The organism is Thermus brockianus, assembly GCF_001880325.1.
GTDB classification, from domain to species: Bacteria; Deinococcota; Deinococci; order Deinococcales; family Thermaceae; genus Thermus; species Thermus brockianus.
The window spans coordinates 1,677,663-1,898,812 of sequence record NZ_CP016312.1 but is presented as its reverse complement, the minus strand read 5'-3'; the positions used below and the strand labels follow the sequence as shown (position 1 = coordinate 1,898,812).

210 protein-coding genes, 6 tRNA genes, 16 pseudogenes, 1 CRISPR repeat array and 1 riboswitch (2 of these 234 cut by a window edge) are annotated in these 221,150 nt (G+C 66.9%); of the genes and pseudogenes, 99 read left to right on the top strand and 133 right to left on the bottom strand.

Translation table 11 applies throughout. The annotated features are described in order from the left end of the window. From A0O31_RS10190 to A0O31_RS10160, 7 genes and pseudogenes are all read left to right on the top strand, one after another. Window positions 1–513, top strand: partial view of a UDP-N-acetylglucosamine--N-acetylmuramyl-(pentapeptide) pyrophosphoryl-undecaprenol N-acetylglucosamine transferase gene (locus A0O31_RS10190; protein WP_071677752.1) — the 3' portion only. It extends 507 nt beyond the left edge of the window; 513 of the gene's 1,020 nt are visible here — the last part of the coding sequence; its start codon lies off the left edge, out of view; it ends in the stop codon at window positions 511–513. Continuing rightward, window positions 510–1,850, top strand: coding sequence for a UDP-N-acetylmuramate--L-alanine ligase (murC, locus tag A0O31_RS10185; protein WP_071677751.1), 1,341 nt, complete (start codon window positions 510–512; stop codon window positions 1,848–1,850). The genes A0O31_RS10190 and murC overlap by 4 nt, the downstream gene beginning before the upstream one ends. Then, window positions 1,840–2,636: pseudogene (locus A0O31_RS10180) on the top strand (UDP-N-acetylmuramate dehydrogenase). The gene murC and the pseudogene A0O31_RS10180 overlap by 11 nt, the downstream one beginning before the upstream one ends. Before the next feature lie 33 nt (window positions 2,637–2,669). After that, window positions 2,670–3,254 carry an FtsQ-type POTRA domain-containing protein gene (locus A0O31_RS10175; protein ID WP_071677750.1) on the top strand — a complete coding sequence of 195 codons (585 nt, stop codon included), beginning with the start codon at window positions 2,670–2,672 and terminating at the stop codon, window positions 3,252–3,254. Beyond that, window positions 3,251–4,492 carry a cell division protein FtsA gene (gene ftsA, locus A0O31_RS10170; protein WP_071677749.1) on the top strand — a complete coding sequence of 414 codons (1,242 nt, stop codon included), beginning with the start codon at window positions 3,251–3,253 and terminating at the stop codon, window positions 4,490–4,492. Before A0O31_RS10175 ends, ftsA begins: the two co-directional genes overlap by 4 nt. A 27-nt stretch (window positions 4,493–4,519) precedes the next feature. Continuing rightward, entirely contained in the window at window positions 4,520–5,575 is a 1,056-nt protein-coding gene (gene ftsZ / locus A0O31_RS10165; protein ID WP_071677748.1) for a cell division protein FtsZ, read from the top strand. Window position 5,576: 1 nt separating this feature from the next. Beyond that, window positions 5,577–6,077, top strand: a complete 501-nt coding sequence (locus A0O31_RS10160; RefSeq protein ID WP_071677747.1) for a crossover junction endodeoxyribonuclease RuvC — start codon at window positions 5,577–5,579, stop codon at window positions 6,075–6,077. Here the strand turns inward: A0O31_RS10160 and A0O31_RS10155 are convergent. From A0O31_RS10155 to A0O31_RS10145, 4 genes are read right to left on the bottom strand one after another with little or no spacing between them, the layout of a single operon-like run. Further along, window positions 6,074–6,703 carry a response regulator transcription factor gene (locus A0O31_RS10155; RefSeq protein ID WP_071677746.1) on the bottom strand — a complete coding sequence of 210 codons (630 nt, stop codon included), beginning with the start codon at window positions 6,701–6,703 and terminating at the stop codon, window positions 6,074–6,076. The two genes, A0O31_RS10160 and A0O31_RS10155, sit on opposite strands and share 4 nt — an antisense overlap. Next, a complete protein-coding gene (locus A0O31_RS13210) occupies window positions 6,700–7,470 on the bottom strand; it encodes a sensor histidine kinase (RefSeq protein ID WP_237259002.1) in 771 nt (256 codons plus the stop codon). Before A0O31_RS13210 ends, A0O31_RS10155 begins: the two co-directional genes overlap by 4 nt. Window positions 7,471–7,472: 2 nt before the next feature. Beyond that, on the bottom strand, window positions 7,473–8,387 hold the full coding sequence (locus A0O31_RS13205; RefSeq protein WP_237259001.1) for a HAMP domain-containing protein: 915 nt from the start codon (window positions 8,385–8,387) through the stop codon (window positions 7,473–7,475). Then, complete coding sequence (locus A0O31_RS10145; protein WP_071677745.1) at window positions 8,384–9,217, bottom strand: PhnD/SsuA/transferrin family substrate-binding protein; 834 nt, start codon at window positions 9,215–9,217, stop codon at window positions 8,384–8,386. Before A0O31_RS10145 ends, A0O31_RS13205 begins: the two co-directional genes overlap by 4 nt. 141 nt (window positions 9,218–9,358) lie before the next feature. Here A0O31_RS10145 and A0O31_RS10140 point away from each other — a divergent pair, with 141 nt between their 5' ends. The 7 genes from A0O31_RS10140 (at window position 9,359) to A0O31_RS10110 (ending at window position 17,156) form a co-directional block, all read left to right on the top strand. Next, window positions 9,359–10,198, top strand: coding sequence for a 4Fe-4S dicluster domain-containing protein (locus tag A0O31_RS10140; RefSeq protein WP_071677744.1), 840 nt, complete (start codon window positions 9,359–9,361; stop codon window positions 10,196–10,198). Window positions 10,199–10,207: 9 nt separating this feature from the next. Further along, complete coding sequence (locus tag A0O31_RS10135) at window positions 10,208–13,393, top strand: molybdopterin-dependent oxidoreductase (protein WP_071677743.1); 3,186 nt, start codon at window positions 10,208–10,210, stop codon at window positions 13,391–13,393. Between the two features lie 82 nt (window positions 13,394–13,475). Next, window positions 13,476–13,913, top strand: coding sequence for a hypothetical protein (locus A0O31_RS10130; RefSeq protein ID WP_071677742.1), 438 nt, complete (start codon window positions 13,476–13,478; stop codon window positions 13,911–13,913). Between the two features lie 10 nt (window positions 13,914–13,923). After that, on the top strand, window positions 13,924–14,367 hold the full coding sequence (locus A0O31_RS10125; protein ID WP_071677741.1) for a hypothetical protein: 444 nt from the start codon (window positions 13,924–13,926) through the stop codon (window positions 14,365–14,367). Between the two features lie 12 nt (window positions 14,368–14,379). After that, entirely contained in the window at window positions 14,380–14,934 is a 555-nt protein-coding gene (locus tag A0O31_RS10120; RefSeq protein WP_071677740.1) for a DOMON domain-containing protein, read from the top strand. A 94-nt stretch (window positions 14,935–15,028) separates the two neighbouring features. Further along, the gene (locus A0O31_RS10115) at window positions 15,029–16,231 is read left to right on the top strand and encodes a YeeE/YedE family protein (RefSeq protein ID WP_071677739.1); all 1,203 of its coding nucleotides are present in this window, start codon (window positions 15,029–15,031) and stop codon (window positions 16,229–16,231) included. A 16-nt stretch (window positions 16,232–16,247) separates the two neighbouring features. Continuing rightward, window positions 16,248–17,156, top strand: a complete 909-nt coding sequence (locus A0O31_RS10110; RefSeq protein WP_071677738.1) for a DUF72 domain-containing protein — start codon at window positions 16,248–16,250, stop codon at window positions 17,154–17,156. Here the strand turns inward: A0O31_RS10110 and A0O31_RS10105 are convergent. Together A0O31_RS10105 and A0O31_RS13200 are read right to left on the bottom strand one after the other, a co-directional pair. Further along, window positions 17,153–18,740: pseudogene (locus A0O31_RS10105) on the bottom strand (gamma-glutamyltransferase family protein). The gene A0O31_RS10110 and the pseudogene A0O31_RS10105 overlap by 4 nt on opposite strands. A gap of 15 nt (window positions 18,741–18,755) precedes the next feature. Further along, a complete protein-coding gene (locus A0O31_RS13200; RefSeq protein WP_237259048.1) occupies window positions 18,756–19,256 on the bottom strand; it encodes a GGDEF domain-containing protein in 501 nt (166 codons plus the stop codon). A gap of 581 nt (window positions 19,257–19,837) precedes the next feature. Between A0O31_RS13200 and mntR the strand changes: the two genes are divergently transcribed. After that, complete coding sequence (mntR, locus tag A0O31_RS10095) at window positions 19,838–20,497, top strand: manganese-dependent transcriptional regulator MntR (protein WP_071677736.1); 660 nt, start codon at window positions 19,838–19,840, stop codon at window positions 20,495–20,497. Between the two features lie 6 nt (window positions 20,498–20,503). Here the strand turns inward: mntR and A0O31_RS10090 are convergent, their stop codons facing one another. The 6 genes from A0O31_RS10090 to A0O31_RS10065 are packed head-to-tail and all read right to left on the bottom strand — an operon-like array spanning window position 20,504 to window position 25,407. Beyond that, on the bottom strand, window positions 20,504–21,664 hold the full coding sequence (locus A0O31_RS10090; RefSeq protein WP_071677735.1) for a serine hydrolase domain-containing protein: 1,161 nt from the start codon (window positions 21,662–21,664) through the stop codon (window positions 20,504–20,506). Window positions 21,665–21,691: 27 nt separating this feature from the next. Continuing rightward, the gene (locus tag A0O31_RS10085; RefSeq protein WP_071677734.1) at window positions 21,692–22,429 is read right to left on the bottom strand and encodes an SDR family oxidoreductase; all 738 of its coding nucleotides are present in this window, start codon (window positions 22,427–22,429) and stop codon (window positions 21,692–21,694) included. Between the two features lie 39 nt (window positions 22,430–22,468). Further along, window positions 22,469–22,801: a hypothetical protein gene (locus tag A0O31_RS10080; RefSeq protein ID WP_071677733.1), complete on the bottom strand. Its 333-nt coding sequence runs from the start codon at window positions 22,799–22,801 to the stop codon at window positions 22,469–22,471. Then, window positions 22,782–23,534 (bottom strand): ABC transporter ATP-binding protein, encoded by a 753-nt coding sequence (locus A0O31_RS10075; RefSeq protein ID WP_071677732.1) that lies wholly within the window; start codon window positions 23,532–23,534, stop codon window positions 22,782–22,784. Before A0O31_RS10075 ends, A0O31_RS10080 begins: the two co-directional genes overlap by 20 nt. Next, complete coding sequence (locus A0O31_RS10070) at window positions 23,521–24,549, bottom strand: FecCD family ABC transporter permease (RefSeq protein WP_071677731.1); 1,029 nt, start codon at window positions 24,547–24,549, stop codon at window positions 23,521–23,523. The genes A0O31_RS10075 and A0O31_RS10070 overlap by 14 nt, the downstream gene beginning before the upstream one ends. Window positions 24,550–24,552: 3 nt before the next feature. After that, window positions 24,553–25,407 carry an ABC transporter substrate-binding protein gene (locus A0O31_RS10065; protein ID WP_071677979.1) on the bottom strand — a complete coding sequence of 285 codons (855 nt, stop codon included), beginning with the start codon at window positions 25,405–25,407 and terminating at the stop codon, window positions 24,553–24,555. Window positions 25,408–25,549: 142 nt separating this feature from the next. Then, window positions 25,550–25,708: riboswitch (cobalamin riboswitch) on the bottom strand. 119 nt (window positions 25,709–25,827) lie between these two features. Here A0O31_RS10065 and A0O31_RS10060 point away from each other — a divergent pair. From A0O31_RS10060 to A0O31_RS10045, 4 genes are read left to right on the top strand one after another with little or no spacing between them, the layout of a single operon-like run. Further along, window positions 25,828–27,021, top strand: a complete 1,194-nt coding sequence (locus A0O31_RS10060; RefSeq protein ID WP_071677978.1) for an ROK family transcriptional regulator — start codon at window positions 25,828–25,830, stop codon at window positions 27,019–27,021. Beyond that, window positions 26,978–28,213 carry an ABC transporter substrate-binding protein gene (locus A0O31_RS10055; protein ID WP_071677730.1) on the top strand — a complete coding sequence of 412 codons (1,236 nt, stop codon included), beginning with the start codon at window positions 26,978–26,980 and terminating at the stop codon, window positions 28,211–28,213. The genes A0O31_RS10060 and A0O31_RS10055 overlap by 44 nt, the downstream gene beginning before the upstream one ends. A 54-nt stretch (window positions 28,214–28,267) precedes the next feature. After that, complete coding sequence (locus tag A0O31_RS10050; protein WP_071677729.1) at window positions 28,268–29,377, top strand: carbohydrate ABC transporter permease; 1,110 nt, start codon at window positions 28,268–28,270, stop codon at window positions 29,375–29,377. Further along, a complete protein-coding gene (locus A0O31_RS10045) occupies window positions 29,377–30,183 on the top strand; it encodes a carbohydrate ABC transporter permease (RefSeq protein WP_071677728.1) in 807 nt (268 codons plus the stop codon). Before A0O31_RS10050 ends, A0O31_RS10045 begins: the two co-directional genes overlap by 1 nt. On the opposite strand, the gene A0O31_RS10040 is transcribed toward A0O31_RS10045, so the two are convergent. Then, window positions 30,180–30,779, bottom strand: a complete 600-nt coding sequence (locus A0O31_RS10040) for a protoglobin domain-containing protein (RefSeq protein WP_071677727.1) — start codon at window positions 30,777–30,779, stop codon at window positions 30,180–30,182. The two genes, A0O31_RS10045 and A0O31_RS10040, sit on opposite strands and share 4 nt — an antisense overlap. A 36-nt stretch (window positions 30,780–30,815) precedes the next feature. Here A0O31_RS10040 and A0O31_RS10035 point away from each other — a divergent pair, with 36 nt between their 5' ends. After that, window positions 30,816–31,724 carry a zinc-binding dehydrogenase gene (locus tag A0O31_RS10035; protein WP_071677726.1) on the top strand — a complete coding sequence of 303 codons (909 nt, stop codon included), beginning with the start codon at window positions 30,816–30,818 and terminating at the stop codon, window positions 31,722–31,724. On the opposite strand, the gene A0O31_RS10030 is transcribed toward A0O31_RS10035, so the two are convergent. Further along, on the bottom strand, window positions 31,719–32,540 hold the full coding sequence (locus tag A0O31_RS10030) for a Rossmann-fold NAD(P)-binding domain-containing protein (RefSeq protein ID WP_071677725.1): 822 nt from the start codon (window positions 32,538–32,540) through the stop codon (window positions 31,719–31,721). The two genes, A0O31_RS10035 and A0O31_RS10030, sit on opposite strands and share 6 nt — an antisense overlap. A 9-nt stretch (window positions 32,541–32,549) precedes the next feature. On the opposite strand from A0O31_RS10030, the gene A0O31_RS10025 reads away from it, so the two are divergent. Next, window positions 32,550–33,452 carry an AEC family transporter gene (locus A0O31_RS10025; RefSeq protein ID WP_152024434.1) on the top strand — a complete coding sequence of 301 codons (903 nt, stop codon included), beginning with the start codon at window positions 32,550–32,552 and terminating at the stop codon, window positions 33,450–33,452. Here A0O31_RS10025 and A0O31_RS10020 read toward each other — a convergent pair. Genes A0O31_RS10020 through A0O31_RS10000 form a run of 5 tightly spaced genes read right to left on the bottom strand, consistent with a single transcriptional unit; the run spans window position 33,429 to window position 36,903 of the window. Further along, window positions 33,429–33,797 carry a hypothetical protein gene (locus A0O31_RS10020; protein WP_071677723.1) on the bottom strand — a complete coding sequence of 123 codons (369 nt, stop codon included), beginning with the start codon at window positions 33,795–33,797 and terminating at the stop codon, window positions 33,429–33,431. The genes A0O31_RS10025 and A0O31_RS10020 overlap by 24 nt on opposite strands. Beyond that, window positions 33,794–34,480, bottom strand: coding sequence for a 16S rRNA (uracil(1498)-N(3))-methyltransferase (locus A0O31_RS10015; protein ID WP_071677722.1), 687 nt, complete (start codon window positions 34,478–34,480; stop codon window positions 33,794–33,796). The genes A0O31_RS10020 and A0O31_RS10015 overlap by 4 nt, the downstream gene beginning before the upstream one ends. A 3-nt stretch (window positions 34,481–34,483) precedes the next feature. Continuing rightward, window positions 34,484–35,248, bottom strand: coding sequence for a 50S ribosomal protein L11 methyltransferase (locus A0O31_RS10010; RefSeq protein WP_071677721.1), 765 nt, complete (start codon window positions 35,246–35,248; stop codon window positions 34,484–34,486). Between the two features lie 4 nt (window positions 35,249–35,252). Continuing rightward, window positions 35,253–35,849, bottom strand: a complete 597-nt coding sequence (locus A0O31_RS10005) for a helix-turn-helix transcriptional regulator (protein ID WP_071677720.1) — start codon at window positions 35,847–35,849, stop codon at window positions 35,253–35,255. 1 nt (window position 35,850) lies between these two features. Further along, entirely contained in the window at window positions 35,851–36,903 is a 1,053-nt protein-coding gene (locus A0O31_RS10000) for an Mrp/NBP35 family ATP-binding protein (protein ID WP_071677719.1), read from the bottom strand. A gap of 74 nt (window positions 36,904–36,977) precedes the next feature. Here A0O31_RS10000 and A0O31_RS09995 point away from each other — a divergent pair, with 74 nt between their 5' ends. Together A0O31_RS09995 and A0O31_RS09990 are read left to right on the top strand one after the other, a co-directional pair. After that, on the top strand, window positions 36,978–37,565 hold the full coding sequence (locus A0O31_RS09995) for a hypothetical protein (RefSeq protein ID WP_071677718.1): 588 nt from the start codon (window positions 36,978–36,980) through the stop codon (window positions 37,563–37,565). 50 nt (window positions 37,566–37,615) lie between these two features. Beyond that, window positions 37,616–40,207 carry a valine--tRNA ligase gene (locus A0O31_RS09990; RefSeq protein ID WP_071677977.1) on the top strand — a complete coding sequence of 864 codons (2,592 nt, stop codon included), beginning with the start codon at window positions 37,616–37,618 and terminating at the stop codon, window positions 40,205–40,207. On the opposite strand, the gene A0O31_RS09985 is transcribed toward A0O31_RS09990, so the two are convergent. The 6 genes and pseudogenes from A0O31_RS09985 to A0O31_RS09955 form a co-directional block, all read right to left on the bottom strand. Then, a complete protein-coding gene (locus A0O31_RS09985; RefSeq protein WP_071677717.1) occupies window positions 40,191–40,754 on the bottom strand; it encodes a DUF6812 domain-containing protein in 564 nt (187 codons plus the stop codon). The two genes, A0O31_RS09990 and A0O31_RS09985, sit on opposite strands and share 17 nt — an antisense overlap. Further along, window positions 40,726–42,725: pseudogene (locus A0O31_RS09980) on the bottom strand (single-stranded-DNA-specific exonuclease RecJ). The gene A0O31_RS09985 and the pseudogene A0O31_RS09980 overlap by 29 nt, the downstream one beginning before the upstream one ends. Then, window positions 42,722–43,036 carry a hypothetical protein gene (locus A0O31_RS09975; RefSeq protein WP_071677716.1) on the bottom strand — a complete coding sequence of 105 codons (315 nt, stop codon included), beginning with the start codon at window positions 43,034–43,036 and terminating at the stop codon, window positions 42,722–42,724. Before A0O31_RS09975 ends, A0O31_RS09980 begins: the two are co-directional and overlap by 4 nt. A 7-nt stretch (window positions 43,037–43,043) precedes the next feature. Next, window positions 43,044–43,748 carry a 1-(5-phosphoribosyl)-5-[(5-phosphoribosylamino)methylideneamino]imidazole-4-carboxamide isomerase gene (gene hisA, locus A0O31_RS09970; protein ID WP_071677715.1) on the bottom strand — a complete coding sequence of 235 codons (705 nt, stop codon included), beginning with the start codon at window positions 43,746–43,748 and terminating at the stop codon, window positions 43,044–43,046. 4 nt (window positions 43,749–43,752) lie between these two features. Further along, window positions 43,753–44,517: an indole-3-glycerol phosphate synthase TrpC gene (gene trpC, locus A0O31_RS09965; RefSeq protein ID WP_071677714.1), complete on the bottom strand. Its 765-nt coding sequence runs from the start codon at window positions 44,515–44,517 to the stop codon at window positions 43,753–43,755. A 435-nt stretch (window positions 44,518–44,952) separates the two neighbouring features. Continuing rightward, complete coding sequence (locus A0O31_RS09955) at window positions 44,953–45,888, bottom strand: transposase (RefSeq protein WP_071676838.1); 936 nt, start codon at window positions 45,886–45,888, stop codon at window positions 44,953–44,955. Between A0O31_RS09955 and A0O31_RS13645 the strand changes: the two genes are divergently transcribed. Genes A0O31_RS13645 through A0O31_RS09940 form a run of 3 tightly spaced genes read left to right on the top strand, consistent with a single transcriptional unit; the run spans window position 45,816 to window position 47,513 of the window. After that, complete coding sequence (locus A0O31_RS13645; RefSeq protein WP_476756172.1) at window positions 45,816–46,202, top strand: VapC50 family PIN domain-containing toxin; 387 nt, start codon at window positions 45,816–45,818, stop codon at window positions 46,200–46,202. The two genes, A0O31_RS09955 and A0O31_RS13645, sit on opposite strands and share 73 nt — an antisense overlap. Before the next feature lie 22 nt (window positions 46,203–46,224). After that, window positions 46,225–46,665 (top strand): helix-turn-helix domain-containing protein, encoded by a 441-nt coding sequence (locus A0O31_RS09945; protein ID WP_237259000.1) that lies wholly within the window; start codon window positions 46,225–46,227, stop codon window positions 46,663–46,665. Continuing rightward, window positions 46,662–47,513 carry a patatin-like phospholipase family protein gene (locus A0O31_RS09940; protein ID WP_071677713.1) on the top strand — a complete coding sequence of 284 codons (852 nt, stop codon included), beginning with the start codon at window positions 46,662–46,664 and terminating at the stop codon, window positions 47,511–47,513. Before A0O31_RS09945 ends, A0O31_RS09940 begins: the two co-directional genes overlap by 4 nt. Here A0O31_RS09940 and A0O31_RS09935 read toward each other — a convergent pair. The 22 genes and pseudogenes from A0O31_RS09935 to ychF form a co-directional block, all read right to left on the bottom strand. Continuing rightward, complete coding sequence (locus tag A0O31_RS09935; RefSeq protein WP_071677712.1) at window positions 47,464–47,877, bottom strand: hypothetical protein; 414 nt, start codon at window positions 47,875–47,877, stop codon at window positions 47,464–47,466. The two genes, A0O31_RS09940 and A0O31_RS09935, sit on opposite strands and share 50 nt — an antisense overlap. A gap of 3 nt (window positions 47,878–47,880) precedes the next feature. Continuing rightward, window positions 47,881–48,624 carry an amino acid ABC transporter ATP-binding protein gene (locus A0O31_RS09930; RefSeq protein ID WP_071677711.1) on the bottom strand — a complete coding sequence of 248 codons (744 nt, stop codon included), beginning with the start codon at window positions 48,622–48,624 and terminating at the stop codon, window positions 47,881–47,883. Beyond that, a complete protein-coding gene (locus A0O31_RS09925; protein ID WP_071677710.1) occupies window positions 48,621–50,591 on the bottom strand; it encodes a TRAP transporter permease in 1,971 nt (656 codons plus the stop codon). The genes A0O31_RS09930 and A0O31_RS09925 overlap by 4 nt, the downstream gene beginning before the upstream one ends. A gap of 73 nt (window positions 50,592–50,664) precedes the next feature. Next, window positions 50,665–51,615: a TAXI family TRAP transporter solute-binding subunit gene (locus A0O31_RS09920; protein ID WP_071677709.1), complete on the bottom strand. Its 951-nt coding sequence runs from the start codon at window positions 51,613–51,615 to the stop codon at window positions 50,665–50,667. Between the two features lie 61 nt (window positions 51,616–51,676). Continuing rightward, window positions 51,677–52,465, bottom strand: a complete 789-nt coding sequence (locus tag A0O31_RS09915) for an amino acid ABC transporter permease (protein ID WP_071677708.1) — start codon at window positions 52,463–52,465, stop codon at window positions 51,677–51,679. 48 nt (window positions 52,466–52,513) lie between these two features. Continuing rightward, entirely contained in the window at window positions 52,514–53,278 is a 765-nt protein-coding gene (locus A0O31_RS09910) for an ABC transporter substrate-binding protein (protein ID WP_071677707.1), read from the bottom strand. Between the two features lie 39 nt (window positions 53,279–53,317). Continuing rightward, the gene (glgP, locus tag A0O31_RS09905; protein ID WP_152024432.1) at window positions 53,318–55,774 is read right to left on the bottom strand and encodes an alpha-glucan family phosphorylase; all 2,457 of its coding nucleotides are present in this window, start codon (window positions 55,772–55,774) and stop codon (window positions 53,318–53,320) included. Between the two features lie 20 nt (window positions 55,775–55,794). Continuing rightward, entirely contained in the window at window positions 55,795–57,267 is a 1,473-nt protein-coding gene (locus tag A0O31_RS09900; protein WP_071677705.1) for a TrkH family potassium uptake protein, read from the bottom strand. Beyond that, window positions 57,239–58,576, bottom strand: a complete 1,338-nt coding sequence (trkA, locus tag A0O31_RS09895; protein ID WP_071677704.1) for a Trk system potassium transporter TrkA — start codon at window positions 58,574–58,576, stop codon at window positions 57,239–57,241. Before trkA ends, A0O31_RS09900 begins: the two co-directional genes overlap by 29 nt. Window positions 58,577–58,588: 12 nt before the next feature. Beyond that, window positions 58,589–59,893, bottom strand: coding sequence for a 30S ribosomal protein S12 methylthiotransferase RimO (rimO, locus tag A0O31_RS09890; protein WP_071677703.1), 1,305 nt, complete (start codon window positions 59,891–59,893; stop codon window positions 58,589–58,591). A gap of 61 nt (window positions 59,894–59,954) precedes the next feature. Beyond that, window positions 59,955–60,509 carry a RodZ domain-containing protein gene (locus A0O31_RS13190; protein ID WP_237258999.1) on the bottom strand — a complete coding sequence of 185 codons (555 nt, stop codon included), beginning with the start codon at window positions 60,507–60,509 and terminating at the stop codon, window positions 59,955–59,957. Next, window positions 60,482–60,817, bottom strand: coding sequence for a helix-turn-helix domain-containing protein (locus tag A0O31_RS13185; protein ID WP_237258998.1), 336 nt, complete (start codon window positions 60,815–60,817; stop codon window positions 60,482–60,484). The genes A0O31_RS13190 and A0O31_RS13185 overlap by 28 nt, the downstream gene beginning before the upstream one ends. A 4-nt stretch (window positions 60,818–60,821) precedes the next feature. Continuing rightward, window positions 60,822–61,666 (bottom strand): annotated as a pseudogene (locus tag A0O31_RS09880) (pseudouridine-5'-phosphate glycosidase). Window positions 61,667–61,673: 7 nt separating this feature from the next. Beyond that, window positions 61,674–62,432: a DUF4388 domain-containing protein gene (locus A0O31_RS09875; RefSeq protein WP_071677702.1), complete on the bottom strand. Its 759-nt coding sequence runs from the start codon at window positions 62,430–62,432 to the stop codon at window positions 61,674–61,676. Further along, window positions 62,408–63,196, bottom strand: a complete 789-nt coding sequence (locus A0O31_RS09870; protein ID WP_071677701.1) for a fructosamine kinase family protein — start codon at window positions 63,194–63,196, stop codon at window positions 62,408–62,410. Before A0O31_RS09870 ends, A0O31_RS09875 begins: the two co-directional genes overlap by 25 nt. Beyond that, window positions 63,159–63,644: a low molecular weight protein-tyrosine-phosphatase gene (locus tag A0O31_RS09865; RefSeq protein ID WP_152024431.1), complete on the bottom strand. Its 486-nt coding sequence runs from the start codon at window positions 63,642–63,644 to the stop codon at window positions 63,159–63,161. The genes A0O31_RS09870 and A0O31_RS09865 overlap by 38 nt, the downstream gene beginning before the upstream one ends. 19 nt (window positions 63,645–63,663) lie before the next feature. Beyond that, complete coding sequence (locus A0O31_RS09860) at window positions 63,664–65,211, bottom strand: sensor histidine kinase (protein ID WP_071677700.1); 1,548 nt, start codon at window positions 65,209–65,211, stop codon at window positions 63,664–63,666. Continuing rightward, entirely contained in the window at window positions 65,204–65,947 is a 744-nt protein-coding gene (locus A0O31_RS09855) for an RNA methyltransferase (RefSeq protein ID WP_071677699.1), read from the bottom strand. The genes A0O31_RS09860 and A0O31_RS09855 overlap by 8 nt, the downstream gene beginning before the upstream one ends. Next, on the bottom strand, window positions 65,931–68,063 hold the full coding sequence (locus tag A0O31_RS09850) for a transglycosylase domain-containing protein (protein ID WP_071677698.1): 2,133 nt from the start codon (window positions 68,061–68,063) through the stop codon (window positions 65,931–65,933). The genes A0O31_RS09855 and A0O31_RS09850 overlap by 17 nt, the downstream gene beginning before the upstream one ends. Window positions 68,064–68,067: 4 nt before the next feature. Next, window positions 68,068–68,448 carry a response regulator gene (locus A0O31_RS09845; protein WP_071677697.1) on the bottom strand — a complete coding sequence of 127 codons (381 nt, stop codon included), beginning with the start codon at window positions 68,446–68,448 and terminating at the stop codon, window positions 68,068–68,070. A 44-nt stretch (window positions 68,449–68,492) separates the two neighbouring features. Continuing rightward, window positions 68,493–68,566 (bottom strand) — tRNA-Gln (locus tag A0O31_RS09840). Window positions 68,567–68,612: 46 nt separating this feature from the next. Next, window positions 68,613–69,718: pseudogene (gene ychF, locus A0O31_RS09835) on the bottom strand (redox-regulated ATPase YchF). A gap of 73 nt (window positions 69,719–69,791) precedes the next feature. On the opposite strand from ychF, the gene deoC reads away from it, so the two are divergent. The 7 genes from deoC to A0O31_RS09800 are packed head-to-tail and all read left to right on the top strand — an operon-like array spanning window position 69,792 to window position 75,653. Beyond that, on the top strand, window positions 69,792–70,451 hold the full coding sequence (gene deoC / locus A0O31_RS09830) for a deoxyribose-phosphate aldolase (protein WP_071677696.1): 660 nt from the start codon (window positions 69,792–69,794) through the stop codon (window positions 70,449–70,451). Beyond that, window positions 70,441–71,568: a phospholipase D-like domain-containing protein gene (locus A0O31_RS09825; RefSeq protein ID WP_071677973.1), complete on the top strand. Its 1,128-nt coding sequence runs from the start codon at window positions 70,441–70,443 to the stop codon at window positions 71,566–71,568. The genes deoC and A0O31_RS09825 overlap by 11 nt, the downstream gene beginning before the upstream one ends. Continuing rightward, window positions 71,544–72,107 carry a Maf family protein gene (locus A0O31_RS09820; RefSeq protein WP_071677695.1) on the top strand — a complete coding sequence of 188 codons (564 nt, stop codon included), beginning with the start codon at window positions 71,544–71,546 and terminating at the stop codon, window positions 72,105–72,107. The genes A0O31_RS09825 and A0O31_RS09820 overlap by 25 nt, the downstream gene beginning before the upstream one ends. Next, window positions 72,104–72,892 carry a rod shape-determining protein MreC gene (gene mreC, locus A0O31_RS09815; protein ID WP_071677694.1) on the top strand — a complete coding sequence of 263 codons (789 nt, stop codon included), beginning with the start codon at window positions 72,104–72,106 and terminating at the stop codon, window positions 72,890–72,892. Before A0O31_RS09820 ends, mreC begins: the two co-directional genes overlap by 4 nt. Then, window positions 72,889–73,347 carry a rod shape-determining protein MreD gene (gene mreD, locus A0O31_RS09810; protein WP_071677693.1) on the top strand — a complete coding sequence of 153 codons (459 nt, stop codon included), beginning with the start codon at window positions 72,889–72,891 and terminating at the stop codon, window positions 73,345–73,347. Before mreC ends, mreD begins: the two co-directional genes overlap by 4 nt. Next, the gene (locus tag A0O31_RS09805; protein WP_071677692.1) at window positions 73,344–75,086 is read left to right on the top strand and encodes a penicillin-binding transpeptidase domain-containing protein; all 1,743 of its coding nucleotides are present in this window, start codon (window positions 73,344–73,346) and stop codon (window positions 75,084–75,086) included. Before mreD ends, A0O31_RS09805 begins: the two co-directional genes overlap by 4 nt. A 9-nt stretch (window positions 75,087–75,095) precedes the next feature. Next, window positions 75,096–75,653 carry a septum site-determining protein MinC gene (locus A0O31_RS09800; RefSeq protein ID WP_071677691.1) on the top strand — a complete coding sequence of 186 codons (558 nt, stop codon included), beginning with the start codon at window positions 75,096–75,098 and terminating at the stop codon, window positions 75,651–75,653. On the opposite strand, the gene A0O31_RS09795 is transcribed toward A0O31_RS09800, so the two are convergent. The 11 genes from A0O31_RS09795 to A0O31_RS09745 form a co-directional block, all read right to left on the bottom strand. Continuing rightward, a complete protein-coding gene (locus A0O31_RS09795) occupies window positions 75,613–76,050 on the bottom strand; it encodes a DUF420 domain-containing protein (protein ID WP_071677690.1) in 438 nt (145 codons plus the stop codon). The two genes, A0O31_RS09800 and A0O31_RS09795, sit on opposite strands and share 41 nt — an antisense overlap. Then, window positions 76,047–76,319, bottom strand: a complete 273-nt coding sequence (locus A0O31_RS09790) for a hypothetical protein (protein WP_071677689.1) — start codon at window positions 76,317–76,319, stop codon at window positions 76,047–76,049. Before A0O31_RS09790 ends, A0O31_RS09795 begins: the two co-directional genes overlap by 4 nt. Window positions 76,320–76,349: 30 nt before the next feature. Then, window positions 76,350–76,922 carry a hypothetical protein gene (locus A0O31_RS09785; RefSeq protein ID WP_071677688.1) on the bottom strand — a complete coding sequence of 191 codons (573 nt, stop codon included), beginning with the start codon at window positions 76,920–76,922 and terminating at the stop codon, window positions 76,350–76,352. Between the two features lie 22 nt (window positions 76,923–76,944). After that, window positions 76,945–77,622 (bottom strand): outer membrane beta-barrel protein, encoded by a 678-nt coding sequence (locus A0O31_RS09780; RefSeq protein WP_071677687.1) that lies wholly within the window; start codon window positions 77,620–77,622, stop codon window positions 76,945–76,947. A gap of 65 nt (window positions 77,623–77,687) precedes the next feature. Beyond that, window positions 77,688–78,833, bottom strand: a complete 1,146-nt coding sequence (argJ, locus tag A0O31_RS09775) for a bifunctional glutamate N-acetyltransferase/amino-acid acetyltransferase ArgJ (protein WP_071677686.1) — start codon at window positions 78,831–78,833, stop codon at window positions 77,688–77,690. Further along, window positions 78,824–79,861, bottom strand: coding sequence for an N-acetyl-gamma-glutamyl-phosphate reductase (gene argC, locus A0O31_RS09770; protein WP_152024465.1), 1,038 nt, complete (start codon window positions 79,859–79,861; stop codon window positions 78,824–78,826). The genes argJ and argC overlap by 10 nt, the downstream gene beginning before the upstream one ends. A gap of 2 nt (window positions 79,862–79,863) precedes the next feature. Next, complete coding sequence (locus A0O31_RS09765; protein WP_071677684.1) at window positions 79,864–80,382, bottom strand: Uma2 family endonuclease; 519 nt, start codon at window positions 80,380–80,382, stop codon at window positions 79,864–79,866. Between the two features lie 4 nt (window positions 80,383–80,386). After that, window positions 80,387–81,292 (bottom strand): ornithine carbamoyltransferase, encoded by a 906-nt coding sequence (gene argF, locus A0O31_RS09760; RefSeq protein ID WP_071677683.1) that lies wholly within the window; start codon window positions 81,290–81,292, stop codon window positions 80,387–80,389. Between the two features lie 43 nt (window positions 81,293–81,335). Further along, a complete protein-coding gene (bshB1, locus tag A0O31_RS09755) occupies window positions 81,336–82,019 on the bottom strand; it encodes a bacillithiol biosynthesis deacetylase BshB1 (RefSeq protein ID WP_071677682.1) in 684 nt (227 codons plus the stop codon). Next, the gene (gene plsY / locus A0O31_RS09750) at window positions 82,012–82,614 is read right to left on the bottom strand and encodes a glycerol-3-phosphate 1-O-acyltransferase PlsY (RefSeq protein ID WP_071677681.1); all 603 of its coding nucleotides are present in this window, start codon (window positions 82,612–82,614) and stop codon (window positions 82,012–82,014) included. The genes bshB1 and plsY overlap by 8 nt, the downstream gene beginning before the upstream one ends. A gap of 10 nt (window positions 82,615–82,624) precedes the next feature. Then, the gene (locus A0O31_RS09745; RefSeq protein WP_203226794.1) at window positions 82,625–83,404 is read right to left on the bottom strand and encodes an ABC transporter permease; all 780 of its coding nucleotides are present in this window, start codon (window positions 83,402–83,404) and stop codon (window positions 82,625–82,627) included. Window positions 83,405–83,425: 21 nt separating this feature from the next. Here A0O31_RS09745 and A0O31_RS09740 point away from each other — a divergent pair, with 21 nt between their 5' ends. From A0O31_RS09740 to A0O31_RS09730, 3 genes are read left to right on the top strand one after another with little or no spacing between them, the layout of a single operon-like run. Beyond that, window positions 83,426–84,424 carry an ABC transporter ATP-binding protein gene (locus A0O31_RS09740; protein WP_071677680.1) on the top strand — a complete coding sequence of 333 codons (999 nt, stop codon included), beginning with the start codon at window positions 83,426–83,428 and terminating at the stop codon, window positions 84,422–84,424. Then, the gene (locus A0O31_RS09735; RefSeq protein WP_071677679.1) at window positions 84,421–85,197 is read left to right on the top strand and encodes an ABC transporter permease; all 777 of its coding nucleotides are present in this window, start codon (window positions 84,421–84,423) and stop codon (window positions 85,195–85,197) included. The genes A0O31_RS09740 and A0O31_RS09735 overlap by 4 nt, the downstream gene beginning before the upstream one ends. Before the next feature lie 7 nt (window positions 85,198–85,204). Next, window positions 85,205–85,729 (top strand): Uma2 family endonuclease, encoded by a 525-nt coding sequence (locus A0O31_RS09730; RefSeq protein ID WP_071677678.1) that lies wholly within the window; start codon window positions 85,205–85,207, stop codon window positions 85,727–85,729. Here A0O31_RS09730 and cimA read toward each other — a convergent pair. The 6 genes from cimA to A0O31_RS09700 all read right to left on the bottom strand — a co-directional run bounded on the left by cimA (window position 85,710) and on the right by A0O31_RS09700 (window position 93,230). Next, a complete protein-coding gene (cimA, locus tag A0O31_RS09725) occupies window positions 85,710–87,287 on the bottom strand; it encodes a citramalate synthase (protein WP_071677677.1) in 1,578 nt (525 codons plus the stop codon). The genes A0O31_RS09730 and cimA overlap by 20 nt on opposite strands. A gap of 2 nt (window positions 87,288–87,289) precedes the next feature. Continuing rightward, entirely contained in the window at window positions 87,290–88,846 is a 1,557-nt protein-coding gene (locus tag A0O31_RS09720) for a 2-isopropylmalate synthase (RefSeq protein ID WP_071677676.1), read from the bottom strand. A 45-nt stretch (window positions 88,847–88,891) separates the two neighbouring features. Continuing rightward, window positions 88,892–89,905, bottom strand: coding sequence for a ketol-acid reductoisomerase (ilvC, locus tag A0O31_RS09715; protein WP_018112190.1), 1,014 nt, complete (start codon window positions 89,903–89,905; stop codon window positions 88,892–88,894). Then, window positions 89,902–90,414 (bottom strand): acetolactate synthase small subunit, encoded by a 513-nt coding sequence (gene ilvN, locus A0O31_RS09710; RefSeq protein ID WP_071677675.1) that lies wholly within the window; start codon window positions 90,412–90,414, stop codon window positions 89,902–89,904. Before ilvN ends, ilvC begins: the two co-directional genes overlap by 4 nt. Beyond that, on the bottom strand, window positions 90,411–92,099 hold the full coding sequence (gene ilvB, locus A0O31_RS09705; RefSeq protein ID WP_071677674.1) for a biosynthetic-type acetolactate synthase large subunit: 1,689 nt from the start codon (window positions 92,097–92,099) through the stop codon (window positions 90,411–90,413). Before ilvB ends, ilvN begins: the two co-directional genes overlap by 4 nt. A 165-nt stretch (window positions 92,100–92,264) precedes the next feature. Then, complete coding sequence (locus A0O31_RS09700) at window positions 92,265–93,230, bottom strand: YpdA family putative bacillithiol disulfide reductase (RefSeq protein WP_071677673.1); 966 nt, start codon at window positions 93,228–93,230, stop codon at window positions 92,265–92,267. 32 nt (window positions 93,231–93,262) lie between these two features. Here A0O31_RS09700 and A0O31_RS09695 point away from each other — a divergent pair, with 32 nt between their 5' ends. The 3 genes from A0O31_RS09695 to A0O31_RS09685 all read left to right on the top strand — a co-directional run bounded on the left by A0O31_RS09695 (window position 93,263) and on the right by A0O31_RS09685 (window position 96,110). After that, window positions 93,263–94,006 (top strand): TerC family protein, encoded by a 744-nt coding sequence (locus A0O31_RS09695; protein ID WP_071677672.1) that lies wholly within the window; start codon window positions 93,263–93,265, stop codon window positions 94,004–94,006. Between the two features lie 22 nt (window positions 94,007–94,028). Beyond that, window positions 94,029–95,426 (top strand): class II fumarate hydratase, encoded by a 1,398-nt coding sequence (fumC, locus tag A0O31_RS09690; protein ID WP_071677671.1) that lies wholly within the window; start codon window positions 94,029–94,031, stop codon window positions 95,424–95,426. Between the two features lie 69 nt (window positions 95,427–95,495). Next, complete coding sequence (locus A0O31_RS09685) at window positions 95,496–96,110, top strand: superoxide dismutase (RefSeq protein WP_071677670.1); 615 nt, start codon at window positions 95,496–95,498, stop codon at window positions 96,108–96,110. A gap of 36 nt (window positions 96,111–96,146) precedes the next feature. Here the strand turns inward: A0O31_RS09685 and mqnB are convergent, their stop codons facing one another. The 6 genes from mqnB to infC all read right to left on the bottom strand — a co-directional run bounded on the left by mqnB (window position 96,147) and on the right by infC (window position 100,156). After that, a complete protein-coding gene (gene mqnB / locus A0O31_RS09680) occupies window positions 96,147–96,800 on the bottom strand; it encodes a futalosine hydrolase (protein WP_071677669.1) in 654 nt (217 codons plus the stop codon). Then, complete coding sequence (locus A0O31_RS09675) at window positions 96,800–98,461, bottom strand: glycerol-3-phosphate acyltransferase (RefSeq protein WP_071677668.1); 1,662 nt, start codon at window positions 98,459–98,461, stop codon at window positions 96,800–96,802. The genes mqnB and A0O31_RS09675 overlap by 1 nt, the downstream gene beginning before the upstream one ends. Beyond that, window positions 98,458–98,922 carry a COG2426 family protein gene (locus A0O31_RS09670; protein ID WP_071677667.1) on the bottom strand — a complete coding sequence of 155 codons (465 nt, stop codon included), beginning with the start codon at window positions 98,920–98,922 and terminating at the stop codon, window positions 98,458–98,460. Before A0O31_RS09670 ends, A0O31_RS09675 begins: the two co-directional genes overlap by 4 nt. A gap of 53 nt (window positions 98,923–98,975) precedes the next feature. Next, window positions 98,976–99,338, bottom strand: a complete 363-nt coding sequence (gene rplT, locus A0O31_RS09665) for a 50S ribosomal protein L20 (RefSeq protein WP_071677666.1) — start codon at window positions 99,336–99,338, stop codon at window positions 98,976–98,978. Between the two features lie 12 nt (window positions 99,339–99,350). Further along, the gene (rpmI, locus tag A0O31_RS09660; RefSeq protein ID WP_071677665.1) at window positions 99,351–99,548 is read right to left on the bottom strand and encodes a 50S ribosomal protein L35; all 198 of its coding nucleotides are present in this window, start codon (window positions 99,546–99,548) and stop codon (window positions 99,351–99,353) included. A gap of 92 nt (window positions 99,549–99,640) precedes the next feature. Further along, complete coding sequence (gene infC / locus A0O31_RS09655) at window positions 99,641–100,156, bottom strand: translation initiation factor IF-3 (protein WP_071677664.1); 516 nt, start codon at window positions 100,154–100,156, stop codon at window positions 99,641–99,643. 91 nt (window positions 100,157–100,247) lie between these two features. Between infC and A0O31_RS09650 the strand changes: the two genes are divergently transcribed. Then, on the top strand, window positions 100,248–101,009 hold the full coding sequence (locus A0O31_RS09650; protein WP_071677663.1) for an enoyl-CoA hydratase/isomerase family protein: 762 nt from the start codon (window positions 100,248–100,250) through the stop codon (window positions 101,007–101,009). A gap of 14 nt (window positions 101,010–101,023) precedes the next feature. After that, window positions 101,024–102,670 carry a glutamine--tRNA ligase/YqeY domain fusion protein gene (locus A0O31_RS09645; protein ID WP_071677662.1) on the top strand — a complete coding sequence of 549 codons (1,647 nt, stop codon included), beginning with the start codon at window positions 101,024–101,026 and terminating at the stop codon, window positions 102,668–102,670. Here A0O31_RS09645 and A0O31_RS09640 read toward each other — a convergent pair. Continuing rightward, on the bottom strand, window positions 102,667–103,095 hold the full coding sequence (locus tag A0O31_RS09640) for a hypothetical protein (RefSeq protein WP_071677661.1): 429 nt from the start codon (window positions 103,093–103,095) through the stop codon (window positions 102,667–102,669). The genes A0O31_RS09645 and A0O31_RS09640 overlap by 4 nt on opposite strands. After that, window positions 103,088–103,399: a DUF3234 domain-containing protein gene (locus tag A0O31_RS09635; protein ID WP_071677660.1), complete on the bottom strand. Its 312-nt coding sequence runs from the start codon at window positions 103,397–103,399 to the stop codon at window positions 103,088–103,090. Before A0O31_RS09635 ends, A0O31_RS09640 begins: the two co-directional genes overlap by 8 nt. Before the next feature lie 18 nt (window positions 103,400–103,417). Between A0O31_RS09635 and A0O31_RS09630 the strand changes: the two genes are divergently transcribed. After that, complete coding sequence (locus A0O31_RS09630) at window positions 103,418–104,125, top strand: TlyA family RNA methyltransferase (RefSeq protein WP_071677659.1); 708 nt, start codon at window positions 103,418–103,420, stop codon at window positions 104,123–104,125. Here A0O31_RS09630 and A0O31_RS09625 read toward each other — a convergent pair. Beyond that, on the bottom strand, window positions 104,112–105,107 hold the full coding sequence (locus A0O31_RS09625; RefSeq protein ID WP_071677971.1) for an aspartate-semialdehyde dehydrogenase: 996 nt from the start codon (window positions 105,105–105,107) through the stop codon (window positions 104,112–104,114). The two genes, A0O31_RS09630 and A0O31_RS09625, sit on opposite strands and share 14 nt — an antisense overlap. 13 nt (window positions 105,108–105,120) lie before the next feature. Beyond that, a complete protein-coding gene (locus A0O31_RS09620) occupies window positions 105,121–106,641 on the bottom strand; it encodes a glycine--tRNA ligase (protein WP_071677658.1) in 1,521 nt (506 codons plus the stop codon). 115 nt (window positions 106,642–106,756) lie between these two features. Here A0O31_RS09620 and A0O31_RS09615 point away from each other — a divergent pair, with 115 nt between their 5' ends. The 3 genes from A0O31_RS09615 to A0O31_RS09605 are packed head-to-tail and all read left to right on the top strand — an operon-like array spanning window position 106,757 to window position 111,293. Then, window positions 106,757–108,967 (top strand): ATP-dependent Clp protease ATP-binding subunit, encoded by a 2,211-nt coding sequence (locus tag A0O31_RS09615; protein WP_071677657.1) that lies wholly within the window; start codon window positions 106,757–106,759, stop codon window positions 108,965–108,967. A 56-nt stretch (window positions 108,968–109,023) separates the two neighbouring features. After that, window positions 109,024–110,292 (top strand): DNA repair protein RadA, encoded by a 1,269-nt coding sequence (gene radA / locus A0O31_RS09610; RefSeq protein WP_071677970.1) that lies wholly within the window; start codon window positions 109,024–109,026, stop codon window positions 110,290–110,292. Beyond that, a complete protein-coding gene (locus tag A0O31_RS09605; RefSeq protein ID WP_071677656.1) occupies window positions 110,289–111,293 on the top strand; it encodes a PIN/TRAM domain-containing protein in 1,005 nt (334 codons plus the stop codon). Before radA ends, A0O31_RS09605 begins: the two co-directional genes overlap by 4 nt. Here A0O31_RS09605 and A0O31_RS09600 read toward each other — a convergent pair whose 3' ends face one another. Continuing rightward, complete coding sequence (locus tag A0O31_RS09600) at window positions 111,294–111,884, bottom strand: hypothetical protein (RefSeq protein WP_071677655.1); 591 nt, start codon at window positions 111,882–111,884, stop codon at window positions 111,294–111,296. A gap of 91 nt (window positions 111,885–111,975) precedes the next feature. Here A0O31_RS09600 and sucC point away from each other — a divergent pair, with 91 nt between their 5' ends. Continuing rightward, a complete protein-coding gene (sucC, locus tag A0O31_RS09595) occupies window positions 111,976–113,112 on the top strand; it encodes an ADP-forming succinate--CoA ligase subunit beta (protein ID WP_071677969.1) in 1,137 nt (378 codons plus the stop codon). Continuing rightward, window positions 113,109–113,974: pseudogene (sucD, locus tag A0O31_RS09590) on the top strand (succinate--CoA ligase subunit alpha). The gene sucC and the pseudogene sucD overlap by 4 nt, the downstream one beginning before the upstream one ends. A gap of 37 nt (window positions 113,975–114,011) precedes the next feature. Here the strand turns inward: sucD and malQ are convergent. Genes malQ through A0O31_RS09565 form a run of 5 tightly spaced genes read right to left on the bottom strand, consistent with a single transcriptional unit; the run spans window position 114,012 to window position 119,719 of the window. Then, window positions 114,012–115,514, bottom strand: a complete 1,503-nt coding sequence (gene malQ, locus A0O31_RS09585; RefSeq protein ID WP_071677654.1) for a 4-alpha-glucanotransferase — start codon at window positions 115,512–115,514, stop codon at window positions 114,012–114,014. A gap of 42 nt (window positions 115,515–115,556) precedes the next feature. Next, complete coding sequence (locus tag A0O31_RS09580; RefSeq protein WP_071677653.1) at window positions 115,557–116,429, bottom strand: 3-hydroxyacyl-CoA dehydrogenase family protein; 873 nt, start codon at window positions 116,427–116,429, stop codon at window positions 115,557–115,559. A 15-nt stretch (window positions 116,430–116,444) separates the two neighbouring features. Beyond that, window positions 116,445–117,305: a DMT family transporter gene (locus tag A0O31_RS09575; RefSeq protein WP_071677652.1), complete on the bottom strand. Its 861-nt coding sequence runs from the start codon at window positions 117,303–117,305 to the stop codon at window positions 116,445–116,447. Continuing rightward, window positions 117,295–118,515 carry a M16 family metallopeptidase gene (locus tag A0O31_RS09570; RefSeq protein WP_071677651.1) on the bottom strand — a complete coding sequence of 407 codons (1,221 nt, stop codon included), beginning with the start codon at window positions 118,513–118,515 and terminating at the stop codon, window positions 117,295–117,297. Before A0O31_RS09570 ends, A0O31_RS09575 begins: the two co-directional genes overlap by 11 nt. Beyond that, window positions 118,505–119,719 (bottom strand): M16 family metallopeptidase, encoded by a 1,215-nt coding sequence (locus tag A0O31_RS09565; RefSeq protein WP_071677650.1) that lies wholly within the window; start codon window positions 119,717–119,719, stop codon window positions 118,505–118,507. Before A0O31_RS09565 ends, A0O31_RS09570 begins: the two co-directional genes overlap by 11 nt. A 15-nt stretch (window positions 119,720–119,734) precedes the next feature. Here A0O31_RS09565 and recG point away from each other — a divergent pair, with 15 nt between their 5' ends. After that, on the top strand, window positions 119,735–122,044 hold the full coding sequence (recG, locus tag A0O31_RS09560) for an ATP-dependent DNA helicase RecG (protein ID WP_071677649.1): 2,310 nt from the start codon (window positions 119,735–119,737) through the stop codon (window positions 122,042–122,044). Then, window positions 122,044–122,820, top strand: coding sequence for a hypothetical protein (locus A0O31_RS09555; RefSeq protein ID WP_071677648.1), 777 nt, complete (start codon window positions 122,044–122,046; stop codon window positions 122,818–122,820). Before recG ends, A0O31_RS09555 begins: the two co-directional genes overlap by 1 nt. Here A0O31_RS09555 and A0O31_RS09550 read toward each other — a convergent pair. From A0O31_RS09550 to A0O31_RS09530, 6 genes are all read right to left on the bottom strand, one after another. Then, window positions 122,774–123,760, bottom strand: a complete 987-nt coding sequence (locus A0O31_RS09550; RefSeq protein ID WP_071677647.1) for a pectin acetylesterase-family hydrolase — start codon at window positions 123,758–123,760, stop codon at window positions 122,774–122,776. The genes A0O31_RS09555 and A0O31_RS09550 overlap by 47 nt on opposite strands. 86 nt (window positions 123,761–123,846) lie before the next feature. Next, window positions 123,847–124,224: a CBS domain-containing protein gene (locus A0O31_RS09545; protein ID WP_084720320.1), complete on the bottom strand. Its 378-nt coding sequence runs from the start codon at window positions 124,222–124,224 to the stop codon at window positions 123,847–123,849. Window positions 124,225–124,318: 94 nt separating this feature from the next. Continuing rightward, entirely contained in the window at window positions 124,319–126,589 is a 2,271-nt protein-coding gene (locus A0O31_RS13495; protein ID WP_261340707.1) for an AAA family ATPase, read from the bottom strand. Further along, on the bottom strand, window positions 126,514–127,194 hold the full coding sequence (locus tag A0O31_RS13175) for an AAA family ATPase (protein WP_237258997.1): 681 nt from the start codon (window positions 127,192–127,194) through the stop codon (window positions 126,514–126,516). Before A0O31_RS13175 ends, A0O31_RS13495 begins: the two co-directional genes overlap by 76 nt. Beyond that, window positions 127,169–128,293 (bottom strand): metallophosphoesterase family protein, encoded by a 1,125-nt coding sequence (locus A0O31_RS09535; RefSeq protein ID WP_071677646.1) that lies wholly within the window; start codon window positions 128,291–128,293, stop codon window positions 127,169–127,171. Before A0O31_RS09535 ends, A0O31_RS13175 begins: the two co-directional genes overlap by 26 nt. 15 nt (window positions 128,294–128,308) lie before the next feature. Continuing rightward, on the bottom strand, window positions 128,309–129,319 hold the full coding sequence (locus tag A0O31_RS09530; RefSeq protein WP_071677645.1) for a YibE/F family protein: 1,011 nt from the start codon (window positions 129,317–129,319) through the stop codon (window positions 128,309–128,311). Window positions 129,320–129,376: 57 nt separating this feature from the next. Here A0O31_RS09530 and A0O31_RS09525 point away from each other — a divergent pair, with 57 nt between their 5' ends. From A0O31_RS09525 to A0O31_RS09495, 7 genes and pseudogenes are all read left to right on the top strand, one after another. Next, window positions 129,377–129,745 (top strand): zinc uptake transcriptional regulator, encoded by a 369-nt coding sequence (locus tag A0O31_RS09525; protein WP_071677968.1) that lies wholly within the window; start codon window positions 129,377–129,379, stop codon window positions 129,743–129,745. Window positions 129,746–129,753: 8 nt separating this feature from the next. Next, window positions 129,754–132,367: pseudogene (locus A0O31_RS13610) on the top strand (DNA translocase FtsK). Between the two features lie 19 nt (window positions 132,368–132,386). After that, entirely contained in the window at window positions 132,387–132,788 is a 402-nt protein-coding gene (gene speD / locus A0O31_RS09515; RefSeq protein ID WP_203226793.1) for an S-adenosylmethionine decarboxylase, read from the top strand. Between the two features lie 2 nt (window positions 132,789–132,790). Further along, a complete protein-coding gene (gene speE, locus A0O31_RS09510; RefSeq protein ID WP_071677643.1) occupies window positions 132,791–133,735 on the top strand; it encodes a polyamine aminopropyltransferase in 945 nt (314 codons plus the stop codon). Window positions 133,736–133,751: 16 nt separating this feature from the next. Next, window positions 133,752–134,384 carry a DsbA family protein gene (locus A0O31_RS09505; protein ID WP_071677642.1) on the top strand — a complete coding sequence of 211 codons (633 nt, stop codon included), beginning with the start codon at window positions 133,752–133,754 and terminating at the stop codon, window positions 134,382–134,384. Between the two features lie 68 nt (window positions 134,385–134,452). Beyond that, window positions 134,453–135,988, top strand: a complete 1,536-nt coding sequence (locus tag A0O31_RS09500) for a cation:proton antiporter family protein (protein ID WP_071677641.1) — start codon at window positions 134,453–134,455, stop codon at window positions 135,986–135,988. Then, window positions 135,975–136,709, top strand: a complete 735-nt coding sequence (locus A0O31_RS09495) for a YebC/PmpR family DNA-binding transcriptional regulator (protein WP_071677640.1) — start codon at window positions 135,975–135,977, stop codon at window positions 136,707–136,709. The genes A0O31_RS09500 and A0O31_RS09495 overlap by 14 nt, the downstream gene beginning before the upstream one ends. A gap of 33 nt (window positions 136,710–136,742) precedes the next feature. Here the strand turns inward: A0O31_RS09495 and secA are convergent, their stop codons facing one another. After that, window positions 136,743–139,742 (bottom strand): preprotein translocase subunit SecA, encoded by a 3,000-nt coding sequence (gene secA, locus A0O31_RS09490; protein ID WP_071677639.1) that lies wholly within the window; start codon window positions 139,740–139,742, stop codon window positions 136,743–136,745. Between the two features lie 39 nt (window positions 139,743–139,781). Further along, entirely contained in the window at window positions 139,782–140,753 is a 972-nt protein-coding gene (tsaD, locus tag A0O31_RS09485; protein ID WP_071677638.1) for a tRNA (adenosine(37)-N6)-threonylcarbamoyltransferase complex transferase subunit TsaD, read from the bottom strand. Between the two features lie 35 nt (window positions 140,754–140,788). Here tsaD and A0O31_RS09480 point away from each other — a divergent pair, with 35 nt between their 5' ends. From A0O31_RS09480 to A0O31_RS09420, 13 genes are all read left to right on the top strand, one after another. Further along, a complete protein-coding gene (locus A0O31_RS09480; RefSeq protein ID WP_071677637.1) occupies window positions 140,789–142,099 on the top strand; it encodes a vWA domain-containing protein in 1,311 nt (436 codons plus the stop codon). 7 nt (window positions 142,100–142,106) lie between these two features. After that, window positions 142,107–142,532, top strand: coding sequence for a DUF1999 family protein (locus A0O31_RS09475; protein ID WP_071677636.1), 426 nt, complete (start codon window positions 142,107–142,109; stop codon window positions 142,530–142,532). 5 nt (window positions 142,533–142,537) lie between these two features. Then, window positions 142,538–142,747, top strand: a complete 210-nt coding sequence (locus A0O31_RS09470) for a heavy-metal-associated domain-containing protein (protein ID WP_039459244.1) — start codon at window positions 142,538–142,540, stop codon at window positions 142,745–142,747. Window positions 142,748–142,759: 12 nt separating this feature from the next. Further along, window positions 142,760–143,917 (top strand): acyl-CoA dehydrogenase family protein, encoded by a 1,158-nt coding sequence (locus A0O31_RS09465; protein ID WP_071677635.1) that lies wholly within the window; start codon window positions 142,760–142,762, stop codon window positions 143,915–143,917. Next, window positions 143,918–144,826: a DNA polymerase III subunit delta gene (gene holA / locus A0O31_RS09460; RefSeq protein WP_071677634.1), complete on the top strand. Its 909-nt coding sequence runs from the start codon at window positions 143,918–143,920 to the stop codon at window positions 144,824–144,826. A 9-nt stretch (window positions 144,827–144,835) separates the two neighbouring features. After that, window positions 144,836–146,230, top strand: a complete 1,395-nt coding sequence (locus A0O31_RS09455; RefSeq protein ID WP_071677633.1) for a TldD/PmbA family protein — start codon at window positions 144,836–144,838, stop codon at window positions 146,228–146,230. Then, window positions 146,227–147,540 (top strand): TldD/PmbA family protein, encoded by a 1,314-nt coding sequence (locus A0O31_RS09450; RefSeq protein WP_071677632.1) that lies wholly within the window; start codon window positions 146,227–146,229, stop codon window positions 147,538–147,540. The genes A0O31_RS09455 and A0O31_RS09450 overlap by 4 nt, the downstream gene beginning before the upstream one ends. Continuing rightward, a complete protein-coding gene (locus A0O31_RS09445; protein ID WP_071677631.1) occupies window positions 147,537–148,475 on the top strand; it encodes a 2-hydroxyacid dehydrogenase in 939 nt (312 codons plus the stop codon). Before A0O31_RS09450 ends, A0O31_RS09445 begins: the two co-directional genes overlap by 4 nt. Window positions 148,476–148,480: 5 nt before the next feature. Further along, window positions 148,481–149,227, top strand: a complete 747-nt coding sequence (locus tag A0O31_RS09440; protein WP_071677967.1) for a sulfite exporter TauE/SafE family protein — start codon at window positions 148,481–148,483, stop codon at window positions 149,225–149,227. Window positions 149,228–149,291: 64 nt separating this feature from the next. Further along, complete coding sequence (locus tag A0O31_RS09435; RefSeq protein WP_071677630.1) at window positions 149,292–149,621, top strand: SPW repeat protein; 330 nt, start codon at window positions 149,292–149,294, stop codon at window positions 149,619–149,621. 198 nt (window positions 149,622–149,819) lie between these two features. Then, on the top strand, window positions 149,820–150,365 hold the full coding sequence (pyrR, locus tag A0O31_RS09430; RefSeq protein WP_071677629.1) for a bifunctional pyr operon transcriptional regulator/uracil phosphoribosyltransferase PyrR: 546 nt from the start codon (window positions 149,820–149,822) through the stop codon (window positions 150,363–150,365). Then, window positions 150,362–151,270 (top strand): aspartate carbamoyltransferase catalytic subunit, encoded by a 909-nt coding sequence (locus A0O31_RS09425; RefSeq protein WP_071677628.1) that lies wholly within the window; start codon window positions 150,362–150,364, stop codon window positions 151,268–151,270. The genes pyrR and A0O31_RS09425 overlap by 4 nt, the downstream gene beginning before the upstream one ends. Further along, on the top strand, window positions 151,267–152,547 hold the full coding sequence (locus A0O31_RS09420; RefSeq protein WP_071677627.1) for a dihydroorotase: 1,281 nt from the start codon (window positions 151,267–151,269) through the stop codon (window positions 152,545–152,547). The genes A0O31_RS09425 and A0O31_RS09420 overlap by 4 nt, the downstream gene beginning before the upstream one ends. 265 nt (window positions 152,548–152,812) lie before the next feature. Here A0O31_RS09420 and A0O31_RS09415 read toward each other — a convergent pair whose 3' ends face one another. Continuing rightward, complete coding sequence (locus A0O31_RS09415; protein WP_071677966.1) at window positions 152,813–153,856, bottom strand: quinone-dependent dihydroorotate dehydrogenase; 1,044 nt, start codon at window positions 153,854–153,856, stop codon at window positions 152,813–152,815. Between the two features lie 28 nt (window positions 153,857–153,884). Here A0O31_RS09415 and A0O31_RS09410 point away from each other — a divergent pair, with 28 nt between their 5' ends. Both A0O31_RS09410 and lon read left to right on the top strand, forming a co-directional pair. Continuing rightward, the gene (locus tag A0O31_RS09410; RefSeq protein ID WP_237258996.1) at window positions 153,885–154,406 is read left to right on the top strand and encodes a hypothetical protein; all 522 of its coding nucleotides are present in this window, start codon (window positions 153,885–153,887) and stop codon (window positions 154,404–154,406) included. 59 nt (window positions 154,407–154,465) lie between these two features. Further along, window positions 154,466–156,853 carry an endopeptidase La gene (gene lon / locus A0O31_RS09405; protein ID WP_071677626.1) on the top strand — a complete coding sequence of 796 codons (2,388 nt, stop codon included), beginning with the start codon at window positions 154,466–154,468 and terminating at the stop codon, window positions 156,851–156,853. On the opposite strand, the gene A0O31_RS09400 is transcribed toward lon, so the two are convergent. The 4 genes from A0O31_RS09400 to miaB are packed head-to-tail and all read right to left on the bottom strand — an operon-like array spanning window position 156,850 to window position 159,984. Continuing rightward, complete coding sequence (locus A0O31_RS09400; protein ID WP_071677625.1) at window positions 156,850–157,407, bottom strand: molybdenum cofactor guanylyltransferase; 558 nt, start codon at window positions 157,405–157,407, stop codon at window positions 156,850–156,852. The genes lon and A0O31_RS09400 overlap by 4 nt on opposite strands. Before the next feature lie 28 nt (window positions 157,408–157,435). Further along, window positions 157,436–158,323 (bottom strand): FAD-dependent oxidoreductase, encoded by an 888-nt coding sequence (locus A0O31_RS09395; RefSeq protein ID WP_071677624.1) that lies wholly within the window; start codon window positions 158,321–158,323, stop codon window positions 157,436–157,438. Beyond that, entirely contained in the window at window positions 158,320–158,652 is a 333-nt protein-coding gene (locus A0O31_RS09390; protein WP_071677623.1) for a hypothetical protein, read from the bottom strand. Before A0O31_RS09390 ends, A0O31_RS09395 begins: the two co-directional genes overlap by 4 nt. A gap of 9 nt (window positions 158,653–158,661) precedes the next feature. Next, window positions 158,662–159,984 carry a tRNA (N6-isopentenyl adenosine(37)-C2)-methylthiotransferase MiaB gene (gene miaB / locus A0O31_RS09385; RefSeq protein ID WP_071677622.1) on the bottom strand — a complete coding sequence of 441 codons (1,323 nt, stop codon included), beginning with the start codon at window positions 159,982–159,984 and terminating at the stop codon, window positions 158,662–158,664. A gap of 1,517 nt (window positions 159,985–161,501) precedes the next feature. Between miaB and A0O31_RS12735 the strand changes: the two genes are divergently transcribed. Next, window positions 161,502–162,107, top strand: a complete 606-nt coding sequence (locus tag A0O31_RS12735) for a hypothetical protein (protein ID WP_152024428.1) — start codon at window positions 161,502–161,504, stop codon at window positions 162,105–162,107. Then, window positions 162,067–162,567: a hypothetical protein gene (locus tag A0O31_RS09375; protein ID WP_071677620.1), complete on the top strand. Its 501-nt coding sequence runs from the start codon at window positions 162,067–162,069 to the stop codon at window positions 162,565–162,567. The genes A0O31_RS12735 and A0O31_RS09375 overlap by 41 nt, the downstream gene beginning before the upstream one ends. Here the strand turns inward: A0O31_RS09375 and A0O31_RS09370 are convergent. The 5 genes from A0O31_RS09370 to A0O31_RS09350 form a co-directional block, all read right to left on the bottom strand. Then, window positions 162,550–163,401: a tyrosine-type recombinase/integrase gene (locus A0O31_RS09370; RefSeq protein ID WP_237259046.1), complete on the bottom strand. Its 852-nt coding sequence runs from the start codon at window positions 163,399–163,401 to the stop codon at window positions 162,550–162,552. The genes A0O31_RS09375 and A0O31_RS09370 overlap by 18 nt on opposite strands. Before the next feature lie 173 nt (window positions 163,402–163,574). Next, window positions 163,575–163,651, bottom strand: a tRNA-Met gene (locus A0O31_RS09365). Between the two features lie 51 nt (window positions 163,652–163,702). Continuing rightward, window positions 163,703–164,455: a LamB/YcsF family protein gene (locus A0O31_RS09360; protein ID WP_071677618.1), complete on the bottom strand. Its 753-nt coding sequence runs from the start codon at window positions 164,453–164,455 to the stop codon at window positions 163,703–163,705. Window positions 164,456–164,469: 14 nt separating this feature from the next. Next, window positions 164,470–165,180, bottom strand: coding sequence for a hypothetical protein (locus A0O31_RS12915; protein ID WP_071677617.1), 711 nt, complete (start codon window positions 165,178–165,180; stop codon window positions 164,470–164,472). A gap of 10 nt (window positions 165,181–165,190) precedes the next feature. After that, on the bottom strand, window positions 165,191–167,272 hold the full coding sequence (locus A0O31_RS09350) for an ATP-dependent helicase (RefSeq protein WP_152024427.1): 2,082 nt from the start codon (window positions 167,270–167,272) through the stop codon (window positions 165,191–165,193). Window positions 167,273–167,306: 34 nt separating this feature from the next. Here A0O31_RS09350 and A0O31_RS09345 point away from each other — a divergent pair, with 34 nt between their 5' ends. From A0O31_RS09345 to A0O31_RS09325, 5 genes and pseudogenes are all read left to right on the top strand, one after another. Continuing rightward, window positions 167,307–168,197 carry a phosphohexomutase domain-containing protein gene (locus A0O31_RS09345; RefSeq protein ID WP_071677615.1) on the top strand — a complete coding sequence of 297 codons (891 nt, stop codon included), beginning with the start codon at window positions 167,307–167,309 and terminating at the stop codon, window positions 168,195–168,197. Further along, window positions 168,194–169,147: an MBL fold metallo-hydrolase gene (locus A0O31_RS09340; protein WP_071677614.1), complete on the top strand. Its 954-nt coding sequence runs from the start codon at window positions 168,194–168,196 to the stop codon at window positions 169,145–169,147. Before A0O31_RS09345 ends, A0O31_RS09340 begins: the two co-directional genes overlap by 4 nt. Before the next feature lie 58 nt (window positions 169,148–169,205). Next, window positions 169,206–170,851 (top strand): annotated as a pseudogene (locus A0O31_RS09335) (long-chain-fatty-acid--CoA ligase). A 9-nt stretch (window positions 170,852–170,860) separates the two neighbouring features. After that, window positions 170,861–171,067 (top strand): dodecin, encoded by a 207-nt coding sequence (locus tag A0O31_RS09330; protein WP_071677613.1) that lies wholly within the window; start codon window positions 170,861–170,863, stop codon window positions 171,065–171,067. Between the two features lie 79 nt (window positions 171,068–171,146). Further along, window positions 171,147–171,584, top strand: coding sequence for a DUF2267 domain-containing protein (locus A0O31_RS09325; RefSeq protein WP_071677612.1), 438 nt, complete (start codon window positions 171,147–171,149; stop codon window positions 171,582–171,584). Window positions 171,585–171,609: 25 nt separating this feature from the next. On the opposite strand, the gene A0O31_RS09320 is transcribed toward A0O31_RS09325, so the two are convergent. Genes A0O31_RS09320 through A0O31_RS09305 form a run of 4 tightly spaced genes read right to left on the bottom strand, consistent with a single transcriptional unit; the run spans window position 171,610 to window position 174,698 of the window. After that, on the bottom strand, window positions 171,610–172,485 hold the full coding sequence (locus A0O31_RS09320; protein WP_071677611.1) for a phosphohydrolase: 876 nt from the start codon (window positions 172,483–172,485) through the stop codon (window positions 171,610–171,612). 44 nt (window positions 172,486–172,529) lie between these two features. Next, a complete protein-coding gene (locus tag A0O31_RS09315) occupies window positions 172,530–173,345 on the bottom strand; it encodes an enoyl-CoA hydratase/isomerase family protein (RefSeq protein ID WP_071677610.1) in 816 nt (271 codons plus the stop codon). A gap of 1 nt (window position 173,346) precedes the next feature. Beyond that, window positions 173,347–174,054 (bottom strand): phosphorylase family protein, encoded by a 708-nt coding sequence (locus A0O31_RS09310; protein WP_071677609.1) that lies wholly within the window; start codon window positions 174,052–174,054, stop codon window positions 173,347–173,349. A 14-nt stretch (window positions 174,055–174,068) separates the two neighbouring features. After that, window positions 174,069–174,698: an ABC transporter ATP-binding protein gene (locus A0O31_RS09305; protein WP_071677964.1), complete on the bottom strand. Its 630-nt coding sequence runs from the start codon at window positions 174,696–174,698 to the stop codon at window positions 174,069–174,071. A gap of 48 nt (window positions 174,699–174,746) precedes the next feature. Between A0O31_RS09305 and A0O31_RS09300 the strand changes: the two genes are divergently transcribed. Next, window positions 174,747–175,397: a Crp/Fnr family transcriptional regulator gene (locus tag A0O31_RS09300; RefSeq protein WP_071677608.1), complete on the top strand. Its 651-nt coding sequence runs from the start codon at window positions 174,747–174,749 to the stop codon at window positions 175,395–175,397. A gap of 12 nt (window positions 175,398–175,409) precedes the next feature. Further along, window positions 175,410–176,126 carry a 2-phosphosulfolactate phosphatase gene (locus tag A0O31_RS09295; RefSeq protein WP_071677607.1) on the top strand — a complete coding sequence of 239 codons (717 nt, stop codon included), beginning with the start codon at window positions 175,410–175,412 and terminating at the stop codon, window positions 176,124–176,126. Here A0O31_RS09295 and A0O31_RS09290 read toward each other — a convergent pair. From A0O31_RS09290 to A0O31_RS09280, 3 genes and pseudogenes are all read right to left on the bottom strand, one after another. Continuing rightward, window positions 176,120–177,438: pseudogene (locus A0O31_RS09290) on the bottom strand (dipeptidase). The gene A0O31_RS09295 and the pseudogene A0O31_RS09290 sit on opposite strands and share 7 nt — an antisense overlap. Continuing rightward, entirely contained in the window at window positions 177,435–178,142 is a 708-nt protein-coding gene (gene hspR, locus A0O31_RS09285) for a heat shock protein transcriptional repressor HspR, fused homodimer type (protein WP_152024426.1), read from the bottom strand. The pseudogene A0O31_RS09290 and the gene hspR overlap by 4 nt, the downstream one beginning before the upstream one ends. A 41-nt stretch (window positions 178,143–178,183) precedes the next feature. Next, window positions 178,184–178,942 (bottom strand): IclR family transcriptional regulator, encoded by a 759-nt coding sequence (locus A0O31_RS09280; protein WP_071677606.1) that lies wholly within the window; start codon window positions 178,940–178,942, stop codon window positions 178,184–178,186. Window positions 178,943–179,041: 99 nt separating this feature from the next. Between A0O31_RS09280 and aceB the strand changes: the two genes are divergently transcribed. The 7 genes and pseudogenes from aceB (at window position 179,042) to A0O31_RS09245 (ending at window position 188,379) form a co-directional block, all read left to right on the top strand. Beyond that, window positions 179,042–180,604: a malate synthase A gene (gene aceB, locus A0O31_RS09275; protein ID WP_071677605.1), complete on the top strand. Its 1,563-nt coding sequence runs from the start codon at window positions 179,042–179,044 to the stop codon at window positions 180,602–180,604. A 71-nt stretch (window positions 180,605–180,675) separates the two neighbouring features. Then, window positions 180,676–182,051, top strand: a pseudogene (locus tag A0O31_RS09270) (FAD-linked oxidase C-terminal domain-containing protein). 10 nt (window positions 182,052–182,061) lie between these two features. After that, window positions 182,062–183,095: pseudogene (locus tag A0O31_RS09265) on the top strand (FAD-binding protein). 4 nt (window positions 183,096–183,099) lie between these two features. Continuing rightward, a complete protein-coding gene (gene glcF / locus A0O31_RS09260) occupies window positions 183,100–184,374 on the top strand; it encodes a glycolate oxidase subunit GlcF (protein WP_071677604.1) in 1,275 nt (424 codons plus the stop codon). 220 nt (window positions 184,375–184,594) lie between these two features. Then, window positions 184,595–185,594: direct repeats of the CRISPR family, unit length 30 nt; unit sequence GTTCGTACCGTACCTATGAGGGTTTGAAAC. Between the two features lie 16 nt (window positions 185,595–185,610). Then, a complete protein-coding gene (locus A0O31_RS09255) occupies window positions 185,611–186,831 on the top strand; it encodes a glycerate kinase type-2 family protein (RefSeq protein WP_071677603.1) in 1,221 nt (406 codons plus the stop codon). A gap of 5 nt (window positions 186,832–186,836) precedes the next feature. Then, the gene (gene hemW / locus A0O31_RS09250; RefSeq protein ID WP_420855816.1) at window positions 186,837–187,952 is read left to right on the top strand and encodes a radical SAM family heme chaperone HemW; all 1,116 of its coding nucleotides are present in this window, start codon (window positions 186,837–186,839) and stop codon (window positions 187,950–187,952) included. 28 nt (window positions 187,953–187,980) lie between these two features. Beyond that, complete coding sequence (locus tag A0O31_RS09245) at window positions 187,981–188,379, top strand: PaaI family thioesterase (protein ID WP_071677601.1); 399 nt, start codon at window positions 187,981–187,983, stop codon at window positions 188,377–188,379. Here A0O31_RS09245 and A0O31_RS09240 read toward each other — a convergent pair. From A0O31_RS09240 to A0O31_RS09230, 3 genes are all read right to left on the bottom strand, one after another. Next, the gene (locus A0O31_RS09240) at window positions 188,376–188,765 is read right to left on the bottom strand and encodes an NADH-quinone oxidoreductase subunit 15 (RefSeq protein WP_071677600.1); all 390 of its coding nucleotides are present in this window, start codon (window positions 188,763–188,765) and stop codon (window positions 188,376–188,378) included. The genes A0O31_RS09245 and A0O31_RS09240 overlap by 4 nt on opposite strands. Window positions 188,766–188,836: 71 nt before the next feature. Beyond that, window positions 188,837–188,913 (bottom strand) — tRNA-Val (locus tag A0O31_RS09235). Between the two features lie 7 nt (window positions 188,914–188,920). Further along, window positions 188,921–188,995: transfer RNA gene (locus A0O31_RS09230), tRNA-Cys, on the bottom strand. A gap of 83 nt (window positions 188,996–189,078) precedes the next feature. Between A0O31_RS09230 and A0O31_RS09225 the strand changes: the two genes are divergently transcribed. Next, a complete protein-coding gene (locus tag A0O31_RS09225; protein WP_071677599.1) occupies window positions 189,079–190,509 on the top strand; it encodes an ATP cone domain-containing protein in 1,431 nt (476 codons plus the stop codon). Further along, a complete protein-coding gene (locus tag A0O31_RS09220) occupies window positions 190,502–190,840 on the top strand; it encodes a hypothetical protein (protein ID WP_071677598.1) in 339 nt (112 codons plus the stop codon). Before A0O31_RS09225 ends, A0O31_RS09220 begins: the two co-directional genes overlap by 8 nt. Here A0O31_RS09220 and A0O31_RS09215 read toward each other — a convergent pair. From A0O31_RS09215 to A0O31_RS09200, 4 genes and pseudogenes are all read right to left on the bottom strand, one after another. After that, on the bottom strand, window positions 190,813–191,109 hold the full coding sequence (locus tag A0O31_RS09215; protein WP_071677597.1) for a hypothetical protein: 297 nt from the start codon (window positions 191,107–191,109) through the stop codon (window positions 190,813–190,815). The two genes, A0O31_RS09220 and A0O31_RS09215, sit on opposite strands and share 28 nt — an antisense overlap. Further along, window positions 191,106–191,420 carry a hypothetical protein gene (locus A0O31_RS09210; RefSeq protein WP_071677596.1) on the bottom strand — a complete coding sequence of 105 codons (315 nt, stop codon included), beginning with the start codon at window positions 191,418–191,420 and terminating at the stop codon, window positions 191,106–191,108. The genes A0O31_RS09215 and A0O31_RS09210 overlap by 4 nt, the downstream gene beginning before the upstream one ends. Before the next feature lie 9 nt (window positions 191,421–191,429). Then, complete coding sequence (gene thrC, locus A0O31_RS09205; RefSeq protein ID WP_071677595.1) at window positions 191,430–192,485, bottom strand: threonine synthase; 1,056 nt, start codon at window positions 192,483–192,485, stop codon at window positions 191,430–191,432. A 24-nt stretch (window positions 192,486–192,509) separates the two neighbouring features. Next, a pseudogene (locus A0O31_RS09200) lies at window positions 192,510–193,513 on the bottom strand (homoserine dehydrogenase). 18 nt (window positions 193,514–193,531) lie between these two features. On the opposite strand from A0O31_RS09200, the pseudogene queG reads away from it, so the two are divergent. Then, window positions 193,532–194,671: pseudogene (gene queG, locus A0O31_RS09195) on the top strand (tRNA epoxyqueuosine(34) reductase QueG); the annotation flags it as partial. On the opposite strand, the gene A0O31_RS09190 reads toward queG, so the two are convergent. Then, window positions 194,594–195,289 carry a metallophosphoesterase family protein gene (locus A0O31_RS09190; protein WP_071677594.1) on the bottom strand — a complete coding sequence of 232 codons (696 nt, stop codon included), beginning with the start codon at window positions 195,287–195,289 and terminating at the stop codon, window positions 194,594–194,596. The pseudogene queG and the gene A0O31_RS09190 sit on opposite strands and share 78 nt — an antisense overlap. Window positions 195,290–195,349: 60 nt before the next feature. Between A0O31_RS09190 and lnt the strand changes: the two are divergent. Both lnt and A0O31_RS09180 read left to right on the top strand, forming a co-directional pair. Next, window positions 195,350–196,680 (top strand): annotated as a pseudogene (gene lnt / locus A0O31_RS09185) (apolipoprotein N-acyltransferase). Further along, a tRNA-Leu gene (locus tag A0O31_RS09180) sits at window positions 196,659–196,746 on the top strand. Before lnt ends, A0O31_RS09180 begins: the two are co-directional and overlap by 22 nt. A 20-nt stretch (window positions 196,747–196,766) precedes the next feature. On the opposite strand, the gene A0O31_RS09175 is transcribed toward A0O31_RS09180, so the two are convergent. From A0O31_RS09175 to A0O31_RS09115, 13 genes and pseudogenes are all read right to left on the bottom strand, one after another. Then, window positions 196,767–197,516: a class I SAM-dependent methyltransferase gene (locus A0O31_RS09175; RefSeq protein WP_071677593.1), complete on the bottom strand. Its 750-nt coding sequence runs from the start codon at window positions 197,514–197,516 to the stop codon at window positions 196,767–196,769. Then, window positions 197,507–198,146, bottom strand: a pseudogene (locus A0O31_RS09170) (class I SAM-dependent methyltransferase). The gene A0O31_RS09175 and the pseudogene A0O31_RS09170 overlap by 10 nt, the downstream one beginning before the upstream one ends. Window positions 198,147–198,150: 4 nt before the next feature. Then, the gene (locus A0O31_RS09165) at window positions 198,151–199,737 is read right to left on the bottom strand and encodes an alpha-amylase family glycosyl hydrolase (RefSeq protein ID WP_071677592.1); all 1,587 of its coding nucleotides are present in this window, start codon (window positions 199,735–199,737) and stop codon (window positions 198,151–198,153) included. A 48-nt stretch (window positions 199,738–199,785) separates the two neighbouring features. Further along, window positions 199,786–199,998: a DUF1653 domain-containing protein gene (locus tag A0O31_RS09160; RefSeq protein ID WP_071677591.1), complete on the bottom strand. Its 213-nt coding sequence runs from the start codon at window positions 199,996–199,998 to the stop codon at window positions 199,786–199,788. Further along, entirely contained in the window at window positions 199,988–200,953 is a 966-nt protein-coding gene (gene ttuA, locus A0O31_RS09155; protein WP_071677590.1) for a tRNA-5-methyluridine(54) 2-sulfurtransferase, read from the bottom strand. The genes A0O31_RS09160 and ttuA overlap by 11 nt, the downstream gene beginning before the upstream one ends. Window position 200,954: 1 nt before the next feature. Further along, a complete protein-coding gene (gene ttuB, locus A0O31_RS09150) occupies window positions 200,955–201,152 on the bottom strand; it encodes a sulfur carrier protein TtuB (RefSeq protein WP_071677589.1) in 198 nt (65 codons plus the stop codon). A gap of 4 nt (window positions 201,153–201,156) precedes the next feature. After that, the gene (locus A0O31_RS09145) at window positions 201,157–202,284 is read right to left on the bottom strand and encodes an acetoin utilization protein AcuC (RefSeq protein ID WP_071677962.1); all 1,128 of its coding nucleotides are present in this window, start codon (window positions 202,282–202,284) and stop codon (window positions 201,157–201,159) included. Beyond that, window positions 202,278–202,904, bottom strand: coding sequence for an acetoin utilization AcuB family protein (locus A0O31_RS09140; RefSeq protein ID WP_071677588.1), 627 nt, complete (start codon window positions 202,902–202,904; stop codon window positions 202,278–202,280). Before A0O31_RS09140 ends, A0O31_RS09145 begins: the two co-directional genes overlap by 7 nt. A gap of 46 nt (window positions 202,905–202,950) precedes the next feature. Continuing rightward, a complete protein-coding gene (locus A0O31_RS09135) occupies window positions 202,951–203,928 on the bottom strand; it encodes an ABC transporter ATP-binding protein (RefSeq protein ID WP_039458780.1) in 978 nt (325 codons plus the stop codon). Continuing rightward, window positions 203,925–204,944, bottom strand: a complete 1,020-nt coding sequence (locus A0O31_RS09130; RefSeq protein ID WP_039458776.1) for an ABC transporter ATP-binding protein — start codon at window positions 204,942–204,944, stop codon at window positions 203,925–203,927. The genes A0O31_RS09135 and A0O31_RS09130 overlap by 4 nt, the downstream gene beginning before the upstream one ends. A 72-nt stretch (window positions 204,945–205,016) precedes the next feature. Next, window positions 205,017–206,375: an ABC transporter permease gene (locus A0O31_RS09125; RefSeq protein ID WP_071677587.1), complete on the bottom strand. Its 1,359-nt coding sequence runs from the start codon at window positions 206,373–206,375 to the stop codon at window positions 205,017–205,019. Window positions 206,376–206,384: 9 nt separating this feature from the next. Continuing rightward, window positions 206,385–207,368 carry an ABC transporter permease gene (locus A0O31_RS09120; protein WP_071677586.1) on the bottom strand — a complete coding sequence of 328 codons (984 nt, stop codon included), beginning with the start codon at window positions 207,366–207,368 and terminating at the stop codon, window positions 206,385–206,387. Between the two features lie 55 nt (window positions 207,369–207,423). Then, window positions 207,424–209,176: pseudogene (locus A0O31_RS09115) on the bottom strand (ABC transporter substrate-binding protein). A gap of 116 nt (window positions 209,177–209,292) precedes the next feature. Between A0O31_RS09115 and A0O31_RS09110 the strand changes: the two are divergent. The 4 genes from A0O31_RS09110 to A0O31_RS09095 all read left to right on the top strand — a co-directional run bounded on the left by A0O31_RS09110 (window position 209,293) and on the right by A0O31_RS09095 (window position 213,044). After that, entirely contained in the window at window positions 209,293–210,324 is a 1,032-nt protein-coding gene (locus tag A0O31_RS09110) for a zinc-binding dehydrogenase (RefSeq protein WP_071677585.1), read from the top strand. 75 nt (window positions 210,325–210,399) lie between these two features. Then, the gene (locus A0O31_RS09105; RefSeq protein ID WP_071677961.1) at window positions 210,400–211,407 is read left to right on the top strand and encodes an NAD(P)/FAD-dependent oxidoreductase; all 1,008 of its coding nucleotides are present in this window, start codon (window positions 210,400–210,402) and stop codon (window positions 211,405–211,407) included. A 61-nt stretch (window positions 211,408–211,468) separates the two neighbouring features. Continuing rightward, complete coding sequence (locus A0O31_RS09100; protein WP_071677584.1) at window positions 211,469–212,017, top strand: LabA-like NYN domain-containing protein; 549 nt, start codon at window positions 211,469–211,471, stop codon at window positions 212,015–212,017. A gap of 7 nt (window positions 212,018–212,024) precedes the next feature. Beyond that, on the top strand, window positions 212,025–213,044 hold the full coding sequence (locus tag A0O31_RS09095) for a hypothetical protein (RefSeq protein ID WP_071677583.1): 1,020 nt from the start codon (window positions 212,025–212,027) through the stop codon (window positions 213,042–213,044). On the opposite strand, the gene A0O31_RS09090 is transcribed toward A0O31_RS09095, so the two are convergent. After that, window positions 213,041–213,565, bottom strand: a complete 525-nt coding sequence (locus tag A0O31_RS09090) for a ribonuclease FAU-1 family protein (RefSeq protein WP_071677582.1) — start codon at window positions 213,563–213,565, stop codon at window positions 213,041–213,043. The genes A0O31_RS09095 and A0O31_RS09090 overlap by 4 nt on opposite strands. Continuing rightward, window positions 213,562–213,753, bottom strand: a complete 192-nt coding sequence (locus tag A0O31_RS09085) for a YgaP family membrane protein (RefSeq protein WP_071677581.1) — start codon at window positions 213,751–213,753, stop codon at window positions 213,562–213,564. Before A0O31_RS09085 ends, A0O31_RS09090 begins: the two co-directional genes overlap by 4 nt. Window positions 213,754–213,828: 75 nt before the next feature. Here A0O31_RS09085 and A0O31_RS09080 point away from each other — a divergent pair. Continuing rightward, window positions 213,829–213,905 (top strand) — tRNA-Ile (locus tag A0O31_RS09080). Between the two features lie 44 nt (window positions 213,906–213,949). Then, entirely contained in the window at window positions 213,950–214,279 is a 330-nt protein-coding gene (locus A0O31_RS09075) for a tRNA-binding protein (RefSeq protein WP_071677960.1), read from the top strand. On the opposite strand, the gene A0O31_RS09070 is transcribed toward A0O31_RS09075, so the two are convergent. Further along, window positions 214,276–215,307 (bottom strand): SIS domain-containing protein, encoded by a 1,032-nt coding sequence (locus A0O31_RS09070; protein WP_071677580.1) that lies wholly within the window; start codon window positions 215,305–215,307, stop codon window positions 214,276–214,278. The genes A0O31_RS09075 and A0O31_RS09070 overlap by 4 nt on opposite strands. A gap of 61 nt (window positions 215,308–215,368) precedes the next feature. On the opposite strand from A0O31_RS09070, the gene uvrA reads away from it, so the two are divergent. Then, on the top strand, window positions 215,369–218,227 hold the full coding sequence (uvrA, locus tag A0O31_RS09065) for an excinuclease ABC subunit UvrA (RefSeq protein ID WP_071677579.1): 2,859 nt from the start codon (window positions 215,369–215,371) through the stop codon (window positions 218,225–218,227). Here the strand turns inward: uvrA and A0O31_RS09060 are convergent. The 4 genes in view from A0O31_RS09060 to A0O31_RS09045 are tightly spaced (at most 51 nt apart) and all read right to left on the bottom strand, a layout consistent with a single transcriptional unit that may run on beyond the window. After that, the gene (locus A0O31_RS09060) at window positions 218,224–218,832 is read right to left on the bottom strand and encodes a TetR/AcrR family transcriptional regulator (protein ID WP_071677578.1); all 609 of its coding nucleotides are present in this window, start codon (window positions 218,830–218,832) and stop codon (window positions 218,224–218,226) included. The two genes, uvrA and A0O31_RS09060, sit on opposite strands and share 4 nt — an antisense overlap. Window positions 218,833–218,857: 25 nt before the next feature. After that, window positions 218,858–219,352, bottom strand: coding sequence for a DJ-1/PfpI family protein (locus tag A0O31_RS09055; RefSeq protein ID WP_071677577.1), 495 nt, complete (start codon window positions 219,350–219,352; stop codon window positions 218,858–218,860). Between the two features lie 9 nt (window positions 219,353–219,361). Continuing rightward, a complete protein-coding gene (locus A0O31_RS09050; protein WP_071677576.1) occupies window positions 219,362–221,071 on the bottom strand; it encodes an FAD-dependent oxidoreductase in 1,710 nt (569 codons plus the stop codon). A 51-nt stretch (window positions 221,072–221,122) separates the two neighbouring features. Further along, on the bottom strand, window positions 221,123–221,150 hold the 3' portion of the coding sequence (locus tag A0O31_RS09045) for an NAD(P)H-dependent flavin oxidoreductase (protein ID WP_071677575.1). Its footprint extends 827 nt past the window's final position; only the last 28 of its 855 coding nucleotides appear in the window; the start codon falls outside the window, past its right edge; its stop codon occupies window positions 221,123–221,125.

Sequence of the window (221,150 nt, the reverse complement as noted above, 5' to 3'; positions counted from 1 at the left end):
AAGGCCCGCCTGGGCTTTGACCCCCAAAAGCCCCTCCTCCTTGTCCTGGGGGGAAGCCAGGGGAGCCTGGAACTTAACGAGAAGCTCCCCCCCCTCCTCAAGCCCCTGGGCCTGTCCGTGCTCCACCAGGTGGGGGAGCGGTGGGTGGAGCGCTACCGCTTCCTGGAGACCGAAGACTACCGCATCGCCGGCTTCCTGGACGCCCCCCTGGCCATGAGCGCCGCCGACCTCCTCCTCTCCCGGGCGGGGGCGGGCACCTTGGCGGAGGCCGCCTTCCACCGCCTGCCCGCCCTCCTCTTCCCCCTTCCCCCAAGCCTGGACGGGGGGGCGCAGGCGGCCAACGCCCGGGCCTACCAGAAGGCGGGGGGGGCGGAGCTTGGGGAGTACGAAAGGCTCCCTGGTCAGGTGGCGAGCCTCCTGGAAAGGCGGGAAGCCTACCAGCGGGGCATGGCCCGCCTCTCCCCCGAAGGGGCGGCGGGCCGCATCGCGGATTGGCTGGAGGAATTCCTATGAAGCGGGCACACGTCATGGGCATTGAGGGGGTGGGGCTGAGCGCCCTAGCCCGCCTCCTCCGGGCGGAGGGGGTAGAGGTCACGGGGTGCGACCTGGCCCCTGGGAAGCGGGCCAAAGCCCTCGGGGTTCCCGTCTGGCCGGGCCACGACCCCGCCCACCTGGGGGAGGAGGACACCCTCATCGTCCCCACCCCCATACCCTTGGACCATCCGGAAGTCCTGGAGGCGCGGAGGCGGGGGATGCGCATCCTAAGGCGCATGGAGCTCCTCGCCCACCTCCTTGCGCAAAAACCCTCCTTGGGCGTCACGGGCACCCACGGCAAGACCACCACCACGGGGATGCTGGCGAGCATCCTCCTGGAGGCGGGGCTGGACCCCTGGGTGCTCCTTGGAGGGGAGCTTTCCCTCCTTCCCGGGAACGCCCGCTTCGGCCTAGGCCCACGGCTGGCGGAGGTGGACGAGTCGGACCCCCTCTTCCAAGGGGTAGGGGTAGGGGTGGCGGTGGCCACCAACCTGGAGAAGGAGCACGTGGCCCCCGAGGGGAAGAGGGCCCCCAACTACCACGAGAGCCTCGAGGCCCTCCTCGCCGCCATGGCGGGCTTCCTGAGGAAAGCGGCCGTGGCCGTCCTCCCCGTCCAGGACCCCCTCTTGGCGGAGGCCGCCCAAGGCCTCAACCCCCTCCGCTTTGGAGAAGGGGGAGACCTGTGGGCGGAAAGGGTGGCGCTCTTCCCCACGGGGAGCCGGTTCCGCCTGGTCTACCGGGGCAAGGCCCTAGGGGAGGCCGAGCTAAGGGTGCCCGGGGCCCACAACGTGCACAACGCCCTGGCCGCCGCCCTGGCCGCCTTGGCCTTTGGCGTGCCCGAGGAGGCCATTCTGCGGGGCCTCGCCCGCTTCCCCGGGGTGGGCCGGCGGTTTGAGCGCCTGGGCGAGGTGCGGGGCGCATGGGTGGTGGACGACTACGCCCACCACCCCACCGAGGTACGGGCCACCCTGAGCGCCGCCAAGCTCCTGGGCCGACGGGTAAGGGTCCTCTTCCAACCCCACCGCCTCTTCCGCACCCTGGAGCTCTGGGAGGACTTCGCCAAGGCCCTGGAGGGGGCGGAGGAGGTGGTGGTCCTCCCCGTGTACACGGCGGGGGAAAGGGGCGAGGTCTCCCCCGAGGCCCTCTCCCAAAGGATCGCCGAGCGCCTTGCCGCCTCGGGAAAGGAAGCCCGTTTCCTCTACCCGGAGGAAGCCCTCGCCTACGCCAAGGCCACCGCAAGCCCCCAGGACCTGTGGCTCGCCTTGGGGGCGGGGGACGTGACGGAACTCGCCCGGAGGCTCGTCCATGAAGGTTGAAAGGGTCCTCCTAAAGGACTACACCACCCTGGGCGTGGGGGGGCCGGCGGAGCTTTGGACGCTGGAAACCCGGGAGGAGCTAAAGCGGGCCACCGAGGCCCCTTACCGCATCCTGGGAAACGGCTCCAACCTCCTCGTGATGGACGAGGGAGTACCGGAAAGGGTCCTCCGCCTGGGGGGGAGTTCCAGGCTTACGACCTAAAGGGGTGGGTGGGGGCGGGCGCGCTCCTTCCCCTCCTCGTCCAAGAGGCGGCCCGGGCCGGGCTTTCCGGGCTAGAGGGGCTTCTCGGCATCCCTGCCCAGGTGGGCGGAGCGGTGAAGATGAACGCCGGCACCCGCTTCGGCGAGATGGCGGACGCCCTGGAGGTGGTGGAAATCTTCCACGACGGGGCCTTCCACCTCTACCGGCCGGAGGAGCTCGGCTTCGGCTACCGGCAAAGCCGCCTGCCCCCAGGGGGCATCGTGACCCGGGTGCGGCTCAAGCTTAGGGAGCGGCCCAAGGAGGAAATCCTCAAGCGCATGGCCGAGGTGGACGCCGCCCGCAAGGGCCAGCCCAAACGGAAAAGCGCCGGGTGCGCTTTCAAAAACCCTCCGGGCCAATCGGCGGGGCGGCTCATTGACCAAAGGGGGCTAAAAGGCCTAAGGGTCGGGGACGCCATGGTCTCCCTGGAACATGGCAACTTCATCGTCAACCTGGGGCAGGCCACGGCCAAGGACGTGCTGGAGCTTGTCCGGCGCATCCGGGAGGAGCTTCCCTTGGAGCTGGAGTGGGAGGTGTGGCCCTGAAGGTTAAGCCGCACGCAAGCGCAAGGGGGTAAGATGAAGCCAGTGCGCACCCTCTTCCTTCTCCTCCTCCTCGGTACCCTTTACGTGGGAAGCCTGGTCCTTTTCCCCGTGGAGAAGGTGGAGGTGGTGGGCCTACGCCACCTGAAGGAGGAGGCCGTTTTGGCCAAGGCCCGCCTCCACCCGGGAGACCCGTGGCTTTGGGTCCTCCCCACCCGCCTCTCCCCTCTCCTGGAGGACCCCTGGGTGGCGGAAGCGCACCTGGAGAAGCCCAAACCCGGGGTGGTGCGCCTTATTGTGCGGGAGCGGGAACCCTTTTTGCCCCTGGCGGACGGCGCCGCCCTGGCCAAAGACGGCACCCTCCTCCCGGGTGGGGCCCCGTATGCGCCGGGGCCTTGGGTAGAGGGGAAGGGCCCCCTTCCCAAGGAGGCCCTTTTGGCCCTAGCCCGCGCCTACCCGAAGGCGAAACGCATCCGCTACACCCCGGCGGGCTTCTACGTGGACCTTCCCGGCACCACCCTCTTTGCCGCAAGCGCCGAGCTTCTGCTAGAGTATGCCCAAGCGACCTGGCCCCAGGGCCACGTGTACCTGTATTCTTGGGGGGTGAGTTTACGCCCATGATTATCGCAGGATTGGACGTCGGCACCAGCAAGGTTACCACCGTCATCGGGGAACTGGCCCCCGATGGCGTCCTGGACATCATCGGCGAGGGCACCGCCCCTTCCCAAGGCTTGCGGCGGGGCGTGGTGGTCAACCTGGAGCGCACCACGGAAGCCATCCGGCAAAGCGTCCATCAGGCGGAACGGGTGGCCGGGGTACGGGTGGAGCGGGTGGTCCTCTCCGTGGGGGGGCCCCACCTTAGGAGCGTCACCAGCCACGGCCTGGCAGCCATCCGCCGGGGCCAAAGCATCACCGAGGCGGACGTGGAGCGGGCCGTGGAGCAGGCCAAAGCCTATCCCTTTGACGCCGAGCAAGAACTCCTCCACGCCCTGCCCCTGGAGTTCAAGGTGGACGGGCAGGAAGGGATCCGGGACCCCGTGGGCATGGCGGGGGTGCGCCTCGAGGTGGACGTCCACCTCATCGCCGCCGGACGGGGGCCTTTGGCCAACCTCCGCCGGGCGGTGGAAGCGGCAGGGCTCGAGGTGGAGGCCCTGGTGGCCCAGCCCCTGGCGAGCGGCCTCGGCGTCCTGGGCCCGGAAGAGGAGCACATGACCATCCTCCTTTTGGACGTGGGCGGGGGCACCACGGACGTGGCCGTTTTCCGGGAAGGCCGGCTCGCCCACTCCGCCGTCTTGCCCCTCGGGGGGGACCATGTGAGCCAGGACATCGCCCAGCTCCTCAAGATTCCCTTTGAAGAGGCGGAGCGGGTCAAGCGCAAGTACGGGGCAGCGCTTCCGGAGCTGGCCGATCCCGAACTGGTTCTGGAAATCAACCAAGAGGGTGGTTCCTTGGGCGAGGTGCCGGCCCCGGAGCTCGCCCGCATCATCCGGCCCAGGCTCCGGGAAATCCTTCACCTGGCCCGCCAATCCGTGGACGAGGCCTTAGGGCCCTTGGAGATCAAGGTGAACCGGGTGGTCCTCACCGGGGGCACGGCCCTCCTGCGGGGTTTTGACCTCTTGGCCCGGCAGCAGTACGGCCTCCCGGTACGCCTGGGCAAACCCCAAGGGGTTTCTGGCCTCACCGACGTGGTGGCCACCCCCGCCCACGCCACGGCCGTGGGCCTGGTCCGTTACGGGGCCACCCTGCCCGCCCGGGCGGCAGAACCCAAGCGCCCGCACAAGCGGGAAAAGAAAGACGAAGGCACCAAGACCGAAGGCCTTTGGGCCCGCATTAAGGAAATTCTGAATAATTTATTCTAAAGGCGATTAAAGGGAGAGGGGGCAGAAATGGAAGGAGCCATCATCAAGGTAATCGGGCTCGGGGGGGCGGGGAACAACGCCGTGAACCGCATGATTGAGGCAGGGCTTCAGGGGGTGGAGTTCATCGCTGCCAACACCGACGCCCAGGTCCTGGCCAAGAGCCTGGCGGACGTGCGCATCCAGCTTGGGGAGAAGCTCACCCGGGGCCTGGGGGCGGGGGCCAACCCCGAGATCGGGGAAAAGGCGGCCCAGGAGGCGGAGGACCTCATCGCCGAGGCTTTGGAAGGGGCAGACCTGGTCTTCATCACCGCCGGGATGGGGGGCGGCACCGGCACGGGAAGCGCCCCCGTGGTGGCCGAGATCGCCAAACGCCTGGGCGCCCTTACCGTGGCCGTGGTCACCCGGCCCTTTAGCTTTGAGGGTCCCAAGCGGCAAAAGGCGGCGGAAGAGGGCATCCGGCGCCTTAAAGAACGGGTGGACGCCATGGTGGTGGTGCAGAACGACCGCCTCCTCTCCGCCGTGGACAAGAAGATGACCCTAAAGGACGCCTTCCTCATCGCCGACCGGGTCCTTTACCACGGCGTCAAAGGCATCACCGACGTCATCAACCTACCCGGCCTCATCAACGTGGACTTTGCCGACGTCAAGGCCCTTTTGGAGGGCGCTGGCCAGGTCCTCATGGGGATTGGGGCCGGCCGTGGGGAAAACCGGGTGGAGGAGGCGGCCAAGACCGCCACCCATAGCCCCCTGCTGGAGCGCTCCGTGGAAGGGGCGCGGAGGCTCCTCCTCAACGTGGTGGGCTCGGAGGACCTTTCCCTTATGGAGGCGGCGGAGGTGGTGGAGAGGATTCGCGAGGCCACGGGCCACGAGGACGTGGACATCCTCTACGGCGTCACCTACGACGACCGCGCCCAGGACGAACTCAGGGTCATCCTCATCGCTGCGGGCTTTGGGGAGAGCAGCGTGGTGCCCAAGCCCCTCCGCCCCGTGGACTTCCCCACCCACGCCGACCCCTATAACTTTGACATCCCCGCCTTCATCCGCTACGGGGACGGGGATTACCCCCCTAAGCGGGGCAACTGACGTGGTGGTGGCGGGCATTGACCCCGGGATCACCCACCTGGGCCTGGGGGTGGTGGCGGTGGAGGGTAAAGGGGCCTTGAAGGCCCATCTCCTCCACGGGGAGGTGGTGAGGACTTCCCACAAGGAAAAAGCAGAGGTGCGGGTGGGCCGGATCCACGCCCGGGTGCAGGAAGCCCTCCTCCGCTTCCGGCCCGAGGCCCTGGCGGTGGAGGAGCAGTTCTTTTACCGGCAAAACGAGTTGGCCTACAAGGTGGGCTGGGCCTTGGGGGCGGTGTTGGTGGCCGCCTTTGAGGCAGGGGTCCCGGTCTACGCCTACGGGCCCATGCAGGTGAAGCAGGCGCTGGCCGGACACGGCCACGCCGCCAAGGAGGAGGTGGCCCTCATGGTGCGGGGGATTTTGGGCCTTAAAGAAACCCCAAGCCCAAGCCACTTGGCGGACGCCCTGGCCATCGCCCTCACCCACGCCTTCTACGCCCGGCTCAAGGCCGCCAAGCCCCTTTAACCCGAAAGCCAGCCCCGGCGCACAGCGTAGCGCAAGAGGTCGCTCCGGGTTTTCAGGCCAAGCTTCTCCATGCCCCGTTCCCGATAGGTGGCCACGGTCTTTTCCGAGATGGCCAAGCGCTCGGCCACCTCCTTGTGGGAGAGGCCTTGGGCGAGGAGGCGCAACACCTCCTCCTCCCGAGGGGAAAGGCTTTCCTCCTGCACCTCCCCCTGGACCATCTCCATGGCCAGGCGCATGGCCAGGCTCGGGTTGAGGTACCGCTCTCCCCGGGCCACCGCCAAAACGGCGTCCACGAGCTCGTGGTCCACCGCCGCCTTGCTCACGTAACCCTCACCCCCCGCCTGCAAAAAGCCCCGCACGTACTCGGGGTCTTCGTGCATGGAAAGGGCGAGAAGGCGGAGATTCGGAAAGCGGGCCTTCAGGGTCCGGCATAGGTCAATGCCGGTGCAGTCGGGAAGGGAAACGTCCAGGATGGCCAGGTCGGCCTCGAGGCGCTCCAAGAGGGACAAAGCCTCCCGGCCGCTCCCCGCCTCCCCCACCACCCGGATGGGCCCCCGGGCTTCCAGAAGATGGCGGATGCCCGAGCGCACCAGGATATGGTCCTCCACCAAGACCACCCGGATCACGCCACCACCTCTAAAGGAAGCCTAATCTGTACCCGGGTGCCCTCGCCAGGAGCGCTTTCCAAAAGAAACCGCCCCCCCAAAAGCTCCACCCGCTCCCGCATGCCCAAAAGGCCTTGGTGCCCGGGGCCCACCGCCCTAGGGTCAAACCCCCGGCCCTCGTCCTCCACGAAGACCCGTACCTCCCCTTCCGCCTCCAAGACCCCCACCGCCGCCCGGGGGCTTCCCGAGTGGCGGGCCACGTTGGTCAGCGCCTCCTGCACCACCCGGTAGACCACGGTTTCCAGCTCCTTGGGCAAAGGCTGGCGGAGGTGGAAGGAAAGGTCCACCTCAATCCCCGTGCGGTCGGCAAATTCCCGCACGTACCGCACCAAAGCGGCCTCCAGCCCCAAGTGGTCCAAGAGGGAAGGCCTAAGGTCTAAGGCCAGGCGCCGCACCTCGGCCAGGGTAAAGCGGGCCAACTCCTTGAGCGCCAGGGCCCTTTCCCCCGGGAGGCCCTCGAGGCCCAGGATCAAGCCGGTGAGGGCCTGGCCCACCTCATCGTGGAGTTCCCGGGCGATGCGCGCCCTTTCCTCCTCCTGGGCCCTAAGCCAGGCCTTTAAGAGCTCGGCCCGCTGCCTCTCCTTTTCCTCCAAAAGGCTGTAGAGCCTTGCGTTTTCCAAGGCGGTGGCCAAGGGCCCCGAAAGGGCGGTGAGGAAACCCGTAAGCCAAGCCTCATCCACCTTGGGCTTCCCGTAAAGGACCAAAGCGGCCTTGGGGGGAACGGGCACCGCTACCCCCCTTGGCCCACCACCACCCGCCCCTCCCGCAAGGCTTCCTCCGCCAGCCCCTCCACACCCCCCAAGGGGCACAAGGCTTGGCAGGCGCGGCAGTGGACCACCCGCCCCTCCACCCAGAAATCGCCGCAGGAAAAGCCAAGCTCCCGCACCAAGAGGGAAAGCACCCGCTCAGCCAGCTCATCCAGCCTTAGGGCTTGGCTTTCCGCCAAAAGGCGGTTTAAGAGGGTGAGTTCCCGCTCCCGCCTTTCCACCTCCTCCCCCATGCGGTTGAGGGCACGCCCCAGGGCGCCGAGCTCGTTTTTGGGCTCAGGAAAGGCCACCTTCCCCCCTTTGCCCAGGAGGGAAACCCGCTCCGCCATCTCCTTGAGGGGTTCCAGCACCCGCTCCAGAAGGAGGTAACCGAGCCCTACCCCAAGCCCCACGGCCCAAAGCAAGCCAAAAAACCCGGTGCGCAGAACCTGCGCCAGCTCCTCCCTTAAGGGGTCCTGGGCCAGGCCTAGCCGCACCACCCCCGCCGCCCCCCCATACACCGGGGCCTCTCCCTGGTACACCAACCTGCCCCCAAGACGCAAGGTCCGCTCACCTGCCAAGCCGAGGAGGGCCTCCGGTACCCCCTCGGTAAAGGTATGGGCCAACACCTCCCCCTTGGGGGAGAGGACGTAGGCGTACACAAAGCCCGGATAGCGCTCCCTAGCCGCCCCAAGCTTCTCCCACACCGCCAAGCGGTCCTGGAGAAGGAGGTCGTCCGTAAGCAAGGTGGCGAGGTCCCGGGCCGCCGAGCGGGTTTGCTGCCACAAAGCCTGTTCCCCCTCAGCGTAGAGGAAGGCGCCGCCACCCAGGATGAGGGCCCCCCCCGTGGCCGTGGCCGCCAAGAGCACGGTCAAGAGAAGCTGGGCCCCAAGCCTCACGGAAGCACCTCCCGCGCCCTTCGGTACACCGACCGGTAAGGGGCGTCCTCCGCCTTGCGGAACCCCCTAAGACCCAAGGCCCTTAGGACCCTTGTGCTTTCGGGCCTGGCTGCCAGGGCAAGGAGCGCCCTCATAAGCCGCTCCCTTTCCCTTTCCGGAAGGTCCTTGGGCACCACCACGGGCGGAGGGGGATCGGCGGGGCCCATGGCCAGGACCCTGAGCCCCTGGATGCCCAACGTGGCATAGACCACCCTATCCACCGCCGCCCCTTCCGCCAACCTCTCCCGTACGGCCCAAAGGGCCCTGTCGTGGCCATAGGTGAAAAAAGCCCGGGCAAAGAAATCCTCCCCCAAATCCCGTGCAAGAAGCCTAGGCCACGCATGCCCCGTGTTGGAAAGCGGGTCGGTAAAGGCGAAAGGGCGCCCTCTTAACTCGGCCAGGCTTTGGTAGGGCGCATCTTCCCGCACCACAACAAGGCTCTGGTAAGGCACCACCGTGTCCGCCGCCAGCAAGACCTGCACAAACCCTTCCTCTACCCCAAGCCCCGCCGCCAAGGTGCAGAGGAAGCCAAGCTCCGCCTCCCCTTGGCGCAACACCTCCAGGACCTCCCGGTAGGTGCGGCGCCCAAACACCTCCACCTTTTCCCCCAGAAGCTCCTCTAAGCCCCCTAAAAACTCCCGGTAAGGCTCTGCCTCCTCGGGAGAACGCATCCCCGCCACCACGATGCGCACCCCGCCCTCCTCCGCTTCCTTGGCATACGGGGGGCCTAGGTGCACCTCGGGCGGCCTGGCGCAGGCGGCAAGGAGAAGAAGGGCCAGGAGCTTTCGCATCTACCCCAGGATAGGTGGCGCCGAGGGGTATAGATGTCCCGGGCCCTGTCGGGAGGTTTTCCGACAGGGCCGTCCGCCACCCTACCGCTACCGGCCGCCCTACCAGGGCCCTAGTTTGGGAAGGGAAAGGAGGTGGGGCAGATGGAAAAAGAACCCCTCACCGGTGCGGAGGACCGCCGGCGCTTTCTCGCCAAGATGGCGAGCGCCATCTTCGCCTCCGTGGTGGCCCCGGGCTTGGCCCAAGGCGTGCCCATGGCGGCTCCGTCTGAAAGCGGGGCGGAGGAGGATGTCCTCCTGCGCATGCAAAAGGACCTGGAGCGGGCGCTCAAGAATCCCAACCGCAAGTGGGGCATGGTCATTGACCTTCGGAAGTGCGTGGGTTGCCACGCCTGCACCGTCAGTTGCATGGCGGAAAACCGCCTCCCCCCGGGCGTGGTCTACCGCCCGGTGAGCGAGGAGGAGGTGGGCACGTACCCCCACGTCACGTACCGCTTCGTCCCCCGGCCCTGCATGCAGTGCGACGAGCCCCCTTGTGTCCCCGCCTGCCCCTACGACGCCACCTGGAAGCGCAAGGACGGCATCGTAGAGATTGATTACGAGCTCTGCGTGGGTTGCGAAAAGTGCGTGCCCGCTTGCCCCTACAACTCCCGCCACAAGGACGACGGCTACTTCTGGACGGAAAACACCCCAGGCCAAGGGAAGATGCCCTACGAAACCCTACCGGTTTACGAGTGGGGCAAGAAGGTGGACCGGGAAGACGAGGCGGGTCCCATGGACAAGGTGCGCAAGTGCCACTTCTGCCTGCACCGCATTGAGCGGGGGCTCTTGCCCCAGTGCGTGGTGACCTGCATCGGCCGGGCCACGTACTTCGGGGACCTGGAAGACCCCCAGTCCTTGGTGGCCGAACTGGTGAAGAAACCCAACGTCATGCGCCTCAAGGAAGAGGCGGGGACCAAGCCCCGGGTCTACTACTTGGTGTAGGAGGTGCCTATGGAAAAGCTTTCCCGGCGTGAGCTCTTGAAGCTTTCTGGCGCAGGTGCCCTCTTGGGCCCCTTGGCCTTTAGCCTGCAGGAGGCCAGCGCCCAAGGCATGGAGGCCTACGAGATCCAGCTACCCGAAAACACCATTTACTCCTCTTGCCTCCAGTGCAACACCGGCTGCCCCATCAAGGTGAAGCTCTACGAGGGCGTGGCGAGCAAGATTGACGGCAACCCCCTCTCCCCCTGGACCTTCCGCCCCCACCTGCCCCTCAACACCCCCGTGGACACGTTGGCCCAGGTGGACGGGGCGCTTTGCCCCAAGGGCCAGGCGGGTATTCAGACCGCCTACGATCCCTACCGCATCCGCAGGGTGCTCAAGCGGGCCGGCCCCAGGGGAAGCGGCAAGTGGGAGGAAATCCCCTTCCACCAGGCGGTGAAGGAGATCGTGGAGGGGGGCAAGCTCTTCGCCCACCTGGGGGACGAGCGCCACTACCCCGGGCTTAAGGAGCTTTGGGCCCTGCGGGACCCCGAGGTCATGAACCGCATGGCCCAGGCGGTAAGGGCCATCTGGGCCGAGAAGGACCGGGAGAAAAAGAAAGCCCTGGTGGCCAAGTTCAAGGAAGACTTCAAGGACTACCTCCACACCCTCATTGACCCCAACCATCCCGACCTGGGCCCCAAGAACAACCAAGTGGTCTTCGCCTGGGGCCGGCTCAAGGCGGGCCGCTCCGAGTTTATCCGCTGGTTCTTCGGGCAAAGCTTCGGCACGGTAAACCTTCATGGCCACACCACCGTCTGCCAGGGCTCCATGTACTTCACCGGCAAGGCCATGAGCGAGCAGCCCACCTTTGACGCCACGGGCAAGCTCTCCTGGTCGGGCGGGGCCAAGTTCTACTGGCAGGCAGACCTTTCCAAAGCCCGCTTCGTGGTCTTCGTGGGGGCCAACGTCTTTGAGGGCAACTACGGGCCACCCCTCCGCGTGGGCTGGATCACGGAGCGGGCAAGCCGTGGGGAGCTGGAATACGCCGTGGTTGACCCACGGGCGCAAAAGGCAGTGAAAGGAGCCAGCCGCTGGATCGCGCCCAAGCCGGGGCACGACGCCGCCATCGCCCTTGGGGTCATCCGCCTCCTCCTGGAGTGGGGCAAGGTGGACAGCCGCTTCCTCTCCGCCGCCAACAAGGCGGCGGCCAAAGCCATCGGCGAGGCCAGCTGGACCAACGCCGCTTGGCTTGTGAAGCTGAAAGACGGCAAGCCGGAACGGCTACTGCGGGCAAGCGACCTGGGCCTTCCCAAACCCAAGGCCAAGGTGGGGGACAAGGAGGTGGAACTGGACGCCCCTGTGGTCCTAGCCCAGGGCAAGCCCGTGGCCTTCAACCCCAACGACGAAAACCAGGCGGTTTTCGGCGACCTCTTCGTGGATACCGTCTTCCAGGGCACCCCTGTGAAGAGCGCCCTCACGCTCATCAAGGAGGAAGCCTTCCGCCACCAGGTGAAGACCTGGGCCGCCTTGGCCGGGGTAAGCGAGGAGGACATCCGCTTCCTGGCGGAGAAGCTCGCCCAGTACGGCAAGAAGGCGGTGGTGGACGTACACCGGGGCGCCAGCCAGCACACCAACGGCTTTTACAACTGCTTCGCCTGGTTCACCGTGAACGCCCTCTTGGGGAACGTGGACCACCAGGGTGGCTTCGTCCAGGCCAGCACCTACGACATCACCGGCGGCAAGGCGGGAGGTCCCTTTGTCCTCAGCAAGCTCCACCCCAGGCCCCTAAACCCCTTCGGCATCTCCCTTATCCGCCACGAGGTGAAGTACGAGGACACCACCCTCTTCCAAGGCTTCCCCGCCAAGCGCCCCTGGTACCCCCATGCCTCCGACGTCTATCAGGAGATCCTCCCCTCCGCCGCCCAGGGGTATCCTTACCCCATCAAGATCCTCTTCCACTACATGGGCTCCCCCGCCTACGCCCTGCCGGGCGGCCACGAGCAGATCCAGGCCATGCTGGACCCGGACAAGATCCCCCTCATCGTGGCCTTTGACATCGTGGTGGGGGACACTTACCTCTACGCCGACTACATCATCCCCGACCTCTCCTACCTGGAGCGCTGGGAGTTCCACGGAAGCCACCCCTCCATCATCTGGAAGGTCCAGCCCGTGCGGCAGCCCGCCATCCCACCCATCCCCGAGGAGGTGGAGGTCTTCGGGCAAAAGATGCCCATCTCCCTGGAAAGCTTCCTCCTCGCCCTGGGTGAGCACCTGGGCCTGCCTGGTTGTGGGGCCAAAGGCTTCGCTAACGGGATGCCCTTCAGCCACCCCGACCACTTCTACCTGAAGCTTGCGGCCAACCTGGCCTTCGGGGAGAAGGCCGACGGCTCCGAGGCCCTGCCCGAGGCGGACGAGAGGGAGCTCACCGTCTTCCGCCAAGCCCGCCGCCACCTTCCTCCCTCGGTCTTTGACGAGAAGCGCTGGCGTGAGGCCATCGGCGACGAAGGGCTTTTCCGCCGTACCGTCTACCTCCTCAACCGGGGTGGGCGGTTCCAGGAGTTCCCCAAGGCTTACGCCGCCAACGACCTGGTGGCAAACCGGTATGGCCGGCAGGTCAACCTCTTCCTGGAAAAGCAGGCCCTCTCCCTCCACCCCATGACCGGGAAGCCCTACTGGCCCCTTCCCACCTACTTCCCGCCCTACCAGGACGTTCTGGGGCGGCAACTCCGGGACCCCGGCTACGGCTTAACCCTCCTGACCCACCGGAGCATCCTGCAGACCAAGAGCCGCACCATCAGCAACTACTGGCTCTTGGCGGTGAAGCCGGAAAACGAGATCCTGGTGAGCGCCCCGGACGCCGAGCGGCTTGGGCTGAAGGACGGGCAGATGGTCAAGGTGGTCTCCGCCACCAACCCCAAAGGCGAGTGGGACCTGGGGCCCTTTGGCAAGAAGCCCATGGTGGGCCGGGTGAAGGTGGTGCAGGGCCTGAGGCCAGGGTGCGTGGCCTTCCCCTTGGGCTGGGGCCACTGGGCCTATGGGGCAAGCGACCTGGTCATCAACGGCCAGGTGGTGAAGGGCGACCCCAGGCGGGCCACGGGGGTGCACGCCAACGCCGCCATGCGCCTGGACCCGTACCTAAAGGACACCGCCCTGACGGACGTGGTGGGCGGTAGCGTGGTCTTCTACGAAACCAAGGTGAACCTGCTGCCGGTGTAAGGCTGTCCCCCCGGGGAGACCCGGGGGGACAAACCTCCCCAATACCTGTGATAAGGTCATGATGGGGGTAAGGAGGTGAAGGGTGATACCCGCTTTTAGAAGCGCAAGCAACCCGACCCAGTGGGCGCTAGAATTCATCCGCCTGGTGATGCTCCTCCTCTGCCTGGTGGGCTGGGTGATGTACCCCTTAGAGCTCCTCCTCTTGGGCCACTGGACGGAGAGCTGGCAGAGCAAGATCCCCTTCTTGGTGGCCGTACCGGGCTTTGTCTTCACCCTTTGGGTCCTTTTTGACCGGAAGACCCCTTGGGTGCGCCTGGCCTTCCTCCTCACCATGTGGGCCTCGGTCTTCACGGGAGTTTTGGGCGCCTACTTCCACCTGCTTTGGAACTTTGAGGGCGAGGTGGCGTGGGAGTTTGAGGCGGCCATGGAGGCCATGGCCGGAAGCCGCCCGGTGCTGGCAGCCCTGGCCTTCACCCACATGGGGGTGACGGGGCTCCTTTCCATCTACCGGGCCCGCTAGGAGGTGCGCCGTGATTGAAGCCCTTATTCGCGCCAAGACCGAGGAGGAAAGGCTTCTTGAGTTCCTCCGCACCATCTTCCTTCTCATCGCCATGGTGGGGTTTGCCTTCTACGGCATGGAGCACTGGGTGCTGGACCACTGGACGGAAAGCTGGCAGAGCAGGATCCCCTTCTACGTTTCCCTGGTAGGCTTCCCCCTAACCCTCCTTATGTTCTTCCACCGGGGGAAGTGGGTGCGCTACCCCTTCCTCCTATGGATGCTCGTAAGCGTGGCTACAGGGGTGGCGGGGGCTTACTTCCACCTGGTTTGGAACGCCCAGGATGCGGAGGTAAGCCTCTTCACCCTTCAGGGCTTCTTGGAGGCCTTTGAGGGAAGCCGGCCGGTGTTGGCGGCTTTGGCCCATACCCACGTGGGCGCTGTAGCCTTCGTGGTGGGAATCACCATAAGGGACTAAGGGAGGTGCAAGATGAAGCGAGGCATCGTAGGTCTCATGGTTTTGGCCCTAGGCGTGGCGCTGGCGCAGGCGCCCAAGGTGGACGGGAAGATCGCCCCTGGGGAATACGCCAAGAGCTACAAACACGAGAAAAGCGGCATCACGCTCTACTGGAGCGTGGTGGGGGATACGCTCTATCTGGCCCTCGAGGGCGAAAGCAAGGGCTGGATCGGCATCGGTTTCCTGCCGGAAAAGAGCGACAAGAAAAAGGGCGCTGACCAGTACCTCTTCTACATGGAGGGCGGCAAGCTGGTGGCCTTGGACATGTACCAGGTGAAGCGCACCGGGGCCCCTTCCCCGGACGAGAAGGAGGGCGGGAAGAACTCTATCCTGGCCGCCAACGCCAGCTACGAAGGGGGCAAGTGGAGCGTGGAGTTCAGCCGGAAGCTGAAAACCGGGGAACCCACGGACGTGGAAATCGTCCCCGGGCGGAAGCTCTTTGTCCTCTTGGCCCACTCGGAAAAGATGGACCCCAAGGAGGAGCACAAGAAGACGGAGCGCTGGTACCTGGAAGACTTCGCCTTCTAAGCTAGACACAAGGCAACCCGGGAGGTTCCCGGGTTGTTCCTTTCTTCCGTAACATACCCTTGACTCTAATAAGCTCATGGGTAATATGGAGGGCATGGAGCGCCCGTTGCGCCCCCAACCTTGGCCCCTCCTGGCCTTTGCCCTCATGGCCGGGGGCCTATCCTGGCTTATTTGGCAAGGTTCGGGTGCCAGGCTGTTCCTGGCCTTCTGGGTAGCGGTGGTCCTGGGGTTAGCCCTGTTCCACGCCAGGTTCGGCTTCGCCTCCGGCTTTCGCCGCTTCCTCCTCTTAGGGGAAAGCCGCCTTCTTAGGGCCCATTTTCTCCTTTTTGCCCTCACGAGCCTCCTCTTCTTCCCTTTCCTTTCCCAGGGCGAGGTCTTGGGGCAGCCGGTGCAAGGGTTCGTGGCGCCCTTGGGGGTAGCCCTCCTGGTGGGCGCCTTCCTCTTTGGGGTGGGCATGCAGCTTGGGGACGGGTGCGCCTCGGGAACCCTCTACCACACGGGTAGCGGGGACACGCGCGGGGTGCTGGTCCTTTTGGGGTTCATGGTGGGTTCCTTGCTGGGGGTCTACCACCTTCCCTTTTGGCAGGGGCTTCCCGCCCTCTCCGTGGGGAGCGCCCTTACCTGGTTCCCCACCCCATACCTGGGCCTCGTCCTTTGGCTTCTCCTCCTCCTGGCCCTCTACCTAGGGGTGGCTGCCGTGGAGAGGAAGCGGCGGGGAAGGGTGGAGCCCCTCTTTCGCCGGGAGGCCACCCATCCCCTTTGGGGCCCTTGGAGCTTGGTGACCGGCGCGGCGGTTTTGGCCTTGGGAAGCCTAGCCCTGCTCCTCCTCCAAGGCCGGCCTTGGGGGGTTACGGCGGCCTTTGCCCTGTGGGGGGGAAAGTTGGCGGAGGCTTTGGGCTTTGGGGTTCTAGACTGGGCCCTCTTCCACAACCCCGCCTTCGCCGAAAAGCTACAGCAAAGCCTTCTCCAGGACGCCACCAGCGTCACCAACTTTGGCCTCTTCCTGGGGGCCTTCCTGGGAGCCGCTTTGGGTGGGGCGCTCCGCTTCCGGAACCTTTGGCGGATCCCTTGGACCACCCACCTCGGGGTCTTCCTGGGGGGCGTGCTCATGGGCTACGGGGCAAGGCTTGCCGCGGGGTGCAACATCGGGGCCTACTTGGGGGGCACCGCCTCCTTTAGCCTCCACGGGCCCCTTTGGGGTGTCTTCGCCCTTCTGGGCACGGCCCTAGGCCTCAGGCTCCGCCCCGCCTGCCGTCTGGAAAACGAGGGGGAAGGGCAACGGGTCCCCGCCGCCTAGGGCGTACCATGGGGGCATGGCGGAAATCCGGGTGGGCACCGCCAGCTGGACGGACGAAACCCTCCTGGCCTCGGGCTGGTACCCGCCCGAGGTGCGGGGAAATCCGGAAAAGCGCCTCCGCCACTACGCAAAGCACTTTGACACTGTGGAGGTGGACAGCACCTTCTACGCCCTTCCCCGACCCGAGGTGGTGGGAAAGTGGGCGGAGAGGACCCCGGAAGGCTTTCTCTTTCACGTGAAGGCCTTCTCCGCCTTTACCGGGCACGGCCTCGAGGCCCAGGCCCTTCCCAAGGACATCCGCGCCCTCCTACCCCGCCAGGAGGGCCATCTGGCCCAGCGGGAGGTGCCCGAAGAGGTGGTGGAGGAAGCTTGGAACCGCTTTTTCGCTGCCCTAGAACCCCTTAGGCAGACGGGCAAGCTGGGCTACCTCCACTTCGGCCTCCCCCCCTGGACGGAGCCCAAACCGAGGAGCTTCCAGTACCTGGAGCGCCTGGCGGAAAGGACCCGGGGCTACTGGGTGGCGGTGGAGTTCCGCAACCCCAAGTGGTATGTGGCCTGGGGGTTCGTGAAGAAGGAGCTCGGGCGTTTGGGCCTGATCCACGTGAGCGTGGACGCCCCGCCCCACCCCGAGGCCCCCCCGAGGGTCCTCGAGCCCACCCACCCCGTGAGCGTCCTCCGCTGCCACGGCCGGAACGCAGAAACCTGGAAGGGCCCCCACACCAAGCCCTACGAGCGCTTCAACTGGCGCTATTCCGAGGACGAGCTCCAAGACCTGGCCCAGGCCACCCGGACCCTAGCGGAAAGGGCCGAGAAAGTCTTTGTTATCTTCAACAACAACTACGGCACCCAAGGGGTGGAGGCCGCCCTGGGGCTCAAACGCCTCCTCGGCCTGGGCGCCCCTCCTTGGGCGGACCCCCTTCTCTAGCGCGCCAAGGCCAAGCCTTCGGCCCTAGGGTCGCTGGCCGCCACCAAGGCCTCCCCCGCCCTCAGGACCACCTGCCCCCGGCCAAAAAGCCCATACTCCGCCTCGTACCGCACCCGGTGGCCCAGGTCCTTGAGGAAAAGGGCCGTGGCCTGAGGAATGCCCGGCTCCAAAAGCACCTCGTCCCCTTCCTTCCCCGGCACCACCTGCCACCTGGGCCGGTCCAGGGCCGCCTGGGGGTTTAGGCCGAAGTCCGCCAGGGCCACCACCACCTGCACGTGCCCCTGGGGTTGCATAAACCCCCCCATCACCCCAAAGGGCCCTAGGGGCTTCCCCTCCCGGGTGAGGAAGCCCGGGATGATGGTGTGGTAGGGCCTTTTGCCCGGCCCCACCCGGTTCGGGTGGCCCTCCTCCAAGGCGAAGCCCAGGCCCCGGTTGTGCAGGGCAATCCCCGTCCCCGGCACCAAAACCCCCGCGCCAAACCCTTGGTAGTTGGACTGGATGAGGGAGACCATCACCTCCCCGTCCGCCGCCGCCAGGTAGACGGTCCCCTCCGGCCTCAGGCCCGGAAGCACCTTGGGCAGGGCCCTCTCCCCTATGAGGCGCCTCCTCTCCGCCGCATAGGCCTTGGAGAGGAAGGCCTGAGGAGCGAGCTCCATGTACCGGGGGTCGGCCACGAAGCGGAAGGCGTCCGCCAAGGCCAAGCGCATGGCCTCCACCTGCAGGTGGTAGCTCCAAGGGTCCTCGGGCCTTAGCTCAAACCCCTCCAGGATGGCCAGGGCGAGGAGGGCCGCCACCCCTTTGGCCGTTGGGGGGAAGCTCGTGCACCGTGAGGCCCTTATAGTCCAGGGAAAGGGGCTCCACCCACTCCGGGGCGTGGGCCTTGAGGTCCTCCCCCGTGAGGAGGCCCCCCGTGTCGGCGCTAAAGCGGGCCAGGGCCTCGGCCAAAGCCCCCCGGTAGAGGCTTTCCCCGTAGGTCTCGGCGATCTCCCTAAGGGTCTTGGCGTGGAGGGGGCTACGCCACACCTCCCCCGCGCGGGGCGCCCTGCCCCCAGGGAAAAAGACCTCCTGGAAGGCAGCGAACTCCGGGCCCTGGAGGGGAAGGTAGACCCCTTCTGCCCGCTTCCAGGCCCGCGCCGTTTCCGGCCCCACGGGGAAGCCCTCCTCGGCGTAGCGGATGGCGGGGGCCAGAACCTCGGGAAAGGGGAGCCTTCCCCAGCGCTCGTGCAGGGCCCGCCACCCCGAGACCGCCCCCGGGACCGTCACGGGAAGCCAGCCCCGCTCGGGCATCCGGCCTTGGGGAAGCCGCTCGGGGGTAAGGGCCAAGGGGCTTCTCCCCGAAGCGTTCAGGCCGTGGAGCTTCCCGTCCCAGACCTGGGCGAAGAGGTCACCCCCAATGCCGTTGGAGGTAGGCTCCACCACGGTGAGGCAAGCGGCCATGGCAAGGGCGGCGTCCACGGCGCTTCCCCCTTTCAGGAGCATCTCCATCCCCGCCAACGCCGCCAAGGGCTGGCTCGTGGCCACCGCCCCCCAGCGGCCCAAGACCACATGGCGGCGGGAAGGGTAGGGGTAGTGGGTGAGGTCCATATCCAGATTCTCCCATCACTCGGCCATTTCTACCCGATTCCTACCCGCATTTTTAGCCCGGTAAAGGGCTTGATCCGCTCTGCGAAAGAGGTTTTCCTCTTCCTCACCAAGCACATACTCCGCCACGCCAAAGCTGGCCGTTACACCCCAGTGTTGGGCCTCAAGCACCTGCCTTAGGCGCTCAGCCAAGCGCTTCGCATCCTCTAAATGCGTGGAGGGAAGTAAAAGAGCAAACTCTTCCCCACCCCAACGGGCCACCACATCCTCCCGGCGTACTTGGTCCACAAGCAGCCGGGCAACGCGGCGTAGAAGTTCATCGCCATGGTCGTGGCCTAGGGTATCGTTGATCTTTTTAAAGTGGTCTAGATCCATGAGGACCAAGCTAAACGGCGTTCCATACCGCTCTGCCCGTGAAATCTCCCGCGTGAGAGCCAGGGAGAAAGCCCGCCTATTGGGAAGACCGGTGAGGGTGCATGTAAGGGCCTGCTCTCTCCAAAATCGCGTCTGACCATACATCTCGCGAAAACGCGCCAGAAGGATGATAAGGGACGCCACCGTAAGTTGACCCAAAAGCGCAATGGCCACGTACGGTAAAATGCCGCTCCCTTCCCTCTGCGCTAGGCCTAAGGCCACCAGGCCATATAGCAAAAGGGTCCACCCTAGGGAATAGCGCCAAGCCGCCGATACGGTATGGGCGAAGGCCGCTAAAACGTAGAGAGCAGGAATCCAAGGACCAAGCAAGAGGAACTGCCAACCTTCAACCCCTCGGTATAACGAGCGAACTATTTCCAATAAAAAATAAAGCCCTGCCCCGTGTACCAAGTACCTAGGAGCCCGTCTGGGCCCCTGGGCATAGGCGTAAGCAAACACAGCGACCACTGCCAAATAGCCAAGAAGCTCCCACCCCTTAGGGGGAAGGGTGACGAACCGCACAACCAAACCGCTCAGAAGACCCACCCAACTTAGCGCATAGAGGAAACGAAACGTAGAATCCATCACCTTGGCCCCTAGTATACCAATCTTACAAGACACCCCCAACCAGAACGCGCATACAAGCCCCTTTGGGCTATACTGGATGTGGCCAAACCGTGTCCCCTATGAAACGCCCCCCGCTTTCCGAAGCCCAAGAAGATTACCTAAAGAACCTTCTCCTCTTGGAACTTGAAGGCAAAGGACCGGTTCCCACCCAGGCCTTGGCCAACCGGATGGGCGTACGTCCTCCTTCGGCAACGGAAATGCTAAAGAAACTCGCCCTTCTAGGGCTCGTCCATCACCAACCGTACCAAGGGGCAAACCTAACCCCTTTGGGGCGGAAGGTTGCCTTGGAGATTCTACGCCGCCACCGGCTCCTGGAAGCCTATCTGCACCAGGCCCTGGGTTTTGGCTGGGAAGAGGTACACCAGGAAGCCGAGCGCTTAGAACACGCCATAAGCGAATCGCTTGAGGATAAAATCGCCGAGCTTCTAGGGCATCCTCCCTTTGACCCCCATGGGGATCCCATTCCCACCAAGGACCTCGAGCTCCCAGAAGCACCCGCTCTGCCTCTCTGCGAAGCTCCCCTAGGAGAAGTGCGGGTGGTACGGGCTTTGGTCCAGGACCCAGGTACCTTAAACCTCTTAGCCCGATTGGGGTTAACCCCGGGCACACATTTCAAAGTTCTTGAGCAGGCAGAAAACGTGCGCATCCAAGTGGAAGGGGAAGTTCTCCTCCTTCCCCACGAGCTCGCCAAGGTTGTGGGGGTGGAGCCCCTTCCATAACCCGTGCTAAAAAGCCCGGTAGACCTGGGTGCGGAAAGCGTGCTGGAGCCTGGCCCCCAAGCGGGAGTGAAGGGCCCTCGAGGGCTCCAAAACGGAAAGCAGGTTAGGAGCCTGGCTCATGTAAAGAGCGCTTAGGGCCAAGGAGGGGTCTACGAAGAAGTAGGTGCCGCCAAACCCCGCCCAGTTGAACTCCCCAGGGGTTCCCGGGGAGAGCCCCGCCCCAAGGCGCACCGCCACCCCCAAGCCAAACCCGTACCCGGGGCCCGGGAGGTACTCGGGCCCCCGCTTGAGCCCCTCGGCGTAGAGGGGACCCAGGTGGTCCTCGGTCATGAGCCGGGCAAGGCGCGGGTGGAGGAGGCCTTTCCCCGTGCGCAACGCCTCCAGGAAGCGCAGGTAATCGGAAGCCGTGCTCACCCCGCCCATCCCCCCAGCGTACCTCGGGGGCGGGGCCTCCACGGGGATGAGGGCGATGCGCCTACCCGTCTCCGGGTCCTTGGGGAAGGGCTTGGCCAGGCGGGCGGGGTCCTTGGCCTGGAAGCCCGAGTCCTTCATGCCCAAAGGGGCAAAGACCCGCTCCTCCAGGAGGTCCGCCAGGCTCTTCCCCGTGGCCGCCTCGAGGAGGTGGCCCAGCACGTCCGTGGAAAGCCCGTACTCAAAGGCCTCGCCCGGCTGGAAACGGAGGGGTAGGGCCGCAAGCCGTTCCAAAAAGGCCTCCCGGCTCAGGTCAAAGCGGTCCACACCGGCCTCCAGGTAAAGCCGCTTCACGGGAGAAGCGAAGAAGACCCCGTAGGTGAAGCCAGCGGTGTGGCGCAAAAGCTCGTAAACGGTGACGGGAGCCCGAAGGGGCTCGTCCCGCACCCCTCCGTTCACCTCCCGCCCCACCCGCAACGCACCGAGCTCGGGCAGATACTTCTCCACAGGGTCCAGCAGGCTTAACGTGCCCTCCTCCACCAGGCTTAGGGCCAGGGCGGAAACCCAGGGCTTGGTCATGGAGTAGACCCGGAAAAGGGCGTCTTCCCCCATGGGTAGGCCCTTCTCTGGGTCCAGGAAGCCGTAGGTCCCCTGGAAGACCACCTCCCCCTCCCGGGCCACCAGGACGACCGCCCCGGGCAGGAAACCCTCCTCCGTCAATCGGCGGAAAAGCCCGTCCAGCCCGCTAAAGTCCATCCCCCACCACCCCCTTGGGCACGGCCCCTAAGCGGGCGCCGCCCCGATGGTCCTACCCCCGTCCACGAAAAGCACCTGGCCGGTGATGAAGCTAGACTCGTCGGAAACGAGGAAAAGCGCCGCATAGGCCACCTCCAACGGGCTTCCCGCCCGCCCTAAAGGCGTGGCCTGGATGGCCTTCTCCCGCACCTTCTCCGGCACCTTGGCCGTCATCCGCGTCTCAATAAACCCCGGCGCCAAGGCGTTCACCCGGATCCCGTACCGCCCAAGCTCCAAGGCCAGGGTCCGGGTAAGCCCCACCACCCCCGCCTTGGAAGCCGCATAGTTCGCCTGCCCCAGGTTCCCCAGGTACACCCGGCTCGCCGTGAGCACGATGCTCCCCGGGTTCCGCTCCCGCATGGCCTCGCTCGCCGCCCGCGCCACCAGGAAGCTCCCCGTGAGGTTCACCCTAAGGACCAGCTCCCAGTCCTCCAGGGGCATCTTCCAGTGGAAGTTGTCCCGGGTGATGCCGGCGTAGTGCACCACCCCGTCCAGCCGCCCGAACCGGGCCAAGGCCTCCCCGAAGCCCCGCTCCACGGAGGCGGGGTCGGCCACGTCCATCCTGAGGGGCATGGCCCCCGTGGCGGAGGCCGCCTCCTCCAAAGGGCCTTCCTCTATGTCCACCGCCACCAGCCTGGCGCCTTCCCGGGCAAAGAGCTCCAGGGTGGCCCGGCCGATCCCGTGGGCCGCCCCGGTGATGAGGACCACCTTGTCCTTGAGCCGCACGGCGCACCTCCTCACGACCGAACGGTCGGTAAGGCCACCCTACTCCTTTCCCGCCCCTTCCGTCAAGCACCAGGCGTAGTAGGGGGTTTCCACGAAGGGGGGTGGCCCTCCCAGGTACACCCTCAGGCCCGGCAGGAGGAGGGTATCCCCCTCCCACTCAAAGGCCAAGGGGTCCACGGAAAGGGGGTAGTGGAGCACCCCTTGCCGGGGCAGGGCGAGCCGAAGCCACTCCGGGGGGGAAAGCCGCCCCACCAGGAGGTAGCGGGCCCGCCTCGGGCCGCTTTCCGTGTAGAAAAGGGCCTCCCTTCCCAGGTCTAGGAGAAGGGCCCGGCCCCGCACGTAGAGCCTGGCCCTATCCGTCCAGGTAGACATGGGGCCTCCCCTCCAAGAGGGCCACCCGCACCCGGGGCCCGTAAAGCCCCCGGAGAAGGGGCTCCGTCAGCACGGCCCCGGGCGGCCCCTCCGAAAGCAGCCGGCCATCCCGCAAGACCGCCACCCGGTGGGCCAAAGCCGCCTGGTTGGGATCGTGCAGAACGGAAAGCACCCCTACCCCCCGTTCCGCAAGGCCCCTAAGGAGGGCCACCACCTCGGCCTGGTGCGCCAGGTCCAGGTAGGTGGTGGGCTCGTCCAGGAGGAGGTAGCGGGGCCTCGCCGCCAGGGCGCGGGCCAGGAGGACCCGTTGCCTCTCGCCCCCAGAGAGGGTGCCCAGAAACCGGCCCCTTAGGTGGGCCGCCCCCGCCACCTCCAGGGCCCAGGCCACCGCCTCCCGGTCCTCCCCCCCTTCCCTACCCCATAAGCCAAGGTAGGGAAGCCTTCCCAGGCGCACCACCTCCTCCACCACGAGCCCCTCCGGGTACGGCCCCCCTTGGGGCAGGTAGGCGAGGAGCCGGCCCCGGGCGTAGCTCCCGTAGGCCCTAAGGGGCTTTCCCTCCAGGTACACCCCTCCCCCCTTGGGCCTAAGAAGCCCCGCCATCACCCTAAGGAGGGTGCTCTTGCCGGAGCCATTGGGCCCCAGGAGGGCCACCCACTCCCCCGGGCGCACGAGGAGGTCCACCCCCCTTAGGGCAAAGGGCCCCACGATGCCCCTGGCTTCAAGCCCGGCCACGGCGCCTCCAAAGGAGGTAGAGGAAAAAAGGCCCCCCCAGAAGGGTGGTCACCACGCCCACAGGAAGCTCGGCGGGCCGCGTGAGGGTGCGGGCCAGGAGGTCGGCCAGCGCCAAAAGGGCGGCCCCGCCCAGGGCGCTGGCCGGGAGAAGCACCCGGTAGTCCTCCCCCAGAAGGCGCCGCAAGGCATGGGGGGTGACAAGGCCCACGAAGCCGATGATCCCCGCTTGGGCCACGCTGGCTGCGGTGAGGAGGCTGGCCGCGGCGAGGAGGAGGAGTTTCAGGGCGCTTAGGGGAAGCCCCAAGCTCTGCGCCACCTCCTCCCCGAGTTGCAGGGCGTTCAGCACCCGGCCCAGGAGGAGAAGGGGCGGCAGGGCGAGGAGAAGGAAGAGGGTTAGCGCCTTCACCGAGGGCCACCCCAAAAAGGCCAGGTTCCCCAGGGTATAGGCGAAGACCGCCCGCACCCGGTCGGCGTCCTGGAGCATGAGGTAGGTGGTGAGCCCCGTGAGGACGCTCCCCACCACCACCCCCGCCAAGACCAGCTCCCCGGTCCGCGCCACCCCGCCGGCCAGGACCAGGGTGAGGAGGGTGGCGAAGACGGCCCCCAGGAAGCCGAAAAGGGTAGCGGAGAGGGGAAGGCCCTGGAAGACGGCGTGCTGGGCGAAGGCGGGGGAAAGCCCCCCAAGGAGGACGGCCAAGAGGGTCACGCCAAAGGCCGCTCCCGAGGCCGCCCCCATCAGGTAAGGGTCGGCCAAGGGGTTGCGGAATAGCCCCTGGAAGGCGGCCCCCGCCACCCCCAAGGCCGCCCCCACCAGCATCCCCCCGAGGACCCGGGGGAGGCGGAGCTCGGTGACGATGGGGTTAGCCTCGAGGCCCAAAAGGGCGCGCACCACCTCCCCTGGGGGCACCACCACCGCCCCCAGGGCGAGCCCTAGCACCAAGGCCAAGGCCAAGAGGCCGAGGAGCCAGGCGAAGACCAGGCTCCGCCGGAGGGCCAGGGGCAGGGAAAGGGTCATGGCCTAACGCCCGTGGAAGCAGTCCACGAGGAGCCGCAGGCCCTGGGCCACGCGGGGGCCGGGGCGGGAAAGGAGGTTATCCTCGCCGCCGGTAAAGACGCAAATCCTTCCCGCCTGCACCGCCCTCACCCGGCTCCAGCCGGGCCGGCTTTGGATAGTTTCTCGGGCACCCGGGTAGGTGGCCACGATGACCTCGGGGTTTTTCTCCACCACGAACTCGGGAGCGATCTTGGGGAAAAGCCCGAGCTCCTTGGGGACGATGTTCACCCCCCGGGCCTTCTGGATGAGGACCCCGATGAAGCTTTCCGGGCCCACGGTGTAGGGGGTAGGGTCAATCTCGTAATAGACCCGAGGCCGGGCCTTGGCCTTGGCCGCCCGGGCCTCCTCCCCGTAGACCTCCCGCTGGATCTGGGCCACCAACCTCTCCCCCTGGGCGGGAAGCCCTAGGAGCTGGGCCAGGGTGCGCACGGTCTTGAAGATGTCCTCGTAGGTTTCCGTGCGCACCACGAACACGGTAAGCCCCGCCCGTTCCAGGGTTTCGTAAAGCCTACCGTAGCGGGAAGCCAGGACCAGGTCCGGCTTCAGGGAGACGATGAGCTCGGGGTTCGGGTTGTAAAGCCCCCCCGCCTTGGGCAGCCGCTTCACGCCCTCCGGCCAGTCGGAGTAGTCGTCCGTGGCCACCAGGCGGTCGCAGGCCCCGAGGGCGCACACCGTCTCCGTCACCGAGGGCAGCATGGAAACGATGCGCTTGGGCGCGGCTTTGAGCGTGACCTGGCGCCCCAGGTCGTCCGTGAGGGTGAGGGGAAAGGCGAAGGCTAAGGCCAACAGAACCGACAAAAACGCCGCAAGCTTCTTCATGCCTACCTCCCTTAAGGCCGCTAGGGCCAGGGGCACCGGGCCCGGGGGAGGTAGGGCAACGCCCCTGCCTGAAGCGGCAGGGGCGGGAAAAGCCAAGCAAGCCCCCAACGCTCCCCCATCCGCGTGAGGTGCCCGCCTTGGGGCAAGGCGGGCGGCCCTGGCAGGTATTCGGGCTTCCGGCCTGCGAAGCGAACCGCGTAGCTTGGCCGGTTACCGTTGCGGGACAGCGCCGGACTTGCACCGGACTTCCCCACTTTAAGCCTGGACTACGCGCCCAGGCACCAGGGCAACGGACCTGGCTTTGAGGCCCTAGCGGGCCTTGCCCTTAGGCTAAGGCGCTTGGGCCGGATTGACAAGGGCTTGACAGAGGACGGGGAGGATGGTTTACTTAGTCCCGAGAACGAACTAAAGGAGGCAAGGGTGCGTAAGGGGGATGCGCAGGAAATCCGCAGGCTCAACCGCCGGGCCATCCTGGCCCACCTGAGGCGGGGCCCCCTTACCCGGGCTGACCTCTCCCGGCTCACGGGCCTGGCCAAAAGCGCCGTGAGCCGGCTTGTGGACGAACTCCTTAAGGAAGGGCTCTTGGAAGAGGGGACGCTCACCTCACCTCCCTTGGGCCGTCCGGGCACCCTCCTGCACCTCCGTCCAGGGGCCCGCTTCGCCCTAGGCGCCGAAATTGGGGTGGAGGGGACGGTACTCCTCGCCTTGGACTGGCGGGGAGAGGTCCTTTGGGCCAGGGAGTGGGCCCACCCCAAGGAGGCGGGGCCGGAAGAGCGCTTTGCCCGGCTCCTCCAGGAAGCCCTGCCCCAGGCCCATGGGGCCTTGGGCCTCGGCTTCACCCTGCCCGGGGTGGTGGTGGGGAACAAGCTCCTCTACGCCCCTAACCTGGGCTGGCGGGATCTGGACCTGAACCCCTACCTGGCCTCCTTCCCCCTACCCGCCCTGGCGGAGAACGACGCCAAAGCCTCGGCCCTCTCCGAGGTCTTCTTCCACGGGGAAGAGAACCTGGCCTACCTGGTGCTAAGCACCGGCCTCGGCGTGGGGGTGGTTTCGGAAGGCCGCCTCCTGAGGGGCACAAACGGGGCTGCGGGGGAGGTGGGCCACTGGCTCGGCCCCGAGGAACGCCCTTGCGCCTGCGGGCGCAAGGGGTGTTTGGAAACCGAGCTCGGCCTCGGAGCCCTCTTGCGCCACCACCGGGCCCTTGGGGGCGAGGCGGAGGGCCTCGAGGCCCTCTTGGCCAAGGCCCAAGCGGGAAACCCCTCGGCCCAAGCCGCCTTAGCCCACCTGGGCGAACACCTAGGGAAGTTCTTGGCCAACCTGGCCGTGGCCTACGACCCCGCTCGGGTGGTGGTGGGGGGGAAGGCGGCGGAGCTATTCCCTTTCCTGGAAGCCCCCTTGCGCCGCGCCCTGGCGGAGCACGCTTTTTTGGAAACCCACCGCGCCCTACCGGTCCAGCCCTCCTCCTACGGGCACCTGGCGGCGGCGGTGGGTGGGGCGAGCCTCTTCTTGGCGCGCTTCTTTGAGCTAGGCGGCCTGTGGGCGGAAAGCCCACGTCGCAATGGAGGTAGGTATGAGGAAGTGGCTTTGGGTACTCGGCATGGCCTTGGGGCTTAGCGCCCTGGCCCAGACGGGCAAGCTGGAGATCTTCTCCTGGTGGGCGGGGGACGAGGGGCCGGCCCTCGAGGCCCTCATCCGGCTCTACAAGCAGAAGTACCCGGGCGTGGAGGTCATCAACGCCACGGTCACCGGGGGGGCCGGGGTCAACGCCAAAGCGGTCCTGAAGACCCGGATGCTTGGGGGCGACCCCCCGGACACCTTCCAGGTCCACGCCGGCATGGAGCTCATCGGCACCTGGGTGGTGGCCAACCGCATGGAAGACCTGACCTCCCTCTTCCGCCAGGAGGGCTGGCTCCAGGCTTTCCCCAAGGGCCTCATTGACCTCATCTCCTACAAGGGGGGCATCTGGAGCGTGCCGGTGAACATCCACCGCTCCAACGTCATGTGGTACATCCCGGCGAAGCTCAGGGAGTGGGGGGTGAACCCGCCTAGGACCTGGGCCGAGTTCCTCGCCACCTGCGAAACCCTTAAGCGCAAAGGCCTCCAGGCCCCCTTGGCCCTGGGCGAGAACTGGACGCAGCAGCACCTGTGGGAGAGCGTGGCCCTGGCCATGCTGGGGGCGGAGGGCTGGAACAACCTCTGGAACGGCAAGCTGAAGTTCACAGACCCCAAGGCGGTGGCGGTCTGGGAAACCTTCGGCAAGGTGCTGGACTGCGCCAACAGGGACGCTGCCGGGCTTTCCTGGCAGCAGGCGGTGGACCGGGTGGTCCAGGGCCAGGCCGCCTTCAACATCATGGGCGACTGGGCCGCGGGCTACATGGCCACTACCCTGAAGCTTCGCCCCGGCACGGACTTCGCCTGGGCACCCTCCCCGGGCACCCAAGGGATCTTCATGATGCTTTCCGACTCCTTCGGCCTGCCCAAGGGGGCCAAGAACCGCCAAAACGCCCTCAACTGGCTTAGGCTGGTGGGCTCCAAGGAGGGGCAGGACACCTTCAACCCCCTCAAGGGCTCCATCGCCGCCCGCCTGGACTCCGACCCCGCCAAGTACAACGCCTACGGCCAGGCGGCCATGCGGGACTGGAAGTCCAACCGCATCGTGGGCTCCCTGGTCCACGGGGCCGTGGCGCCGGAGAGCTTCATGAGCCAGTTCGGCACGGTGATGGAGATCTTCCTCCAGACCAAGAGCCCGCAGGCAGCGGCCAACGCCGCCCAGGCCATCGCCGACCAGGTGGGCCTGGGCCGCTAAAGGCCCTTTCCCCCGTGGGGGTTTAAGCCCCCACGGGGTTTTCCCCGAGGAAACATGCGCGACCGCATCACAGCCTTCTTGGTCCTCCTCCCCTCCCTGGTGGCGGTGGGCATCTTCGTCTACGGCTTCATCGGGCAGAACCTTTACGTTTCCCTCACCGACTGGGGCAAGAACCCCGCCCAAGCCTTGGCCCAAAGGCCCGAGCTCCACTTTGTGGGCCTCGCCAACTACCGCGAGCTCTTCACGGGGTTCGTGGACGTGCGCTTCCGCCAAAGCGCGGTGAACCTGATCTTCTTCACCTTCTTCTTCATGGCGGGAAGCCTGGGCCTCGGCCTTCTCCTAGCGGTGGCTTTGGACCAAAGCCCCAAGGGGGAAGGCTTTTTCCGTACCGTCTTCCTCTTCCCCATGGCCCTCTCCTTCGTGGTCACGGGGACCATCTGGCGCTGGCTTCTCCAACCCCAAGGCGGGGTGAACGTCCTGCCCACCCTCTTTGGCCTACCCCCCTTGTCCTTTCCCTGGCTGACCACCCGGGAGCAGGTCCTGGTCTTTGACTGGAACCAGCTCCCCTTTTACACCGCCCTCGTGGTGGGGCTCGTCTTCCTTTACGTGGCCTACCGGGCCCACCGGGAAGGGGAAAGGAAGCGGCGCCTTTTTGCCCTCCTTTCGGGCGGGGTGCTCCTCCTTTGGGCCTTCGCCTTTGGACCAAGGGTGCACCTCCTCCCCTACCCCGAGCCCCACGGCTTCAGCCTGGCCCTGGTGGGGGTGATCCTGGCGGCGGTGTGGCAGATGTCGGGGTACACCATGGCCCTTTACCTGGCAGGGCTTCGGGGCATCCCCGTGGAGGTCCTGGAAGCCGCCAAGGTGGACGGGGCTAGCCCCTGGCAGACCTACCGGTACGTCATCCTCCCCCTCCTCGCTCCCATCACCCTTTCGGCCATGATCGTCCTGGGCCACATCGCCCTGAAGATCTTTGACCTCATCTTCGCCATGGCCGGCCTGGACTACGCGCCCACGGACGTGCCCGCCATTTACATGTACCTTTTGGCCTTCCGGGGCAACCAGTTCGCCAAAGGGGCGGCCATCGGCATCCTGCTCCTCCTCCTCGTGGCCCTCGTGGTCATCCCTTACCTGGCGAGCCAGCTTAGGAAGGAGGTGCGGCGCTGATGGGCCGGGCCCTCCTCTACGCCTTCCTCCTCCTCATGACGGCGTTTTTCCTCCTGCCCGTCTACCTGGTGATCCTCACGGCGCTCAAGGAACCCGCCAAGATCACCCTGGACACCGTCTGGTACTGGCCTGACCCCATTTACTGGGAAAGCTTCCGGATCGCTTGGGAGGCCTTCCGGCCCAAGTTCCAAAACTCCCTGGTCCTGGCCATCTCCGCCACCCTGCTTTCCGCCATGGTGGGGGCCTTAAACGGCTACGTCCTGGCCAAGTGGCCCTTCCCCGGCGCCAACCTCCTCTTCGCCCTCATGCTTTTCGGCATGTTCATCCCCTACCAGAGCGTCCTCATCCCCCTTTTCCAGTTCGTGAAGGCCATCGGGCTCTACGGCACCCTTCTCGGCCTCATCCTGGTGCACGTGGTCTACGGCATCCCCATCGTTACCCTGATCTTCAAGAACTACTACAGCGAAATCCCCGACGAGCTGGTGGAGGCCGCCCGCATTGACGGGGCGGGCTTCTTCGGCGTGTTCCGCCACGTGATCCTGCCCCTATCCGCCCCCGCGTTCGTGGTGGTGGCCATCTGGCAGTTTACTCAGATCTGGAACGAGTTCCTTTTCGCCGTGACCTTGACCCGGCCCGAAAGCCAGCCCATCACCGTGGCCCTGGCCCAGCTCGCCGGAGGCGAGGCGGTGAAGTGGAACCTGCCCATGGCCGGCGCTATCCTGGCCGCCCTGCCCACCCTTTTGGTCTACATCTTCCTGGGCCGCTACTTCCTGCGGGGGCTCCTGGCCGGGTCGGTAAAGGGCTAGGCGGGCTTGAGCTTTTCCAAGAGCCTGGCGGCAGCCTCCTGGGCTTCCTCGAGGAAGGCCCGGGGGTCTTCGCCTTTGGCAAGGGCCAGGGCCTCCAAGTAAGCCTCCAGGTACTCCTCGGCGATGAGGGCCATGACGGTGAAGGCCAGGCGCCGCCAGGCGTCCTCCAGCGCCCTCGCCTCCTCCGGGGGAAGGGCCGCCCGGGCCCTTCGGGCCACCTCCTCGGTGAGCCAGTTCCACATGGCGGCCATCATGGCATTGGTCACCCCCCGGCGCACGTGGACAAGGCCCACCAAGGCCTGCCAGGCGAAGTACTGGCCATTAAAGGGACCCCTTAGGGTGCGCAGGTACCAGTCCCTTAGGGTCTTCTCCCGGGCGGGCCTCTCCCCTTCGCGGAAGATCCTCCGGGTGGCGGAATGGCCAAAAAGCGTATCGTAAAACCCCTGAACCACCTCCTCGGTAAAGCCCTCCATCAAAGGGGCATACCGGGAGAGGACCTTTCCGTCCTCCAAGGGGCGGAAACGGGCTTGGGAAGGGAGCTGGCTCCAGATCTCCTGGGCGATTTGGTAGAAGCGGGCGAGGTTCTTCTCCGTCACGAACCCCAAACTACCAAAATGGGCTAAACTTCGTCCATGCAAGCCTGGGTACAAGAGAAGCTAGGGGCCCCTTTGGTCCTCAAGGAGGTGGAAGAACCCAAGCCCGGGCCCGGGGAAGTCCTCCTCGAGGTGGAGGCGGTGGGCCTGAACTTCGCCGACCACCTCTTGCGGCTTGGGGCCTACCTCACCCGGCTCCACCCGCCCTTCATCCCGGGGATGGAGGTGGTGGGGCGGGCGGGGAATGGGCGCTACGCTGCCTTGGTGGGCCAGGGCGGCCTGGCGGAGCGGGTGGCGGTGCCGGAAGCGGCCCTCTTGCCCGTGCCCGAGGGGCTTTCCCCGGAAGAGGCGGCGGCCTACCCCGTTTCCTTCCTCACCGCCTACCTGGCCCTAAGGCGGGCGGGGGCGAAGCCCGGGGAAAGGGTGCTGGTGCAGGCGGCAGCGGGGGCCTTGGGCACGGCGGCGGTGCAGGTGGCGAGGGCCTTAGGCCTAAGGGTGGTGGCGGCGGCCTCGAGGCGGGAAAAGCTCGCCCTACCCCTTTCCTTGGGGGCGGAGGTGGCGGCCACCTACGAGGAACTGCCGGAAAGGGTGAGGGCCTTGGGCGGGGTGGACCTGGTCTTGGAGGTGCGGGGCAAGGCCATAGAGGAAAGCCTCGCCCTCCTCAAGCCCCAAGGCCGCCTCGTCTACATCGGGGCGGCGGAGGGGGAGGTGGCGCCCATCCCCCCCTTGCGGCTCATGCGCAGAAACCTCACCGTTCTAGGCTTTTGGCTTGCGCCCCTCCTCGGGGAAAGGCCCCTCGTGGAGGAGGCCTTGGGCTTCCTCCTCCCCCGGCTTGGGAAGGAGCTCAAGCCCATGGTGGGCCAGGTCTTCCCCTTTGCGGAAGCGGAGGCCGCCTTCCGGGCCCTCCTGGACCGCAGCCACACGGGAAAGGTGGTGGTCCGGCTATAGGCCCAAGTAGGCCCGCACCGCCGCCAGGTCAAAGAGGGCGTGGCCCACGCTCTTGAAGAGGACAAAGCGCCCTTCCGCGCGCCTGCCCCGAAGGGCCTCCCGCAAGGGGATTACGGGGCGGTCTAGCCCCTGAAGCTCCCCGGCCTCCACGAGGGCGTCCTCCGTGTCGCAGTAGAGGGCTGCCTGGGCCACCAGGGCCTCTGGCACCTCCCGCATCCCCGGGCGGAAACTCCCCACCGCCGCCAGGAAGACCCCCTCGGGCACCTGGGAGGGCAGGACAGGGGTGGGGCTTGGGGTGGCGGTGACGATAAAGGCCACGTCCTCGGGAACCTCCTCCTCCCGCCACTCGGAGGCCTCTAGCCCAAGGGCCCTCGCCCGCTCCAAGAAGGCTAAGACCCTTTCCCGGCCCCTCCCCCGCACCAGGACCCGGGTCAGGGGAAAGCCCTCGGCGAAGGCCTCGAGGTGGGCCTCCCCTTGGGCCCCCGGCCCCACCACCAGGAGGGCCCCCTCCCGCCTAGGGGCAAGGAGGGTAGCAGCCAGGAGGGAAAGGGCGGCGGTGCGCCTCTTGGTGAGCTCCTCCCCCGGCAGGTGGAAGACCTCCCCCGTGCCCAGGCGCTTGGCCCACACCTCCGCCTGGACCATGGGGGTCTTCCCCGGCGCCACGGTCACCAGCTTGCACACCGCCACCTCTTCGTCCGCAGCCGGCATGGCCAGAAACTGCCCCCAGGGGAGGGACAACACCTGCCGCCTAGGGGCCACGGCCCCATCCAGCAGGACCTTGCGGATGGCCTCCGCCAGTTCCCTATAGCTCGGCATACCCCTAGAATGCCCCACATGCAGGCCCTCCTCAACACCGTGGTCCCCGTGGCCCTGGTGGTCCTTTCCGGCTACCTTCTAGGCCGACGCGTGCCCATGGACCTCACCACCCTAAGCCGCCTCACCCTCTACCTTCTGGTGCCCGCCCTCATCTTTGACGCCATGTACCGGGCCGAGTACACCCGGGAAGGGCTTTGGGGGCTCCTCTTGGGGTTTACCCTCACCTATGCCCTCCTCTTCCTCCTCATCCAAGGAGCGGGAAGGCTTCTTGGGCTCTCTCCGGAAGGGCTTAAGGGCCTCGTGGTCTGTAGCCTTTTCCCCAACTCCGGCAACATGGGCCTTTCCCTCACCTACTTCGCCCTGGGGGAGGAGGGCCTCCGGCGGGCCGTGGTCTACTTCATCCTCTCCAGCGTGGTCATGTTCGGCCTGGGACCGGCCTTTATCCGGGGCGGAGGGCTTCGGGAGGGGCTCCTTTTCACCCTAAGGCTTCCCCTCTTCTACGCCCTTCTCCTTGGCCTATTCCTCAAGGCCTTAGGGATCTCCCTCCCCTTCCGCCTGGACGAAGGGGTGCGGCTCATGGGCCAGGCGGCCATCCCCGTCCTCCTCCTCACCCTGGGGATGCAGATGGGCCAGACCCGTTTCCAGGTGGGCCCCTTTGAGGCCACGGCCAGCGCCCTCCGCCTCCTCCTCGCCCCCCTCCTCGCCTACGGGGTGGGGCTTGCCTTGGGGCTTCCCCGACTGGAACACCAGGTCCTCGTCCTCCAGTCCGCCACCCCTGTGGCGGTGAACGCCTTCCTCATGACGCGGGAGTTTGGCGGGGACGCCATAAGGGTGGCGCGGAGCGTGGTGGTTTCCACCTTTTTGGCCTTCCTCACCATCCCCATGGTCCTATGGTTCATCGGGGTCCGGTAGGCCCGGCGTACCTAGGTCCAGCTGGAATATGGCCTCCCCTTCCAAAAGCCCCACCAGGCGGTGGTACCCCTCTCCCAAGGGGAAGAGGGCCTGGTATTCCCCAGGTCCTTCCAGGAAAAGCGCCTTCTCCAGGAGAAGGGTTTCTTCCCGGTACCAACGGAGGTGAAGGTAGCCGGGACGGGGTAGCCTTTCTACCCTCAGGGCAAGCCTCGCCTCCCTTTCCACCGGGACCAGCCGCGCCACCACGAAGGGCCTTTCGGGAGGGAGGGGCTTTCCGGGGTCCAGGGGCAAAAAGGTATAGCGGCAAGCGGAAAGGAGAAGGAGGAAAAGGAAAAAGGCCCTCACCTTCCCTCCCCGCTGGTGCAGAGGGCCAGGAGGGCGAGGGCGGCGGTCTCCGCCCGAAGGATCCTCCGCCCCAAGGTGACGGGGATAAAGCCCTTATCCTCCAAAAGCGCCACCTCCTCCTCGGCGAAACCCCCTTCGGGCCCCACGGCGAGGGCCAGGGGTTTTTCGGGGTCCAAAACCTCCCGCACCCGGCGGCTTGCCCCCACGTGGGCCACGAGGCCTTGGGGCACCTCAGGCACCGCCTTTAGGGGGATGGGGGGAAGGACCTCGGGAACCCTTAGCCTCCCCGACTGCTTCGCCGCCTCCACGGCAATGGTCTGGAGGCGCTTAAGCTTCCCCTCCCCCATCTCCTTGGGGACGCTGTGCCGGGTGATAAGGGGCTGGATGCGGGTAGCCCCGAGCTCCGTGGCCCCCCGCACCACCTCGCCCAGCTTGTCCCCTTTGAGGAGGGCCACGTAGAGGACCACCTCCACCCCCACCTCCCGCTCGGGGCGGCGCTCCTCCAGGATGCGGTAGCGCACCGGGGGGCCCAGGTCCACCACCTCCGCCAGGGCCTCCCGCTCGGCGTCAAAGACGGTGAACCGGTCCCCCACCCGAACCCTAAGCACCTCCAGGAGGTGGTGGCTTTCCCGATGGGAGAGCACCCCGGTAAGGCCTGGGCTATAGGCGCGGTGGGGGCGCATGGATTACCTCCGGTAGGCGAGGAGGACCCACTCCCCCTCCCCCGCCTCCTCCAAGGGGGTAAAGCCCGCGCCCCAAAGGGCCTCCCGGACCATGGGGGCCTTCTCCTGGAGGATGCCGGTGGCAAGAAGCCTCCCCCCAGGGGCCAGGGCCTCCCGGTAGCGGGGGGCGAAGGCCTGGTGGAGCTCGGCAAAGAGGTTGGCCACCACGAGGTCAAAGGGGCCATAGGGAAGGGCGTCCGTGAGGCTTCCCTCTAGGAAGCGCACCGCCACCCCGTTCTGCCGGGCGTTGGCCTCCGCTTGGGGGAGGACGGAAGGGTCTATGTCCACCCCCAGGGCCTCTCCCCCCAGCTTGGCGGCGGCGATGGCCAGGATGCCGCTTCCCGTACCCAGGTCCAGCACCTTCTCCCCGGGGCGGAGGTGGCGGGCCAGGGCCATGAGGGCCAGGCGGGTGGTCTCGTGGTGCCCGGTGCCGAAGGCCATGCCGGGCTCAATGACCAAGGGAATTTCCGGCCCCTCCCAAAGGTGCCAAGGGGCCAGGACCACGAAGGGTGGGGCCAAGGCGGGCTTGAGGTCGCGCCGCCAAGCGGAAAGCCAGTCCTCGTCGGGCACCTCCTCCCAGACCCCCCCGTAGGGCAGGTCCAGGGGGGCGGGGAAGTAGGCGAGGACCTCCCCTTCCCGTTCCTCCAGGCCCCTCGCCCCCCGGTCAAAGAGTTCGGGGAGGATGGGATCCAGCTCCCAGGCCGTGCCCTTTAGCCGGTAGATCCACACGCCGCTATTCTACGCGGTAGCGGCAGCAGCTTCCCCCCTCGGCCAGGCGCTCCTCCCGATGGAGGGGCAGGCCCAAAAGCTCCTGGTAAGCGAGAAGCTCGCTTTGGCAAAGGGCCTCGTGCTCGCGGGAGAGGGCGAGCTTGGGACATCGGTGCTGGCAGAGGTAGAGCCTTCCCCCCTCCTCCACCACCTCCGCCTCGTAGCCCTGGGTCCGGAGGAAGGCGGCGAGGCGCTCCAGCTTTTCCTTGAGGGGAAGCCCCTGGAGGTTGAGGGGTGCCAAGAGCTTCCGGTTCCTTTCCAAAAGGAGCCGCACCACCCCCTCCTTCCCCAAAGCCCCCTCGAGGCCCCTGAGCACATCCCCGCACAGGGCGGCGTAGGGCGCCCCCACGTCCTGGGCCTGGTAAAGCCGGTAGGGACGGCCCCGGCCAGGACAGCGGCGCACCTCCGAGCGCACCAGACCCCGGGCCTCCAGGTCTTCCAGGTGCTTCTGGGCCGCCACCCGGCTGATGCCTAGGGCTTCCGCCACCTCCTTGGCGGTGCGGGGCTTGACCCTTAAGAGGTCCAAAACCCGCTCCTTGGTGCCTTCCAGGAGAAGGGCCATGTCAGGCCATGGGCAAAGCGATGAAGGTCTGGACGCTCAAGGCGGCGGCGAGCTCCTGGGCCGCCTTGCGGAAGGCCTGGGCCTCGAGGCCCTCCGGGTCCTTGACCACCACGGGCATCCCCTGGTCCCCGCTTTCCCGCAAGGAAAGGGTGAGGGGGATCTCCCCCAGGAAGCGGGCCTTGAGCTTCTCGGCAAGCCGCCTGCCGCCCCCCTCCCCGAAGATGGGGGTGGGCTTGCCGCAGTGGGGGCAGAGGAAGGCGCTCATGTTCTCCACCACGCCCAGGATGGGCACCTGCACCTTTTTAAACATGTCCGCCGCCCGCTCGGCGTCAATGAGGGCCACCTCCTGGGGGGTGGTGACGATCACCCCCCCCGAAACCTTGGTGAGCTGGGCCAGGCTTAGCTGCACGTCCCCGGTGCCCGGGGGCAGGTCCACCACCAGGTAGTCCAGCTCCCCCCAGTTCACCTCCTCCAAAAACTGCTTCAGGGTACCGTGGAGGATGGGCCCGCGCCAAACCATGGCCTGGCCCGGGGGGACGAGGTTGGCCATGGAGAGGACCCTGATGCCATAGGCCTCCAAGGGGAGGATTTTCCGGTTTTGGTCCACTTTGAGCCTCTGCCCCTCCAGGCCGAACATCTTGGCCTGGCTTGGCCCGTAGAGGTCGGCGTCCAAAAGCCCCACCTTGGCCCCCTCCCGGCTCAGGGCCAGGGCCAGGTTGGCAGCCACGGTGCTCTTCCCCACCCCGCCCTTGCCCGAGGCCACCGCCACCACGTGCTTCACCCCGGGGATGGGGTACTGCTCCGGGGCCTTCACCCCGCCGCCGAACCGGACCCGCACCTCCTCCAGGCCCAAAGGGGCCAGGGCCTTGCGGATGTCCGCCTCAATCTGCCCCTTCAGGGGGCAGGCGGGGGTGGTGAGGTGGATAAGGAGGTCCACCCGAGTCCCCTCCAGCCGCACCTCCCCCACCATGCCCAAGGACACCAGGTCCTTCCCGAGCTCGGGGTCCATCACCGTGCGCAGGGCCTCGAGGACCCGCTCTTCCGATAGCGCCATACCGGGCCTAGAGTATACCCGGCGATAGCTTTGGGCAAGGGGTGAAGGCACAATGAGAGCGTATACTCCTCCCTATGTACCCCGCCTGGCAGAAGCGCCGCTTCTATGAGCTCCACCTGGCCTGGCTCATCCAAGGGCCCAAGGGCTACGAGCTTCTCTTCAAGGTAAACCCCTACAGCCTCTACCCCACGCGGGAAGAGGCCCTGGAAGCGGCCAAGGAACTCCTCAAGGGGCGCCTGGACCAGGACCCGAAAGTGGGCCCCCACAAGGCCCCCATCCTCCTCTCGGAGGAGGACCGCGCCCGGTTCCACCTCCTTCTGGAAAGCGGCAAGGCCCTTTTGCCCCTGGACCGCTACGCCCTCTTGGGCGAGGTGGCGGAGGTGGAGGAACGCCTCCTCCACCGGGCCCCCTTCCGCGACCCGAGCAACGTGCTCTTTAGCCTCGAGGGGCTTCCCGTGCGCCTCCTCCACACCCCCCTAAACGACCCGGAGGCGGAAAGCCAGGAACTCGCCACGGGGACCCTGGAACTCCTCCCCGGGGGGATCCGGGTGGGGGCGTTCGCCCTTGCCATCCCCGAGGAAACCCTCGTGGAAGGCCTCGCCTTTGAGGAGGCTTTTTTCCACCTGGAAAACGGTCGCTACTACCTTTACGCCCTCCCCTAACCCCATCGGGTGGCCTGTTCCGAGCCCTCCCGGGTAAAGTGATGGGTAGCATGGACCTACCCAAGGCCTACGATCCCAAAGCGGTGGAACCCAAGTGGGCGGAGAAGTGGGCGAAGAACCCCTTCGTGGCCAACCCCAAAAGCGGCAAGCCCCCCTTCGTCATCTTCATGCCGCCCCCCAACGTCACGGGCTCCTTGCACATGGGCCACGCCCTGGACAACTCCCTCCAGGACGCCCTCATCCGCTACAAGCGCATGCGGGGCTACGAGGCGGTCTGGCTCCCCGGCACCGACCACGCCGGCATCGCCACCCAGGTGGTGGTGGAGCGCCTCCTCCTCAAGGAGGGCAAGACCCGGCACGACCTGGGGCGGGAAGCCTTCCTGGCCCGGGTCTGGCAGTGGAAGGAGGAATCGGGGGGGACCATCCTGCGCCAGCTCAAGCGCCTCGGGGCCAGCGCCGACTGGAGCCGGGAAGCCTTCACCATGGACGAAAAGCGCTCCAAGGCGGTGCGCTACGCCTTCTCCCGCTACTACCACGAGGGCCTGGCCTACCGCGCCCCCAGGCTCGTGAACTGGTGCCCCCGGTGCGAAACCACCCTTTCGGACCTGGAGGTGGAAACCGAACCCACCCCGGGCAAGCTCTACACCCTGCGCTATGAGGTGGAGGGGGGTGGCTTTATAGAAATCGCCACGGTGCGCCCGGAAACGGTTTTCGCCGACCAGGCCATCGCCGTCCACCCCGAGGACGAGCGCTACCAAGGCCTGATTGGCCGGAAAGCCCGCATCCCCCTCACGGACCTCTGGATCCCCATCGTGGCCGACAGCGCCGTGGAGAGGGAGTTCGGTACCGGGGCCCTCAAGGTGACCCCCGCCCACGACCCCCTGGACTACGAGATCGGCGAGCGCCACGGCCTGGAGGCGGTGTCCGTCATCAACCTGGAGGGGAGGATGGAGGGGGAAAGGGTGCCCCCACCCCTAAGGGGCCTAGACCGCTTTGAGGCCCGCAAGAAGGCGGTGGAGCTCTTCCGGGAAGCGGGGCACCTGGTCAAGGAGGAGGACTACAGCATAAGCCTCGCCACCTGCTCCCGCTGCGGCACCCCCATTGAGTACGCCATCTTCCCCCAGTGGTGGCTTTCCATGAAGCCCCTGGCGGAAAAGGTCATCCAGGGCCTGGAGCGGGGGGATATCGCCTTCGTGCCCGAGCGCTGGAAAAAGGTGAACCTGGACTGGCTTCGGAACGTAAGGGACTGGAACATCTCCCGCCAGCTTTGGTGGGGGCACCAGATCCCTGCCTGGTACTGCGAGGACTGCGGGGCCATCCACGTCCCCCGCCCCGAGCGCTACCTGGAAGACCCCAGGACGTGCGAGGCCTGCGGGAGCCCCAAGCTGAAGCGGGACGAGGACGTGTTTGATACCTGGTTCTCCTCCGCCCTTTGGCCTCTTTCCACCCTGGGCTGGCCCGAGGAGACGGAGGACCTCAAGGCCTTCTATCCCGGGGACGTCCTGGTCACGGGGTACGATATCCTCTTCCTCTGGGTTTCCCGCATGGAGGTTTCCGGCTACCACTTCATGGGGGAAAGGCCCTTTAAGACGGTCCTCCTCCACGGCCTGGTCCTGGACGAGAAGGGGCAGAAGATGTCCAAGTCCAAGGGGAACGTGATTGACCCCTTGGAGATGGTGGAGCGCTACGGGGCAGATGCCCTGCGCTTCGCCCTCACCTACCTGGCCACAGGGGGGCAGGACATCCGCCTGGACCTCCGCTGGCTGGAGATGGCCCGCAACTTCGCCAACAAGCTCTACAATGCCGCCCGCTTCGTCCTCCTCTCCCGGGAAGGCTTCGCGCCTCAGGAGGACACCCCCACCCTGGCGGACCGCTGGATGCGAAGCCGCCTGGACCGGGGTGTGCGGGAAATCACCGCCCTCTACGAGGCCCTGGACCTGGCCCAGGCGGCGCGGGAAATCTACGAGCTCGTCTGGAGCGAGTTCTGCGACTGGTACCTGGAGGCCAGCAAACCCGCCCTCAAGCGGGGGAACACCCACACCCTAAGGACCCTGGAAGAGGCCCTCGCCACCCTCCTCAAGCTTCTCCACCCCATGATGCCCTTCCTGACCAGCGAGCTCTACCTGGCCCTCACGGGCCAAGAGGAGCTCGCCCTCGAGGCCTGGCCCGAGGCCAAAGGGGAGGAAGACCCGGAGGCCGAGGCCGCCTTTGACGCCCTAAGGCAGGCGGTGACGGCGGTGCGGGCCCTGAGGGCCGAGGCGGGGCTTTCCCTGGGGCAGGAGGTGGGGGTCTACCTGGAAGGGGAAACGGCCCCCGTGCGGGAGAACCTGGAGGTCTTCCGTTTCCTGGCCCGGGCGGAACTCCTAGAGGCCAAGCCGGAACGGGCCTTGGTCAAGGCCCTGCCCAAGGTCACGGTCCGGATGCCCCTCGAGGGCCTTCTGGACGTGGAGGAGTGGAAGCGCCGGCAGGAAAAGCGGCTTAAGGAACTGCTGGAGCTCGCCGAGAAGAGCCAACGGAAGCTTTCCGCCCCCGGGTTCCGGGAAAAGGCCCCCAAGGAGGTGGTGGCGGCGGAGGAGGCGAGGCTTCGGGAAAACCTGGAGCAGGCGGAGAGGATCCGGGAAGCCCTCAGCCAAATAGGGTAAGGCGGGGGTCATGGGCCTCCCCGGGGGCCTCGGCCACCGCCTCGGCCAGGCGCAGGTTTAGCGTTACGAAGGGGAAGCGCTCCACCGGTTCCAGGTCCACGATGGGGCGGTCAGGGCGGAGGAGGTAGAGGCGGGCCTCGAGGAGGGTCTGAAAGGCTTTGGCCTGGGACAGGTGGTCGGAAAGCCTCACCCCCCGGGGCACAAGAAGCTCCCCCGCCAAGAGGTAGTCCCCGAAAAGGAAGGCCAACGGGCGCCTCTCCAAAAGGGCGGGGCTCGTGCGGGGCTCTGCGGGCTTACCCCCCACGATCCACTGGATGCGCTCCTTTCTCAGGGCCAAAAACCCCGTGCTGGCCTTCAGGTCCTTGGCCTCGGGTGGGTGGACGTAGCCTGGGGTATAGATGAGGGCTCCCGTCACCGGCAGGTAGACCTTTTCCTGGTTCAATAGGTCTGCGGTGCCCGAGCCCGGTACCAGGTAGATCATCCCATAGACCCGGTAGGCCTGGGTATAGATCCTGGCCTCATGGGCTTCCCGCGGTTGCTTGTACACGGTTCACCTCCCAGTACGCCACCAGCGCCTCGCTGAAAAGGCCCGGGTGCCGCTTCTCGTAGGCGAAAAGGAGCCTCTTGGCCACGTGCGCCCGGAGGGCCTCCTTCGGGGTTTCCAAGACCGGGGGCCTTTCCAACCGCCTTCGGGTCTCGCTTCCCAAGGCCACCTCCACCCGCCCCTGGGCCACGGGGTAAGGGGGGAGGCCGAGCCAAAGGGAGGCCTCCTCCGGGGGGAGGAGGCGGAAGCCCTGCCGCCTGGCGTAGGCCAGGCCCTCCCGGTTCTCCTCGGGGACGTACACGCCCTCCCCCATCCGGGCCCGGGCCAGGGCCTCCTCCAGGGAAAGGGGAAAGGCGAAGGGCTCGGTTTCGCAAAGAAGCTCCCCCGGCGCCCGGAAGTCCAGGGCCTGGGCCTCGTAGCTCAGGGTACCGTTAAAGCGGTTTTCCGTAAGGAGGACCGCCGCCTCCAAGGGGCTCGGCACCCCCTTCTCCCCCATGCGCCAGGCCACCACCCGCACCCCCTGGAGGCGGAAGGAAAGGTGCTTGCCCTCTCCCATGGTCCTAACCTCCCCGGGACTTCCCGCAAGCAGAAAAAGGGGCTCGGGGTTTCCAGCCCCGAAGGGCTCCAGGGCCGAAAGGGCCTGGTAAAGCTCGGGCAACCGGGAAAGGGGGGCAAGGGGCCGAGCAGGGGCACCTCCTGCACGGGGTCGGGGAAACGGGCGGCGTAGGCCTCTATCCGCCGTTGGAACTCGGGGAAGCGGGCTTCGTCCAGGGCAAAGCCCGCCGCCTCCTTATGGCCGCCAAAGCGCAAGAGGAGGTCTTCCGCCTCCTTAAGCGCCCCCACGGCGCTGATGGGCGGAAGGCTCCGCACCGTGCCCTTGCCCTTGGCCACGATGAATACGGGGCGCAAGGTGGCCTCCAGGATGCGGCTCGCCACGATGCCCATCACCCCGGGGTGGCCCTCCGGGTCCTCCAGGACGATGGCCTTGGCCTCGAGGTCGGCCTTGGGGAGAAGCCTCCTTAGCATCTCCTCCTCTATGGCCTGACGGCGGGCGTTTAGGCGGTTGAGCTCCTCCACCAGGGCCTGGGCCTCCGCCTCGCTATCCGTAAGGAGGAGGTTAAGCGCCTTCTCCGCCTCCCCTAGGCGGCTTGCGGCGTTGATGCGGGGGCCGATGCGGAAGGCCACCTCCACCGCCTTCCCCGTGTAGCCCACCGCCTGGGCCAGCAGGCGTAAGCCCACCCACCTCGAGGTGGCCAACCTTGCCAGGCCCTCCCGCACCAGGGCCCGGTTCCACCCCCAAAGGGGCGCCACGTCGGCGATGGTGCCCACCGCTGCCAAATCGGCGTAGGCCAAAGGGGGCGGGAACCCCAGGCGCTCGTGCAAAGCCCAAAGGAGGGAAAAGGCCACCCCCGCCCCCGTGGGGTGCTCCCCTAGCCCCGGGGTGTAGGCGGGGTGGACCACCAGGCCCGGGGGCGGGGTTTCCTTGGGCATGTGGTGGTCGGTGACCAAAACCTCCACCCCGTTTTCCACGAGCTCCCGAAGCTCGGCGTGGTTGGTGATGCCGCAGTCCACGGTGACGAAGACGTCCGCCGCCTCCAGGTGCTCGGGGACGCGGTCCATGAGGACGCCGTACCCCTCCTCCAGGCGGTGGGGGATAAAGGGGTGGACCTTGGCCCCAAGCGCCCGAAGCCCCCGCACCAGGATGGCCGTGCCCGTGAGGCCGTCGGCGTCGTAGTCCCCGTGGATGCGGATGCGCTTGCCTTCCTTTAGCGCCTGCGCCAAAAGCCCGGCCGCCTCCTCCAAGCCCTTTAGGGGAAGCCGGGTGAGGGGGGGGGCGAGGTCCTCCCGCCGCCTCACCCCCCGGTGCCAGTAGGCCAAGGCGGCCTCGGGCCCCACCCCGAAGGCCTCCATGAGGCCAAGCCACTCGGGAACAGGGGGCAAGGGAAGGAGGCGCCAGCGGACCCTATCCCTCATAGGTCTTCCCGGTCGGGGATGCGGGGAATCTCCTCAATCCGCTCCCGCTTTAGGGCGTTCACCTCCCCCTGAAGCCGCCGCACCTCCCGGAGAAGAACCCGCCGGGCCCCCAGGCCGGAAAGCCAAAGGGCCAGGGCGTAAAGCCCCCCCACCAGGAAGCCCAGGGCGTAGGCGGCGGGGAGGACGAGGTAAAAGGGCCACGGCCCCCAGGGCGTGGGGACCACCAGAAAGGGGTAGGTGAGGTAAAGGTAAAGCCCCGCCCCCACCACCCCGAGGCTTACCAGAAGAAAGGTCCAGTGGACGAGCTTCATAGCCCCCTCAGGATACGGCGAAGTCCCTAAGCCGGACCCTCCCCTCGTAAAGCGCCTTCCCCACCAACGCCCCTTCTACCCCTAGGCGCTTCAGGCCCCAAAGGTCCTCGGGCCCCGCAATCCCGCCCCCGGCGATGAGGACGTGGGGCCAGGCCTCCCGCACCCGGGCCACCGCTTCCAGGTCCAGGCCCCTTAGGGTCCCATCCCGCCGCACGTCCGTGTAGATGACGGTCCGCACCCCCATGGCCGCCCAGTCCCTAAGGAGGTCCAGGGCGGAGAGGAAGGTGGCCTCCTGCCAGCCCGAAACCACCACGTCAAGCCCCCGGGCATCCAGGGCCACGGCCAGCCGCTCCGGTCCCGCCAGGGAAAGCATCCTTTCCAAAAGGGCGGGGTCCTTCACCGCCACCGTGCCCACCACCGCCCGGCTCGCCCCTAGGGCCAGCACCTCCTCCAAGGCCTCCAAGGAGCGGATGCCCCCGCCCACCTGGAAGGGCACGGAAAGGGCTTTGGCGATTTGGGAAAGGGCCTCGCGGTTATCCCCGGTGCCCAGGGCCCGGTCCAGGTCCACGAGGTGCAAAAACCTCGCCCCCTCCGCCTGCCAGCGAAGCGCCGCCGCCACCGGGTCGCCGTAGGCGGTTTCCGCCTCGGGGCGGCCCTCGTAGAGCCGCACTGCCCGGCCCCCCTTTAGGTCCACCGCAGGGATGACCAGCATGGGGCTATCCTACAAGCTCCCGCACCGCCCCCTCCAGGTCGGGCTTGCGCATGAGGTTAGTACCGATAAGCACGGCATCAAAAAGCCCTTCCAGGGCCCTAAGCTCCTCCCGCCGGCCATAGCCCGACTCCGCCACCAACACGCCGGCAAAGCCCCGCTCCCGGGCCAGGCGGCCCAGGCGGGGGGCGGTGGCCAGGTCTAGGCGCAGGGTGGCGAGGTCCCGGTTGTTGATGCCGAGGATTTCCGCCCCGGCCTCGAGGGCCACCTCCAGCTCCCTTTCCGCATGCACCTCCACCAGGGCATCTAACCCCAAGGCCCTCGCCCTTTCCAGATAGGCCCCCGTGAGCTCCCCAAGCACCGCCACGATGAGGAGGACGGCGCTTGCCCCAAAGGCCCGGGCCTCCTCCAGCATGAAGGGGTCCACCACGAAGTCCTTGCGCAGGAGGGGAAGGGCCACCCCCTGGCGCACCCGCTCCAGGTCCAAAAGGCTTCCCCCAAAATGGTGGGGCTCGGTGAGGACGCTGATGGCCCGGGCACCCCCTCGGGCGTAGGCCCTGGCCGCCTCCACGGGGTCCACCTGCCGGATGGCCCCTTCGGAAGGGCTTTGCTTCTTCACCTCGGCGATGAGGGAAAGGCCCGGAAGGAGAAGGGCTTCCCTAAAGGAGGGCACGGCCGGGGGCGCAGGGAGGGGGTAGGGGACCACCTCCTGGACCCTCCGCCGGACGATTTCCCCGAGAACTCCCGGCACCCGGGAAAGGTCGGGCCGCATGGGAATAGTGTACCCCAGCTTTAGAATTGGGCCATGCTACCCCGCATCCTGTTCCTAGACGCTTGCGTCCTATACCCCACCCAAACGCGGGACCTCTTCATGAGGTTAGCCCTAGAAGGCCTAGTGCGGCTCAAGTGGAGCCAACGGGTACAGGAGGAGTGGATCCGAAATTTCCTACAGAAGCGGCCCGACCTAGGACCCGAACAGGTGGAGCGGATTAGGGCTATGCCGGCCAAAATGGAGGCGGCGTTGAAACCGCATGAACCCCTGGTGGAAGGCTATGAACACCTGGTGGCCAAGGTCCACCTTCCCGACGAGGACGACCGCCACGTGGTGGCCGCCGCCCATTGGGGAGGGGCAGAGGCCATCCTCACCTTTAATCTCCATGACTTTCCAGAAGAACCCCCTTTTCGGATATTCACCTGCGTACTCACCTCACGCCACCGCCCGCAACACCCGGGTGATGGGCAGACCCGCCTGCCCAAGAAGCTGGGCCACCACGCTCCAGGCCATCACCCAAGCTTCCACTTGCAGGGCCACCGCCTTCAGCCCCCGTACCCTCCCCACCGCCCCCACCAGCCCCATCGGCCCCTTCAGCAGACCAAAGACCGTCTCCAGCTCCCACCGCCGCCCCAAAAGCCTCCGGTACGCACCTCTCCCCCGCCGCCGCAGGTTCAAAAGCCGCCCCCTCCCCTTTGGCCTTCCCCGTCTCCGGTTATGCCCCGTCACCAGAAGCATCCCTCGCCTCCTCGTCAACCGAAAGTTGGCTTCCCCCTCGTAGGCCGCGTCCGCCACCACCACGGGGGGCTTCTCCCCAGGAAACCTCTCCACCCCCCAGAGCATCCCCCGCCCCACCGGGGAGTCGTGCCATGAGGCCGGGGTCACCCGTAGGGCCAGCACCTCCCCCGTGTCCAGGTCCACGAGGAGGTGGAGCTTGTACCCATAAACCCAGCCCCCATCCGAGCCCACGCCCCAAGCCGCCTCCCCATCCGACCTCTGGGCGGGGAGAAGGGTGGCGTCCATGGCCAGCACCCGCCTCCCCCGGCCCACCCGCTTCCCTCCCCGCAGGAGGGGCCAGGGTAGCTTCCGGCTCCGCTCGCTGAGGGTGGCAGAGGAGGGAACGCGCTCTAGACCGAGGCGCTTGCGGAGCCTAGGGTTGCGGGCCAGTTCCCGGCGCATGCGTTCGCTGGAGAAGCCCAGGAGGGCGCGGACCAGGTGGAAGAGAAAGAGGCTGAGGTCGGAGAAGGTCCTGGGCCTGCCGGGTTTTCTCTCCCCTTCTGGCAAGCGGGCTTGGAGCCATGCCTGGAGCAGGGGGACCAGTTCCTCCAGGGGCAGGGGTAGGATGGAAGGGGGCGTCTGGTGTTCTTCCACAGCTCACCAAGCGCCCCCTTTTCCTTTGGCTTGTCAAGGGGGTATGCATTGAATATCCGAAAGGGGGGTTTCCAGAAGAAGATTTGGCCCGTTTTGACCTCGTAGCCCTACACCCTGACGCATTCTTGATGGAACTAGCCGATGCTTTAATTCGGGAAAACGCCGTACCGGGGACCATCCTCAAGATCCTACGCAACCAGAGAGGTCAACTGCGGAACCCTCCATTAGAAGTGCCTGCGTTCCTGGAAAGCCTAAGAAAGGCGGGATTGACGGCGTTCGCTAGGCTCCTGCATGCGTTTGCTTCCGAGCTCTAGGGCTATTGCGTTTATTTCGTTTATGTGGTACGCTGTGAACACCATGAGCGGTGTGCTCTTTGCAACCCGAACTGCCCACGAAGAACTTCGCCGGTTCCGGGAGCGGTTAACCCCCGGAAAGGTCTTGCACCTGGAAGAGGTTTCCCTGGTCCTTACCCCCGAGCTCGCCCAGCTCCTGCAAGACCTCCTGGGGGCCCTCCTCAGAAATGAACCCGTGCGGGTTGTCCCCTTGGAGGCCGAGCTTACCACCAGCCAGGCGGCGGAACTCCTCGGGGTTTCCCGGCCCTATCTCGTTCGCCTTCTGGAAGAAGGGGAAATCCCCTACCGCAAGGTGGGGACCCATCGGCGGGTCCTGGCCAAGGACCTCCTGGCCTACCTAGAGGCGTCCAAGAAGAAAGGCCAAGACCTGCTCAACGAGCTCACCCGCGAGGGGCAGGAACTGGGGCTAGGCTATACGGAATGAGGGGCGTGGCCCTGGCCTTGGGCGGCGGGGGCGTACGGGGGTACGCCCACCTGGGGGTGCTGAGGGTTTTAGAGGAGGCCGGCATCCCCATCCGGGGCCTGGCGGGAAGCTCCGCCGGCGCCTTGGCCGCCTGCGCCTGGGCCTTCGGCCACCGGGACCCTTGGAAGGTGCACCAGGCGGTCTTTGACGAGGCCATAGCGGATCTACGGCGTGCGGGAAACCTCCGCCTCCTGGCCCGGCTCTTCTCCGCCCTCAGGCGGCAAGCGCTCGCGGATACCGCCCGGGTGGCGGAAGGCCTAAAGCGCCTCTTCGGGGACGCCCGCCTCGAGGAGAGCCCCATCCCCCTCGCCATCCAGGCGGCGGATCTCCTCACGGGGGAGGCGGTGGTCCTGCGGGAGGGCCCGGTGTGGCAAGCGGTCTTGGCCAGCGCCGCCATCCCCGGGCTCTTTCCCCCCGTGGAGTGGCAGGGGAGGCTCCTCGTGGACGGGGACGTGGCGGAAAAGGTCCCGGTGCGGGCGGCCAAGGCCCTCTTCCCCAAGGTGGTGGCGGTGGACGTGTCCAACCCGCCGCCCCAAGCGCCCCCAAAAACGGCCCTCGAGGCCGCCCTCCTGGCCGGGGAAGCGAGCCGCAGGCGGCTGAAGGCGCTGGCCCTCCAGGAAGCGGACCTCGTCCTCTCCCTGGACCCCCCCTTCCCCATAGACACCTTTGACCACGAGAGGCTTCCCCTGGTCTACGCGCTCGGGCAGCAGCGGGCCCAGGAAAGGCTTCGGGAGATCCAAGCCCTGGCCCGCCTCCGCCTCAAGGACCTCCCCCACCTCCTCCCCCTAAGGCCGCCTCGGCCCGCCTGAGGAGGAGGTAAAAGCCCATCCCTCCCAGGAGCCAAAGCCCTAGCCCCCAGGGCCTTAGGAGGAGCCCCATCACCCCCAGGAAGAAGGCCAAGGAGGCCCCAAACCCCGCCGCCACCAGGGGGGAAAGGGGGGTCTTTTCCCTTCGCGTCCTCTCCCCAAGCCAAAAGAACCACCCGCCCCCCACAAGGGCCAGGCCAAAGAGGAGGGGATGGTCCGCCCGGGGCAGAAAAGGGGAAAGAAGGAGGAGGGAAATGCCCTGCACACCCAAAAGGGAAAGGGCGTAGAGCCAAAGCCCCTTCCGCCGCTCGGGCCAAGGGGCCCGGGGGTCGGCCAAAGCCTTAAGGGCCCGAAACCACGTCTCCACGGGCTAGTGGTGCAGAACCCTTTCCAAGAAGGCCCGGGTCCTCTCCTCCTTGGGCCTTGTGAAGATCTCCTCCGGCCTCCCCTCCTCCACCACCTGCCCCCGGTCCATGAAGACCACCCGGTCCGCCACCTCCCGGGCAAACCCCATCTCGTGCGTCACCACCAACATGGTCATCCCACCCCGCGCCAGGTCCCGCATCACGTCCAACACCTCCCCCACCATCTCCGGGTCCAGGGCGCTCGTGGGCTCGTCAAAGAGCATCACCTTGGGCTCCATGGCCAAGGCCCGCGCGATGGCCACCCGTTGCTGCTGGCCCCCGGAAAGCTCCGCCGGGTACTTGCGCGCCTGGTCCAGGATCCCTACCCTTTCCAGAAGCTCCAGGGCCTTCTTTTCCGCCTTCTCCCTGGACCAGCCCCGCACCCGCATGGGCGCCAGGGTGATGTTCTCCAAGACCGTCATGTGGGGGAAGAGGTTGAACTGCTGGAAGACCATCCCCACCTCCCGCCGCACCTCCCTTAAGGCGCGCTCGTCCTTCACATTAAGCCCGTCCACCACCACCTCCCCCTCTTGGAAGTCCTCCAGGCGGTTGATGCAGCGGATCAGGGTGCTCTTCCCCGAGCCCGAGGGGCCGATGATGACGAGCTTCTCCCCCGGGGCCACCTCCAGGTCAATCCCCTTGAGCACGTGCAGGGAACCGAACCACTTCTGCAGGTTGCGGATGCGGATGATGGGTTCCACCGCCCTCATTTTCGCACCCGCTGGAGGAGATAGGTAAAGGCGAGAAGGCCAAGGCCCGCTAGGTCCGTCGGGAGGCCCGGCACCACCAGGGTCAAGGCAGCCCCCATAAGCAAGGCCCTCTCCAGGAGGTTGGTCCGCTTGTGCAGGAAGCCCACGAGGCTTGCGCTAAAGGCGGTCATGCCCAGGAGGGCGGTGAGGACGATCCAGACCCCCTCCAGGGGGCTTTCCACCCCGAGGAGGAGGAGCTTGGGGTTGAAGAAGAACATGTAGGCGAGAAGGGCGGTGCGAAGCTCATACACGAAGCCCTGGACCGCCGTTTTCCAGAAGTCGCTCTTGGCGATGGCGCTCGCCGCGTAGGCGGCCAGGGCCACGGGGGGCGTGGAGTCGGCCATGATGCCGAAGTAGAAGACGAACATGTGGGCGGCCACGGGGGGCACAGGGTAGCCCGCCTTTTCCGCCAGGGTGAGGACCACGGGCACCACCAAGGAGGCCATGACGATGTAGTTGGCCGTGGTGGGGAGGCCCATGCCCAAAAGGAGGCTTGTGAGCTGCGCCAGGATGAGGACCAGGACCAGGTTCCCCCCGGAAAGCCTCTCCACGATGTCCGTGAGGCCGAAGCCGATCCCGGTCATGGTGACGATGCCCACGATGACCCCGGCGCTGGCCGTGGCCAGGGCGATGCCCACCATGCCCCGAGCGCCCGCCTCGAGGCCCTCCACGAGCAGCCTCACCCCCCGCGCAAAGCCAAAGCCCAGGCCCGCCCCACCCCGCCAGGCCCGCCAAAGCTCCTGGAGGAGGATGAGGAGAACCATCAGGAAGAGGGTGTTCAAGGCCGCCCGCTCCGGGGTTAGCCGAAGCCCCACCAGGGCGTAGATGAGGTAGGCGAGGGGCAGGAGGTAGTGGGCCCCGGAGCGAAGGACGGGGGCCAGGGGCGGGAGCTCCGAGCGGGGCACCCCCTTTAGCCCCAGGCGCAGGGCCTCGATGTGGACGGTGATGAAAAGGGTGGCGTAGGCGAGCAGGGCGGGAACGAGGGCGATGAGGATGAGCTGGCTATAGGGGATACCCAAGAACTCCGCCATGATGAAGGCCGCCGCCCCCATGACGGGCGGCATGAGCTGGCCGTTGGAGGAGCTCGCCACCTCCACCGCCCCTGCCTTCTCCGGGGGGTAGCCCACCCGCTTCATCAGGGGAATGGTGAAGGTGCCGGTGGTGACCACGTTGGACACCGAGCTTCCCGAAACCACCCCCGTGAGGGCGCTCGCCACCACCGCCGCCTTGGCCGGCCCCCCGCGGAAATGGCCCAAGAGGCCATAGGCCACCTGGATGAAAAAGTGCCCCGCCCCCGCTTTCTCCAAAAGCGCCCCAAAAAGGACGAAGAGGAAGACGAAGGTGGCGGAAACCCCTAGGGGCACCCCCCAGATGCCCTCCGCCGTGGTGTAGAGCTGGCCCACCAGCTGCCCCCACTGGCTTCCCGCATGGAGCTGGAGCCAAGGGGGCAGGGTAAAGGGAAGGAGGCCCTTCGGCCCCGTGAGGGCGTAGAGGACGAAGGCCGAGGCGATGATGGGCAAGGCCGGCCCCACCACCCGCCAGGCGGCGAGGAAGAGCACCAAGAGGGTGAGGGTGCCAAAGGCCACGTCCCTTCCGCTCGGGATGCCACCCCGTAGCTGGGTGATGCCGTAGTAGTCCACCACCACGTAAAGGGCCCCCGCCACCCCCAAAAGGGCCAAGGCCCAGTCCAGAAGGGGAATGCGCTCCTTGGGCCCACGCCTTCCCGGGTAAGCCAAAAAGGCCAGGGCCAGGGCAAAGGCCAGGTGGACCGCCCGAAGGCGCATGGGGTCCAGGGTGCCCACCTCCGTGGCCCAAAGCTGGAAGAGGCTCCAGGCCACCCCTAGGCCCAAGAGGAGAAGGCGGCTTGCCCCTTTAGGGCGCCTTCCCCCTAGCTCGCTTTCCTCCACCAAAAGGTTGGCGTCCGTCATCCTCCCTCCTTTACCTCCTTCGCCACCAGGCAAAGGGGGCCCCAGGCGGGGCCCCCTGGGTGCGGCCCTCAGCCTACTTCAAGACGCCCACTTCCTTGTAAAAGCGCTCCGCCCCGGGGTGCAGGGGGATGGGCAGGCCCCTCACCGCCCTTTGCAGGCTAAAGAAGCGCTCCAGGTTGGGGTGGATCTTCTTGAAAGCCTCCTGGTTGCCGAAGACCGCCCTCATGAACCGGTACACGGTGTCGGCGGAGAGCTTCTCCGAGGCGATGAGCATGGCCTGGACCGCCACCGTGGGGGTGGTCACGTCCACACCCTTGTAGGTGCCGCCCGGGATGTTGAAGCCCACGTAGAAGGGGTACTGTTTGGCGATGGCCTGCACCTTGGCCAGGTCCACCGCCACCAGGGTGATGGGGGTGGTGAGGGCGAGCTGCTGGATGGCGCTTGCCCCCAAGCCCACCGTGTAGAAGAGGGCGTCCGCCCGCTTGTCCTGCATGAGCTGGATGCCCTGGGTGGCGCTCACCCGGATGGCCTGGCCCAGGTCCTCAAAGCGGAGGCCGTAGGCCTCGAGGACCTGCCGGGCGTTCTGCTCCGTGCCGGAGCCCACGTCCCCCACCACCACCCGCTTGCCCTTGAGGTCCGCCACCGTGCGGATGCCGGCATCGGCCCGGGCCACGATGTGGATCACCTCGGGGTAAAGGGCGGCCAGGGCCCGGATCCCCTTCACCGCCTTGCCCTCAAAGGCGGGGATGCAGCACCCCTGGTAGGCGTAGTAGGCGATGTCGTTTTGGGCCAAGGCCATCTCAAACTCCCCGGCGGCGATGGCGTTGATGTTGGCCACGCTGCCCCCGGTGGAGCGGGCGTTGGCCCTAATCCCCACGTTGGCGTCGTTTACCAGCTTGGCCATGCCGGTGGCCACGGGGAAGTAAACCCCGGTGGTGGAACCCGAGCCGATGGTGATAAACTCCTGGGCTAGACCCAGGCCCAGGAGGGCCATTCCCGCCAGCAACCAACGCGTTAAGCGCATATCCATGCACCTCCTTTAAGCCGAGGGCAGTATACCGGGGGTAGCTACCCCGCGGCAAGCCCTAGCGCGTGCGCACCCTTAGGCGCACCTCCAAACGGTTGGTAAAGGCGGTGAGCACCGTGGTGAGGAGGAGGTAGATGGCGGCCACCGCCAGGTAGACCTCCACCGGGCGAAAGGTGGCGGAGATGATCCTTTGCCCGGAAAGGGCCAGCTCGGTTAGCGCGATGGCGCTCGCCAAGGAGGAGTCCTTCAGGAGCGCCACCACGTTGTTCACCAAGGGGGGCACCACGATCCTTAAGGCCTGGGGCAGGACGACAAAGCGCATGGTGTCCGCCGGGGAAAGGCCCAAGGACCAGGCCGCCTCCCACTGCCCCTTGGGAATAGCCTGGATGCCCGCCCGCACCACCTCGGCGTTGTAGGCCCCCACGTTGAAGGAGAGGGCGATAAAGGCCGCCCAGTAAGGCGTGAGGGCCTGCTGCGCCCCAGGCCAAAGGGGCTGAAGCAAAAGGGGCAAGGCGTTGTAGGCGAAGAGGATCTGCACCAAGAGAGGGGTGCCCCGGGTGACCCAGATGTAAAAGGTGGCGGGAAGCCGCACCCAAGCCCGGGCGGAAAGCCGGAACATCCCAGCGAAGACGCCGATGACGAGGCCGGCCAGGCCCGAGATCAGGGTGAGCTTCAAGGTGATCTCCGCCCCCAAGGCCATGGCCTGGCTGGCGGAAGCCGCCCGCTCGGGACCAAAGCCCGTGAGGAGGAAGTACCGCTCTAGGGCATACCCTAAAAGGACGAAAAAGAGAACGTAGCCCCCAAGGAGGAGGGCCAGCACCAACGTGAGGCGAAGCCAAAGGGGCATAGGCAGAAGGAAAACCCAAGGGCGCTTGGCCCTTGGGTCACGTTCAGGCTACTTGCAGCGCACGTCCTCCCCAAACCACTTTTTGGAGATCTGGGCGTAGGTGCCGTCCTTCATCAGTTCGGCCAGGGCGTTGTTGAGGGCGTTCAAGACATTCCGGTTGCCCTTAGCCACCGCCATGGCCACCTTTTCCTGGAAGACCAGCTCACCCAGTTGCAGGGCGTTCTCCAGCTTCCTTTCCCTGATGGCCTCCTTGGCCACGAAGCGGTCGGTAATCCAGGCATCCAAGCGGCCCGCCAAGAGGTCCTGGAGCGCATCCGGGTCCTTCTGGTAGGTGCGCACCTGCTTGACCCCGGGGATCTTCTGCGCCGCCTCCATGTAGGTGGTGCCGATCTGCACCCCCACCACCTTGCCCTGGAGGTCCTTGGCCGTCTTAGGGCCTCCCTTCCGGCTCACGATGACCCCGCCCGTGCAGTAGTGGGGGTTGGTGAAGTCCACCGCCTTGGCCCTTTCCTCGGTGATGCCGTGGGAGGCGATGACAAAGTCAAAACGGCCCTGGTTGAGCTGGATGAGGAGGCTGTCAAAGGCCTGGGTGATCCAGACCGGCTTCAGCCCCAGCTTCTTGGCGATGGCGTTGCCCAGGTCAATCTCAAAACCGGTGAGCTGGTTTTTTTCGTCAAAGTAGTTGAACGGGGGGAAAGCCCCTTCCGTGCCGATGCGGATCTCCCCAGAGCGCCTAATCTGGTCCAGGCTCCGCACCTGGGCAAGCCCCAGGGAAAGCGCCAAAAGGCCCAAAAGCACAAGAAGTTTCTTCATCGCATACCTCCTTGCGTACACCGGAAGATTATAGCAAGCCTAGGCCCAGCGCACCCAACCCACCCGGCCGGTGATGGGGTGCTTTAGGGCGAGGCGTACCCCATAGGCGTAGCTGCCGGGGCGGGGCGGGCGGTAGGCCAAGCCGTAGCCCTCCCCCTCTGGCACCAAGGGCACCACCCAAAAGGCCCCATCCGCCCGGCGCACCACGAGCTCCACCCCCAAAAAGGGCCTCAAGGCCTCCGGCACCTCCCCCTCCACCCAGGCCCGCACCCGCATGGGGGTGCCGTTGAGGGTGAGGTCCCCCGGTACCTCCACCTTCAGCCCCAGGTTGAAGAAGCGGGGCAGGGCTTCGTGGAAGGCCTTAAGGGCTTCCGCCTCCAGGGCGGTACGCTCGGACCAGGCCTTCCCCGTTTGGTAAAGCGCCTTATACTCCGCCACCATGCGGGCGGCGCTGAACCGGGGCCCCACGGTACGGAGGCTCTCGTGGACCATGGAAAGCCAGCCGGAGGAGTACCCTTCGGACCCCACGGCGTAGAAGAGGGGAAGGACCTCGGACTCCAGGACGTCGTAAAGGGCCTGGGCGTCCGCCATGTCCTGGGCCTCCTCGCTCTCGTAGGTGCGCTCGTCCCCGATGGCGAAGCCGTTTTTGCCATTATAGGCCTCGGCCCACCAGCCGTCCAACACGCTCAGGTTGAGGGCCCCGTTCAGGGCGGCCTTCATGCCGCTCGTCCCCGAGGCCTCCAGGGGACGCCGGGGCGTGTTGAGCCAGACGTCCGAGCCGTGGACCAGGACGCGGGCGAGGTACATATCGTAGTCCTCCAGGACCACCATGCGGTCCTCGAGGCCCAGTTCCCGTATCCTCGCCACCAACTCCTGCAGGTACGCCTTTCCCGGCTCGTCCTTGGGGTGGGCCTTGCCGGCGAAGACGAACTGGACCGGATAGGGTCCCCGCACGATTTTGAGAAGCCTCTCGGGGTCCTTGAAGAGGAGGACGGCCCGCTTGTAGGTGGCGAACCGGCGGGCGAAGCCGATGGTGAGGGCCTCGGGGTCCAAGGCCCTCTCCGCCTCGCGCAGGCGGCTTGGGCTTTCCCCGTTGCGGCGACGTTGCTCGTAAAGCCTCCGCCGCACCTCCCGCACCAGGTCGCCCCGAAGCTCTTGGTGGATGCGCCAAAACGCCTCCCCTAGCCCCTCCACCTTCCAGGTGGCGGGGTCCTCCGGGCGCTTGAGCCATTCGGGGCCAAACACCTCGGCGTAATGGCGGCGGAGGCGGGGATGCAGGAAGGTCCAGGTGTGCACCCCGTTGGTCACGTGGCCGATGGGCACCTCCTCGGGTAGAAGTTCCGGCCACAGGTGGTGGAACATCCGGCGGGAAACCTCCCCGTGAAGGCGGGAGACCCCGTTGGCCTGGGCGCTGGTGGAAAGGGCCAGGTTGGACATGGAGAAAACCTTGCCCCAAGGCTTTTCCTCTAGGCCAAGGGCCAAAAGCGCCTCCCACCCCACCCCAAGCCCGTCAAAGAAGCCCCCCAGGTAACGCTCCACCAGGTCCAGGGGGAAGGCGTCGTGCCCGGCGGGCACGGGGGTATGGGTGGTGAAAAGCGCTCCAGCCCGGACCCTTTCCAAGGCCACAGGGAAAGGATGTCCCTCCAAAAAGTGTTCCCGAAGCCTTTCCAACCCCAGAAAAGCGGAGTGGCCCTCGTTCATGTGGAAGACCTGGGGCGAAAGGCCCAGGGCGCGCAGGAGCCTCACCCCCCCAATCCCCAGGACCATCTCCTGCAAAAGGCGCATCTCCAAACCCGGGGCGTAAAGCCTGGCGGTGATGGCCCGGTCCTCGGGGGCGTTTTCCGGCAGGTTGGCGGTAAGGAGGTAGACGGGCACCGCCCCCACCTGGACCCGGTAAGCCCCAAGGAGAAGGCTCCTTCCCGGCAGGTCCAGCCCCACCCTTAGGGGCCGCCCTTCGGGGTCTTGGACGGGAAGAAGCGGAAGCTCCTCGGGGTGCAAGGGCTCGTACACCTCCACCTGGGCCCCTTCGGGGGAAAGGCGCTGGTGGAAGTACCCCTCGTGGTAAAAGATCCCCACCCCCACCAGGTCCAGGCCCTGGTCGCTTGCCGCCTTGATGTGGTCCCCGGCCAAAACCCCAAGCCCCCCAGAGTAGATGGGCAGGGAGCTGTGGAAGCCGTACTCGGCGGAGAAGTAGGCCACGCTGGGGCCCTGCTTGGCCCGCCTCTCCTCCAGGTAGCGGCGCAGGGCGCCCACCACCGCCTCCACCCGGGCCGGGTAGCTGGTGCCGGAGAGGGCCTCGAGGCGGGCCGGGTCCACCTCCAAGAGGAGCTTCACGGGGTTGCCCCGGAAGCGCTTCCAGAGCAAAGGATCTATTTCTTGGAATAGCTCCGCCGCCTCCGGGTTCCAGCTCCACCAAAGGTTATACGCAAGCTCCCTCAAGCCCTGCAGGGGCCCCGGGAGCACGGGCATGGCGGTGATATGGCCTAGGGTCCTCACGGGGGGAGATTATACCCAAACTAGCGGAGCCTTTGCCAAAGTTCCGGGCTAAAGAGGAGGACCACGGGCAGAATCTCTATGCGTCCGGCCCACATCTGGAAGACCAGGACCAGTTTAGACAGCGGGGTAAGCTCCGCATACGAACCCATGGGCCCCACGGGACCAAGCCCTGGGCCGATGTTGCCGATGGCTTGGGCGCTGGCGGTGAAGGCCACCACGAAGTCGCCTTCCAAGAGGGCCAAGGCCAAGGCCCCCAGACCGAAAAGCACGGTGTAGAGGAAGACGAAAACGGAAACCTGCCGCAGGGCCTCCTCCGGCACCACCCGCACCCCCAAGCGCAAGGGCAGGACCGCTTGCGGGTGCAGGGTGCGGGTAACCTCCCGGCGCAACAGCCCAAACAGGAGAAGCCAGCGCACCACCTTGACGCCCCCCGCCCCCGAGCCGGCGCTTCCCCCGATGAACATCAAGAAGACCAGGAGGGCCTGGGCGGGAACCACCCACTGAGCGAAGTCCACGCTGGCGAAACCCGTGGTGGTGAGGATAGAAACCACCTGGAAAAAAGCGTGGCGGAGGCTCGCTTCCAGCCCATACAGGTGGTGGGTGTAGAGGTAAAGGGCGAGGAGGGCCCCGAAAAGGAAAACGATGCCCACATAGGCGCGGAACTCGGCGTCCCGAAGAAGGGGCTTCACCTCCCGGCCGAATAAAAGCCGGTACTGCAAGAGGAAGTTCACCCCCGCCAAAAACATGAAAAGGGTGCCCAGCCACTGAGCCAGGGGGGTATAGGCGGCAAAGCTTTGGGGGTTCGGGCTAAACCCCCCGGCGGGGATGGTGGTGAGGGCATTGGCCAAGGCCTCGTAAAGGGGTACACCCGCCCCCAGGTAGGCGAGGAAGGCAAGCCCCGTAAGGAGCAAGTACACCTTGAGCACCGCCATGGCCGTGTGCCGAAGCCTGGGGGTCAGGCGGTCCTTCTCTACCCCCGTGCTCTCAGCAAAGAAGGCCTGGCGCCCCGCCACCTGGAGCTGGGGAAAAATCACCAAGAAAAGCACCACGATGCCGATGCCCCCCATCCACTGGGTCAGGGCACGCCATAGGAAAAGGCTTTGCCCAAACTGGCCGAAATCGGCGAGGACCGTGGCCCCGGTGGTGGTGAAGCCGGAAACCGATTCAAAGAGGGCGTCCAGATAGCTAAGCCCCCCGGAAACCCAGTAGGGCACCGCCCCCAAGGCGGGCACCAGGATCCAAAGCAGGGCCACGCTGGCGAAGACCTCGGCCCTGCGGGGCTGGGCCTGGGGATGGCCCATGGCCTGAAAGGCTCTACCCAAAACAGCCCCCAGAAGCGCCCCCAGGGCGAAACCCCGGGCATCCTCCCCAAGGAGGAAGGCCAAGAGGGCGAAGAGGAAGAGGAGGCCCCCCATTCCCTGGTAGGTGAGCCCAAGGAGGTAAAGGCTAGAGCGGAAGCCCGACTTAGCGGGCGATGCGGGCCACGGCTTCATCCGCCACCTCCCGGGCCGCCACCAAGAAGAGCCGATCCCCAGGGAGGGCCGACAGGTCCTCCCGGTAAAGCATCACCCGGTGATCCCGTTCCAACGCCACGGGAACCACCTGGGGCTCGGCCAGGGCCTTAAGGGGTCTCGGGCGGAAGTCTCCAGGAAGCTCCACCTCCAGGAGCTCTATGTTCTCGTCCATGGTGGAAACATGCTCCACGTTCTCCGGTCCCAGGAAGTCCAACACCGCCCGCACCGCCGCCTGGCGGGGCGTGAGGGGGAGGTCAATCCCCACCTGTTCAAAGAGCCTGCGGGTTTCCGAACGGGAAACCCGGGTGATGACCTTGCCCACCCCAAGCTGCTTGGCAAGGAGGGAGGCGAGGAGGTTTTTCTCGTCGTTGTCCGTCACCGCCACCACCACGTCTGCCTCCTGCATCCCCTCCGCCTCTAAAAGCTCCAGGTCCGTGCCGTCCCCCTGGATCACCAACGCCCCGGGAAGCTCCTGGGAAAGCCACTCGCACCGCTCCCGGTTGGGTTCAATGATGACCACCTCCAGCCGCCTGCGCAAAAGCTCCTGGGCCACCATAAAGCCCACGTTCCCCCCGCCCAAGACCATGACCCGCCTCACCCCCCGACCCGTGGCGAAGCAGGCCTCCAGCTCGGGGAAGGCCCTCAAGGTGGTGACGAAGAGGAGTTTATCCCCAGGCTCCAGCACGAGCTCAGGGAAGTCCGGATGGGCGAAGCTGAGGAAAGCCCCATCCCGCACCACCCCTACCACCAAGACCCCTTCGGGCCAGGCTTCCTCCACCAGGAGGCGGTGGACGTAGGGCCCCCCTTCCTTCACCCGGTACTCCACAAAGCGAAGCCTTCCCCCGGCCAGGAATTCCGTGTCCACCGCCCCAGGGACCAGGATCACCTCCACGATCTCCCGGGCCATGGCCCTTTGCGGCCAGAGCACCTTGTCAATGCGGGTGCCGAGGATTTCCGCCGTGCGGGGATCGGCCAAAACCTCCACGTACCCCCCTTTGCCCACAAAGCAAAGGGTTTCCTTCGCCCCAAGGCCCTTGGCCAGGAGGGAGGCGAGGAGGTTCACCTCGTCGGAATCGGTGCTGGCGATGAAGAGGTCCGCCCGGTCCACGCCCGCTTCCCTTAGGGTGTCGGGGTCCGTGGCCCCACCCACCACCACCTTCACGTCCAGGTGAGCGAGGCGCTCCTTGGCCTGGGGGTTCCGGTCAATGACCACCACCTCGTGGGCCTTCTCCAGGGTACGGGCCAGCTCCCCGCCCACCTCCCCGCCCCCAGCGATGACGATGTACATACCGCCCCTATCCTAAACCTGGACGCCGTAGAGGTCGTAGGTGTCGGCCCGGGTCACCCTGGCCTGGATCCTCTCCCCCACCCGCACCGTACCGTCCGTTTCCACGTAGATCACCCCGTCAATGCCGGGGGAGTCGCGGTAGGTGCGGCCTATGGCGAGGCCCGGTTCGGGAAGCTCGTCCACCAGGACCTCTAGCGTCTTTCCCACAAGGCGCCGGTTCTTGCGCAGGCTCACCTTGGCCTGGAGCTCCATAAGCCTCGCCTTCCTCTCCTCCTTCACCTCCTCGGGCACGTGGCCGTCCAGGGCATTGGCCTCCGCCCCCTCCACCGGGGAGTAGGTGAAGACCCCCACGCGGTCCAGCTCCGCCTCCTCCAGGAAGTCCAGGAGGACCTGGAAGTCCTCCTCCGTTTCCCCGGGAAAGCCCACGATGAAGGTGGAGCGAAGGGCGAGTTCCGGCACCACCTCCCGCCAGGCCTTCAGGGTCTGGAGGTGGCTTTGGTACCCCCCTGGCCGGCGCATGCGCCGCAGGATGCGCTCGGAGGCGTGTTGCAAGGGAACGTCCAGGTAAGGGAGGACCTTTCCCTCGGCCATGAGGGGAAGGAGGTCCCGCACGTGGGGGTAAGGGTAGACGTAGTGGAGCCGGATCCAGGCGCCCAGCTCGGCCATGTGGGCGAGGAGGTCCTTAAGCTCCGCCCGCACCAGGCGGTCGCCCCAGAAGCTCGCCCGGTGGCCCAGATCCACCCCATAGGCGGAAAGGTCCTGGGCGATGAGGAGGAGCTCCTTGGTGCCCGTGGCCACAAGCCTCGCCGCCTCGGCCAGGACCTCGGCGGCGTCCCGGGAGCGAAGCCTTCCACGGAGCTTGGGGATGATGCAGAAGCTACACCGGTGGTCGCACCCTTCGGAAAGCTTGAGGTAGGCGTAGTGCTTGGGGGTAAGCTTCACCTGGGGCGGCACCAGGTCCAAGAAGGGGTCCCGGGGAGGGGGCAAGACCCTTTCCACCGCTTCCAAGACCTCCTCCACCTCCCCTGGCCCCGTGACCGCCAAGACCTCCGGGTGGCGCTCGCGGATCACCTCCGGCCGCGCCCCCAGGCACCCCGTCACGATGACCCGGCCGTTCTCCTTGAGCGCCTCCCCGATGGCCTCGAGGCTCTCCTCCACCGCGGGGGTGATGAAGCCGCAGGTGTTGACGATGACCACCTCGGCCTCCTCGTAGGTGGGGCTCGTCTCGTAGCCTAAAGCTTTGAGCCGGGAGAGGATCTGCTCGGAATCCACCAAAGCCTTGGGGCAACCCAGGCTCACGAAGCCAATCTTCGCCATAGCGCTCCTTGGGGCCTACCCCCAACAAGGTTGCAGTATAGCGAAAACCGGAAGGCCCCGCCTAGGGGAAACTCCGGGTAAGGGGCTTGCCCGGCTCCCCCATAAGCCCCAAATCCTTCCCGTCCAGGAGGACCCGCACCCCCCCGGGGTTCCCAGCCCGCACCTCCACGGGGAGGTCAAAGCTAAGCTCCGTGCCCACCTCGGGGATGCCTTCATAAAGCCGTTTTTCCCCTTGGGTCACCCGAAGCCAACTCCTACCCTCTAGCCGGAGCACGAGCTTTCCCGCCTGCGCCGAAGGAGCCGGGGCAGGGGAAGGCGCCTGGGGAAGGGGTGTAAGCCGCACGTTCAGGGAGAGGTGCCGGTCCAGGGCGATCTCCTCCTCCCACGGGGCGTAGCCGGGGAGCTCCACCCGCAAAACCCGCCTCCCCCCCTCCAAGGGCGGGGTCACCAAGGGGGTCTGGCCCAGGTAAAAGCCGTCCAGGTAAACCCGGGCCCCCGGGGGCTCGCTCCCCACCCGGAGGGTGTAGCGCAGGGGCTCAGGGGGCTTCGGGGGTTCCGGCACGGCCACCACCTGCGTGGGGGCGGGCCTCAGGAGGAGGTAAGCCCCATAGCCCAAAGCCCCAAGGCCCAAAAGGAGAAAGAGCCACAGGGCCCAAGGCCGCCCCCTGCGCTGGGGGGCGGGGGCGGCTCTAGGGTAGGGGCCTTGGGGTAAAGGGCGAGAAGGGGCTCGGGGTCCAGGCCCAAAAGCCGGGCATAGCGCCTTAGGTACCCGCGGGCCAGGGCCGGCTCGGGAAGCTCCGCAAAGCGGCAGGCCTCGAGGGCCTCCAAAACCCCCACCTTCAGGGAAAGCCGCTCCGCCGCCTCCTTGAGGCTTAGGCCCCTTTCCTCCCGCGCCCGCCTAAGCCTTTCCCCCAGCTCGCACACAGGCCTATTCTAGCTCGGCAAGGGCCCGGGCCACCTGGGCCGCCAGGCGGGCGTTTTCCAAGAGGAGGCGCCGGTTCACCCGGTCCGTTTCCCCCTGGGAAAGCTCGGAAAGCCGCCTTAAGAGGTAGGGGGTGAGGGCCTTGCCATAGACCCCTTCCCGGGCCGCTTGGTGGCTCGCCTCCTCCACCCACGCCGCCACCCGTTCATAGGGGATTCCCTCGGAAACGGGGTTTACCAACAAAACCGCCCCCAAGCCCAGCGCCTTGGCCTTCCGGTACACCTGGGCCGCCTCCAGGGGGCTTTCCACCCGGGCGGGCACCGGGTAGGGGGAAACGGGAGAGAAGAAGGCGGGTAGGCGGTCCGTGCGGTAGCCCACCACGCTCACCCCTAGGGTCTCCAGCCGCTCCAGGGTGGCCCTCAGGTCCAGGATGGCCTTGGGCCCGGAGGCCACCACCAGGATGGGGGTGCGGGCCAGGGCCACGAGGTCGGCGCTCTCGTCGTGGGGCTCGGGGTGCACCCCCCCGATACCCCCGTGGCGAAGACCTCTATCCCGTGGCGGTGGGCCAGGTGGACCGTGGCCGCCACCGTGGTGCCGGCGCTTTTCCCCTTAACGAGGAGGGCCGCCAGGTTCCAAAGGCTCGCCTTCTCCGCCCCGCCTTGGGCGAGGCGCTCCATCTCCTCCGGGCTAAGGCCCACCCGCACCTCCCCATCCAGCAAGGCGATGGTGCGCGGGTTTGCCCCCTCTTCCCGCACCGCCCCCTCCAAGGCCTGGGCCACCTCCAGGTTCAGGGGATAGGGCAGGCCGTGGGTGAGGAGGGCGGATTCCAAAGCCACCAAGGCTTCCCGCATGGGGCCACTATACCTCGGGCCAGACCAGGACCTCTTCCCCCACCTTGAGCCCGTGGAAGAGGAGGAGCTCGGGGGCAAGGCGCAGCTCCACCCCAAGCCCCTCCGCCCCTTCCACGGGCAAAACCGCTTCCTTTGCCCCCTTGACCCGCACGTGGGTAAAGGCGCCGTAGTGGGCCCGCCAGGCCTTTAGGAGGAGGGCTTCCACCTGGGCGCCCCGCTTCCCCAAGGTGACCTGAAGCCGGGCGGTGCGGGGTACCCGGGGCGAAACCTCCACCAGGCGGAGCCGGGCCAGGTGGCCGAAGCGCTTTAGCACCTCCTCCAGGGGCCTCGAGGGCCCCACCAGGTCCAAGGGGCTCTTGCCCTGGCCCAGGTCCTCCAGGAGGGCGAGCTCCACCGGGTCCAGGGTGGCCCCCACCGCCCCGAGCCGAGGGGAGGGGCGGACCAGGTCAAAGGGGCCCACCTCCACCCTCTCGTCCAGGGTGCGGATGGCCTCCAGGAGGTAGGCCTCCAAGGGGCCCGAAAGGGTGGTGAGGGGGGCCCTGCCCCCCAGGTGGAAGCGGAAACGCCCCTCCCTCAGGGCGAGCACCTCCAAAAGGGCCTCCCGGCCCACCCGGCCCAGGAAGGCGGCGTGCACGGGGCGGCCCCGCTCCAGGTAGACCTCCCCCACCCCACCCGGGGTTTCCACCTGGAAAAGCCCCGTCCTGCCCCCCTGGGCCAGGAGTTGCAGGAGGTCAATGGGGCCTAAGAGGCGGAAATCGCCTTCCATAGCGCCCCCAGGTAGCCTTGGCCAAAGAAGTGCACGTGGGCGAGCAGGTAGTACACCTGGTACCGGGGCAGGGCCCTTGCCACCGCCTCGGGCACCGGGTACAGGGCCTCGTAGGCCCGCCAGAAGGCGGGAGGGAAGCCCCCGAAAAGCCGCATCATGGCCAGGTCCACCCCCCTCTCCCCCACGAAGAAGGAGGGGTCCAGAAGGGCCGGCCCCCCTTGGGCGAAGTGGACGTTTCCGTGCCAAAGGTCCCCGTGGAGGGGAGCGGGGCCTTCCGTGGGGAGAGGGTCCTGGAAAAGGGCCTCCACCTGGGGCCCAAGCCCCTCGAGGCGCTCCCAGGTGGCCTTTAGGAAGGGTTCAATGCACCGCAGGAAGAAAAACTCCGTCCACTCCCCCCCTTGGCGCCCGGGAAGGGGAAAGGTGCCCAGGAAGCCAGGCTCGGCCCAATACGCCGCCTCCCTTTGCCGGTGCAGGTGGGCAAGCATGGCGGCAAGGCCCTCCCAGTCCTCCTTCCCCGGCGCCAGGTACGCCAGCACCAGCCCCTCCTCGGCCACGTGGAGCACCGGGGGCACCCGCACCCCCCTTTTCCCCAGCTCGGCAAGCCCCCGGGCCTCGGCGGCGAAAAGGCCCGGTGGGGGGTTTTCCGCCAGCTTCACCACATAAGGCCCCACCCGCCACACCCGGGCGATATCCCCCCCGTGGAGGGGGACGGGAAGGGCCTTTGCCTCAAGCCCCGCCCGCCGGAGAAGCGCCCTTGGGTCCATGGGCCTCCAGAAAGGCCTTGCAGGCCGCCTCCACCGTCCAGTAGGCCTCGAGGCAGTCCTGGTCGTCCCCGTAGTAGGGGTCCTTCACCTCGCCCCCGCCCAGGTAGTCCAAAAGGAGCCGCACCTTGCCCCGGGCCTCGGGGAAGCGCCTTAGGACCTCGGCCAGGTTCTCCCGGTCCATGACCAGGATGTGGTCGTAGTAGAGGGCGTCCTCCCGGGTCATGGCCCGGGCCACGTGGGGGAAGTAAGCCCCTTCCGCCTCCAGCACCCGCCTGGCCCTTGGGTCCATGGGTTCCCCGGCGTGCCAAGCCCCGGTGCCGGCGGAGTCCACCTCAAAGTGGGCCTCGAGGCCCCGCTCCCTCAACAGTTTGCGAAAAGCCCCTTCCGCCAAGGGGCTTCGGCAGATGTTGCCCAAGCAGACGAAGAGCACGCGCGTGGGCCGCTCCATACCCTCCATCATAGGGCCCCTAGTAGGGTACCTCCGCCCCCACCTCCGTGCCCTTCCCCGGGGCCGAGGCCACCCAGAACCGCCCCCCCCTGGCCTCCACCCGCTCCCGCATCTGGGTTAGGCCAAAACCCCCCAGGCCCTGGGCCTCAGGGCGTTGGAAGCCCTGGCCGTTGTCCCGCACGAGCAGCCTCGCCCCCCTTTCCCCCAAGGGCTCCAAAACCACCTCCACCCGGGTGGGCTTGGCGTGCTTGGCGGCGTTGGTGAGGGCCTCCTGCAGGACGCGGAAGAGGACGAGTTCGCTCGCCTGGGACAGGCCCACCCCATCGGGCAAGGAAAGGTGCACCCGGAACCCCGCCTGCTCGGCGAAGGCCAGGGCGTAGCGGCGCACGGACTCCAGGAAGCCGTAGCGCTCCAGGTCAATGGGCCTCAGGGCGAAGATGCTCCGGCGCACCTCGCGGATCTGGCTCCGCAAGGTATCCTTCACCTCGGCAAGGGCCTTTAGGGCGGCTTCCCGGTCTTTGTCCAAAAGCCTTTCCGCCAGGTCCAGCTTCAGGGCCATGAAGGCCAGGCTTTGCGCCAGGCCGTCGTGGATCTCCCGGGCAATCCGGGTGCGCTCCTCGTTGATGGCGAGCTCCTCCGCCCTCAGGTAAGCCTGGGCGTTCCGCACCGCCAGGGCCACCTGGGAGGCCAGAAAGGAGAGAAAGGGGATGCGCCGGGAAAGGCCCTTTCCCTTAAGCGCCAAGACCCCCACGGGCTCCCGGGCCTTCAGGGGAAGGGCCAGGGTCTCGGGGGCCACGAACACCGGGCCCTCCAAGGCCCCCTTCCAAGCCCCCTCGGGGAGGAAAGGATGGCTGGGAAGGGCCAGGTTCCGCACCACCCGGGGCACCAAGAACCCCTCCTCGTCCAGAAGGAGCACCCCGCCTCCCTCCGCCTCGGCCCAGTCCTGGATGCGCTCCAAGAGGTTCTCCAAAAGCCGGTCCAGGTTGGCCTCCGCCTTCAGGGCCTGGTCCACCTCAAAAAGGGTGAGGAGGTCGCGGCTTCGCGCCACCACGGCCTGCAAGGCCCCTCCCACCTCGTGGGCCAGCACCTCCAGGAAGGCCCGCTCCGGGGTAGGTGGGCAGGCTTCCAGGTATCCCCTGAGGCCGGGAAGCTCCACCCTTACCCCCCCGCACTCCTCCCCCGCCCGCACGCCCTCCACCTCCAGGGCCAGGGGGTAGCCCAAGGTTTCCTGGAGGGCCCGGGCCACGCGCTGGACGGCCTCCTCCAGGTTCTCGCTCTCCAGGGCCTCCCGGAAAACCCGCCCCGCCGCCAAAAGCCTGCGGTTCGCCTCCTCTAGCGCCCTTTCCGCCCGGAGCTTCTCCAGGACCTCCTGGGCGATCCACTCCAAGACGGCGTAGGTCACCAAAGGCCCCACCAGGCCGTAAAAGCCCAGGCGGAGCCAAAGGAGGGCATCCACGTGCCGGTAGGGAAGAAGGGCCACCTCAAAGGCCACCACCACCAAGGCGATGAGGGGCGGCAAGAGGCGTTGGGCTAAGCGGACGAGGCGGTAGAGGCTTTGGCTAGCCATCCTTCTTCCCCATGGCGTAACGGCTCTGGTGGAGAAGCCCCCTCAAAAGTTGCGCCTCCCCCGGGGAAAGCCGTGCCTTATGCAGGATGCGGCGCAGGCGGCGCATGGCGTAGGGGTGGCGGTGGGGGTCGGTGAAGCCGATCTCCAAGATGTACCTTCCGAGATCGGCGAAGAGGGCCTCCAGGGCCTCCGTGGAAGCGAGTTCTTCCCTTTCCCCCTCCCCGTTGGCCAAAGCCCCCTTGTACAGCTCGTAGGCGAAGACCACCACCGCCTGGGCCAGGTTCAAGGAGGGCTGCTCGGGGGCGGTGGGAATGGTGCCGATGAGGTGGGCCAGGTCCAGCTCTTCGTTGGTGAGGCCAAAGGTTTCCCGGCCAAAGACCAAGGCCACCTCCCCCTCCACGGAAAGGACGTGGCGGGGCACCTCCCAAGCAGGTACCACGGGGGCGGGGTAAAGCTCCCGGGGCCGGCCCGTGGTGGCCACCACGAACCGGGTGCCCTCGAGGGCCTGCAAAAGGCTTCCCGTCACCACGGCACCGTCCAGAATCCCCTCGGCGTGCACCGCCACCCAATAGGCCTCCCGGGCCCAGGGCGGGCCCACCCGGGGATGGGGGTTGACCACGTAAAGCCGGGAAAGGCCGAAGTTGCGCATGGCCCGGGCCACGGCCCCCACGTTCATGGGCTCCTGCGGCTCCACCAAGACGATGCGGATGTGGCTCAGGTCAGGGCGAGGTTCCATGGGGTTCCTCCAAGGGTGGGGTGGGCGGGGCCTCCGGGGCCGCTTGGGGTTGCGGCTCGGAAGGAGGGGGCGGGGTGGCCTCGGTAGGGGGTTCTACCGGAGGAAGGGGCACCCGGCCCTCAGGAAACCACATGGCCACGCCCTCCGGCGCGGGCTTGCCCGAAACCAGGTCCACCCGGGCCTGCACAAGCCCAGAAGGCGGGGGGATGTCCCCTCCCGGGCGGCCCCTTAAGGCCTCCGCCACGAAAGCCCGCCAGATGGGCGGGTTGACCACGGAGCTGGAGGGCTCCCGCCCCCCCATGCGCAAGGGCTTGTTGTCGTCCCGGCCCACCCAGACCACGGCGGAAAGCCCCCGGGTCACCCCGGCGAACCAGAGGTCCCGGGCCTCGTTGGTGGTGCCCGTCTTCCCCCCCACCACCCGGCCCGGGATGCGGGCCCCCTTGGCCAGGCCCCGCTCCCCCAGATCGTACACGTAGCCCTTCAGGAGGTCCCAGCCCTGGTAAGCGGCCTCGGGGCTAAAAAGCCGGCGCCGTTCGGGGCTCGCCTGGTAGAGAACCGTCCCCTTGGCGTCCTCCACCCTTAGGACGTAAAGGGGCGTGACCCGGTAGCCCCCGTTGGCAAAGGCGGCGTAGGCGGCAGCCAGGTCCACCGGGGTGATGGAGGCCCCGCCAATGGCGATGGCCAAGGTGGGGTAACGCACGGCAAACCCCGCCTCGGAAAGCTTCCTCGCCACCTTCTCCACCCCGATGGCGTTGGCGGTGTAGATGGCGGGAAGGTTCAAGGAGAGGTCCAAGGCGTAGCGCACGGTAATCTCCCGGTTGAGGAAGGTCCCCGAGAAGTTCTTGGGCCGCCACACCCCTTGGGGCTGGCTGGGGTCGGGAAACTCCAGGGGGCGGTCGGGCACCAAGGTGGCCTGGGTGAACCCCTCCTCAAAGGCGGTGGCGTAGACAAAGGGCTTGACCGCGCTTCCCGGGTTCCTTAGGGCCCGGGTGGCCCGGTTGTACTCGTCCTCTTCCCGCCTTATGCCCCCCACCATGGCCAAGACCTCCCCCGTTTCCGGGTCCAGGCCCACGATGGCCAGGTCCGCCCCCTCGGGCAGGCGGGCCTCCTCTGCCGCCCGTTCCGCCGCCCGTTGCATGGCGGGGTCCAGGGTGGTGTAGACCTTGAGCCCCCCTTCCCCATACACCTTTTCCCGGCCGAAGCGGGCCTCGAGGAAGCGCCGCACCTCCAAAACGAAGTAGGGGGCCATGCGGAAGTCCAGCTGGCGCACCAGCCGGGCCTCGGGGTCCACGAGTTTGGCCTCCAAGAGGTTTCCCTCGCCATCGTAGCGGGCCTGCCACCCCTTGGGCACCAAGGGTTCCCGCCAGCTGGCCTCGGCCACCTCAGGGCTCACCCACCCCTCGGCCACCATCTGGTCCAGGAGGAAGCGCATGCGCTGGCGCACCCCCGGAAGGTCGGCGTAGCGGGCGTTAGGGGCGGGGATGAGGGAGGCCAGGTAAAGCCCCTCCGCCAGCGTCAAGGCGGCGGGATCCTTGCCGAAGTAGGCCTCCGCCGCCCCTTTAATCCCCACGGCGTTCCCCCCCCAGGGGATGATGTTTAGATACATTTCCAATATCTCTTCCTTGGTGTAACGCCGCTCCAGCTCTAAGGCCAAGGCCCACTCCTTGAACTTGCGCTCCAGGGAACGGGCCTGGGCCAGCTCCTTAAGAAGGGTGTTCTTGATGACCTGGGTGGTGATGGTGCTCCCCCCCTGCAGGTCCCCCCGGGCGATGGCGTAAAGCGCCCCCAGAAGGCGCACGAAGTCCACCCCATAGTGCTGGAAAAACCGGCGGTCCTCGGAAAACACGATGGCCGCCACCGCCGCCGGCGATACCTCTTCTAGGCGGACCAGGCTCCGGTGGATGGCCCGCCCCTCCTCCACGCTGGCGATTTGGGCTATGGGCGCGCCATCCCGGGCATAGAGCACCGAGGTGGCGGTGAGGCGGAGCCGCTCAAACTGGGCAAGGTCCGGGAGCTGGCGGGTGTAGGCGTAGGCCAGGTAACCCAGGGCGAGGGACACCCCCACCAGGAGCCCTAGAAGCGTCAGGAAGAGCACGCGGAACACCCGCACGCCCACCAGTTTACCCAACCTCCCCCTGCTCAGGGGAAAGCCGGAGGAAGCGGAGGAGCTTCTCCCGGCTAAGGGGCTTTTCCAGGGGCACCACCCGAACCACCTCGGCCGTGGTCCTCTGTTTCTCCGAGGGGGAGATGAGAACGGCCACGGGCACCTCCTTGAGGCGTTTGACGTGGCGGATGCGGGCGGCCACGGCAAAGGCGTCCAGGTCCAGGTCCTCGTCCAGGAGGATAGCCCTCGGGGTGTGGTCCAGAAGCCAAAAGAGGCCTTCCCGGGCCAAGTCAAAGTAGCGCAGCGGGATATCCGTTCCCAAAAGGGCCATCTCCACGTAAGCCCGCAGGGCCTCGTTGCGGCTTAGTAGGAGCACACCCGGATAGTCCGCCGCCACGGGGCCAGTTTACTCAGGAGTTGCGAAAAACCTATGAAAAAAACTGGCTGGGGCGCGTGGACTCGAACCACGACCGGCGGATCCAAAGTCCGCTGTCCTGCCATTAGACGACGCCCCAGCGTCCAAGGGGGATTGTAGGGCAAAAGGGCGCCGGCGTCAAATCCTTAGACGCTGAAGAGGACGTAAATGACGTCCCCGTCTTGCACCTCGTAGTCTTTGCCCTCGAGGCGCACCCAGCCCCGCTCCTTGGCCTTCGCCCACCCCCGGCTTCCACCAGCCGGTCCCAGGGAATGACCTCGGCCCGGATGAAACCCCTTTCCATGTCCGAGTGGATCTCCCCCGCCGCCTGGGGGGCCTTGGTCCCCCGGCGCACCGTCCAGGCCCGCACCTCCTTCTCCCCGGCGGTGAAGAAGCTAAGGAGGCCCAAGGCCCGGTACCCCGCCTTGGCCAAGCGTTGCAGGCCGCTTTCCCCAAGGCCATAGGCGGCGAGGAGCTCCTTGGCCTCCTCTTCCGAAAGCTCGGAGAGCTCGGCCTCCAGCTTGGCGGAGACCACCACCACCTCCGCCCTTTCCGCCGCAGCCTTCTCCCGCACCGCCTGGACGTACGGGTTCCCCTCCCCATGGGGGAGGTCCTCCTCCGCCACGTTGGCCACGTAGATCACCGGCTTGGCGGTGAGGAGGGGGGTTTCCCTGAGGAAGCGGCCCACCTCCTCGGAAGGGGGGAAGGTGCGGGCAGGCTTCCCCTCTTGCAGGTGGGCGTAGAGGCTCTCAGCCGCCTCCAAGAGGGGAAGCTTCTCCCGGTCGGCGCGGGCCTCCTTGCGCAGGCGCTCAAGCCGCCTCTCCAAGGTGGCGAGGTCGGCGAGGAGAAGCTCGGTTTCCACCACCTCGGCGTCCTCCAAGGGGTCCACCCGGCCCATGACGTGCACCACCTCGGGGTCGGGGAAGCAACGGAGGACGTGGGCGATGGCCGCCACCTCGCGGATGTGGGCCAGGAACTGGTTGCCAAGCCCCTCCCCCTTGTGGGCCCCCTTCACGAGCCCGGCGATGTCCACGAACTCCACGTGGGTGGGCACGATGGGGGGCACCCTCTCCCCCTTGGCGAAGACCTTCTGCAGGGCGTAAAGCCTTGGGTCCTCTAGGGGCACCACCCCCACGTTCTTGTCAATGGTGGCGAAGGGGTAGTTGGCGGCGAGCGCCCCGGCTCGGGTCAGGGCGTTGAAGAGGGTGGACTTGCCCACGTTGGGTAGACCGACGATGCCGACTCCAAGCATGCTTACCTCAAAAAAAGCCCCACTTGGGGGCCTCTTTTCATCCTATCACGCCCCTTGCGTATGATGGCAGGGTATGGACCTGGCCGCCTACATTGACCACACCCTCCTAAAACCCACGGCTACCCCGGAAGAAATCCAAAAGGTGGCGGAAGAAGCCCTGGAGTACGGTTTCTATGGCCTCTGCATCCCCCCCTCCTACGTGGGCCTCGTGCGGGAGCGCTACCCCCATGCGCCCTTCCGCCTGGTGACCGTGGTGGGGTTCCCTTTGGGGTACCAGGAAAAGGAGGTGAAGGCCCTCGAGGCCAGCCTCGCCTACGCCCGGGGGGCGGATGAGATTGACATGGTCCTGCACTTGGGAAGGGCCCTCGCCGGCGACCTGGCCTACGTGGAAGAGGAGGTGCGCGCCGTGCGCCGGGCGGTACCCCGGGCGGTGCTCAAGGTGATCCTGGAAACGGGCCACTTCACCCCCGAGGCCCTGGAGGCCCTGGCCGAGGCCGCCATCCGGGGTGGGGCGGACTTCCTCAAAACCTCCACGGGCTTTGGCCCCCGGGGGGCAAGCCTTGCGGACGTGGAGCTTTTGGTGCGGGTCGCCAGGGGCCGGGCCCGGGTGAAGGCGGCGGGGGGCATCCGGGACCGGGAAACCGCCCTGCAACTCTTGGAAGCGGGGGCAAGCCGCCTCGGCACCTCCAGCGGTGTGGCCCTGGTACGGGGGGAAGCGGGCAGTGGGTACTAGGCGGCGCAGGCAAAAGGCTTTGGCGGGGCTTCCCGGCTACCTGGTCCTCCTCGTCCTTTTCCTCCTTTGGGCCTACCAAGAGCTCCGCAAGCCCGCCCCGCCCCCAGTGGAGGCGGGAAAGGCCGAGGTCTACTTCATGCCCCAGGATGGGGAAAGGGCCAAGGCCCATCTCCTTGCCCTCATGGCCTCGGCCCAGGAAACCCTGGAGGGGGCCTTCTACGAATTTCGCGACCTAGAGATCGCAAAAGGCCTCCTCGCGGCCGGAAAGCGGGGGGTGAGGGTTCGGCTTTACGGGGAAAGCGACTACCGGGAGGACTTCCGCCGCTACCTGGTGGCGGCCTCCTTGGGGCAAGGGGAAGAGCCCCCTAAGGTGCCCCGCGCCCTCCTGCGGGAAAGGGTCAAGCCCCTTTCCCTAGACTGCGAGGAAATCGCCGGCATCCCCGTCTGCTACGACGAGCGGGAAGGCTTCATGCACCACAAGTTCCTGGTGGTGGACCGCAAGGCGGTGTGGACGGGAAGCGTGAACATGACCTGGAACGCCTTCGCCCGCAACAACGAAAACGCCCTCCTCCTCCCCTCCCCCACCCTGGCGGAAGGCTACGCCCAGGAGTTCCAGGCCCTTTATGGCGGCGCCAAGGAAGGCCTGGGCCGCCCCGTGGCCTTCGCCCTGGAGGGGGTGGAGGGAACCGCCTACTTTAGCCCTAAAGGGGGAAGGCTTGCCCAGGAAGCCATCCTAAGGGCCATTGGCGAGGCCCAAAGGGAGATCCTGGTGGCCGCCTTCGTCCTCACGGACCGCGAAATTGTGGAAGCCCTTCTAGGGGCAAAGGAACGGGGCCTTGCGGTGCGGGTGGTCCTGGAAGCCCGCAACCTGGGGGATAGCCGGGACGAAAGGCTCCTTGAGGGGGGTATCCCCGTGCGGAAGGACCCTAACCCCTACACCCTGCACCACAAGGTCATGGTCCTGGACGGGATCCACGTGATTACGGGAAGCTACAACTTCTCCTTCCGCGCCCGGGAGGTGAACAACGAAAACCTCCTGGTCCTAAGGAGCCCCACCCTGGCGGAGGCCTACCGAAAGGAGGTGGAAAGGCTTTGGGAAGCGGGCGACCCCCTTTAATCCTGGCCTCGGGTAGCCCCAGGCGCAGGGCCCTCCTCGAGGCCCTGGGCTACCCCCTTCGGGTGGTGGTCCCCGGGGTAGAGGAAGCGGACCTCGCGCTCCCCCCACCCGAGCTCGCCCTGGCCCTTGCCCGGCGCAAGGGGGAAAGCGTGGCGGGGGAATGGGTCCTGGCGGCGGACACCGTGGTGGACCTTGGGGGGAAGGTCTTGGGCAAGCCCAAGGACCCGGAGGAAAACCGCCTTTTCCTCAGGCTCCTTTCCGGGAGGAGCCACCGGGTGCACACCGCCATCTACCTCCGCACCCCGATGGACCTGGTCCTGGAGGTGCACACGGCCAGGGTGCGCTTCCGTCCCCTTTCGGAGGAGGAGATCGCCTGGTACGTGGAAAGCGGCGAGGGCCTGGACAAGGCGGGGGGCTACGGGGCCCAGGGGCTCGGCATGGCCCTTCTTTCGGGGGTGGAGGGGGACTTCTACACCGTGGTGGGCCTCCCCGTGTCCCGGCTCTTCGCCCTCCTTTGGGAAAGGGGGTTTAGGCCGTGAGCGAAACCGCCCTGCGCCGCCTTCTCCTCCTCGGCCTCCTCGCCTTGGGACTCGCCCTGGCCGCCCTCACCCGGCCCCTCGCCCCCAAGGTTTCCCTCCGGCTTTCCCCCCTCACCGCCCCCCTGCCCGCCCTAGGGCACCGGTTTGGGGAGAACCTCCGGGCGGGGGTTTCCGCCCTCCTAAACCGGGAAGACCTCTACCGGGAAAACCGCCTCCTCAAGGACCGGGTGGCGGCCTTGGAAGCGGAAAACCGCAGGCTTCGCCTGGAGGTGGAGCGCCTCTCCCGGGCCCTTAGGGTGCAAGCGGAGCAGGCCCCGGGGGTGGTGGCCGTGGCCCCCGTGGTGGGGGAAGACCTCTCGGGGCTCTACCGCCGCCTGGTGATCGGCCTTGGGGAACGGGACGGGATCCGGGTGGGCATGCCCGTCACCGCCCCCGAGGGGCTGGTGGGCCTGGTGGTGGAGGTGGAGGCCCACCGGGCCCTGGTGCGCACCCTTTTGGACCCGGAAAGCCAGGTGGGGGTGCGCCCCGAAGGGGCCCCCGGGCGGGGTGTGGCCCGCGGTGCCCCCCCGGACCGGCTCCTGGCCGAGTTTCCCCCCACGGTCCAGGTGGCCCCGGGGAACCTCCTCCTCACCGGGGCGCCCTTGGGCCTTTTCCCCGCGGGCATCCCCGTGGGCCGGGTGGAACGGGTGGAAAGGGTTCAGGGGGGGCTTAAGCTAAGGGCCTGGGCCAGGCCCTTGGTGGAGCTTTCCCTCCTGGAAGAGGTGATCGTCCTGAGGCCCTTATGACGGCGCTTTTAGCCCTTCTCCTCACCCTTTTTCTGGCCGGGCTCCTTTCCGCCCTCTGGCCCCAGGGGCTCATGGCCCCCGACCTCTTCCTGGTCCTTGCCCTTTGGTACGCCTGGGGCAGGCCCTACTACCTAGGGCTTCCCGTGGCCTTTCTCCTTGGGCTTCTCCAAGACCTCTTGGGGTATGGCCTCCTGGGCCTCCACGCCACGGGCCTCCTCCTCGCCGCTTACGCCTTCTACGCCGCAAGCCGGCGCCTGGTGGCGGGGGAAGGGCTGGGCGCCTCCTTCGCCTTCCTTTGGGCCTTTCTGGCCAAGTGGTTCGGCTACTTCCTGGTGGCCTACTGGCTTCGCCTGGACCTCCCCCCCCTCCTCCCCCTGGACCTTCTTCTGGAAGGCCTCTTCACCCTCCCCCTGGCCCTCCTGGCCCTTCGGCTAAAGGGTGCGCGTGCGCCATGACCTCGAGGCTTTACGCCCTCATGCTCTCCTTCCTGGTGGCCCTGGGCCTTTTGGGCCTTCGGGCTTGGCAACTCCAGGTGCTGGAGCACGAGAAGTACGCCCTGAAAAGCCAGGGGAACTACCTGAAGACCGAGGGTATCCCCGCCCCCCGAGGGCGGATCCTGGACCGGAAAGGGCGGGTCATCGCCCAGGACCGGCTGGTGGTGGACCTGGTCTACGAGGGGGGAGAGGTGGCCTTTAAGGAGCGGCTCCTCCCGCTTTTGGGCCTGAAGGAACTCCCCAAGGAACCCGGGGTGCTCAAGGCGGGGGTGCCCGAGCACCTCCTCCCCACCCTGGCGGAGCTCACCGCCGGGCAGAGGAACCTGAAGCTTGTAGAACGCATTGAACGCCACTACCCAAACCCCATCTCGGGACCCGTTTTGGGCTACGTCCTCCAGGCCAACGCCGAACAGGTGAAGCGGGGCTATAGCCCCGACGAGCAGGTGGGCCAGGCGGGCCTCGAGGCTGCCCTCGAGCCCTACCTGCGGGGCAAACGGGGCGTGAAGGCGGTGGAGGTGAACGTCCGGGGGGAACGTCTGCGGGAAACCATCCTGGAAGAGCCCACCCCCGGAAAGGACGTGGTCCTCACCCTGGACCTAGACCTGCAACGGGCGGCGGAAAGGGCGCTAGAGGAAGCCCTCGCGGACATCAATGCGGGCCGCAGGCTTAACGGCCTCCCCCCCGCCACCCGGGTCAAGGGGGCCATCGTGGCCCTGGACCCGAGAAGCGGGGAGATCCTGGCCATGGCCAGCGCCCCCTCCTTTGACCCCAACCTCTTCGCCAAGCGCCCCGTGCCCAAGGAGGTCCAGGACCTCCTACGGGACCCGGACCTGCCCCTCCTCAACCGCGCCCTCCAGCCCTACACCCCGGGCTCCACCTTCAAGCTCGCCACGAGCTACGCCCTCCTGGAGGAGGGCTACGTGAGCCCAAACACCCCCTACCGCTGTAGCCCCTACATCGTCTACGGGGGGCAGGTGCGCCGCAACTGGGCCAGCCGGGACATGGGGCCCATGACGGTACGGGAGGCCATCGCCTGGAGCTGCAACACCTGGTACTACCAGGCGGTGGCCCAGGACCCCTTGGGCTTTGTGGACCGCCTGGCGGCCCGGGCGCAGCTTCTCGGCCTTGGGGAGCCCACGGGGGTGGAGGTGGCGGAGAAGACGGGCCTCCTCCCAACCCGGGCCTGGAAGCGGGAGGCCTTGGGGGAGGCTTGGTACCCCGGGGAAACCCTTTCCGTGGCCATCGGCCAGGGTCCGGTCCTCGCCACCCCGGCCCAGATCGCCCGCATGCTGGCCACCCTGGCCAACGGGGGCAAGAAACCCCGACTGCACCTGGTGAAGCGCTTGGGCAAGGAGGAGGTAAGGCCCTCCTTGGCGCCGGTACCGGGGCGCTTCTTCGGCGTGCTCCAAGAGGGTTTGCGGAAGACCGTGACCGAGGGGACGGCGCGCCACGTGCTGGGAAGCTTCCCCGTCCCCACAGGGGGCAAAACGGGGACAGCGGAAACCCCCGGCAAGCGCCGGGGGCTGGAGCACGCCTGGTACATGGGGTATGGGCCCACGGACCCCCAAAGCCCCTACCCTCCCTTGGTGGTAGTGGCCTTCTTTGAAAACGGGGGGGAAGGGAGCCGGGTGGCCCTCCCAGCGGTGCGCAAGGTGATGGAGGCCTACTGGAAGGTGCCCGAGGAGGCCAAGGCCCCGTAAAATAGCCCCATGCGCCTCCGCGCCACGCCCAAGGCCCTCGCCCTCCGCCTGGACGGGGGGGAGAGCGCCGAGGACATAGCCCGGCTCACCCTCCCCGAGGGGCTTCCCCTGGAGGTGGAGGTGGCGGGGCCCGTGCCCCAAGAGGTCGTAGAGGCCCTCCTGGCCTTAGGCCGCCCCCTCACCCTCGTACCCGCCCGAAGCCACAAGGGCCTAAGCACCCTGGTGGTGAGCAAAACCCTAAGGGCCGGGGAGCGGGTGGAGCACCCCGGCACCGTCGTGGTCCTGGGGGACGTCAACCCAGGGGCCGAGGTGGTGGCGGGAGGGGACGTGATCGTGGTGGGGAAACTCCGGGGCCTCGCCCACGCCGGGGCAGGGGGGGATGAGGAGCGCTTCATCTTCGCCCTAAGCCTCGGCGCCAAGCAACTCCGCATCGGACCCCACCTGGCCCAGGCCCCCGAGGGGGAAGCGGCGGAGGGGCCCGAGCTCGCCCGGGTGGTGGAGGGGCGGATCGTGGTGGAGCCCTGGGCTAGAAGGCGATCCCCCCCGACTCCACCCCGTAGCGCTTGAGCACGAGGTAAATGACCCAACCCGTGAGGGCCACGTAGAGCCAGATGGGCACCAGGACCTTAGCCCAGCGCTTGTGGAGGGCGAACTCGCCCCTAATGGCCCGCCAGATAACGTAAAGGGCCAAAGGCCCGTTCAGGGTGGCCAAAAGGGTGTGGGTGATGAGGATAAAGTAGTAGACCCCCCGCCAAGCCTCCGGCCCCCCATAGGCCGTGGTGCCGTAAAGGCCCCACTTGGTGAGGTAAAAGACCAAAAACAAAGCCGCCAGCGCCGTGGCCGTGAGCATGGCCCGGTGGTGCCAAACCCGCTCACCCCGGCGGATGAGCCCTACCCCCACCAAAAGGGCAAGCCCGGAAAGAACGATGCTCCAGACAGCGAGAAGCCCCAAAAGCTCCTTCATTGGCCCTCCCCCAGGCGTTCGCTCAAAAGGCGCACCGCCTCGAGGCGGGCAGTGCGGGCGTAGCTGTAGCCCTTGAGGTAGTCTTCTTCCTGGCCCAAGAGCTGGTATAGCCGCAGGTAGGCCACCGCCAAGAGCCCATCCCGCTCCCGGCTTGGGGGAAGGCGGTGGAGGAGCTTGGCGATTTCCCGGAAGCGCCCCGCCTCCCGGGCCTCGAGGGGGGTCTCCCTCAGGGCCCGGGCTAGGTCGTGAAGGGCTTCCCCTAGCGGCATACCGGCCCAAAGTGTACCACAAGGCGCCCCTTAGGGGATGCGCCTAGAAGAACGGTTGCCAGCGGCGTCCACCGCTACCACCACCGCTCCCGAAGGGACCTCCACCAAAAAGGAAACCCTAGCTTCCTTGGGCAGGGAAAGCGGCGTGTACCGTCCTCCCACCTGCACCACCACCCGGTCCACCCGCACGTTGTCCTCCACCCGGCCATAAACCCGGTAGAGGCTCCCCTCCCGCTCCACCCGCTCCACCACGATCCGGGGCGGGGCGGCGTCCAGCACCAAGGGAACGCGCCGCTCCACCCGGTGGCCCAGGGCGTCCACCGCCTCCATCCTCAGTTCCACCTCCCCCGAGGTGGGGGCCTGTAGGCGGAAGCGGAAGCGCACGAGCCGCTTGCCCTTCTCCGCCTCCCCCAGCACCTCCGCCCCTTGCGCCCGCACGCTCGCCACCCCGGAGGGGTCAAAGGCGTAGCCCTCCACCACCAGGGCCTTGCCGGGGGCCACCGCTCCACCCAAGGGCTCCACCAGGCCGAGCTCCGGCGGGGCCCCATCGGGCCGAGCGCAACCGGCAAGGAAAAGCAAAAGAAGAAGGGGATGCCCACGCATCCCCTTCATGCTACCCTAGGGCTTAGAAGCGATAAGCGGCGCCCACGCGGAGCTTGAAGACCCACTCGGGCTGGGTAACCAATTCGTTGAGGCTATCGTAGCCGCTGCCCCCGGGGCACACAGTTCTCTCGGTCTTATTCCCGGAGTCATCCTCATGGACCCTCTTGAAGCAAGCGTTCAGGTAGTAATCCGCCCCCAGGTCCCCCACCAGGCTCAGGTTGGGCATGAGGGGGTAAGCGAGGCGCACACCGGCGCCGAAGCCAAACTGGTTGGTGGAAACAGATTCGCTCTTGGTGCCCGAAATCTTATTCTGCGGATCCGTATAGCCACCCGAGAAGAGGTTGTAGCGGATCCCGGCGTAAGGCGCCACCTCCACCGGCAGACCCAAGCCCGCCACCTTGTAGAGAACATCCAAGGAAAGGGTGATGTTTTGGCCCCACTCGGAGAGCTCGTTGGTCTTCTTGTAGTCACCCCAAGTCGTGCCTCCCCCAAGGTCATACCCATCGTCCCGCGCATCGCTCTGGGCGAAGCCCACGCCCAGCCGCACCCCCAAGGGAAGCCCAGGGGTAAAGTCCTCCGCCACCACAGCCAGTTGCCCGCCTAGGTTTCCGTAGAGGCCAGCACCAGCCTCCACGGAAAACTTCTGCGCCATGGCCGCCGTCAGGAGAGCCGCAAAAGCTACAACCACCGCTTTCTTCATCCTTCACCTCCATATAGAGGGTTTCCACCCTCGTGAAGATATGCTACGTTCTTCCCAAGAAAAAGTCAAGTCGTGTACAAGGCGTTTATGCGCACATACCCCTCGGTGAGGTCGCACCCGTAGGCCTCCGCCGCCCCTTCCCCCTCTCCCAGGTCCACCAGGACCTCCACCACCTCCTGGCGCATGGCCTGGCTCGCCCTCTCCCGGTCAAAGGGGAGGTCCCCGCCGGCGTACAGGGGGATACCTTGGAGGGAAATCCGCACCCGCAAGGGGTCAAACCGGGCCCCCGAGTTGCCGAGGGCGGCCAGGATGCGGCCCCAGTTGGGGTCGTTGCCGTAGAGGGCGCTTTTCCAAAGGAGGCTTCCCGCCACCGCCCTAGCCGCCCGCCTCGCCTCCTCCTCCGTGACCGCCCCCACCACCCGCACCACCAAAAGCTTCGTGGCCCCTTCCCCATCCCGGGCAATCCTCTTGGCAAGCTCCCGCGCCACCCCTTCCAAAGCCTGGAAGAGGGCTTCGGGCGGCACCTCCCCATAAGCCCCATTGGCCATGACCAGGGCCAGGTCGTTGGTGGAGGTGTCCCCGTCCACGGTCACCTGGTTGAAGGTGCGGTCCACGATGCCCCTCCAGGCCTCCCGCAAGGCCTCCTGGGGCACCCAGGCGTCCGTGACCAAAAAGGCCAGCATGGTGGCCATGTTGGGGTGGATCATCCCACTTCCCTTGGCGATGCCCACCACCCTGGCCCCCGCCACCTCGGCCTCCGCCACCTTGGGCACCAGGTCGGTGGTGAGGATGGCCTCGGCGAAGGGGTCGGCGTAAGGGGTGAGCTCTATTTGCGGCAGGCCCGCCGCGATCCGCTCCACGGGCAGGGGCACCCCGATCACCCCCGTGGAGGCGGTGAGCACCTCCTCGGGGGCAAGGCCCAGGCGGAAGGCGGCGAGCTCGGCCATCCGCGCGTCGTCCCGAAAGCCCCGCTCCCCCGTGGCGCAGTTGGCGTTGCCGGCGTTCACCACCACGGCCCGCAAGGGGGCTCCGGTGGCGTAAAGCCCCCGGCCCCGGTGGATGGAAGGGGCCGCGGCCCGGTTCTGGGTGGCGGCGTAGGCCCATTGGGCGGGAAGCCCTGAGACCAAAAGGGCCAGGTCCGGCTTGCCCGAAGGCTTGATGCCCGCCCGGGTAGCCCCGGCGCGGAAACCCCTGGGTAACCTCACGGCCATACGCCCTCCTTGGGCAAGGCGGTGTCCTCGGGTAGGCCCAGCATCAGGTTCAGGTTCTGCACCGCCTGCCCCGCCATGCCCTTCACCAGGTTGTCCAAGGCGGCGAAGACCAGGACGCGCCCAGTCCTTTCCTCGTAGAGGGGCTTGAGGTCCACCCGGTTGGCGCCATAGGTGCCCTTGGTCTCGGGAAGCCCCCCCAAAACCCGCACGAAGGGCTCCCCTAGGTAGAAGTCCCGGTAGAGGGCGTCCAGAGCCTCCTGGCTCCAGGTCCCCTCCACCTCCGCCTCCGCGGTGACCAAAATCCCCCGGGTCATGGGCACCAGGTGGGGGGTGAAGGAAAGGCGCACCTCCCGCCTGGGCCCGTGGGTGCGCACCCTCCGCCCTTGGGCCAGGAGGCGGCCCAGGTTCGCTTCCATCTCGGGGATGTGGCGGTGGGTGCCCCCTACCTTGTAGGGTTTCAGGTTCTCGTTCACCTCGGCGAAGAAGGTGCCCTCCCCCTCCCTGCCCGCCCCCGAAACCCCGCTTAAGCCCACCACGAAGGCACGCCGGAGAACCCCTTCCGCCGCCAAGGGAGCGAGGGCCAAGGTGGCGGCGGTGACGTAGCAGCCAGGGTTCGCCACCAGGCGGGCTTCCCTGAGCTCCTCCCGGTGGAGCTCGGGCAGGCCGTAGACCGCCTCCCGGAAGAGCTCGGGGCTTTGGTGGCGGATCCCGTACCAGGCCTCGTAGACCTCCGGGGGAAGGCGGTAGTCCCCGGAAAGGTCTATGACCCGCTTGCCCGCGCGAAGGGCCTCGGGGGTGATCCCCATGGCGAGGCCGTTGGGGAGGGCCAGAAACAGGACGTCCGCCCGCTCCAAGACCTCCTCTTGGGCAACGAAGGGCCTTTCGTCCCAAAGCTGGGGCCAGGCGGAAGAAAGGGGTCTACCCTCGTGCTTGCGGCTGGAAAAACCCACCAGTTCCACCCCAGGATGGCGCTTAAGCAGGCGGAGGAGCTCCGCCCCGCCATACCCCGAGGCGCCCAGGATCCCCACCCTTACCACGGCACCTCCAGAAGAACTTCCGGGAAGGCCAGGGGCGCCAGGCGCTCCCCGGGCTTAACCCAGATCTGCTCCCGGTAGTGGTCCTCCTCCGGGGTGCGGAAAACGAGGAGCCGGCTTCCCTGGAGGTCCTGGACCCAAACCTCGGGCACGCCCATACGGGCGTATAGGGGCACCTTTTTGCCTAAATCGTACTCCAAGGAAGCATCGGAAACCTCCAGGAGCAAAAGCACGTCCTCCGCCCCAGGAAGGCGCTCCCCATAGTCCCCCGGCCGCAGAAGGGCCAGGTCCGGCTCCAAATACACATCCGGAGCCAGGGCCAAGGGACCCTGAACCTGCACCAACGCTTCGGGAAAGCGCTCCACGAAGAGACGGTTCCAGCGGTTCAGAACGTAGGCGTGGCGTGGGCCGATGGGTGCCATCTGGTAAATCTCCCCCTCCAGAAGCTCCACCCCCCGCTCGGGCAGGGGAAGCTTCAGGAACTCCTCCAGGCTAAAGCGGTAAGGGCGGACCATACCCCTACTTTAGCAAGGTGAGGAGGACGGCTTTGGCGGTGTGGAGACGATTTTCCGCCTGGTCAAAGACGCGGCTTTTGGGGCCGTGCACGGCTTCCTCCGTGGTCTCCTCTCCGTAGTGGGCGGGGAGGCAGTGGAGGAAGATCCCTTCGGGGTGGAGGAGGGAGAGGAGTTCCCCGTTCACCTGGAAGCCACGGAAGTCCTTGAGGCGCTTTTCCCGCTCCGCCTCCTGGCCCATGCTGGTCCAGACGTCCGTGTAGAGGGCGTGGGCCCCAAAGGCGGCCTCCTTGGGGTCGTGGGTGAAGTAGGCCTTGGCCTTTTCCAGAAGGGCGGGATCGGGCTCGTAGCCCTTAGGGGTGGCCACCCGCACCCTTAGCCCCACCAGGGGCGCGACCTCCAGGAGGGAGTTTAAAACGTTGTTCCCGTCCCCCACCCAGGCCACCTCGAGGCCCTCCCACCCCCCAAAGACCTCCTTGAGGGTGAGGAGGTCCGCCAGGGCCTGCAGGGGATGGGCCCGGTCCGAAAGGGCGTTGATGACGGGGATGCGGGCATGGCGGGCCAGGGCCTCCACGGTCGCGTGCCGGTAGACCCGGGCGGCGATCCCCTCCACGAACCGCTCCAGGTTCTTGGCGATGTCCCTCACGGGCTCCCGCTCCCCGATACCCACCTGTTTCTGGTCCAGGTAAACCGCATGCCCCCCCAGGTGGAGCATGGCCACCTCGAGGGTGGTCCGGGTACGTAAGGAGGGCTTCTCAAAGAGGAGGGCCAGGACCTTCCCCTTTAGCTCCTCCCCCCGGTAGCGCTCCCGCTTAAGCCGCTCCGCCAAGGCGATCAGGTCCCGGATGGCCTGGGCACTGTAGCCGTAAAAGTCCAAAAGGTCCTTGGGCAGGGTCAGGGCGTCTCCCCCCATGAGGCCCTTAGGATACCCCGACCTTGCAAAGTTATGCAAGCGCCTAGGCCCGGGACCAGGGGACGTAGAGCACGGGAAGCTGGCTCACAAAGGGCTCGGCGTAGTCCACCCCCAGGTAGTTGCCAAAGTAGCGGCGCATGGCCTTGCGGGCCTCCACCCCCTTGGGCCCCACGGTCTCGCTCGCCGCCTCCCCGGAAAACTGGCTCCTGTAGGCCAAGACCGCCTGCTCCCACTGGTCTATGAAGGCGGAGATCTTCACCAGGAAGCTGGGGGTGAAGGGGTGGTTGCCCGGGTAGAAGAAAAACCTTTCCACCCGGTGAGGCTCCCCTTCCAAGGGGGCCTTCTTCAGGCCCGCCAGGTGGAGGGCGGCCACCACCAGGCGGCTTGCCGCCGTGTGGTCGGGGTGGCGGTCGGCCTCGAGGGGGGCGAAGAGGATGCGGGGCCTCAATTTCCTGAGCGCATCCGCCAGCTTCAGGCGCTGCTCGGGGGTGTCGGCAAGCCCCCCATCGGGAAGCCCCAGGTTCCCCCTAAAGTCCAGGCCCAGGATCCGGCTCGCCTCCGCCACCTCCTGGGCCCTTTCCTCCGGGGTGCCCTTGGTGCCCATCTCCCCCCGGGTGAGGTCCAAAATCCCCGTGGATAACCCTTCCGCCTTGGCCCTCGCCAAGGTCCCACCGCACCCGAGCTCCCCATCGTCGGGATGGGGGGCGATGACCAAAAGGTCAAGCATCCCTCACCTCCACCCGCTCCCCAAGCCGCCGCTCCGTACCCGCCTGGAGGCGCTTTAGGTTTTCCCGGTGGGTGAAGAAGATGAGAAGGGCCATGAGGGCCACGGTGCCCACCTCCCAAAGGGGCCGCCCCAAGGCCAAGGCCAGCACCAAGGCCGCCAACCCCCCGGTCATGCTCCCTGCGGAAACGTAGCGGGTGAGGAGCATCACGGAAAGCCCTATGGGCAGGGTCCAAAGGGCCAGCACCGGGTCCAGGAAAAGGAGGGTGCCGAAGCTGGTGGCCACGCCCTTTCCCCCCTGAAAGCCCAAGAACACGGAGTAGTTGTGCCCCAAAACCGCCGCCAAGGCCACACCCCCTAGCAAGGGCCCCTCTATGCCCACCGCCCGGGCGATAAGCACGGCAATGCCGCCCTTGAACACGTCAAAGAAGGCCACCACGAAGGCAGGGCCAGGCCCCAAGGCCCTAAGGACGTTGGTGGCCCCGATGTTCCCCGAACCCACCTTGCGGATGTCCACCCCGTAGGTGCGGGCCACCAGAACCCCAGCGGGGATGGAGCCGAAAAGATAAGCGAGGAAGAGGACCCAAAGCCAGTCCATGGGGTGGATTTTAACTGCTCGCCGAGGTGTAGCTCCTTAGGGCCAGGCGGAAGAAGCCCCGCGCCAGGAGGAAAAGGCCCAGGGCGATCCCGAGGGCTACCCAGGGCGCCCCCCTTCCCAAGGCGGCCTCCGCCGGCACCGTGGTAAGGAAGGCCACGGGTACCACGAAGGTGAAGAAGAAGCGGTAAAGGGCCGGATAGCTGGAGGCGGGAAAGCGCCCCGCTTCCAAAAGCCCCCGCAGGACCTCGGTCACGTTGTAAATCTTCACGAACCAGATGCTGGTGGTGGCGAGGAGGAACCAGAGGCTATAGAGCATGACCGCCCCCAAGAACCAGTAGAGGGCGAAGAGGAAGTAGTCCTGAAGCCCCAGGCCAAGCCGGCTTCCCCCAAAGAGGAGAAGCCCAAACCCCAGGAGGAAATCCCCAAGGCCCCATGGGGAGAAAACCCTTAAAGAGAGCCAAAACTGGGGGTCCAAAGGCTTTAGGAGGACGAAGTCCAAGGTGCCTTGCTGCACGTGCTCCACAATCTTGTTGAGGTTAGGGGCGAGGAGGGTGCTCCCAAGCCCCTGAAGGAGGGTGAAGGCGGCGAGGACCAAAAGGGCCTCCTCCCAGGCCCACCCCCCCGGCCGGTACCCCCCCTGGTAGAGGAGGAGGAGGCCGAAGAGGGCCCCGAGGAGGGTGAGGGCCGAGGAGAAAAGCCCCAGGAGGAAGTTCAGGCGGTACTCCATCTCCGCCGCCAAGGAAAGGCGCAAAAAGAGGAGGTAGACCCGCAGGTAGCGCACAAAGACCATTACACCACGTAGACTTAGAGGGTGCGCCTCGAGGCCGTCGTCCTCGCCCAAGACCTCACCAAGCACTTCCGCGTGGCCCTGAAGGAGGAAAGCCTCCTGGGTACCCTGCGCCACTTCCTCTTCCGCCAGTACCGCCTGGTGCGGGCGGTGGAGGGGGTGAGCTTCGCCATCCGGCGGGGGGAGGTGGTGGGCTTTTTGGGCCCCAACGGGGCGGGCAAGACCACCACCTTGAAGATGCTCACGGGGCTCCTCCACCCCACCCGTGGGGAGGCGTTGGTGGCGGGGCACGTGCCCTGGCGGCGGGAAAGGGCCTTCCTGAGGAAGATCACCCTGGTCATGGGCAACAAGCAACAGCTGATCTGGGACCTGCCCGCCATGGACACCCTCCGGCTCAACGCCGCCATCTACGAGGTCCCCGAGGGGGAGTTCCGGAAGCGGGTGGGGGAGCTGGCAGAGATGCTGGGGCTAGAGGGGAAGCTCCACCAGCCCGTGCGCAAGCTCTCCCTGGGGGAAAGGATGAAGGCGGAGCTTTTGGCCGCCCTCCTCCACCGCCCCGAGGTCCTCTTCCTGGACGAGCCCACCCTGGGCCTGGACGTGAACGCCCAGGTGGCGGTGCGGGAGTTCGTGCGGGCCTACAACGCCCGCTACGGGGCCACCATCCTCCTCACGAGCCACTACATGGCGGACATCGCCGCCCTTTGCGAAAGGGTCCTGGTCATCCACCATGGCAGGCTCCTCTACGACGGGGCCTTGGAGGGCCTTTTGGCCCGCTTCGCCCCCTACCGGGAGGTGCGGCTCGTCCTGGCCAAACCCCTTCCCCGGGAGGCCCTGAAGGCCTTCGGGGAGGTGCGGGAAGCGGAGGGGCGGGAGGCCAGGCTCCTCGTCCCCCGGGAGGGGCTCACGGAGCGGGTGGCCCTCATCCTGAAGGGGCTTCCCGTGGAGGACCTCGAGGTCAAGGAGCCCCCCCTGGAAGAGGTCATCGCCCGGGTCTTCCAAAGCCCCAAGGAGGTGGAGGGATGAGGAAGGCCTGGGCCCTCCTAGGGGTGTACCTCGCCTACATGCTGGAGTACCGGGCGGAGCTTTTCCTTTGGGCCCTGGCGGGGGCGCTTCCCCTGATCCTCCTTGGGGTCTGGACGGAAGCGGCGCGGCACGGGGATTTCCCCTTAGGCCCCGGGGAGTTCGCCCGCTACTTCCTCATGGTCTTCCTGGTGCGCCAGGCCACGGTGGTCTGGGTGGTGTGGGAGTTTGAGCGGGACGTGGTGGAAGGGAGGCTCTCCTTCCGCCTCCTTAGGCCCCTGGACCCCTTCTTTGACCACTTGGCGGCCCACGTGGCGGAAAGGCTCGCCCGGCTTCCCTTCGTGGTCCTCCTCACCCTCCTCTTCTTTCTCCTCTTCCCCGAGGCCCGCTTCCCACCCGAGCCTTTGTCCTTCCTCCTCGGGCTCCTCCTCACCGCCCTAGCCTTTTTGCTCCGCTACCTCATGCAGTACGCCATCGCCCTCCTCACCTTCTTCAGCGAGCGGGCCACGGCAGTGGAGGAGGTCTTCTTCCTCCTTTACCTTTTCCTTTCTGGAACCATCGCCCCCCTGGAGGTCTTCCCCGAACCCCTAAGGACCCTCGCCCTCCTCACCCCCTTCCCCTACCTGGTCTACCTCCCCGCCGCCCTCCTGGCGGGGCAGGAGGTGCGCCTCTTCCCGGGCCTTTGGGTGATGCTCCTTTGGGGGGTTTTCTTCTTCCTCCTCTGGCGCCTCCTCTGGCGGCTTGGGCTCAAGCACTACGCCGGCCACGGGGCATAATGGAGGCATGGCCACCCGGTACCGCTTCAGCGTGGAAGCGTTTGAGCGGGCCTTCCAGGGGGTGCCCCACGTGGAGCTCCTAAGGGGAGAGGTGTACCAGATGAGCCCCATGGGACCCAGGCACGTGGCCGCCGTGATGCGCTTGGACCACCAGCTGAAGGAAGCTTTGGCAGGCAAGGCCTTGGTGGCGGTTCAGTCTCCCTTGCGCCTCGCGGAGGACTCCGAGCCCGAGCCGGACCTCCTCATCCTCAAGCCCCCCTTGGAGCGCTACCAGGATCGCCTCCCCACCCCCGAGGACGTCCTCCTCCTGGTGGAGGTGGCGGACACCTCCTTGGAGTTTGACCGAGGGGTGAAGCTTCCCCTCTACGCCGAGGCGGGCATCCCCGAGGTGTGGCTCGTGAACCTGAAGGAGGGCCTCCTGGAGGTCCACCGCGACCCCCGGGTTGGGCGGTACCGGGAAATCCGCCTCCTCACCCCCGAAGAGGCGGTGAGCCCCCTGGCCTTTCCCGAGGTCAGGCTTCCTTGGGCGTAGGGGCCCGGGCGAAGAGGAGGGCGTAGGCGTAGCCGTCCGTGAGGGCCTTGAGGGAGGCCTCGAGGATGTTCTCGCTGGCCCCCACCGTGGCGAAACGCTCCTCCCCCCGCCGCATCTCGGTCATCACCCGCACCCCCGAGTTGGTGCCCGCTTCCTGGCCCGAGAGGATGCGCACCTTGTAGTCCGTGAGCTCCACCTCGGCGAGCTCCGGGTAAAACTGCAACACCGCCTTGCGGAAGGCCCGGTCCAGGGCGGAAACGGGGCCGAAAGGGCTCTCGGCGGCGGTGTGCTGGAGGCTCTCCCCCACCCGCACCCGCACCGTGGCCTCGGCCCAAGCGGTGTCCAGGCCCGAGCCGTGGACGAAGACGCTAAACCCCTCCACGCTAAAAGGCAGGGCCCCGCCCTTGAGCCGGTGGGCCAGGAGGTAGAAGCTCGCCTCCGCCCCCTCAAAGGCGTAGCCCTCGTACTCCAGGGCCTTCACCTCGTCCAAGAGGCGCTTGGCCTCCTCCTTGGAGAGGTCCACCCCGAGCTCCTGGAGCTTGGCGAGGAGGTTGGAGCGGCCCGAGACATCCGAGACCAGGAAGCGGCGGGTATTCCCCACCCACTCCGGGGGGATGTGCTCGTAGGTGCGGGGGTTTTTGAGGACAGCGGACACGTGCACCCCCGCCTTGTGGGCGAAGGCCGCCTCCCCCACGTAGGGGGCGCGGCGGTTCGGGGTGAGGTTGGCCCGCTCGTCCACGAAGTGAGAGAGCTCCTTTAGGCCCTTCAGCCTTTCCGGGGGAAGGGCGGGGATGCCGTACTTGAAGACCAGGGTGGGGAGGAAGCTCGTGAGGTTGAGGTTGCCGCACCGCTCCCCGTAGCCGTTGATGGTGCCCTGGGCGTGGGTAGCCCCGGCCCGCACCGCCGCCAGGGCGTTGGCCACGGCGAGCTCGGCGTCGTTGTGGGGATGGATGCCCACCCTAACCCCGGGAAAGCGCTCCACCACGGCCTTGGTGATGGCGTAGACCTCCTCGGGAAGGCTTCCCCCGTTGGTGTCGCAAAGGACCAGGGTGTCCGCTCCCCCCTCCCGGGCGGCCTCCAGGGTGGCGAGGGCGTAGGCGGGGTCCTCCTTGTAGCCGTCAAAGAAGTGCTCGGCATCGTAGATGACCCGCTTTCCCCTCCTGGCGAAGAAGGCCACCGTGTCCCGGATCATGTGGAGGTTTTCCTCCAAGGTGGTCTCCAGGGCCTCGAGGACATGCAGGGTCCAGCTCTTGCCGAAGAGGACCACCACCGGGGTTTCCGCCTCCAGGAGGGCGAGGACGGAGGGGTCCTCCTCCGGCACGAGCCCCTTGCGGCGGGTAGCCCCAAAGGCGGCGAGCCGGGCCGCCCCCAGGTCCACCCCCTTCATGCGGGCGAAGAACTCGGCGTCCTTGGGGTTGGAGCCGGGCCAGCCCCCCTCAATCACGTGGACGCCAAAGGCGGCAAGCCGCTTGGCGATGGCCACCTTATCGTCCACGGAGAGGCTTACCCCCTCCCCTTGGGTGCCGTCCCGGAGCGTGGTGTCCAGGATCTCCACCATGCCTAGACCCCGCGCTGGACCTCGGCGATGGAAGGGGGATGCCGGGTGGCCCGGCCCGAGACCAGCTTCCCGGCGGCGTCCAAGAAGGCCAAGGCGCTGGCCTCAATGATGTCCGGGGAAACCCCCACCCCCACCGCCTGGAGCTCACCCAGCCGGAGCCGCACCGTCACCTGGCCCAAGGCCTCGGTGCTCCCCGTGATGGCCTCCACCCGGTAGAGCTCCAGCTCGGGCCTGAGACCGATGGCCTCCTGGATGGCCTTGTACACGGCGTCCACCGGCCCATCCCCTGTGTGGGTGGCCACCCGCTCCCCCTCGGGGGTCCTCACCTTCACCGTGGCCGTGGGCAAGAGGCCCGAGCCCGAGAAGAACTGAACGTGTTCCAGGGTGAAGAAGTGGGAGGCGGGCTCGCGCTCGCTTTCCACCAGGGCCTGGAGCTCCTCGGCGGAAAGGGGACCCTTTTTCTCGGCGATCTCCTTGAAGCGGGCGAAGAGCTTCTTCAGCTCCTCCTCGGAGAGGTCCTTGTAGCCCAGATCCTCCAGGGCCTTCCTGAAGGCTGCCCGCCCCGAGTGCTTGCCCAGGACGATCACCGCGGGCCGGCGGCCGATGAGCTCGGCGTCCATGATCTCGTAGGTGGCCCGGTGCTTCAGGACGCCGTCCTGGTGGATGCCGGACTCGTGGGCGAAGGCGTTGTCCCCCACGATGGCCTTGTTGGGGGGGACGGGCATCCCCGTGTAGCGCTCCACCAGGCGGGAAACCCGGTAGATCTCCCGGGTGTTGATCTGGGTGTAGGCCTTGTACCAGTCCCGGCGCACGTAGAGCGCCATGACCACCTCCTCCAAGGAGGTGTTCCCCGCCCGCTCCCCAATGCCGTTGATGGTGCACTCCACCTGCCCCGCCCCGTTCTCCACGCCGGCCAGGGCGTTGGCCACGGCGAGGCCCAGGTCGTCGTGGGTGTGGGTGGAGATGATGACATCCCGCCCCCGCACCACCTCGTCGCGGATGCGGCGGATGAGGGCCCCGTACTCCCCAGGCGTGCCGTAGCCCGTGGTGTCGGGGATGTTGATGGTGGTGGCCCCCGCCTCTATGGCCACCTCGTAAAGCCGCTTCACGAAGTCCCAGTCCGCCCGCATCACGTCCTGGGCGGAAAACTCCACGTCGTCCACGTAGCGGCGGGCGTAGCGGACCATTTGGTCCGCCATCTCCAAGACCTCCTCCTCCGTCTTCTTCAGCATGTACTCCAGGTGGATCTTGGAGGCGGAGGTGAAGACGTGAATCCTTGGCTTTTCCGCCTTCTCCAAGGCCTTGGCCGCCTGGTCAATGTCCAGGGTGTGGGTGCGGGCCAAGGCGGCGATGATGGGGCCCTTTACCTCCGTGGCGATGCGCCGCACCGCCTCAAACTCCAAAGGCCCGGATACGGGAAAGCCCGCCTCAATGATGTCCACGTTGAGCCGGGCCAGGGCATGGGCGATTTCCAGCTTCTGGTCCAAGGAAAGCGCCACCCCTGGGCTCTGCTCGCCGTCCCTAAGCGTGGTGTCAAAGATTCGGATGTGCCGCTCCATCGTTCCCCCCTTTGCAGAAAAGGGCCCCCCAAGGGGGGCCCTTCGTTACCCGACTTCCTCCAATACCCTGGCCCTGAGGAAGGGCATCATGGCCCGAAGCCTCGCCCCCACCTCCTCAATGGGATGGGCCTTCCAGCGCTTGCGGTTGGCCTCGAGGACGGGCTGGCCCACCTGGTTCTCCAGCATCCATTCCCGGGCGAACTCCCCGGTCTGGATCTGCCGGAGGATTTCCCGCATGCGCCGCTTGGTCTCCTCCACCGGCACCGCCACCTCGCCCCGGGTGTAGTCCCCGTACTCGGCGGTGTTGGAGATGGAGTAGCGCATCCCGGCGAAGCCCGCCTCGTAGATGAGGTCCACGATGAGCTTCACCTCGTGCACGGTTTCAAAGTAGGCCATCTCCGGCGGGTACCCCGCCTCCACCAGGGTCTCAAACCCCGCCTGGATGAGCCGGGTAAGCCCCCCGCAGAGCACCGCCTGCTCCCCGAAGAGGTCGGTTTCCGTCTCGTCCTTGAAGGTGGTGGCGATGACCCCGGCCCGGGCAGCCCCGATGGCCTTGGCGTAGGCCAAGGCGGTGGGGAAGGCGCTCCCCGAGGCGTCCTGGTGCACCGCCACCAGGGCGGGCACCCCGCTCCCCCTTTGGTACTCGCTCCGGACCAGGTGGCCGGGCCCCTTGGGGGCCACCATCCAGACGTCCAGGTCCCGCCTGGGCTTGATCTGGCCGAAGTGGATGTTGAAGCCGTGGGCGAAGGCCAAAGCCGCCCCTTCCCTCAGGTTGGGCTCAATCTCCTCCCGGTAGACCCGCCCCTGGGCCTCGTCGGGGAGAAGGACCATGACCACGTCCGCCTCCCGCACCGCCTCGGCCACGGAAAGCACGCGGAGCCCCGCCGCCTCCGCCTTGGCGAAGCTCTTGGAACCGGGCCTCAGGCCTACCCGCACGTCCACCCCCGACTCCTTCAGGTTCAGGGCGTGGGCGTGCCCCTGGGAGCCGAAGCCCAAGACCGCTACCTTCTTGCCGAGGATGAAGCCTAGGTCCGCATCGTGCTCGTAGTAGATCTTCATACCGCCTCCCGTTTTTCCCTGACCTTAAGGGTCCTCTCGCCCCGGCTCATGGCCACGGCCCCGGTGCGCATGACCTCGAGGATCCCATAAGGCCTCAGGGCCTCAATAAAGGAATCCACCTTCTTGGAGTCGCCGGTGAGCTCCAGGATGAGGCTCTTCTGGGCCACGTCCACCACCCGGGCCCGGAAAGCCTCCTGGATGTCCTTCACCGCAAGCCGCTCCTCCACCCCGGCCACGTGGACCTTCACCAGGCAAAGCTCCCGCTCCACGTGGGGCTCGGAGTGGTCGGTGACCTTGAGCACCTCTATAAGCCGGTTCAGTTGCTTTTCCACCTGCTCCAGGGTGTGGTCATCCCCGGAAACCACCAGGCTTATGCGGGAAAGGCCGGGCATGTGGGTCGTCCCCACAGCCAGGCTTTCCAGGTTGAAGCCCCGGCGGGCGAACAGGCTTGTGATGCGGTTCAGAACCCGGGGATGGTCCTGCACCAGGACCGAGATCACGTGCCTCACGCCTCCACCTCCGCCTTCTCCTCGGGGTGCTCCAGGATCATGTCCTCGGCGGCACCCCCCGCAGGGATCATGGGGAAGACCCCTTCCTCGTGGTACACCTTAAACTCCGCCACCACGGGCCCATCGGCGTTCAGGACCGCCTCCACGCCCTTCCTCAGGTCCTCCTTCCGCTCCACCTTGATGCCCCGGATGCCGTAGGCCTCGGCCAGGCGGGCGAAGTCGGGGTTGGAGTCCGCCAGGTAGACCTCGGAGTAGCGCTTGGCGTGGAAGAGGTCCTGCCACTGGCGCACCATGCCCAGGTAGCCGTTATTCAGGATGACCACCTTGACGTCCAGGCCGTACTTCACCACCGTGGCCAGCTCCTGCAGGGTCATCTGGAAGGAACCGTCCCCGTCAAAGTCAATGACGAGCTCGTCCGGTCGGGCGAACTTGGCCCCGATGGCGAAGGGAAGCCCCACCCCCATGGTACCCAGGCCCCCCGAGGTGATAAAGCTCCGGGGCCGGGTCACGGGGAAGAACTGGGCGGCAAACATCTGGTGCTGCCCCACCCCCGTGGTGACGATGGCATTCCCCCCGGTGGCCTCAAAGAAGGCCCGGATCACCTCCTGGCTTTGCAGGTGGGGCTTGGGCTTCCAGCGCAAGGGGTAGCGGGTGCGCCACTCCTCCAGCTCCCGCCACCAGCCCGCAAGCTTCAGGGGCTTCGCCCCCTTGAGCATCTCCTTAAGGACAAGCCGGGCGTCCCCCACGATGGGGACGTGGGTGCGCACTACCTTGCCGATCTCCGCCGGGTCTATGTCCACGTGGATGATGGTGTGGGCGTGGGGAGCGAAGCGGGAAACCTTGCCCGTGACCCGGTCGTCAAAGCGAAGGCCGATGGCCAGGATCACGTCGGCGTGGTGGATGGCCCGGTTGGCGGCCACGGTGCCGTGCATTCCCGGCATCCCAAGCCACAGGGGATGGTTGCCGGGGAAGGCCCCGAGGCCCATCAGGGTGGTGATGACGGGCAGGCCGGTCTTCTCGGCGAAGGCGAGGAGCTCGGCGTGGGCGTGCTGGGCCCCACCCCCCACCATCAGGATGGGTCTTTCCGCCTTTTCCAGGGCGTCCAGGGCCCGCTCAATCTGCTTGGGGTGGCCCTTGGTGGTGGGCTTGTAGCCGGGCAGGTCCAGCTCCACGTCAAAGTCCCCCGTAAACTCGGCGAGCTGCACGTCCTTGGGAACGTCAATCAGGACGGGCCCCGGGCGCCCCGTGGCGGCGATGTGGAAGGCTTCCTTGACCACCCGGGGGAGATCGTTCACGTCCTGGACAAGGTAGTTGTGCTTGGTGATGGGCATGGTAACCCCGGTGACGTCCGCCTCCTGGAAGGCGTCCGTGCCGATGAGGGCCCGGGGAACGTTTCCGGTGATGGCCACCACCGGGGTGGAGTCCATGTAGGCGTCGGCGAGCCCCGTGACCAGGTTCAGCGCCCCGGGGCCACTGGTGGCCATGACCACCCCCACCCGGCCGCTCGCCCGGGCATAGGCCGTGGCCGCGTGCACCCCTCCCTGTTCGTGGCGCACCAGAATATGGCGGATCCTGCTGTCGTAGAGGGCATCGTAGGTGGGCATGATGGCCCCGCCCGGATGGCCGAAGATCACCTCCACCCCTTCCCGTTCCAGCGCCTTTAAGAGTGCCTCCGCTCCCTTCATCGCCCCCTCCTAAACCAAAACCCCCCGGTTTCCCGGGGGTTTGGATGCGCCTTAAAACCGCTACACCCTACCCCCCGCTGGCCCTACGATTAGGACCAGGGCTAGGGATAGGGCTAGAGCGAAGCGCATCTTGCCGCTAAGGATAGCCTGCCCCCCAAGGGGGTGTCAAGGGGCAAGCCGCCTGGCGATGGCGGCAAGGGCCACTTTGGCGTGTTCCCGGCCGTTTTCTATGAAAACCGAACGGGTTTCAGGGCCATAGGCGCAGGAACCCACGGCGAAAAGGCCCGGGATGGAGGTTTCAAACTCAGGGCTTAGGCGAGGCGTTTCCCCTTCGTAAGCCACCCCGGCTTCCCGGAGAAGGCGGTCCTCGGCCCGGTAGCCGATGAGGACCAGCACGAAGTCCGCCTCCAAAAACGCCCGCCCCGCGGGGCGCCTAAGCCAAAGGCCCTCAGGGGTTATGGCCTCCACCTCCGCCTCCATAAGGGCCGCTATGCTCCCCTCCTTTACCCGGTTTTCAAAGTCGGGAAGAAGCCAGTACTTGACGCTGGGGCGCACCCACCTCCCCCGGTGGACCAGGGTCACCCTCGCCCCAGCCCGGTAAAGCTCCAGGGCCGCCTCCACCGCCGAGTTGCTCCCCCCCACCACCGCCACCTTGCGGCCGAAAAAGGCCGCCCCTTCCTCGTAACGGTAAAGGACATGGGGCAGGTCCTCCCCGGGCACCCCAAGGCGGTTGGGGTTGCCGTAGTAGCCCGTGGCCAGGACCACGTAGCGGGCGAGAAAGGTCCTCTCCCCCCGCCCCTCCCGGGCGAAAACCTGGAAGGCCCCCTCCTGGCCCTGGATGCGCAAGACCTCGGTATAGGTGAGGACACCCAGGGCCTCCCGCTCCGCCACGCGCTGGTAGTAGAGGAGGGCCTCCTTGCGGGTGGGCTTGGGGCCGTGGGACACCAGAGGGTGTCCGCCGATTTCTATGTTCTTGCTCTCGGAGAAGAAGACCAGGTCCCGGGGAAAGCGGTAGATGGTCTCCGCCACCGTGCCCCTTTCCAAAACCAGGTGGGAAAGCCCAAGGCGCTTGGCCTCTATGGCAGCGGCAAGCCCCACGGGTCCAGCCCCCACCACCAACACGTCCACCATGCTCCCCAGTTTATGGGGTATAGTTCTTGCCCATGGAGTGGCTCGCTAACCCCGAGGTCTGGATCGCCCTCGTCACCCTCACGGTGCTGGAGGTGGTCCTGGGCGTGGACAACGTGATCTTCATCAGCATCCTGGCTTCCAAGCTTCCCAAGGAGGAGCAGGACCGGGCCCGGGTCCTGGGCCTAAGCCTGGCGGCGGTAACCCGCATCCTCTTCCTCCTCTCCATCGCCTGGATCATGGCGCTTAAGAAACCCCTCTTCGCCCTTATGGGCCACGAGGTCACGGGGAAGGACCTGGTCCTCATCGCCGGAGGGCTTTTCCTCATCTACAAGTCTGTGAAGGAAATCCACGAGAAGCTGGAAGGGGAACCGGGGCATGCCGTGAAGCGGGTGGCCCCGAGCTTCGCCAGCGTCATCGCCCAGGTCCTCCTATTGGACATCGTCTTTTCCATTGACTCCGTGATCACCGCCGTGGGCCTCACCCGCTATGTGCCCGTGATGGTGGCGGCCATCCTCATTTCCGTAGCCATCATGCTCCTGGCCTCCAAGGGGATCTACGCCTTCGTGAACGAACACCCCACGGTGAAGATGCTCGCCCTAAGCTTCCTCCTCCTCATCGGCTTCACCCTGGTGGCGGAAGGGAGCGGGGTCCACATCCCCAAGGGCTACATCTACTTCGCCATGGGCTTCGCCGTCTTCGTGGAGTGGCTAAACCTCAGGGCGGGGCTAAGGGGCAAGCCCGTGAAGCTCCACCAGCCCTACGAAGAGGAAGGGTAAAATCGGGCCGGAGGGTGGTCCTATGGAATACCGGATTGAGCGGGACACCATGGGCGAGGTGAAGGTGCCGGCGGACAAGTACTGGGGAGCCCAGACCCAGCGTTCCCTGGAGCACTTTAAGATTGGGGCCTGGCGCTTCCGCATGCCCCTAGAGGTCATAAGGGCCTACGGGATGCTAAAAAAGGCCGCCGCCAGAGCCAACTTGGAGCTGGGCGAACTCCCCGAGGAGATCGCCAAGGCCATCATCCAGGCGGCGGAGGAGGTGGTCCAGGGCAAGCTGGACGAGCACTTCCCCCTGGTGGTCTTCCAGACGGGTTCGGGCACCCAGACCAACATGAACGTGAACGAGGTCATCGCCAACCGGGCCTCGGAGATTCTGGGCAAGCCCCTGGGGAGCAAGTACGTCCACCCCAACGACCACGTGAACCGGGGCCAGAGCTCCAACGACACCTTCCCCACCGCCATGTACGTGGCCACGGCCCTGGCCCTCCACCAACGGCTTTACCCGGCGGCGGAAGCCCTCATCGCCACCTTTGAGGAGAAGGCCAAGGCCTTTGACAGCATCGTCAAAATCGGGCGCACCCACCTCATGGACGCCGTGCCCATCACCCTGGGGCAGGAAATCGGCAGCTGGGCCGCCCAGCTAAGGAACACCCTGGGGATGGTGAAGGAGGCGGAAAAGGGCCTCTACAACCTCGCCATCGGGGGCACCGCCGTGGGCACGGGCCTCAACGCCCACCCCCGCTTCGGCGAACTGGTGGCCCGGTACCTGGCGGAGGAGACGGCCCTTCCCTTCCGGGTGGCCCAGAACCGCTTCGCCGCTTTGGCCGCCCACGACGAGCTGGTCCACGCAATGGGGGCTTTGCGCACCCTGGCCGGGGCCCTCATGAAGATCGGGAACGATATCCGCTGGCTGGCCTCGGGGCCTTACGGGGGAATCGGGGAGATCTTCATCCCGGCCAATGAGCCCGGCTCCTCCATCATGCCCGGCAAGGTGAACCCTACCCAGGTGGAGGCCCTCACCATGGTGGTGGTGCGGGTCTATGGCAACGACCACGCCGTGGCCTTTGCCGGAAGCCAGGGGAACTTCCAGCTCAACGTCTACAAGCCGGTGATGGTGGATGCGGCCCTCGAGTCCATCAATCTCCTGGCAGACGCCATGGAGTCCTTCAACGAGCACCTGGCCAAGGGGATTGAGCCCAACCTGGAGCGGATTGAGGAGCACCTGCAGAAGAACCCCATGCTGGCCACCGCCCTGAACAAGGCCATCGGGTACGACAAGGCGGCGGAAATCGTGAAAAAGGCCATCAAGGAGAAAAAGTCCCTAAAACAGGCGGCCTTGGAGCTGGGCTATCTCACGGAAGAGGAATTTGACCGCATCGTGGTGCCCCTAAAGCTGGCCAAGCCCCACGAGGGCTAGGACGCTTTGTGAGAAGGCCCACCCCCTGAGGGGGGTGGGCGCTTTATAGTGGAGCTTGGGAGGTGAAGTATGCCGTATCCGTTTAAGCTACCCGAGCTCGGTTACCCCTATGCGGCCCTAGAGCCCCACATTGACGCCCAGACCATGGAGATCCACCACCAGAAGCACCACGGGGCCTACGTGAACAACCTCAACGCCGCCCTGGAGAAGTACCCCTACCTCCACGGCGTGGAGCTGGAGGTGCTCCTCCGCCACCTGGCCGCCCTGCCCCAGGACATCCAAATGGCGGTGCGCAACAACGGGGGCGGGCACCTGAACCATAGCCTTTTCTGGCAACTCCTGACCCCGGGTGGGGCCAAGGAGCCCGTGGGGGAGCTCAAGAAGGCCATTGACGAGCAACTGGGGGGCTTCCAGGCGCTAAAGGAAAAGCTCACCCAGGCGGCCATGGGCCGCTTCGGCTCGGGCTGGGCCTGGCTTGTCAAGGACCCCTTCGGCAAGCTCCACGTCCTCTCCACCCCCAACCAGGACAACCCCGTGATGGAGGGCTTCACCCCCATCGTGGGCATTGACGTCTGGGAGCACGCCTACTACCTGAAGTACCAAAACCGCCGGGCGGATTACCTCCAGGCCATCTGGAACGTGCTCAACTGGGACGTGGCGGAGGCTTTCTACAAGAAGGCCTAAGGGAGGTTGCGCTTCCAGGGGGCCGGAAGGCCCCCTTTACCCTTCCAAGAGGCGGGCCACTGCCTTTTCCAGAGCCGCCACCGCCTCCTTCACCCGCCAAGCCCCCTTGTCCCGGACGCCCGCAGGGTTGGAGATGGCCCGAAGCTCCGCCCCTTGGATGCCGAGGGCGAGGCAGGCCCGGGCGAAGGCTGCCCCTTCCATGTTCTCCAGGGCGGCGTTCCACCGGTGGGCCAAGGCCAGGGCTTCCTCGAGGCTTTCCGAAACCAGGTCCCGGGTGAGGCCGGTGACGACCCGAAGGCCCAGGCGCCGGGCCAGGTTCTGGGTGAGGCCCTTGTCCAGGGGAAAGCGGTTATAGAAGCGCTCCCCTTCCTGCTCCCAAGCGGAAAAGCCCAGGGCCTTTAGGCCCTCCCTTACGCCCAGGTCCGCCTCCACCTCCTCCCCCACCAGGACCAGATCCCCCGGGCGGAGGCCGCTACCCGGATAGGCCCCGGCGATGCCCAAGAGGAGGGCCTTTTCCACCTTGTGGGTGGCCGCCCAAAGGGCCAGGGTTAGGGCGGCATTCACCTTGCCGATGCCCGTTTCCAGGTAGACGAAGCCCCTTCCCCTAAGCCCCTTGCGCCCGAGGAAAGAGAAGGCCTCCCCTTCCAGGAAGGGGGCCTCGAGGGCCGTGGGGGAAAGGAGAAGCCACACTAATCCACCACCCGGAAGCCCAAGGCCTCCGCCCGCTCCACGAAGAACTGGATGTTCTCCGCCCTAACCTCCCCCCCGAGACTCTTGCGGTCAAAGGCCTCCTCCGCCGCCAGGATCATGGTTTCCGCCAGGCAGGCGGGCACCTGGTTGGGAGCGCCGAAGTGGAGGTCCAAGGTGGCCCACGCCTCCCCGGGAAGCCGCACCACCCCTCCGGGGATGACCCGCACCCCCGGCACCTCCCGCACGGAGGGGTGGACGTCCGGGGGCACCCCCTCGTCGTAGATCCAGGCCCCGGGCTTCACGTGCTCGGGGTAGATGACGGGGTTGGGGTCGCTGGTGGCGGTGAAGACGAGGTCCGCCTCCCGGATGGCCGCCACCTCGGTGCTTACCCGGATCTCCGGGGCTTCCCCTTTGCGCTCCAGGTTCTTCCTCAAGGTCTCCGCCGCCCGCCCAAGCCGTTCCAGGTCCCGCCCCACCAGGACAAGCCGGCCCACCAGGGGGGCGATCTGCCGGGCAATGCCGAAGGCCACCACCCCGTTGGCCCCCACCACGGCGGCGGTGGTGGCCTTTAGGTCCTTGCCGCTTTGGGCGAAGTGGGCGAGGATCTGGGGGATGGCCGCCTTTACCGTGCCCGCGGTGTAGGCGCCCCCGTTGGTCACCTCAATCCCCGGCACCGCTTCCTGTACCTTCTTCCCCTTCTCCCCCACCACGCTCCAAAAGGCCCCAAGACCCACCACCGTGGCCCCAAGCTCCCGGGCAAGCCTCGCCCCCTGGATGGCCCGCTTTACCGCCAGCTCCGGCTTCCCCTTGATCTGGTGGGGCAGAAGGGGAGCGGAGATCAGGTGGCAGAGCACCTCCCGCCCATCCGCCGTCTTGACCCCGCGCACCTCCCCCACCTTCATGGGGCGGAAGCGCTCCGCCAGCCATTCCATCCACCCCTGCCGCAGAAGCCCCAGGCGGACCAAAGGCCTAAGCCAGCGAAACCGGGGGCTTTGCCAGAAATCCTCCAGGGTGAGGGGGTGGATGAGGAAGGCGCAGACCACCTGCCGCTCCGAGGGAAGGGGCAAGGGGTTTCCCAGCTTAGGTTCGGTGCCCTCGAGGATCCGGCCCAAGTTTTCCTTGTAGCGCCAAAGGGCGAGGAGGAAAAGCCCCAAGGCGAGAAGCCTTTCCGCCCCGCCCCACCCCCCGGGGAACCCCGCCAAGAGGAGGCCCAAGGGAAGCCCCAAGGCCCCCAAGGAGGCGTAGCCCGTGAGGGCGTAAAGGGTAAGGCCCAAGGCCACGGGCACCATCCCCAAGGCGGGGGGCAAGGGAAGCCCCGCCACGATGCCCAAGAGGACCCCGGCCCCCTTGGCCCGAAGCGGCCAAGGGTCGCGGAGGAAAAGGGGGTAGAGGTGGCCCAGGTAGGCCGCTATCCCCAAAAGGAGAAGCTCCGCCAGGGAAAGCCCGAGGGCACGCCCCAAAAGAAGGGGCAAATACCCTTTCAAGAAATCCAGGACAAAGGCCAGGAGGGTAAGCCCCACGCCCAGGCGCCTAAAGGCGTTCTCTAGGCCTAAGGTGTAGGGGCTTGCCGTGCGCAGGTCCACCCCCCGCCGCCGGGCAAGCCAGTGGCCCAAAGGAAGCGCCCCCACCAGGTAGGCCAAGGGGAAGAGGAAAACGCTCATCGCAGGTAGTTTAGCCCGGCCACCGCCCCCCCGGTAAGGAGGAGGACGATAAGCCCCGCGCCTAAGACCCCCAAGGAGATGGCCAGGAGGGCGTAGCGCCGCCTAAGCCCGAGCACCACGGCGAGGACCGCCCCGCTCCAAGCCCCGGTGCCCGGAAGGGGCACGGCCACAAAGAGGAAAAGGCCTAGGGCCCCAAGCCGCTGGACCTGCTCTTCCCCTCTAAGCCGCACCCGGGCCTCGAGGGCCCGCCACAGCCGGGCGAAAAAGGGGTTGCGGGTGGCCAGGCCCACCGCCCAGGGCAGGAGCGCCAGGGCCACGGGAGCCACCAAGAGGTTGCCGAGAAGGCTTAAGAGGAAAGCCTCCCACGGGGGAAGCCCTAAGGCCACCCCCAAGGGGATCGCCCCCCTTAGCTCCACCACGGGCAGGGCGGCCACCAAGACCACGTAAAGCTCAGGCGGCATAGGGAAATGGCGCCCTGCCAGGAAGCCTCCCGCAGGGCGCAAAGGGGCCCGCTTTAGGCCGAGGCCCGGGCGGCCTTGGCCTTCTCCACGAGCTCGGCAAAGACCTGGGGCTCCCGCACCGCCAGATCCGCCAAGACCTTGCGGTCCAGCTCCACCCCCGCCTTCTTCAAGCCGTGGATGAAGGAGGAGTAGTTGAGCCCGTGTTGGCGGCAAGCGGCGTTGATGCGCACGATCCAGAGCTTGCGGAAATCCCGCTTCTTCCGCTTGCGGTGGGCATAGGCATAGTTCCCGGCGGCGAAGAGGGTTTCCCGGGCCTTGCGCACGCTCTTGGAGCGGAGGCCCCAGTAACCCTTGGCGAGCTTCAGGATCTTCTTGTGCTTCCTGCGGCGGACAACCCCGGTTTTGGCGCGCGGCATCCACTACCTCCTTTACGCGTAGGGGAGGAGGAGCTTGATCCGCTCCGCCTCGGGCTTGGCCAGGGTGAACTTCCGCCCCTTCTGCCGGATCTCCTTACCGGACTTGTGCCAGTTGAGGTGCCGCTTGCCCGTCTTCATGGCCACCACCTTGCCCGAAGCGGTCACCTTTACCCGCTTCTTGGCGCCCTTATGGGTCTTCATCTTTGGCATACGCTTCCTCCTGCCCTTGGGAAGCGCCCCTCCAGGGGGTCTTAAGGGCTCCCCAAAAGCCCTCCCACTATACCAAGGGCAAAGCCTTCCGTCTAGGCAGACACCTTGGCGGGCGCCAGGAGCATGTTCATATCCCGGCCCAAAAGCTCGGGCTTCATCTCCACCACGGCAAGGCCCTTGAGGTCCTCGGCCACGCGGTTCAAAAGCCTTTCCCCAAGCTCGGGGTGGCTCATCTCCCGCCCCCGGAACATGATGGTGACCTTGACCTTGTGCCCCTCCTCCAGGAAGCGCTTGATATGGTTGAGCTTGGTCTGATAGTCGTGGTCGTCAATCTTGACCCGGAACTTGATGGACTTGACCTCGGTGCGCTTGGCCTTCTTCCGGGCCTCCTTCTCCGCCACCTGCTGCTCGTAGCGCCACTTGGAGTAGTCCATGATGCGGGCCACGGGGGGGTCGGCGGTGGGGCCCACCAGGACCAGGTCCAGGTCCTGCTCCTCCGCAAGGCGCAAGGCCTCCCGCGTGTCCATGATGCCGAGTTGCTGCCCGTCGGGTCCGATGACCCTCACCTGTTTGGCGCGGATGCGTTCGTTTACCAGGTACTCCTTTATCTACACCACCTCCTAGCCCGCAGGGCCTCGGCCTCTTCCTGTGCGGGCTAAGGGCAGTCTAGCAGGAAGGCTTTCCCACTACAATGGGGGCATGGTCCAGGTGGAACGCGGGCGGGTCTACCGCCTTTACCTGAACGACCCCGAGCGGCGCAACCCCCTCTCCCCCGCCATGGTGGAGGGCCTCCTGAAGGCCCTGGACGAGGCGGAGGAAGACCCCGAGGCCAAGGCGGTGGTCCTCACGGGAAAGGGCCAGGCCTTTAGCGCTGGGGCGGACCTGGCCTTTTTGGAAAGGGTCACGGAGATGGGGGCGGAGGAAAACTACCGCCACTCCCTTTCCCTCATGCGCCTCTTCCACCGCCTCTACACCTTCCCCAAGCCCACGGTGGCGGCGGTGAACGGCCCGGCGGTGGCGGGCGGGGCCGGGCTGGCCACCGCCTGCGACCTCGTGGTCATGGAGGAGGGGGCCAAGCTCGGCTACACCGAGGTCAAGATCGGCTTCGTGGCCGCCCTGGTCTCCGTGATCCTCGTGCGGGCCGTGGGGGAAAAGGTGGCCAAGGACCTCCTCCTCACGGGGCGCCTCCTGGAGGCGAAAGAGGCCAAGGCCCTGGGCCTTGTGAACCGCCTAAGCCCCCCGGGAAAGGCCCTGGAGGTGGCGGTGGCCCTGGCGGAGGAGGTGGCGCAAAACGCCCCCTCCTCCTTGCGCCTCACCAAGGAGCTCCTGCTCGCCCTGCCGGGGATGGGCCTCGAGGACGGCTTCCGCCTCGCCGCCTTGGCCAACGCCTGGGTGCGGGAAACGGGGGACCTCAAGGAGGGCATCCGCGCCTTCTTTGAGAAAAGGAAGCCCCGTTTCTGACGTAGACTTGGGTTATGGGCCTCGTCCCGGAATGCTTCATCACCGAAATCGTGGCGCGGGACCTCAAGGAGGGAAAGTACCCCAGGCTCCTCACCCGCTTCCCCCCCGAACCCAACGGTTACCTGCACATCGGGCACGCCCGGAGCATCGTCCTCAACTTCGGCCTTGCCCTGGACTTTGGCGGGGAGTGCAACCTCCGCTACGACGACACCAACCCCGAAACGGAGAAGGAGGAGTACGCCCGGGCCATTGAGGAGGACGTGCGCTGGCTGGGCTTCACGCCGAGTAGGGTCCTTTACGCCTCGGACTACTTTGAAACGATGTACGCATGCGCCCTGGTCCTCATCCAAGAGGGCAAGGCCTACGTGGACGACCTTTCCGAGGAGGAGATGAGCGCCCTCAGGGCCCAGGGCAAGCCGAGCCCCTACCGGGAACGGAGCGTGGAGGAAAACCTGGAGCTCTTTGAAAGGATGCGCCGGGGAGAGTTCCCCACGGGAAGCCGGGTCCTAAGGGCCAAGATTGACCCCGCCCATCCCAACTTCAAGCTGCGGGACCCGGTGCTTTACCGCATCGTCCACGCCCCCCACTACCACGCGGGGGACCAGTGGGTCATCTACCCCATGTACGATTACGCCCATCCCCTCGAGGACTTCATTGAGGGCGTGACCCACTCCCTCTGCACCCTGGAGTTTGAGAACAACCGGGCGGTCTACGACTGGGTCATTGAGAACCTCAAGGGGAAGTGCGGCCTGCCCGAGGCGCCCAGGCCCTACCAGTACGAGTTCGCCCGGCTGGACCTGAGCCACACGGTCCTCTCCAAGCGCAAGCTCATCCGGCTGGTGGAAGGAGGGTACGTCTCGGGCTGGGACGACCCCAGGCTTCCCACCTTAAGGGCCCTTCGCAGGCGGGGGGTGCGGCCCGAGGCCATCCTCGAGTTCGTGCGGCGCACGGGGATCTCCCGCAACGAGGCCCTCATTGAGATGGACCTCTTTGAGGAGGTGGTGCGAGACGACCTGAACCCCATCGCCCCCCGGGTTCTGGGGGTGCTGGAGCCTCTCAAGATCCTCCTCACCAACTACCACGGGGAGGAGTGGATCGAGGCCCCCTACTGGCCCCGGGACATCCCCAAGGAGGGCACCCGTCCCCTGCCCTTTTCCCCAGAACTCTACATTGAGCGCACGGACTTCGCCCTCAACCCTCCCAAGGGCTGGAAGCGCTTCGCCCCAGGGCAGCGGGTGCGCCTCCGCCACGCCTACGTGATAGAGCTGGAGGACGTGGTGGAAGAGGGAGGCGAGGTGAAGCTCCTCAAGGCCCGCATCGTCCCCGGGACCCTGGGGGCCAACCCGGAAGATGGGGTCAAACCGAAAGGGGTCATCCACTGGGTTTCCGCCCGCCACGCCCTACCCGTGGAGTTCCGCCTCTACAACCGGCTTTTCCTCACCAAGGACCCGGAGGAGGGCGGGGACTTCCTGAAGAACCTGAACCCCGAGGCCTTGGTGGTGAAGCGGGGCTACGTGGAGCCCAGCCTCGCCCAAGACCCCAAGGACACCCGTTACCAGCTGGAACGCCTGGGCTACTTCTGGCAGGACCCCGTGGACTCGAGGCCCGGCGCCCTGGTCCTAAACCGCATCGTCCCCCTCAAGGAGGGGTACAAGGCCTAAAGGCCCACGCTGAGGCCCAAGGCCGCCCCCACCCCGAAGCCCTGGGTGGGGGTTAGGTAATAGGTGGGGTGGACCTCCAGGTAGGCCCCGAGGAGGGGCAGGGGCAGGTTGAGCCAGGTGCCCAAGACCGCCCGCACCCCCCCCTGGCCGCGGGCATCCCCGGGGAAGCTCAGGGCGGGCCCCGTGCCGTAGAAGGCCCCCAGGCCCAGGTAGAGGTCGGTGAGGGGAAGCTTGAGGAGAAGGTCCATCCCTCCCCCCAGGGCCTCGAGGCCCACCCCCCCATAGACCCGCCCGTCCAGCACAAGGGGCACCAGGGGGAAGCGCACACCCCCCTGCACCCCGAAGGGGCTACCCAGGCTCACCTCCGCCCGCTGGGCTAGCCCCAAGGCCAAAAGAACCCCAAGAAGCGCCACAACCCTACGCACGCCGCACCTCCTTTAAGAGTTCCACCACCTTGGCCACCTGGGCCCGGTGCCCCCCAGGCCGGTAGTCCACCATGACCGCTTCCACCTGGAGCATCCCCAAGGCCCGAAGAAAGGCCTCCTTCAGGGCCGGGCTTTCCAAGGGGCTCACCCGCATCCCTAGGTGGGGATGATGGGCGAGGAAGGCCTCGGCCAGCTCCCGGCGCGTCCAAATCCCGGAAAGCCGCTGGCCCAGGGCCTCCACCACCAGGTGCTCCCCCGGCTCCCCCTCCAACACGTACCAAACCCCGGAAAGCTCGGGCTCCACGGGTAGATAATACCTTCCGTGCGCCTGGACCGGTACCTAGTGGAAAAGGGCCTTGCGGAAAGCCGGGAGAAGGCCAAAGCCCTCATCGTCCAGGGCAAGGTGCGGGTGGAGGGGAAGGTGGTGGCGAAGCCCGCCTTCCCCGTGCCCGAGGGGGCCCGGGTGGAGGTCTTGGAGGAGGCCCGGTACGTGAGCCGGGGCGCCCACAAGCTCCTGGGGGCCCTGGAGGCCTTCCCCCTGGACGTGGCGGGCAAGGTGGCGGTGGACGTGGGGGCGAGCACGGGAGGGTTCACCCAGGTGCTTTTGGAAAGGGGGGCGCGGCGGGTCTACGCCGTGGACGTGGGGAAGGGGCAGCTCCACCCCACCTTGCGCCAGGACCCCCGGGTGGTGAGCCTGGAGGAGCAGGACGCCCGCACCCTCCACCTCCCCGAGCCCGTGGACCTCCTGGTCATGGATGTGTCCTTTATCTCCTCCACCCTTCTCCTGCCCAAGGCCTTAGAACTCCTCAGGCCCGGAGGGGACGCTTTGGTCCTGGTCAAGCCCCAGTTTGAGCTCTGGCCGGGAGCCCACACGGGGGTGGTGCGGGACGAAGGCCTTCGGCGGGAAGCCCTCCGCCGGGTGCGGGAAAGGGCGGAAGCTTTGGGCTTCCAGGTACTCGGGGAAAAGGAAAGCCCCCTCCCGGGCAAGGAGGGGAACCGGGAGGTCTGGCTTTGGCTCAGGCGCCCTTAAGCCACTCCTCGGCGATCTGCACGGCGTTGAGGGCCGCTCCCTTTAGGAGCTGGTCCCCCACCACGAAAAAGTCCAGGCCGTTCTCAAAGGCGAGGCTTTGGCGGACCCGCCCGACCTCCACGTTCCACTTGTGGCTGGCGGTGAGGGGCATGGGGTAGCGCTTGGCCAAAGGCTCGTCCACCACCTCCACCCCGGGGGCCTGCCTTAAGACCTCCCGCGCCGCCTCGGGGGTCACGGGCTCGGCGAACTCCACGCTCACCGCTTCCGCGTGCGCCCTGAGGGTGGGGACCCGCACCGCGGTGGCGCTGATACGGATGGAGTCGTCCCCAAAGATCTTGTGGGTCTCCCACACCACCTTCATCTCCTCCCGGGTGTAGCCGTTTTCCTGGAAAGCGTCTATGTGAGGGATGACGTTGAAGGGAAGGGGGTGGGCGAAGACCTCGGCCTCCGGGGTTTGCCCGTGGAGAAAGCGGTGGGTTTCCCTGAGAAGCTCCTCCATCCCCTTCGCTCCCGCCCCCGAGGCCGCCTGGTAGGTGGCCACCACCACCCGCTTGGCCCGAAAGGCCCGGTGCAGGGGCCAAAGGGCCATGGCCAGGATGGCCGTGGTGCAGTTGGGGTTGGCGATGATCCCCTGGTGGCGGAAGATGGCCTCCCGGTTCACCTCGGGCACCACCAGAGGCACCCAGGGCTCGTAGCGGAAGGCGCTGGAGTTGTCCACCACCACCGCACCCCCCTCCACCCAACGGGGAGCGAGGGCCTTGGAAAGCGCCCCGCCGGCGCTCGCCAGAATAAGATCGGCGGGCAGGGGACCCTCGGGCAAGGGCTCCACGGGGATTTCCTCCCCCTTGAAGGCCAGGCGCTTCCCAGCGGAGCGGGGGGAGGCGTAGAGCCTCAGGTCGCTTAGGGGAAAGTTGCGGGCCTCGAGGACCTTGAGGATTTCCTGCCCCACGGCCCCCGTGGCCCCCACCACGGCTACCCTCATGCCGCCCATGGTATCACCACCTAAGCTTCTCCCGCAAAAACCCCTCCAGCTCGTCCACGTGGAGCCTGATCTGCTCCATGGTGTCCCGGTCCCGCACCGTGACCGTGTCCTTGAGCTTGGTGGTGCCGTCCTTGCTCTGGCCAATCGTATCGTAGTCCACGGTGATGGCGAAGGGGGTCCCCACCTCGTCGTGGCGGCGGTAGGCCTTGCCGATGTTGCCCGTGTCCTCGTAGAGGATGCGCCCAAGGCCCAGGGCCTGGAGCCTGGCCTTAAGGGCTTTGGCGTACTGGGTGATCTCAGGGCGGTTCTTGGCCAGGGGGATGACCGCCGCCTTGATGGGGGCGAGCTGGGGCTTGAGCTTGAGGACGATGCGCTCTTCCCCATTGGGCAGTTCCTCCCGGGTGAAGGCCTCGGCCAACAGGGCCAAGACCCCCCGGTCCACCCCGGCGGAGGGCTCTATCACGTAGGGGACGAACCACTTCCCCGTGTCCGGGTCCCGGTAGGCCAGGCGGGCGGTGGAATGCTCGTTCCTGAGCACCTTGGCGGTGATGCCCAGCTCGTCCTGGTCCTTGGTGTGGCTCCCCAGGTCAAAGTCCGTGCGGTTGGCGATGCCCTCCAGCTCCTCTAGGCCGTGGGGGAAGCGGTAGAGGATGTCCACCGTGGCCTTGGCGTAGTGGGCGAGCTCCTCCTTAGGTTGCTGGTAGGGCACCAGGTTTTCCCGGCTTAGGCCCATCTCCTGCCACCACTTGAGGCGCTCCTCCACCCAGTAGCGGTGCCAGTACTCGTCCTCCCCCGGGCGCACGAAGTACTCAATCTCCATCTGCTCAAACTCCCGCACCCGGAAGATGAAGTTCCTGGGGGTGATCTCGTTGCGGAAGGCCTTGCCGATCTGGGCGATGCCGAAGGGAAGCTTACGGCTCGTGGCGTCCAGGACGTTCTTGAAGTTGATGAAAATGCCCTGGGCGGTCTCCGGCCGCAAATAGGCCAAGGCCGCCTCCTCCTCCACCGGCCCCACATAGGTCTTGAACATCATGTTGAAGTACCGGGGCGGGGTCCAGTCCCCAAGCTCCCCCGTGGCCGGGTCCAGGACCCCGGCGGCAGTCATGGCCCCCCCGGCCCGCTCCGGGAAGGCCATCATGGCCTGCACCAGGGCGTGGAGGTGGCCTTCCTCCACCTCCAGGGCCCGGTAAAGCCGGGAAAGCACCGCCTCGGGCTGGTCCTTTAGCAGGTGGTCCAGGCGGTACCGCTTCTTGGTGATGCGGTTGTCCACCATGGGGTCGGCGAAGGTGGCCTCGTGGCCGGAGTAGTGGAGGACCAAGCGGTGGGTGAGGATGCTGGCGTCTAGGCCCTCCATATCGTCCCGCTCGTAGACGTTCCTGCGCCACCAGGCTTGCTTCAGGTTGTTCTTGAGCTCCACCCCTAAGGGCCCGTAGTCGTAGGTGCCCTGGAGGCCCCCATAGATTTCCGAGCCCTGGAAGATAAACCCACGCCGCTTGCAAAGCGCCACCAGTTCGTCAAGGGTGCTCGCTGGCATCTCTCCTCCCCAAGGGGCCAAGCCCCGGTTAAAGGGCATCTTAAGGCCAAGGTGAGCGGGGGCGCAAACCCACGAAGGGCCAGGGCTTAGGCTAGAATGTGAGGTAGAGGGGAGCATGAACAGGTACGACGACCGCGCCAGGCTGGTCTTTCACTACGCAAGGGAGGAGGGGAGCCGCTTAGGCCACTCCATGATCGGCCCGGAGCACCTCCTCCTGGGCCTGATGCGCGAGGGGGGCACCGCGGCCCGCATCCTCCAGGAGTACGGGGCGAGCCTCGAGGCCATGCGCCGCATGGTGGAGGAGCTGGTGGGCCGGGGTGAGGGGAGCCGCACGGGCGAGCCCCCCGCCATCACCCCCAGGGCGAGGCGGGTCATGGAGCTGGCCAGCGCCGAGGCCCGCAACATGGGCGCCTCGGTCATCGGCACGGAGCACATCCTTTTGGGCATCATCCGCGAGGGAGACGGGATCGCCTACCGCATCCTCTCCCACTTCGCCAAGGACGTGGACGCCATCCGCTGGCGGGTCCTGTCCATGGCCGAAGGCCGGGAGCGGGAGAAGCCGGTGAACACCCCCTTCCTGGACGAGTACGGCCGCGACCTCACCAAGGAGGCCCGGGAAGGGAAGCTGGACCCCGTCATCGGCCGCCAGGAGGAGATCAACCGGGTCATCCAGATTCTCGCCCGGCGCACCAAGAACAACCCCGTCCTCATCGGCGACCCCGGGGTGGGCAAGACCGCCATCGTGGAGGGCCTGGCCCAGGCCATCGTGGAGGGCCGGGTTCCCCCCATCCTGCGGGGAGCCAGGGTGGTGGCCATTGACCTCGCCGGGGTGGTGGCGGGCACCAAGTACCGGGGCGAGTTTGAGGAAAGGCTCCGCCAAATCATTGAAGAGCTCAAAAACGCTAAGGTCATCGCCTTCATTGACGAGCTCCACACCCTCATCGGGGCCGGAGGGGCCGAGGGTACCCTGGACGCCGCCAACATCCTGAAGCCCGCCCTGGCCCGGGGAGAGATCCAGGTGATTGGGGCCACCACCACCGGGGAGTACCACCGCTACATTGAAAAGGACGCCGCCCTGGAACGCCGCTTCCAACCGGTTATCGTCCTAGAACCCTCCCCCGAGGAGACCTTGGAAATCTTGAAGGGCCTCCGCCCCCGCTACGAGGCCCACCACGGGGTCATCATCCCGGACGAGATCCTGGAGCTTTCGGTCAAAATCGGGATCCGCTCCCTTCCCGGGCGCAACTTCCCCGATAAGGCCATTGACCTCATTGACGAGGCGGCCTCGAGGGTGCGCCTCAACGCCTCCTTGGGCCTGCCCGTGGCCGAGGAGGAGGACGGCACCCCCGTGGTGACCCGGGAGGACATTGAGGCGGTGGTGGACTCCTGGGGCGGGGTCTACGTGGACGACAAGGACGACGAGAAGCTCATGCGCCTGGAAGAGGAGCTGCGGAAGCGGGTGGTGGGCCAGGAGGAGGCCATCCGCGCCCTGGCGAGCGCCTTAAGGAGGGCCCGGGTGGGCCTGGGCGGCCGGACCCGGGTGGCGGCGAGCTTCCTCTTCGTGGGGCAAAGCGGCGTGGGCAAAACCCAACTGGCCAAAGCCCTGGCCGAGGTGCTCTTCGGCTCGGAGCGGGCCCTCATCCGCTTTGATATGTCCGAGTTCCAGGAACCCCACTCCATCTCCAAGCTCATCGGGGCCCCGCCCGGCTACGTGGGCTACGAGCAAGGAGGCCGCCTCACGGAGGCGGTGCGCCGCCAGCCCTTTAGCGTGGTCCTCCTGGACGAGATTGAAAAGGCCCACCCCGACATCTACAACACCTTCCTCCAGGTCCTGGACGAAGGCCGCCTCACGGACGGCATGGGGCGCACCGTGGACTTCCGCCGCGTCATCCTCATCATGACCTCCAACACCGGCTACAACGTGGGCCCCGCCATCGGCTTTACCAGTAGGGAGGTGGACACCGAGTCTCCCTTGAAGGCCCTCTTCACCCCCGAATTCTTGGACCGCCTGGACGAGGTGATCCGCTTCCGCCCCCTCACGGAGGAGGAGTTGGTCCAGGTGGCCCGGCTTATGCTGGAAGACATCCAGAAGGAGCTGAAGAGCCGGGACATAGAGGTGGCCTTTGCCCCCGAGGTGGCCCGCTTCGTGGTGGAGCAGGCCCCCAAGACGGGAAGCGCCCGGGCCATCCGCGGGGTGATCCGGGAGCGCATCGAAGACCCCCTCTCCCTGGCCCTCCTGAAAAAGCCCACGGGGCGGCTTTACGTGACCGTGGAGGAGGACCACCTGGCCTTCCACGAGGTGGAGGGCGAGGAGCTTCTGGTGTAGATGGGTAGCGCAGGGTGCGGGAAAGGGTTTTAGGGCCCTTTCCCCTCTTTTTGACCATGGCCAAGAGCACATACGCCTGCGTGGAGTGCGGTTACCGCACGCCCAAGCCCCTGGGGCGGTGCCCGGGGTGCGGAGCCTGGGGAAGCTTCCAGGAGGTGGCCCCCATCGCCCGCCGGGAGGTCCCCAAGGAAGCGGCCCCCCTCCTCTCCCTTGCCCAGGTGGACGAAGGGGAGGAGCGGCGCTTTTCCTCGGGGCTTGCCGAGGTGGACCGGGTACTGGGCGGGGGGTTTGTCCCGGGGGAGGTGGTGCTCCTCGGGGGGGAGCCTGGGGTGGGCAAGAGCACCCTTCTCTTGGAGATGGCCAAGCGCATGGGCCGGGAGGTGTACTACGTGGCCGGGGAGGAGTCCCCGGCGCAGATCAAGCTCCGGGCCCGGCGGCTCGGCCTGGATGCGCTTCTCCTCCTTAAGGAAACGCGCCTAGAACCCCTCTTAGCCCTCTTGGAGCGCAAGCCGCCGGAGGCCCTTTTCGTGGACTCCATCCAGACCATTGAGGCGGGGGGAAGCCCCGGGAGCCTGGTGGCGGTGCGCGAGGCCACGGGGGCCTTCGTGCGCTTCGCCAAGGCCACGGGCACGGCGGTGGTCCTGGTGGGGCACGTGACGAAGGAAGGGGTGGTGGCGGGGCCCAAGAGCGTGGAGCACGCCGTGGACGCCACCCTTTACCTGGAAACCGCCGGGGTCTACCGGATCCTCCGGAGCGCCAAGAACCGCTTTGGCCCCGTGGGGGAGCTTGGGGTTTTCCGCATGGAGGAAACGGGGCTTGTGGAGGTGAAAAACCCCTCCGAGGCCTTCCTCCTGGAAAGGCCTTTAGGGGTGCCGGGAAGCGCCATCGCCCTGGCCTTGGCCGGGGAGCGGGCCTTGGCCCTCGAGGTCCAGGCCCTGGCGGCCAAGACCCCCTTCCCCGCCCCCCGCCGGGTGGTGCAGGGCCTGGACGGGAGGCGGGTGGACATGGTCCTCGCCGTGTTGGAAAGGCGGCTAGACCTCCCCCTGGGCAACCTGGACGTCTACGTGAACCTGGCGGGGGGGCTTCGGGTGCTGGACCCTGGGCTGGATTTGGCCGTGGCCCTGGCGGTGTATTCTGCGGTGGTGGGGAAGCCCCTTCCCCAGGAGCTGGCGGTGGTGGGGGAGGTGGGGCTTCTCGGCGAGGTGCGGAGCGTGGTGGGCCTGGAAAGGCGGCTTAAGGAGGGGGAGCGGGCAGGGTTTTCCCGCTTCCTCCATCCCGGGAACACCCGTGGCCTGAAGGAGGCCGTGGAGAGGTACCTAGCATGAGCGGCCGGGCCTTCCTGTACCTCCTTTTTGGCTTTTTGGGTTACCAGCTGGCGGTGGCCCTGGAGGGGTTGGGCCTCCTCCCCCGCTCCGCCGGCCTCCTTTCCCTCAACCGGCTCTACCTCTTCCTGGCCGGCTTTCTCGCCGGTGTCATCTTCGTCCCACGGCTGGAAGCCTTGGCAGAAAAACCCCTGCGCCGCCTGACGGAGCTCCCCCCTGAGGTGCCCGTGGCCCTGACCCTGGGGGCCACCCTCGGCCTGCTCCTTACGGTCCTCCTCACCACCCTCCTCTCCCAGGTACCGGGCTTCTCCCCTTACCATAGCCTCCTCCTCGCCCTCTTTTTGGTGGGGCTTTTCTCCTACCTAGCCCTGGGCTACCGGGACTACCTGCGCCTGCCCCGGCCGGAAAGGGCCAAAGGGGGCAAGCTCTTGGACACCAGCGTCCTGGTGGACGGGCGCATCGCCGAGGTGGCGGCCACGGGGTTTTTGGAAGGACCCCTCTATGTGCCCCACTTCGTGCTCAAAGAGCTCCAACACTTCGCCGACAGCCAAGACCCCCTTAAGCGGGCCAAGGGCAGGCGGGGCCTCGAGGCCTTGGAAAAGCTCAAGGAACACGTTCCCCTCGAGGTCCTGGAGGAAACCCCGAAGGGGGAAAGCGTGGACGAGAAGCTCCTCTTCCTGGCCCGGGACCTGGGGGCCGCCCTCGTGAGCAACGACCTCGCCCTCCTGCAGATGGCCCGCATCTACGGGGTGAAGGCCCTTTCCGTGCAGGCCCTGGCCCAGGCCCTAAGGCCCCAGCTCCAGGTGGGGGACACCCTGAAGCTCCTGATTCTCAAAGAAGGGAAGGAGCCCCACCAAGGGGTGGGCTATCTGGAGGACGGTTCCATGGTGGTGGTGGACGGGGGAATCCGCTACCGGGGGCAGGAGATTGAGGTGGTGGTGACCCAGGCCATCCAAACCCAGGTGGGCCGCCTCTTCTTTGCCCGCCCTGCGGCGGAAGCCTAGTTAGGGCCCACGCAGGCTGCGCCAGAGAAGATACCCCCCTACCCCAATCAAGGCCAAGGGGAAGGCGTAGGCCAAAAGAAAGCGTAGGAGCTCGTAGGTGAACCCAAGAGGCACCAGCACCCCCAAGGCGGGCCAAAGGGCCCAGCTCTGACCACGAACGAAGAGCAACCCAAAGGTAGCGGCCATACCCAGAAAGAGCAGCCAACCCGCCTCGGTACCCGGGAAAACCCCTTCCACGAGGGCCACCCCCGCAAGGGAAAGGAGGATGCCCCCGGGAATCAAGGCCCACCACTGGGTCCGGTCCGCCAGGTAAGCCGCGCCAAACCCCGCCCCAAGCCCGAGGAGAAAAAGGCTTCCCGCCCAGGCCCACCCCTCCAGCAACACCGCAACGCCCAGGCCCAAAAGCCCCAAGCCAGGGATGGCCGCCCACCAGTACCGCTCCCGGACGTAGGCCCCCATAAACCCGGCCCCCGCCGCCACCCAAAAGAGGGCCACCAGCCAACGCCCAGCCGCCACCCCCAAAGCCTGCAGTAGGAGCACGAGGCCTAACAGCACCAACGAAAGCCCCAGGACCCACCCTCCCCTCGCCATACCTCCTCCTTTCCCCCAAAGCCTATACCTCAAACGCCGGCCCAAGAAGGGTATAATGCCCCTCGGCCTTGGCCGGCCGAGGAGGTGGAGCTTGAACCTGCACGAGTATCAAGCCAAGGAAATCCTGGCCCGCTACGGGGTGCCGGTGCCGCCCGGCAAGGTGGCCTACACCCCGGACGAGGCGAAGCGCATCGCTGAGGAGTTCGGCAAGCGGGTGGTCATCAAGGCCCAGGTGCACGTGGGCGGGAGAGGTAAGGCGGGCGGGGTGAAGCTCGCCGACACCCCCCAGGAGGCCTACGAGAAGGCCCAGGCCATCCTGGGCATGAACATCAAGGGCCTCACGGTGAAAAAGGTCCTGGTGGCCGAGGCGGTGGACATCGCCAAGGAGTACTACGCCGGCCTCATCCTGGACCGCGCGCAAAAGCGGGTGGTCCTCATGCTCTCCAAGGAGGGGGGCGTGGACATTGAGGAGGTGGCGGCGGCGCGCCCCGAGGCCATCCACAAGTTCTGGATTGACCCCCACAAGGGATTCCGTGCCTTTGAGGCCCGGGAGATGGTAAAGCGGGCGGGCCTCGAGGGCAACCTCAACAAGCTGGCCCAGGTCCTGGTGGCCCTCTACCGGGCCTACGAGGGGGTGGACGCCTCCATCGCCGAGATCAACCCCCTGGTGGTGACCCCGGACGGCCAGGTGGTGGCCGCCGACGCCAAAATCGTCCTGGACGACAACGCCCTCTTCCGCCACCCCGATTTGGCGGAGCTAAGGGAGATTGAGGCGGAACACCCCCTGGAGGTGGAGGCCAGCAACTACGGCTTCGCCTACGTGAAGCTGGACGGCAACATCGGCATCATCGGGAACGGGGCGGGGCTTGTGATGTACACCCTGGACCTGGTGAACCGGGTGGGGGGAAGGCCCGCCAACTTCCTGGACATCGGGGGCGGGGCCAAGGCCGAGGTGGTTTACAACGCCCTCAAGGTGGTCCTTAAAGATTCCGATGTGAAGGGGGTCTTCATCAACATCTTCGGCGGCATCACCCGGGCGGACGAGGTGGCCAAGGGGGTGATCCGGGCCCTGGAGGAAGGCCTCCTCACCAAGCCGGTGGTCATGCGGGTGGCGGGCACCGCCGAGGAGGAGGCCAAGCGGCTTCTGGAAGGCAAGCCCATCTACATGTACCCCACGTCCATAGAAGCGGCCAAGGCCATCGTGGCCATGGTGGGAGGTGCGGCGTGATCCTGGTGAACCGCGAAACCCGGGTCCTGGTCCAGGGGATCACCGGCCGGGAGGGGCAGTTCCACACCAAGCAGATGCTGGACTACGGCACCAAGATCGTGGCCGGGGTCACCCCGGGGAAAGGGGGGACCGAGGTCTTCGGCCTACCCGTTTACGACACGGTGAAGGAGGCGGTGGCCCACCACGCCATAGACGCCTCCATCATCTTCGTGCCCGCCCCCATGGCGGCGGACGCAGCCTTGGAAGCGGCCCACGCCGGCATCCCCCTCATCGTCCTCATCACGGAGGGCATCCCCACCCTGGACATGGTGAAGGCGGTGGCGGAGATCAAGGCCTTGGGTAGCCGCCTCATCGGGGGAACTGCCCGGGAATCATCAGCGCCGAGGAGACCAAGATCGGCATCATGCCGGGCCACGTGTTCAAGCGGGGCAAGGTGGGGCTCATCAGCCGCTCGGGCACCCTCACCTACGAGGCGGCGGCCGCCTTGTCCCAGGCAGGCATCGGCGCCACCACCACCGTGGGGATCGGTGGGGACCCGGTGATCGGCACCACCTTCAAGGACCTCCTCCCCCTCTTCAACGAGGACCCCGAGACCGAGGCCGTGGTCCTCATCGGGGAGATCGGGGGCTCGGACGAGGAGGAGGCGGCGGCCTGGGTGAAGGAAAACATGAAAAAGCCCGTGGTGGGCTTCATCGGCGGCCGCTCCGCCCCCAAGGGGAAGCGCATGGGCCACGCCGGGGCCATCATCATGGGGAACGTGGGCACCCCCGAGTCCAAGCTCAAGGCCTTCGCCGAGGCGGGCATCCCCGTGGCGGACACCATTGACGAGATCGTGGAGCTGGTGAAAAAGGCCCTAGGTTAAGGAGCCTAAGCCCCGGGGGGCCCCGGTGGGGCCCCCTTTACGTTCGGCCCGTGGCCTCCGCCAGGGAGAGAAGCCTTTCCCCGTGTTCCTCCTTTAACTCCCCCGGCCGAAGCCGCCAGGCCCAGTTGCCGCTGGGCCTTCCCGGGTAGTTCATCCGCGCTTCCGAGCCCAGGGCCAGCACGTCCTGGACCGGGTAGACGGCAAGCCGGGCCCGGGACGCCATCCCCAGGCGCATGAGGGCCCAGGGCACCTCGGCTTCCTCCCTAAAGGTGATCCCCCAGTCCGCCAGATACCGCTTCAGGAAATCCCGCTCGTGGGGCGTGGCGGTGCGGTACCAGCCCAGGGTGGTGTCGTTGTCGTGGGTGCCGGTGTAGACCACCACCCGCCCGTGCTCGGGGTAATTGTGGGGGAGGAAGGGGTTTTCCATCCCGTTGTCAAAGGCGAACTGCAGGACCTTCATCCCGGGCAGACCGAAGCGGTCCCGCAAGGCCTCCACCTCGGGGGTGATGACCCCTAGGTCCTCCGCCAGGATGGGAATCCGGCCGAAGGCCTCCTGGATGCGGGCGAAAAGCTTTTCCCCCGGGGCCTTGACCCAGCGCCCCTCCACCGCCGTGGGGCAAGAGGCGGGGATTTCCCAGTAGGCCTCAAAACCCCGGAAGTGGTCAATGCGTACCAAGTGGAAGAGTTCCAATGCCTTCCGCAAGCGGGCGATCCAAAAGGAGAAGCCCTCCTCCTCCAAAACCTCCCAGCGGTAAAGGGGGTTGCCCCAGCGTTGCCCGGTTTCCGAGAAGTAATCCGGGGGCACCCCCGCCACCACCGTGGGCCTCCCCTCCTCGTCCAGGTGGAACCACTCGGGGTGGGCCCAGACCTCGGCGGAGTCCTCGGCCACGAAGATGGGCATGTCCCCGATGAAGGCGATGCCCAAGGCCTCGGCCTCCTCCTTGAGGGCGCCCCACTGGCGGAAAAAGAGCCACTGGGTAAAGGCGTGGAAAGCGATTTCCTCCGCCAAGGAAGCCTCCGCCTCTTTTAGCGCCCTCTCCTCCCGCGTCCTCAGGGCCAAGGGCCAGGCGTTCCAGGGAAGACCGCCGTGGTGGGACTTCAGGGTCATGAAAAGGGCATAGTCCCGAAGCCACCAGGCCTCCTCCTCCTGGAAGCGGGCGAAGTCCTCCTTCTCCTCAGGAGAAGCCTTTTGGCGGAAGCCTTGGAAAGCTGCCCGCAGGGCGGGCCACTTCCAGGCATAAAGGAGCCCGTAGTCCACCCTGCCCTCCGGGAACCCGGGGTCTTCCAGCCGAACGAAGCCCCGGTCCACCAGGGGCCTTAGGTCTATCAGGTAAGGGTTCCCGGCGAAGGCGCTAAAGGACTGGTAGGGGGAGTCGCCATAGCCCGTGGGGCCCAGGGGTAGAACCTGCCAGTAACGGGCTCCCGCTTCCTTCAGGAAGCGGAGAAAGCCCCGGGCTTCCTCCCCCAGCACCCCCACACCCCAAGGGCCCGGAAGGCTCGTGGGGTGGAGGAGCAGACCGTAAGCGCGGGGTAGGTCCATGCCCCCAGTCTACCCCCGGGATGGAAAAGCTTCCAGACCCCTCTACCCCACCTTGTTGCCCTTCTCGTCGTAGTTGTAAAAGCCCCGGCCCACCTTGCGCCCCAAAAGCCCCGCCTGCACCATGCGGCGAAGGAGAGGCGAAGGACGGTATTTGTCGTCCCCGAAGCCCTTATGGAGCACCTCCATGATGGCCAGGCAGGTGTCCAGGCCGATGAAATCGGCAAGCTCCAGGGGCCCCATGGGGTGGTTCATCCCAAGGCGCATGATCCCGTCAATGGCCTCCTTGCTGGCCACCCCTTCCCTGAGGGCCTCTATGGCCTCGTTGATCATGGGCATGAGAAGGCGGTTGGAGATGAAGCCCGGGTAGTCCTGGACCTCCAAAGGGGTCTTCCCCATGAGCTTCGCCACCGCCACCACCACGTCCCGGGTTTCCGGGGCGGTGAGCTCCCCCCGGATCACCTCCACGAGGCCCATGAGGGGCACGGGGTTGAAGAAGTGCATGCCGATGAAGCGCTCGGGCCGCCCAGAGTAGCGGGCCAAAGCGGTGATGGGGATGGAGCTGGTGTTGCTGGCCAGGATGGCCTCGGGCTTGGCCAGGGTGGAAAGCTTTTCAAAAAGCCGCCGCTTCTCCCCCTCGTCCTCCACGATGGCCTCCACGATGAGGTCGGCCTCCTTTAGGGCCTCTAGGGAAAGGCTTGTGCGGATACGGCCGAGGGTCTCCTCGTAAGCCTCCTGGCTTATGCGCCCCTTTTCCAAAAATTTTCCCAAGGAGCGGCGGATGGCGGTTAGGCCTCGTTCCAAGAAGCTTTCCGCCACGTCCACCAGCACCACCTCGTACCCCGCCTGGGCCGCCACCTGGGCGATGCCGCTTCCCATCTGGCCCGCCCCCACCACGCCGATGGTCTTCACCTCCATAGGCCACCTCGGGGGCTATTTTACGCCCCGCAGGTTCACCAAGAGGACGCCCAAAAGGGCGAGCCCCCCGCCCAACAGGGAGAGGGGGGAAGGCACCTCGCCAAGCCACAGGTAGGCGATGAGGAGGGCCAGGAGGGGGGAGAGGTAGAGGAAGGAGGAGAGCCTCGAGGCGGGCGTACGGGAAAGGGCGTAGGTCCAGGTGAGGTAGGCCAAAGCCCCGGGAAACACCCCCAGGTACAAGGCGGCCCAAAGGGCTGGCCTAGGCGCTTCCCGTAGCGCCTCGCCTAGCCCAGGGAGGAAGGCCAAAAGGGGCAAGGTGCCCAGGACCAGGGTGTAGACCGTCACCTCCTCGCTTCGGTAACGGGCGAAGAGGGGCTTTTGCCACACGAAGTAGAAGGAGGTGGAAAGGGCGGAAAGCAGGATGAGGAAAGCCCCCGGGCTAAAGGCCACCCCGCCCCCTTCCCCCAAGGCGATGAGGCCCGAACCCAAAAGGGCTAGGCCCAGGCCCAAGACCCCCATGGGCCTAAGCCTCTCCCCCAGGAAGAAGTAGGAAAGGATGGCGGTGAAGACCGGTCCGGTGGCGATGAGCAGGCTTGCCGCCCCGGCGCTCACCGTGAGTTCCCCGTAGACCAGGGCGGTGTGGTACACGCTGATGCCCAAGAAACCCAAGAGGGAAAGCCGGGGCAGGTCCTCCCACCTGGGCGGGCGGAGGCCCCGGAGGCGGGCGTACACGAGGAGCACGCTCCCCGCCACGAGAAATCGGAGGAGGACGAGATGCCCCGGGGCCAGGCCCTGAAGCCCCGCCCGGATGCCGGCGAAGGCGCTCGCCCAAAAGAGGATGGTGAGAAGCGCCGCCCCTAAGGCCCTAAGCTCCATGGGGTAAGACCAAATAGTAGAGGCCTTGGTCCAAGAGCCCCTCCTCCAAGAGGGCGTTCACCTCTTGGGCAGATACCCGGCCAATCCGCTCCTTGAGCGCTCCTAAGGAGAGGTAGCGGCCCGTGTAGAGGTACTCCATCCCCAGGTGGAAAAGCCGGCCCATGGGGGTTTCCCCGGCGAAGACCAAGGCGGTGGCCAAGGGGGTTTTGGCCCTCTCCACCTCCTCCTCCCCCACCCCCTCCCGCCGCAGGCGGGAAAGCTCCTCTTGAAGGGCGGCGAGAACGCCCTCCTTGTTCCCGGGGTCCGCCTGCACGTAAGCGTGGAAGAAACCCGCCCTATCCCCTTCCTCGTGGCCGAAGGAGGCCACCTCCGCCAGGCCCCGGTCCACCAGGGCGAAGTGAAGCCTCCCCGAGCCCTCCTCCCCCAAGAGATGGGCGAGGACCTGGGCGGGGAAGCGCTTCTCCTCCTGGTAGGCCACCCCGGGGAAAAGCCCCACCAGGTAAAGCGCCCGCGCCTTCTCGTAGGGGCGCTCCTCCACGCCAAAGGCGGGCCTTAAGGGCGGGTAGCTCCTTTCCGCCTCCCCCTGGGGCCAGTCCGCCGTGAGGGCCTCCGCCTCCGCCAGAAGCCTTCCGAAGTCCACCTTGCCCGTGGCGGCCAGGACCATGTTCTTGGGGAGGTAGCGCCTGGCGTGGTAGGCGGCCATCTGGTCCCGGGTGAGGGCGGTGATGCTCTCCACCGTGCCCAAGACGCTATTCCCCAAGGGGTGGCCTTGGAAAAAGCGGGCCCGGGCCCAATCGTAGGCCATGAAGCCGGGGCGGTCCTGGTAGCGGGCGATCTCCTCCAGGATGACCTTTTTCTCCGTGTCAAAGTCCTCCTGGCGCAGGGCGGGCCGCAGGAGCCTGGAGAAGAGGGTGAGAAGCTCAAAGGCGAACTCCGGCAACACCGCCCCGTAGTAGACCGTGGCCTCCTCGGAAGTGAAGGCGTTGTACTGGGCCCCCAGGCGGTCAAAGGCCAGGTTCACGGAAAGGGCGTCCATCCCCTCAGGCCCCTTGAAGACCATGTGTTCCAGGAAGTGGCTGACCCCGCTTTCCTCCGCCCGCTCGTCCCGGGCCCCCGTCTTCACGAAGTAGCCCAAGGCCACGCTGCGGGCTTCGGGCAGGACCTCGGCGATGACCTTAAGCCCGTTTTTTAGCTCCGCCTCACGAAACATGGCTCACCTCCCCCAAAAGCCCCACCCAAGGGTTCCGGTAGGGGTGCTCCCGCAGGAAGCGGTTCACCGCCTCGAGGCCCGTCCCGGCGATGGCCGCCTCAATCTCCGCCAGGGGGCGCACCCGCCCCAGGTAGAAAAGGTCCCGGGCCATGGAGGCGGCCCGGCTCCGAATGGACTCGTCCGCCAGGACCAAGGCGGTCTTCAGACCCACCTTGGCCCGGGCAAGCTCCTCGTCCTCCACGCCTTCCCGTAGGCGTTCCATCTCCCTTAGCATCACCGCCAGGGTCTCCCCTGCCCTTTCCTTGGTGGTCCCGGCATAGGCCATGAGGAGGCCCTGGCCCTTCACCCCGGCAGGGAAGGCGGAGACGGCATAGACCAGGCCCCGCTTCTCCCGCACCTCGGTAAAGAGGCGGCTAGACATGCCGCCCGAGAGGACCTCCAGGGCGAGCCTGGCCGCATAAAAGTTGGGGTCCTCCGGTCCCACATCGGGGTAGGCCAGGCCGATCTGCACCTGGGCCGTGGGCCTCTCCAGGGCAAAGCGATGGGGCTCGGAAAGCCGGGGCTTGGGGTAAAAAGCCTCCTCTCCCTCCCAGGCCAAGAGGGGCTCTAGGGCAACCAAAAGCCTCTCCCAGGAAACCCCCCCCGCCACCGCCAGGATGGCCCCCTTGGGGGTGTAGCGCCGACGGAAGTCCTCCCGCACCGCCTCGGGGCTTGCTCCTTTCAGGCTTTCCTCCTCCCCCAAGGGGTCGCGCCCGTGGGGGGAGAGGAAGATGTGGCGGCGGAGCTCGGAAAAAAGCTTCCGCGCCGGTTGGTCCTCTTGGGAAAGGAGGGACTGAAGGGCCACGCTCCGCACCGCCTCAAACCCTTCCTCGGGAAAACGGGGACGGGTGAGGAGGAGGGCATAAAGGCGGAAAACCTCCTCCAGCACCTCGGGCAGGAAGGCGGCGGAGAAGGCGGTGTACTCTAGCCCCGCCCCGCTACTCCGCCGCACCCCCAGAGCATCCAACGCCTCCGCCAGGGCCCGGGCGTCCAGCTCCCCCGCCCCTTTCCAAAGCCACCCCTCCAGGAGGGTGCTCGCCCCCAGGAGCTCCTCGGGCTCGTTCACCGCCCCGGCGGGGACCAAAAGTTGGAAGGCCACCCCCGGGTAGTCCCTTTCCTCCAGGGCCAGGAGAAGGCCATTGGGCAGTCGCTCCACGCGGCTCACAGGCCTAAGGGTATCATGGGGAGCGTGAGGGAAGGGGAACTTAAGGAGCGGCTTCTAAGGCCCCTTCTTCGCGAGCTTAAGGACGGGGCAAGGGACCGGGTGGTGGTGGGAGGACTGGAAAGCCTGGTGGAGAACCTGGCCCGGCCCTTCCCCGAGGTCCGGCGGCTTTTTCAGGGCTATGGGGCCAAGACCCCGGAGGCGCGGAAGGGGGTCTTGGAGGCCGCCATCCGCCTCCTCCAGGACGGGCTACCCCCGGAAAAGCCCCAAAGCCCTCCCCCTCCCCGCCTGGCCCTCGAGGACCCCGCCCACCACCTCGCCCCCCCGCAAAGCCGCAAGAAGCTCTCCGAGCTCGGCCTCCACACGGTGCGGGACGTGCTCCAGTACTACCCCCGCCGCTACGAGGACCGCCGCACCCTGCCCGGGGTGCGCTTTTTGGAGGACGGCAAGAAGGCCACCCTGCAGGTGAAGGTGCTGAGCAAAGAGCTCATCAAAACCCCCAAGAAGGGCATGCAGGTGGTGCAGGTCAAGGCCCAGGACGCCTGGGGATGGCGGCTTACCCTGGTCTGGTTCAACCAGCCTTGGGTCCTTTCCCAGGTGGAGGAGGGCGCCACCCTCATCGTCACGGGCCGGGTGCAGCGGCGGGGGGGTGTGCAGCTCTTCGTGGAGCACTTTGAGGACGAGGGCACCGAATCCCTCTCCACCGGGCGCATCGTCCCCATCTACCCCGCCAAGGAAGGGATCAGCCAGGCCTTCCTCCGGCGCACGGTCCACCGGGCCCTGGAACTTGCCCTGCCCCTCCAAGACCCCTTGGGGCCCTACCGGGAGGCGGAGGGGCTTGCGGATTACAGCGAGGCCCTAACCCACATCCACTTCCCCGAGGACGAGGAGGCCCTCAAGCGGGCCCTGTTGCGGCTCAAGTTTGACGAGTACCTGCTTTTGGAACTGAAGGCCCTTTTGGACGCCGGGGGGTTGGTCCTGGGCCGGAGCTTCCGGGTGGAGGAGGCCTGGGTGGAAACCTTCAAGAAGGCCCTCCCCTTCCCCCTTACCCGGGCCCAGGCGCGGGTCATGGAGGAGATCGCTAAGGACATGCAAAGCCCCAGGCAGATGGCCCGCCTCCTCCAGGGGGATGTGGGCTCGGGGAAGACGGTGGTGGCGGCCTTCGCCCTCTTTTTGGCGGCGCAAAACGGGGCCCAAGGGGCCCTCATGGCCCCCACCGAGATCCTGGCCCGGCAGCACTTTCAAAACCTCACCCGCTACCTCTTCCCCCTGGGGGTGCGGGTGGAGCTCCTTTTGGGCTCCATGAGCCCCAAGGAGAAGGAGGCGGCCATCGGGCGCCTGGCGGCGGGGGAGGCCCAGGTGGCCGTGGGCACCCACGCCCTCATCCAGGAGGGGGTGGCCTTCCGGGACCTGGGCCTCGCCGTGGTGGACGAGGAACACCGCTTCGGCGTCCTCCAGCGGCGGGCCCTCCTCAAGATGGCCCAGGTTCCCCCGGATGTCCTGGTCATGTCCGCTACCCCCATCCCCCGCTCCCTGGCCCTCACCCTTTACGGGGACCTGGAGGTGAGCGTCCTGGACGAGATGCCCCCGGGCCGTACCCCCGTAAAGACCAAGGTCCTCCCCCACCGCCTCCGCCTCCAGGCCTACGCCTTCGCCCGGGAGGAGGTGAAAAAGGGCCACCAGGTCTTCGTGGTGGCCCCGGCCATTGAGGAGAACGAAGAGCTGGACCTAAAGGCGGCGAAAAGCCTCTACGAGGAGCTCAAGGCCCTCCTTCCCGAGGTGCGCATGGCGCTCCTCCACGGCAAACTGCCCGCCCGGGAGAAGGAGGCGGTGATGGAGGCCTTCCGCCAGGGAAGCTTTGACCTTCTGGTTTCCACCACGGTGATTGAGGTGGGGGTGGACATCCCGAAGGCTACCCTCATCATCGTGGAGAACGCCGAGCGCTTCGGCCTGGCCCAACTCCACCAGCTTAGGGGCCGGGTGGGAAGGGGGGGCCTGGAGGGCTACGCCCTCTTCATCGCCGGGGAAGCGAGCGGGAAGACCCTAAAGCGCCTTAAGGTGCTGGAGGAGTCCACGGACGGCTTCTACATCGCCGAGATGGACCTGAAGCTCAGGGGCCCCGGGGAGCTGCGGGGAACGCGGCAGTCGGGCTACCCTGAGCTAAGGCTTGGGGACTTGGCGGAGGACACCGGCATCATTGAAAGGGCCCGGGCCCTCGCCAAGCGGATCCTCGAGGCCGACCCAGACCTCTCCCGGCCCGAGCACCAGGCCCTGAAGGCGGAGCTACGGGCCCAGGCGGAACGCATTGGCTTTCGGGAAGTGATCTGATGCGGGCCCTTCCCCACCCCCACCTCCCCACCTTCGCCTCGGAAGGGGGGGTGCTTCGGGCCAAGGCCCTAAGGGACTACCTCCTCGCCCTCGGCGAACGCTACGCCCGTTACGCCCCCCTGCCCCAGGTGGCCCTCTATGTTCTCTCGGAAAAGGACTGGCGGGCCCAGCTTCCCTACCCCTACGGCCTTCCCTTCCAGCACTCGGGGAAAGAGGGGCTCGCCCTCTATGCGCCCTTGACTTACCCGGAAAGGCTCCTCCACCGCCTGCGGGAAGCCCTCCTGCCCCTGGGCCCCCCGCCCGGGGAGATCCCCGCCTTCTTGGACCTCAACCTGGGGCACGAGTACGCCCATGCCGTGCAGGTGGCCTGGCGGCTTCGCACCGGGGCCCGGTGGCTGGACGAGTTCTTCGCCAACTACCTCTTCCTCCTGGCCCTGAAGGAGGCCTGGCCCCACCTGGCGGAAAACCTCCTCGCCTGGTGCCGCTACCTCGCCCGCCTGACACCCCCCAAAACGAGCCTTTCCGCCTACGAGAGAAGGCGGGGGGGATTGGCGGGGGCGCTTTGGTTCCAGGCCCAGTTCACCCTTAAGGCGGAAGAACTCCTCCAGGAAGAGGGCGACCGGCTCCTCAAAGCCTTTTTGGCGGCGGCCCCCTTGGACCGCAGGAAGGGCCACCGCCTCCTTTTGGCGCTTTACCCCGGGTTAAAGGATTGGTTTGCCGGCTTCGGCCTCAAGGCCGCACCCGAGGCGGCGCCTTCCCCTCCGCCAAACCCCTAAGCCAGTCCAGGAAGCTCACCTCCCCCACCTTCAGGGTGTAGAGCTCGGGCCTCGGCAGGATGCAGTGCTGGCTCCCTGGGGCCAGGTAGAAGGTGTAGTTTGCCGCCTGGGCCGGACGGAGCGCCGCCTCCTGGGCCTTTAGGGCCCATTCCCGAGCGGTGGCCTCGGAAGGGGTGGCCTCGCCCTTCATGAGGCCATAGAAGAAGATCTGCGTGCCGTCCAGGACGGTGGTGTACTGGGCGACCACCGCCTTCGGGTAGGCCCGGGCCAAGGCCAGGTAGATCTCCGAAACCTCAGGGTTCGGGGAAAGGCCTGGCAGGTCGGGCAGGCGCGGGTTCCAGCGGGCAAAGCCCGGGAAGCCCTCCGTGCGCACCCCCACCCCGGCATCGCCGCAGACCGCCACCTGGGCGTTTTTGTAGGTGGCCAGCACCTTGTCCGCCCAGAAGACCGCCCCGTAGGCCCCGGCGCTACACCCGGTGACGAAAACCCGCTCCGGGTTGGTGTGGTTCTTGAAAAGGTACTCCAGCACCGCCTGCACGTTCCGCGCCCCCTGGTGGTGCACCCGGTAGCCCCCGTAGTCCACCGTGGCCCTCCCCACGTGGAGGTCCCCGGTGCAGTAGGGCACGAAGACGTGGGTCCAGCCGTGGAAGGGGTTGGCCACGCTCAGGCGGTTATAGATGCCCTGGGCGAGGGCGAGCTCCTGGGTGTCCACCCGCTTGCGGTAGGTGCGGCTTTCCGGGCCGCAGGTGGCGGCGTCCCAACAGGCCCCACCCCCTTGGAAGTCCAAGACCACCTTCTTGGGGTCCCCCGGGCTCACGTAGAAGCGGTAGGGGGAGCCGTCGGCGCACACCCCGCCCGGCACCTCCACCGCCTGCCAGAGGGCAAGCCCTTGGGCCAAAGCCAAACCCAATAGCGAAAGGAGGGCTAAAAGCCGCTTCATTGTTCACCCCCGCCCCCAGTCTAAGAGAGGGTTTGGACCGGGTCAAGAAAAGGCGGCCCAAAGGCCGCCCCCAAGGAACCTTCCCTTTAAAAGACCGCCTTGCGCAGGATGTCGCTCACGGAAACGATCCCGATAACCTCGCCCTGGATCACCGGGGCACGACGGATGCCCGTGTTGGCGAAGAGCCGGGCCACGTACTCCACCCCAAGGTCGGGGTTCACCGTAATAACCGGTTTGGTCATGATCTCGTGCACCTGCACCGTGGAGGGGTCTTTGCCGTAGGCGATGACCTTGTAGACGATGTCCGTCTCGGTGACGATGCCGTAGGCGTCCTCCTCGTTCCGGCGGTCCACGATAAGGGCGCGGAGGCCTGTTTCCTTCATCAGGTTGATGGCCTCCTTCACCGTGGCCGAACCCTGGATCATCACCACCTCGGTGGACATGATGTCCTTGGCCTTCTTCACGGCGCACCTCCTTGCCCGAAGGACGGGTACGGGGCTATCCGGGCGCCCTCAAGATACCCAAAGGGGTATGCCTCACACCAGGGACATCCGTCCCCTAAACCCACTCCACCCGGCTGCCCGAAGGGTGTTTGCGCACGCGAAGCCTAGCGGGAAGCCTCTCCGCCAGGGCCTCCACGTGGGTCACGATCCCCACGAGCCTGCCCCGGGTGGGGAGGCTTTCCAATACCCCCGCCACCACCTCGAGGGTCTCCGGGTCCAAGGTGCCGAAGCCCTCGTCCAAAAAGAGCGCCCCCAAGCGGCCCCGGGAAAGCTCCTCGGAAAGGGCCAGGGCCAAGGAGAGGCTCGCGAGGAAACTCTCCCCCCCGGAAAGGGTCTTCACCGGGCGGCGGGCCTCGGTCCAGAGGTCGTACACCTCGTACTCCCCGCCCTTGCCGAGAAGCCGGTACCGCCCGCCGGAGAGGGTGGCGAGGAGGGCATCGGCCCGCTCCACCAGGCTCTGTTGCTTAAGGCCTAGGAGGTAGTCGGGGAAGTGGTTCTCCTGGAGGTCCCGGGCGAGCTTGTCCCAGAGGTCCACCTCCCGCACCACCTGCGCCAGCCGGCCCTCCAGCTCCCGGCGCCTTTGCAAACTTTCCCGCAGGGCCTCAGCCCGGTCCCGCAGGACGGCCATCCTTTCCCCCAGTTCCCGAAGCCTTTCTTGGGCGCGGCTTAGCGCTTCCTGGGCTTTCCCAAGGCGGGCCCTGGCCTCCTCCAAGGAAACCTCGGGCAAGGGAGGGAGGGCGTTCCAACGGGCTTCCACCTCGGCGAGCTCCTTTTCGTGGTCCTGAAGGCGTGTTTGCAGCGCCGCCTCCTCCTCGGGGGAAAGGTAGAACTGCCTCGCCTCCTCCTCGGGCATGAGGCCCTGGAGGGAAGCCTCCGCCTCGGCGAGGGCTCTCCCTTGCTCCTCCTTCCTGGCCCGCAAGGCGGAAAGGGTTCGGAGGGTCTCCTCCACCTTTTGGGAAAGCTCCCGGTCCTTCCCCTCTTTCTCCTCCAGGGCCTTCACCTCCGCGGCGAGGGCCCGCAAGAAGGCCTCCACCCCCAGGCCACGGGTGGCCTCCTGGAGGTAACGGTATAGCCCCGCCCCCAAGGCGGCCTTCTCCTCCTTAAGGGCGGCCAGGGCGGCCTGGGCCTCGGCCAGGAGGGCCTCCGCCTCCCCTTCCCGGCCTTGGCGGAGGCGGGCTTCCTCTTGCCTTAGCTCTCTCACCGCCACCTCCTTGGACCTTAGCTCTCCTCTAAGTTCCTGGTAGCGGCCCCGCAGGCCCTCCAACGCCTCTTTCGCCTGGGCGTGAGCCTCCTTAAGGCCCTCCAGGTCCCCGGGCTTAGGCTCCACCCCCAAAGCCTCCAGGGCTTTCTCCTTCTCGGAAACCGCCTGCTCTAGCCTCCCTAGCTCACGCAAGACCTCGCTTAAGGCCTCCTCCAAGGCTTTTCGCCTTCCCGCCAGGTCCAGGCCCTCAGGCCTTGGGGGCAGGGCGTGGACCACGCCGCCACAAAGGGGGCAGGGCTCCCCCGGCTCCAGAAGGTCGTGGTAGGCCAATAACCCCTGCCGCCTCTCCGCCTCCTTGAGCTCGGCAAGCTCCCCTTCCAAACGGGCCTTCTCCTTAAGGAGGCGGTCTAACTCCCCTTGGAGGGCCACAAGCTCCTCCCTTAGGGCGTGGGCCTCCGCCGCCTTCAAGGCCTCCTCCAGGGCGGAAACCTCCTCCCGTTTGGCCTTGCCCAGGGCCTCAACCCGCCCGAGCTCGTCCTCAAGCCCCGCCAAGGCCGCTTCCTCCTCCCGAAGCGCCCGCCTGGCCTCGGCCCAGGCCTCTAGGGCGCGCACCTCCCCTTCCAGAAGGGGTTCCTTTTCCAAAAGGGCCTCGAGGGCCTTGGGGTCTAGGCGCGGCTTGGGGTGCTCCCTCACGCCCACCCGCCGCCAAAGAGCCTCCAGGGCCCTCAACCCCTGGGCCTCCAGGAGGGCCTCCCGGGCCCCCCTTAGGGCCTCGGGGTCAAAGGCCAGGGCCTTTCGCCGCTCCTCCAAGCCGGCGAGTTTCCCTTCCAACTCCTGGATTTTCCCCTCCGTGTCCCTAAGGGCCGCCTCCTTTTCCCGATAGGCCCGCCAAAGGGGAAGGGCCCGCGCCGCCTCCTCCGCCCGGGCCAGGCGTTCCCGTAAGGCCTCCATGGTGGGGGCCTCGGCCTCGAGGCGGGCCCGCCTCGCCTCCAGGGCCTGGCGCTCCTCCAGGGCTTGGAGGAGGGCTTTCGCCTCCTCGGCCTCCCGTTCTAGCCGGGGCTTTTGCTTCCCCAGGGCCTCCGCCTCCCTTTGGGCCTTTTCCAGCTCACTCTCCAGGGCCTCCAAGGCCTCCAGGGTAGCCCCCCCAAGGCGTTAAGCTCCCCCTCCAGGCGCCCCTTCTCCTCCAGGAGGGCGTTGCGCCTCTCCGCCGCCTTGTCCCGGGCCTTCTTTAAGCGGGTCAGCTCAAAGAGGTCCAGGAGGATCTGCCGCCTTTCCTTGGCTTCCCCCTTCAAAAAGCGGTCAAACTCCCCCTGGGGCAGGAGGAGGGCCCGGGTGAAGGCCTCGTAGGAGAGGCCGAGGAGGTCCGCAATCCCCTGGTTTAGCCGGTCCAGGGTTTCCAAGGGCACCAGGCGCTCGCCCCAGGCTCCAAGCTCAAAAAGCCGCCCTTCGCCCTTCTTCCCCCGCACCCGTTCCACCCGGTAAACCCTTTCCCCCACCTGGAAGGTGAGGCGCACCCGGGCCTCTCCCAAAGCGGGGTGCACCAGGCTGGCCACCTCCCGGCCCACCCGGGGCACGCGGCCATAGAGGGCGAAGGCGATGGCGTCCAGAAGGGTGCTCTTGCCGCTCCCCGTGGGCCCGGTGATGGCGAAAAGCTCCACGTCGGAGAAGTCCACCTCCTGGCGTTCCCGATAAGGGCCGAACCCCTCAAGTTCCAGGCGCAAGGGCCTCAAGCTCCACCTCCATAAGGACCTGCTTCAAGCCTTGCACAAGGGCTTCCTCCTTGCGCCCCCGTTCCTCTAGGTAGCGGGCGTACGCCTCCAGCAGGCCAAGCTCCGCCCTTCCTTGCCCTTGGAGTTCCTCGGGCAAGGCCAAAGCGCTCTCCACGGCGAGGAGGTTGGGCAGGGCCTGGAAAAGCCGCTCCTTCACCGCCGGGGAAACCCGCCCTTCCAAAACAAGCCGCACGTAGCCGGGGAAGTTCCTAATCTCCTCTAGCCGCCCGTCCAAGGCCTCTGGGGCCAGGCGGTAGGTCCTTAAGGGCTTGCCCCAGCGCTCCCGGATGGGATAGACCCGGGCCGGGCCCGAAGGGGGAAGCTCCACCAAAAGCGCCCCCCGCTCCGCCTCTTCCCCCTCGCCGAAATCCAGCTGGATGAGGCTTCCCGGGTACCAGGCCAAGGGAGCCTCGGAAACTTGCTGTTGGCGGTGGAGGTGGCCTAAGGCCAGGTACCGGGCGGCGGTGGGGAGGGCGGAAGCGGGCACGGCGTAGCTCTCCGAAAGGTGAAAGGCGAACTCCCCCGCTCCCGGTTTGGACCCCTCCACGGCGAAGTGGCCCAGCATAAGGGGGCTTGCCAGGTTGGCCAAGATGCGGCGCATGTTCTCGGCGTAGGTGCGGTGGCGCTCCTCCGCCTCCTGCCAAAGCCGCTTCATGAGTACCCGCTCGGAGACAAAGGGGAGGAGGGCCGCCCTTAGGCCCTTCACCTCCACCACGCCCCCCTCCTCGCGAAAAAGGGGCCGGCCCCGCACCATAGCCCCGGCCAGGGCCAGGAGGGGGGAGAGGGCCTCGAGGCGCTCCTTGGGGTCGTGGTTCCCGGCGATGACCAGGGCCGGAACCCCAAGCTCGCGGAGCCTGAGGAAGAACTCCACCGCTAAAGCCTCGGCCTCCGCGGAAACCTGGGGCCGGTCAAAGAGGTCCCCCGCCACCACCACCAGGTCCACCCGCTCCTTCCTTACGAGTTCCAAAAGGGCTTCCAAAGCCTGGGCGATCTCGGGCGTGCGGTCCACGCCGCGCAAAACCTTCCCCAGGTGCCAGTCAGCGGTGTGCAGGAGGCGCACGGGTCCCATTATGCCCTAGTGGGGGTGGGCGTGGTCCGGCGGCCCGCCCCGCCCCCCTCGGAAGGCCAAGGCCGCCACCCAGGTGGTGAGGGGCACGGCGAGGAGAAGCCCCAAAGAACCCAAGACCATATGGGCCAGCTCCGCGGCGAAAGGTTCCGTGTTGAGGAGAAAGCGCAACGGGGTGGGGTCCTTGGTGAGGAGGAGGAAAAGGGGCAAGGAGCCGGCGGCATAGGCCAGAACCAGGGTGTTCACCAGGCTCCCGATGTGGTCGTACCCCACCTCCATCCCCCGGCGGTAAAGCTCCCAAAGCCCCAGGCGGGGATTGGCATGGCTTAGGGCCTGGACCACCGCCGCCTGGGTGACGGTGACGTCCGTGAGGGCCCCCAAGGCCCCCACCACCACCCCCGCCAGGTATAGAGACACCAGGTCCACCCCGCCCCACTGCCGGAGGAGGAGCGCCTCCTCGGAGGCGAGGCCCGTGAAGCCCATGGCCCGGGTGAAGAAGAGGGCCAGGAGGAGGACAAAGGCTACGGAGAGGAGGGTACCCAGGAGGGCCGCCGTGGTCTTGCGGTTCACCCCGTGCACCAGGTAAACGGTGAGAAAAAGCACCCCCACGCTTCCCAAGAAAGCGTAAAGGAGGGGGTTCCCCCCCGAGGCCACCCGGGGCACCACGAAGTAGACCACCACAAGAAGGCTCAAGAAGGTGCCCAAAAGCCCCCTAAACCCCTTGCCCCGCCCGAGGAGGAGGGCGAAAAGGGCGAAGAGGCCGAGGAGAAGGAAGAGGTGGGGAAACCGGTCGGGCTCGGTAACGTAAAGCCTTCCCCCCTCTTGGTAGAGGACCACCCGCTCCCCCACCCGGAAGCCGCCCCCATCGGCGGGAAGGAGGGCCTCCTGGACCCCTTCCGCCACCCGCACCTGGGCCACGCCCCGTGCCATGTCTAGGGCCAGGATCTGCCCCAGAAGGTAGCCTCCATCCCCCTGGGCCCAGACGGGGAGAAGCAGAAAGAGGACGAGCGCTCGCCACATGCCCCCACTCTAGCCCGGGAAGATGAAAGAAGCTTCTCAGATTGTATGCTAAGGGGCATGGAGCGGGCCACCAAGCAACGGCGGGCCATCCGGGAGGCCTTCCTGGAAGCGAAAAGGCCCCTCTCCCCCCAGGAGGTGCTGGCCCTGGCCCGGAAGAAGGTGCCCTCCTTGGGCCTCGCCACCGTCTACCGCAACCTGAAGGCCTTGGTGGAGGAAGGCTTCCTCACCCCCGTGGCCCTGCCGGGCGAGCCCCCCCGGTACGAGCCCGCAGGCCTGGAGCACCACCACCACTTCTTCTGCCGCCGGTGCGGCCGGGTGTTTGAGCTTTTGGGGTGCGAGCTCGCCCTAACCCACCTCCCTCCGGGCTTCCAAGCCGAAGACCACGAGGTCACGGTCTATGGCCGTTGCCCTGAGTGCGCCTTATAATCGTCCCGATGGCCAAGCGGAAGCCCGCCAAGGCTAGCCGTGGGTACGAGCGAGAAGGCTACACCGCCCTTCTCGGCGCCCTGGCCTTCTTCCTCTCCTCCCCCTTCCTCCCCCTGGACACGGGGGCGCTGGGGGAGGCCTTGGGCGCCTTCTACCGGGCGGTGGGCCTACCCGGCTACCTCCTTCCCCTAAGCCTTGCCCTCCTGGCGGTGGCCCTTTACCGGCAGAAACCCCTAAGGCGCCTCCTCCGCCACCTCCTTTTCGCCTACCTCCTCGCCTTTAGCCTCCTTCCCCTGGCGGGGCCCTTGGCGGGGGAGGTGGGGCGGGGGTTTAGGCGCCTCCTGGAGGAACGGGCGGGGGCCCTGGGCCTCCTGGCCCCCCTCCTCCTGGGCAGCCTGGTCCTGGACCTTTGGCTTTCCCGCCCCCCCTTCTCCCTCCTCCTCTCGGGCGTCCGGAAAGGGGTGGAAGGGGTGCGGCGGGTGCGGCATGCGCTAAAGGCCCTGCTCTTGCGGCAGAGGATCGGGGCCTTAGCCCGGCTCTACCCCGAGCACACCGCCCTCCCCGCCCTGGCCAAAAGCCTCACCCCCGAGGAACTCCCCGAGGTGGAAAAGGCCCTAAGCCGGTTTCTGGAGGAGCGGGTAGGGGAGCTTAGGCGCCAGATGGAAGCGGACCAAAGGCCCCTCGAGCCCAGGCTCCTCGCCCTGGAAGCCGCCCTCAAGAACCCCATCCCGGGGGAAGGGCCCTTGCGGGAGGCCCTGGAGGAGCGGCGCGCCGCCTTACACCTGGAGGTCCAGGCCCTCAAGGCCCGGCTTAAGGCCCTGCAAACCCTCCCCCGCCTAACCCCTTCCCTCAGGGGCCTCCTCCTGGGCCGGAAACTAAGGGAGGAACGGCGGGGGCGCTGGGAGGAGGCTTCTGGTCTCCTCGAGGACCTGGAGGCCCGCCAGGAGGAGCTATCCCGCTGGCTCCCCTTCCTGGCGCTTGGGCCCGAGGGGGCGAAGGAGGCGCTCAAGGCCCTCCTCACCGGCAACCCCCCACCCCCGCCTTCGGAGACGAAGGAGCCGCCCAAAGGGGAGCCCGAACCCGAGCCCTTTGACCTGGACCTGGTCTTCCCCGAGCCCACCCCGCCCCCAAGGACCCCCCCCGTCCCCAAGGCGAGGCCCGGGTGGCGGTGGTGCCCAGCACCGCCTTGGCCCTGCCCACCCCCGAGCTCCTTGACCCCCCTGAGCCCAAGGGCCATCTCCGCGCCCTGGAGGAGGAGGCGGAAAAGCTCAAGGGGGCCATCGCCGAAACCCTCAAGCAGTTTGGCGTGCAGGCCGAGGTGGTGGGCCACGCCCGGGGGCCCTCGGTCACCCGCTACGAACTCCTCCCCGCACCCGGGGAGAAGATTAGCCGCATCCAAAGCCTGCAAAACGACCTGGCCCGGGCCTTGGCGGTGGGGGCAGTGCGGATTGAGGCCCCCATCCCCGGGAAGCACACCGTGGGCCTGGAGGTACCCAACCCCAAGCGGGAACTGGTGCGCTTCTCGGAAGCGGTGCTTTCCCCTAGCTTCCAAAACGCCAAAGCCCTCCTGCCCCTGGTCCTGGGCAAGAGCATTGAGGGGGAGATCTGGGTAAGGGACCTCGCCAAAATGCCCCACCTCCTCATCGCCGGCTCCACGGGAAGCGGCAAGAGCGTGGCCATCAACGTCCTCATCGCAAGCCTCCTCTTCAAACACCTCCCCACCCACCTGCGCCTCCTTCTCATTGACCCCAAGATGGTGGAGCTCACCCCCTACGAGGGCATCCCCCACCTGGTACGCCCCGTGGTGACGAGCCCGGAGGAGGCCGCCGGGGTCTTGCAGGGGGCGGTGGCCCACATGGAAAGGCGCTACCGCCTCATGAGCCAGGTGGGGGCCAGGAACCTGGAGCAGTACAACGCCAAGATGGAGAAGGAGGGGGGCGAAACCCTGCCCTACCTGGTCATCGTGGTGGACGAGCTGGCCGACCTCATGATGACCGCCCCCAAGGAGGTGGAGGCGGCCATCCTGCGCCTCGCCCAGATGGCCCGGGCCACGGGGATGCACCTCATCCTCGCCACCCAACGCCCCAGCGTGGACATCCTCACCTCCCTCATCAAGGTGAACATCCCCGCCCGCCTGGCCTTCGCCGTGGCCAGCGGCTTTGACTCCCGCACCATCCTGGACACGCAAGGGGCGGAGAAGCTCATCGGCCAGGGGGATGCCCTCTTCCACCAGCCCGGCCTCACCAAGCCCGTGCGCCTCCAGGTGCCCTACCTCTCCGAGGAAGAGGTGGCCCGCCTGGCCGGGTACCTCCGGGGGCAAAGCTTTGAGGACCGCTTCGCCGAGGCCTACGGGGCGGACTTTGAGCCCCCTAAAGCCCCGGAGGGCACCGGGCCGGGAGAGGTGGACTTCTCCGACCCCCTTTTGAAGAAGGCGGCGGAGATCGTGGTGGAGGAGGGCTACGGCTCGGTGAGCCGGTTGCAACGCCGGCTTTCCATCGGCCACGCCCGGGCGGGGAAGCTCATGGACGCCCTGGAGGCCATGGGCATCGTGGGCCCCCCAAGGGCTCCAAACCCCGGGAGGTCCTCATCACCAAGGAGCAACTCAAGGACTTCTTCGGCTAGTGTGCTATCATGGCCCCTTGTGGAAATGGTGCCGGGTGGGCGCTGGGTAGCGGAGATTTACGGTTGCGATCTGGACGTGCTGGAAAACCCCAAGATGGTGGAGGCGGCCCTTCTGGATGCGGTGATGCGCCTGGGGGCCCCCAAGGGCTCGGCCCAGTCCGTGGTCTACAAGTTCCACCCCCAGGGGCTTTCCGCCGCCGTGGTGAGCCCGGTGGCGGCGGTGATGATCCACACCTGGCCCGAGGACAACGCCTCCGCCACCTTGGACCTCTACTTCTACCGGGACGGGGTGGACCCTGAGGAGGTTCTGAAGGGGCTTTCCCGGGCCTTCGGGGCCAAGGAGGAGTCCGCCTTCCGCTACTGGCGGGGCACGGAGCACGCCATCCGGCGCCGGGGCTTCACGGACCACCAAGGAGGTTAGGTATGGACTACGGCATGTACTTCTTTGAACACATCACCCCCTTTGAGACCATGGTGCGGCGCATGGAGCGGGTCATCGCCTCGGGCCGCACCCGGTACCAGGACTACTTCCTCTTTGAAAGCAAGGGCTTTGGCAAGGTGCTGGTCCTGGATAAGGACGTGCAGAGCACGGAAAAGGACGAGTACATCTACCACGAAACCCTGGTCCACCCCGCCATGCTCTCCCACCCCGAGCCCAAGACCGTGCTCATCGTGGGGGGTGGGGAGGGGGCGACCCTAAGGGAGGTCCTCCGCCACCCCACGGTGGAAAAGGCGGTGATGGTGGACATTGACGGGGAGCTGGTGGAGATGGCCAAGCAGCACTTGCCCGAGTGGCACCAGGGGGCATTTGACGACCCCCGGTCGGTGCTCGTCATTGACGATGCCCGGGCCTATCTGGAACGTACCCAGGACACTTACGACGTGGTGATCGTTGACCTCACCGACCCCGTGGGGGAGGACAACCCGGCCCGCCTCCTTTACACCGTGGAGTTCTACCGCCTGGTCAAGGCTCACCTCAACCCAGGCGGGGTGATGGGGATGCAGGCGGGCATGATCATGCTCACCCACCACCGGGTCCACCCCGTGGTCCACCGCACGGTAAGGGAGGCCTTCCGCTATGTGCGGAGCTACAAGAACCACATCCCGGGCTTCTTCCTCAACTTCGGCTTCCTCCTGGCCTCCGATGCCTTTGACCCCGCCGCCTTCTCCGAAGGGGTCATAGAGGCCCGCATCCGGGAGCGGAACCTCCCCTTGCGCCACCTGAACGCCCATTACCTCGAGGCCATGTTCGTCCTGCCCAAGGACCTGCAGGAGGCGCTGGACAAGGAGGAGATGGTCTCCACCGACGCCAATCCCTTCTACGTCACCCCAGAAGGGGACGCGCGCCAAGCGCCCTATATCCAGTAGGTGGTAGAGTAAACCCATGCCGCGCGCGCTCGTTCTCGTGGTGGTGGTTTTGGCCCTTGGGGGCCTGGGCTGGATCCTGTGGGGGCCCAAGGGCAAGGCGGGGCTTGACCCCGCCCAAGGGGCCCGTTTCGCCTTGGGGCGGGAGGACGCCCCCGTGGTGGTGGTGGACTTCTCCAACTACCTCTGCCCCCACTGCCAGAACCACGCCCTCAACGTCCTTCCCCGGCTTAAAGCCGAGTACATTGACACCGGCAAGGTGCGCTACCTCTTCCGCGACTTCCCCTTCCCCGGCCAGGCCCACGTGATCCGGGCGAGCGAGGCCGCCGCCTGCGCCCACGAAGAGGGGCGCTACTACGAGTACCACGAGGTCCTCTTCCGGGCTGCCAGCAGCTGGGGCAACCTCACGGGCGACGTCCTGGATCGCTATCTGGTGGACCTGGCGGGGCAGCTGGGCCTGGACACCCAGGCCTTCCAGGCCTGCCTGGCCTCCGGGCGGCACCGGGAAGGGGTTTTGGCGGACCAGAAGCTAGCAAACGACCTCGGCCTCACCGGGACCCCCACCTTCTTCATCGCCGGGGAGAAGCGTACGGGCTTCCTCCCCTACGAGGAATGGAAGGCCCTTCTGGACCAGGCCCTCTCCCAGAAATAGGCCAAGCGGTGTAAGGGCGGGGGAAGCACACCCCCGCCCCTTTCCCCTTCCTTTGCTACCCTTGGGGCATGGAGGCCCTCTGGGTCGCCGCCGCCTTTGCCCTAGGCCTTCTCGCCAGCCGGCTAGGCCTCCCCCCCTTGGTGGGGTACCTGGGGGCGGGCTTTGGCCTCAACGCCCTGGGCCTGAGGGAAACGGAGTTTTTGCACCACGCCGCCGAGATCGGGGTCCTCCTCCTCCTCTTCAGCGTGGGGCTCAAGCTTCGGCTTAAGGACCTCCTGGAGCCCCGGGTCCTGGGGGCAGGAGGGCTTCACCTCCTCCTCTTCTCCCTGCTCGCCCTACCCTTCGTGGGCCTCCTCCCCTTGGCCGTGGCCCTGGGCTTCTCCAGCACGGTGCTGGTGGCCAAGCTCCTGGAGGACAAGCGGGAACTCACCACCTACCACGGCCGCCTCTCCCTGGGCATCCTGGTCTTCCAGGACCTGGTGGCGGTGGGCCTCCTCACCCTTTATGGAGGAGGCTCGGTGAGCCCTTGGGCGGTGCTTTTGCTTCTCTTTCCCCTTTTCCGCTCCCAGGTGGGCTGGCTTTTGGAAAGAAGCGGGCACGAGGAACTTTTGGTCCTCTTCGGCCTGGGGCTCGCCCTTCTGGGAGGGGAAGCCTTCCGCCAGGTGGGGTTATCCCCGGAGCTGGGGGCGCTCCTCATGGGCACCCTCCTCTCGGGCCACGCCAAGGGCACGGAGATGGCCAAGTCCTTGTGGAGCCTCAAGGAGGCTTTCCTGGTGGCCTTTTTCCTGGACATTGGCCTCAGGGAGGGCGTTCAGGGGGTGGAGGCGGGGCTTTTGCTCGGCCTCCTTCTCCTCTCCCTCCTCAAGGCCCCCCTCTTCTTCCTCCTCTTCCTCCTCCTGGGCCTTCGGGCCCGCACCGCCTTTGTGGCGGGGACCTACCTCGGCAACTACTCGGAGTTCGCCCTCATCGTGGGGGTGGCCCTGGAGGAGGCCGGGCTTCTCCCCGTGTCCCTGGGCAACCTGGCCCTCTTGGTGGCCCTCTCCATGGCCCTCTCCGCCCCCCTTGGCCGCTACAGCCACACCCTGTACAAGCGCCTCGAGCCCCTTCTCCTTCGCCTAGAGCGCAAGGGCCGCCACCCCGACGAGGAGCCCGAGCGCCTGGACGGGGCCACGGTCCTCATCGTGGGCATGGGGCGCACGGGGGGAGCGGTCTACCGGGTCCTGGAGGCGGGGGGGGAACGGCCCTTCGGCCTGGACGCCGACCCCGAAAAGGTGGAACGGCACCGGGCCAAGGGCCGGCGGGTCCTCTACGGGGATGCGGAAGACCCCGAGCTTTGGGAAAGGCTGGACCTCTCGGGGCTCAAGGCGGTGGTCCTGGCCTTGCCGGACCTCGAGGCCAAACTCCTCGCCGCCCGCTGGCTCAAGGAAAGGGGCTTCAGGGGGGTGGTGGCCGCCACCAGCTTCCACCTGGAGGAGGACCCCGCCCTGGAGGCCGCCGGGGCAAGCCTCCTCTTCCACCCCTTCCGGGAGGCGGGGGAACGCCTGGCGGAAAAGGTACTGGAAAGGCTCGCTATAATGGGTGAGGTGAGCCATGGCCGGTCATAGCAAGTGGGCACAAATCAAGCGCAAGAAGGCCGCCAACGACCTCAAGCGCGGCAAGATCATCTCCAAGCACCTTAGGGCCATCCAGGCGGCGGCCCGGGCCGGGGGAAGCCCCTACCCCGAGGCCAACGTCCAACTGCGGAACGCCATTGAGGCCGCCCGCGCCGACGATGTGCCCATGGAGAACATTGAGCGCCTCCTGCAGAAGCTCCAGGGGGGCGGGGAAGGCGCCGAGCAGTACGAGGAAATCGTCTACGAGGGCTACGCCCCGGGTGGGGTGGCCCTTCTGGTCTACGCCCTCACGGACAACCGGAACCGCACCGCCGGCGAGGTGCGCCACGTCTTCTCCAAGTACGGGGGTTCTTTGGGCACCTCGGGGAGCGTGGCCTGGCAGTTTGAGCGGAAAGGCGTCATCGTCTGCCAAAACTCCGAAGCCGCCCAGGAGGCGGCCATAGAGCTCGGGGCCTTGGACCTCGAGGAGGAAGGGGATAGCCTCACCCTCTACACCGACCCCGCCGAGGCCTACCGCATCGCCGAGGAGCTCAAGAAGCGGGGCATCCCCGTGGAGGCGGTGGAGGTGGTGCAACACCCCCAGAACACCGTGAGCCTCCCCCCCGAGGAGGCCGCCAAGGTCATGCGCCTGGTGGAGGCCCTGGAGGACCTGGACGACGTGCAAAACGTCTACACCAACCTAGACCCCGCAAGCCTCCAGGTGGAGGCGTAAAGGGGCCGCCCGGGGGTTTCCCCGGGCGGACGCCTATTCCTCCTTCTTGCGCTTTTTCTCCTCCCGCATGAGCCGTCTCCGCTCCGCCCGGGAGAGGCCCGGCTGGGGCGGGGGGGTTGCGGGGCGCTTCCTCTCCACCCCAAAGGCCTCGGGCGTCTTGGGGGCCTCGGGCACGGGCACGTAGGGGGCCTCCCGCACCGGGCGCACGGGCTCAGCCTCCACCTTGAGGCGGAAGAGGAACTTGGCCACCTCGCCCTTGATGAAGCCCACCATATCGTTGAAGAGGCGGGTGGCCTCAATCTTGTACTCCTGGAAGGGGTCCTTCTGCCCATAGCCCCGGAGGAAGATGCCCTGCCGCAGCACGTCCAGGTTGTGCAGGTGCTCCTTCCAGGCGGAGTCCACCACGTTGAGGATGACGAAGCGCTCCACGGCCCGCATCAGGGGTGGGGAAAGCTCCGCCTCCCGGGTCTCGTAGGCCTTAAGGGCCCCCTCCACCAGGCGCTCCACGCCCTCTTCCGGCTTGAGCTTCCTCAGTTCCTCAAAGGGGAAGTCCGCCAGCTGGGGCACGGTGTCCAGGAGGGCGGCCTTGAGGCCCTCGAGGTCCCAGTCCTCGGGGTGGACCTGGGGGTTGAGGAAGTTCTCCGCCAAAGCGGCCACCGTCTCCTCCACCATGCCCATGGCGGCCTCCCGCACCGCCTCGTCCTCGCCCAGAAGGATGAGGCGGCGCTGGGCGTAAATCACCTCCCGCTGGCGGCTTAGCACGTCGTCAAACTGCAAAAGCTGCTTGCGGATGGCGAAGTTGCGGTCCTCCACCCGCTTTTGCGCCCGCTCAATGGATCGGGTGACCATGGGATGCTCAATGGGCTCGGAGTCGTCAAAGCCCATGCGGTCCAGCATGGCGATGACCCGGTCAGAGGCGAAGAGGCGCATGAGGTCATCGTCAAAGCTCACGTAAAAGCGGCTCCCCCCAGGGTCCCCCTGGCGGCCGGCGCGGCCCCGGAGCTGGTTGTCTATCCGCCGGGACTCGTGCCGCTCCGTGCCCAGGATGAAAAGCCCCCCCAAGGCCCGCACCCGCTCCTCGTCCTGTTTGCACTCCTCCCGGATCTGGCGGATCCTCTCCAAAAGCTCGTCCTTCACCCCAAGCTCCGCCGCCAGGACCTTCGCTTCCTCCTCCTGGCCCGCCACCATCTTCTTGATGAAGAGCTCCACCTTCCACTCGTAGCGGTCAAAGCCCTCCTTCTCCAAAAGGGCGGCGGCCAGGTACTCGGGGTTCCCCCCCAGCTTGATGTCCGTGCCCCGGCCCGCCATGTTGGTGGCGATGGTGACGGTCTTGCTCCGGCCCGCCTGGGCCACGATCTCCGCCTCCTTGGCGTGGTGCTTGGCGTTTAGCACCTGGTGGGGGATGCCCCGGCGAAGGACGTTTAAGGTGTGCACCGCCCGCTTCAGGCCCTCCCAGGCGGCGCGCAGGTTGCCCTTTTGCGGGATGAGCTCCTCAAAGGAGGCCAGGTCCTCGTCTTTGAGCTGGCCGGGCTTTTCCAGAAGCTTCCTCAGGCGGTCCCAGGCCTCCCCCTGCTGCTTGGCGCTGGCCTTTTTGAAGAGTTCCAGGCGCATCTCCAGGCGGGGCAGGTAGAGCCTGGGCTCCTTGAGCATCTGGGAAAGCCTTTCGGACTTCTCAATGCTGATGGTGCCCACCAAGACGGGCTGGCCCCGCTCGTACTTCTCGGCAATCTCCTCCACCACGGCGTAGAACTTCCCCTTTTCCGTGCGGTAGACCACGTCGGGGTAGTCCTTGCGGATCATGGGGCGGTTGGTGGGCACCACCACCACGTCCATGCCGTAGATCTCCTGGAACTCCTTCTCCTCCGTCTTGGCGGTGCCCGTCATGCCGGCGCGCTTCTCGTAGAGGCGGAAGAAGTTCTGGTAGGTGATGGTGGCCAGGGTCTGGTTCTCCCGCTCAATCCTGACCCCCTCCTTGGCCTCTATGGCCTGGTGGAGGCCCTCGCCGTAGCGGCGCCCCGGCATGAGGCGGCCCGTGAACTCGTCCACGATGATGACCTGGCCATCCTGGACGATGTAGTCCCGGTCCCGGTGGTAGAGCTCCTTGGCCCGGATGGCCTGGATGAGCATGTGGGCGAGCTCCATGTTCTCGGGGCTGAAAAGCCCCTCCACCCCCAGGAGCTTTTCCGCCTTGGCGATGCCCTGGAGGGTGAGGTGGACGGACCGGTTCTTCTCCTCAATGGTGTAGTCCCCCGTGGGCTCCTTGCGCACCCCAGGCTCCGCGGGCAGGCCCCTTTCCAGCTTCTTGGCGATCTCCGCCATCTTGTAGTAGAGGTCGGTGGCCTTCTCCGCCGGGCCGCTGATGATGAGGGGGGTGCGGGCCTCGTCAATGAGGATGGAGTCCACCTCGTCAATGATGGCGTAGTGGAGGGGGGTGTCGTGGCGCAGGACCAGCTGGTCCGGGCTGATGGCCATGTTGTCTCGGAGGTAGTCAAAGCCGAGCTCGGCGTTGGTCACGTAGGTGACGTCCGCCAGGTAGGCCTTGCGCCGTTCCTCCGGGGTGGAGGCGTGCTGGATCACCCCCACGCTCAGGCCCAAGCCCCGGTAAACGGGCCCCATCCACTCCGCGTCCCGCTTGGCCAGGTAGTCGTTCACCGTGACCACGTGGACGCCCTTGCCCGTGAGGGCGTTCAGGGCCACGGCCAAGGTGGCCACCAGGGTCTTCCCCTCCCCGGTCTTCATCTCGGCGATCTTGCCCTCGTGGAGCACCGCCCCCCCGATGAGCTGCACGTCAAAGTGCCGCATGCCGAGATACCGCTTGGCGGACTCCCGGGTGAGGGCGAAGGCCATGGGGAGGAGCTCGTCCAGGGAAGCCCCCTTCTGGTGCTTCTCCTTCAGTTCCCGGTAGGCGGCGGCCAGGTCCTGAATCTTCTCCACCTCCGGCTCCAGCCGGTTGGTGGGCTCCACCACTTGCTTGTAGTAGCGGGCGATCTCCCGCTCGTTGTTGTCAAAAAGCTTCCGTAAGAGGCCCAGCATCCTAGGGCCGATTGTACTCCTTGGGGATGAGAAACCCCTTTAGGCTTCCTCCAAGGGCCAGTAGGCGGTGGCCCCCAAGGAAAGGGAGCTTGGGGGAAAGCCTTGCCTAAAGCGGCGGTAGGCGGCGAGGGCGATCATGGCTCCGTTGTCCTGGGAAAGCCCCTTGGGGGGGAAGTAGACCTGAAGCCCCGCCTCCCGGAAGCGGGCCTGCAGGGCCTGGTTCGCCGCCACCCCCCCCGCCACCAGGAGGACCTTGTGCCCCGTGTCCCGAGCCGCCCGCAGGACCACCTCCGCCAGATGCAGGATGGCCGCCTCCTGGAAGCCCTTGGCCAAGGCCGGCTTGGGAAGGCCCTTTTCCACGAGCTGGAGCGCCTTGGTCTTGAGGCCGGAGAAGCTAAAGTCATACCCCTCCTGCTCCCGAAGGGGCACGGGGAAGGGCACCGCCTCCTCCGCCTCCTGGGCCAGGCGCTCTATCTCCGGCCCCCCGGGGAAGCCGAGGCCCAAAAGCCGGGCCACCTTGTCAAAGGCCTCCCCGGCGGCGTCGTCCCGGGTGGCCCCCAGGAGCCGGTAGCGGCCAAGCCCCAAGACCTCGTAGAGGTGGGTGTGGCCCCCCGAGGCCACCAAGGCCAGGAAGGGAGGGGAAAGCCCCTCGGGCCAAGCGGCGGCGATGTGGCCCTCGAGGTGGTGAATGGCGTAGAAAGGCCGCCCCAAGGCCCACGCCAAGCCCTTGGCGAAGGTGTAGCCCACCAGGAGGGCCCCGATGAGCCCGGGGCCCCGGGTGGCCGCCACCAGGTCTAGATCCTTAGCGGTAATCCCCGCCTCGGCCAAGGCCCTTTCCGTGAGGGGGCGGATGGCCTTGAGGTGCTCGCGGCTCGCCAGCTCCGGCACCACCCCGCCGTAGGCCTCGTGGAGGCGCACCTGGCTCGCCACCAGGTTCACCACCACCTGGCCGTCCCGCACCAAGCCCACCCCGGTGTCGTCGCAGGAGGTGTCAATCCCCAAAACCCACACCCCTTCACCCTACCAAGGCTAGGCTGGGGAAGAAGGTGCTCTGGCTTTTTCCCATCCTCCTCCTTGTCTACCTCCTCTACCGGGCCAGGAGGCAAAGGCCCCAGCCCTGGGCGGGGGTGTGGCTTTGGCGGAGGGGGAAAAGGCGCCGCTTCCGGCCCCGGTTGGACCTTCGGCTCCTCCTCCTCCTCCTCGCCGCAGCCCTTTTGGTCCTGGCCCTGGACGACCCCCCCTTAGGCCCCACCCCCATGGTCCTCGTGGTGGACGCCTCCGCCAGCATGAGGGCCAGGGAAGGGGCCAAGACCCGGCTGGACCTCGCCAAGGAAAGGCTTCTTCCCCTTCTGGAAAGGGCGCCCGAGGCGGTGCTGGTGCGGGCGGGGGAAACGCCCAAAGCCTTCGGCCCCGCCCCGGGGGTGGCCCTGCGGGACGCCCTCTTGGCCCTGGAGGCGGAGGACCGCCGGGCGGACCTGGAGGGGGCCATGGCCCTGGGGAGGAGGCTCCTCAAGGCGCCCGTGGTGGTGGCCACGGACGGCCCCCCACCCCCGGGGGCGGAGGGGTACCTGGGGGTGGGAAGCCCCCAGGAAAACCTGGGCCTGGTGGCGGTGGACCGGGGGTTTTTGGCCCTGGGGAATAGCGCCCAAAGGCCCCTTACCGCCGAGGTGGAGCTTGGGGGAGAGCGCCTTCGGGCGGAGGTCCCCGCCCGGGGGTACGCCCGCCTCCCGGACCTCCCCCCCACCTTCGCCGCCCGGCTTGTGGGGGAAGACGCCCTGGCCCTGGACGACGGGGCGGCCTTTGGCCTGAGGCGGCCCGGGGTGGACTACCCTACGCTTCCCGCCCTGGCACGGCTTTTCGCCCTCATCGGGGTAAGCCCGGGGAGGGAGGTCCTGGTGCGGATTGGGGTACCCGAGGGTGCCCCCGAAACCCCCACCCTTTTCCTGGCCCCAAGGGGCGGCGCCCCCATTCCCGTCCTCCTCACCACCCCCCATCCCCTTTTGGAGGGGGTGGCTCTCCTGGGGGAGGCCCTGCCCCCGCCCCCAAGGCCCCAAGGCCCCTGGCGGGCCCTGGCGGAGGGGGAGGGCGGCGTGGGCCTCCTCTACGTCGCCGAGGGGGGGCTTTACCTTCCGCCCCTCGAGGCCCTTCAGGACAAGCCCTTCTTCCCCCTCTTGGTCCACAACTTCCTCAAGCCCTACCGGGAGGTGCGCACCGGCCTCCTCGCCCCTGAGGAGACCCTTCTTCCCACCCCGGAGGCGAGCTTCCTTCCCAAAACCTCGGGGGGCGGGGGAAGGTTTTTCGCCCTCCTCGCCGCCCTTGTCCTCCTCCTGGAGGCCCTCCTCTTCCGAAGGCGATAATGAGACCATGCGCTTTCGCCCCTTCAGCGAGTTGGACCTCGAGGCCCTAAACCAGGTGGCGGGGAACCGCCCCCTAAGCCTGGGCGCCGTGCGCCACTTCGCCCGCACGGGCCACTCCTTCCTGGCCGAGGAAGGGGAAACGCCCTTGGGCTTCGCCCTGGCCCAGGCGGTGTGGCAAGGGGAAAGGGCCACCGTCCTCATCACCCGCATAGAAGGGCAGAGCCAAGAGGCCCTGGAAGGCCTCCTCGCCGCCATCGTGAAAAGCGCCTACGACGCCGGGGTCTACGAGGTGGCCCTTCACCTGGACCCCGGGAGGAAGGACCTGGAGGAGGCCCTGAAGGCCCAGGGCTTCGCCATCGGCCCCTTGGTCCTGGCGGTGCGGGTCCTGGGAAGCCGGGGGGCCAGGGGCGAAACCCGGGGCGTCTTAGAATGAAGGGCATGAACCGCGTCCTCATCGGCATCCGGGGGGAACCCACCCCCGAGGGGATGGAAAGGATCCTCACGGCGCTCAAGGCCCTGGAAGGGGTGGCCCAGGCCCAGGCCACGGGCCCCGCCCAGGTCCTGGTGGAGTACGACCCCCAGTCCCTCACGGTCATGGACCTGATCCGCACCATCCGGGAAGAGGGGTTCCTGGCGGGTATGCTCTAAACGAGGTGCCCCATGCTGGACTTCTACGCCTTGGAAGACCTCCTCACCCCCGAGGAGAAGGAGGTGCAAAAAGCCGCCCGCCGCTTCCTGGAAAAGGAAGCCCTGCCCCACATCCGCCACTGGTGGGAAGAGGGGGTCTTCCCCACCCACCTCATCCCCCGCTTCGCCGAGCTGGGCTTCCTAGGCCCCACCCTGCCCCCGGAGTACGGGGGGGCGGGGGTTTCCAGCGCCGCCTACGGCCTCATCGCCTACGAGCTGGAGCGGGTGGACTCGGGGCTGAGGAGCTTCGTGAGCGTGCAGAGCTCCTTGGTCATGTACCCCATCTACGCCTTCGGGAGCGAGGCGCAAAAGCGGGAGTTCCTGCCCAAGCTCGCCCGGGGGGAGCTGGTGGGGTGCTTCGGCCTCACCGAGCCCGACGGGGGCTCGGACCCCTACGGCAACATGAAGACCAAGGCCCGCCGGGATGGGGACACCTGGGTCCTCACCGGCACCAAGATGTGGATCACCAACGGCAACCTGGCCCACATCGCCGTGATCTGGGCCAAGGACGAGGAGGGGCGGGTTTTGGGCTTCCTCGTCCCCACGGACACCCCCGGGTTCCAGGCCCGGGAGGTGAAGCACAAGATGAGCCTAAGGGCCTCGGTGACCAGCGAGCTCATCCTGGACGGGGTGCGGGTGCCCGAGTCCCTGCGCCTGCCCAAGGCGGAAGGGCTCAAAGCCCCCCTTTCCTGCCTCACCCAAGCCCGCTTCGGCATCGCCTGGGGGGTCCTGGGGGCCTTGGAGATGGTCTACCAGGAGGCGGTGGCCTTCGCCCAAAGCCGCAGCACCTTCGGCGCCCCCATCGCCCAGAAGCAGCTGGTGCAGGCCAAGCTGGCGGACATGCTCTCCTGGCACACGGAGGGGCTCCTCTTGGCCTGGCGGCTCGCCCGGCTTAAGGACGAAGGAAAGCTCACCCCGGCCCAGGTCTCCCTGGCCAAGCGGCAGAACGTCAAGAAAGCGCTAGAGGCCGCGCGGCTCGCCCGGGACATCCTGGGAGGAAGCGGCATCACCCTGGAGTACCACGCCATCCGCCACATGCTGAACCTGGAGACCGTCTACACCTACGAGGGCACCCACGACGTCCACACCCTGGTCCTGGGCCGGGAGGCCACGGGGCTGAGCGCCTTCTAGATGGTCATCGCCTTCACCGGGGACCCCTTTTTGGCCAAGGAGGCCCTCCTGGAGGAGGCCCGGGTCTGGGGGCTTGCCCGCTTCACCGACCCCACCCCGGAGGCCCTGGCGGAGGCCCTTTCCCCCGGGCTTTTCAGCGGGGCGGGGGCCCTTTTGGACCTGCGGGAGGTGGGCGAAGGGGAGTGGAAGGCCCTAAAGCCCCTCCTGGAGCGGACCCCGGAAAACGTCCCCGTCCTCCTCCTGGACCCCAAACCCACCCCCGCCCGGGCCGCCTTTTACCGCGCCCGGGAGCGGCGGGACTTCCCCACCCCCAAGGGCAAGGACCTCCTGCGCCACTTGGAAAACCGGGCGAAGCGGCTTGGGTTCAGGCTTCCCGCTGGGGTGGCCCAGTACCTGGCGGGCCTCGAGGCCGACCTGGAGGCCCTGGAAAGGGAACTGGAAAAACTCGCCCTCCTCACCCCACCCCTCACCCTGGAAAAGGTGGAACGGGTGGTGGCCCTCAAGCCCCCCGTCACGGGGTTTGACCTGGTGCGGGCGGTGCTGGAGGGCGACGCCAAGGAGGCCTTCCGCCGCCTGAAGGCCCTACGGGAAGAGGGGGAAGAACCCCTGAGGGTCCTGGGGGCGCTTTCCTGGCAGTTTTCCCTCCTCGCCCGGGCACACCTCCTCCTCAAGGAGAGCCCGCGGCCCAAGGAGGAGGACCTCCAGCGCCTCGAGGCCCACCCCTACGCCGCCAAGAAGGCCCTGGAACTGGCCCGGACCCTGGAGGAAGGGCTTCTCAAAAAGGCCCTGGACACCCTCATCCAGGCAGAACGGCGGGCCAAGGAGGGAAAAGACCCCTGGCTCGCCTTGGAGGGGGCGGTTTTCGCTCTCCTCCAGGGCGCCTTGACCGGCCGGTCAGCCAGAGGGTAAAGTCTTGCCATGCTACCCCCCGAAGCGGTGGAAGACCTGCTCCGGCGCGCCCTGAAGGGCGGGGCGGACTTCGCCGAGGTCTACGCCGAACGCTCCCTAAGGCGGCGCATGCGGGTGCGCTCGGGAAGCCTAGAGGAGGCCCTTTCGGGCCTGGACTATGGGGCCGGCATCCGGCTCTTCTTCGGCACCCAGGTGGTCTACGCCTACACCAACCACCTCACGAAACAAGGCCTCCGGGAAGCCCTGGAAACCCTCCTCCGGGCCAGGGGCGCCCTGGGCCAGGTGGACGAGCGGGGCCAAGGGGGTTTGGACTTCCGCAAGCGCGCCCCCCAGGGCCTCCACGCCCCCCAGGTACCCCTTTCCGCCAAGGACAAGCGCTACCGCCTGGAGCGCCTTTTGGAGGCGGAGGCGGGGGCCCGCATCGCCCCGGAGATCAAGGAGGTGGAGGCGAGCCTCCTGGAGTGGGAGCAGGAGGTCCTCATCGCCAACAGCGAGGGCACCTGGGCCGAGGAAAGGCGGGTGCGCACCCGCCTCCACGTCCTCGCCGTGGCCCAGGACGGGGCCGAGGTCCAGACCGGGGTGAGCGCCCCCGGGAAGAGCGTGGGCTTGGAGCTCTTTGACCTCTACCCCCCCAAGGCGGTGGGGGAGAAGGCGGCCCGCCAGGCCCTCACCAACCTCCGGGCCAAGCCCGCCCCCGCCGGCACCTTCCCCGTGGTGGTGGGCAGGGGCTTCGGCGGGGTCCTCTTCCACGAGGCGGTGGGCCACCTCCTGGAGACCACCAGCGTGGCCAAGAAGGCGAGCGTCCTGGCGGACCGGCTTGGGGAAGCGGTGGCGAGCCCCGCCGTCACCTACATAGACGACGGCACCCTGGCCCACGCCTGGGGCTCCAGCGAGGTGGACGACGAGGGCCACCCCACGGAGCGCACGGTGCTCATTGAAAAGGGGGTCCTGAAGGCCTACATGGTGGACCGGCTGGGCCACCTCCTCACCGGCTACCCCCTAACGGGCTCGGGCCGTCGCCAGGACTACACCTTCGCCCCCACCTCCCGCATGCGCAACACCTTCATCGCCCCCGGGGAGATGGAGGTGGAGGACCTCTTCCAGGGCATCGCCTTCGGCCTCTACGCCAAGGAGATGGGGGGTGGCCAGGTGAAGCCCGGCTCGGGCGAGTACAACTTCGCCGTGCAGGAGGGGTACATCATCCGCAAGGGCCGCATAGAGGAGCCGGTGCGGGGGGCTATGCTGGTGGGCAAGGGACCGGACACCCTCAAGCGGGTGGTGGCCGTGGCCCAGGACTGGGAAAACGCCCCCGGGATGTGCGGAAGCCTTTCCGGCTTCGTGCCGGTGGAGGTGGGCCAGCCCCACGTCCTGGTTTCGGAAATGGTGGTGGGAGGGCGGGCATGACCCTAGAAGAGGCGAAGCGCTACCTCCTCCAGCGGGCCAAGGAACTGGGCCTCGAGGCGGAACTCCTTTTCCTGGAGGATAGGGAGCTTTCCCTCAGGGCCCGGGAAGGCCAGCTGGAGGAGATCAAGGAGGCGCGGCAAGGGGGCTTGGGCCTTAGGGTCCTGGCGCAAGGCCGGGTGGGCTACGCCTACACCGAGGACCTCTCCCCCGAGGCCCTGGACTGGGCCCTGGAGGAGGCCCGGGAAAACGCCCTCCTTGGGGGGAGGTCCGCCCACCTCCCCTCGGGGAGGGCCTTGGGGGAGCACGACCTCCTGGGAGAGGGGCTTTCCGCCCCCCTGGAGGCCAAAAAGGAGGCCGCCTTAGCCCTGGAAGGCGCCCTGCGCCAAGACCCCCGGGTCCGGAGCGTGGCCCTCGCCGGCTACGCCGAGCGGGAAATCCGGCTCTCCTTGGCCAGCACCCTGGGAGCGGAAGGAAGCTACCGCACGGGCCTCGCTGGCCTCATGGCGAGCTTCGTCATGGCCGAAGGGAGTAGCCTCAAGCAGGGCTTTGACTTCACCCCGAGCAAGGAGTTCCACGCCCTAGACCCCGGGCGCACCGCCTTGGACCTCCGGGAAAAGACGGCCCGCCTCCTCCACGCCAAACCCCTCAAGACAGGCCGCTACCGGGCCTACCTGGAACCCAAGGCCATGGCGGCCCTCCTGGGCGTCCTGGCCCAGGCCCTTTCCGGCAAGAACGCCCTGGAGGGGAAAAGCCGCCTCCTGGGGCGCCTAGGGGAAAGGGTGGCAAGCCCCCTCGTCACCCTCCTGGACGACCCCACCCTGCCCCAGGGCCTCGCCTCCCGCCCCTTTGACGCCGAGGGCACCCCGGCAAGGCCCGTGGCCCCGATTGAAGCGGGGGTCTTCCGGACCTTCCTCCACAACTCGGAAACGGCCCGGGCCCTGGGCCAGGAGAACACCGGCCACGCCTACCGGGGCTACCGCTCCGCCCTGGACGTGGCCCCGAGCAACCTGTACCTCAAGCCCTTGGGCAACCTGGCCCTAAGGGAGGGCGTCTTGGTCACGGAGTTCATGGGCCTCCACGCTGGGGCGAACCCCATTACCCTGGACTTCTCCCTCCAGGCCCTGGGGCTTTGGGTGGAGGAGGGCAGGCCCCAGCACGCCGTGGAGAACTTCGCCGTAAGCGGCAACCTCCTGGAGCTTTTGCAAGGGGTAGAGGGCTTGGGGGCGGAGCTGGCGTGGTACCCCATGGGGTCAAGCGCCTTCGGCAGCCCCCTGGTGGCCGTGGCCGAGCTTTCCTTCGCCGGGGCATGAGGGTCTTCGTCACCCGCACCCTACCCGGAAAGGCCCTGGAAAGGCTAAAGGAGCGGGGCCTCGAGGTGGAGGTCCACGAGGGGCTTTTCCTCCCCCGGGAGGAACTCTTAAGGAAGGTGGAGGGCGTGCACGGCCTCATCCCCACCGTGGAGGACCGCATAGACGCCGAGGTGATGGACCGGGCGGGGAAAAGCCTCAAGGTCATCGCCTGCTACAGCGTGGGGGTGGACCACGTGGACCTAGAGGCGGCCCAACGCAGGGGCATCCGGGTCACCCACACCCCGGACGCCCTCACCGAGGCCACCGCCGACCTCACCCTCGCCCTCCTCCTCGCCGTGGCCAGGCGGGTGGTGGAGGGGGTGGACCTGGCCCGGGAAGGACAGTGGCGGGCCTGGCACCCCGAGCTCCTCCTGGGCCTGGACCTAGAGGGCCTCACCCTGGGCCTCGTGGGCATGGGACGCATCGGCCAGGCGGTGGCCAAGAGGGCCCTGGCCTTCGGGATGCGGGTGGTCTACACGAGCCGCACCCCCAAGCCTCTCCCCTACCCCTTCCTCCCCCTGGAGGACCTCCTCGCCACCGCCGACATCGTCTCCCTCCACGCCCCCCTTACCCCGGAAACCTTCCGCCTCCTCAACCGGGAAAGGCTCTTCGCCATGAAGCCCGGGAGCCTTCTGATCAACACCGCCCGCGGGGCCCTGGTGGACACGGAAGCCCTGGTGGAGGCCCTAAAGGGCCACCTCTTCGGGGCGGGGCTGGACGTCACCGACCCCGAGCCCCTGCCCAAGGGCCACCCCCTTTACGCCCTCAAAAACGCCGTCATCACCCCCCACATCGGCTCGGCGGGGCGCCGCACCCGGGAGCGCATGGCCGAGGTGGCGGTGGCCAACCTGCTTGCGGTCCTGGAGGGCCGCGAGCCGCCAAACCCGGTAGTATGAGCCCCATGAGCCTCCTCATCGGCTTTCTGGGCGGGGCGTTTGGGGGTTTGGTGGGCCTTGGGGGGGGCACGGTGATGATCCCCCTCATGGTGGGCGTCCTCCGGCTTTCCCAGCACAAGGCCCACGGCACGAGCCTGGTGGCCGTTTTCTTCACCGGGCTGGTGGGGGCCTTCACCTACGGCCTCCAAGGCTCCTTGAACCTCAAAGCGGCCTTTTTCCTAGCCCTCACCGCCATCCTCACCGCCCGCCTGGGGGCCCGCTACGCCCACAGCCTCCCGGAAGCGGAGCTCAAGCGGGCCTTCGGTTGGTTTTTGGTGGCCGTGAGCTTCCTCCTTCTCCTTAGGCCCTACCTGGCCCCTATGGGCCTGGTGCGGGGGGAGGTCCTGGAGGACCTCACCCTCCTCTTGGCGGGAGGCTTCACCGGGTTCCTCTCGGGAATGATGGGGGTGGGCGGGGGGACCATCATGGTGCCGGCCATGGTCCTCCTCCTGGGCATGCCCCAGCACACCGCCCAGGGCACCAGCCTCCTCGCCATGGTTCCGGCGAGCCTGGTGGGGGCCTACACCCACCTGCGCCTGGGGAACGTGGAAAGCGCCCTCGCCCTGGGCCTCGTGCCCGGGGTTTTGGTGGGGACCTTCCTCGGGGGGGAGCTCGCCCACTTCCTGCCCGAAGGGGCCTTGCGGGTGGTCTTCGCCGCCGTCCTCCTCTGGACGGGGTGGCGGTACCTTCGCCCCTCGGGGAAAGCAAAGTAACTTTTTGCACTATTCACCGCGCTCAAACCCTTTTACAATAAGGGGTGAAAGGAGGTGGGCAACCATGACGCGCTGGCAGGACTGGGCCAATCTTGTCCTGGGCGTATGGCTCATCCTCTCCCCGTGGCTTCTCGGCTTTAGCGGCATCCCTTCCGCCATGTGGAACGCCGTCATCGTGGGGGTGGTGGTGGGGCTTATGGCCCTCATGCACCTGAGGGGCGGCCCCTTGTGGGAGGAGTGGGTTAACGTCCTCTTGGGCGTGTGGCTCATCCTCTCCCCCTGGATCCTGGGGTTTAGCGGGGAGGCCAACGCCCTGTGGAACGCCCTCATCGTGGGCGTCCTGGTGGGGGCCTTGGCCCTAAGCGTCACCCGGGAGAAGCCCAAGGCGGCTTAAGGCTTACCCCCAGTCCCGCCCAGGCTCTCCTGGGCGGGCTTCCCTTGCCTTAGCCCGGCCCAGGGTGTAAGGTGGGGGTGGCCTTTAAACCGGTCCCGCGAGGCCGGAAAGGGGGAAAGATGAAGCGTAAAGGGACGAAAAGGCACAAGGAAAGCGGCGCGGGGGTTTTCGCCCCCGCTTTTTTTGGGAGGGTAAGCCGTGCGCTTTAAGGCGGAACTCATGAACGCCGAGGAGATGCGCCGGGCCCTTTACCGCATCGCCCACGAGATCGTGGAGGCCAACAAGGGCGTGGAAGGCCTGGCCCTCATCGGCATCCATACAAGGGGCATCCCCTTGGCGGAGCGCATCGCCCGGTACATTTTGGAGTTTGAGGGGAAGGAGGTGCCCGTGGGCACCCTGGACATCACCCTCTACCGGGACGACCTCACGGAGATCGGGGTGAGGCCCAAGGTGCGGGAAACCCGCATCCCCTTTGACCTCACGGGCAGGGCGGTGGTCCTGGTGGACGATGTCCTCTACACGGGCCGCACCGCCCGCGCCGCCTTGGACGCCCTCATGGACCTGGGCCGCCCCAAGCGCATCTACCTGGCGGTGCTCGTGGACCGGGGGCACCGGGAACTGCCCATCCGCGCGGACTTCGTGGGCAAAAACGTCCCCACCGCCAAAAGCGAGGTGGTGAAGGTGAAGGTCCAGGAGGTGGACGGGGAGGACCGGGTGGAGCTTTGGGAAAGGGAGGGCCTATGAGGCACCTCCTGGACTTCCAAGGCTGGACCCGAGCCCAGGTGGAAAACCTCCTGGACACCGCCCGGGTCATGCGGGAGGTTTTGGAGAGGCCGGTGAAGAAGGTGCCCGCCCTCCAGGGGTTCACCGTGGCCACCGTTTTCTTTGAGCCCTCCACCCGGACCCGCATCTCCTTTGAGCTGGCGGCGAGGCGCATGTCGGCGGACGTGGTTTCCTTCGCCGCCGCCACCAGCAGCCTCCAGAAGGGGGAAAGCTACAAGGACACCCTCCTCACCCTCGAGGCCATGGGCATAGACGCCTACGTCATCCGCGCCGACGCCGCCGGGGTGCCCCACCAGGCCACCCGGTGGGTGAAGGGGGCGGTCATCAACGGGGGGGATGGGCGCCGGGCCCACCCCACCCAGGCCCTCCTGGACGCCTACACCCTCCTGGAGGCCCTGGGTAGCTTGGAGGGGAAGAAGGTGGCCATCGTGGGGGACATCCTCCACTCCCGGGTCGCCCGCTCCAACGCCGAGCTTCTGCCGCTTCTGGGGGCGGAGGTGTGGTGCGCCGGCCCCCCAAGCCTCCTGCCCGAGGCCCTGCCCGGGGCGAGGCTCACCCCCAACCTGGGGGAAGCCCTGGAGGAGGCGGATGCCGTGATGGTGCTCAGGCTGCAGAAAGAGCGCATGGAAGCGGGCCTCGTTCACCTGGACGACTACATCGCCCGCTACCAGGTGACGGAAAGGAGGCTTCGCCTGGCCAAGCCCCAGGCCCCCCTCCTCCACCCGGGCCCCATGAACCGGGACGTGGAGCTGGAGGGCGTCTTGGCGGACTCGGATAGGAGCCTGGTGAACCGGCAGGTGCAAAACGGCGTGGCGGTGCGCATGGCGGTGCTCTACCACCTCCTGGTGGGAAGGGAGGGGGCATGATCCTCATCAGGAACGTGCGGCTCGTGGACGCCCAGGGGGAAAGAGGTCCCCTGGACGTCCTCATCGGGGAAGGGCGCATCCTCTCCCTGGAGGGCGGGGAAGCCAAGCGGATCATTGACGGGACGGGGCTCTTCCTCGCCCCAGGGTTTTTGGACCTTCACGCCCACCTAAGGGAGCCGGGGGAGGAGGTGAAGGAGGAACTCGCCACGGGGCTCTTGGCAGCGGTGCGGGGCGGGTACACGGACGTGGTTTCCATGCCCAACACCAAGCCGCCCGTGGACACCCCGGAGGCGGTGCGGGCCCTTAAGGAGAAGGCGGAGGCCCTGGGCCTCGCCCGGCTCCACCCCGCCGCCGCCCTCACCCTGGGCCAGGAAGGGAAGCATCTCGCCCCGGCGGGCCTTCTCCGGGAAGCGGGGGCCGCCCTCCTCACGGACGATGGCCGCACCAACGAGGATGCGGGCGTCCTGGCCCTGGGTCTCCTCCAGGCCGCTCCCTTAGGCCTTCCCGTGGCGGTGCACGCGGAGGACGCTACCTTGCGCCGGGGCGGGGTGATGAACGACGGAAAGCTTGCAGACCTTTTGGGCCTACCCGGAAACCCCCCGGAGGCGGAGGCGGCCCGGATCGCCCGGGACCTCGAGGTCCTCCGCTACGCCCTAAGGCGTAGCGGGGCCAGGCCCCACCTCCACGTGCAACACCTTTCCACCCAACGGGGAGTAGAGCTCCTCCGGGAGGCCAAGCGGGCCGGCCTCCCCGTGACCGCCGAGGCCACCCCCCACCACCTCACCCTCACGGAGGAGGCCCTTGCCGGTTTTGACCCCCTTTTCAAGGTGGCCCCGCCCCTCCGGACGAAGGAGGACCAGGAGGCCCTCCTGGAGGGGCTTCTGGACGGCACCCTGGACGCCATCGCCACGGACCACGCCCCCCACACCCGGGCGGAGAAGGAGATGGACCTCCTGAGGGCCCCCTTTGGCATCCCGAGCCTCGAGGTGGCCTTCCCCCTCCTCTACACCGAGCTCCACCTGAAAAGGGGCTTCCCCCTCCCCCGGCTGGTGGAGCTCTTCACGGACGGGCCGCGGAGGGTTTTGGGCCTTGAGCCCCTCCACCTGGAGGTGGGGGCGGAGGCAAGCCTGGTGCTCCTCTCCCCCCAAGAGCGGCCCGTGGACCCCAAGGCCTTTGCCTCCAAGGCCCGCTTCTCCCCTTGGGCGGGGTGGGTCCTCGGGGGGTGGCCTGTCCTCACCCTGGTGGCGGGGCGGGTGGTCCACGAGGCGCTGGAGTAAAAGCGGGCGGGACCGGCTTTGGGTGGGAGGGGTGGGCCTCCCACCCAAAGGCCATGGACAGCAACATCCGCCCCGAGGAGGGCTTACCCTGCCCCCCGGTGCCCATAGCCGGCGTGGACGTCCCTCCCGAGCCACAGGCCCAAGTTTTCACCTCCCAAGGGTCCAGGGCGTGGGGGTCGTTGACCCCTACACCCTCCCCGTCCTCCATCTGCGCCAGGAAGGGGCTTTCCTTTAGGTCTCCCCCGGGGGGCTCCCGTTCTTTCGGCTATGCCCGCACCGCCTGAAGCTCCCTCAAAGCCCTAACGCCTTCTGCCTCCATGCGGGAAAGGAGCCCCAAGAGGAGCCGTCTGGGGAAAAGGGGGCCCCCGTAGACAAAGCCCGTGTAGACCTGAAGGAGGCTTGCCCCCGCCTTGAGCCTTTCCCAGGCGTCCTCGGGGGTTTCCACCCCCCCCACGCTCACGAGGGTGAGGCCCGGGACCTGGGCGAGGTGCCGAAGCACCTCCAAAGCCCGCCCCCTAAGGGGCCTCCCCGAAAGCCCCCCCGCTTCCCGGGCCCAGGGGCTCGTAAGCCCCTCCCGGCTTAGGGTGGTGTTCACCGCCACCAAGCCCTCCAGGCGGTGCTTTAGCGCCAAGGCCGCCACCTGGTCCAAGGCGCCAAGGGAAAGGTCCGGGGCCACCTTGAGGAGGAGGGGCTTGGCCGTGGCGGGGCGGAGGCGGGAAAGGAGCTCGTCCAAGAAGGGGCCTTCCTGCAGGGTGCGCAAGCCCGGGGTGTTGGGGGAGCTTACGTTGAGGACAAAGTAGTCCCCATAGGGCTCCAAGAGGCGCAGGGCCTCTAGGTAATCCTCCGCCGCCCTTTCCAGGGGGGTTTCCCGGTTCTTCCCCAGGTTCACCCCCACGGGGAAGGGAAGCCCCCGGGAGCGGAAGGCCGCAAGCCGCCTGGCCGCCTCCGCCGCCCCTCGGTTGTTGAAGCCCATGCGGTTGATGAGGGCGCCGTCCTCGGGAAGCCGGAAAAGCCTGGGCTTGGGGTTTCCCTCCTGGGGCCTTGGGGTGAGGGTCCCCACCTCGGCGAAGCCAAAACCCAGGGCCCACCAGGCCCCAAGGGCCCGGGCATCCTTGTCCATACCCGCCGCCAGGCCCAAGGGATTCGGGAAGGTGAGGCCCAGGGCCTCCACCTTAAGCCTCGGGTCCTCCACCCGAAGAAGCCGCGCCGGCACCTCCAAAAGGGGCCCCCTTTCCGACCAAAAGGCCAGGGCTTTCAGGGCGAGCTCGTGGGCACTTTCCGGGTCCAGGGCGAAGAGGAGGCGGTGCATCCTTTCCATTTTCCGGTAGAATGCCCCCGTGTGGAAGAGACGCTCTTCCCTTCTCATCCTGGCTATCCTCCTCGCCGCCTGTAGCTACACCTTTACCGTGGACCTGGGCTCCACGAGCCTCAACCTAGGCAGCCTCCCCCCCACAAACCCCTTTGGGGAGCCCTACGTGGTCTACCCCACAACCCCCCTCACCCTAACCCCGCCTCCCCTGGATGTGGTGCGGGCCCTGGAGGTAAAGGGGATGGCCAGGGCCAACCTGCCCCTAAACGCCCGTATCCTCGTCTATGCCCGGGCCCAAGAACCCGGACCCGAATGCCACGCCACGAGCCAGTTTGTCCTTTGCCCTGCCAGCAAAGCCGGGGAGAGGGTGGGAACCCTGGACTTCGGGGGCCGGGCAGAAACACCCTTTACCCTCGTGGGGGATACCCTACTCCAAGGTCTACGCCATGGGCGGCTTTGGTTAGGCGTGGCCGTGGAAGGCAACGTGCCGCCCGGTCTCGGTGAAATCCGGTTGGAGGAGATGAAGGCCCTCATCACCGTGGGCCTCTAGGCCTCCTTTGTGCCCTCGGGCGCTAAAGCGCCCGTCTGCTGCCTTATCATGGAAGGCAGATGAAGGACGCCTTGCGCCTAGAACTACCCGTTCTCCCCTTGCGGAACACCGTCATTCTGCCCCACACCACCACCGGGGTGGACGTGGGCCGCCCCAAGAGCAAGAGGGCGGTGGAGGAGGCTTTGTCCGCCGACCGCCTCATCTTCCTGGGGGCCCAGAAGGACCCGGAGGTGGACGACCCCACGCCCGAAGACCTCTACGGGGTGGGCACCCTGGCAGTGGTCAAGCAGGCCATGCGCCTCCCCGACGGCACCCTGCAGGTGATGGTGGAGGCCAGGAACCGGGTGCGCCTCCAGGATTTCGTGGCCGCCCCTTACCTGAGGGCCTTGGGCGAGGTCCTGCCCGAGCCTCCCTTGGCGGACGCGGGGCTCGCCCGCGTCCTGGTGGGGGAGGTGCAGGAGGCCTTTGAGCGCTACCTGCAAAACCACAAGACCCTGCGCCTGGACCGCTACCAGCAAGAGGCCATCAAAAGCACCCTGGACCCCGCCATCCTGGCGGACCTGGTGGCCCACCACGCCACCTGGTCCTTGGAGGAGAAACAGAACCTCCTGGAAACCCCGGAGGTGGAGGAACGGCTCAAAAAGGTCCTGGCCCTTCTCCTTCGCGACCTGGAGCGTTTTGAGTTGGACAAGAAGATCGCCGCCCGGGTCAAGGAGCAGATGGACCAGAACCAGCGGGAGTACTACCTCCGGGAGCAGATGAAAGCCATCCAGAAGGAACTCGGGGGCGGGGAGGACTTCCTAACCGAGATTGAAGAGCTTCGGGAGCGCATAGAGAAGAAGGGCATGCCCGAGCCCGTGAAGGAAAAAGCCCTCAAGGAGCTCAGGCGCCTGGAAAGGATGCAGCCCGGCTCCCCCGAGGCCACGGTAAGCCGCACCTACCTGGACTGGCTCCTGGACGTTCCCTGGACCGAAGCGGACCCCGAGCTCCTGGACATCGCCGTCACCAAGCAGGTTCTGGACGAGGACCACTACGGCCTCAAGGAGGTAAAGGAGCGCATCCTGGAGTACCTTGCGGTCCGCCAGCTCACCCAGGGCAAGGAGGTGCGGGGCCACGCCCCCATCCTCTGCTTCGTGGGGCCGCCGGGGGTGGGCAAGACCTCCTTGGGCAAGAGCATTGCCCGGAGCATGAACCGCAGGTTCCACCGCATCTCCTTGGGTGGGGTGCGGGACGAGGCGGAAATCAGGGGCCACCGCCGCACCTACATCGGGGCGCTTCCCGGCAAGATCATCCAGGGAATGAAGCAGGTGGGGGTGGTGAACCCCGTCTTCCTCCTGGACGAGATTGACAAGCTTTCCTCCGACTGGCGGGGGGACCCGGCCTCGGCCCTTTTGGAGGTCCTGGACCCCGAGCAGAACCACACCTTCACCGACCACTACCTGGACGTGCCCTACGACCTCTCCAAGGTCTTCTTCATCACCACGGCCAACACCCTTTCCACCATTCCCAGGCCCCTTCTGGACCGGATGGAGGTCATTGAAATCCCCGGGTACACCCTGCCGGAAAAGCGGGCCATCGCCCGCCACTTCCGCTGGCCCTTCCAGGTGAAGGAGGCGGGGCTTGTGGGGAAGCTGGAAATCACCGACGCCGCCATTGACCGCATCGTGCAGGAATACACCCGGGAGGCGGGGGTGCGCAACCTGGACCGGGAGCTCTCCAAGGTGGCCCGCAAGGCGGCCAAAGACTACTTGGAAAAGCCTTGGGAAGGGGTGCGGGTGGTGGAGGCGAAGGACCTCGAGGCCTACCTGGGCGTGCCCAAGTACCGCCCCGATCGGGCGGAAAAGGCCCCGCAGGTGGGGGCGGCCCAGGGCCTGGCCTGGACGCCCTATGGGGGTGCCCTCCTCACCATTGAGGCGGTGGCCGTTCCCGGTACGGGCAAAGTCAACCTCACGGGCAACCTAGGAGAGGTGATGAAGGAATCGGCTCACGCCGCCCTCACCTACCTCCGGGCCCACCGGGAGGAGTGGGGCCTGCCCGAGGGCTTCCACAAGGACTTTGACCTGCACGTGCACGTGCCGGAAGGGGCCACGCCCAAGGATGGCCCCTCCGCCGGCATCACCATGGCCACCGCCCTGGCCAGCGCCCTCACGGGCCGCCCGGTGCGCATGGACATCGCCATGACCGGGGAGATCACCCTGAGGGGCAAGGTGCTCCCCATCGGCGGGGTAAAGGAAAAGCTCCTCGCCGCCCATCAGGCGGGCATCCACAAGGTAATCCTGCCCAAGGAAAACGAGGCCGAGCTCAAGGAGGTACCGGAGGAAATCCTCAAGGACCTGGAGATCACCTTCGTGGAGGAGGTGGGGGAGGTCTTAAGGCTCCTCCTCCTGCCCCCTCCTCCCCCGCCCGTGGGCGCAGGGGACCGGCCGCAGCCGGGGGCAGGGGCCTAAGGTAGCTCTTCCTTCCGGTTGGCGTTCAAAAACACCTCCCGCCCAAACCGGGCCACCACCTCGTCCGCCGCCACGAGGGTAGCCCCCAGGGCCTCCATCACCCTTCGCAGGAGGAAATCCCCTTCCTGGATCTGCCTCTCCACCTGGGGCAGGCAGTCCTTGTGGTAAAAGGCCATGAGGGGTTCCAGGTGGCCCTCCGGGTTCACCGGCACCACCACGGGGAAGGAGGAGCGGAGGGCCTCTTCATAAAGGAAGTCCCAATACGCCCGGGAAAGGAAGGGAAGGTCCGTGGCCGCCACCGCCACCCAGGGGTTTTGGGCGTGCGCCAAGGCCGAGTGGAGCCCAGAAAGGCTGTCCGCCCCCGGGAGGAGGTCCGGGTATACGGGCACGCCGAAGCCCTCGTAAGGGCGGTTGGCCACGATGAAGCGCTCCTCCGCCCCCAAGAGGCTTTCCAAAACCCAGGCCAATAGCGGCTTCCCCCGGTAGGGGAAGAGGGCCTTGTCTTCCCCAAAGCGCCGGGACCTTCCCCCGGCCAGGACCGCCCCGCTATACACGCCCCCAGTTTATCCCCCCATGCCGCCCCTAAAGCTTTCCCGCAAGCCGTCCCGCCAAAAGGGGCGCATACAAAAAGCCCGTGGAGCCCAAGCCCGTGAGGGCATACCCTCCCTCCACGGGAAAGAGGTAAGGAAGACCCTCCCCTTGAGCGGGAAGCCGGAAGCGGACTCCCCGCCAGGCGGAGGCCACCTGGGGCCGGTAGCCCACCAGGGCCTCCGCCCCCTCCAAAAGCCACGCCACCTCCCCCTCCGTGGGGGGCGGGGGGTCTGGGCCTTCCCCCTCGGGCAGGTAGCTTCCCCCAAGGGCGCTTCCCGCCAGGTAGACCCGGTAGCTTATGGCCCGGGGGAAGTAGTCCAAAAGGGTGAGGACCAGGCCCGGGACGTGCCGGCCCCCTAGGCCAAGGAGGTGCGCCCCCCGCCCGCCCCCGGCGTAGACCAGGATCTCGCCCCGCACCCTCTCCCCGCCCTCCAAGCAGAGGTAAGGGGGCTCCCAGGCCAAAACCCGCCCCTTTAGGAGGGGCACCCCTCGGGCCAGGCGCTCCAGGAGGGGCCTGGGCTCCAGCCAAAAGGCCTCTTCCAGCACCACGCCCCCGCCCTCCCAGCGGTGCCTAAGCCCCCCAAGCCGCTTGGCCACCTGGTCCCGTTCCCTTTCAGGCACCGGGCGGTAGACCTCGAGGTGAAGGGAAACAAAACGCCCATAGAAGGCGAGGGCAGCCTCCAAGGCCCTCTCCCCCTCCTCCGCCAGGGTGAAGCGCCGCCCCCTTAGGGGGTTCACCAAGGCCACGGGGGGGCGGCTCGCCTCCCCCAGGGCCTCCGCCACCACCAGCACGGAACGCCCCCCTTCCCAAAGGAGGCGGGCCAGGGTAAGCCCCGCCACCCCGGCCCCCAGGACCACCACCTCCGCTTCCCGCATCAAAAGCGAAACCCGTCCCCTTCCTTCCGGCAAAGCCCCCGGGCGGCCAGGCCTTCCAAAAGCGCCCGGGCCTCCCCTTCCCCCATATAGGGGAAGAGGTCTTTAGGGCGCAAGAAGCCGCCCCGCCGCCAGGCCTCCTTCATGGCAAGCCGCTCCAAAGCCGCTTGGGAAGGCCCTTGCGAAAGCATCCGCCCCTGCCAGCGGGCCACGCCCCAATAGCCTAAAAGCCCGGCACCCAAGGCCAGCCCCAGGCCCAAAGCGGAAAAGCCAAGGCCCGCCCACAGGAGGAGGAAAAAGGCCAAGGCGGTGCTTAGGGGAAGGACCCGGGCCACGCCGCCTCCTTAGGCCACCGGCAGGGGAATGGGCGCGGGCTCCCTCGCCCCCACCACCTCGCCGAAGAGGAGGTGGGGCGTGGCCTGCTTGATCTCCACCTGGTAAAGGCCTGGGGTGGGCGCTTGGGCAGCGGGGATGAGGACCGGGTGGTTCCCCCGGTCGTGCCCCTGGACAAAGCCCTCCTCCTTGGCCATGCCCCGCACCAGGACCTCCACGGTCTTCCCCACCCACTCCAGGTTGCGGCGGTAGCTCCACTCCTTCTGCTTCTCAATGAGGCGCTGGAGCCTTTCCACTTTTACCTCCCGGGGCAGGTCCTGGAAGTGCTTGTAGGCGGGGGTGCCGGGGCGGGGGGAGTAGATGAACATGTAGGCCTGGTCGTAGCCCACCTCGTCGTAAAGGGAGAGGGTTTCCTGGAAGTCCTCCTCGGTTTCCCCCGGGAAGCCCACGATGATATCGGTAGAAAGGACGGCATCGGGCAACAGCTCCCGGATGCGCCGGATCCTTTCCAGATAGTGGGCCCGGCGATACTCCCGGGCCATGCGCCTCAGCACCCGGTCCGAGCCCGACTGCACGGGGAGGTGGATGTAGCGGCAGATGGCGGGGGTTTCGGCGATGGCCTCGAGGATGTCGTCGGTGAAGTTCACCGGATGGCTCGTGAGGAACCGCACCCTGGGGATGCCCATCTGCCCCACCATGCGCAAAAGCTCGGCGAAGCTCGGGTAGCCTGGCTGGTCCTTGCCGTAGGAGTTCACGTTCTGGCCGAGGAGGGTGACCTCCACCACCCCCGCCTTTTTCAGAAGCTCAATCTCCTTCAGGATGAGGTCCGGGTGGCGGGAGACCTCGGGGCCCCGGGTGGTGGGGACGATGCAGTAGGTGCAGTGGTGGTTGCACCCGCGGATGATGCTCACGTGGGCGGAAAGGGCCCCCTTGGGAGGAGGGGGGATGTAGTCCAGGAGGTCGTCCCGGAAGGTGAGGTCAAAGAAGCGCTCGTTCTGCTTCAGGGCCTCGGGCAAGGAGGTGAGGGCCCCGGGGCCCAAGAGGATGTCCACGCCGAACTTCTTGGCCATCTGCTGGCCCTCGTCCAGCTGGGCCAGACAGCCCATCATGCCCACGAGGAGGCCTCGCCTCTCCTTCTCCTTGCGGAGCTGGCCCAAGAGGGAACGCACCTTCTCCACGGGCTTGCCCCGCACGGCGCAGGTGTTCACCAGGACGAAGTCCGCCTCCTCCACCGAGTCCACCAGCTCCCACCCCAGGCTCACCAGCTCGCTGGCCACCAGGTGGGAGTCGTACTCGTTCATCTGGCAACCGTAGGTAATGATGTGCGCGCGCATATGCCTCCTAGGGCTACCGGGGGGATCCCGGACCCTGCGCTCCCCAGTGTAGCAAGAAGGCCCGCCCGTGGGCGGGCCTCTCCAGGCACTGGTGGCGGCGGTGGGACTCGAACCCACGACACCACGATTATGAGGCCCCACAAAGGCCCAAAATCGCATCGGAGGGCTACAGAAGCCACTTCCCTTTGCCTCCCTGGAAGGACGGACACCCTACCCTTGCCGTCCTTATCTTACCACGCCCTTCCTAGGGAAGGCTTTCGCGAAACGCGCCTTTCGCGAAGATGGACCCCCTCCCCTGGTCTGGGGCTTACACTGGTATACTGGTATATCCCAAACCCGACAAAACCCGGAGAAACTTCGTCCCTAACGGGACTGGTATATCCCAAACCCGACAAAACCCGGAGAAACTTCGTCCCTAACGGGAAAAACCCCGCCGATTTTTCTCCGGGAACTTTTACCCCCAAACCCACAATCGTGTACCCGCTACACGGGTATACGGGTATACGGGTATATCCCAAACCCGACAAAACGCAAAAGAACCCCTTCCAGAACGGGACAAACCGCACCGATTTTTTCCTTAGACCCCTAGCCCTTTTAAAGAGGCTATCCCCTTTACCCCGGGGCGTTCTTCTTCCGGGGTCAACCCTTTCCCCTCGGGGGTTAGCTAGCGCCCTTCAGGGGGCGCCCCCCACGGCCCCGCTTATATCTTGGGCTATCCCCGTTGCCTAGATTTTGCTTTTCCGATTTTTCCAGGGGTCTAGCGTGCTTTCGCGTTCACCATGCACTTTAGTCCTTACGAACAGCGTGGTAAAATATGTGACAAAAGGGGGCTCAATGCCCCCGGGGAGGAAAACAACATGCTACCTGAGAACATTATATCAAAAAGCCTAAAACGGCGTCAACCCCGGTGGAAAAGGCGTTCGGAAGGGCGTCAAAATAGAATTGAATGCGGGGTAGAAAAGCGCAAAGAACGCGCCAAAGGGCGCTTGATACGCACCTATGTGTGGATCCACCTTTACAACCGCAAGAAGCCCAAGAAGCGCAAGAAGGCCCGCATTGACCCTATCCTTAAGGCCCGCGTCTATGACGAAGCCCTGCACTTTTGGGAAAGGTACGCCGCGCTAGACGTGGAGCACCACAACAACAGGATTGTTCCCGAGGTTCTACGAAGGCGGGTTATAAAAACCATCCCCTTCCACCGCCCCCGTTCCCAACCCCGGGCCCGCACCCCCCTCAACCTTAATGCCCCTTCTAATGGGCCTCCCGAGGATGAAGAGGACGACGAAAGCGGGGACGATGACGGGGAAGATGACCCGGCACCGCCGATAGCGCCCTCCCCCAAAAGGCGGCGGGGGCGTCCTCGGAAGTCCCGTCGCTTCCGGTCCCTTGCGAAACCCGCCACTTACAAGCGCCGCCGCGAAAAACTTGACGCGGTCGCCGAGGCCCTTGCGGGCCGGGGGGAGGCTATTTTCGCGACCCTCGTCCCCCCTGTTCCCCCTTCCGAGGAAGCCCGCCGCTTGGCCGCCGTCCCCCCTGAAGTGGGGCAAGCTTTCTCCGCCCTTGCCGGCCGTTTGCGCCGCGAAGGGGTGGCCTTCGCCCTGGTGGTGGAAACGCGGGCCGGGGATGGGGCCTTCTATCCCCATGCGCACCTAATCACCGAAGGGCTCCCCATTGCGCGCTTGCGCACCCTCGCCCGGCGTTCGGGCTTGGAACTGCGCCACGCCGAGGAACTGCAAAACCCCAAGGCCGCCGCCCGCTACCTGGCCAAGGCCGGCCAAAGGCGCCACTATGACGCCCTCCTTGGGGCGCGGGGCTTCTGGGCCTCCACGGGGCGCGAAGGCCGTTCCCCCAAGCGTTTCCCGGGGAAACAACCGGCCCTTCCCCAAGGACCCATCCCCTTGGCCCCCGGTGTGGTCGTGGTGGACCCCCCGAGGTTCCTGGCGGCTAACCTCCGGGGCCTCGAGTCCCCTTCGCCGGTGGTCCGCCAAGCCGCCCGCGATGCCCTGGAAAGCTTCTGCCAAGCCGTGGACCTACCCCCACCCCCCGACCTACGAAGGCTTAGCGCCCTTCTGGGGGTGGACCATGACCGCGCGGCCCTTTGCCCAGGACCTGGACTTTGGTAGGGCCGCCGAGAAAGACCCCCAAGTCCTGGCCCTTCTGGGCAAGCTTTACCCCGGATGCCCCATAGAACCCGCACCCTCAGACCTTGACCGGCGCGGCGTGGACCTGATAATCCGTCGCCCCCACTTTCCCATCCCCGTGCAAATCAAGCGCTACCGGGGCTCATTACACCCCCTGAAGCACGCCGCCGTGTTCCTGGAAACCACGGCAGACCTGGACAGGGGCACCCCGGGATGGCTTTGGACTTCCCCGGCGGAACTCCTCATCGTGGTCTACACCGATGGGCTTCTGGTCCTTCACTTGCCCACCCTTCGGGCTATTGCCGAAGCGAACAGGGCCCGATGGGGGGATTACCTTAGGGAAACCCGGACCGAGGGCTACGGGGGGCGCACCTGGATTAGCCTAGTCTGGCGCGTTCCCCTAGAAGAAGTGGAACCCGCCGTTCTAGATGTCCCGCAATAGCCCGAGGGCCGGTGCGACCTTCGCGTGTATCTCCTTAAGGTCCTTTTCCGCAAGCCGCACATAGTGGGCGGTCATGGCCGGGGACTTGTGCCCCATTAGGACCTGGAGGGCATAAGGGTTAATCCCGTTTTTCACCATGACCACCGCGGCCCCCCTACGGAAGGCATGCGGGGACTTATAGGGGACACCCGCCGCCCTAGCAAGCCGCCGTAGCATTTGCCGGACCGCATCGCTACTTATCGGCCTCCCCGTGGCGCTTAGGAATAGGGCATCGCTTGGGCTTTCCGGCCTTTCGTTCCTAAGGTAAGCCCAAACCGCCCTCCGCGTAGGGGGCGAAATGGGAAGCACTTGGTAGGCCCCGCCCTTGCGCCTTACCCTTATCCCTTCGGGCCGGAAGTCCTCAAGCCTAAGCCCCACAATCTCCCCTATCCGCGCGGCGGTATCCCAAAGCAAAAGCAGTATCGCTTTATCGCGGAAGGGGTGCCGCCCCCCATCCGCCGCCAGAAGCATCCTGCGTATCTCCCCGGGGCGCACCACCGCAAGGTCCGGGGGCGGGGCCTTGGGGGGCCTAATCCTGGCCGTAGGGTCATGCTCCAAAACACCCTCCCGCACAAGCCACCTAACAAACGCCCGCACCGCCCGGTAGCGGGCCACAACCCCGCCGGGGCTAAGCCCTTCCTCGTGGGAACGCGCCAGGAAAGCCCTAAGGTCCGAGGGCGCCAGGTCCTGCGCCCGCTTGTCCCCCACAATCCTAAGCATGCTATTCACCCCCTCCCGATAAAAGGCCAAGGTTCTGGGCGACAATCCCCGCGCCTTCCCGTCCTGCAGGAACACTCCAAGCCATTCCGAAAGCCTTTCCACACAACCCCCCTTGTGTTCGGTTTTGTACCCGGTTCATTCAGATGATTGTGTTCGGATGACGCGTCGGCAGGGGGGTGTCCGCCCGTTTCCGGAAAGGCGGGATTTTGGCGATAAGAAAGGCCCCGGGAAGAAGCTTCCCGGGGCACTGGTGGCGGCGGTGGGACTCGAACCCACGACACCACGATTATGAGTCGTGTGCTCTGACCACCTGAGCTACGCCGCCAAGGGCGCCAGGCAACCCCCATCTTAGAGGAGGCCACCCGGGCGGTCAAGCTCAAAAGGCCTGCACCGCCACGCCCTCCGCCTCCAAAGCCTCCCGCACCGCCTTCGCCACCTGGGGGGCGTTGGGGTTGTCCCCGTGGATGCAGAGGGTTTCGGCCCGCACCGCCACCTCTCCCCCGTCCAAGGCCTCCACCTTGCCCTCTAGGACCATGCGCACCGCCCGCCGCGCCGCCTCCTTAGGGTCGGTGATCCAGGACCCGGGGAGGGAGCGGGGGGCGAGCTGGCCGTTTTGCAGGTAGGCCCGCTCGGGGAAGCCCTCGAGGACCACCCTAAGCCCCACCCGCCGCGCCTCCTCCTCGTAGACCGTGCCGGGGAGGACCACCAGGGGTAGCCCCGGGTCAAAGGCCTTCACCGCCTCGGCGATGGCCCGGGCCGTCTCCCGGTCCCGGCAGGCCTTGAGGTAAAGGGCCCCATGGGGCTTCACGTGGTGGAGGGGAAGGCCTTCCGCCCGCAAGAAGGCATAAAGGGCCCCTATCTGGTAGAGGACGTCGGCATAGACCTCCTCGGGGCTTAGGGCCATCTCCCGGCGGCCGAAGCCCACCAGGTCGGGAAAGCCGGGGTGGGCCCCCACCGCCACCCCGTGGGTCTTGGCCAGGGCCACCCCCTCCCGCATGCGCGAAGGGCTTCCCCCGTGGAAACCGCAGGCCAGGTTCACCGAGCTCACCAAGGGGAAAAGCTCCCGGTCGTGCCCGTAGGCGTAGACCCCGTAGGACTCCCCCGCATCGGCGTTCAGGTCCACCCGCATACCCCTAGCCTAGCTCAAGGGGCGTAGCCCAGGGCCTCCAAGGCCGCTCGGACCCGGAAGGCCAAGAGGTCCTCGGGGCCATGGACCCCGTGCACGCGCTCGTAAACCCTGCGCTCCACCGGGACCCAGGCCAAAAGGGCGTGAAAGGGTTGGAGCAACTCCAACAAAAGCTTACCCCCGGCATAGAGGAGGAGGTCCGCCTTAAGGGCCAAGGCTTCCACCTCCTCCCGCCTCAAGGCCACGTGCCCCCTGGCCCTTTCCGGCAGGCGGGCGAGGAAAGCGTCCCCTTCGGCGAAGCTTGGGGCGGCCACGGAAACCTGGGCCAAGGGGCGGAGGAAGGGGGCCAAGGAAGGGCGCAAAGGGCCAAGCCAAAGGGCCTTGGCCCCGGGAAAGTGGGCGGAAAGGAAGCGCTCCAAAGCCACCCCTTCCGTGTACTGGCCCACGAGCCCCCCTAGCCCCACCGCCACCAGGTCCACGAGGCCCGCCTCCACCGCCTCCGCCTCGAGGCGCACCCCCTCCGGGGGCGGCAGGCCCTCGTCCAGGACCATCCCGGCAAAGCCCAGGGGGGCCAGGCAGGGAAGAAGGCGCCAAGGCGCCTCCCCCTCCACCGGGTAAGGGAAAAGGGGCAGGCGCAGGGCCACCACCTCGGCCAGGAAGCGGTCAAAAAAGGGGGTACCCTGATGGAGGAAGGCTACCGGCCGGGTTTTGTGGTACGCGGGCCACATAGGCTTTCTCCTACGCCGGGCGCAGGTCGGCGTACCTGAGGGAAAGGCGCTTGAGCCCCACCCCCTCAAAGTGCACCGTCACCTCGTCCCCCGCGGCCGCCACCACCACCCCGGGGCCAAACCGGGGGTGGACCACCTTCTCCCCGCCCTTGTAGGCCCCGGGCTTGGGCCGGTGGGGGGGCGGGATGGGCCCCGGGTTCCGGTAGGGGTCGTACACCTGGTAAAGCCCCTCGCCCACCTCCTCCAGGAAGCGGCTTGGCCTCGAGGCCTCCGTGCGGCCATAGACTTCCCGCTCCTCGGCATAGGAGAGGTAAAGCCTCTCCTGGGCCCGGGTAACCCCCACGTAGAACAGGCGGCGCTCCTCCTCCAGGCCCTCCAGGGTGTTTAAGGAGTTCCGGTGGGGCAGAAGCCCCTCCTCCACCCCCACCAGGAAGACCACGGGGAATTCCAGGCCCTTGGCGTTGTGGAGCGTCATGAGGGAGACCTTCCCCTCCGCCTCCCCCGGCTCCTCCGCCCGGGCCGTGAGAGCCACCTTGTCCAGGAATTCCATGAGGCTCTCCGCCTCCTTGGCCGCCCGCAGAAGCTCCTCCACGTTCTCCAGGCGGTCCTCGTGGTCCTCGGGGTAGGCCTCCTTAAGGTAGGCGGGGTAGTCGGTGGCGAGGAGGAGGTGTCGGAAAAAGGCCTCCGCCGGGCCAAAGGCCAGGTCCATGAGCTCCTCCATCAGGGCCACGAAGTGGCGCACGGGCTCGGGGCGGGGCAAAACGCCCTCCGCCTCCTTCAGGGCCTCAAAGAGGGGAAGCCCCTTCTCCTGGGCCAGACGGGCCACCTTCTCCACCGTGGCGGGGCCGATGCCCCGGGGCGGGGTGTTCAGGGTGCGCTTCAGGCTCACGCTGTCCAAGGGGTTCAGGGCCAGGCGGGCGTAGGCCAGGAGGTCCTTCACCTCCGCCCGCTCAAAGAAGCCCACCCCGCCCACCACCCGCGCCCCCACCCCCCGGCTCGCCAGGGCCTGCTCCAGGAGGCGGCTTTGGGCGTTGGTGCGGTAGAGGACGGCAAAGCGGTCAAAGGGAGGCCCTAGGCGCAGGATCTCCTCCGCCACGAAGCGGGCCTCCTCCCGGGCATCCCGGGCGCGGAAAAGCCGCACGGGCTCCCCTCCCCCCTTCACCGGCCTCAGGGTCTTCTCCAGGCGCAAGGCGTTCCTGACGATGACGGCGTTGGCGAAGCGCAGGATGGCCTCCGTGGACCGGTAGTTCTCCTCCAAGCGGTACACCCTGGCCCCCGGGAAGTCCTCCGTGAACTGGAGGATGTTCTTGATGTCCGCCGCCCGGAAGGAGTAGATGCCCTGGTCCGGGTCCCCCACCGCCATGAGGTTGGCCTCCTCCCCGGCGAGGAGCTTGGTGAAGCGGTACTGGACCGGGTTCGTGTCCTGGTACTCGTCCACGTGGATAAAGCGGGCCCGCTTCCGCACCCGCTTGAGCACCTCTTGGTCCTCTTCCAAGAGCCTCAGGGCGTAAAGGAGGATGTCCCCAAAGTCCAAGGCCCCTTGGGCCGCTAGGGCCTCCTGGTAGCGGCGGAGGACGTCCAGAAGCCTCCCCCGGGAAAGCCCGGCGTAGTACTCGGGAAGCTCGGAAAGGAGGGCCTCCGGGGCCTCCCCCCGGTTCTTGGCCCGGTCCAAGAGGCTTTTGATGGGGCCCGGCTTGGCGGAAAGGCCGAGCTCCTTGAGGACTTCCTTGAGGAGGGCCGTCTGGTCGTCCTCGTCGTAGACCACGAAGCCCGGCTTTAAACCCACCCGCTCCCCATAGACGCGGAGGATGCGCAGGGCGGCGGCGTGGAAGGTGGAAACCCAAACCTCCCCCGCCCCCTTGACCATGCCCTTAAGCCGTTCCCGCATCTCCTCCGCCGCCTTGTTGGTGAAGGTCACCGCCAGGATCTCCGTGGGGAAGACCCCCCGGTGGGCGATGAGGTAGGCCACCCGGTGGACCACGGTGCGGGTCTTGCCGCTACCCGCCCCCGCCACCACCAGGGCAGGGCCTTGGAAGTGGAGGACCGCCTGGCGCTGGGCCTCGTTCAAGGAGGAGAGGAGGGCCTCGTCCACGGGGTGGAGTCTACCACGGGGTAGACTTGGGAACATGGAGCTTCGTCCCACCCAAGAAGGCTTCCTGGGCGAGCTGGCCAAGGATTTCACCTTCGCCGCCCTGGCGCGCCTGGCGGCGGGCTTTGGCGAGCGCCTGAAGGGAGACGGCATAGGGCGGGTGGTGGTGGGCCACGATGCCCGCTTCCTGGCCCGGGAGATGGCGGAGGAGGCGGCGGGGGTGCTTTCGGCCCTCGGGCTGGAAACCTCCCTCCTTCCCGGGCCTTCCCCCCTCCCCCTTTTCGGCTTCGCCTTGGAGCGGGAGGGCGCGGCGGGGCTTTACCTCTCGGCGGGGCGGAGGCCCGCCCATTTCCAAGGGGTCAAGCTCCGCCTGGGCCCCGGGAAGCCCCTCCCTGGGCAGGAGGTACCCTTCCTAGATCCCCCGGCTGCCCGGGGAAGCTTCGCCACCCTGGACGTGAAGCGGGCCTACCAGGAGCACCTGGCGCAAAGCGCCGGGGGGGTGCCCAAGCGGAAGGGCGTGGTCTACCTGGACGCCATGGGGGGAGCGGGGGGCGGGGTTCTGCCCGGGGTGTGGAAGCTTTTGGGCCTCGAGGCCGAACTCCGGGAACTCCACCCCCTCCCCCACCCCCTCTTCTACGGGGTGGACCCGGACCCGAGGCCGGAGAACCTGAAAACCCTCCAGGTCCTCCTCAAGGCCCAAGAACCCCCCGCCCTGGGCCTGGCCCTGGACGGGGACGCCTGCCGGCTAAGGGTCTACCTCCCCGGGGCGGAGGCCTTGGGGGACGAGGCCGTCCTGGGACACCTTAAGGAGGCCCTGGGCGGCAAAGGGGTGGAGGGGGATGGGGAAGGGGGCTTCCGCTTCCCCTGGCACCTGAAGGAACCCGACCCCTTCCTCGCCGCCCTCCTCCTCCTGGGGGTCCTCCTATGAGGGAAATCCTGCCCGGCGTCTTTCTCCTCCCCGTCCCCATCCCGTACCCCTTGAAGACGGTGAACCTCTACCTCCTCAAGGGAAAGGGAGAGGTGGCCCTGGTGGACACCGCCCTCGCCACCCGCACCGCCCAAGGGAGCCTGGAGCTTTACCTGGCGGAGCTCGGGCTCTGCTTCCAGAACGTGAAGACGGTCCTCCTCACCCACCACCACCCGGACCATTACGGGCTTGCGGGCTTCTTTGAGGGCCTCGGGGCGAGGGTGTACCTGCATGCAGAGGAGCTAGGCCGGGGCCACCGTTTCTGGCTCACCCCCGAGGCCTTTGAGGAGGCCTCCTGGCGGCTTTTCCTGGACCACGGCACCCCCGAGGAGGCCCTCTTGGGCATCCGGGAAACCATGGCCAAGACCCGCGAAAGGGTCCACCCGCCCAAGGAGCCCCTGGCCCTCGAGGACGGGGCGGTCTTGGAGGTGGCGGGGAGGAGGCTTAGGGCCATCTGGACCCCGGGCCACGCCGACGGGCACGTGGCCTTCTACCTGGAGGAGGAAGGGGTCCTCCTGGCAGGGGACGCCCTTTTGGACCACGTCTCCCCCAACGTGGGCCTTTGGGCCTACACCCGGGAAAACCCCCTTAAGGACTTCCTGAACTCCCTCAGGCGCCTGGCCGAGCTCCCCGTCCGGGTGGCCCACGCCGGGCACTTCGGCCCCATAGGGAACGTCAAGGGGCGGGCGCAAGAACTCCTCGCCCACCACCAGGAGCGCCTCCAAGCCCTCCTCACGTACCTGGAAGGCCCCAAAACCGCCTGGGAGCTCTCCCTCCTCCTCTTCCCCCAGGACCTGGACGCCGCCGGCCGCCGCTTCGCCTTCGCCGAAACCCTCGCCCACCTGGAGTACCTGCGGGCGGAAGGCACGGTGGGGCGGGAAGGCCCCCCGTACCGCTACTTCCGGGTTTAACGCCCCTTGCCCCGGCGAGGGCGGGGCGGTAAACTTTGACCCGGTTCAAGGAGGTGCCATGCATCCTTGGTATGCGCACTACGATCCCGGGGTCCCCAAGGAGGCCCCCACGCCCCGGCTCCTGACCGAAGCCCTGCGGGAAAACGCCCGCCGCTACCCCAAGAAGGTGGCCTTGGAGTTCCTGGGGCGAAGTCTTTCCTATGCCGCCCTCTTTCGCGAGGTGGAGGCCTTTGCCAAAGGGCTCCAGGAGGCGGGGCTTAGGCCTGGGGAACGGGTAGCCATCATGCTCCCCAACTCCCCCCAGTTCGTGGTGGCCTTCTTCGGCACCCTCTTGGCGGGGGCGTGGCGGTGAACACCAACCCCATGTACACCCCCAGGGAGCTCCGGCACCAGCTTCGGGACTCCGGGGCCAAGGCCCTGGTGATCCTGGACCAGCTCCTTCCCCGCTACCAAGAGGTGAAGGGGGAAGCCCCGGTGGAAATCCTGGTGCGCACGGGCATCCAGGACTACCTCCCCTTCCCCAAGAACCTCCTCTACCCCCTCATGCTCAAGCGCAAGGGGCAGTGGCCCCAATCCTTGGAGGGCATTCCCTGGCGGCGCTTCCTAAAACCCGGAACCCCTAGCCCCGTGCCCCTTAGCCTGGACGACCTGGCCCTTTTGCAGTACACCGGGGGCACCACCGGGGTGGCCAAGGGGGCCATGCTCACCCACCGCAACCTCTCCTCCAACGCCCTGCAGGTGCGGTCTTGGATCCCCGACTTTCGGGAAGGGGAAGAGGTGGTCCTTGGGGCTATCCCCTTCTTCCACGTCTACGGCATGACCGTGGCCATGAACCTGGCCCTCCTGGGGGCGGCCAAGCTGGTCCTCCTTCCCCGCCCGGAGATCGGCCCCATCGTGGAGGCCATTGAGAAGCACCAGGTCACCCTCTTCCCCGGGGTGCCCACCCTGTACGTGGCCTTCAACAACTTCCCCGGGATTGAGAAGCGCAACCTGAGGAGCGTCCGGGCCTGCATCTCCGGCTCCGCCCCCCTCCCCCTCGAGGTGGCGGAGCGGTTTGAGGCCCTCACCGGGGCCAAGCTGGTGGAGGGGTATGGGCTCACCGAGGCCAGCCCCGTCACCCACTGCAACCCCCTTCACGGCCCAAGAAAGCTCGGGAGCGTGGGCCTCCCCTTCCCCGGGGTGGAGGCCAAGGTGGTGGACGAGGAGGGCAAGGAGGTCCCCTTGGGCGAGGTGGGCGAGCTCATCGTCAAGGGCCCCAACGTCATGAAAGGCTACTGGAACCGCCCCGAGGAAACCCAAAAGGCCCTCAAGGACGGCTGGCTCTACACCGGCGACATGGCCCGCATGGACGAGGACGGCTACTTCTACATCGTGGACCGCAAAAAGGACATGATCATCGCCGGCGGCTACAACATCTACCCCCGCGAGGTGGAAGAGGTCCTCTACACCCACGAGGCCGTCCAGGAAGCCGCCGTGGTGGGCGTCCCTGACCCCTACCGCGGGGAAACCGTGGCCGCCTTCCTCGTCCTCAAACCCGAGTACCGGGGCAAGGTGACGGAAAAGGACATAGAGGCCTTCTGCCGCCAACACCTGGCCGCCTACAAGGTGCCCCGCATCATCGTCTTCCGCGATAGCCTCCCCAAGTCCAGCGTGGGGAAGATCCTGAAGCGGGAACTCACCAAAGAGGTGGGGCCAAGGCGGTAGGATGGGCCCATGGGCAAGGTTTACAAGAAGGTGGAGCTGGTGGGGACGAGCGGGGAGGGCCTCGAGGCGGCCATCCAAAGGGCTTTGGAGCGGGCGCAGAAGACCCTCCGCCACCTGGACTGGTTTGAGGTCAAGGAAATCCGGGGGACCATCGGCCCGCAAGGGGTTAAGGAGTACCAGGTGGTGCTGGAGGTGGGCTTCCGCCTGGAGGAGTAATCGCTTCCGCTTCTAGAACGCATACCCCTTTACAAACCCTCACTCAAGAGATATGCTAAGGGCAAGGGGGTGAAGGGGTATGAGCGCCACCGGTCTGGAGGTCTTTGACACCACCCTCCACAAGACCCACACCTGGCTCAAGGCCATCATGCAGGAGCTGGGCACGGAGGACCGGCACCGGGCCTACATGGCCCTCCGGGCCGTCCTCCACGCCCTTCGGGACCGCCTGCCCGTGGAGGAGGTAGCCCAGCTTGGGGCCCAGCTCCCCATGCTCATCCGGGGCATCTACTACGAGGGTTGGGACCCCACGGGCAAGCCCCTAAAGGAGCGGCACAAGGAGGAGTTCTTGGCCCACGTGGCCCGGGAGCTCAAAACCCCTTCCGGCCCAGCGATGGACCCCGAAGCGGCGGTGAAGGCGGTGTTCAAAGTCCTTGGGCAAAAGGTGGTGGAAGGGGAGATAGAGGACGTCCGCCGACTCCTTCCCAAGGAGCTAAGGGAGCTCTGGCCCGAAGGCTAGGGCAGAGCCCCCCAGTCGGGGGGGTTTAGTCCAGAACAAAGCGGTCCTCCGTCTCGTGCAGGCGCACCCGGTGGACGATCCGCTGGTCCTGGGCCCCATTGGGCTCGGTCATGGCTACCACGGTGACGTAGGGGCGCAAGGGGCTTCGCAAGACCTTCTTGGTGAGGGTCTCCTCCACCTGGAAGATGCCCGCGGAGTTGTTCATGGTCACCTGGATCTCCACGGGGACCTTCTCGCCCTTTAGGATGCGCACCTCGTCCACCGCTAGGGCGCTGATGGAGTGAATGTCAATGCTCCCCAGGGCAAAAGCCTTCCGGCCCCGGCCCTTGGTGATGTCCGTGCCGTCGGCCACGGCGGTGATGCCCGCCTCTATGGTGAGGGGTTCGGGGGCGAGGTCGTGGCTGTAGATGCTGTGGAGCATCAAGGCCCTTAAGGCGGTGCGTTGCTCGGGGTCCGGGTAGATCCTCTCCAGAATACGGTTCAGGATGGGCAGGGCCAAGGACACCCCAAAGGCCTCGTGGTGGTCCCGGTGTACCTGGTTGCCCAGGTCGTGGAGCATGGTGGAGAGGAGGACCACCACGTAGGCGTCCTCCAGCTCCCCCGCCCCCGATTCCAGGGTGTCCAGGCGCACCCCCGCCTCGGCCAAAAGGCCCAGGATGGCCACGCTGGCCGCCCCGGTGAGGAGGGCGTGGACCCGGCCGTGGTCGTTGTAGCCCAGCTTGCGCATGGTGATGTAGTTGGCCATGTTCCAACCGGCCCGGGCCTCGGGGTCTTGGATCAAGAGCTCGTAAGCCCTAAGCGCCTTGGGAAAAGGCTTTAAGCGCTCCCGGATGGCCTGGTCGGCCTCGGCGTAGAGCTTGGCCTTGGGGCTGGCTACGTGGACCACGCGGTCTCCCGTCATGGGCACCCCTCACCTTACACCGGGCCTTGGGGAAGAAAAGGGACTCACTCCCCCTTGAATTCCGGCGCCCGCTTTTCCAGGAAGGCCCGCACCCCTTCCTTCATGTCCTCGGTGGCGGCGGCGTAGCCGAAGAGGTCCGCCTCTATCTCCAACGCCTCCGCCAGATCCAGCCCCTCCCCCCGCACCACGCTCTCCTTGGCCAGGGCCAGGGCGATGGGGGCGTTTTTGAGGATGCTCTGGGCAAGCCGCTTGGCCTCTTCCAGGGCGTCCTCCCCCACCCGGTTGACCAAGCCCAACTGGAGGGCCTCCTCCGCCTCCACGTGCCGCCCGGTGAAGATGAGGTCCAAGGCCCGCCCCCGGCCGATGAGCCGGGGCAGGCGCTGGGTGCCCCCAAAGCCGGGGATGAGCCCCAGGCCCACCTCGGGAAGGCCCAGCTTGGCCCCCTTGGCCGCCACCCGGAGGTCGCAAGCCAGGGCGAGCTCCAGCCCGCCCCCCAAGGCGTACCCGTGGATGGCGGCGATGGTGGGTATGGGCAAGGCGGCGATCTCGGCGAAGACCTGCTGGCCCAAAAGGGCGTACTCCCGGGCCATGAAGGGGTCTTTAAGGGCGGCGATCTCCTTGAGGTCCGCCCCGGCGGCGAACGCCCTCCCCTCCCCCGTGAAGATGGCCACCCGGGCCTCGGGGTCTTGGTGGATGACCTCCGCCACCTGGGCGAGCTCCTCCAGCACCTCTCGGGAGAGGGCGTTGAGGGCCTCGGGCCGCCTAAGGGTTACCAGGGCGATATTCCCCTCCACCTCGTAGGTGAGGTGCTGGAACTCGGGGATTTCCAGGATGAACTCGTGCTCGTGTTCGTGCTCCATGCTACACCTCCAACAAGGCCAATAGGGCCACCTCCACCATACGCCTTATCCCCTCCTGGAGCACCTCGGGCGGGGCGAGTTCGGGGTCGCCAATCCTGTTGGAAACCGTAAGGATAGCCCCCGCCTTCACCCCCCGCATCCGGCCCAGGAGGAAGAGGGCGCTCGCCTCCATCTCAAAGGCCAAGACCCCAAAGCGGCTCCACGCGCGGGCCGCCTCGGGGGTGGTGGCGTAAAAGGCGTCCTCGGTGGCCACCAGGCCCACGTGGTGGGGGTAGCCCCGCTCCTCCGCCTTGGCCCAAAGGGCGCGGAAGAGGGAAGGGTCGGGCACGGGGGCGTAAGGAAGCCCCCCAAGGTACTGACGGGTGGCCCCGTCCAGGGGCACCGCCCCCTGGGCGATCACCAAATCCCCAGGGGCCAAGGCCCCATCCACCGCCCCGCAGGTGCCCACCCGGAGGAGAACCCGGGCCCCAAGCTGCACCAGCTCCTCCGCCACGATGCTCGCGGAAGGAGCCCCCATCCCCGTGGTCTGGACGGAGATGGGCACCCCACGGTAGCGCCCCGTGTAGCCCAAAAGCCCCCGGTGGGTGTTGTAGACCACGGGTTCATCCAAAAACGTCTTGGCGATCCATTCCGCCCGGCCCGGGTCCCCGGGAAGGAGTACCCGTTCCGCCACATCCCCGGGTTTTCCCCGCACGTGGATGGGACTCATACCGCCTAAGGATACTACAGCCTGAGGGCGGGAAGCCCTTCCACCAGGGCCTCGTCGTGGGTGGCGAGGACCAGGGCCGCCCCCACCTCCCCCGCCAAGGCGCGCATGAGGGCCAAGGCCTCCCGGGCTTGGTGGCGGTCCAGGCTCGCCGTGGGCTCGTCCGCCAGGAGGAGCTTGGGCTTGAGGTAGAGGGCCCGGGCCACCGCCACCCGTTGCCTCTCGCCCCCGGAAAGCCGCTGGGGCAGGAAGTGGGCCCGCCCCCCAAGCCCCAGGCGCTCCAGGAGGCAAAGGCCCCAGGCCCGGTCCACCCATCCCGCCAAGTACCCGGGGGCCAGGACGTTCTCCAAGGCGGTGAGTTCGGGAAAGAGGAAGTGGTGCTGGAAGACAAGGCCCAAAAAGCGGAGCCTGCGCCGGGCGAGGGCTTCTTCCTTTAGCTCCCGAATGGGCGTCCCTTCCCAGCACACCTCTCCCTCCTGCAAGGGGAGAAGCCCGGCGAGGAGGTGGAGGAGGGTGGTCTTGCCGCTTCCCGAAGGCCCAAGCACGGCCAGGACCTCCCCGGGCCCCAGCCGCAAGGAAATCCCCCGGAAAAGGGGGCCATCGGCGTAGGCGAAGCCGAGGTTTTGGGCCTCGAGGACCGGGCGCACCCTCTCATCCTCTAGGCAAAAGATGAAGCTTCGGTTAGAGTGGGACCGATGCGGGGAAGCCCCTTGTTCCAGGACCTGGCCCCGGAGGAGGTGGCGCTCGCCCACTCCTACTTCCAGCCCCTTTTCTTCCCCAAGGGGAAGACCATCTTCCAGCAGGGGGACCTGGGCCAAGCCCTTTACCTGGTGGAGGCGGGGCGGGTGCGGCTCTACCGCACCCACCTGGGCGGGCAGGAGAAGACCCTGGGCTTCCTAGGCCCCGGGGAGGTCTTCGGGGAGATGAGCCTCCTAGACCCAGAGGAAAGGAGCGCCAGCGCCGAAGCCGAGGAGGACGCCCACCTCCTCGCCCTCTACCGGGAAAGCTACCTGGCCCTCATCCGCCGCCTACCCCTCTTGGCCCACAACCTCGCCCGCATCCTGGCCCGGCGCCTGAGGGAACTCAACGTGGAGATGGACCTCCTCGCCTTTGAAGAGGCGCAAAGCCGGGTGGCCTACGCCCTCCTCAAGCTCCACCGCCAGGGGCACGGACCCCGCTTCCGCCTGCGCCACCAGGACCTGGCGGCCCTGGCGGGGGCGAGCCGGGAAACGGTGACCCGGGTCCTGCACGACCTAAAGGACAAGGGCATCCTGGCCCTGGCCCCGGGGGAGGTGGAGGTGCGGGACTTTCGGCTCCTGGAAGAGGTGGCCTTCGGCCTTATCTAGGGGAGGTGCGCCTTGCGCCTGAGGGTGGATGTGCTTCCGAACGAAGGGGCGGTTTACCCCGATGTGGTCCTGGTGGTGGACGTGATCCGGGCCACCACCACCGCCGCCTGCCTCCTGGAGGCGGGGGCGGAGGCCCTATACCTGGTGGAAAGCCTCGAGGCCGCCCGGGCCTTCAAGGACGAGGACGTGGTCCTGGCGGGGGAGGTGGGGGGGCTGAAGCCCCCCGGGTTTGACCTGGGGAACTCCCCCCGGGAGGCCCTGGAGGCCCCCGTGGGGGGCAAGGTGGTGGTGATGAGCACCACCAACGGCACCCGGGCGGCCCACGCCGCCGCCAAGTCCGCCAAGCATGTCCTCCTCGCCTCCCTCTACAACGCCCACGCCGCCGCCCGGCTCGCCAAGGAACTGGCCACGGAGGAGGTGGCCATCCTCTGCGCCGGCAAGGAAGGGCGGGCCGGGCTGGACGACCTCTACACCGCCGGGGTCTTGGCGGAGTACCTAGGCCTCTTGGGCGAGGTGGAGCCCGAGGACGGGGCCCGCATCGCCCTGGCCGTCAAGCGGGCCTACCAGGACCCCCTGGAGGCCCTAAGCCTTTCCGCCGCCGCCCAGGCCCTTAAAGGGGTGGGCCTGGAGGGGGACGTCCCCTTCGCCGCCCAGGTGGCCAAGAGCGCCGCCGTGCCCATCCTCTCCGGGCGGGTGGGGGACGCCCTCATCTTCAAGCGGGCCTACTGAAGGCCCTCCTCCGCCAAAAGCTCGTAAAAGCGCCTTATGGCGGCGATGCCCTTTTCCAGGTTGAGGAGGTCAAACTTCTCGTTGGGGGCGTGCAGGTTATCGTCGCTTAGCCCGAGGCCCAGGAGGACGATGGGGGCCTGAAGGGCCTCCTGGAGTTCCGCCACCACGGGGATGGTCCCCCCCTCCCGGGCGTAGACGGGAGGCCTCCCCCAGACCTCCGCCAAGGCCCTGGCCATGAGGCGCATGGGGGGGCTAAAGGGGTCGGTGAGGACGGGCCTTCCCCCGTGGAGGCGGCGCACCTCGAGGCGGTACCCGGGGGGCAGGATTTCCCTAAGGTAGGCCTCGGCCAAGTCCGCCACCTCCTCGGGGTCCTGGTCCGGCACCAGGCGCATGGAAAGCTTCATCCCCGCCTCGGCGGGGATCACCGTTTTGGACCCTTCCCCCTGGTAACCGCCGTAGATGCCGTTTGGGTCCAGGGTGGGCCTCGCCCAAAGCCGCTCCAAGGGGGTATATCCCTCCTCCCCCGGCAGGCAGTCCACCCCAAGTTCCCGCTTCAGGGCCTCCTCGTCCAAAGCGGGCCAAAGGCGCTTCTCCTCCTCGGCAACGGGCCGCACCCGTTCGTAGAACCCGGGGATGAGGACCTTCCCCGTCCGCTCGTCCTTAAGCCGGGCGAGGAGCCAGCCCAGGGCCTGGATGGGGTTCGGGGCCACCCCCCGAAGGCCCCGGAGTGCAGGTCCCGCCTCGCCCCCTGAAGCCGCACCTCCAGGTAGCAAAGCCCCCTCAGGCCGTAGGTGAGGGTGGGGGTTTCGGGGGCGAACATGGCCCCGTCGGAGATGAGGACCACGTCCGCCCGAAGCCGCTCCCGGTTTTCCCGCACGAAGGGGAGGAGGTGGGGGCTTCCGATCTCCTCCTCCCCCTCCACCAGGAACTTGACGTTCACCCGGGCGGCAAGGCCCTCCAAGGCCGCCACGTGGGCCCAAAGCTGCCCCTTGTCGTCGGAGGCGCCCCGGGCATAGACCCGCCCCTCCCGCACCACCGGGGAGAAGGGCGGGGTTTCCCAAAGCTCCAAGGGATCGGGGGGCTGGACGTCGTAGTGGCCGTAGACCAGAACGGTGGGGGCCTTTTCGTCCACCAGGCGCTCGGCATAAAGGATGGGGTGGAGGGGGGTCTCGTGGAGCGCGGCGACAAAACCCAAGGCCTCCAAGCGGTCCTTGAGCCAAAGGGCCGCCCGGCGCACGTCGTCCCTATGGCCGGGGTCGGTGGATACGGAAGGGATGGAAAGGAATTCCAGTAGGGGCTCCAGCGTCTTCACGCCCCCATGCTACCCTCTTCCAGGGCCTTACCCTCCTCCAAGAGGAGAAGGCGAAGCCTTGCCACCTCGGCTTCAAAGCGGGCCTGGAGGGCCTCCAGCTCCGCCCTTAGCCGCATGATCTCCTCCACCCCCGCCAGGTTCACCCCCAGTTCCTGCGTCAGCCGCCGGATCTCCCGCAACCGCTCAATGTCCCGCTCCGAGTAAAGCCGCGTCTTCCCCCCAGACCGCTTCGGCTTGATGAGCCCCTTCCGCTCGTAAAGCCTCAGCGTCTGCGGGTGCATCTCCACCAGCTCCGCCGCCACCGAAATCACATAGACCGGGCGGTCCTTGGGGGAAGGCTTTTGCGTCTCCCCGGGGGCGGGAAGGGCCTTGCGGTCCAGTTCCTGGAAACGGTCCCCAATCTCCCGTTTGAGCCTTGCCACCTCGGCTTCAAAGCGGGCCTGGAGGGCCTCCAGCTCCGCCCTTAGCCGCATGATCTCCTCCACCCCCGCCAGGTTCACCCCCAGTTCCTGCGTCAGCCGCCGGATCTCCCGCAACCGCTCAATGTCCCGCTCCGAGTAAAGCCGCGTCTTCCCCCCAGACCGCTTCGGCTTGATGAGCCCCTTCCGCTCGTAAAGCCTCAGCGTCTGCGGGTGCATCTCCACCAGCTCCGCCGCCACCGAAATCACATAGACCGGGCGGTCCTTGTCCATGACCCTGTCCATGGCCTTTAGCTCCTCCCGCTAAACCCCACTAACCCTTCTCATTATACGCTCCCTGAGAACCCTAAGCGCAGGGAAGCGCGCTGGGCCGCCGCCATTACCCGGGGGGCCAGCCGCCGGGCCGCCTCCAGGGAAAGCCGGCTCGCCGGGGCGGAGAGGGAGATGGCCGCCACCACCTCCCCCGAAGGGCCAAAGACGGGAGCGGCCACGCACCGCACCCCCAGTTCCTTCTCCTCGTTGTCCAAGGCGTAGCCCTGGGCCCGCACCTCCCCGAGCTCCTGCAAGAGCTCCGCCAGGCGGGTCTTGGTATGGGGAGTGAAGGGGATGAGGCGGAGGCCCTCGGGCACCCCCCGGTAGGCCAAGAAGACCTTCCCCACCCCGGTGGCGTGGAGGGGGGCACGGCTTCCTGGAGCGGTGAAGAGGCGCACCAGTTGCCCCCCCTCCACCTGGTCCAGGTAAAGCGCCTCCCCGTCCACGGGCACCGCCAGGTTGACGCTCTCCCCCGTCTCCCCCGCCAAGGCCTCCATCTCCGGACGCACCGCCTTGAGGAGGTCCCGCCTCGGGTAGGCCTGCCCCACGGCGAAGGCCTTGGGCCCCACCCGGTACACGCCTCCCTCCTCCACGGCAAAGCCCCGGCGAACCAGGGTCTGGAGAAGGCGGTAAAGGGTGCTCTTGGATAGCCCCGTGGCCTCGGCCAGGGCGGAAAGCCCCGCCTCCTTCTGCTCCCCCAAGGCTTCCAGAACCCCAAGCCCCTTTTCCAAGGTCTTCACCCCGCTTGCGCCCTTTTCCCTCGGCCTCGGCATAGGGCCCTAAGGTAGCACGGCCCCGGCTATTTTTCAAGACACGAAAAACCATTCCGTCTATTGACAAACCCGCCCCCACCCCCGTAAGCTCAGGCCACCATGAAGGGCGTGGAAATCACCAAAGACCATCCCCTCCTCGGGGAGGTGCTCACGGAGGAGGCCCTGAAGTTCGTGGTGGCCCTGCACCGGGAGTTCAACCCGGTGCGCAAGGCCCTTCTTGCCCGCCGGCACGAGCTTTGGGAGCGGTACAAGGCCGGGGACAAACCGGACTTTCTCCCAGAAACCGCCTTCGTCCGGGGCGGGGACTGGCGGGTGGCCGAGGCCCCCCAGGACCTCCTGGACCGCCGGGTGGAGATCACGGGCCCCGTGGACCGCAAGATGATCATCAACGCCCTGAACTCCGGGGCCAAGGTCTTCATGGCGGACTTTGAGGACGCCCTCTCCCCCACGTGGGACAACGTCATCCAGGGGCAGAAAAACCTCTACGACGCCGTGCGCCGCCAGATTGACTTCGTCTCCCCCGAGGGCAAGGCGTACCGCCTCAAGGAGAAGACCGCCACCCTGGTGGTGCGCCCCCGGGGCTGGCACCTGGTGGAAAAGCACGTGCGGGTGGACGGGGAGCCCATCTCGGCAAGCCTCTTTGACTTCGGGCTCTACTTCTTCCACAACGCCCACGAGCTCCTGAGGCGGGGAAGCGGGCCCTACTTCTACCTGCCCAAGATGGAAAGCCACCTCGAGGCCCGCCTCTGGAACGAGGTCTTCAACTTCGCCCAGGACTACCTCCAAATCCCCCGGGGCACCATCCGGGCCACGGTGCTCATTGAAACCATCCTGGCGGCCTTTGAGATGGAAGAAATCCTCTACGAGCTCAAGGAGCACGCCGCCGGGCTCAACGCCGGGCGGTGGGACTACATCTTTAGCTGCATCAAGAAGTTCGCCACCACCGCCCCCATCTTCCCCGACCGGGCCCAGGTGACCATGACCGTCCCCTTCATGAAGGCCTACACCGAGCTTTTGGTGAAGTCCTGCCACATCCACGAGGCCCACGCCATCGGGGGCATGGCCGCCTTCATCCCAAGCCGCAAGGACCCCGAGGTGAACGAGCGGGCCTTCCAGCAGGTGCGGGCGGACAAGGAGCGGGAGGCCTCCCAAGGCTTTGACGGCACCTGGGTGGCCCACCCCGACCTGGTGCCCGTGGCTCAAGAGGTCTTTGACCGCTACCTGGGGGACAAGCCCCACCAGAAACACGTGAAGCGCCTGGACGTGCAGGTGAAGGCGGAAGACCTCCTCAACTTCACGGTCCCCGGGGGCAAGGTGACGGAGGGAGGCCTCAGGAACAACATCTCCGTGGCCCTGCAGTACCTGAACCAGTGGCTTTTGGGCAACGGGGCCGCCGCCATCTTCAACCTCATGGAGGACGCCGCCACCGCCGAGATCAGCCGGGCGCAACTTTGGCAGTGGGTCCACCGGGAAGCCCAGCTGGAGGACGGGCGCACCGTGACCCCGGAGCTCTACCAAAAGGTCAAGGAGGAGGAGCTCGCCAAGCTGGGGGGCCGGGGGAAGGAGCGCTACAAGGAGGCGGAGGAGATCCTGGACAAGCTCGTCCTCTCGGAGGAATTCATAGAGTTCCTCACCCTGGTGGCCTACGAGTACCTGGACTAGGGCGAAGGGCGGCCGGGGCGGGCGGGGATTCCCCGCCCTTTGGCTTAAAGTGGGAGGAAAGGAGGGAAGCCGTGGGCTTTTTGGAAGAACTCAAGGCCCTCTTGCCGGGCAGGGTCCTCACCCGGGAAGCGGAGATCGCCCCCTACGAGTCCGACGCCCTCACCGCCTACCGCAAGCGCCCCCTGGCGGTGGTCCTTCCGCAGGAAAAAGGAGAGGTGGTCCAGGTGGTGCGGCTATGCCACCGCCACGGGGTCCCCTTCGTGGCCCGGGGAAGCGGCACCAGCCTGAGCGGGGGCTCCTTGCCCGTGGAAGGGGGGATTGTCCTCGCCCTAAACCGCATGAACCGCATCCTCAAGCTGGACCCCGCGGCCCGCATCGCCGTGGTGGAGCCTGGGGTGGTGAACCTGGAGGTCTCCCGCCAGGCAGCCCCCTTTGGCCTCTACTACGCCCCGGACCCCTCCAGCCAGCCCGTCTCCACCCTTGGGGGCAACGTGGCCTTCAACTCGGGGGGGGCCCACTGCCTGAAGTACGGGATGACGGCCAACCACGTGCTGGGCCTCGAGGTGGTGACCCCGGAAGGGGAGGTGGTGCGCCTCGGGGGGAGAGCCTAGAGGGCGTGGGGCCCGACCTCCACGGCTTCTTCGTGGGCACGGAGGGGCTTTTGGGGGTGGCGGTGGAGATCACCCTGAGGCTCCTCCCCAAGCCCGAGGCCTACCACACCCTCCTCGCCGCCTACGAGAGCCTGGAGCGGGCGGGCGAGGCCGTGAGCCTCATCATCCAAAGGGGCCTCCTCCCCGGGGCCATAGAGATCATGGACCGCCTGGCCATTGAGGCGGCGGAAAAGGCGGTGCGGGCAGGCTACCCGCAGGCGGAAGCCCTCCTCATCGTGGAGCTGGAGGGCCCCAAGGAGGAGGTGGCGGCGGAGGCCCAGGTCCTGGAGGAGGTCATCCGGGAAAGCGGGGCCTACGCCGTGCGGGTGGCGGCAAGCGAGGCGGAGCGCCAGGCCATCTGGAAAGGGCGTAAGGCGGCCTTTAGCGCCGTGGGCCGGCTCTCCCCGGACTACCTGGTCCAGGACGGGGTGGTGCCCCGAAGCCGCCTGGGGGAGGCCCTGCGGGAAATAGGGAGGCTTTCCCAGGCCTTTGGGCTTAGGGTGGCCAACGTCTTCCACGCTGGGGACGGGAACCTCCACCCCTTGGTCCTCTACGACGGCAAGAAGCCGGGCGAACTGGAGCGGGCCGAGGCCCTGGCGGGGGAGATCCTCAAGCTCTGCGTGCGCCTTGGGGGGTCCCTGACGGGAGAGCACGGGATTGGGGTGGAGAAGAAGGCCTACATGCCGGAGATGTTCGCCCAGGAAGACCTCCTCGCCATGGAAAGGGTGAAGGCTATCCTGGACCCCAAGGGGCTTGCCAACCGGGGCAAGGTGCTCCCGGAGGTGGTCCGTGGTTAGGGCGGGCACCCTGCAGGAGGTGGTGGAGGCGGTGCGGGCCTACCCGCGCCTGAGGCCCATGGGCGGGGGCACCAAGCCCGCCCTTTCCGCCCCTCGGGAAGGGGAGGTGGGGCTAGCCCTTTCCGGGCTTTCCGGCATCCTGGAGTACCAGCCCGAGGAGTTCGTCTTCACCGCCTGGGCCGGCACCCCGGTGGCCGAGGTGGAGGAGGCCTTAAGGGCCCACGGGCAGTACCTCCCCTTCCACCCGCCCCTGAAGGGGAAGGGGGCCACCCTAGGAGGGACGGTGGCGGCGGGGCTTTCCGGGCCTTTGCGCCACCGGTTTGGGGGGGTGCGGGACTTCCTCTTGGGGGTGCGCTTCGTGGACGGGGAGGGGAGGGTGGTGCGGGGCGGGGGCAAGGTGGTGAAGAACGCCGCCGGCTTCCCCTTCCACCGGCTCATGGTGGGCTCCTTGGGGGCCTTTGGCGTCATGGTGGAGCTCTCCTTCAAAGTCTTCCCCTACCCCAGGGCCACGCGGACCCTCCGGGCGGAGATGCCGGGCCTAAGCGAGGCCCTTTCCGCCCTGGAAAGGCTACGCCTCCTCCCCCTGGACCTCCTGGCCCTGGACCTCATCCCCCCGCCACCCTCGAGGCCCGCCTGGGAGGCTTTCCCGGGAGCGTGGCGGCCCGCCTGGAGGGCCTAAAGCGCCTCCTCGCCCAGGAGGGAGCCCAAAGGACCGAGGTCCTGGAGGAGGACGAGGCCCACTGGGAAGGGGTGCGGGACCTCCGCTTCCTGGAGGAAAGCCCCATCTGGGTGAAGGTGCCGGCCAAGCCCGCATCCATACCCCGTCTCGAGGCCCTTCCCTTGGGCCCAAGGCGCTACCTGGACGGGGGGGAGGTCCTCTACGCCGGCACGGGGCCCGAAGGGCTAGAGGCCCTGAGGCGGGCGGGCTTTCCCCACCTGGTCCTCCGCGGGGCGGAAGACCCCCTCTACCCCCTGCCCCCCGAGGCCTTCTTCGCCAAGCTCAAGCAGGCCCTGGACCCCATGGGCCGTTTTCCCTTAGGGTGAGAGCATGCAGCACCGCATTCCCGTGGAAACCTTGGGCAAGGAAGGGGAGGTGATGGCCCACGCCATAGAGGCCTGCGTCCACTGCGGCTTCTGCCTCCCCACCTGCCCCACCTACGTGGTCCTGCAAGAGGAGATGGACTCCCCCAGGGGACGCATCTTCCTGATGAAGGAGGTCCTGGAGGGAGCCTTGCCCCTGGAGGAAGCCCTCCCCTACCTGGACCGGTGCCTAGCCTGCCAGGCCTGCGTCACCGCCTGCCCGAGCGGGGTACCCTACGGCGAGCTCATCGCCGCCTTCCGCCTCCACACGGAGGAGAAGCGCCACCGCTACCCCCTGGAAAGGGCCTACCGCCTGGCCCTCCTCCGCACCCTCCCCTACCCCGAGCGCTTCCGGCCCCTGGCAGGGCTCGCCGCCCGGCTTAAGCCCCTCCTCAAGCCCCTTCCCCTGCCCAAGCCCCTCAAGGCGCCTATAGACCTCCTCCCCGAGCGCCTTCCGGAGGAAGCCCCGTACCTAGAGGTCTACCCCGCCAAGGGCGAGAGAAAGGCCCGGGTGGGGCTTCTCCTGGGGTGCGCCCAAAGGGTCCTCCGTCCCTCCATCAACGAAGCCACCATCCGGGTCCTCCAGGAAAACGGGGTGGAGGTGGTGGTGGCCCGGGAGCAGGTCTGTTGCGGGGCCCTGAACCTCCACGCCGGGGACAAGGAGGGGGCGAGAGCCCTCGCCCGCAAGAACCTAAAGGCCTTCCAGGACGTGGACTACGTGGTCACCAACGCCGCTGGTTGCGGCTCGGGGATGAAGGAATACCCCCTCCTCTTCCTGGGGGAACCCGAGGAGGCAGAGGCCAAGGCCCTGGCCCAGAAGGTCAAGGACATCACCGTCATCCTGGACGAACTGGGCTTCACTCCGCCCCCACCCCCCAAAACCCCCCTTCGGGTGGCCTACCACGACGCCTGCCACCTGGCCCACGCCCAAGGGGTGCGGGAAGCCCCCCGGAACATCCTGAAGGCGGCGGGGCTCGAGGTCTTGGAGCCCAAGGAGTGGGAGCTCTGCTGCGGCTCCGCCGGCACCTACAACCTCTTCCAACCCGAGATCGCCGAGGCCCTAGGCCGGCGCAAGGCGGAAAACCTCAAGGCCACCGAGCCCCACCTGGTGGTCACGGGCAACATCGGCTGCCTCACCCAGATTGGCGCCTACCTCCAGGGCATCCCCGTGCTCCACACGGCAGAGCTTCTGGCCCTCCTCTACGAGGGGAAGGACCCGCTTAAGGGACCCCTAAGGAGCTAGGGCGACCTAAACCTGGTATCTCCCTATGTAAGAAGTTGGACCAAATCCACGATTGCGCCAACCCCCAATCCCCCCCAAAACCCGGGGGGGTTGACGCACTACCCCCCACCCTGCTAGCCTGACCTCAGACGGCCAAACTTTCCCACCTCGGCCGTAGTGGTTCTTGAAAACTAAGATTAGAGCTTCATGAGTGTTTCGTGTTCCTGACGATGTTGTGGCTGTTCGTACCGTACCTATGAGGGTTTGAAACCTTCCTCCGGTCGTGTGCTTGACCAGGGCGACCTCCTGAGTTCGTACCGTACCTATGAGGGTTTGAAACTTCAAGGCCCGGCTTCCCTCACGGGTGAGGTCGGGAAGTTCGTACCGTACCTATGAGGGTTTGAAACGTCGCGGTGGTGGACACCGCTACCAGGCGCGTGGCTTCGTTCGTACCGTACCTATGAGGGTTTGAAACCGCCCTTTGCAAAATAACGATGATGAGGACGATGCCCAGTTCGTACCGTACCTATGAGGGTTTGAAACGTGGTAGCGGCCACCCTAGCCTTTTGGGGCTAGGGCGGCGTTCGTACCGTACCTATGAGGGTTTGAAACCTCTGAACCTGCTTCTCCACCAGAAAAGGCCGTTTCACGTTCGTACCGTACCTATGAGGGTTTGAAACGCCAACGCAACCTCAAACGCCCTGGCTCGCTCCCTATCCGTGCAAGTTCGTACCGTACCTATGAGGGTTTGAAACCGCCCAACTCCAAGGCTCGGTAGACAATGCGGCCATCTGTTCGTACCGTACCTATGAGGGTTTGAAACGCGTAGTGCTTGATGTCCCTCTTCCCCTTGGGGACCACGGTTCGTACCGTACCTATGAGGGTTTGAAACAGGTCCGTACGAACCTCTACGAACCCCCCTATCCCGACGTTCGTACCGTACCTATGAGGGTTTGAAACTTTTTCAACCCTGAAGGAGGCTACTAGCATCCTTCCACCTCGTTCGTACCGTACCTATGAGGGTTTGAAACTCAAAGTGGGCGCTAACGGCGTGCCGGAGGAGTGCCTGGTTCGTACCGTACCTATGAGGGTTTGAAACGCCTCGGCGTCCTCGGCCTTCTTCCGCCTACGCTTAGGGGCGGGGGCGGCGTGTTCGTACCGTACCTATGAGGGTTTGAAACTATAATAGGGACGATAAGTCCCCCACAGCCGTTTGGAACTTACCTATAAGGGTTTGACACACCCAACCAGCCTGGTATGGAAGCCCTCCTGAAAGAAACCTTCTTCCACGCCCTAAGGGCCACGGACCCCTACCGCCTCACCCTCAAGGCCCTTCCCTCCTTCCGACCCGACCTGATCCTCGCCGTGGGCAAGGCGGCGGCCCCCATGCTCCGGGCAGCCCTGGAGCGGTATGGGGAAGTCCCCTACCATCTCACGTTGCCCCAAGGCCAGGAGGCCTTGGGCCTGAAAGCAGTCTTCGCCCGCCACCCCGTGCCCGATGAGGGAAGCGTGCGGGCAGCGGAGGAGGTCCTCCACCTCCTCGCCTCCCTCTCCCCCAAAGCGCGGGTCCTTGCCCTCCTTTCGGGGGGAGGGAGCGCCCTCTGGTGCGCCCCCCTGGGGATAGGCCTTAGGGAGAAGCAGGCCCTCACCCAGGCCCTCCTCCAAAGTGGGGCGGGCATCCGGGAAATCAACGCCGTGCGCAAGCACCTCTCCCGCATCAAGGGAGGAAGGGCCCTCCTCGCCACCAAGGCCAGGGTCCACGCCCTCCTCCTCTCCGACGTCCCCGGGGACGACCCCAGCGTCATCGCCTCCGGGCCCTTCCACCCAGACCCCTCCACCTACCCGGAGGCCCTAGGGGTCTTGGACCGGTACGGCCTCGCCTTCCCCGAGGCCCGGGCGGTGCTGGAAGCGGGGGCTAAGGGGAAGCTTCCCGAGACCCTCAAGCCCCAAGACCCCGCCCTTAGGCGCCTCACCTGGAAGCTGGTGGGGGCGAACCTCCACCTCCTAAGGGCCGCCCAAGGCTTCCTCAGGCGCCAGGGCCACCGGGCCGTGGTCCTCTCCGACCGCTTCGGGGGGGAGGCCAGGGCCCTTGCCCGCTTCCACGCCGAGCTGGCGGAGACCATCCGCACCCACGGGGTGCCCTTTCGCAGGCCCATCTTCCTCCTCTCGGGGGGCGAGGCCCAGGTGCGGGTAAGGGGTAGGGGCAAGGGGGGGCGCAACCTGGAGTTCCTCCTCGCCCTCTACGCCCACCTCCCAAGGCCCCTCTACGCCCTGGCGGCGGACTCCGACGGCCTGGACGGGAACAGCGGGGTAGCGGGTGCCCTCCTCACCCCTGCGGTCTGGGACCGGGGCCTAGATCCCAGGCCCTTCCTAGAGGAGAACGATAGCCTGGGCTTTTTCCAAGAGGTGGGGACCCTCCTCGTCACCGGCCCCACGGGCACCAACCTTAACGATTTCCGCCTCCTCCTGGTAGACTGATGGGGTTGGCGCTTTACGTTCACGTCCCCTTCTGCCCCACCCTCTGCCCCTACTGCGACTTCCACGTGGTACGCCGGGGGCCTGGGTGGGTGGAGGCCTACCTGAGGCGCCTTAAGGAAGAGGCGGAGGCCCTTTATGCCCGCTACCCCCATCCCCTAAAGACCCTCTACCTGGGCGGGGGCACGCCCAGCTACCTGCGGGACCGGGAACTTTTGGCCCTCTTCCAGGCCCTCCCCTGGCCCTTGGCCGAGGGGGCGGAGGTGACCCTCGAGGCCAACCCCGGCACCCTGAACCCCGCCCGCCTAAGGCTCCTTAAGGACCTGGGCGTCAACCGCCTTTCCTTGGGGGTGCAAAGCTTCCAGGACCCGGTGCTCCGGTTCCTCGGCCGGGCCCACGGGCGCAAGGGGGCCCTAAGGGCGGTGGAGATGGCGCTGGAAGCGGGCTTCCGCACCTCCATTGACCTCATCCTGGGCCTTCCCATGCAGGACCCCGAGAAGGACCTCAAGGAAGCGGCCAGCCTCGGCCTAGGCCACGTCTCCGCCTACACCCTGCAGGTGGAAAAGGGAACCCCCTTCGCCCTCCTCGGGCTTCCCGAAGACCCCGAGCGGGAAGCCTGGGCCATGGAGCGGGCGGAGGCCCTTCTGGGCGAGGCGGGGCTAGAGCGCTACGAGGTTTCCAACTTCGCCCGCCCCGGGGAGGAGGCCCAGCACAACCTGGTCTACTGGCGGAATGGCTTCTGGCTCGCCCTGGGGCCCGCCGCCACCGGGCAGTACCCCGGGGAGGGCCTGGCCTACGCCCTAAGGCGCACCAACCCTCCCCTCCCCCGCTGGCTCGCCCGGGAGGCCCCAAGGGAGGAGGCCATAAGCCCCCTGGAGCACGCCAAGGAAAGCCTCATGCTGGGCCTAAGGCTTAGGGAAGGGGTGGACGTGGCCCAGGTGGAGGCGAGGGTAGGCCTCTCCCTTTTCCCCCTTCTGGAACCACGGGCAAAGGAGCTAGCGGAAGCTGGCCTCCTCCAGGTGGAGGGAAAACGGCTACGCCCCACCCCCAAGGCCTTTCCCCTCCTCCACCGGGTGGTCCTCTCCCTCTGGGAAGCCCTTGAAGGAGGGGAAGGAACAGGCTAAACTTTGACCAAGTCTAAGGAGGAGACCCATGGACCTGAAAGCCCTGGCGGAACAGGTAGCCCGTGCCCAGCCCTTCACCCAGCACCTAGGGGCAGAGGTGGTGCGGGTGGAGGGGGAGGAGGTGGAGTTCGCCCTGAAGGTGCGGCCCGAGTTTTACCAGCACCTCGGGGTGGTCCACGGCGGGGTCATCAGCGCCCTCTTGGACAACGCCCTCACCTTCGCCGGGGGGCTTGCCCTGGGCCCCAACGTCCTCACCGTGGAGTTTAAGGTGAACTTTCTCCGCCCGGCCAAGGGGGAAAGGCTACGCGCCCTGGGCCGGGTGGTCCACGCCGGCAGGCGCCTCGCCGTGGTGCAGGGGGAAGCCTACAGCGAGGAGCCCGAACCCCGGCTCATCGCCCTGGCCCAGGGGACGATTAGCCAGGTCTAGGCCAGGGCCAAGGCCTCCCGGGCCCGGTCCGCCAAGGCGAAGAAGCGCTCCTTGGTGAGGGGAACCTTCCCCGTGACCAGGCCCTTGCCGGGCTCGTAGTGGGCGTGGAGGTGGATGTGGGCCCGGGGCAAGCGGAGGCCGATGCGCTTCAGCTTAGCGTGACGGGGGGAGACGTCCGCCAGGAGGAAAGGCTCCCCCAAGGCATCGGAAAGCGAGGCGGTCATGATGGTGGTGGGGAGGTCGTAGGGCCTCTCCATGCGGTAGATGAAGTCGGGGAAGTCCGCCTCCTTCTCAAAGCGGACACCCCTTTCCTTGGCATACTCCCGCATCCAGGAAAGGAGTTCCACCCAGGCCTGGTAGAGCTCGCGGTCGTGGGCAGCGCTCATGGCCCGAGTATACCCCGAGGCAGCCTCGCCGCAAACCAAAAGCCCCCAGGGATCACCCCGGGGGCTTGGCCTGGTGGGCGCGAGTGGACTTGAACCACCGACCCCTACCGTGTCAAGGTAGTGCTCTGGCCACCTGAGCTACGCGCCCGCGCTTTTGGAGGCGCCGGCCGGATTCGAACCGGCGAATGGAGGTTTTGCAGACCTCTGCCTTACCACTTGGCTACGGCGCCAAGCCGTAAGGTAGCTTAGCACGGGGCCACAAGGAGTGTCAAGAAAGCCCATAACTAAGGGAAAGGTGCTATGATGCCAAGCAATGAGCGACGTCTTCGTGCGCCTCAGGCGGGGGCGGTGGCCCTTTTCCAAGGGGCTTTTGTTGGAGGCCCTCCTGCCCTTAGGGGTCCCCCTCGAGGCCGCCCAGGCCCTGGCCCACACCGTGGAGGAAAGGCTTAAGGAGGAGGGGCGCAAGGAGGTAACCCCCAGGCACCTCCGCCAGGTCCTCCTAGAAGAAGTGGCCAAGGCCCTGGGAAAGGAGGTGGCGGAGGCCCTGGCCCAAAGAACGCTTCCTTTTGAGGAAATCCTGGTCCTGGACGGCAAACGGCGCCGCCCCTTCTCCAAGGGGCTCCTGGTGCGGAGCCTAGAGGAGGCGGGGCTTTCCCTAAAGGAAGCCCACGAGCTTGCCAAACGGGTAGAGGAAAGGCTACGCCAGGAGGGCGTGCGGCAGATTGCCGCCCGCCGGCTAGAGGAGGTGGTGGCCCAAGAGGTGGCCAAGGCCAAGGGCCAGGCGGCGAGAAGGCGCTACCTGGAACGCCGGGCCTTTGCTGGGGAACTCTTTGTGGAAGAGGAGGGGGGTGAACCCCGCATGCCCTTCTCCAAGGGCATCCTGGCCCAGTCCCTCATGGGCATCGGCCTCTCCCCTGAAGGGGCCTACCGCCTGGCCCGGGAGATTGAGGGGGCCTTGCGGCGGGAAGGCCTAAAGGTCATCCGCCGGCCCGAGCTCCGGGAAAGGGTCTTCCAGGCCCTCCTTAAGGAAGCGGGCGAGGAAGTGGCCCGGCGCTACCTCCTCCTAAGGCACCTCCGCCGGAGCGCCCGGCCCGTGCACATCCTCATCGGCGGGGTCACGGGGGTGGGCAAGAGCGTTTTGGCCTCGGCCCTGGCCTACCGCCTGGGCATCACCCACATCGTCCCCTCGGACGCCGTGCGGGAGGTCTTCCGCGCCTCCTTGTCCAAGGACCTCCTCCCCACCCTGCACCTCTCCACCTTTGAGGCCTGGAAGGCCCTTTTGCCCGAACTTTCCCAGGAGGGGCACGAGGGGAGGGTGCTCAGGGGCTTTCTGGACCAGGTGGCCCGGGTGGCGGTGGGGCTCAGGGCCATCCAGGAACGGAGCGCCCTGGAGGGCACCTCCATCGTGCTGGAGGGGGTGCACGTGGTGCCCCGCTACCTGGAACACCCCTACCAGGACCGGGTCCTCACCGTGCCCATGCTGGTCTACCTGCAGGACGAGAAGCTCCACCAGGACCGCTTCCGCCTGCGGGACCGGGAGACGGGCCACGCCCGGCCCAAGGACAAGTACCTGGCCCACTTCGCCGAGATCCGGCTCATCCAGGAGCACCTCCTCCTATGGGCCCAGGAGGAGGGCATCCCCCTCATCCCCGGGGAGGACCTGGACGAGGCGGTGGAGAAGGCCCTGGAGGTACTGGTGGCCTACCTGGAGGCCCGGGGCCAGGCGGAGGTGGCCCGTGCTTGACGCCCTGGCCTTTTCCCTCCTCTTGGCCCTGGCCTTCCGCTTGGAAAAGCGCCTACCCCTTTGGGTCCTTGGGGTCTGGCTCAACCTCCTCTACTTCGTTTACCAAAACGAGCTGGGCTCGGGCTGGCTCCCCTACCTTCGGGGCCTTGGGGCGGGGCTCTTCCTGGCGGCGGGGTACGGGCGGCCGGATCTGGCCTGGGCCCTCACCCCCTGGCCCCTCCTCCTCTACCTGCGGCTGGACGTGAGGGAGTTTCTCCTCTACCTCCCCACCTTAGGGGAAGGGATGCTTGGGGGAAGCCTCCTCTACTTGGCGGGCTTCCGCAAGCGGTAGAGGAGGTAGGGGAGCCCTACCCCCAGAAGCCCCCCCAGAAGGAAGGCAAGGGGGTGGCCGAAGAGGAGCTGGAGGAGGAAAAGCACCCCGTAGAGCCCCAAGAAAAAGGGCACGGGAAAAGGCCTCTCCCCGTAGGCCACCCCCATGGTGCCCACGAAGAGGCCCACGGCCAGGGCCATCCCCTCCTGGTTGGGGCGCAGGAAGAGGAAGTAGGCGTAAAGGGTCACCCCGAAAAGGGCGAGGGCTTGGGAGAGGCGGTGCGGGCTCATTCCCGGACGAAACGGCGGACCCAAAGCTGGGAAAGGGCCAGGGCCACCCCGCCCCAGGCCACCTGGGGCTCCCGCCCCAGGAAACCCATCACCGCCGAGAAGACTCCGGCCAGGAAGAAGTAGGGGACGTACTTGAGGTTCACGGTAAGCCCCAGGACGAAGGCCACCAAAAACCCCGCCACCCCCGGGGGAAGGCTCGCCCCCAGGTAGAGGAAGAGGAGCATGAGGAGGATGGTGATGGCCCCCGCCAGGTAGTAGGCCCCGGGGAAGGGCTCGGGCACCTTTTTTCGGGCGCGCTTGGCCTCCGGCATACCCGAAGCCTACCAGAGGCCTGCCGCTTTCGCCACCGCCTCGAGGGTGGCCGGCACCGGGGGGTCAAGCCGCGCCACCCGCTCCGCCGTGGCCGGGTCCTTGAGGCCGTGGCCCGTGAGGGTGAGGACCAGGGTGCTCTCCGGCTCCAGGCGGCCCTCCTTAAGGAGCTTCCACACTCCGGCCATGGCGGCGGCGCTCGCCGGTTCGCAGAAAATGCCCTCTTCCTCTGCCAGGTAGCGGTAAGCGGCCAGGATCTCCTCGTCCGTGACCGCCTCTATTACCCCCCCGGACTCCTCCTTGGCCCGCACCGCTCCCTCCCAACTGGCCGGGTTGCCGATGCGGATGGCGGTGGCCAGGGTCTCGGGTTTCTCCACCGGGCGCCCCAGGACCAAGGGGGCCGCCCCCGCCGCCTGGAAGCCCAACATGCGGGGTAGGCGCCTAGCCTTCCCCAAGGCGTGGTACTCCTTGTATCCCTGCCAGTGGGCGGTGATGTTCCCGGCGTTCCCCACGGGGAGGGCGTGGTAGTGGGGCGCATCCCCGAGCTCGTCCACCACCTCAAAGGCCAGGGTCTTCTGGCCCTCGAGGCGGAAAGGGTTCACCGAGTTCACCAGGGCCACGGGGTAGCGCTCCGTGAGCTCCCGGGTGAGCCTTAGGGCCTCGTCAAAGTTCCCCTCCACCTGGACGATGCGGGCCCCGTGCACCAGGCTTTGGGCCACCTTGCCTAAGGCCACGTACCCGGCGGGCAGGACCACGATGGCCCGAATCCCGGCCCGGGCGGCGTAGGCGGCGGCGCTCGCCGCCGTGTTCCCGGTGCTGGCGCAGGCGATGGCCTCTGCCCCCGCCTCCACCGCCTTGGACACCGCCAGGGTCATCCCCCGGTCCTTGAAGCTCCCCGTGGGGTTTAGGCCCTCGTACTTGGCGAAAAGCCGGATGCCTCTCTCCCTGGCCTCCTTGGGGCCCTTGAGGGGGATGAGGGGGGTGGAGCCCTCCAGGAGGCTAACCACCGGCGTCCTCTCGGAAACGGGCAGGTGGGGACGGTAGCGTTCAAGGAGGGGAAGGCGCATGGGGATATGCTTCCAGGGAGAGGGCTACTGGGTCAAGACCTCGGGGAAGGGGTGGCCCTCGGCAAGGGGCGGCTTGGCCCTTGGGGCGGGCAGGTGCCCCGGCGCCCCGGAGAGGAGGCGGAGGAGGTCGGCGAAAAGCCCGCTCGCCGTGGCCCCACCCCCCGCCCCGGGGCCGGTGACGAAGGCCTCCCCCAAGGGGTGGGCGCGCACCCAAAGGGCGTTGCCCCGGGCCTGGGCCAAGGGGTGGTCCTGGGGCAGGTACCGGGGCGCCACCTCCGCCCGCCACCTCCCCCCTTCCCCGTAGAGGCTCGCCACCAGGCGCACCCTGGCCCCCCGGCGCCCCGCTTCCTCCAGGTGGTCCGGGGTGAGGCGTGCGATCCCTTGGGCCCTCACCTCGGCAAAGGGAAAGCCCGGGTCCACCAGGAGGCGGGCGAGGAGGGTGAGCTTGTGGGCGGCGTCTATTCCCTCCACGTCCAGGGTGGGGTCGGCCTCGGCGTAGCCTAGGCGCTGGGCCTCGGCCAGGGCCTCGGCGTAGGTCCTGCCCTTCTCCATCTCCTGGAGGATGTAAAGGGTGGTGCCGTTCAGGATGCCGTGGAGCTCCAGGACCTGGCTTCCCCTTAGGGTTTCCAGGAAGGAAAGGGCCGGGGTGCCCGCCATGACGCTCGCCTCGTGGTAGATGAGGCCCTCCTCGGCGAAGGGGCGAAGGGCGTCCCAGGCCTCGGCCAAAAGGGCCTTGTTGGCGGTGATGAGGGGGATGCCGGCCTCGAGGGCGGGGAGGACGAGCTTGAGGGGGGCCTCCACCCCCCCAGGGCCTCCACCACCACGTCCGCCTCCAGGAGGTCAAAGGGCTCCACCCGGAGGAGCTCTGGGGGAATGGCCCTGGGTTTGGCCTTATCCCGCACCAAGACCCCAAGGAAGCGGGGAAGAAAGCCCAGGGCGGCAAGCTCCTCCTGCCGCTCCTGGACCAGGGTGTAAAAGGCGCTCCCCACGGTGCCGCCCCCGAGGAGAGCGAGGTTTAAGGTCTCCATGGGAGGGATTATATAGGTGTGGACCCTAAGGCCCTCCTGGAAGAAGCCGCCCGGGAGCGGGGCCTGGGGGTGGCCTGGGCCCCCCTCGCCCCCCAGGAGGAGGCCAAGGCCCGGTTCCAGGCCTGGCTGGGAGCAGGCCGGCATGGGGGCATGGCCTACCTGGAAGGGCGCGTGGAGGAGCGCTTTGACCCAAGGCGCCGCTTCCCCATGGCCCATAGCGCCCTCCTCCTCTTCGCCCCCTACGCCTTCCCCGACCCCGGGAAGCCCCCTGGGGGCCTCCGGGTGGGCCGGGTGGCCCGCTACGCCTGGGTGCGGGACTACCACCTCCTCTTGGGGGAGGAGCTTAGGCGGCTTGAGCGGGTGGCGGAGGGCCTTGGGGTCTTCGCCAAGGGCTATGTGGACCACGGGCCCCTTTCCGAGCGCACCCTGGCCGCCCTCTCGGGGGCAGGCTGGATTGGGCGGAATGGCTACTTCCTCTCCCAAGGCTTTGGGGTCCACGCCTTCATCGCCGTCCTCCTCACCTCCCTGGAGGTGGCCCCCTCCCCCCTCCACCCCCCCCGCTGCGGCCGGTGCTCCCGCTGCCTTCCCGCCTGCCCCACGGGGGCCCTCCTGGGGGACGGCACCCTGGACGCCCGGGTATGCGTGAGCTACCTCACCGTGGAGCACAAGGGCTTCATCCCCCCTGGGCTTTGGCCTGGGATAGGGGCGTGGCTTCTGGGGTGCGACCTCTGCGGGGAGGCTTGCCCCTGGGGGCGGTTCGGCAAGGCCTGGCCGGGTTTTGCCCCCGAGCCCGAGCTGGCCCACCCGGACCTTCGGGACTTCTTCCGCCTCTCGGGGCACGCCTTCCGGAAGAAGTACGCGGGCACCGCCTTCCTCCGGCCTGGCCGGGCCCGCATGGCCCGCAACGCCCTCATCGTCCTCGCCAACCTGGGCTTGGGGGAAAGCCTGATGGCGGAGGCGGCCCAGGACCCCAACCCCCTGGTGCGCCGCACCGCCCTCCACGCCCTCTTCCGGGCGGGGAAGCCCATCCAAGGCTTCCTAAAGGACCCCGACCCCACGGTGCGCCAGGACGCCCAGGCCCTACTGGAAGCGCCCGGTGCGGTAGACCTTCTCCAAGGCGGGGGGCAGGCCCCAGGCCCTGAGGTCAAAGAGCAGGGGACCGAGGTCGTAGGGTACCTTGAGGAAGCGGGTCTCGAGGGTATCCGTGTCCAGGAGGAGGGCGTCGGCCCCCGGCTCCCCGGAGAGGCTTAGCCCCACGCTCCCTGGGTCCGCCACGAGCCCCTGGCCCACCCGCCTGGCCAGGGGCAGGTGCCGCCCCCCAAGGAGGAGGGCTTTGGCCCCGTAGCGCTCCAAAAGGGTGAGGAACTCCCGGGCCGGGCCCAAGAGGTCCACGCCCTCCTCGGGGCGGCCCGGCCTGCCGTGGAAGGCCACGAGGCGGAAGTTCCCATAGGTACGCCGGTGGGAAAGGCGCAGGGAACGGAGGTAGGCGAGCTCCTTCTCCCCAAGTTGCGCCCGGGTCCATTCCAGGGTGGCCTTGCCCAGGCCTTCGGGGAGGGCGCGGTCCACGGGGTAGGCCACCCGCAGGTCCCAGGCCCCGGCGATGGCGGGAAGCCCTTCCTCCATGAGGCGCCGCACCACCTGGCGGGGATGGGGGCCGTAGCCCACGAGGTCCCCCAAGACCAGGACCTCGTCCACCCCCTCAGCCCGCAGGGCCTCCAGGGCGGCCTCGAGGGCGGGCAGGTTGGCGTGGATATCGGAAAGGACCCCAAGACGCATGGGACCATTCTGCCATAGCCCCACCTGGTCAATCCTTAGGAAGCGCCTTATGGTGAAAGGGTGCGCCCCTTCCTCCTAGGCCTCGCCCTCGCCCTCACCCTCCCCCCTTCCCTTTTGGCTTCCTCGCCCCCTTGCCCCTCGCCTTCCTCCTCCGGGGTGGTTTCCGGGAAGGCTTCCTCGCCGGCGTGGGCTTCTGGGGGCTCCACCTCATCTGGCTTCCCCAAAGCTTCGCAAACCTCTTCGGCCCCTTGGGGGCGCTTCCCTTCCTGCCCCTCGTCCTCCTCAAAGCCCTTTCCTTCGGCCTCCTCTTCGCCCTCACCCCCTCGCCCCTCGCCCGCCTTGGGGGGTGGGTGGTCCTGGAGTGGCTCACGGAGCAGGGCGAGCTGGCCTTCCCCTGGGGGTTTTTGGGCTACGCCCTGGCGGAGGCCCCGGGCCGGGTCCTGGCCGCCTGGGGCGGGGTTTACCTCCTCTCCCTCCTCGTCCTCCTCGCCGCCTACGGCCTCGCCCACCGGCGCCCCTGGGTCCTCCTTCCCTGGGCCCTCCTTTGGCTTTGGCCCCTGCCGCAGGTGGAAGGGGAGGAGAAGGGCCTTCTCGTCCAGGGTAACCTGAACCCCCTGGCCAAGGTCCAGGGGGAGCTGGACGAAAGGGTCTACCTCCGCCTCACCCGAGAGGGCCTCGCCCGCCATCCGGAGGCGGGGCTTGTGGTCTGGCCGGAAACCGCCGTCTGGCAAATCCCCGAAGGCCTGGACACCCTTCTCCAAGGCCGCCCCCTTATCACCGGCCTCAACCTCTTTGGCCCCAACCGGGCGGTCCTGTACCAAGGCGGCCAAATCCTCGCCCACTACGATAAGGTGCGCCTCGTGCCCTTCGGGGAGCGGTTTCCCTTCCGGGAGGTCCTGGGGAGGGTCTACGGCTTCTTCTTCCGCGCCTTTGGCCTTGGGGAACTGGCCAACCGCACCCCGGGGGAAGGCATCGCCCCCTTGGGGGCCTATGGGGTCTTCATCTGCTACGAGTCCGTCTTCCCCTCCGTGGCCCGGGGCCTGGCCCGGGAAGGGGCTAGGGTTCTCGTCCTCCTCACCAACGACGCCTGGTACGGCCCCTCCTTCGGCGGGCGCCAACACTTCGCCATGGGGAGGCTTCGGGCGGTGGAAACGGGCCTTTGGCTCCTCCGGGCCGGGAACGACGGCATCACCGCCAGTGTGGACCCTTTGGGGCGCACGGTGGCGGCCATCCCCCCCCACCGGGAGGGCTTCCTCCTCGCCCCCTATGCCCAAAGGGAGGGCGCCACCCCCTACGTGCGCCTAGGGGACTGGGCGGTGGCCCTGGCGTTGACCATTTTTCTCTTTGGCCTTATCCTTAGGGTGCGTCTGCCGGGGTGGCGGAATTGGTAGACGCGGCAGACTCAAAATCTGTTGCCCGATGAGGGCGTGCGGGTTCGAGTCCCGCTCCCGGCACCAATGGGCCCCGCAAGGGGCCTTTAGGCTTTTTCCCAGAGGGCCAGGGTGTACGCCTCCTCCAGGTGGAGGTGGGGCGGGCTTCCCAAAGCCTCCTGGAAAAGGGCCTTAAGGGTTTCTGGGGAGAGGCGCCTGGCCAAGGGCGGGCCCACCTCCTCCTCCCGGTAGGGCCACTCCAACACCGCCACCCGCCGGGCCACCCGCGCCGCCTCCTTCAGGGCGGGGATGGGGTCCAGGTGGTGGAGGGAGAGGCCGAAGAAGGCCAGGTCAAAGCTCCCGTCGGGAAAGGGGAGGCTTTCCGCCCTGCCCTCCACGAAACGGGCTCCCTTCACCTTGGCCCGGGCCATCTCCAGGCGGTCGGCCCGCGGGTCCAGGCCCACGGTGAAAAGCCCAAGGCCGTGGAAGGCCTCGGCGAAGACCCCGGTCCCGGTGCCGATGTCCAGGGCGCTTTTGGCCTTAAGGCCCTCGAGGGCCCGCCTCGCCACCTCCAGGGGGGCGAAGCGCTCCAGGCGCTCCGGAAGGCGGAAGGGATCCTGGGCCTCGCAGGCGTTGGTAAGGAGGGCCCACATGACCAAAGCCCCCTCCTCCGCCGCCTTGGCGAAGGCCTCCCGAAGCGCCCCAAAGACCACCGCCTCCTCCCCGGAGAGCTCGGTGTGGGTGGGGAAAACCCGGTGGTCCACGCCGCTACCCTCCAGGGCCAGGAGGGCCTTTTCCACCGCGCGGTAGTCCCCTTGCAGGAGGGGGTAGAGGGCGAAAAGGGCCTTTAGCGCCATCGCCCCAAGTATAGGGCAGGGCGGTTCCCCGCCCGCCTCCCCGCCCGGTCCGCCTCGCCGTAGGGGGGGCGGGCCTCCGGGGCGAGGTGGACCGCCTCCCCTTCCGCCTCGGGGGGCCCAGGAGGGCGGCGAGGTCCTCCCGGGTGAGGAAGCGGGCGTGGGTCCAGGGACGCACCCCCTTCTCCCCCAGATGGCGGTAGAGGGCGGCCCAGGGGGAGAGGGCCTCGAGGATGCCCACCACCAGGGCCCCGCCCGGCCTAAGGACCCTCCTCGCCTCACGCAGGGTCCTCCCCACATCCCCCACGAACTCCAAGGTGGTGAAGAGGAGGACCACGTCAAACCGCCCCCCAGGAAAGGGCAGGTCCTCCCCCCGCCCCTCCACCCACACCGCCTCCTTGGCCCGCACCTCCCCCAGGCGGCGCATGGCAGGGGAAGGCTCCACCCCCACCTTCTCCCGGTAGGGGAGGCGCCTGAGCCAGTACCCGGTCCCCGCCCCCACCTCCAGAAGGCTTTCCCCTGGAGGGAGGAGGGCCCTTAGCGCCCTTTCCTCCTCGGCGATGACGTACGCCCCCAAGGGGTCTCGTACCAGGCCTCGTAGGCCTCCGCCAGGCCCTGAAAGGGGTCCTCCACGCCCTCAGTCTAGCCGCACCACCACCCCTTCGTCGGGCCTGAGGCGGAGAAGGTCCCCCACCCGCTCCTCCCGGTCCAGGTGGGTGGAGAGGGCCACCTGCCCCCCTCGAGGCAGGGGAAGGGCCTTTTCCTTGTCCGTGAAGTTGAGGGCCACAAGCCACCCTTCCCCCCTAAGGTAGGCGTAAACGCCCTCCTGGGCCCAGTAGGTGCGGTAGGCCCCGTAAAGGAGGCCAGGGTCTTTCCGCAGGGCGATAAGGCGGCGCACCAGGTGGAGCATGGAGCGGGGGTCCCGCTCCATGGCCGCCACGTTGCGCCTCGGCCAGTCAGGGTTGAGGGGAAGCCAGGGCTCGGCGGTGGAGAAGCCGGCATGGGGGGAGTCGTCCCAGGGCATGGGGGTGCGCTCGGGGTCACGGCCCGGGGGTAGGCCGTGCTCGCCCTTGCGGTCCTTTTGCCTTAAGGCGGCGGGGTCTTGCACCTTCTCCGGGGGAATCTCCCCGTTGGGGAGGGCGAGCTCGTCCCCGTAGTACCAGGTGGGGGTGCCCCTCAGGGTGAAGAGGAGGGTGGCGGCCACCCGGGCCTGGGCCTCCCCCAGGCGGGAGGCCAGGCGGGGCTGGTCGTGGTTGCCCAGAACCCAGTTGGGCCAGTCCAGGCGGGTGAGGAGGCGCTCGTACTCCTCCACGATGCGGGCGATGTTCTCGGGCCGCCAATCGGTAAGGCCCCGGAAGATGAGGTGGAAGTTGAAGGGGAGGTGGCAACCCGCCTGGTAGTAGCGCACGAGCTGGGGATAGGGCAGGTAGATCTCCCCCACCATCACCCGCTCCCGCCCGGGGGCGGAAAACTCGTCCAGGACAAAGCGCATCTCCCGCACATAGGCGTAGGTTTCCGGCTGGTCCTCGGTGAAGAGGTGGAGGTGCCGGCCCCGGTCCCACATGCCCGGGCGCCAGTCGGGGTTGCCGGGCTCGTCCCTCAGGAGGAGGTCCTCGGCCAAAAGCCAAAGGACATCCACCCGGAACCCATCCACCCCCCGCCGGAGCCAAAAGCGCATGACCTCATAAATGGCCTCCCGCACCTCGGGGTTGCGCCAGTTGAGGTCCGGTTGCTCGGGGAGGAACTGGTGGAGGTAGTACTGCCCCGTCCTTTCGTCCAGGGTCCAGGCGGGGCCGCCAAAGAAGCTCTGCCAGTTGTTGGGCGGGCCCCCATCGGGGGCAGGGTCGGCCCAGACGTACCAGTCCCGCTTGGGGCTTTCCCGGGAGGCCCGGGACTCCAAAAACCAGGGGTGCTCGCTGGAGGTGTGGTTGGGCACCAGGTCTATGAGGACCCTTAGCCCCAGGGCATGGGCCTCTTGGAGGAGGCGGTCAAAGTCCTCGAGGGTCCCAAAGATGGGGTCCACGTCGCAGTAGTCGGCCACATCGTAGCCGAAGTCCTTCATGGGGCTCTTGTAAAAGGGGGAAAGCCAAAGGGCATCCACCCCCAAGGACTTGAGGTAGGGAAGCCGCCGCCTTATGCCCTCCAGGTCCCCGATGCCATCGCCGTTGCTATCCTGGAAGCTTCGCGGGTAAATCTGGTAAATCACCGCCTCTTTCCACCACATACCCCAAGTCTACCCCGGCCCAGGCCAGGCTGGAAGGGCTTCCACCCCCTACTCCTCCAGGGGTTGGAAGCGGGGCACCGCCTTCCCTTCCACCTCCACGGGGGCAAGCCAAAGGGATAAGGGCCGGACCCAGTACCCCCTTTCCCCATAGAGGGCCTGGTAGACCACCATCACCTCCTCCGTTTCCGAGTGGCGGGCCAGGAAGAGGACTTGGTAAAGCCCTCCCTTATAGTGGCGGTAAAGCCCCGGCTTAACGGACACGGAGGGGCTCCACGTGGGGATGGAAGGCCGCCTCTTCCGGAAGGAGCCGCCTTTTCTTGGCCCTTCGGTACACGGCGTCCCACATGCGGCAGAAGGAGCAGACGCTTCCCGTGGTAGGGTAGCCGCAGCGCTCGCACTCCCTAAGGGCCACCTCCTCCCCCGCCTGCAACCGGGGTTGTAGTTTCTCCAAAAAACCCTCCAGGAAGCGGAGCTTGGCCCCCGGCATTTCCTTCTCCACCAGGTTTAAGGCCTCCTTGTAGAGGAGGCTCTTCGCCCCCTGGGCGTTGGGGCACTCCTCGTGCAGGTAGCGGATGCCCCGCAGGAGGGTGTAGGAGAGAACTTCCCGCTCGCTAAAGCGGTAGAAGGGCTTGACCCGGGCGGCGAGGCCGGGCTTCTCGGGCAGGACCGGCCCCTGGCGGACCAGGGCGTCCTCCTGGGGGTTGAGGAGGTTGCCGAAAAGCACCGCGGCCTCGTCGTCCAGGTTGTGGCCCGTGGCCACGGCGCGGAACCCCCCTTCCACCGCCACCTGGTTGAGGATGTAGCGCTTGGAAAGCCCACAGGCGGAGCAGGCCACCCGCCCGGAGAGGGCGGCGAGCTCCGGCACGCCAAAGCCATAGGCCTCCTTGAGGTCCACCACCCAAAGCTCCAGGCCCCTTTCCCGGGCGAAGGCCTCCGTGACCTCGAGGCTCCGCCGGGAGTACTCCCCGATACCCAGCTCAATGTGAAGCCCCACCGCCTCGTAGCCCAGGCGGCTTAGCACGTCCCAGAGGGCCAAGGAGTCCTTCCCCCCAGAGACCGCCACCAGAACCCGCTCCCCGGGCTTGAGCATCCCGTGGCGGCGGATGGCCCTTTCCGTCTCCTTCACGAACCAGTCCAGGTAGTGCGCCCGGCAGAGGGCAAAGCCCCGGGAGCGCACCTCCACCTGGGCCTTTTCCCCGCAGACCTTGCAGACCACCCTAGCCTCCCGAGATGGCGGAAAGCACCTCTAGGGTCTCCCCTTCCCCCACCACCTGGTCCAGGGTGAGGAGCTCCTCCCCCCGCACGGCCACCACCGTCTCCGGGTTCAGGCCAAGCTCCAGGAGAACCTCCTTTAGGGGCCTGTCCCCCCTAACCTCCACCTCCTTGCGCTCGGGCAGGCGCAGAATGACCTTCACCCCGCTAGTCTAGCAGGTAGGAGGAGACAAGTTCTGTGAGCCGGCTTAGGGTAAGCCGGTTCCGCTTTTCTATCTCCGGCCGCCTAGGGATTTCCGGGTAGGGGTCCTCGGGGTCGTGGAGGGTAGGGGTAAGGGACCGCCCAAGCCGCCCTTCCCAGGCCCTAAGCCACCCCTCCGGGAGGCGCTCGGGCAAGGGAAGGCCGTGGAAGACGTGGTAAAGGATGGCCCAGACCCGCACCGCCCCGTCCAGGCTGTACCCGCCCCCCAGGGTAAAGAGGACCCGTCCCCCCGCATAGGCCTCGGCGTACTCCAGGATGAGGCGGAAAAGCCTTTCGTAGGCCCGGGTGGTGAGGAGGAGGTCCGCCAAGGGGTCCAGGTAGTGGGCGTCCGCCCCCGCCTGGACCACCAAAACATCGGGCCGGAAGGCCCTTAGGGCCCAGGGCACCAAGGCCTCAAAGACCTCCACGTAGCTTCCGTCCTCGGTAAAAGGCTCCAGGGGAAGGTTGAGCTTCTTCCCCACCCCCTCCCCCCGGCCCAGCTCGTGCACGTGCCCGGTGCCGGGGAAAAGGTAACGGCCCGACTCGTGGAGGCTTAGGGTGAGGACCTCCTTCTCCTCGTAGTGGATCCACTGCACCCCGTCCCCGTGGTGAACGTCAATGTCCAGGTAGGCCACCCGAAGCCCGGCCCGGGTCAGGTGGCGGATGGCCACGGAGAGGTCGTTGTACACGCAAAACCCCGAGGCCCGGTCGTACTGGGCGTGGTGCAGGCCCCCTCCCAGTTGGAGCACCCGCTTTTCCCCGGAAAGGATGCGCCTCGCCCCCTCGAGGGTCCCCCCCACCAGGATGCGGGCCGCCCGGTCCATGCCGGGGAAGACGGGGGTATCCCCCGTGCCCAAGCCATAGTGCTCCAGGTCCGGCACCCTTTCCCCAAGGCTTGCCGCCTCCACCCGCTTCACCAGGCGCTCGGAGTGAACGGCGAGCACCTCCTCCCGGGTGGCCTCCGGGGGAAGGTGGGGCGTCCGCCACACCCCCAGGGCCTGGAGAAGGGAGGTGAGCATCTCCAGGCGCACGGGGGAGAAGGGATGGTCCGGGCCAAAGTTGTAGAGGCGATACTCGTCCCGGTAGATCACCATGGCTTCTTGGGGGGCCAAAGCACCTCAAACCCTTCCCGCCTCAAGCTCTCCGCCAAGAGGTGGGTTTCCAGGGTGTTTACCCGCACCACCGCCCGCACGAAGTCCCCATCCTCCGGGTAGGAGAAGAGGGAGTGGATGTTCACCCCCCGGCCCGCCAAGAACCCCGTGAGGCGGGCCAGTTCCCCTACCCTGTCCGGAAGGCGGACCTCCAGCCTTCCCGAAGGCTCCGTGACCCCGGTGAGCTTAAGCAGGGCATCCAGGAGGTCTATGCCCGTGACGATGCCCACCAAAGCCCCCTCTTCCAAGACCGGCAGGGAACCGATCTTCCTCTCCCGCATCACCCGGGCCGCCTCCTCCACCGGGTCCAGGGGGTGGGCGGTGACCACGCCCCGGGTCATCACCTCGGCCACCTGGGTGCACCCCGGGCAGGGGCCCTTGGGGTTCAGGTGGCTGGTGGCCAGGCGGATGTCCCGGTCGGTGACGATGCCCAGAAGCCGCCCTTCGGCCACCACGGGTAGGTGCCGGATGCCCCTCTCCAGGAGGAGGCGGTAGGCCTCTTCCAGGGTGGCGTCCGGCCCCACCGTGACCACGGGGGAGCGCATCACGTCCTTGACCAGCATGAAACGAGTATACCCCCCGAAGGGGGGTGCTCGGCCCACGATGGCCTCAGAGGATGTCGTCCCGGATGCAGGCCTTGTAGTGGCCCGGGGCCACCTCCTTGAGTTCGGGCACGGTGTGGGCGCACTCGGGGAGGGCGTAGCGGCAACGGGTGCGGAAGACGCACCCCGAAGGGGGGTTGATGGGGGAAGGAATATCCCCCTGGAGCACAATGCGCTCCCGCTTCACCGTGGGGTCAGGAATGGGCACCGCCGAGAGCAAGGCCTCGGTGTAGGGGTGCTTGGGGTTGCGGTAGAGCTCCCGCGAAGAAGCGATCTCCATCACCTTGCCCAGGTACATCACCGCCACCCGGTCGGAGATGTACTCCACCACCGCCAGGTCGTGGGCGATGAAGAGCAGGGTGAGGCCCAGCTCCTCCTTCAGGTCCTGGAGAAGGTTCACCACCTGGGCCTGGATGGACACGTCCAGGGCGGAAACCGGCTCGTCCGCCACGATGAACTCCGGTGCCACCGCCAGGGCCCGGGCGATGCCGATGCGTTGCCTCTGCCCCCCGGAAAACTCGTGGGGGTAGCGGCGCATGTGATCGGGAGAAAGCCCCACGAGCTTTAGGAGCTCCGCCACCCGCTCGGTCCGCTCCTGGGGCGTCTTGCCGATGCCGTGAATCACCAGGGGCTCGGCGATGATGTCCCCCACCGTCATCCGCGGGTTCAGGGAGCTAAAGGGGTCTTGGAAGATGATCTGCATCCGGCGGCGGTAGGGCCTTAGCTTGTCCTTGGGCAGCTCGGTGATGTCCTCCCCGTCAAAAAGGATCCTTCCCCCCGTGGGCTCAATGAGGCGCAACAGGGTGCGGCCCACCGTGGTCTTGCCGCTCCCCGACTCCCCCACAAGCCCCAGTACCTCCCCCCGCCGGATGGCGAAGGATACCCCGTCCACCGCCTTCACGCTCCCCACCACCCGGGAAAGCACCCCGCCCCGGATGGGAAAGTGCTTCTTGAGGTCCTTGACCTCCAGCAGGACCCCGCTCATGCCCTAACCTCCCGGATCTCCCGCCAGCGCACGCACCGCACCTGCCGCCCGTCCCCCACTTCCTCCAAGGGCGGCACCTCCCGGTCGCAAAGCCCCTCCACGTAGTGCTTGCACCGGGGGTGGAAGGCGCAACCAGAAGGCAGGTAAAGCGGGTTCGGCACGTTCCCAGGAATGGCCTCCAACCGCTCCTTGCGCTCCGCCGCAAGGTCCAGCCGGGGCACCGAGTGGAGAAGCCCCCGGGTGTACGGGTGGAGCGGTTCCCTGAAAAGCGGCACCACGTCCGCCTGCTCCACCGCCCGCCCCGCGTACATCACCACCACCCGGTCCGCCATCTCCGCCACCACCCCCAGGTTGTGGGTGATGAAGAGAATGCTCATCCCGATCTCCTCCTGAAGCTTCTTCATCAGCTCCAGGATCTGCGCCTGGATGGTCACGTCCAAGGCGGTGGTGGGCTCGTCGGCGATGAGAAGCGAAGGGTTGCAGGAAAGCGCCATGGCGATCATCACCCGCTGCCGCATCCCCCCGGACATCTGGTGGGGGTAGTTGGCAAGCCGCTTCTTGGGCTCAGGAATCCCCACCAGGTCCAGCATGTGGGCGGCGAGCTCCATGGCCTCCCTCCGGCTTTTCCCCTGGTGGAGCATGATGGCCTCGGCGATCTGGTCCCCCACCGTGTACACCGGGTTCAAGGACGTCATGGGTTCCTGGAAGATCATGGCGATGTCGTTACCCCGGATGCGCCGCATCTCCGCCTCGGAGAGCTTGGTGAGGTCCCGCACCTGGCCGTCCTTCCCCCGGAAGAGGATCTCCCCGCCCACAATCCGCCCCGGGGGCGTGGGAATGAGCCGCATGATGGCCAAGGAAGTCACGCTCTTCCCCGAGCCCGACTCCCCCACCACCGCCAGGGTCTCCCCTTTGTCCACGTGGAAGGACACCCCGTCCACCGCCTTCACCACGCCATCGTCCGTGAAGAAGTGGACCTTAAGGTCTCTCACCTCCAGCAGCCGCTTGTCGTCCATGCGCACTCCTTCGGGCACTGCCCTTAAAACACCTCACCCGTTATACGCCATGCCCGGTCAAAAGAGAAGAGCCTACCGCCTCCTCCTTGGGTCCAAGGCGTCCCGGAGCCCATCCCCCAGGAAGTTCCACGAAAGCACAGCCAGGAAGATGAAAAACCCAGGCCAAAGCACCCAAGGGCGGTCGGTAAAGGAAGCGAAGCCGCCCTGTTGCGCCGCCTGGAGCAGGAGCCCCCAACTGGTGTACGGCTCCGTAACCCCAAGGCCTAAGAAGGAAAGCCCGCTTTCTCCCAGGATAAAGCCGGGGATGGTGAGGGATAGGCTCACGATCACGTAGCTCGCCGTGGCGGGAAGAACATGCCGGGCGATGATGCGCCCATCCGAAGCCCCCAAGGCCCTGGCCGCCTGCACGTAGTCCATCTCCCGCACGGAGAGGACGATCCCCCGCACCACCCGGGCCAATCCCCCCCAGCCGATGAAGCCCAAAAGCCCCACCACCAGGTAAAAGGTGATGAGCGGATCAATGTTGGTGGGAAACACCGCCCGCAAGGAGATGAGGAGGAAAAGGCTGGGAATGGCGGCGATGATCTCCACGGTGCGCATGATGAGGTCGTCAGGATCGAGCTTCAAAGGCTCCCGGAAAACCTTCCAAAGGATAAGAAGGGCTCCCCCAAAACCCAGGAGCAGGACGACCCCATCCACCGCCAGGGAAAAGACACCCTTGCCAGGGCTGAGCCGCACAAAGGACCAGGCCAAGAAAAGAACGCCAGCGGCCACTGCCAGCCAGAGAAGAAGGCCCACAAGCCCCAGCACCCCGCTCCAGCCGCGCCAGGCTCGAGGGGGGAGGGAAAGGGCAAAGGGCCGCCCCGAAAAGTAGCCGGCGATGCCCCCCAGCAAGAGCCCCAGGGCGAAGGAAACCAAAGCGGAAAGGATACCGATGGTAAGGGATACCTGCCCCCCGTAGACGATCCGGCTGAAGAGGTCCCGGCCAAAGTTATCCGTACCCATAAGGAAGATGCGCCCCGGGGGATCCACCCCAATGAGCCTTAGGTCGGAGCGGAACACCTTGAAGACGGTGTAGGGCTGGTCGGGGGTTCGCACGAAAAAGCGCAGGTAGAACTTGCCCTGGGATGGATCCTCCTCGTAACGGGGCTGGAGGGTTACCGGATCAATGCTGCGTTTGGTGGCGTAGACAAAAGGCCGACTGAGCCTTCCCGTTTCGGGGTCCACAAAGTGGATTCGGGTGGGCGGGTGGTTCCCCTTGGGGGGATAGAGCTCATAGTAGTTGGGATCGTAGGGGCTGAAAAACCCGGCGAAGGCGGCCATCAGGTAAAGCACCAGAAGAATGCGCCCGCCCCAGACCGCCAGGCGGTGCTTGCGAAACTGGCGCAAAACCAGCTGGGTGCGGGCGGTAGAAGACGAAAGGCGTTCCACAGATCACCCCTATTCGTAGCGGATCCTGGGGTCCACCCAGGCCAGGAGGAGATCGGAGATGAGGTTGCCGATCATCAAGAGGACCAGGCTCACCGTGAGAAAACCGGCGATCACGTAAAGGTCCTGGTTGGCGATGGCGTCCAGGAAAAAGGGGGTAATACCCGGCCAGGCCATAACCACCTCCACGAACCCCGCTCCCGAGATCAGGCTGGGAAGAAGCCCGCCCAAGGTGGCCACAAAGGGAATCACCGCGTTGCGAAAGGCATGCTTGTACAGGACCACCCGCTCGGCCAAGCCCTTGGCCCGGGCGGTTCGGATATAGTCCTGCCCCAAGACCTCTAGCATCTGTCCCCGCATGAGGCGGGAAAGCCCGGCGATATCGTTGGCGGTGGCCACCAGCACAGGCACCACCGCATGCCAGGCGATGTCCAGGATCTGGCGCAAGGGCGGCATCTGCTCAAAGCCGCTGCTGGTCATGCCGGAAACCGGAAAGATAAGGGTACCCGTGCGGAACTTGATCTGGAGAAGCACGTAGATGGCGATGAGCGCCAGGAAAAAGCTGGGCACCGAGAGCCCGATGTAGGCCAGAAAGGAGAGGAGGCGGTCACCCAAAGAGTACTGGCGCACCGCCCCGTAGACCCCGACGGGAATGGCCACCAGGTACAGAAGAAGGGTGGAGGGGATGACGATTACCATGGAGTTCACCACCCGGGGCCAGATCACCTCCAGGACCGGCGCCTGGAAGGCGAAGGAGTAGCCCAGGTTCAGGTGCAACAGGTTATCCATCCAAAGCAGGTACTGCTCGTAGATGGGGCGATCCAGGCCGAACTGGACCCTAAGGCGGGCGATGGTCTCCGGGGTTACCTTGGGATCCAGCTCCAGCTGGGTCAGGTAATCCCCCGGGGCCAGCTGGATGATGAGGAAGGCCAGGAAGGTAGCCCCGAAGAAGGTGGGGATCAGGTACAGGATTCGGCGAAGGATATATGCGGTCATGGCTTCCCAAAGTATCCCCGGGGCCGATAGACCCCGGGGATACTCTACAGCTAGCTCACTTCTTGATGAAGGTCAGCTCCAGCTCCCGCTGGCCCCAGATGCTGCTGATGATGGCATCGGGGTGCTCCCCACCCAGACGGTTGTTCCAGGCGGGGTGGTAGTTGGGCCCGGCAATGTAGATCACGGGAAGGAGCTGGGCCTCAATCTCCTGCATGCGGTAGCCGATCTCCACCCGCTTCTTGAAGTCCAGCTCGGTGCGGCCACGGGAGTAAAGGGCATCCAGCTGGGTTTCCCTGGGGTCCAGGCACTGGCCCGACTTGTTCCACATGTGCAGGTTGCCCTTGCAGGGCACCACGTTGGAGCCAAAGGGCCAGTCTAGGCTCCCGTCGGAGAGGCCGATGATGATGGCGTCAAAGGGCCGGTCGGGGCCGGAGGAGAGGAGCTGGCCCACCAGGGTGTTGAAGTCAATGGCGGTCAAGTTCACCTTCACCCCCACCTTCTTGGCCTCGTCCACGAAGATCTTGGCGATCTGCTCCCTTTGGTTATTGCCGGCGTTGGTGGCGAGGTTGAACTCCAGGCGGCGTCCCTTGCTGTCCACCAGGTAGCCGTCCTTGTCCTTCTTGGTGAAGCCCAGCTCGGCCAAAAGCTTCGCCGCCTGCTGCAGGTTGTACTCGTACTTGGGCACCTTGGGGTTCACCCACTGGGTGAGGACCGGGTAGACACTGCTGTACATGGGGGTGCCCAGGCCACCGTAGACGATGTCAATCACCGCCTGGCGGTTCACGATGTGGCTCATGGCCCGGCGGAACTTATCCGAGCGGAAGAGGCTTTGCTTGAAGGGGTCCGAGGCCTTATTCCAGTTGAAGACCATGAACTGGCTGCTGGCCACGGGGGAAGCGTTCACCTTGATGGTGGCGTCCAGGCGGCCCTGCTGGATGGCCTGGCGCACCTGGGAAATGTGGTCTACGGTAGCGGGGGCAAAGAGGTCAATGTTGCCTGCCAGGAACTCCGCCAGCCGGGCGTTCACGTCCTTGACGATCTTGATCTCGTAGCGGTCCAGGTAGGGCAAGGGGTTTCCGGCCTCGTCCTTGTTCCACTCCCCGAAGGCCGGGTTGCGCTTCAGGACCAGGCGCTCACCCGGGCGGTAGCTCTCAATGAGCCAGGGCCCGCCGGAAACAATGTTATTCGGCTTCTCGTTCAGGGTCCACATCTTCTTGATGCCCTCGGCCCCCTCCCTTTGGTAGACGGGGCCGAAGACGTGGGCGGGCCAGGGCGCAAAGCTGGCCACGGCAAAGGCGTCCGCATCGGTCTTGGGGTAGATGAAGCGGATGGTGTAGTCGTCAATCTTGCGCAGGGTGATAGGCTTGCCGTCAATAAAGAAGGTATCGTAGAGGTTGGACCCCACCGCCTTATCCGTGTGGATGCGCCAGGTCATGATCCAGTCGTCGGCAGTGATGGGCTTGCCGTCGGACCACTTCATCCCCCGGCGGATCTTGAAGGTGATCTCCAGCTTGTTGGGGCTGATGGTCCAGGACTCCGCCATGTAGGGAATCCAATCCCCGGTGGTGGGGTCGCGCCTCACGAGGCCGCGATCCCCGGAAATGAGGTCAGGGACGCTGTCCGCCTCGGCGGTGATAAAGGGGTTAAAGGTACGGTAGTCGGAAATAACCGCTGCCCGCAGCGTACCGCCCCGCTTCACCTCAGAGGGCTTGGCCACCGTCCACATTCTGGGGCCAGACAAAGGTTTGGGCGCTGGCCACGCCGGCCAGCGCGATAAGGCCTGCCATCCACACCAGGGCTCTTCTCATATTCTCGCCTCCCCTTGCCTTACGGCGCTAAGGCTACACGTTCCGTTTAGCCCCTGTCAAGCACGCTTGACCGGCGGGGGGGTTCGTGAAAAAATCCCCTGCATAAGGAGGCGGCCATGAAAGCGGTGGTCATGGAGGCGAGAGGCGGCCCGGAGGTGCTCAAGGTGGCGGAGGTGCCTACACCCGAGCCAGGGCCCAAGGAGGTGCGCTTACGGGTGAAGGCAGCGGCCCTCAACCACCTGGACGTCTGGGTGCGCAAGGGGGTGGCGAGCCCCAAGCTTCCCCTCCCCCACGTGCTGGGCGCGGACGCCAGCGGGGTGGTGGACGCGGTGGGCCCCGGGGTCACGGCCTTCGCGCCGGGGGACGAGGTGGTGGTGAACCCCGGCCTTTCCTGCGGCCACTGCGAGCGGTGCCTGGCGGGGGAGGATAACCTTTGCCCAAGGTACGAGATCCTGGGGGAGCACCGCTGGGGGGCGTACGCCGAGTACCTGGTGGTGCCCGAGGCGAACCTCCTCAAAAAACCCCAAAACCTCTCCTTTGAGGAGGCGGCGGCCATCCCTCTCACCTTCCTCACCGCCTGGCAGATGGTGGTGGACAAGCTCCAGGTCCGCCCTGGGGACGACGTCCTGATCATGGCGGCGGGGAGCGGGGTGAGCGTGGCCGCCATCCAGATCGCCAAGCTCCACGGGGCTCGGGTCATCGCCACGGCGGGTTCCGAGGAAAAGCTCAGGAAAGCCCGGGAACTGGGGGCGGACGAAGCGGTGAACTACACCCACCCCGAGTGGTTTAAGGAGGTGCGCCGCCTCACCGGGGGCAAGGGGGCGGACAAGGTGGTGGACCATACCGGCGCCCTTTACTTTGAAGGGGTGATCAAGGCCACGGCCAACGGCGGACGCATCGCCATCGCTGGCGCCTCCTCGGGTTACGAGGGAACCTTACCTTTCGCCCACGTGTTTTTCCGCCAGCTTTCCATTTTGGGATCTACCATGGCCTCTAAAAGCCGCCTCTTTCCCATCCTCCGTTTCGTGGAAGAAGGGAAACTGCGGCCTGTGGTGGGGCAGGTTCTCCCCTTGGAAGAGGCAGCCGAGGGGCACCGGCTTTTGGAGGAGCGGCGGGTATTTGGCAAGGTGGTGCTTCGGGTGGACTAAAGGCCTTTCGTCCCTTCTCTAAGGGAAGCCTGGACTACGGGCTAAAGGGATAGAATGCCGTGGGAGGTGGTGTTTATGGAACATACGGACGTCCTCATCATCGGTGCGGGGCCAGCGGGTCTCTTTGCGGGTTTCTACGTGGGGATGCGGGGGCTTTCCTTTCGTTTCGTAGACCCTTTGCCGGAACCTGGGGGCCAACTTAGCGCTCTCTACCCGGAAAAATACATCTACGACGTGGCGGGCTTTCCTAAGGTATACGCCAAGGACCTGGTGAAGGGCCTCGTGGAGCAGGTGGCCCCCTTTAACCCGATTTACAGCCTAGGGGAGCGGGCAGAAACCCTGGAGAAGGATGGCGACCATTTCAGGGTCACCACCTCCACGGGCCAGACCTACACCGCCAAGGCGGTCATCATCGCCGCAGGGGTGGGAGCCTTTGAGCCCAGGCGTCTCGGGGCCCCTGGGGAGAAGGAATTTGAGGGCAAAGGGGTGTACTACGCCGTGAAGGCCAAGGCGGAGTTTCAGGGGAAGCGGGTGCTGATCGTGGGCGGGGGGGATAGCGCCGTGGACTGGGCCCTCAACCTGCTGGGCACCGCCCAAGAAATCACCCTCATCCACCGCAGGCCCCAGTTCCGGGCCCACGAGGCCAGCGTGAGGGAGCTTCTCCAGGCCCAGGAGGAAGGGAAACTTCGGGTACTTACCCCCTACGAGGTGCGGCGGATAGAGGGGGATAGCTGGGTGAAGCAGGTGGTGATTTTCCACAACCAAACCCAGGAAGAGGTGGTGCTGGCGGTGGACGCCGTGCTTATCCTGGCGGGCTACCTTACCAAGCTGGGCCCCTTGGCCAACTGGGGCCTGGAGCTGGAAAAGAACAAGATCAAGGTGGACACCACCATGGCCACCAGCATCCCCGGGGTCTACGCCTGCGGGGACATCGTCACGTACCCGGGAAAGCTCCCTCTCATCGTTCTGGGGTTTGGCGAGGCCGCCATCGCCGCTAACCACGCCGCCGCCTACGCCAACCCCGCCCTAAAGGTGAACCCGGGCCACTCCTCGGAGAAGGCGGAGGAGAAAACCCCTGCTTAAGGACCTCCACCCCCTGGGGCCTGGACCCCAGGGGGTTTCGCTTGTTCTATCATGGGGGCATATGCGGGTTGCCCTTTTCATTGACGGTTCCTACATGTACCTGGCGGCTAAGCGCTTAGGGTGGAACGTGGACCACCGGCGCGTCCTCACGCAGTTCGCCACCCCCGAGCAGCTTTACAACGCCTTCTACTACGTGCCCATCACCGACCCCGAAGACGAGCGACAACAACGGTTCATTGACGCCCTGGTCTTCATGGGCTACACGGTGCGAAGCCGCCTCATCCGGGGGGAAGCCCGTTTTGAGGCCATGATCGCCACCGACCTCCTCACCACCGCCCCCCGCTGGGACCGGGCCATCGTGGCGAGCGGCTCCGGGGACCTGGCCCACACCTTTGCCGCCCTTAGGGCTATGGGCAAGGAAGTCCACCTCCTAGGCGTCCACGAACTGGCCGACCTGGAGCTCCGCAACCAGGCGGACCGTTTTCTGAACCTACCCGAGTGGCGGGAGGTGCTGGAAAGGACCCTAGGGGGCCGGCGCACCTACGTGGGCTACCCTGTGGAGGCCACGGTGGAAGTACCCCCCGCTACGGTGGAAGAGGGAAAACCCTGAAAGGGCCATGCGCCCTGGGCCCTGGCTCGTCCTCCTGCTGGCGGGCCTTCTTTTTTGGACCCCGCCCACCTTCCCGGAAGCCCCACCCTCCCCGAGCCTGCGGGCGCTTCTCCCCTACCCCAAGGCGGTTCGGGAGAGGCTTGTGGCCCTGCATCTTCGGAACAAGGCGAGCCTTCGCCTCCTCCTGGGGGAAGGGGCGGCCCGGGCCTACGACCGGCTTTTACGCTTGGAGCTCAGCAACCAGCGGGCGGGAAAGCACTCGGCCTTCGCCGAACCCCAGGCCGCCCTCGCCGCCGCCAAGCGGTGGGTGGAAGCCATCGGCCAAGCCCACCGGAGGCAAAGGGTGGACCTCCGGGGCCTTCCCACGGCTCCTCACCACGTCCTGCCCCACACCAGGGAGATTCGGGCGGCGGCAGGGGCCTTGCACATCCCCAAAGGCACCTTGGCGGCCATTGTGGACAACGAGCAGTACGGGGGGGACAAGGCCCTGGGGCTTTCCCGAAGCGTGCGGGAAGCAGCGGACGCCTTGGCCGAAGACCTAGCGACGCTTCAGGGCCAAGCCCCTTTTAGCCGCACCCTGGGCCTCGCCCAGATGAGCTGGGAAGACGCCCTCAAACAGGAGGAAAGGCTAAGGCGGTTTGGCGCCTGGGACCCCGCAAGGCCCTTTCCCCGCACAGAGGCGGAGGCCCGGGCGGCGTTGGAGGACCCCTACCTCAACCTTCTTTTCACGGCAAGCCGCCTAAGGGGCTATTTCAATGCCATTTTGGGGCTTTCGCCTGGGGATACCCGCCCCCTCGAGGACCCCTGGCTCCACTACCTAGGCCCCGCCTGGCACAACTACCCCTTGAGGGCCCAGAACCTGGAAACCTGGGAGGATAGCTTCCATGGGTTCTTTAAGGGCCTCCTCTACGAAGAGGTCCTGGAGGGCCACTGGCACCTGGAGGGCCAGACCCTTATTCCCGAAAGGATCTACGGCCCTGGCACCCAGGCCTCGCCCAGCGCCTACCCGCCCCGCCTTCTCCCCTAAACCCGCTCCATCCAAGGGAGGGGTTCCCCCGGGGGTAGGACCGGCCAGCGCCCTTCCCGCATGTGCCGGAAGATGGCCTCCACCGCCCTTTCCGCCTCCGCCACCCAAAGGGGAGGATAGAGGGCCCTTTTGGCCCAAAACTCCTCCCGGTCAAACACTTCGCAGGTGTGGTCCGCCCGGCACTTCACGTCCAGTTCCAGGTCGTACTGCCGCAGGGCCTTCCCCGTCCACTCCGCTGGGGTCTGCACGTTCCAGTAGTACTCCAAGACCCGCCCCTCCCGCACGTCGGGCCCGCCTGAGTACCAGGCCCCGGGGAAAAAGGCCACGTAGGCGTCGTGGTCCAGGACCACAGACCGCCCCTTGGCCACGTGGTGGAAGACCCCACCCTGGGGCAGGAGGGTGAGCACGCCCTCGGGCCGCACCTCCACCACCCGGGCCTCCCAGTAGTAGTGAAGGACCCCCTCCGGGTACTTCCAGAACTCCACCCGGACGGAGTCCCCCGGGGCAAGGGGCCAGCTCACCGCTTGGTGCTGATGCCCAGGACCTTGTAAAGGGCGCAGAAGCCGGTGATGGCGGTGAAGAGGAGGACCACGGCCACGATGCCCAAAATCCAGTTCCAGGGAGAGGCGGACTGGAAGGCGAAGTAGAAGAGGACCAGGGCCAGGACGAACCGGATGACCCTATCGGCGGTGCTTTCGTTCACCGTCATGGCTGACCTCCGCCTTCAAGCGTACACCAGGTGGGCCAGGACGTTTGGCCTTGTGCTACAATAAGCCCTTGGCGTGGGCCGTTAGCTCAATCGGTCAGAGCGGCCGGCTCATAACCGGTTGGTTGCAGGTTCAAGTCCTGCACGGCCCACCAAAGGGGCCCCTTAGGGGCCCTTTCCTTTTGGCAGAATGGAGGGCATGGAGGCCCTGGAAGCTTTCCAGCTCCTGGAGTTGCGCGTGGGCCGGGTGGTGAAGGCGGAGGTCCACGAGAAGGCCCGAAAGCCCAGCTACAAGCTCTGGATTGACCTGGGGCCCCTAGGGGTGAAGCGGAGCTCGGCCCAGATCACCGAGCTCTACACGCCCGAGGGCCTGGTGGGCCGCCTGGTGGTCTGTGCCGTGAACCTGGGCACCCGGGTCATCGGGGGCTTCCCCTCGGAGGTCCTGGTCCTGGGGGTGAAGGACGAGGAGGGCCGGGTGGTCCTCCTCACCCCCGAACGGGAGGTACCCCTGGGGGAGAAGGTCTTCTAGCGGGTCCGGGTCACCTTGCTGAGGTGGCGGGGGCGGTCGGGGTCCTGGCCGCGGGCCTGGGCTAGGGCCTCCGCCAGGGGGTAAAAGGCCTGGGCGAGGAGAAGGGGGGTTAGCTCGGGGGTAAGGGCCACGGGAAGGGCCAAGGGGGTGTGGGCCAGGGCCAAGGCGTCGGGCTCGGGGGAAAGGACCAAAAGGTGAGCCCCCTTAACCCGTAGGCTTTCCAGGGTCCCTAGAACCGTTTCCAGGGCCTCGTCCCTCTGCACCAAAGCCAGCACGGGAAAGCCCTCCTCCAAAAGGGCCTGGGGCCCGTGGAGGAACTCCGCCAGGGAAAGCCCCTCGGCGTGGAGGGCCGCCACCTCCTTGAGCTTTAGGGCCGCCTCGAGGGCCACGGGGAAGGCGAAGCCCCGCCCCAGCACGAAGAGGTTCTCCGCCTCCTCCAAATACCCCAGGTCGCCCTTCGGTTCCAAAGCCCGGTTCAAGGCTTCGGGCAAAGCCGGCAAGGCCTCCCTAAGCCCAGGGCCTTCCAAGAGATGGGCGAGGAGGTGCGCCGTGGCCGCCAACATGGCCAAGAAGCTCTTGGTGGCCGCCACCGCCCTTTCCTCCCCCGCATGGAGGGGGAGGACCACCTCCGCCGCCTTGGCCAAGGGGCTATCCTCCCGGTTCACCAAGGCCACGGTGAGGACGCCCCTTTCCCGGTAGGCCCGCACGGCTTCCAAAAGGTCCGGGCTTTCCCCGCTTTGGCTGTAGGCGAGGAGCAGGGAGGGATGGGGGAGCCTGGGCCGCGCCCGGTACAGGGTGAGGACGGAAGGGGCCAAGGGGAGCACGGGCCACTCCAGGCGGGCCTCGAGGAGGTACTTGGCGAAAAGGGCGGCGTGGTCCGAACTCCCCCGGGCCACGGTGAGGACCAGGGCGGGGGGCCTACGCCGCAGGAAGGCGGCCAAGGCCTTGACCTCCCCCTCGTTCTCCCGAAGGAGCCTCTCCACCACTTTGGGCGCCTCTTCCGCTTCGCGGCGCATGGAGGAAACCATAAGAGCCATTGTAGCCCGGCTACCCTAGCCCCTTCCCGGAAGGGGTGGTATACTTCCACGGATGGACCGCATCGTCATCCGGGGCGCGAGGGAGCACAACCTCAAAAACATCAGCCTCGAGCTCCCCAGGGGAAAATTCATCGTCATCACCGGGGTTTCGGGCTCGGGGAAAAGCACCTTAGCCTTTGACACCATCTACGCCGAGGGGCAACGGCGCTACGTGGAAAGCCTCTCCAGCTACGCCCGCCAGTTCCTCGGGGTCATGGACAAGCCGGAGGTGGAGAGCATCGAAGGCCTCTCCCCCGCCATCTCCATTGACCAGAAGACCACGAGCCACAACCCCCGCTCCACCGTGGGCACGGTGACGGAGATCCACGACTACCTCCGCCTCCTCTTCGCCCGGGTGGGCCAGGCCTACTGCCCCACCTGCGGCCGCCCCATTGAGAAGCAGTCCGCCAGCGAAATCACCGACCGCCTCCTGCAAAAGCCCCAGGGCACCCGGGCCGTCCTCATGGCCCCCCTGGTGCGGGGGAGGAAGGGGGAGTACCGGAAACTCTTCCAACAACTCATGAAGGAGGGATACGCCCGGGTGCGGGTGGACGGGGTGATCTACCTCCTGGAGGAGGCGCAAGGCCTCAACCTGGAGAAGTACGAGAAGCACGACATTGACCTGGTGGTGGACCGGGTGGTCCTCAAGGAGGAGGAACGCCCCCGCATCGCCGAGGCGGTGGAGCTCGCCCTCCTCCGGGGCGAGGGGCTTTTGCGCGTCCTCTACCCCGATACGGGCGAGGAAGAGCTCTACTCGGAAAAGTTCGCCTGCCCCGAACACGGAAGCGTCCTGGAGGAGCTGGAACCCCGCATCTTCTCCTTCAACGCCCCTTACGGGGCCTGCCCCGCCTGCTCGGGGCTTGGGTACAAGCAGGAGTTTGACCCCGAGCTGGTGGTCAACCCCGAGCTTTCCCTGGCGGAAGGGGCCATCCTGCCCTGGGCCCGGGGCCGGGACACGGGGCGGAGCTACCTTTGGGACCGCTTAAGGGCCCTTGCCGAGTACCTGGGCTTTGACCTCAAGACCCCCTTCAAGGACCTGCCGGAGGCGGTGCAACGGGCGGTGCTCTACGGCCTACCCGAGCCCTTTGAGGTGGTCTTCCGCCGGGGGGGGAAGGAGACCTTCCGGGTGGAGGTGCACTACGAAGGGGTCATCCCCTGGTTGGAAAAGCGCTACCAGGAGGCGGAGTCCGAGGGGGTGCGGGAGGCCCTGGAGGGCTTCATGTCCTTAAAGCCTTGCCCGGCCTGCGGGGGCACGCGCTACAAGAAGGAGGTGCTCTCGGTGCGGGTAGGGGGCAAGAACATCGCCGAGGTCTCCGCCTTGCCCGTGCGGGAGGCCTTGGCCTTCTTCCAGGGGCTTGAGGCACACCTCTCCCCCTTCCAGGCCCAGATCGCCCGGCCCATCCTCCGGGAAATCGTGGAGAGGCTCGGCTTCCTGGTGGGGGTGGGCCTGGACTACCTCACCCTGGACCGGGCGGCCAACACCCTCTCGGGGGGAGAGGCGCAACGCATCCGCCTGGCCACCCAGGTGGGGAGCGGCCTCACGGGGGTCCTCTACGTCCTGGACGAACCCTCCATCGGCCTCCACCCCCGGGACAACCAGCGCCTCATCGCCACCCTAAAGCGGCTCCAGGCCCTGGGCAACACCCTCATCGTGGTGGAACACGACGAGGAGACCATGCGGGCCGCCGATTGGATTGTGGACATGGGCCCGGGGGCGGGGATCCACGGGGGGGAGGTGGTGGCCCAAGGACCCTTGGAGGAAATCCTAAACAATCCCCGTAGCCTCACGGGGGCGTACCTGAGGGGCGAAAAGAAAATCCCCGTACCCAAGGAAAGGCGCAAGGGGAACGGCAAGTGGCTCGTCCTCAGGGGTGCCCGGGAGCACAACCTGAAAAACGTCACCCTGCGCATCCCCTTGGGCCGCTTCGTGGCGGTAACGGGGCCCTCGGGAAGCGGCAAGAGCACCCTGATCCACGATGTCCTCTACGCCGCCCTGGCGCAAAGGCTCATGCGGGCCAAGACCACCCCGGGGGCCTACGAGGCCCTGGAGGGCATAGAACACCTGGACAAGGTCATTGAGATTGACCAGTCCCCCATCGGCCGCACCCCCCGCTCCAACCCCGCCACCTACACGGGCATCTTTGACGAGATCCGCGACCTCTTCGCCAAGACCCCGGAGGCCAGGAAGCGAGGCTACGGCCCAGGCCGCTTCTCCTTCAACGTCAAGGGGGGGCGGTGCGAGGCCTGCGGTGGGGACGGCACGGTGAAGATTGAGATGCTCTTCCTGCCCGACCTTTACGTGCCCTGCGAGGTTTGCAAGGGGAAGCGGTACAACAAGGAAACCCTCGAGGTGAAGCTAAGGGGCAAGAGCATCGCCGATGTCCTGGACATGACCGCCGAGGAGGCCCTGGAGTTTTTCCAAAACGTTCCCACCATCGCCCGCAAGCTCCAGCTCATGGTGGACGTGGGGCTCGGCTACATGCGGCTTGGCCAACCTTCCCCCACCCTCTCCGGCGGCGAGGCCCAGCGGATCAAGCTGGCCACGGAGCTCGGGCGCAAGGCCACGGGCCGCACCCTGTACATCCTGGACGAGCCCACCACCGGCCTCCACTTTGAGGACGTGGCCAAGCTTTTGGACGTGCTCCACCGCCTGGTGGAGGCGGGCAACACCGTGGTGGTCATTGAGCACAACCTGGACGTGGTGAAGACGGCGGACTGGGTCATTGACCTGGGCCCCGAGGGCGGGGACCGGGGCGGGGAGATCGTGGCCGAGGGCACCCCGGAGGAGGTGGCCCTTTCGGGAAGCCCCACGGGGGTCTTCCTGGCGCGCATTCCCGAGATCGCCGAAAGGCTTAAAGTGGCGACGGACTAGGCCTGGACGGGTTCCCGCGCCAGCATGCCCTCGAGGGCCAAGGTCAAAAACTTGTCCAGCTCCTCCTCTAGGTCGCGCTTTGGGGTGTAAGCCGCCCAACGCAAGGCCGCCAAGAAGTAAAGGTCCGCCAGGGTGCGCCCCATGCGCTCCAAGGAGAGGTCCTGGCGCACCACCCTCTTCTCCTGCAGGGGTTTCAGGATTTCCGCAATTAGGTCCCCCAAGGGCAGGGCCTGGAAGGCCGCCCGGGCCCGGATGGGGTCCGGGTTTAAAAGCTCGTAGAGGAGCGGAAGGAGTAGGTCCTTCTCCGACTTAGTGAAGGTAGCCAACTCCCGGAAAACGTAGCGCAACACCGCCAAGGGATCCTGCCCCTCAGCCAGCCAGCGCCGAACCTCCTCCCTCAAGAGGTCCAAGAGAAAGCTGCCGTACTCCAAAAGCACCGCCTCTTTGTAGGGGAAATAGTTGAAGAAGGTACCACGGGAAACGTGGGCCGCCTTGGCGATGTCCGCGGCGGTGGTTTCCCGGAAACCCCGCTCGCGGAAAAGCTTCATGGCCGCCTGGAAGATGCGGTCCCGGCGGCGCTTCTTTTGGTACTCCCGGACGGACATGGGCTTAGTGTACTCCAGTTCAAACTCATAGCACAACCGCTTTCTGTGCCCAGTCCGCCAAGGCCGCCAGGAGGGCGAGCCCCCCCTGGGTGGTGTAGACCCGTTCCTCCCGGTGAAAGGGGACTTCCTTCACCCGATAGCCCATCCCCGCTAGCGTACCCGCCACCTCCGGGCAAGCGGCCACCGCCAAGGGAAGCCGGCCCGCCTCGGCCAGGAAAAGATGGGCGTTATGGCCCACGAAGACCGCCTCCAAGCCCTCCCATACCTCCCCCAAAAACGCTAGCCAAGCGGGGTCCTTCGCCGCCCTTTCCGGCCTTCTGGCCCCGGGGATGAGAAGGGCCTTGGGAGGGGGGGCCGCGGGAAAGGCGTACGTGGGGGTCCAGACCGAGCCCGCAAGCCCAGGCGTCCCCTTCCTGCCCTTGGCCACGGTGTAGGCGGGAACCCCCAGGCGGCGGGCCGCCTCGAGGCCTATAGCAGCCTCCAGCTCGGAAAACTCCGGAAGGAGCAGGACCGCAAGCACCCTAGGCCATTATGGCAGAAGGCGGAAGAGGAGCCGGGCCGCCTCGCCCCGGCTTATCCGCCCGTCCCCCGGAACCGGGGCCTCCCCCAGGGCTTGGAGGATCCGGTTCAGAAGGGACCGCTGCAGGGGTTGCTGCAATTCCTCCCGGTACAGCTCCCTGGCCTTGAGGACCACCCTCAGACGCTCCTCAGGCCCCTTGGCCCGGTAGTAGTGTTCCAGGTTGGCCAGAAGGTCGCCTAGCAGCATGGGCTCCGAAAGGCCCAGGCTCCCTTTTAGGTAGTAGGGCCCGGCAAAAAGCCCCCGCCTTAAGAGGCTCACCGCCTCCCGGTAGCCCACGCCACCCGCTTCCACCCGGCCCTTCTCCTTGGAGGAAAGCCGGGCACCCCGCTCCCAAAGCCGCTGGCGCAGGGACTGGAGGGCCCCAGGGCTCGCAGCAAACTCCTGGAAGCTCCCCAAGGGTACCCGTCCCAGGCCCACCTGGGGGGCCAGCCGCAAGCGGGCCACCGCCACGCCCGCCGCCTCCCCCAAGGCCATCTGCAGGGGAACCACCCGGGCGGAAAAGGCCGCCACGTTATCAAACCCCGCCGCCTGGGAAACCACCAGCAGGTTGGCAAGCTCCCTAGGGACAAGGGTGCGGAAGGGAACGCCGTAGGGCGCTGGCGTCCCCAGGAGGTAAGGGGTCTCCCCGGGGAAGTAGGCCTGGCCGTCCAGGGGATAGCCGCCTAGGGCCACCGCATCGGGAAAGTCCTGGCCCAGGAGGACCTCCTCCGCCCGCAAGCGGTAAAGGGCCTTGAGGTGGCGGCTTTCCCGCAGGTAAAGGGCCGGGGCTACCCCGGCCAGGCGGGCGGTGCCGAAGAGCAGGGGGTCCTTCTCCCGCAGAAAGGCCACCACCCGCTCCACCTCCCCCGCCGCCTCCTGCCGCTTGCGCTCCAAATCCCATGGGTCCAACCCTTCCAGGCCGAAAAGGAGGAGGGCGTTCACCAGGAGGGTGCCGTCGTCCTGGCGGGCCAGGTTCAGGCCCCTCAGGGCATAACGGCTTAGGTCCGAGGCCACATACCCCCGCACCAACTCGCCAAAGCCCCAGCCGCTTCGGCCCCAGGCCCCGGCTCCCGTGCGCCGCACCTGTCCCTCGTAGTTGAGGGCCAAAAAGACCGCCCCCCAAGGTACCCCCTCCAGGCGGAAGACCAAGGTGGCGGCCATGGTGCGCCGGTCTAGCCCCGTGTCCTCCCGGCCCAAGGTGAAGGAGGCCCCGGCCCGGAAGGCCAACTCCGCCGTGTCGCTCGCATCCACAAAGTAGGGGGCTTGGTAGGTGGCTTTGGGCGTCTTCAGGGCGAGAATGCGCGCGGCCGCCACCTCTACCCCGTCCAAGGGCTCTTCCAAGCGCACCTCCACCCCCGCTTCCCGCAGCATCCCCAAGAAAACGTCCTCCGCCCGCTTCACGTCAAAGGAAGCCTCGCCCCCCACGAGGCGGTAGAAGGTCCGGAAAAGCCCTCCCTGGAGAAGGCCCTCCCCATCCTTGGCCACGTCCAAGGTGGCGAGCCACCCCTGGGTAAGAACGCCCCCCACGCCCCGGCCGGGTTCCACCAAGGCCACCTTCAGCCCTTCCTGGGCTGCGGCCACCGCCGCCGTGATGCCTTGCGGGGTCGCCCCGTAAACCACCAGGTCGTACTGGGCCCAGACGAGGCCCAAGAGGGTAAGGAGCGCTATACACCTTCGCATGGTCGGCAAAAAAGCCCGGGTTCGCCCCGGGAAGCCCCCAAGCGCCAGGCCCTAGGGAAGGCTACGTTTGGCCTCCTCG

Bases quoted from the DNA above. Each gene is read 5' to 3' on its own strand.
- A0O31_RS09225 (WP_071677599.1), top strand. From the start codon at position 189,079: ATGAGCGACGTCTTCGTGCGCCTCAGGCGGGGGCGGTGGCCCTTTTCC.
- murC (WP_071677751.1), top strand. From the start codon at position 510: ATGAAGCGGGCACACGTCATGGGCATTGAGGGGGTGGGGCTGAGCGCC.
- deoC (WP_071677696.1), top strand. From the start codon at position 69,792: ATGGACCTGGCCGCCTACATTGACCACACCCTCCTAAAACCCACGGCT.
- A0O31_RS09605 (WP_071677656.1), top strand. From the start codon at position 110,289: ATGAGCGGCCGGGCCTTCCTGTACCTCCTTTTTGGCTTTTTGGGTTAC.
- A0O31_RS09670 (WP_071677667.1), bottom strand. From the start codon at position 98,922: ATGCCGCCTGAGCTTTACGTGGTCTTGGTGGCCGCCCTGCCCGTGGTG.
- A0O31_RS10045 (WP_071677728.1), top strand. From the start codon at position 29,377: ATGGGCCGGGCCCTCCTCTACGCCTTCCTCCTCCTCATGACGGCGTTT.
- A0O31_RS10025 (WP_152024434.1), top strand. From the start codon at position 32,550: ATGCCCCACATGCAGGCCCTCCTCAACACCGTGGTCCCCGTGGCCCTG.
- A0O31_RS09780 (WP_071677687.1), bottom strand. From the start codon at position 77,622: ATGAAGAAAGCGGTGGTTGTAGCTTTTGCGGCTCTCCTGACGGCGGCC.
- A0O31_RS09320 (WP_071677611.1), bottom strand. From the start codon at position 172,485: ATGACGGGAGACCGCGTGGTCCACGTAGCCAGCCCCAAGGCCAAGCTC.
- fumC (WP_071677671.1), top strand. From the start codon at position 94,029: ATGGAATACCGGATTGAGCGGGACACCATGGGCGAGGTGAAGGTGCCG.
- uvrA (WP_071677579.1), top strand. From the start codon at position 215,369: ATGGACCGCATCGTCATCCGGGGCGCGAGGGAGCACAACCTCAAAAAC.
- A0O31_RS09360 (WP_071677618.1), bottom strand. From the start codon at position 164,455: ATGCGGGTGGACCTGAACGCCGATGCGGGGGAGTCCTACGGGGTCTAC.
- A0O31_RS09105 (WP_071677961.1), top strand. From the start codon at position 210,400: ATGGAACATACGGACGTCCTCATCATCGGTGCGGGGCCAGCGGGTCTC.
- A0O31_RS09210 (WP_071677596.1), bottom strand. From the start codon at position 191,420: ATGCCGGAGGCCAAGCGCGCCCGAAAAAAGGTGCCCGAGCCCTTCCCC.
- A0O31_RS09245 (WP_071677601.1), top strand. From the start codon at position 187,981: ATGGACCTGAAAGCCCTGGCGGAACAGGTAGCCCGTGCCCAGCCCTTC.
- A0O31_RS09450 (WP_071677632.1), top strand. From the start codon at position 146,227: ATGACCCTAGAAGAGGCGAAGCGCTACCTCCTCCAGCGGGCCAAGGAA.
- argF (WP_071677683.1), bottom strand. From the start codon at position 81,292: ATGGGGGGAGACGCCCTGACCCTGCCCAAGGACCTTTTGGACTTTTAC.
- A0O31_RS10135 (WP_071677743.1), top strand. From the start codon at position 10,208: ATGGAAAAGCTTTCCCGGCGTGAGCTCTTGAAGCTTTCTGGCGCAGGT.
- A0O31_RS09550 (WP_071677647.1), bottom strand. From the start codon at position 123,760: ATGAAGCGGCTTTTAGCCCTCCTTTCGCTATTGGGTTTGGCTTTGGCC.
- A0O31_RS09415 (WP_071677966.1), bottom strand. From the start codon at position 153,856: ATGCACCGCCTCCTCTTCGCCCTGGACCCGGAAAGTGCCCACGAGCTC.
- A0O31_RS09140 (WP_071677588.1), bottom strand. From the start codon at position 202,904: ATGCTGGTCAAGGACGTGATGCGCTCCCCCGTGGTCACGGTGGGGCCG.
- A0O31_RS09465 (WP_071677635.1), top strand. From the start codon at position 142,760: ATGCTGGACTTCTACGCCTTGGAAGACCTCCTCACCCCCGAGGAGAAG.
- A0O31_RS10065 (WP_071677979.1), bottom strand. From the start codon at position 25,407: ATGAAGAAGCTTGCGGCGTTTTTGTCGGTTCTGTTGGCCTTAGCCTTC.
- A0O31_RS09685 (WP_071677670.1), top strand. From the start codon at position 95,496: ATGCCGTATCCGTTTAAGCTACCCGAGCTCGGTTACCCCTATGCGGCC.
- aceB (WP_071677605.1), top strand. From the start codon at position 179,042: ATGAAGGGCGTGGAAATCACCAAAGACCATCCCCTCCTCGGGGAGGTG.
- A0O31_RS10070 (WP_071677731.1), bottom strand. From the start codon at position 24,549: ATGACCCTTTCCCTGCCCCTGGCCCTCCGGCGGAGCCTGGTCTTCGCC.
- A0O31_RS10030 (WP_071677725.1), bottom strand. From the start codon at position 32,540: ATGCCGAGCTATAGGGAACTGGCGGAGGCCATCCGCAAGGTCCTGCTG.
- A0O31_RS10035 (WP_071677726.1), top strand. From the start codon at position 30,816: ATGCAAGCCTGGGTACAAGAGAAGCTAGGGGCCCCTTTGGTCCTCAAG.
- A0O31_RS09240 (WP_071677600.1), bottom strand. From the start codon at position 188,765: ATGAGCGCTGCCCACGACCGCGAGCTCTACCAGGCCTGGGTGGAACTC.
- A0O31_RS09455 (WP_071677633.1), top strand. From the start codon at position 144,836: ATGCTACCCCCCGAAGCGGTGGAAGACCTGCTCCGGCGCGCCCTGAAG.
- A0O31_RS09580 (WP_071677653.1), bottom strand. From the start codon at position 116,429: ATGGAGGTGAAGACCATCGGCGTGGTGGGGGCGGGCCAGATGGGAAGC.
- A0O31_RS09325 (WP_071677612.1), top strand. From the start codon at position 171,147: ATGAGCGCCACCGGTCTGGAGGTCTTTGACACCACCCTCCACAAGACC.
- A0O31_RS09495 (WP_071677640.1), top strand. From the start codon at position 135,975: ATGGCCGGTCATAGCAAGTGGGCACAAATCAAGCGCAAGAAGGCCGCC.
- mntR (WP_071677736.1), top strand. From the start codon at position 19,838: ATGAAACGCCCCCCGCTTTCCGAAGCCCAAGAAGATTACCTAAAGAAC.
- A0O31_RS09555 (WP_071677648.1), top strand. From the start codon at position 122,044: ATGCGGGCCCTTCCCCACCCCCACCTCCCCACCTTCGCCTCGGAAGGG.
- A0O31_RS09145 (WP_071677962.1), bottom strand. From the start codon at position 202,284: ATGGTGATCTACCGGGACGAGTATCGCCTCTACAACTTTGGCCCGGAC.
- malQ (WP_071677654.1), bottom strand. From the start codon at position 115,514: ATGGACCTACCCCGCGCTTACGGTCTGCTCCTCCACCCCACGAGCCTT.
- A0O31_RS09790 (WP_071677689.1), bottom strand. From the start codon at position 76,319: ATGCCGCTAGGGGAAGCCCTTCACGACCTAGCCCGGGCCCTGAGGGAG.
- A0O31_RS09870 (WP_071677701.1), bottom strand. From the start codon at position 63,196: ATGGACCCAAGGGCGCTTCTCCGGCGGGCGGGGCTTGAGGCAAAGGCC.
- A0O31_RS09135 (WP_039458780.1), bottom strand. From the start codon at position 203,928: ATGAGCGGGGTCCTGCTGGAGGTCAAGGACCTCAAGAAGCACTTTCCC.
- A0O31_RS09645 (WP_071677662.1), top strand. From the start codon at position 101,024: ATGGGCCTCGTCCCGGAATGCTTCATCACCGAAATCGTGGCGCGGGAC.
- A0O31_RS09785 (WP_071677688.1), bottom strand. From the start codon at position 76,922: ATGCGTGGGCATCCCCTTCTTCTTTTGCTTTTCCTTGCCGGTTGCGCT.
- A0O31_RS09860 (WP_071677700.1), bottom strand. From the start codon at position 65,211: ATGGCTAGCCAAAGCCTCTACCGCCTCGTCCGCTTAGCCCAACGCCTC.
- A0O31_RS09735 (WP_071677679.1), top strand. From the start codon at position 84,421: ATGAGGAAGGCCTGGGCCCTCCTAGGGGTGTACCTCGCCTACATGCTG.
- A0O31_RS13200 (WP_237259048.1), bottom strand. From the start codon at position 19,256: ATGTATGGTCAGACGCGATTTTGGAGAGAGCAGGCCCTTACATGCACC.
- thrC (WP_071677595.1), bottom strand. From the start codon at position 192,485: ATGCGCCTTCCCCTCCTTGAACGCTACCGTCCCCACCTGCCCGTTTCC.
- A0O31_RS09075 (WP_071677960.1), top strand. From the start codon at position 213,950: ATGGAGGCCCTGGAAGCTTTCCAGCTCCTGGAGTTGCGCGTGGGCCGG.
- A0O31_RS09300 (WP_071677608.1), top strand. From the start codon at position 174,747: ATGCGGGGAAGCCCCTTGTTCCAGGACCTGGCCCCGGAGGAGGTGGCG.
- A0O31_RS09345 (WP_071677615.1), top strand. From the start codon at position 167,307: ATGGAGCTTCGTCCCACCCAAGAAGGCTTCCTGGGCGAGCTGGCCAAG.
- ftsA (WP_071677749.1), top strand. From the start codon at position 3,251: ATGATTATCGCAGGATTGGACGTCGGCACCAGCAAGGTTACCACCGTC.
- trpC (WP_071677714.1), bottom strand. From the start codon at position 44,517: ATGCGGCCCGACCTTTCCCGGGTGCCGGGAGTTCTCGGGGAAATCGTC.
- A0O31_RS09575 (WP_071677652.1), bottom strand. From the start codon at position 117,305: ATGGAGCTTAGGGCCTTAGGGGCGGCGCTTCTCACCATCCTCTTTTGG.
- rplT (WP_071677666.1), bottom strand. From the start codon at position 99,338: ATGCCGCGCGCCAAAACCGGGGTTGTCCGCCGCAGGAAGCACAAGAAG.
- miaB (WP_071677622.1), bottom strand. From the start codon at position 159,984: ATGCGCGCGCACATCATTACCTACGGTTGCCAGATGAACGAGTACGAC.
- A0O31_RS09570 (WP_071677651.1), bottom strand. From the start codon at position 118,515: ATGTTTCGTGAGGCGGAGCTAAAAAACGGGCTTAAGGTCATCGCCGAG.
- radA (WP_071677970.1), top strand. From the start codon at position 109,024: ATGGCCAAGAGCACATACGCCTGCGTGGAGTGCGGTTACCGCACGCCC.
- A0O31_RS09795 (WP_071677690.1), bottom strand. From the start codon at position 76,050: ATGAAGGAGCTTTTGGGGCTTCTCGCTGTCTGGAGCATCGTTCTTTCC.
- A0O31_RS09800 (WP_071677691.1), top strand. From the start codon at position 75,096: ATGCGCCTCCGCGCCACGCCCAAGGCCCTCGCCCTCCGCCTGGACGGG.
- A0O31_RS09425 (WP_071677628.1), top strand. From the start codon at position 150,362: ATGAGGCACCTCCTGGACTTCCAAGGCTGGACCCGAGCCCAGGTGGAA.
- A0O31_RS10080 (WP_071677733.1), bottom strand. From the start codon at position 22,801: ATGTCTACCTGGACGGATAGGGCCAGGCTCTACGTGCGGGGCCGGGCC.
- ftsZ (WP_071677748.1), top strand. From the start codon at position 4,520: ATGGAAGGAGCCATCATCAAGGTAATCGGGCTCGGGGGGGCGGGGAAC.
- lon (WP_071677626.1), top strand. From the start codon at position 154,466: ATGAAGGACGCCTTGCGCCTAGAACTACCCGTTCTCCCCTTGCGGAAC.
- rimO (WP_071677703.1), bottom strand. From the start codon at position 59,893: ATGGCGAAGATTGGCTTCGTGAGCCTGGGTTGCCCCAAGGCTTTGGTG.
- A0O31_RS09100 (WP_071677584.1), top strand. From the start codon at position 211,469: ATGCGGGTTGCCCTTTTCATTGACGGTTCCTACATGTACCTGGCGGCT.
- A0O31_RS09700 (WP_071677673.1), bottom strand. From the start codon at position 93,230: ATGGTGGACGTGTTGGTGGTGGGGGCTGGACCCGTGGGGCTTGCCGCT.
- A0O31_RS09120 (WP_071677586.1), bottom strand. From the start codon at position 207,368: ATGACCGCATATATCCTTCGCCGAATCCTGTACCTGATCCCCACCTTC.
- hspR (WP_152024426.1), bottom strand. From the start codon at position 178,142: ATGGACAGGGTCATGGACAAGGACCGCCCGGTCTATGTGATTTCGGTG.
- recG (WP_071677649.1), top strand. From the start codon at position 119,735: ATGGGGAGCGTGAGGGAAGGGGAACTTAAGGAGCGGCTTCTAAGGCCC.
- A0O31_RS09730 (WP_071677678.1), top strand. From the start codon at position 85,205: ATGGCCACCCGGTACCGCTTCAGCGTGGAAGCGTTTGAGCGGGCCTTC.
- A0O31_RS09280 (WP_071677606.1), bottom strand. From the start codon at position 178,942: ATGCCGAGGCCGAGGGAAAAGGGCGCAAGCGGGGTGAAGACCTTGGAA.
- A0O31_RS10090 (WP_071677735.1), bottom strand. From the start codon at position 21,664: ATGGACTTTAGCGGGCTGGACGGGCTTTTCCGCCGATTGACGGAGGAG.
- A0O31_RS09475 (WP_071677636.1), top strand. From the start codon at position 142,107: ATGCGCTTTCGCCCCTTCAGCGAGTTGGACCTCGAGGCCCTAAACCAG.
- A0O31_RS09330 (WP_071677613.1), top strand. From the start codon at position 170,861: ATGGGCAAGGTTTACAAGAAGGTGGAGCTGGTGGGGACGAGCGGGGAG.
- A0O31_RS09530 (WP_071677645.1), bottom strand. From the start codon at position 129,319: ATGTGGCGAGCGCTCGTCCTCTTTCTGCTTCTCCCCGTCTGGGCCCAG.
- A0O31_RS09130 (WP_039458776.1), bottom strand. From the start codon at position 204,944: ATGGACGACAAGCGGCTGCTGGAGGTGAGAGACCTTAAGGTCCACTTC.
- A0O31_RS09315 (WP_071677610.1), bottom strand. From the start codon at position 173,345: ATGGAGCACGAACACGAGCACGAGTTCATCCTGGAAATCCCCGAGTTC.
- A0O31_RS09925 (WP_071677710.1), bottom strand. From the start codon at position 50,591: ATGACGGACGCCAACCTTTTGGTGGAGGAAAGCGAGCTAGGGGGAAGG.
- A0O31_RS09095 (WP_071677583.1), top strand. From the start codon at position 212,025: ATGCGCCCTGGGCCCTGGCTCGTCCTCCTGCTGGCGGGCCTTCTTTTT.
- A0O31_RS09900 (WP_071677705.1), bottom strand. From the start codon at position 57,267: ATGAAGCCGTGGCCCGCATCGCCCGCTAAGTCGGGCTTCCGCTCTAGC.
- A0O31_RS09470 (WP_039459244.1), top strand. From the start codon at position 142,538: ATGAACCGCGTCCTCATCGGCATCCGGGGGGAACCCACCCCCGAGGGG.
- ilvC (WP_018112190.1), bottom strand. From the start codon at position 89,905: ATGAAGATCTACTACGAGCACGATGCGGACCTAGGCTTCATCCTCGGC.
- mreD (WP_071677693.1), top strand. From the start codon at position 72,889: ATGACGGCGCTTTTAGCCCTTCTCCTCACCCTTTTTCTGGCCGGGCTC.
- glcF (WP_071677604.1), top strand. From the start codon at position 183,100: ATGCAGCACCGCATTCCCGTGGAAACCTTGGGCAAGGAAGGGGAGGTG.
- A0O31_RS09855 (WP_071677699.1), bottom strand. From the start codon at position 65,947: ATGGAACCTCGCCCTGACCTGAGCCACATCCGCATCGTCTTGGTGGAG.
- hisA (WP_071677715.1), bottom strand. From the start codon at position 43,748: ATGCTGGTCATCCCTGCGGTGGACCTAAAGGGGGGCCGGGCAGTGCGG.
- trkA (WP_071677704.1), bottom strand. From the start codon at position 58,576: ATGTACATCGTCATCGCTGGGGGCGGGGAGGTGGGCGGGGAGCTGGCC.
- A0O31_RS09255 (WP_071677603.1), top strand. From the start codon at position 185,611: ATGGAAGCCCTCCTGAAAGAAACCTTCTTCCACGCCCTAAGGGCCACG.
- A0O31_RS09420 (WP_071677627.1), top strand. From the start codon at position 151,267: ATGATCCTCATCAGGAACGTGCGGCTCGTGGACGCCCAGGGGGAAAGA.
- speE (WP_071677643.1), top strand. From the start codon at position 132,791: ATGGACTACGGCATGTACTTCTTTGAACACATCACCCCCTTTGAGACC.
- A0O31_RS09615 (WP_071677657.1), top strand. From the start codon at position 106,757: ATGAACAGGTACGACGACCGCGCCAGGCTGGTCTTTCACTACGCAAGG.
- holA (WP_071677634.1), top strand. From the start codon at position 143,918: ATGGTCATCGCCTTCACCGGGGACCCCTTTTTGGCCAAGGAGGCCCTC.
- bshB1 (WP_071677682.1), bottom strand. From the start codon at position 82,019: ATGCTTGACCTTTTGGTCATCGCCCCCCATCCCGACGATGGGGAGCTC.
- A0O31_RS09865 (WP_152024431.1), bottom strand. From the start codon at position 63,644: ATGGAGCGGCCCACGCGCGTGCTCTTCGTCTGCTTGGGCAACATCTGC.
- A0O31_RS09215 (WP_071677597.1), bottom strand. From the start codon at position 191,109: ATGAGCCCGCACCGCCTCTCCCAAGCCCTCGCCCTTTTCGGGGTGACC.
- A0O31_RS09375 (WP_071677620.1), top strand. From the start codon at position 162,067: ATGACCGCGCGGCCCTTTGCCCAGGACCTGGACTTTGGTAGGGCCGCC.
- secA (WP_071677639.1), bottom strand. From the start codon at position 139,742: ATGCTGGGCCTCTTACGGAAGCTTTTTGACAACAACGAGCGGGAGATC.
- A0O31_RS09620 (WP_071677658.1), bottom strand. From the start codon at position 106,641: ATGCCAGCGAGCACCCTTGACGAACTGGTGGCGCTTTGCAAGCGGCGT.
- A0O31_RS10145 (WP_071677745.1), bottom strand. From the start codon at position 9,217: ATGCGAAAGCTCCTGGCCCTTCTTCTCCTTGCCGCCTGCGCCAGGCCG.
- A0O31_RS09440 (WP_071677967.1), top strand. From the start codon at position 148,481: ATGAGCCTCCTCATCGGCTTTCTGGGCGGGGCGTTTGGGGGTTTGGTG.
- A0O31_RS09695 (WP_071677672.1), top strand. From the start codon at position 93,263: ATGGAGTGGCTCGCTAACCCCGAGGTCTGGATCGCCCTCGTCACCCTC.
- A0O31_RS09340 (WP_071677614.1), top strand. From the start codon at position 168,194: ATGAGGGAAATCCTGCCCGGCGTCTTTCTCCTCCCCGTCCCCATCCCG.
- A0O31_RS09975 (WP_071677716.1), bottom strand. From the start codon at position 43,036: ATGAAGCTCGTCCACTGGACCTTTCTTCTGGTAAGCCTCGGGGTGGTG.
- A0O31_RS09165 (WP_071677592.1), bottom strand. From the start codon at position 199,737: ATGTGGTGGAAAGAGGCGGTGATTTACCAGATTTACCCGCGAAGCTTC.
- A0O31_RS09915 (WP_071677708.1), bottom strand. From the start codon at position 52,465: ATGCCCCTTTGGCTTCGCCTCACGTTGGTGCTGGCCCTCCTCCTTGGG.
- A0O31_RS09500 (WP_071677641.1), top strand. From the start codon at position 134,453: ATGGAGGCCCTCTGGGTCGCCGCCGCCTTTGCCCTAGGCCTTCTCGCC.
- A0O31_RS09060 (WP_071677578.1), bottom strand. From the start codon at position 218,832: ATGTCCGTCCGGGAGTACCAAAAGAAGCGCCGCCGGGACCGCATCTTC.
- A0O31_RS10050 (WP_071677729.1), top strand. From the start codon at position 28,268: ATGCGCGACCGCATCACAGCCTTCTTGGTCCTCCTCCCCTCCCTGGTG.
- A0O31_RS09745 (WP_203226794.1), bottom strand. From the start codon at position 83,404: ATGGTCTTTGTGCGCTACCTGCGGGTCTACCTCCTCTTTTTGCGCCTT.
- A0O31_RS09875 (WP_071677702.1), bottom strand. From the start codon at position 62,432: ATGGAAGGCGATTTCCGCCTCTTAGGCCCCATTGACCTCCTGCAACTC.
- A0O31_RS09525 (WP_071677968.1), top strand. From the start codon at position 129,377: ATGGAGCGGGCCACCAAGCAACGGCGGGCCATCCGGGAGGCCTTCCTG.
- A0O31_RS09600 (WP_071677655.1), bottom strand. From the start codon at position 111,884: ATGGCGAGGGGAGGGTGGGTCCTGGGGCTTTCGTTGGTGCTGTTAGGC.
- A0O31_RS09110 (WP_071677585.1), top strand. From the start codon at position 209,293: ATGAAAGCGGTGGTCATGGAGGCGAGAGGCGGCCCGGAGGTGCTCAAG.
- cimA (WP_071677677.1), bottom strand. From the start codon at position 87,287: ATGGTGGAGATCCTGGACACCACGCTCCGGGACGGCACCCAAGGGGAG.
- A0O31_RS09190 (WP_071677594.1), bottom strand. From the start codon at position 195,289: ATGCGTCTTGGGGTCCTTTCCGATATCCACGCCAACCTGCCCGCCCTC.
- A0O31_RS09445 (WP_071677631.1), top strand. From the start codon at position 147,537: ATGAGGGTCTTCGTCACCCGCACCCTACCCGGAAAGGCCCTGGAAAGG.
- A0O31_RS09070 (WP_071677580.1), bottom strand. From the start codon at position 215,307: ATGGTTTCCTCCATGCGCCGCGAAGCGGAAGAGGCGCCCAAAGTGGTG.
- A0O31_RS09940 (WP_071677713.1), top strand. From the start codon at position 46,662: ATGAGGGGCGTGGCCCTGGCCTTGGGCGGCGGGGGCGTACGGGGGTAC.
- A0O31_RS09650 (WP_071677663.1), top strand. From the start codon at position 100,248: ATGGTCCAGGTGGAACGCGGGCGGGTCTACCGCCTTTACCTGAACGAC.
- A0O31_RS09310 (WP_071677609.1), bottom strand. From the start codon at position 174,054: ATGAGTCCCATCCACGTGCGGGGAAAACCCGGGGATGTGGCGGAACGG.
- A0O31_RS09945 (WP_237259000.1), top strand. From the start codon at position 46,225: ATGTGGTACGCTGTGAACACCATGAGCGGTGTGCTCTTTGCAACCCGA.
- A0O31_RS10000 (WP_071677719.1), bottom strand. From the start codon at position 36,903: ATGGCGCTATCGGAAGAGCGGGTCCTCGAGGCCCTGCGCACGGTGATG.
- A0O31_RS10005 (WP_071677720.1), bottom strand. From the start codon at position 35,849: ATGGCCCTTCTCCTGGAAGGCACCAAGGAGCGGGTTTTGGACCTCTTA.
- A0O31_RS10110 (WP_071677738.1), top strand. From the start codon at position 16,248: ATGGCGGAAATCCGGGTGGGCACCGCCAGCTGGACGGACGAAACCCTC.
- A0O31_RS10175 (WP_071677750.1), top strand. From the start codon at position 2,670: ATGAAGCCAGTGCGCACCCTCTTCCTTCTCCTCCTCCTCGGTACCCTT.
- rpmI (WP_071677665.1), bottom strand. From the start codon at position 99,548: ATGCCAAAGATGAAGACCCATAAGGGCGCCAAGAAGCGGGTAAAGGTG.
- A0O31_RS09435 (WP_071677630.1), top strand. From the start codon at position 149,292: ATGACGCGCTGGCAGGACTGGGCCAATCTTGTCCTGGGCGTATGGCTC.
- A0O31_RS10120 (WP_071677740.1), top strand. From the start codon at position 14,380: ATGAAGCGAGGCATCGTAGGTCTCATGGTTTTGGCCCTAGGCGTGGCG.
- A0O31_RS13645 (WP_476756172.1), top strand. From the start codon at position 45,816: ATGCCTGGAGCAGGGGGACCAGTTCCTCCAGGGGCAGGGGTAGGATGG.
- A0O31_RS09625 (WP_071677971.1), bottom strand. From the start codon at position 105,107: ATGAGGGTAGCCGTGGTGGGGGCCACGGGGGCCGTGGGGCAGGAAATC.
- A0O31_RS10055 (WP_071677730.1), top strand. From the start codon at position 26,978: ATGAGGAAGTGGCTTTGGGTACTCGGCATGGCCTTGGGGCTTAGCGCC.
- A0O31_RS09175 (WP_071677593.1), bottom strand. From the start codon at position 197,516: ATGGCGCTAAAGGCCCTTTTCGCCCTCTACCCCCTCCTGCAAGGGGAC.
- A0O31_RS09505 (WP_071677642.1), top strand. From the start codon at position 133,752: ATGCCGCGCGCGCTCGTTCTCGTGGTGGTGGTTTTGGCCCTTGGGGGC.
- plsY (WP_071677681.1), bottom strand. From the start codon at position 82,614: ATGGACTGGCTTTGGGTCCTCTTCCTCGCTTATCTTTTCGGCTCCATC.
- A0O31_RS09920 (WP_071677709.1), bottom strand. From the start codon at position 51,615: ATGCGCTTAACGCGTTGGTTGCTGGCGGGAATGGCCCTCCTGGGCCTG.
- A0O31_RS10140 (WP_071677744.1), top strand. From the start codon at position 9,359: ATGGAAAAAGAACCCCTCACCGGTGCGGAGGACCGCCGGCGCTTTCTC.
- A0O31_RS09085 (WP_071677581.1), bottom strand. From the start codon at position 213,753: ATGACGGTGAACGAAAGCACCGCCGATAGGGTCATCCGGTTCGTCCTG.
- ilvB (WP_071677674.1), bottom strand. From the start codon at position 92,099: ATGAAGGGAGCGGAGGCACTCTTAAAGGCGCTGGAACGGGAAGGGGTG.
- A0O31_RS09050 (WP_071677576.1), bottom strand. From the start codon at position 221,071: ATGCGAAGGTGTATAGCGCTCCTTACCCTCTTGGGCCTCGTCTGGGCC.
- A0O31_RS09990 (WP_071677977.1), top strand. From the start codon at position 37,616: ATGGACCTACCCAAGGCCTACGATCCCAAAGCGGTGGAACCCAAGTGG.
- A0O31_RS09995 (WP_071677718.1), top strand. From the start codon at position 36,978: ATGTACCCCGCCTGGCAGAAGCGCCGCTTCTATGAGCTCCACCTGGCC.
- A0O31_RS09765 (WP_071677684.1), bottom strand. From the start codon at position 80,382: ATGGTCCGCCCTTACCGCTTTAGCCTGGAGGAGTTCCTGAAGCTTCCC.
- A0O31_RS09930 (WP_071677711.1), bottom strand. From the start codon at position 48,624: ATGAGGGCGGTGGAACCCATCATCCGCATCCGCAACCTGCAGAAGTGG.
- A0O31_RS10115 (WP_071677739.1), top strand. From the start codon at position 15,029: ATGGAGCGCCCGTTGCGCCCCCAACCTTGGCCCCTCCTGGCCTTTGCC.
- A0O31_RS09675 (WP_071677668.1), bottom strand. From the start codon at position 98,461: ATGAGCGTTTTCCTCTTCCCCTTGGCCTACCTGGTGGGGGCGCTTCCT.
- A0O31_RS09910 (WP_071677707.1), bottom strand. From the start codon at position 53,278: ATGAAGAAACTTCTTGTGCTTTTGGGCCTTTTGGCGCTTTCCCTGGGG.
- A0O31_RS09805 (WP_071677692.1), top strand. From the start codon at position 73,344: ATGACCTCGAGGCTTTACGCCCTCATGCTCTCCTTCCTGGTGGCCCTG.
- A0O31_RS09720 (WP_071677676.1), bottom strand. From the start codon at position 88,846: ATGGAGCGGCACATCCGAATCTTTGACACCACGCTTAGGGACGGCGAG.
- A0O31_RS10015 (WP_071677722.1), bottom strand. From the start codon at position 34,480: ATGCGCCCCCACCGCGCCTATAGCCCAGGCCTTACCGGGGTGCTCTCC.
- argJ (WP_071677686.1), bottom strand. From the start codon at position 78,833: ATGGCCGTGAGGTTACCCAGGGGTTTCCGCGCCGGGGCTACCCGGGCG.
- A0O31_RS12915 (WP_071677617.1), bottom strand. From the start codon at position 165,180: ATGTGGCCCGCGTACCACAAAACCCGGCCGGTAGCCTTCCTCCATCAG.